This window comes from Vibrio sp. J1-1, assembly GCF_021728395.1.
GTDB lineage: Bacteria > Pseudomonadota > Gammaproteobacteria > Enterobacterales > Vibrionaceae > Vibrio.
Map to the genome: position 1 here is coordinate 113,460 of NZ_JAKKCM010000005.1, position 230,686 is coordinate 344,145.

A 230,686-nucleotide genomic window follows, 5' to 3' on the forward strand; every position below is an offset into this window, starting at 1 on the left:
TTCAACTTCCATTTGAAGAAGAGTGATTGTGTCAACTGCAGTTTGAATTTTAGATTCTAGTTGTGCTAATACTTCAAAAGACATCTTGGCCTACCTATGTTGTTCCGTTGGGATGATGCACGAGACAGGCGCGCACCTTACCTATATGTGGTTCATTCTACTCAGCGTTGCGACGAGAAACACTTACTATATTCGATATTTTGCATCATTCGGTTAAAAAACCGGCGCAATCTCACTAAACGCTGACTTTTCCGATCACCGAAGTATTTTTGAGCAAGATATTTGCCTCTTGCTACAAGAAAAAACTTACTCAGTATTGATCAAATTCAATTTACCCAAAGTAAAAGCTCAGCAAAAACGCAAACGTTTCACTATCGTTATGGTAAAATCGCCGCGCAAATTCTTCTTCCCTCTTGCTTATTTGGAGACATCATGAAACGTGATTTAGCAATGGCATTTTCCCGTGTTACTGAAGGTGCAGCGCTGGCTGGTTACAAATGGCTTGGTCGCGGCGATAAAAACGCAGCGGACGGTGCAGCCGTTGAGGTTATGCGCACACTACTGAACAAAACAGAAATCAGCGGTGAAATTGTCATTGGCGAAGGTGAAATCGATGATGCGCCAATGCTCTACATCGGTGAGCAAGTGGGTATTGGTGGCGATGAAGTCGATATCGCGGTCGATCCAATCGAGGGCACCCGCATGACGGCAATGGGCCAATCAAATGCTTTGGCTGTCCTCGCGGCCGGTGAAAAAGGCAGCTTCCTCAAAGCACCTGACATGTATATGGAAAAACTGGTGGTTGGCCCTGGCGCAAAAGGCGTTATCGATTTAGAAAAGCCATTAAAAGAAAACTTAGAAAACATCGCAAATGCGCTCAGTAAATCTCTAGATACCTTAGTCGTGATCACGCTGGCTAAGCCTCGTCACGACAAAGTGATCGCAGAAATGCAAGCAATGGGCGTACGTGTATTTGCTGTGCCAGACGGTGACGTTGCTGCTTCAATACTCACTTGTATGCCAGACAGTGAAGTGGACGTAATGTACTGCATTGGCGGCGCACCAGAAGGCGTTGTTTCTGCGGCGGTAATTCGTGCACTGGACGGCGATATGCATGGCCGCTTAATTCCTCGCCATGAAGTAAAAGGCAATACCGAAGAAAACCGCATCTACGGCGCAGCAGAGCTAAAACGCTGTGAAGAGATGGGCGTGAAAGCAAACGTCGTGTTGAAAATGGAAGACATGGCATGCAGCGACAACGTTGTTTTCTCTGCCACAGGCATTACCAAAGGTGATCTGCTAGAAGGGATTACTCGTCAGGGGAATATTGCGACAACAGAAACTCTGCTAATTCGTGGTCGCTGCCGCACCATCCGTCGTATCAAGTCGATCCACTACTTAGAGCGTAAAGATCAAGAAGTACGCGATATTATTCTTTAACAAAGCAATCGAGCTGCTAGGACCTAGGTAATAGGTCCTAGGAATCTAGTGTCTCTTATCCAAAACTAAGTCAACACTTTTCTTTACAAAGCCTATCGCGCATAATGTGTCATGACATATAGATGGTGGGAATATGAAGACCGTAGATAGGATATTGCAAATCGTTAAGCGTGACGGCTCTGTCACGGCAAAACAACTCTCTTCTGAACTTGGTATGACAACCATGGGTGCACGCCAGCACCTGCAAGGTTTAGAAGATGATGGCATCCTGTCTATTTACGACGTCAAAGTCAAAGTCGGTCGCCCGACCAGGCATTGGGCACTCACCCAAAAAGGCCATGAGCAATTTGCCGATCGCCATGGTGAACTCACCGTGCAATTCATTGAAGCCGTCGAACATATCTTTGGTAAAGACGGTTTGGAGAAAGTGACCTCTGAACGCGAAAAGCTCACGTTACAAAGCTATCGTCAACATCTTGAGCAATGTGACACGCTAGAAAGCAAATTGAAAATGCTCGTCTCATTACGAGAACAAGAAGGCTACATGGCCGAACTTGATCAAGACGAGCACGGTTTTATCTTAATTGAGAACCACTGCCCTATTTGCAAAGCAGCGACGCGTTGCCCTAGCCTTTGCCAGTCGGAACTGAGTGTATTCCAAGCTCTACTTGGTGATCATACTCGCATCAAGCGCACAGAGCATATCATTAGCGGCCAACGACGTTGTGTATACCGTATTCAAGAATAAGTAATCAGTAGAAATACACAGCTCCTCGCTAGTACTCACCTATGAAAATCTACTCTTACATCTGAGAATAAAGAACAATTTCGCCGCTCTCCTCTTCTCCGTGATATACGCTTTTAATATCGAAGCGTAACTATCCGTATGGATTGGGAGACAAACGATGGCCAATCTGCGCACTCACAAACCGCAACCTCTGCCTTCTTTCGACGAGCTGATGAAAATGGCACAGGATGACCCAGAAGCTTTTGAGCAATTCCGCCAAGAGAAGGCTCGAGAGATGATTGAGGGTGCATCGAAAAGCATGCAGCCAAGATTATGGGCGCAACAAAGTCACATAGACAGAGTGATCAATAACTGTAAAAACCCAAACCATGTCAACGTAGTATTAATGAATGAGTTACAGAAACAGATCATGAAGTTTAAGGACGCCTTACAGGGAAACACAACTCCTGACCAAGCTGATAATGTAGTTCAACTCAGAGTCACTAAAAAGAGCGACGATTGTTATTGATAGCTGTCGGTTTCTCTCATAACCGCCCTTAAACTCCAACTCCCCATCACGCTCCCTCGAGCCGTAGAGAATGGCATCATTTATCCAACCGGATCAGGGCCATACTTATTGGGGCCTGTGGTCCCTTTTAATAAACCGCATTCCACCAAAATCCATACGCCACAAATTAAAGATATGGACGCGATGAATAATTGCGGCGTGGAAGACTCTTGTGAAACTGGGCTCGTCATTGGTGTAGCCAGTCGACCCAAGACCAAAGGAATATTAAGCGCTAACCAATAAATCGATTTATCACGGTCGTGCCAGCGTTTAGTCGTAATCGCGAGGTCAGGAATAAGCATGACCAAGAGAAAAATAGGAAGTAGAAGGTGAGAAAAAGCCGGAAACAGCTTATTGATACCCACGCCAAAACCTAAGATGGAAACGTAATAGATAACATTCCATATCCAAAAAGTTTTACGCCCGATACGCCCTCGAAAAGAAAACAGCAACTCTTTAGTCAACATTCACAAATACCCCGAAAATAAAAACGCTAGATTAGCTTAGCCCGTTCACTTTAGAAAGGAACAACGTAAAACTAAAGACACGAAATACAAGCCGTTATGATCAATTCACCACTTTTTGAAAACATGCCACATCCATATCGCGAATGTTCACCGTTAAGCTGTGAACATGGCTGGCTTGTTCCTGAAGTACTGTCATTAAGTCTCGCGATAACGCTCTTTTTTGTTCTGATGTTCTGCCCGCCAGTAACTCAAAGTTTACATGGATAAAGTCCAGACTGTCGCCTTCTTCACCTATCAGCCAGTTGTGACAGCGGAGTGTTCTTGACTTCACTGATGCTAATTCAAAAAGCCCGCTATCCAACGCTGCTCTATGTAAATCTTCCAGTAAACCTTGAACATTGACGCGCTCCTCCACTGAGTTCGAATATTCTAAAACCAAATTTGGCATTTTGATTCCTTTATACAACATTAAAATCCAGTGCGTAGTAATACCAATCCAAGCTGCAATTTCCGAGGAATGAACTATCATTCTGTCTACGTGATCACCAATCGATTGCTTTTGATAGAAATGACAGAGCAACTTCAACTCCAACCAGAAATAGAAAGGCACATAAGACATGATACCAATCATGATCTGTTCAAATTATTCTGTTATATTCTTTCGTAGATTTTTTACATTAATCATTAAATAGATAATACGGAGATATTCCTATGCGTCGTCCTGTAGTGATGGGTAACTGGAAACTAAACGGCAGCAAAGCAATGGTAACTGAGCTGCTAACTGGTCTTAACGCTGAGCTTGAAGGCGTTGAAGGTGTTGACGTAGCAGTAGCTCCACCAGCACTTTACATCGATCTAGCAGAGCGTGTAATCGCAGAAGGCGGTAACAAGATCATCCTAGGTGCGCAAAACACTGACCTAAACAACAGCGGTGCTTTCACTGGCGACATGTCTCCAGAAATGCTGAAAGACTTTGGTGCTACTCACATCATCATCGGCCACTCTGAGCGTCGTGACTACCACAACGAATCAGACGAGTTCATCGCGAAGAAATTCAACTTCCTAAAAGAAAACGGTCTAACGCCAGTTTTCTGTATCGGTGAATCTGAAGCACAAAACGAAGCAGGCGAAACTGAAGCAGTATGTGCTCGTCAAATCAACGCAGTTATCGACGTTTACGGCGTTGAAGCTCTAAACGGCGCGATCATCGCTTACGAACCAATCTGGGCAATCGGTACTGGTAAAGCAGCAACAGCTGAAGATGCACAACGCATCCACGCTTCTATCCGTGCACTAATCGCAGCGAAAGACGAAGCAGTAGCTGAGCAAGTAATCATCCAATACGGCGGCAGCGTTAAACCAGAAAACGCAGAAGCATACTTCTCACAACCAGACATCGATGGTGCTCTAGTTGGTGGTGCTTCTCTAGACGCTAAGAGCTTCGCAGCAATCGCTAAAGCAGCGGCAGCAGCAAAAGCTTAATCTTGTTTTAAAAGCAAACAGATATAACAAAGGGGTGCTTCATGCATCCCTTTTTCTTATCAGAAGTAAAGCACCTCCCTCTTACCCGAAATAAAACAACACCTCCCTCGCATTTCAGTGCTTTTCCAACTATTTACATCCAATCCACTGAGTCAGAAGTTTTAGTCTTTCATTAGCTGAGCGCCTATGCTGAATAGATAAGGAGAAAGCATGACGACACCAATTTCAGACATCGCAAGTGTTATCCATCACGGTGGCAAACACACTGTTACTGGCTCCTGTCATGAGCTCAAACTGCCTCATGGAAGTATTTTGATTGATTGTGGACTCTTTCAAGGTCAGGATCTTAGTTTTGGTGGGCGCGATGCTACGCTTAACATTGAGTTTCCTATCGAACAGGTACACGCTCTCGTTCTTACACACGCTCATATAGATCATATTGGCCGCCTGCCATGGTTACTGGCTGCTGGTTTTAAAGGACCAATATATTGCACGCACGCAACTGCGGAACTCGTTCCCTTAATGCTTGAAGACGGTCTGAAGTTACAACTCGGTTTAAACTATCACCAGCGACAACAAGTACTGAATATCATCAAGAATCAACTAAAGCCGTGTGATTATCAGCAGTGGATAGAACTCCCTGACCTCGCTGATGTCCGCTTTCAACCCGCAGGGCATATACTGGGGTCTGCGTATGTCGAATTCAAACTCCTCAATAATGAAGTTGTCGTTTTCTCCGGTGACTTAGGGCCATCGAATACCCCCCTCTTACCTGACCCACAATCTCCCCAGCGTGCCGACTATCTGTTTATTGAATCGACCTACGGCAATAAACAACACGAGGACATAGCCACTCGCACTCAACGTTTAAAAAACATCATTGAGCATGCGTTAAAAGACGGTGGTGTAATCCTAATTCCGGCTTTTAGTGTCGGTCGAACACAGGAACTGCTATTTGATATTGAGCAGTTGATTAACCAGCATGATTTGGCATCTTCATTACCGATCATTTTGGATTCCCCTCTCGCGAAAGAAGTGACCAAAACCTATCGCCGTTTTAAAACGTTGTGGAGCCAGGAAGCCAAGCACAGGCTAGAGAATCATCGACATCCACTCGCGTTTGATCAGTGCATTACAGTCGAGAGTCACACCGAGCATAAAGCCTTAGTAAACCGACTCGCTTCAACCGATGAGCCCGCCATTGTAGTGGCCGCATCCGGAATGTGTGAAGGAGGCAGAATCGTTAACTACTTAAAAGCACTGCTTCCTGACGAAAAAAATGATGTGCTGTTTGCAGGCTATCAAGCTCAAGGTACGCTAGGTGAGGCCATACAAGTTGGCAATTCAACGGTGGAGATAAATGCTCAAGAAATCCAAGTCAAAGCTCAGATTCATACCATTTCCGGTTATTCCGCACATGCAGATAGAAGTGACTTACTCAAGTTTATTTCTGGCATTCCAACAGCGCCGAAAGTCATTCATTTAATTCATGGAGAAGAAGATGCCCAACAAGCATTAGGGAAAGAATTGGAGGGGAAAGGGTTTAAGGTGGTTTATTGAGTATCTTAAAAAGTTAAAGCTCCTAGCACTTGTGTACTAGGAGCTATCAAGTTAGTCGCTACCAAAAAGGTCACGTGTATAGACTTTATCAGCGACGTCCGCTAGGTCTTCCACCATACGGTTTGAAACGATCACATCCGCCGTCTGTTTAAACTCATTAAAGTCTTTAACCACACGAGAATTGAAGAATTCCTCTTCCTGGAGAACCGGTTCATACACCACAACTTCAATGCCTTTGGCTTTGATTCGTTTCATGATGCCCTGAATAGAAGATGCACGGAAGTTATCAGAACCTGCCTTCATGATCAGGCGATAGATACCTACGACCTTAGGCTGACGCTTGATGATCGACTCGGCAACGAAGTCTTTACGCGTGCGGTTCGCATCTACAATCGCGCCAATGATGTTGTTTGGTACATCTTGATAATTCGCCAGAAGCTGCTTGGTATCTTTTGGAAGGCAGTAACCGCCATACCCAAACGATGGATTATTGTAGTGATTACCAATGCGAGGGTCTAAGCCCACCCCCTCGATGATTTGACGTGCGTCTAAGCCATGCGCTTCCGCATAAGAATCCAGCTCATTAAAATACGCGACACGCATTGCTAGGTAAGTATTTGAAAATAGCTTAACCGCTTCTGCTTCTGTTGAATCGGTAAATAAAACTTGGATATCTTCCTTTACCGCCCCTTCCACTAACAAACTGGCGAAAGTCTCGGCACGTTCACTACGCTCACCGACAATGATTCGAGATGGGTGTAAGTTGTCATAAAGCGCTTTACCCTCACGTAAAAATTCAGGTGAGAAGAGGATATTTTCGCAACCCATTTCTTGCTTGATACGAGCGGTATAACCGACTGGCACTGTCGACTTGATGACCATCACGGCATCTGGATTAATGGACATCACGTCTTTCATCACAGCTTCTACCGAAGAAGTATTAAAGTAGTTCGTCGTCGGGTCATAATCGGTCGGTGTGGCAATAACCACGTACTGAGCACCACGGTAAGCGAGTTCTCTATCCGTCGTAGCAACAAAATTAAGTTGCTTGTTCGCGAGAAAGCCCTCGATCTCTGCATCCACAATTGGAGATTGCTTGTTGTTTAGCAACTCAACCTTTTCTGGAATGATATCCAACGCTACCACTTCGTGATTCTGCGCTAACAGCATGGCGTTGGAAAGCCCTACATAGCCAGTACCCGCTACTGCAATTTTCATTGATAAGTCCTTGGTTTCTTTTTCCCCGAGAATATCAGAATTTGAAAAGTTGGACTAGCTTGAAACAAGACAAGCCAAATGACAAAAATGTCAAGATTTTGCCTGTCAAAAAATAGACAACAACGCGTCAATTTATCTTTAGATCATAAAATGTTTGAAGTAAAATCACACAACTAAATTAAAAAATCAAAAACTATTAAACACAAGTTGGCGAAATCATGTTTTTAGAATTAAGTAGTATCTTTTTTTCTTCATTCATAACCCTCTTCTTAATGCGAAAACTCGCCAAAAGGATTGGTTTGGTAGATAAACCTAATAAAAGAAAGCTTCACAATGGTGCAATACCCTTAGTTGGTGGTATTTCAATTTGTCTAGTTTTAGCTCAATACTTAGCGTTTCGGCCTGAAGCAATCCAACACAGCGGGGTTTACCTAGCTTGTATTGCGATGCTGACTTTGATTGGCGCAATAGACGATAAAATAGACTTAAACTTTAAAGCTCGAATGTTCGTACAGGCCGTCCTTTCGGTGATTATGATGTACGTTTACGGTATTGATCTACACAGCTTGGGCAATATGTTTGGCTTTGGCGACGTGTCTTTAGGCATCGTAAGCCCTGTGATTACCATCTTGGCGGTGATCGGCGCAATTAATGCCTTTAATATGGTGGATGGTATTGATGGCTTGCTAGGCGGGCTCTCTATTGTTTCTTTAGCTTCCATCGCCTTTCTATTGCAAGTCAATGACCACCAAAGCTTAGGCTACTTCTGCCTTGTGCTGATGATTGCTACGTTACCTTATATTATGATGAATCTCGGTATTTTTGGCCGTAAACGCAAAGTGTTTATGGGGGACGCAGGCAGTATGCTGATGGGCTTTACCATCATTTGGCTCCTACTCGCTGCTAGCCAAACCCGCTCTGAGCCATTGATCCGCCCAGTCACAGCGCTATGGCTCATTGGCTTCCCACTGATGGATATGGTCGCCATTATGGTTCGCCGCATTCGCCGTGGAGACTCACCATTCAAACCTGACCGAGAGCACCTTCACCACATATTCCAACGTATTGGATTTAACTCACGTCAGACTCTTGCAGCGATTGGCTTACTGGCTTCTCTGTTTGCCTTGTTCGGTATTTACGGTGAGTTTAAGAACATCAGTGAGCCGGTGATGTTCTATTCGTTTATCGCACTCTTTGCCGTTTATTTCTATGTTCTGACGCACATTTGGCGCGTGACTCGTATGGTTCGCCGCATGATGGGGAAAAAAGAGCTCGAAATGGCTCATGATGTAAACGCACGCTAATCCCTCATATATCATTAAGGCGACATGATTTGCTCGCGGTATGGGCGGCGACCAACACGGCCCACCATCACTTTTGTCAATGGCGCGTGACATGTGGTTCAGAGAAGGACGACATTTGGGAACAGGTGTCACCTACTCAACATAAAGAAGTTAATCATGGCAGCCCAGAACGTGCCTGCCATAATGTTACCTCGTGGTTGAAACTGTTTAAGACATGGATAAGTAAGCATTCAATGCCTATGTAGACGCTAGCTATCAGGCTGGTACAACATCCTGACCAATTAACCGACCATAAGCTAAATTATGACCAATAAGAACAACTTGTATCGATAGCAAATATCATCGGTAAGCTCTGGCGTAGAAGTGTGTCACCCAATTATGGGCGTAGGTAGAATGGATGGTGATTGATGACCCAACTAGGGGCTGACCGTGAGGAGGATATACTTATGAATAATCCCCATACTTAATTTTATTTAACGTCATTAAGGCTAAGTTCAAATCACCTTTTTGAATAACTTCTATCGGGGTTAAGCCTCCCAATGCAGGAATAGGTGAGGTTACCCCCCTCCTCCCACCCCAATTCTGCTGAACAAAAAACCTCTTCGATTTCAGATTTTAGACGGCTTTTTACCTAATTGAGAGAGAAGACATGCTTGCCCCATATCCTTGATTCTTAGACGATATACTGAGTTTCTAACATACCTAGCCCCGTAAGCTTGTTCAGCGCTTTGATCATTTCGTAAGTCCCGCCAACCTGAGCGTTGTAATTTCTTGGGCTTAATTTCCCATCTACCAACTGTTTCAGTCGATACATTGCAGTCTCTGATAGCGAGCGCTTATGATAGCCATACCGCTTTTTCCACTTCTTATTGGAGCCGTAGCGCTTCTGACAACCTACCGCTAAATTGCGAGGATGTCCTTGTTCCCAGAAGCTCGCCCCCTCTCGTGGCGGGATGAGCGGAACCGCTCGCTTGATTCGTATAGCGTCATGGCAATTCCTTGTGTCATAAGCTCCATCACCTGATATCTCAATGATTTTACGACGCGTCTACTCAAGTAAGTTGGGGAGCACTTCGGCATCGGTTACGTTAGATAAACTCAACTCTGCCGCGACTATTTCGTGGGTGCTTGTATCGACTGCGATATGCAGCTTACGCCAGACTCTACGCTTCCCGTCTGTACCATGCTTCTTGACCTTCCATTCACCTTCACCATAAACCTGAGGCCATTGGCATCAATAGCCAGATGTTGTATTGCTCCTCTGGTTTGGGTTTTGAATAAAACCTCAACTTCCTTAGCTCGACGGCTTACACTGGTGTAATGCGGAATAACAAGCGGGGATTTTAGCCAGTTTAAATAATAAGTCTATAAAACCTTGCAGCGCTCTCAATGGCATAGAGAAAACTCGTTTTACCATTAGTGCGGTAGTAATGGCTGAATCGTCGTGGTCTACCACACTTGCCTTGTTTGTTTTGCTTCCACTAGGTAGGCTATCGCTTCCTCATCAATCCAAAAGGTCATTGATAGCGCTTTGTTATACTGTTTCCAGTTGGTTGTTTTGTAAAGAGGTTGGGCATGAGGCGATGACGGTTAATGGATGTAGCCGATCAGATCGTAGCTTCTTGATTTAGCTCCATCGATTTAAGCAACAAAGCCGCCCTGCGAGTCAAGTGATCTTGGTTAACGCTTGCTCTTACTTTACTCTACAGCACCGAGTTATGTATGGAGAATTACAAGTTTAATTAGAAATGAAAATAGGCAAGGAAGAGGTAAAAGAAGCAACAAACTAATTGTAAGAAGTACCGTTTACTTGGTGTGGTAAACGGTTCTGAACTTAAATTATCATTTCAAATGTTTTACGATCTTATCCATATACTCTGAAACTACAATATCAACCGAGAAATTCTCTTCTACATTCAACCTAGCATTTTTACCAAATTCCGATATCTTCTCATGAGAAAGCTTTGAAACCATCAATATTTTTTCTTTTAAACTTTCTGCAGACTTCGCGTCGCAATACCAACCTGTTTCATTATTAATAACAGCCTGTCTACAACCAGGAACATCAGTCACAATAGCTGGCCTTCCAACACTTGCAGCTTCAATAATTGTCCGAGGCAAACCTTCCCTGTATGAAGGTAAAACAATGACATCAGCATCACATATTAACTGATTGATATTATTGGAATGTGGCATTACCGTTATATTAGGGTCATCTAGCCACGATTCAACAATATTTCTTGGTATAGCTGACTTATTACTAGGATATAACTCACCAACTAAAGTAAAGTCCAAATGAGGATTGTTTAACTTTAAATCCTTTGCAGAAGAAACATACTCATTAACCCCTTTATCGGAAATCAAACGAGATATCATAAGAAACTTCATTTCTTTACTATCTTGATATTTGGGGCTGTAACAGAATTTTTCTAAGTCAACGCCTGAACCAGGAAGAATACTACTATTACTTTCGCTACAGAAAGAGTTATCTAAGAATTGCTTCCTATCATCGTCATTTTGAAAGAAAACCCAACTTGCATTTCTATTTACAATTCCATAAAGCAGCTTAGCTACCTTAAAAGAAAATCCTTTATGTATAAAAGCAGTACCTAAACCAGAGATATTGTTTATAAAAGGAACATTTAAAATCAAACAAGACAAACCAGAATAAATATTCAATTTAATCGTAAAGTTAAGCACGCAATCTGGGTTTTGAGATTTTATAATTGAAAAGACATGATATAAGGCTTTAAGTTCACTTAGTACATTAGTGCTTTTTCCTTCTATATCAAGAGGAACAAACGTAGCACCAAGCTCAACTAATTGTCTAGAATATTCATCTTCTGGTGCAACACATATAGGTTCGTAACCATCTAGAATAAGCTTTTTTATTGTTGTATCTCGGAAATTGAATAGGTACCAACTCGTATTTGAAAGGAGCATTATTTTCTTATTCATTTGTTCCTACCAAATCAACATACATATTTTGAAGAGAGTTACAATAGCCTGAATTTGAGAATTTACTCATTGCAAATTGAGTCAACTCACTGTGGTAGTCAAAACCGTACAATGACTTTATAAATTCGAAGGTACAATTGACTTCACTTTCATCGAAGAAATCATCAACTAAGTGTGCAGAGTGCAGCCCTTTAACAAGATTAGGGATACCACCAACACTTGCTGAAATAACTGGTTTCCCAGACATCATGGCTTCGATGATGCTTAGCGGTAGATCTTCAGTTGTAGATGATAAGCAGAATACATCTATACTTTCGAAAAAGGCATCCATGTTTTCAGTAAAGCCAAGAAACTCAACTTCAACACCGCAGCTAGAAGCAATTTCTTCTAACTTTTCTCTTTCAGGTCCATCCCCAGCTACTTTTAACTTACACTCGATGCCCAATCTAGATAACGAAGATACCAAGTTAATTGTTCCTTGAACATTTTTAAGAGGAATCAAACGACAAGCAATACCAAAAGTAATAGTGCTCGAAAGAGGACGCTTAGGAATCATTGTTAGTTTATCGCTAACTGAGTTTGCAAGTAACTGAACTTTATTTTGGGGGTATTTCTCTCTGGTAGTTCGTAGCTTCATACTTGCTGAAGAAACAACAATAAACTTATCAACTGTTGAGTGCGTGAACTGATCCAAGAATAATCTAGGTTTGTCGATCCACTCAGATAGACCATGAGAGTGATTAATAAGTAAAGGTCGAGACTTGAAGAAGTATGAAATTAGCCTTGATAATATGTTAGCATTATACATTTGAGAATGTATAATGTCAGGAGAGAATGACTTCAACTCACGGTATAATTCAAATAATTTACCTATAGAAAGAAAGTTTTTAAAACCAATAAATTCAATCTTATTAATCAAATCTGGATTAACAAAACCTATTAATTCTTTTTTATCTTTTAACACAAGGACTTTTACTATAAATCTATTATGATCAAGACCATTGAGAATGTTTATCTGCTGCATCTCGGCACCACCTTGACTTAAGGTAGGTATAATATAGGCTACTTTGATCATTTTACACCAACATATTCTTAATCATTAGATATTTACCATTAGGTTCAGTAGGGATTCTCTCCATGAATTCATACTCAAGTTCTATTTCATCGCCTAATCGATATCTAAGTTCATATTCTAACTTATTAATTATATCCTCACGATCAATTGATAAATCTAATGCAACTTTTACTTTTATTAAGTCTTCATTAATTTGAACAAGTTGGATGTTATCAATGACTTTAAGATATTTAACAACATTAGATATATTTGAAACTGTAATCCTACCACGCTCCTTTGAGTATACATATGCAACACTTCTTCCTATAATACTCTTTACAATTGGCATATAAGTACCACATTCACACTGTGAACTACTATCAGAGAAAGTGATTCCATCACCAATTCTATAGCGTATCAAAGGCATTTCATTGGTTGTAAAAGATGTTACTAAGACTTCATTTGAATCATCGGAAAGAGTTTCAAAGACACCAGTTGTAAGATCATAATGCAGCTTTCCTTCAGGGCACTCATATATAAAATGAGTTCCTTCACTAGATGCATATTGATCCGGTACATGGCAATTGAAAAAATCTTCTAAAAACTGTTTTTGGTATTCATGAAGTGGCTCTGCGGTAGGAAATATAGCCTTTATTTTTGTATTAACAGGTTTTTTAGACTTATCCCATTGTTTAGCCAAATCATATATTGCAGATGGAAAACCCGATAGGTATTCTATTCCGCTTTTATTAATTTCATATATCATCGAATCTAGGGATTTTTCAGACAAATGAAATGTAGAGAAGTAAGTAATATTATGAAGGTAATCTTTGACCCAAAATTTATTTCGTAAGACTTCTTTATCAGTTATAATTTCCTTTCCAGAAAACCAGCCAATTTTTGAACCAATTTTATAACCATAAATCCCTCTAAAAAAATTCAAAGTCGCTTGGCGTTGAATAAAATCACACTGAGTCATATAAAATTCAAGGGATTTACCGGTAGACCCACCTGTATTCCCTTTTATCAAATTCTGTTCATAGTAACCACTTTTAATATCTTCTCTTCTAAGGTGCTCTTTAGTTAAGATTGGTAGTTTTTTTAGATCTTCAACACTATTAACTTCGAAATCGTATTCAGAACCTGCGTAAAACTTATTATTATTCCTAGCGTTATACCAAAATTCTATTAACCGTTCTCTTTGTATTTCTAGAAGTTCTTCTCTTGATTTATTATGATAGAAATCACTCGCCTCATTAAGCTTATCTTTATATTCTGCACCGTAAATTTTAAAAAATCTTAAATTATATATTGTCACAAGTATATTTTTAAAGAACAATGGTAGTACATTATATATCTTTTGTTTCACTAACTTACCCTTCTATAACCTTTTCAACTGACGAATGATACTTTCCCATAATTGTTTTTGTAGAGTATCTATTTTTAGTTAAACTATAAATGTCGTTGATTGAATAATTTTCAGATGAGAATTTTGAAATCTCATTTGCAAGAGATGTTACATTAAAGTTATCAATCAAAACTCCTAAATTCTTATCATCTATAATTTCTGATATCCCTCCAGGACTATTAAATCCAATAACGGGAAGACCATTAGATCCTGCTTCAAGAACAACGTTAGGAAAGCCTTCATAACGAGATGATATTAATAATGCATCAGCCTCATTCATAAAATCCTGCGGATTTGAAACAAAACCTATAAGCTCTACATATTTATCTAGCTTCAAATCAGATATTTTTTGGCTCAGTTCTTCTTTCTTTGAACCATCACCTAAAATTTTAAGGCTTAGATTAGAGCCATTATCTATGGCACCTTTTATAACATCCAACAGAAGATCAAAACCTTTCACATGCTCCAACCTACCAACGGATAAAAAATTTAATTTAGCCGGACAAGATTCATTTTTTCCTTTCGGTGATTTTGGAATTACTACTGGATTATTTATTACTATTGTTTTTTTATAATCTACATTGAAGTTATCGACTATATCCCTCTGCATGTATTTAGATTGACATATAATAAGATCAAATTTCCTATAAAAAACTTTAAATAAGAAATCAAATAACTTAGGGTATTTTTCACTCTTATTGTTAATACTAAGTATACTTGATTCTCTTGCAATAAGCTTTGCCGAAGGAAGAAAAGGCTTAATGATTGCCATTATCAAGTTTACAGAACCAAGAGTAGACATTATGACATCTGGACTTAAGGACTTAAGACACTTTATTAATTTAGGTACAGACTTTATAATACTGCTCTCATTTAACTGAACAACTTCAACATTCGATATAACATTTTCAAGATAAACCCCACCAGACTTTAAGAGAATTAATTTTATTCTGTAATGTTGTGAAAGTTCATTTGCGAGGATTGAAAAAACTCTTTCGCTTCCACCGCCATTTAGTGAAGGTATAACTAGTGCTAGCGTTTTCATTTATAAAATACTCACCTGAGTCCAATATACAAACTGGATAATCTGAAATGATACCACTGCTAAAATAGCATAAACTTTATAATAGCCTTTTATTGTTCCTAACATACACATAACTACTGGTATCGATATCGCCATAAATCTTTGCCCATATTGTCCTAGTAGCGATGAGAAAAAGAAAAGAGACATCATTAGAACACAAAAGCCAACTAACTCACGTTGTTCTGTTGTAACTAAGTCCGATTTTAGAGTAAACAATCCAGATAAAATAAACCAAAAGAGAGAATACTTTAATGAGCTTGACGCAATTACATCTGAATAATTAGCTCTTTTATCTTCGACAGCAACTAGAATTATATCGATGCCAAATTTCAGAAAAACAACAAAGAAAAATGCAATAGCCATACAAGATATGAGAAACTTTCTATTGCTTTCTATGCGGCGAGAAGCAAATACTATCGACCAATAAATTGCCATGATCAAAAATATGCTTGCATGAATGAAGACTGAAGCTATTAAAAAAATATAGGAAACTTTTTTTCCTCTTAACTCATAAGCAATTAGAGCTAATGCAAATGCAAGAGACATTCGTAACTGCCCCATATACAAATCAATAAATAATGGGTTAAAGAGCAAGATCAAAGCCATTGTAATATTAATTCTTCTGAAACAAAAGAAGCTGTAGATTAAAAGAGAAATGAACGAAACGAGTTTTAAAGCTAGCGCATAATCTTTTGAGTAAGTAGCTATTAGTAATAAAATCTTCTTCCAAAGCACCTCACTAATTAATAGTGATATACCTGAAAACTCTCTCTCGATTCCAAATCCAGCAAGATACTCCACCCTAACAATATAGTTTTCAACATCAGAAAACAAACCATCTCTAAAAAAATCCCATGGAATAATATAAACACATAGATAGGAGTAAAGCGCAGCCATGAATAACGGCCAAACTTTGGGCACTTCTATCTTATAGCCGTTATTAATTGTTGAGGTTTTCATGATTATTGCTTAACTTTTCTAGAACCCTTTCAACCATTAAAGCCTCAGGCTTTACTTCACAACTAGTCCACTTTAGATCTTTACCCCAAAGACCTGTACACTCTAAATATGCATGCGATGCAAACCCGTAACTAATCTCCACGATCTCAGGCTTACCTTCATTAATCACATAATCATAAGCGACACAATCAAGTTCAAGTTTACTTGCGAACTTAAATGACAACTCCACACACTCTAATGGGATATGCTGAGGGTCATAAATTATTTGCCCGCTACCAGATGCACGAAAATCACCATCTCTTACCATTCTTTTTATTGCAAATGCATTATCTCCAATAACAATAATACGAATGTCACTATCATTGTCTTTTATGAAATCTTGGAAATACGCATAACCTCTTTCTGTTGGAAGGTTTTTCATGTCATTTCTAGGAAAAAGTGCTCGCCCGACACCTCTTGAAATATTAATCAATGAATCTAGACTTTTATCTCTCTTAAAATGCCATAAGCGCTCTTTAAGTGCCATAAATCTATTGTGCTTAAACCCTCCAGAAAATGCCTTGTTAATAAACCTATTGGCTTCAGACTTACTGCGAGCTAATTTAACATTTATCGCACCAGCTCCTCCTCTAAGCTTAAACACTTTAGGGTATTCCGTTTCATTTGCCCACCTAAGTGCCTCCTCTTTATTGTAAAAAACATGTGATTTTACAATCGGAGCTCCTACACCTTCTAATAAATACTTTTGACCAATTTTATCATCGAAATGCCATGAGTTTTTTGAACTAGGAAAAACTACCATTCCTTTTTGCTCAAGCGATAGTGTCAATTGACGCGCAAATAGCTGTGCTTTAAAGTCATTATGGTGCCAATGCCATAATAATGCGCTACAATCACTTAGTTCTTCAACTATGTTACTAGAGTAGCAGTCAACCAATTTATATTTAATTTCATTTTCATCACAATATTCAATCCATTTATCAGAAAACGAACCTTTACACATATGTATTGCTAACATGAGTAACCTCCAATCTAGAATCTAATAAAACTTTTTAACTGGCTCTTACTTGGAACCTTTGGTGATTTCAAAAACCTAACTAAACTTCTAGATTTGAAAAATAATTTCTTGTAAAGATAATAGTGCTTCTCATTAGAAATTTTAAAATTTGGTATTTTAGTATTACTTTTATATACTCTTTCACCATCAAATTTTGTAGTATAAAAATCTGATTTAAGGTCCTCTCTTAGCTCTACAACAATAGACTTTTTGTTGTAACTATTTTGCTTTTTAATATATCTTCCTAAAAATTTATTTCCGTCGTAGTGTGACGGTACATCTAAATCGGGGAAAATGAAATTACCTAATCCATAATAAATAGATTTACCTTTATACAACTCTACAGGCTGTATCACATGAGCATGGTGACCAATAATAAGGTCTGCGCCAAGATCAATAATTTTTCTTGCTAGATTAACATCTTTTGGCTTAGCTACAGATATCTCTTCATCTCCCCAATGTAACTGGACAATGACAAAGTCGGAATTTTTTTTAGTATTATCAATGTCTTTTGAAATCCTTCTTTCACATATTTCAGCCACACCATTAGTCCCTTTGCCACCGAAATTTGGATGTGTTGAAGGACAGCAGTACCCTAGTAAAGCTATTTTTTTATTTCCACACTCAATAATGGATGGGTTATTATAGTTATTCTCTTCTGAACCAGCCCCATAGAACTTAATATTCTCAGAATTAAGGTATCTGATGGTTTTTTCAAATGAAGAGTTTCCATAATCCATTATATGATTATTAGCCAAGCATACTGCTAAGGGTTTACTCTTAAAAGTATCTAGAAGGTTTGGCCTATTAACACCCAAGTTAACCTTATTTCTACTAGGTTCGCCATCATTATATAAGGGATATTCCAAGTTTATGATTACATTCTTGAAGTCAAGATCTAACTTATAAGTATCATCTAGATACACGTCACCTAAAATACTAAGCATTAGAGCTATTCCTCTTTAAATACAAAAATACATATGAAATCAAGAATAAGTTAGTAGAAACACTTATTAAAATAAACAATGAAATAGCCACTTCATATGATGTGAAAAAATAATATCCAATCAGGATCGATAAAGCCCTACCAATTACTGATATTATCTCTGTCTTCAATTGTATTTTTTGTAAACCTAAAATACTAAAAGTAGCAATTGACGGTGAATTAATGAACAAAAAGAAGAACCAAATAATCATCATTTTTGCCAGATTACCAGCTTCTTTCCACTCCTCACCGAAAACTAATGCAAAGCATTCACCACCCCAAATAAGAACTACTATTAATGCAGGTATAAATAGCTTTGCTAGATTAAATGTTGTTTTCTTGTACAAGTTGAAAAAGCTTTTACCTTCTGAGTTTAACTTTGATGCAGCTTGGTAATATACCTCTCTTGTTGAAGAACCGACTAAAGAAATTGGAACTTGTAGTACTTTTACTGTTAAGGCAAATAATCCAGCAACTGCTGGATTAAACAAAGCTGTAAATAATATAACAGGCAGATTCTGTGATACCGCGTTTATAAAAACAGTCGTTGATTGGTATTTAGGAAAGTTGATATACCTAGAAGCATTCAATCTCATTCTAGATATAACTATTTTATTAATTGACAAGTTAACTATTGATTTTCTACTTAGCTGAATAACGAAGCTAATTAACTCACCAACAATTCTTCCAACAAATAACCCATTAAAATCAAATAATGATTTTGATGAAATTTGAACCCCTGACGAGGAAGCAGTATTTAATAATCTAGCTAAAGAAATAGTTTTATAAGCTCTAAATTTACCATTAGATGCAGATAATATTTGGTTGGATCCTACAAAAAACACCAATAAAGGAACAAAATATATAATATTATTATTGTAGCCAATCGCCTCATTAATTTTATCTCCAAATAATATAATTACTATAAGTGTGGCCAATGTAAACAAAGAAGTAATTATAAAGGAAAGCTTTACTAGCGCTTCTGTATCTAAAACTCTTTTCGGTAACATGATCGCCTGATCATACTTAAGACTAGACACTAAACCAATAATAGTTGATATTGATAATAAGAACGAGAACGCCCCGAACTCTGTAGGATTATATATTCGTGTGATAACTGGAATAGCTGCGAGTGATACAATTTGAGCAGCTAAAGTGCCACTCATGAGAGTGGCAATATTTTTTAAGTAACTGTTTTTCTTGCTGGTCATTTCACTATATTTTCTACATACCAGTTAACTGCTAAGTTAATCCCTTCTTTAATTTCAAACTCAGGATTGTAGTTTAATAATTTCTTAGATTTAGATATATCCGCTTGAGAGTGTCTAACATCACCCACTCTAAATTCACCATATTGTGGCTCTATTTTTGTTTCTACATTTATTGATTTCAAAGATATTTTAATTTCATCAAATAATGTATTTAAAGTAGTTCGTCCACCAACAGCTACATTATAAACATCACCTCGTGCATCATCACAGGCCGTTGCTGATAATATATTAATTTGAACTACATTATCAATGTAACAAAAGTCTCGACTTGTTTCACCATCACCATAAATGAACACCTCTTCATTATTGATCATGGCAGATGTCCACTTAGGAATTACCGCAGCGTAAGCGCCATTTGGATCTTGGCGACGACCAAATACATTAAAATATCGCAAGCCTGTTGCTTTAAAACCATAAGTTCTCGCATAAACTGAAGCATAAACTTCATTGACATACTTAGTTACTGCATATGGTGAAAGTGGGTTACCGATGTTTTCTTCTACTTTTGGTAGTGCTGGGTGGTCACCGTATGTCGAGCTGCTCGCGGCATAGGTAAAGCTGCTTACCCCTTCTTCTTTTGCGGCATCCAGTATATTTAAAAAACCGGTTATGTTCGCAGCATTTGTCGTTAGTGGATCAGCGATAGAGCGAGGTACAGACCCCAGTGCTGCTTGGTGCAGTACGTAATCAACACCTTTTACGGCTAGTCGGCACGTTTTCGGCTCACGGATATCACCTTCAATAAAGGTAAAACGATCCCACTGTGCTTCACTTACCAAGCTTTTAACCTCATCTAAGTTGTGCTGATGCCCAGTCGCGAAGTTATCCAGCCCCACGACAGTTTGATTAAGCTTAAGCAGTTTTTCAAGTAGGTTTGAGCCAATAAAGCCCGCAACACCCGTTACTAACCATGTTTTTGGTGATTCAACTAGCTCTTGTTGGATTTGTTCGTATTTGGTCATTGTATTTTCCGTGATGGGGAAATGAGTGATCTTAGATGAGGCTGGGTGAACTGTGTCGGGAGATTCTGAATCACGCTCGCAGTGTAAGGACACTAGTTTCCTGCCCATGATAAAACTCAGGAGTCCAAGTATTCGTCTCCTGAGTTTTATATTTACCTTAGATTAAAGACGCATATCTACGCATTCTTTGTCTAGGACGTATTTTAGGTCGTACAGTACGTGTTCTGGCTTGCCCAAAGCACGAATTTTATCGACGCCCATTTCTTTAAATTCATTGTGAGAGACTGCCATGATGATGGCGTCATAGTGGTCTTGCTTTTCTTTTTCACAAAGCGTTAAGCCGTATTCATGCTGCGCTTCGGCATTTGAACACCAAGGATCCATAATATCGACGTTGATGTTGTATTCTTTTAGCTCAGAGATAATATCAACCACTTTGGTATTACGAAGGTCTGGGCAGTTTTCTTTAAACGTAAGCCCCATAACAAGCACGTTTGCGCCTTCTACATGAATACGTTTTTTCAGCATCTTTTTCACAAGCTGAGATACAACATATTGACCCATGCCATCGTTTAGGCGACGACCTGCCAAAATCATTTCAGGATGGTAGCCCACCGCTTGCGCTTTGTGCGTTAGGTAGTAAGGGTCAACACCAATACAGTGACCACCAACTAGACCTGGACGGAATGGTAAAAAGTTCCATTTCGTGCCTGCCGCTTCTAATACTTCTAAAGTATCGATACCAAGCTTGTTAAAGATGATTGATAACTCGTTGATCAATGCAATGTTTACATCACGCTGAGTATTTTCGATGACTTTTGCAGCCTCGGCTACTTTAATTGTCGATGCTTTGTGTGTGCCTGCTGTGATGATCAATTTGTATAGTTGGTCTACAAATTCTGCCACTTCAGGCGTCGAGCCACTGGTAACTTTAAGGATATTCGTTACTCTATGCTCTTTATCACCAGGGTTGATTCGCTCTGGTGAGTAACCAGCGAAAAAGTCTTGGTTAAACTTAAGGCCAGATACACACTCAACAACAGGAATACAGTCTTCTTCTGTAGCGCCTGGATATACCGTTGATTCATAAATAATGACATCACCTTGGCTAACAACGCTGCCCAACGCTTCAGACGCTTTAATTAAAGGCGTCAAATCTGGCTGTTTATGCTCATCAATTGGGGTAGGTACGGTAACAATGTAAACATTGCACTGCTTTAATTCTTGAAGAGAGGAAGTGTAAGAAAGGTATTTTGCTTCTGCTAATTCATTGTCGCTGCATTCTAATGTGCTATCAAGACCTGCTGATAACTCATCGATACGTGACTGGTTTATATCAAAACCGATGGTTGGTGACTTTTTGCCAAACTCTACCGCAAGCGGTAAACCAACATAACCTAAGCCGATAATACCAACGTTAGCATTTGAAACATCAAATTGCATTTTACTTATTTCCTTAATTTTATTTAGAACTTGATTAACCTCGGCCTCAGATAGTTCAGCATCTGAGGCACTTTGTATTTACTTTTTATTATTCTTATAAAGCCAGCGCACGTTGAATTATTTATTGTCATTAACTGTTGTTATGTGCAACTTCTAATAGTTACAACAGGCTCCACACTACATTTATTAATACTTTATTCTTTTAAGTGTTATTACTTGAGTATTCATAGTTGTAATATCCATAACCGTAAGAGCTAGAGGCTTTTTTCTCGATCGCGTTAAAGATAACGCCTTTCACCTCAATGCCAGACTGCTGGAATCGGCTGCGAGCAATGTCTATTTCTTTTGCTGTATTTTGACCAAAGCGTGCCACCATTAGCGTAGTGCCAGCAAAAGCGCCCACAATACTTGGGTCAGTTACGGCGAGAACCGGTGGCGTATCAAAAATCACTAAGTCATAGTTTTGGGAAGCCCATTCCACTAACTCTTTAAGTCGTGGGTGCATTAACAGCTCTGAAGGGTTTGGCGGTATTTGACCACGGGTAATAACGTCTAAGTTCTCAATTGGCGAGGATTTGACAGCCTGGTTGGTATCAATTTTGCCGCTTAATACATCCGATAGGCCATTTTCCGCACTTACCCCTAACGAATGTTGTAAGTGACCCTTTCGCATATCAGCATCAATAAGCAATACTTTTTGTCCAGTTTTCGCTGTCACTGCCGCGAAGTTAGTAGAAATAAACGACTTACCAATATCTGGTGCAGGGCCAGAGATCATCAGTACGTTGTTTTTTGCTTCCATCATCGCAAAGTGGAGGCTGGTGCGTAATCCGCGCAGTGCTTCTATAGAAAGATCAGCAGGGTTAACTTCTGCCAGTAATGACTGTTCCTTGTTTTGCTTTTTACGCTTAGCTTTATTGGCTATATCAAGCTGAAGAACCGATTTTGGTACACTTGCGTATACAGCTAACCCAATTGCTTCAATTTCATCAGGAGATTCCACTCCTTTGTGAAGAGCAGCCTTTACGAGTACAACTGCAACACTTAGCATTCCACCCACTAAGGTCGCTAAAACTACAATTAACGGTTTTTTCGGCTTCACGGGTGCTGCATAAGACTGTGCAGTATCAAGAATGCGTACATTACCCACCGTGCCTGCTTTAATAATGCTTAGCTCCTGCACTTTATTAAGCAGTTGAATATAAATTTGTTGGTTTACTTCAACGTCACGCGTCATGCGAAGCACTTCACGTTGAGTTTTTGGTAGCTTTTGAATTTGCTGGTTTAAACGTTCTTTTTCGTTTAACAACGTTACTCGTTTATCCAATAAAGATTTGTAGGCTGGGTGATCTTTGGTAAAGCGCTGACTAATCTCGCTCTCTTTAAATGTCAGTTCATTCAACTGTGCTTCAAGCTCAACCATCACTTTCAACGTCGACTGCGCCTCTAACCCTAAGTCAATAGAGTCGTTAGCCTGACGAAATTGATTCAGCGAATCTTCTGCTGTCGTTAAACTGTTCTTTATATCAGGTAAACGCTCTTTTAGAAAAACCAAGCTTTTTTCGGCTTCTGCTGATTGTCTCTCTACATTTTGTAGGAAGTAAGTTTGGCTAATATGATTCAGGATATCGGTGATTTGGACACGGTTTTCACCCGTAAAACTTAGTTGAAGTATTCCAGTCTGCTTACCACGCTCACTAATCGATAGGTTGAGCTTCAGCCATTCAATCGCATCTAAACGACTGCGTTTAGCGATGTTAAATTCTTGACCACTATTAGCGTGGATTGAAGTGACAAACAGCTCATAACCATTGTTCTTAGCTAACTTACCGGCTTCTCCCTCTAGGACTACCAGATCATCTTCACGAACTAACTGATAAGTTTGCTTTTCCGTATCTACCACAACTAAATGGTGCTTTAAGCTCATTGCAAAGTCAGGTATTACATAACGGCTGACCGTAATTTGATTAACGTCGCCCGACATTCGTGCCAAGCCTTTACCTATAACAGGAAAGTAATCAGGCGTAACAACCGTGGTTAAGTTAAATTTATCAACGGTGTCACCTAAGATCATACGCGATTTAATGATTTCTATTTCTGTAGTGGCAGAAGACTCCTGTGAGAAAAGTTCGCCCATGTCTCCGACCAGAGAACTAATTCCACCTGAGTTTTTAGATTCAATTTGCAGCAGTGCGTCCGCTTTATAAACGGGCGTGGATAGAAGAGCGACAGCTACCCCTCCAACTGCAAATAAAAAAGTGGTGACTAAGATGGTCCATTTCGCGTCTAACAAAATGCCAAACAGCTTACCTAAATCCACTACGTCGGAAGTGGCTTCGGCAGAGGGTCTTTGTTGTGGTGTTGTCATAATCTATGCTAATTCTTATTTTTAAACAATCGCCCCTAGTGGAACAATTTGAAAAGTAAACTTGTGGGTCTAATTTGGTGAGGTAAGCGTTATTTCAACTTTGCCGCCCAAGCGTGAGCTGACTCTTCGATAAGCTTATAAGCGTGATCAAACGCCTCTCTGCTCTGGCGATAAGGGTCTGGGATATCAACTTGCCCCATCCATTGACCAAATAGCATGGTTTTGCCTCGGGCTTCTGGCGCAATCTCGGTCAACACTTCTTTATGCGCTTTTTCCATCACAAGAATGAGATCATACTGAGCGCACAACTCCGAGGTGAGTTGCTTAGCCTGATGGTCAGCTAAATCCACACCATGATCGGCAGCTATTTTTTGGGCCATAGAGTCTGCTGGTTTACCAACTAAGCCACTCTTTTGGGAGGCTATGCCTGAAGAGTCTACAGTTTTATTTGGCAATAGCTTTTTGAGAATCGCCTCGCCTGTTGGAGAACGGCAAATATTCCCTACACACACGACTAAGATCTTGTTAAACATGAATCACGCCTATAGTGAAAAAAGGTCTAGAATAATTCGGAACCAAGTCAGGTATAACCTGGTACCACTTTTGCTCTATGGCCAATTTCGAACTCGTAACACCCCTTCCGTCAGCTCATTAAAGCCAGAGATTGTAGGGATAAGCTGAGAGACAACACGGTTCCAACGTGTAATTGGGGCTGCTGTCACATAAACCACGTCATAAGGTTTGAGATTAAACTCCGTCCCTACCACAAGCGCAGACGCATCTTGAATGTCTAATTGGTAAATATCGGCCATACGCTCTGACTTATTATCGGAGGTACGTATCACAAATACGCCCGTCGCATCAGCAGAAAGCTGGTCAATTCCTCCGACATTACTCAATGCTTCAGTCAAACTCATTCCTGCTCGGTCAATTTTAAGCAGTTTAGGACTATTCACTTCGCCCATGACAAAGACTTTTTGCCCGTCGTTACGCGGTACGTGAATAATATCACCCGCCTCTAACAAGCGGTTTTGGGTTAAATCACCACGTTGCATAAGGGAGTAAAGAGAGATTGGTTGCTCTTCACCATTTCGAGTCAAGGTAACATTTCGCCAGTCAGCATCTTCAGCAAGACCACCGGCACGGTTCACCGCGTCTAATATCGTTAGTGGAATGTTGGTTATAGCCTGTTGACCCGGCTGACCTACTTCACCTGTCACGTAGGCTTTTTTAGAGCGAAACGCCGCGACGTTAACATCTACTTGAGGGCTCTCAATATACTTTGCTAGGCGAGCAGCAATATCAGCACGAATCTCACGTACTGTCTTTCCTGTCACTTTCACTACACCAATATACGGATAGAAGATGGTGCCATCAGCATGTACCCAGTTACCAGCCTCTGACGCGCTTCGGTAAGAGCCAGCAGGAATAGTCAGCTCGGGGTGGTCCCAAATCGTCACGTTTAGGATGTCACCAGCTCCTACTCGGTACTCATATTGGGCAATCTGCTGATCAAGCTCTGGGTTGGCTTTAGAGGTAAAATGAGCAGCTCTATTGTAGCTCGCTACCGTTTTAGCATTGAGCGTATGCAGATTAACGACTTCAGAAATGTCAGCCTTCTGATCAACCTCAATAAGAGTTACAACGTTTTCACTATTTGTAGATAGATGAGATCCCGGCAAGGTACAGCCGACTAGTAAGGCGGGCGCTAGCATTACTAGCAAAAATTTTGATTTTAGTTCCATGTAAGCCAAATAATAAAGAGTTAAAGAGTATTAGCAGGTAATATTACGGAAAACACACTAACATCAGCTACAGTTAAGTGAAGGCAAGGGCTTACCGCCCTCAAGAGTTGTGATATCTATCGAAAGAATCATCGCAACAAGCCATAAGTGTTTGATTTAAAGGAAGTGACATTTGCATTGATGCTTGTCTTGAAAATTGACCTGAAATTTACATTTATTGATATTTTTCAAAATAATGTCAAATCTGTAGTTTTAGGCTTGAGCACACGTATTCCATGTGTAAAATTCAGGCTAGTAAAACATCTTTAAGACGCTACCGCCCATTGGCTGTACGCAAACCACATAGCGCTACCCCCCACTATAATGAAAAGTAGTGTTGAGTTTTACTGACGTTTCTGTTTTTAAGACGCTGAAAAATAGCGCCTATTTCTTATAGTTTTCAAGCGCAAACATTATCCATATTCTGCTCAAGATCACAACACCTTTTCGAACTCGTAAAGAAATGTGGATCTTAGTTCCATTCTAAAAATGAGCTCGTAGTTAGTATTTTGGGGTATCTACAGGTGGGATACTCAAGAGCCATTTTTGATGATATTGGACACGCTCTAAAGCATACTTAACGCTCTTAACTAAACTCTTAATTGATAGGTTATGTCATTTGCAATTAATTCCTATCATTTGAGTTTAAATTCGATGTTGTGCAACTGGTTAGCCAGCATATCTTTATATTGCCTCTCATTCCTCTACTCTAAGGATTATTTTGGTGGGCAAATACTCACAACCATAAATTGATGTTGTGTAGGAAATCACCGCAAAAACTTTAAAAAGAAGACCTATTTTAGGTTGAAAAGTGTGTCTTAAACGATTAAAACAGAGCTTATAAGAAGTACAATTACTACAATAAATAAACTATAATTTGTGTTTACGTTACTAAGCTTGGCTAACCAACTAATAAATAATTATTAATATGACCGATACGATCAGCGATACCATTCAGAAAAGAGATGCGTTGGAGTTGCCAGCGAACGATTCTATCGAAGCAAATGCTACCTTTTCGAGTACGACCTCTAAGCATCTGGAATCATGTATTTATATCTACTGCCCCAAACCTGATGAGGACAAGATCGCAAGAGTCTTAAAACGACACCCAGAAATAAACGCTCAAGTAAACAACTACAGCATCAGGGACTTTAAGAGCAAGACGCTTTGTCACTTCAAAAGCTCACATTTGACCCAAGAGCAGCAGGCATTTTTAGTTGCCGCGACTGAACTTGGTGCTTGGGTTGAGCCTCTAGTCAGTTACTTTGATCGTTCTCTTGGTTATACGGAAACAGAACTCTTACATAGTGGTTACTTTTTACATCAAAAAGCTTTTTCTATCCTTTCTAACCGTAAGAACAGCTGGCAAAAGCGAGCAATCGATCTCCTATTTGTATTCATTCTTGCTTGGATTGCTATTCCTGTTGGTCTAATTGCAGCGTTACTTATTAAATTAGAGTCGCCGGGGCCAATATTTTTTAAACAACGTCGTACTGGTCAGTACAATGAAGAGTTTGAAGTCATTAAGTTCCGCTCAATGCGTAACGACGCAGAGAAGAATGGCGCGCAGTGGGCGACCAAGAATGACGCTCGTGTGACAAAAGTCGGTAACTTCATTCGTAAAACTCGGATTGATGAACTTCCTCAGTTAATCAATGTCTTGAAAGGCGAGATGTCGATGGTAGGTCCTCGTCCTGAGCGCGAAGTTTTCATCTCTGAATTAGAAAAAGAGATTCCATACTATCGTTTTCGTCATGCTGTTAAGCCAGGGGTAACAGGCCTAGCTCAAGTAAAATACCCTTACGGAGCGTCAGTGGAAGATGCTGTTTGGAAGCATAAATACGACATTTTTTACATCAAACATCAGAACTGGAAAATGGAAATAAAGATTCTGTTTCTTACGGTCAAAACAGTTCTGTTTGGGATGGGTCGTTAAGCACAGACACACACAATAAAAAGAGCAGTAACCATTGGTTACTGCTCTTTTTAATATTCTAATTCTGATGTCCCAACACTATCGTTTCGACCGATGTTTCATCGTCCCTTTTACCGCATAAACTGCAAATGTAAATAAACTCTTAGGCAAGCTTAACCCTACTACATCCCTATAGAATCGCCACTGGTATGACAATACGGTAAGTTTATTTGCCGTCATCCCAGTATCCATTCTGTACTTAGCTAATGGCTTGGGAAGACAATATGCTTTAGGAGTATCTTTCAATATATCTAACCACAACCCCATATCTTGACGCTTACGAATAAGAGGCATATAACGCTTACCAAGAGATTTCGTATCATAAATCGCTGTTAAACAACCAATAACGTTACTGTACATCAGTTTTTTGTAAGTTGTATATTCAGGTGCAGTTACAACGTTCAATTCTCCTTCGCTATTGAAGCGAGTATAGTGAGTATACGTCAGTGGGTAGTCGTTCTCTGTCATGAACGAAATTTGCTCTGAAAGCTTATCTTCAGTCCATAAATCGTCAGAATCCAAGAAAGCAATAAATCGTCCTTTCGCCTTTTCTATTGCTAAGTTTCGGCTAGCTCCAGCCCCCGAATTCTCTTTATTTTGGTATGGGTGTATGTTTTCATACTTATCAGCATATGCTTGAATAATCTGCCAAGTATTATCAGTAGACTTGTCATCTACTATTATAAGCTCCCAGTTTTTATATGTTTGGGATAGTACACTTTGAATGCTTTCTATAACTGTTTGCTCAGAGTTGTAAGTTGGCATGATAATAGAAACCATAGAAATCAATTTAGAGTTCCTCTTTGATCAATCTAACCGGACTACCTGCGTACAAACCTACTGCAGTAAGTTTCTTGTTAACGTATGAGTTTGCTCCAATCAAGCTACTATGGGGAATATTTGCTCCAGCGCCGACAACAACATTACCAGCAATCCAAGTTCCTTGGCCGATAATAATCGGGGAACCTGTCGGTTTTCCAAATCTGTAAGATCCGTTCTTCTTAGTGTGGTTTGACGAAACAAGCAAAGTATTAATACCTATTAGAACTTCATCATGCAAAGTTATTCTTTCGCGAGCATTTATAACAACGCCTGTTGCTAGAAAGACATTCTCTCCAACACTTAAATTCGCCAAGCCTAATATCCTGACGCTAGAAGCAACCTGAAAGTTCTTACCACAACTAGGCATGAAAAAAGAGTATAACCACCCTCGGAACCTCATTATAGTAGGAGCATCAGGAAAGAAAAAAGTCACCCCCCAAACAAACCAACTGTACAAAAAGTTTAGTCTTTTCTTCATACTTAACCCTTAGCCTTTCTTGAGAACATTACTAATAAATGAGTCCAATGTGTAACCTTCAATCAAGTTTCGTCTATTAGTATTATTAATATCTGATAGGTCGAAGTTTTGAACCACTGACTTCAATGAAGCCTCCAGCGCTTTTTTACAATTAGGCTCGACTAAAAACCCTAACGAATCATTTCCATCGATCACATCACGGACGTAACCAACATCAGTAGATATACAATATAAATTGTTATATAGGGCTTCAATTAACGTTCTAGGTCCAGTTTCAGAAATGGATGGATTTACAAAAATGTTATGCTCCTGATAAACCTGGTTGAGTTTAGGACCATTTGGAATAAAACCTAGAAATTTAACATCATCTTCAATATGCAATTTTTTAGTCAAACATAGTAATGATTCTAAAGTTGGACCATTGCCAACAATAGACAAGGAAAAAGACTTACTTGGGTTTTCCTTTTTTAATTCGGAGAAAGCCTCAATCAATAACTCTAAACCTTTACCTTCTTGAAGACGAGAAACGCAAATAAAGTTAAAGCTTTCATTTGGCAATAGATTAGGTGAAGAGAATTCATCAGTAGATAAAATACTACTTTCTACCAAAACATCAATTTTCTTTCTGATAAAAAAGGGAACATTTTTTAGTACAGAACTACCATTAGCAGAGCAGAAATTAAAATAAGCACTAAGTGAAATAAGAAAATACTCTGGATAAAAAATTAATATTTTAAATAGATTTTTAAGGAAATCATCTTTCATTCTACCCCTAAGCACCTCTAAAGGATTTGAAGTAAAATGATAATTTAGAACTTGATCTTTTTTCAGTATAGCTGCAAACCAGCTAAATGGTTCTGGTGTTCTTAAGTAAACAAAGTCTGAAACAGAAAGGAGTTCTTTCATCCCATTCCAAATTGAATGGCTTTTTTTTAAGGCCCCTAAATAGGAATTAAAATCAGGTAACTGTATGAGTTTTACGTCCTGAGTAGAAACAAATTCAAAATTTTCTGGAATATCATGATTCATAGATGAGGAACATAGTAATGTAACCTGTTCTGTTTTTTTAACGAACTGATCAAGATACTTTTTATGTATTCCTTCGACATAAAAGCCACCATCAGCGAGAAATATATTCCAGTTGGCATAAATACCTAATTTCACATCAACCTCATACAATTACAAATGACTAGTAATGAATTTTCTAGTTTCTTTTTTAGTTCGTTCTCTAAATTCAACAAGATCTTCGGAGTTAATAATATCATCAAAAGACTTAAGTTTATTAGAAATAGGAAATATAATGACTCTACAGCCACTATTTATAGCCAAAATCAAACCATGCATACGCCCAGACACAACAAGAGACACCGACTCTAAATTACTCTTATAATCATCCAAAGTTTTATTATAGAGAATATCAAGATCGACATTATGTACTCTCTTTATATGTTCTTTGAAAAGCTCACATTCGACGCTATCTTCTTGAGTAGTATAGGTCAACACGACATTGGAGATTGATATGTTGTTCTTCCTTAAAAACTCCAACCATAAATTGTAATATTCATCCCGTTCAAGTTTGGAGTTATACATATTATATACAGAGTGCGCAGTAATACCCAAGGCGATAAGAGTCTGTTTTTCAGGACAAAATGTTAAGACTTTTTCAGTAAATACGACATCTCCAGAAACCACTGATTTCACACTATATAAATCATCTATCATCTTAGATGACCTGTTATCTCTGAAGTTTATACCATCTGCATGATTTACAGCCCAACTAATAAGCTTATCTTCCAACCAAGAATAACTCCCTCCATAGCCAACATTAGAAAAAACTATTTTCTTATTGAGTTTCTTTGCAAGATAAACCCAAGTGAAAGCAGCAATACTAAATCTGCCATGAAGTAGTAACTGTCCCCCACCAACGACTATTAAGTCAGGCAAGTTCTTATCGATACATTTCTTGATTCGACTATAGTTTCTAAAAAACCAAATTAGGTTCAGAGGAAGAATTTTTTTAAGAAATCCTTTTAAAGGACTTACATCTTGACCAGCGTTAATGGTATTCACATTTTGAGACTTAGAAGTATAGTCTTCACACACAACATCACAGCCAATTTCATTATTAAGAAACTTTTCAAAAGCAACATTAATAGCTTGGTCTCCCAAATTATTACAAGTACCCCTGTTAACTAATAATACTTTTTTCATTATTGTCTCTTATTTTATAATTTGTTTTCATTTTCTTGATTTGAAACCTTAGGTAACGAGAACCTATCGATCTTAAAAACTTTGTCTTCAAATAGTGATGGAATAAAGTAGAACGGCTTCGTATCAAACATTGTGTATCTTTCATAGTTTAACTTGGAGAAATATGTCGAGTTAAACAGACTGAAGACGAGTATAGGGAAAACTAACCCCAAACATAGCTTAGTTCTACCCAAATAGTTAAAGTATAAAAAACCAGTTAATAATGCATAGACAGGCATAGTAACGCGGAAAGACAGGCTTGGTAGGTAAGATGTACTCATAACAAAGACTGTCATAGCTAAAAATGGGTAAAAGGTCTTATCTAGCTTTCTTCGAACAAACAACACTGCAAATGGCACCAAAAAGAACAGAAGACCTTTAATGTTTGTTATTATCGATTGAGACATCATTCCAGAGTCAAGCATTCCTGATAAAGCATATGTAAGCTTTGTCAAAATCACATTATTAAAATTAATAGATGTAAATATTTTTACGTTTACCAAAATAAAAACACTCACAAGTACACTAGCCAGGATGAAAAATTTTAATTTTTTTGATCTTTTATTTTTAATTACAAAAAGAGACAGTGGAAATATTACTATGCTAGATAGATGAAATGTACATGCAATGGCCAGAAATACATACCTAAATTTCCCCAAAGAGAATATTGCTAATGCTATAAATAGGCTTGCATAACCCTGTCTCATTATCAAAAAGACATAGTTAAGCTTGAAAAATATTAAAGAAAGACCAAGTATAAAGAAAAAATCGCGAGCCTTAAGATTATAATACTTAACAATTTTAAGGCAAACAAAAACCAATAGAGAAAGAATAAAAACAATATGAAACAGCTTAAATATGTAGGGAAGTGGCTCTCCCACAATACTATAAATGAGTAAGTTCAGTAATGGGACACCGACTTCAATCCCCCCAGAAAATTGAAATATTGCATCACTGTAGTGACCATTATAAATTTCCAAGTAGTTATTATAATACGTAGTAAAGTCATCGCCTCGTACAGCAAAGTGTTCATTACTCATCGCTGTTACGATGATTCCTAGAAGCGAAAACGCACTACTCACTAGCATTGACCTAAATTCAGCATTAAAGCTATAACTCTGAATAAGAAGAAGAGTAACGGACAAATAAAATGAAAAGAATGGCGAGAATGCAAAAACTGCAACTAGTAGTAAGCAATAGAATATGAATAGTAACTTATCTGTCATTTTCACTGAAATAATTTGTTTAAGAAAACTCGATTCGTTATCAGCTTAAAGTATATAGCTATTTTTTCTATTCCTTTACTTGCAGCTTTATCTTTTACTAAACTAATATAATCAATCCATTCATTCACTAACTTTGTGTCCGTATCTGATATAAGGCCTAACTTTATTGCTTTCTCCATATCTTGAAGATATTGTTTTTTTATTCTTTCATGCTTCATTTTAACTAAATTTTCGGGAGCCGATAATGAACTATCATGAATTCGATAGTAAATGCCAGGATGATTGATAATCATCCCCTCTCCCAAATATAAGCCTCTAAGCAAAAAGGGGGTATCTTCCGTAGGGCATGTTGGCTCTAATGCATCAAATGAGTCTATAATGCTTCGTCTAAACACTCTTGACGCACCACTAGTAACGATTTTTTTGCCTGAAGTGTAGTCTGCAAGCGTAAAATGCTGATCATTCTCTAAATCGCTCAAGCGCCCAATCTTCTCGCCGCTCTCATCAATCTTCTCATCATTAAAAGATAAAAACGAAACTTGTTCATTTCTAATAAGGCACTCTACAGCTTGGCTGACTCTTGATGGTAAAGACAAATCATCACCCGCAGCGATAGCAATTATTTCTCCTGTAGCCTTACTCAAAGCAATATTTACATGTTGAGAAATACCTGAATTCTTTTCATTTCTATTTAAAATAATATTTTTATTTGGATATTGATCACAAACTCTCTCAATAATTTCGAATGTATCATCACTCGAGCAATCGTCGGAAAAAATATATTCAATATTTACATAATCTTGTTCAAGTGCAGACCTTACTGCCGACTCAATAAACCCTGATTGGTTGTAAGCAAGTAAAACAAAAGAAACTTTTTTCATATTTTATACCTAGTTCTATTTATATTTTGTTCTGATAATCCGACTCATCCAAAGCATCATTATAAAGAAATAAATCAAGTAGTTTAGGAAGTAAGCAAAGCTTAGTCCCTCCATTCCCATATTGTTCAAAAAATAAAAGCACAAGAATGTATACGATGCAGAGAATGCTATTTCGGAGATAACAAACTCTTTCGTCATTGACTTAGAAAGCATCAAATATGAAATGAGCCATGAAGACATTTTTAATACGTTACCTATTAACTGCCACTTAAATAGCACTAACATAGGATAAAAGTCTTTTGTAAAAAGAGCCCAGATAATAAAGTCTTTCAATAGATAAACAAAAATTGAAATAATAGACACAAGTGGGACTATTACTAAGAAGCCTATCTTTAACTCTTTTTTCAACTCACTTTCTAATTTTATTTCAGACAATCTTGGAAGATAATAAGTAGCAAGGGCTGTAGTAATCACTAACAAGTAAGTTGAAGAAATATAGTTCATTGCTTGCCAATACCCTGCGGCATCCCAAGATACATTTTCACCTACATAATTTCGAATGAATATCATAGACATTGGAACTGCCAATGTCGATGCAAACGTCATCAATGTATAGTTTAATAACCTTCTACTACTTTTCTTGTCAAACTTTGATGTGAAGTTTTTTATTATAATTTTGTTGTGCTTTCTTAACTTAATTAATAAGACAAAGCTTACTAAAGATTGATTTGTCACCAATGCAATGAGAGCACCATCCAATCCATAAAGATATACCAGAACCAGCGTTAAAATTAAGCCAACAATACTTTGTGTAATATTTATGGAAATATAAGTTCTAATTTCCTTCAAACCATTTAGTATGGATAGTACCAATTGATTTAGCGAAAACAATGTTATTGTGATAGCAAACAAAGAAAAAACATAACTATATTCTTCTGTATCAAAAACATACTTCGACATTTCACTAGAGAATGTCATCATTAGTATGCTAGTTATAATTGAACAAAGTAATGTAATTTTAAGAGCAGTGCTCCAAATCACCTTTGTATTGTCTGTATCGTCTGCATATTCAGCAGTATATTTAGTTACTCCTGAATTGATCCCCCCTTGCGCAAAAGCGCGGATCAAGCCTTGACTATTCTGCAATTGGCCAATTAATGCAAGACCGGAAGGCCCGATTAATACAGAAACAGCTTTGTTGATAACTAGGCCGGAGAGCATTTTTATGCCAGTAGCAAGAAAGCTAAGCATAGACGTTTTGAGTAAGTTCACTTAAAACCTAATTTTTTGTTTTTCTTAACTCAAAAACCAGCCCCCCCCTAGGTTGGCCTGGTTTTATAATTAATTTAAAGAGAGAAAGAGTTTATGGCGGCAACGACTGCCCGGCTCTCTTGTTCACTCAAGTAGGGCGACATCGGCAATGACAGCACCTCATTTTGTAACTGCTCCGTCAGCGGCAATGACAGATGACTGAACTCTTTATAAGCCTGCTGTTTATGCGGCGCTATCGGGTAATGTACTTGTGTCTGAATACCATGCTCTGATAAATGCTTAACCAATGCCTCACGATGTGAAGTTCGCACTACAAACAAATGCCATACATGTGCCTCAGGCTCAGCTACTTCCGGTAAGATAATATTCGGGTTGTTGATTTCACGTAAGTAAAATTCCGCCAACTCCTGACGATCTTTCGTCTGCGCTGGAAGGTAGTTCAGTTTCACTGACAACATCGCCGACTGAATTTCATCCAAACGACTGTTCAAGCCTTGATAAAGATTCTGGTACTTAACATGAGAGCCGTAGTTACGAAGGGCACGCAAAGTTTCTGCCAGCTCATCATCGCTGGTCGTAATAGCACCACCATCACCTAACGCACCTAGGTTTTTACCCGGATAGAAGCTAAAACCTGATGCATCCCCCCATGCTCCAGATTTCTTACCAGCAAGTGTCGCACCATGAGACTGAGCGCTGTCTTCCAACACGAGAATATTGTGTTTTGTCGCTAACGCCATAATCGCCGGCATATCGGCTAACTGACCATACAAATGCACCGGCAAAATCACTTTAGTCTTTTCTGTAATCGCCGCTTCAATCGCTTCAGGACTGATATTGTGCGTCTGTTCATCCGGCTCCACAAACACCGGTACCAAGTCCGCTTCGGTGACCGCCAATACCGATGCGATATAGGTATTACCCGGTACGATAACTTCATCACCTTTGTTGATTTTGCCTAGCTCTCGCCAAGCCTTTAACGTCAGTGTTAAAGCATCTAGGCCATTCGCAACGCCTATACAGTGTTTAACACCACAGTAGTCAGCAAATGCTTGTTCAAACTTTTCAGTTTCCTTGCCAAGAATATACCAGCCAGATTCGATCACGCGTGCACAGGCTTGTTTCAATTCGTCTTCGTACTCGGAATTTAAGCGCTTTAGCTCTAAAAAATTAACCATTATTTTTCTCTACATAACGTACTATCTTGGCTGGGCTTCCAACCACAACCGCATAGTCTGGCACTGAACGGGTGACCACGCTGCCTGCACCAACCATCGCATTTTTTCCGATGGTTATGCCTGGCAAAATCGTGGCATTGGCGCCAATGGAGGCGCCTGACAGGATTTTTGTTTTTGGAAAGGCCTCTGGCCATACTTTTGAACGTGGGAACTTGTCGTTCGTGAAAGCAGCTGCCGGGCCAATGAACACATCATCTTCAATTTCAATGCCATCCCAGAGGTAAACGCCACACTTTACGGTGACTCTATCTCCTAGGACCACATCATTCTCGATGAAGGTATGCGCACAGATATTACAGTCACGACCAATTTTAGCCCCAGCAAGGACCACGGCAAATTGCCAAATAGACGTTCCCTCGCCAATCGTCGATGAAGCAACATCACTGAGTGCATGAATTCGCATGGCCTACCTCTTTAAGAAATGTGTCATAGTCACGGATATAATCGGCTTCATCATACAATTCACTGGCGACGACCATCAGCACACAATCTTCAGAAAAGTCGTGCATCTCACGCCATTTTAACCCTTTGATATGCAGTCCTACATCGGGAGATGAAAGCGTCACTGTTTCTTTTGTGGTGCCATCATCAATTAAGAAAGTCACGCTACCTTTCATACAGATAGCGACTTGCTCTAAGTCGTAGTGTGCATGAAAGCCTCTCGCTAAACCGCTTTGTGTATCAAAGATGTAGTAAATACGTTTGATATCAAACGGAATGTTTTTATGTTGCTCTAACGAGATTAATGAGCCTCGCTCATCACCCATTTTCTGGAAAAATATTAGCGGTATATTCGACATTTATTCTTCCAATAACTCTAGAAGATAGCGGCCATAATCGTTTTTAGATAAGGCTTTTCCTGCAGCTTGAATGTGCTCTCGTGTTAACCATCCTCGACGATACGCAATCTCTTCTAAGCAAGCCACTTTGTAGCCCTGGCGTTTCTCGAGCGTTTCAACAAAATGCGCAGCTTCAAGCAAGCTGCCGTGTGTCCCCGTGTCTAACCACGCAAAGCCGCGCCCTAGTACGTCAACCGTCAACTTCCCTTGCTCTAAGTAAGCTTGGTTAATACTCGTAATTTCTAACTCTCCACGATGGGACGGTTGGATGGTTTTGGCAATGTCCACGACGCGATTATCGTAAAAATACAGGCCTGTCACGGCGTAATTGGATTTGGGCTCGACTGGCTTCTCTTCAATCGATAGCGCTCGCATCTCGTCGTCAAATTCCACCACACCAAAGCGCTCTGGGTCTTTCACTTTATAGCCAAAGACCGTCGCACCTTCTGTTAATGCTGCAGCTTGTTGTAGCTTCGGCGAAAAACCTTGTCCATAAAAGATGTTGTCACCCAGCACTAAACACACTGAGTCATCGCCAATGAATTCTTCGCCAATGATGAAGGCTTGAGCTAAGCCGTCTGGACTCGGTTGAATCGCGTATTGCAACTCAATGCCAAACTCTGAACCATCACCTAATAGGCGCTGAAAACCCTCCTGGTCTTCTGGCGTGGTGATGATCAAGATTTCACGAATACCCGCAAGCATGAGTACCGACAACGGGTAGTAAATCATTGGTTTGTCATAAACCGGCAGTAACTGCTTAGAGACACCGCGTGTAATAGGGTAAAGGCGAGTGCCCGAGCCGCCTGCTAAAATAATGCCTTTCATTATTCGCCCGCTCCTAATCGCTCTAAACTGTACGAACCATCAATCACACGTTGCCACCATTGCGGGTTGTTTAGATACCATTCGACGGTTTTGCGAATACCGCTTTCAAAGGTTTCTTCTGGCGTCCAGCCAAGATCTTGAGCGATCTTGGTGGCATCAATTGCGTAACGCACATCATGACCAGGGCGATCTTTGACATAAGTGATCAAAGATTCATAAGTCTCGACCCCGGCAGGTTTGTCTGGTCGCAGCTCGTCAAGCAAAGCACAAATGGTTTTCACCACTTCGATGTTTGCTTTTTCGTTATGGCCACCGATGTTGTAAGTTTGACCGACTTCACCTTCGTTGACCACTTTGTACAACGCGCGAGCATGGTCTTCCACGAACAGCCAATCTCGGATTTGCATACCATCGCCATACACAGGCAACGGCTTACTGTCGAGGGCATTCAAAATCATCAGAGGGATCAACTTCTCTGGGAAATGGTACGGGCCATAGTTGTTTGAACAATTGGTGATAAGTGTTGGTAAACCATAAGTACGTTGCCAAGCGCGAACCAGATGATCGCTCGAGGCTTTAGACGCTGAATATGGGCTGCTCGGCGCGTATGAAGTGGTTTCGGTGAACAAATCATCCGTTCCCTCTAAATCGCCGTACACTTCATCCGTAGAAATATGATGAAAACGGAATGCCGATTGGCTCGCTTCATCTAGGTTCGACCAATATTGACGCGCCGCTTCAAGCAAATGGTAAGTGCCCATCACGTTGGTCTCAATAAAAGCAGCAGGACCATCAATAGAACGATCGACATGAGATTCGGCGGCCAAATGCATCACCATGTCGGGTTGATACTCTGAAAAAACGCGGTCTAGTTCAGCTCGGTCACAGATATCCACTTGCTCGAAGTAGTAACGTTCACTCTCTGAGACATCAACTAATGATTCTAGATTCCCTGCGTAGGTCAGTTTATCTAAATTGATAACGGTATCTTGAGTGTCACGAATGATATGTCGGACAACAGCTGACCCAATGAAGCCTGCTCCACCGGTTACTAATATTTTCATTATGAATTCTCGTTTTCGATTTTAATTGGTCTTCAAAGCATAATTATTAGAATTTCGTTGCCACGAAAACCTAATTAATACGATTAGAATACTAATAATCCCACCAACTAACGTTCCTAAAACACATATTAAGGACCTCCTAGGCTCGAATTTTTTTTCCGGAACGACAGCAGGATCAATGACCTTAAATACAAACTCATCTTGCACCTCAGCCAACATTAAACTTTTTGTTTGCTCTTCAATCAGCTTGTAAAAAGTAGTTTGCATGTCCGTCACTGCAGTTTTATTCAGCTGAGACTGTAAATAATTTAAATTCTTTGTGACTTCAGCTATCTTTCTTTCCCTCATCACCAAATTAATATCAGCAATGAGCCAGTCAGCCCATTGCTTGGCTAAATATGGTGAATAGTGCTTTACAGAAAGCGTGTACATTCCTGAATCAGCATCTTCTGAAAAACTCAATACTTCGGTTATAAAATACTTATAGATCTCTTGTGCCGTCGGCTCTTTACTCACAAGCCCTTTAGGCACCCTAAGCCAACTTTTAGATGACATATCGTATACACTGTCATCAATCACCAAAGTGTTAGAACCTAGGTCCCAACCTTTTGTTGCCATCAAAGGGACAATGAGATCATGCTTTTTAACGAATGAATCTACAAACTTTCTTGACTTTAAAACCTGTATTGCAAGCTCTGTTTGGCTACTTTCATTTGCGCCTAGATTTACTCCAGCAAGTGCAGCTAATCCACCAAGTTGACCAGCCATTTTAGATAAACTCCCACCGTCAGAGGACTCTGAAGAGGTAAGTAACGCATCGGCTCTGTAGATGTTTGGTAAATTGAGCGAAAACAAAACGGTTCCAGCCGCAAATAGTGCCGTCACTATAATGACGATCCATTTATCACACCAAAAAGCACTGATTAGGTCTCTAATATCAAACCGTTCGCTTTCAAATTGAACAGAAGAGTGAGGAGCCAAATTTGAGTGTCTATCTATATCCATAAGCCTGCTCTATCTGAATACAAAAGGGCTGAATTCAGTCTAATTTTAATTTCCAATTTAATAACGCCTTTCTAAAAAATAGGGCTGTCACCAGCCCCTCTCATTTAAATTACTTCAGTGCGTTGATAGCAACACCCGTTTGGTACAGGATTTGTGTTGCCGCGGTCCAGGTGCTGAGAGCATCACGGTAATCCGTATCGATTGGTACCACGATAGTATCACCAGCACTTAGCTCTTCATTGTTATTACCAAACCAGTAGCCTGATGTTGGTTTGTAAACAGAACCGTCAGCACGTACGACGAAGATGCGGTCTTCATCCGCTTGTTTTTTTGCGCCACCAGCTTTGTTCAGGTAATCATCCACGTCCAGTCTGCTATCTAGCAGATAAGTAATTGGAACCTGAACTTCACCCATGATGGAAACCGTATTGCGGAAGGTCGGAACAAATAGGAAGTCGCCATCTTCTAACATAAAGTCCGCAGAACGCTCATCTTTAATAATGCGGTTTAGCTGAACAACCATCCGGCCAAGTGCTTTACTACGACTTGCTTCTTCAACAAACTTCAGCGTTTTATCTGGGTCAGAAATGACAGAACCTAAGTTACTATCAGCGCGGAAGGTTTTCTTCGCGGTTTCTGCACGCATGTCAGCAGCGTACTCGTTTAGCAGTTTCTGCTCTTGTAGGCGCAGAGCTTCACGCGTAAAGATTGCACCTTGTGGATGAGCAAACTCAGTAAGGCCACCAGCGCGTTCCAGTAGTTCTCCAAGTGTCTCACCTTGGCGCACTGTATAGGTGCCTGGGAAGCGGACTTCACCTTGTAGAGTCACAGTACTTTGCAATTTAACGCTTGGCTTTTCTAAAATGTTTAACCGGTCACGACCAGCAATAATCGCGTCGTCAGAAGTGCTACCCTGAATGGCTTTCCGCAGGTCGATACGCTCTACATCAATATAAGCGCGTTCATCGACACTATTAACCACAGTACGAGCCAGTTCCGCGTTGATAGTAAATGCGTTGTAAGTTAATCCGCCAGCCGCTTCCAATAGCGTTGAAACTGTCATTCTTGGTGTAATTGGGTAACGACCTGGGTGTTTTACTTCTCCAAAAACTTCCGCAATTTGTGGTGCTAACCCCAAACGCGACTGTTGTTGAAGTTGTAATAACACTGGTGCTAGTAAAGTACGACGAGTGTTTTGCTTAAGTGCTTCAAAATCTTCTTCCGTGATTTCTTTGCCACGGAAAATAATCTTAGTTTGTCGAGCGTTGGCTTTTGGCTGACTGTCTACCGCTGTCACAGCAACCGCAGGGTTCAAGACTTCTTGCTCTTGCTTAAGATCTTGCTGAGCTTGAGCTTGAGCTTCTTCTAGCGTTTTTGCCTTGGTAACGACATCTTCCTCAGCAAGGTTATCTAAGTCTTCATTATTAAAACGGTTAAATACTAACACTCGATCGCGAGAGTTTAATTGCAGGTTCTCTGTACTACCCGGAGATAAAATCGCTTTTGCAAGGTTAACTTGATGTACTTCAATATCTCGTTGAGAATTGATTTCTCGTACGATTAAGGCGTAATTAACATCTGCTGTTGAGTTGAATGAAGAATCAACGGAATGGAAAAGGTCTGCGATACGTAGCCCGCTATTCCACTCAACAAAGCCAGGATGGCGCACGTCACCTTCGATTTGAACATAGCGAGTTAACTCTTCGCTTTTCTTCAGCACGTTGACTTCATCACCCACTTTCACTTTCGCTTGTTGGTCTTGAGAGTTAACAAAATTCAGAGTTAATGCTTCTCGGCTTCCTTCAGTGCCATAGCGTTTTATATCGATTTTTTCAAAGAAGGCGTTGGCAGTAAAACCACCCGCCATTTGGATTAATTGTTTGTAGGTTTCACCCGGTTTTACTTCATAAATCGCAGGGCGGTTAACTTCACCATCGATAGAAACGGTTTGCTTGACTGCACCAATAAAAACGACATCGCCCGGTAATAAGCGAACATCATTTCGAGCATCACCCTTTAGCAGCAGGTCGTACATGTCTAGATTGCGAATCACTTGACCATCACGCTTCAACTGAATATTACGTAGTGCGCCACTCTCGCCAAAGCCACCACTGTAGTAAATCGCTTGAGAAATAGTTGATAGTGCGCTTACGGTATATGCACCCGGCTTGTATGCATCACCCATGACAAATATTTGCATGGTGCGCATTTCACCAAGGGAGATATCACTACGCACACCAATCATCTGTTCCTGTACACGTTGGTTAAGTGAGTCACGTACTTCGGAGAAGCTCATACCCGCGACTTGCACTGGGCCTAATGATGGGAAGTTGATGATACCAGCTCGGTTAACACGTAGACGATGGGTAGTGTTTTCTTTACCGAACAACTGGATAACGATTTCATCACCAGCACCGATTGTATAATCCGCAGGGACGGGGACATCGCTAATTGGTGCAAAGGTCGTTGGTGAACCCGCAAACAGATCCAGACCGAAACGTTTCAGTTCTTGCTCTTCATCAGGTTTTAACCAATCAAACTGCTCACTGTTCAGGTCGGCCGCCGCTTGTGGGCGCTGCTCGATGACTTGTGGATTTTTATAGCTGGTTGATTGAGAAGGCCCTGAAGGTAGAGTAACACCATACTTACTTGCCAATGCTTGTTGCTGCTCGGCAGGTAAGCTCTTAAACATTTGTAGCTGTTCTGGGGTGGGGTTTTGCGCCAACGTGTACGGCGCAAACATACTGGCCAATACACAAACCGCAATGGAGAAATATCCTTTAAGCATGATCAATCGCTATAAATATAATGAAGTGAAAAACCTAGACATAAAGATCTAGGCGCTAGGTTTTTAATTAAAATCGGTGCTGGAAGCCAAGTGAGATTCCGTTCAGGCGGACTTTATCTTCGGAAACGCTATCCATAAACTCGAACACCACAGCACTTTGCTTATCGAGAGCATAGTGTGCTCCCATACCAAAGCTAAAATCCTGACCTTTACCAGAGCCCACATTCTGCTGATCGATTTGCACACTAGAGTAACCAGCCAGCCCATACAGGGCGACGCGTTGAGAAACTGGGATATTAAATTTGGCAAAGCCGGCTGCAATGCTATCGACTGCTAGACCGCTATCGCGTTCGAGGGAGGTTCCGTAACGGCCTTCTATGGCGAGGTAGTCATTGAAGAAGTAGCCAGCTTGCGCTTGAAGAAGAAAAGGGCTTCCTTCAGCTACTGAAGATGAGGAGGTGTGGTGATATTCGGCGTTAGAGTAACTCAATAACGCACCTGCATAAAAATTGGCTGAGGCAGAAAAAGAGCACAAGCCTAAACTGATCGAGCTCAACACCCCTAGCCATGGATGTTTATAAATCACGTAATGGTTCCCTAGGTATAGACCTGCGACTGCATATAATAATACGTTCAGTGAGGCCTGTTAAATCTCTGAGCATTCCACGCTACCGCCCTGCGGCACTTACGCGTTAGCCACTGTTCGCTGATTACCGATTTATTCTATTCGGTTTATTGATAGAAATACTATTATTTAAGCCAATTCTTTGTGAATTTAAACCCAAAACTCATGGTCTAAAGCGCATAATAAAGCTGACAAATTATGCATGTAATGACATTAAACGGCAAGGGGGGTAAAAATGTCTAAGATGTGAGAATGGAATGGTCGTTTAAGGAAAATGAGGTTATCGGGTTTACATCCAATGGCCCAGACCTTCCTCGATTTCCTTAGGCTGTTTATTTTCTTAAATTTAACACCTGATAGATACGAAACTATTTACATGCTGATGATTTTTTATCTAGAATAGAATTTGGGGTGCTAATTAGTACTCCAAAACATCGATGTTTTAAATACCGGATATAACAAGGATAAATAATGAAGAATACAGCTCTGGCTATTCTTATGGCTCTAAGTGCGTCAACAGCATTTGCAGCTCCTGAAGCAGGCACAACTGAAGGCGCATCTGCTCTTGCTAGTGGTGAAGTGGCAGTAGGTGTTGGTGCAGCAGCAGCGGCAACAGTTGTAGCAGTAGCTGCAACAGACAGCGACTCAAGCACTACAACGACTTCTGCTTCTGCTTCTGCTTCTGCTCAGCAGTAATACCAGAAGTAGTCGAATAATAATCGCCCTGATTTAATCAGGGCGATTTTATTTTCAAGAGGGAATAATGAATATCTTTCGAGTAAAAAAATGGAAGTACCTACTTCTTATCTTACCTGCCGTTAGCCTTATGTTCGGGTGTACTCAAAAATTCAATGATGTCTCCGCTACTGTTCAAGAAGCCTATGGCAATTACATCGATGTAGAGCTCTCGCCTCAAGATATTGAAGCCATACCGTACGCCAGCGCATACCTTAAGATTGGTAATCAAAAACAAATTTTCGTTGTTTTAGCCTTTGCAGAGCAAAACCCTCGTACCGGTAAAACTCAACTGAAATGGATAAGCTCAGATAAAGCAATGGTAGTGACAGAAAACGGTCATATCGTTAAAACCATAAACTTGCAACACAACAATATTGCTGGCGTCTATGGTCAAGTACCTGCTTACAGCTCATCAATTACTGAGTATGACCTTTCTTATGATTGGCAAGAACAATACCGTTACGGCTTTCCTGCTCACATCACTCGAACCTATCAAGGTCAAGAAGTGGTAAACACACCGATAGCTTCAACACCAACAAAATTATATAAAGAATCCGTCAACTTCCCGACTCTATCTCAATCGGTAGAAAATCTTTACTGGGTCGATGGCCAAGGACAAGTAGTAAAAACCCGACAGCACTTGGGCCCGAAGATGGTACCCATTGAGTTAACGATATTGAAAGGATACAGCAAATCATGAGTACACGACTGTTATCTTTATTAAGCTTAGCTCTGCTAACGTGCACTAGTGTGGCATCAGCTCAATCTTCCCCGAATAACGCTTCATCTCTAAACGTCGATCTGGTTGGAACAGGAAAGCAATTGCAATTTCAACAAGCCGCCCGTTTATCTGATGTGCTAAAGCAGGCTCAACAGCAGAACCTTATTTTACTATACCCGCTCGGTACTACATTATTTGACGGTTCAGAAAAAGCGCTACGTGAATCAACTTCACTAAAAAACTCGGTACTGAATCAAATGATTCAGTATAATCTTGTCGCTCACCCTTTCTATAAATACATCCAAAAACATCAATTTGCTCCTCGCGTGTTCTCTGCTGTGGATTTGGATGACGTCCGCTTAGATAAAATTAACAACCCGCTGCTAGCCGGTGACTTAGCACTTGTGTCTTCACAGCGAGAAGAAAAAGTTATTTACTTAGGCAACTTAGATAAAGTCTACTCAGTTAAGGAGCAAACTGGTATTCCGTTAAAGCAACAAATTACCAATCTAAAACGCAATATTGGTGAACTAGCCCACCCACCAATTTTGATTTACCCAGATGGTAACGTCGTTCAGCCACATCACGGTTCTTGGCTAACGACGCAATATTACGTGCCACCATTGACCATGGTTTATATCCCATTTGAGGAATTTGAAACCTCAGAAATGGATCAGGATATTGTTAAGTTGCTTACACAACTGAAGCCAATATCAATGAAGAGCCCACTATGACGTTGATTAGAAAAACTTTAACCCTTTCGTTAATGGGTCCAGCATTGGCTTGGGCTCAAGATATGCCATTTGAAGCGCCACCTCTACAACCATCACAGATGGACTTTGGCGGTGTAGGTCTGATGCAGATGCCAACAGGCCGTATGGCACCAGAAGGTGAGTTTAACTTTGCAGTTAACTTCAGCAATGAATACCAGTTTTACAATGTCACACTGCAGGTAATGCCATGGCTGGAGACGACCCTTCGTTATACACTCGCCAATGATCTTTTCTATAGCGATGACCCTGACTACTCTGGTGATACAAAATATACCGATAAAGGTATAGATTTTAAAATTCGCCTTTTAGAAGAATCCCAATACTTACCAGAGCTTTCTGTTGGTGTTCGTGACTTTGCAGGCACCGGACTATTTGACGCCGAGTATATCGCCGCAACCAAGCGTTACTCTAACCCTAACTTAGGTACGTTCGACTTTACTTTGGGTATAGGCTGGGGTTATTTAGGTACTCGAGACAATATTACCAATGCCGCTTGTAAGATCTCAGACCGCTACTGCGACCGACCATCTGACTATAAAGGCAGTAGTGGCAGCGTAGATTATGAACGTTGGTTTAAAGGAACCACTGCACTATTCGGCGGTGTTGAATACCAAACACTATATGCGCCGCTTCGCTTTAAGCTGGAATACGACAGCAACGATTACAGTGAAGACTACCCTGTCGTTCGTGGTGGTACAGACATGACACCACACACCCCCTGGAACTTCGGTGTATTGTACCGTCTGGGTCATATGGCCGATCTGCGCGTAAGTTATGAGCGTGGAGATACCTTGGTTGCAGGTTTAAGCCTGTACACCAACTTCAATAAAATGCCATCGTTCTGGCGTGATACACCAACGCCAAAATTAGAAGATAGCCAACCGACTGAGCTTTCTCAGGTTGATTGGGAGCGCGTAACGGAAGACTTGGATAAGATCGCTGGTTACCAAAACACCAAGATCTACGCGAAAGATGAGACGGTAGCGATTGTCGGTGAGCAGAAGAAGTACCGTGACCGCAACGAAGCACATGAAAAAGCGGCGGCGGTATTGACCAACCAAATGCCAAGCAGTGTTGATACGTTTACCATTAATGAGCGAAACCGTGGGCTAGTGACAAACCAAACGGTAATCTCAAAAGATAAATACCGAGATTACGCACAAGTAAACTACGTCAATCCAAAAATCGAGGATGTAGTTTCATCATTGAGCGACAAGCCACAAGGTGAAGTGACCTACGATGGTTATAAACGCTTCGACTGGGGTTTTGCACCTAAATTGGTTCAAACTCTGGGTAGCGCAGAAGACTTTTATCTATTTAGTGTTGGCTTAAATGGTAATGCCTCTTACTGGTTAACTGACAACCTAGAAATAGGCGGTTCGCTTTACTGGGATTGGTACAACAACTATGACAAGTTTGTTTACGTCACACCACCGGATGGCACAACGATTCCACGTGTGCGTACCATGTTCCGCGCATACCAGAACGAACACGACATCACCATGTCGAATCTGCAGTTAACTTGGTTCCAGGAATACTCGGATTCGGTAGACCAGCAGTTCTATGCCGGTTATCTGGAAAGCATGTTCGCAGGTGTAGGTACGGAACTCTTATATCGCCCGCAAGGTTCAAACTGGGCTATCGGAGCAGATGTAAACTTAATTTCTCAACGTGACCCACAAAGTTACTTTGGTGTTTACACTGACAAATGGCAGAACATTCCAGAATATGGTCGCCCGTTCCAGGTTATTGATAAAGGCTTTACTGGCTTTGTGTCTGGCTACTACTTCCCGCAATGGGAGTTCCTGTCTGATACGATGTTCCAGCTAGATGTTGGCCAATTCTTAGGTGGAGATAAAGGCGCTCAATTGAATTTTGCTAAGCAATTCAAGAGCGGTGTTATCGCTGGTGTATTTGCCTCGGTAAGTGACTTGTCAGCCGATGAGTTTGGTGAAGGCAGCTTTACTAAGGGCTTCTACATTTCAATTCCATACGACATCATGACAGTTAAGCCAAGTAACAACCGAGCGAACTTCAGTTGGCAGCCGCTGACTCGTGATGGTGGTCAGAAGCTAGGTCGTAAGTACAGCTTGATTGAGCTAACAGATGAGCGAAACCCTTGGTTCCAGCGACCAAATCATTCGGATGAGAAGTAAGTAATGAAAGGGCCTAGGAACTAGAATCCTAGGCCCTAGAACCTTTAATAGCGCTGTATTACGTTTCTTGCTAAAATTCTTGAGAAAATTTTAATCTATGGTGGAAGTTCTATGATCATCGTAACTGGTGGTGCTGGCATGATCGGCAGCAACATTGTTAAAGCTCTCAACGCAGCTGGTATGAACGATATTCTGGTTGTCGACAACCTAAAAAATGGCAAAAAGTTTAAGAACTTAGTTGATCTGGACATCACAGATTACATGGATCGTGACGACTTCCTTACCCAAATCATGGCGGGTGATGACTTCGGTCCGATCGAGGCAATTTTCCATGAAGGTGCGTGCTCTGCAACCACCGAGTGGGATGGTAAGTACATGATGCTCAACAACTATGAGTACTCAAAAGAGCTACTGCATTACTGTTTAGATCGTGAAATCCCATTCCTTTACGCCTCTTCTGCAGCAACATACGGTGAGACAGATACCTTTGTTGAAGAGCGTGAATATGAAGGCGCACTCAACGTCTACGGTTACTCAAAGCAGCAGTTTGATAACTACGTTCGTCGCCTATGGCAAGATGCTGAAGAGCACGGTGAGACTCTATCTCAAATAACTGGCTTCCGTTACTTCAACGTCTACGGCCCTCGTGAAGATCATAAAGGCAGCATGGCATCGGTTGCCTTCCACCTAAATAACCAGCTGAATGCCGGCGAAAACCCGAAACTGTTCGCAGGTAGCGAGACCTTTAAACGTGATTTCGTTTACGTCGGCGATGTATGTAAAGTAAACCTATGGTTCTTAGAAAACGGCGTATCAGGCATCTTTAACTGTGGCACAGGTCGTGCGGAATCTTTTGAAGAAGTTGCGAAAGCGGTGATCACTCACCACGGTAAAGGTGAAATCGAAACGATTCCTTTCCCAGAGCACCTTAAAGGCGCATACCAAGAGTTCACTCAAGCCGATCTGACTAAGCTACGCGCAGCAGGTTGTGATGTAGAATTCAAAACGGTTGCAGAAGGTGTTGCAGAATACCTAGCTATCCAAAACCGCTAAGTATCTTTGTTCGCAATTATGGGGTGGCGGCTATTATGACCTGCCACCTTTACTCCGCCTCAATAGCCTGTATCATTTCCTTTATCTGCATTTAAATCACTCGTCTCCATACGTATAGGTAACTAGACACGCCATGACCAATAAACGTGATGATTTCGACCCCAAAGCCTATAACCCTGAATTTGAGCGCCACTTTCTATCGCCTAAATACTGGGGGACTTGGTTAGGTGTTCTGCTCTTTTTGCCTTTAGCGATAATGCCGCTAAGCGCGCAAAAGTGGTTAGCAAAAATGGTCGCGAAAAAACTATCAAAGTCACGTAAAGGGCCTGCCCACCGAGCGCGCGTAAACTTTGAGTTATGTTTCCCAGAAAAAACCTTTGAAGAACGTGAAGTCCTGATTGAAAAAACAATCTATACCGCAGCACTGTTCTTTTTCCGCTTTGTACTATTGAGTTTGCGTTCTCCGACATGGCTGCAGAAACGTTGTCAAATCAGAGGATTGGACATCTTACAAAATCATATTGATAACAACGAAAATGTAATCTTAATGGTCCCGCACTCTTGGGCCATTGATGTTCCTGCTATCTTGCTTGCTTCAATGGGAATGCCCGTATCAGCAATGGCGAAAAAGCAAAAGAACGAAGTCACAGACTGGCTGATGCATAAACAACGTGTGCAGTATGGCGGGCGAGTTTATGAACGCTCTGGTGGTATTAAGCCATTCTTAAAATCAATCCGTGATGGTTACGTGGGTTATTATTTGCCCGATCAAGATCATGGCCCGGAACATAGTGTGTTTGTAGACTTTTTTGCGACACGTAAAGCGACGCTGCCAGGCTTAGGTAAAATTGCGAAACTATCGCGATCTAAAGTGTTGCCTATGTTTGCTTCTATGAACACAGAAGATGGGACGTTTGATATCGAAATCTTGCCTGCGTTCGAATTGGATAAAGGTGACGAACAAGACGCACGTACCTGCAACCAAGCAATAGAGTACTTTGTGGGTAGCAAACCGGAGCAATACATGTGGGTACTCCAATTATTGCGTTCGCAAAAAGACGGCAATAACTATTACAATATCTTTAAGCCGAGATACGACACTGACTGGCAAGTTAAAAAATGAAAAAGATCTTAATTATTGGTCCATCTTGGGTCGGCGATATGGTCATGTCGCAATCCCTATATATCGTTTTAAAGCAACTAAACCCTGAAAGCGAGATTGATGTCATTGCTCCAGGCTGGTGTAAGCCTATCTTAGAGCGAATGCCTGAGGTAAATAAGGCGATTGAAATGCCAATTGGTCATGGTGAGTTTAACCTTCTCGGCCGTCGTGAAATTGGTAAAACACTGCGTGAGAAGAAATACGACCACGCTTATATCCTGCCAAAATCAGCTAAATCCGCTTTGATACCGTGGTTTGCAAATATACCACTTCGTACAGGTTGGAAAGGCGAGATGCGTTTTGGCTTGCTCAATGATATTCGTCCTAACATGAAGTCGTTCCAATATATGGTGGAACGCTATGTGGCTTTGGCTTATCCAAAATCGCAGATGGTAGACTCAACATCTCTCGGTGGACTAGAAACTCTTCCCCGCCCTCGCCTTGCTATCAGTGAAGAAGAGCAACAGACGACTATCCAGAAATTTAACCTTAATCAAGAACGTTCGATCATTGGTTTGTGCCCAGGCGCTGAGTTTGGCCCGGCCAAAAAGTGGCCAGAAACCCATTATGCGGAAGTTGCCACACAAATGTGCAAAGAAGGCCATCAAATCTGGCTATTCGGTTCGCAAAAAGATCTTGAGACTTGTAATGGGATTCGAGCTTTGGTTCCACCGCAATTCCAACAACATATTCATGTTCTTGCCGGACAAACCAGCTTGATCGAAGCCGTGGATCTGCTTGCTGCATGTAAAACGGTAGTAGCGAATGACTCAGGATTAATGCACGTCGCAGCTGCGGTCGGCTGTAATGTTGTCGCAGTGTATGGTTCTACGTCGCCCAAATACACGCCGCCGCTTGCGGAAAAAGTCGAGATTGTTCATACCGATATTGATTGCCGCCCATGTTTTCAGCGTGAATGCCAGTTTAACCACCTTAAGTGCCTGACGGAGTTATCTCCAAAGCAAGTGTTAAATAGCATCCAAAAACTCGAAGCGATTACGATTAGCTCATGTTAATTCGACTCATATATACCCTGTTGCTGGCTCTGGCTTCGCCGATTCTTTTGTTTGGTTTGTACAAGAGCAAGCCAAACAAACCCAAGTTTGGGCCGCGTTGGAAAGAGCATTTTGGTATCACACCAAAGCTTAACAATGACCAACGACCAATATGGATTCATGCCGTATCAGTAGGTGAAAGCATCGCGGCAGCGCCGTTGATAAAAGCACTGAAAAAGCAGAACCCAGAACAGCCTATTCTAGTTACCACTACGACTAGTACAGGTGCAGAGCAAATAGAAAAGTTAGGTGATTTAGTCGAGCACCGCTACATGCCAATCGACTTTAGCTTTGCAGTAAAAGGCTTTTTGAAAGCGATAAACCCAAAGCAAATGCTGATCATTGAAACCGAGCTTTGGCCAAATACTCTCAATACAGTACATAAAGCTGGAATTCCAATCACTGTCGTCAACGCTCGCTTGTCTGAAAAGTCATGCCGCAACTACGCCAAGGTCCAAGCACTGTTTAACTTGCTGCATCCTTGCTTAACGCAGGTACTTTGTCAGGCAGAATCCGACGCAGCCAGATTTGAGCGCTTAGGCGTCGAAAGTCACAAACTCTCCGTGACGGGCTCAATAAAGTTTGATATTCAAATTTCCGACGATGTGAAAGAGCAAGGCAAAGCTCTTAGATCGGATTTAGGAGTGAACCGCCCTGTCTGGATTGCAGCCAGCACACACAAAGGTGAAGATGAGCAGGTACTAGAGGCTCATAAACAAGTGCTTGAGTCACATCCAGATGCGTTGTTGGTTCTCGTCCCACGACACCCAGAACGTTTTGATAATGTGTTTGCACTTTGCCAAAACCAAGGCTTTGAAACTGTTCGTCGAACGTCACAGTCAGAAGTGACGGAGTCTACTCAGGTTTACCTCGGCGATACCATGGGTGAGTTGCTGATATTAATTGGCTCAGCCGATGTTTGCTTTATGGGCGGTAGTTTAATCGGTGACAAAGTTGGTGGGCACAATGTGCTAGAACCAGCCGCACTTGGTGTGCCGGTTATTACGGGGCCGAGTTATTTTAATTTTTCAGAAATTATTGATGCTTTAAGAAATTCTTCGGCAATTATAATTGCCCAGGATTATCACACTATAGCTGAACATGTTTCGAATCTAATCTCTTCCGGACGAGACCGTCAAAGCATCATAAACAATGCTCTCAATATAGTGAAAATGAATCAAGGCGCCATTGTTCGAACGTTAAATAAGGTTAATTTCTAAGTTATGGATTTATTTGTTGTTACCTCTCCAATGCAATATGTATGCGCAATTGAAGCAAAAGCCTACTTTGCGAGTCAAAAGGCAATATTATTGTTGGTAAATCAAAAAAGCGCGCTAGGGCTAGAACAACAAAGAAGATTAGTTAATAAAGACGACTGGGCGCATGTAATTTCTATTGATCGAGGAAGTAGAAGTACTGCTGTTCCCAAAGCCATAAAACAGGTCAAAAAGATCCTTGGTGAAGAAACGATTCAACGCTTTTTCTACGCAGAGTATAATGCTTGGCGAACTAAGCTGATGATAAAAAATCTACCGATAAAGAAAGAGATCTATTTTGATGACGGTACACTTACATTGGAAGAGTATCCTAAGTTCATCCTACCAAAAGTTGAGTTTTATAGACCAAGATGGATTCAAGACCTTGTTGTTAGATTCAATGGCTGCAAACCAATAGGCCGACTTAAACAATCTCAAGACCTTGAAGTATTTACCATGTTTGACTTGAGTCAAACAGATCATAAGATTCATAAAAACACTCTAGTAAAACTAAAAGAACAATACGGTAACCCTAATTTATATAATTCCGATGCACCAATTGGCTTTATCGGTCAGGGGGCTATTGGAGACAAATATCAAAAGTCTGTTCAGCAGTATGTGTATGAATTAGAAGCACTTGCAAATTCAGCCTCTAAAAAGATTATGTATTTCCCTCATCGAACAGAACGTGATGAAGTTAGAGACAAGCTGGAAAAACAAGAGCACATCATCTACCACCGAAGCGAATACCCTTTAGAAATCGAGTTAATAGATAAACAGATTGAACTTTCAGGTTTTATAGGAACCTATTCGACGGTAATGTTTACTGCGCGACTTCTCTATCCAGAATTACCAATCTATACAATTTCGAATGATTTTCCTGACAAAGTACTAAAAGAGGAATTAGATAGTCAGTTTAAAGCTATTAATGTAAAAAAAATTAATAGCTTTAACGACCTGTAGTTAGGCATTTCTACTAAGGAAAAACTCCGCTAATTCGAAGTCCAACTTCTGATCAATATCAAAAGAGACGCGATTATCCATGACATATGCGTATGACTTCTCTGTATAGCGGATTTCTTTTTGGTCTAATAGATTAAGAGCATCAAAGATGTAGATGGCACCGTTAAGTCGGTAGAACTCTCCTAGGTCTTGTGAGCGATTCAACGCTTCTGGCTTCAGGAAATCCCCCATAGAACCATCTTCTGGAAGTGTGTTCGACCATAACGGAGAGTGCTCACATGGTGTCACAGAAACCACTGCCAGTGCTTGCTTATCGATGAACAACTCAAGTGCTTCGTTAATGTGCTGAGTGGTACGTAAAGGTGATGTAGGTTGTAATAAGACAAGTATCTCATCATCTTTACCAAACTTTTCAAGCACGTAAATCAACACGCTTTCCGTTTTCGCAGTATCAGAAGCTAAATTTTCAGGTCGAAGTTCCGGGACATCCGCTCCAAACTTGACTGCGATATCTGCGATTTCTTGATCATCAGTGCTCACTAATACTTTATCGATATACGAGCAACGCTTCGCAGCCTCGATAGACCAAGCAATCAAAGGTTTTCCGTTAAGAGGTAATACATTCTTTCTAGGTAGGCGCTTACTACCCCCTCGCGCAGGAATTAACGCTATAACCTTTTTACCATCAATCACTACAACACCCCTAATGTATGGATGTCTGCTTGAGCACGATTAAAATCATCCATTCTACCAATATCAAGCCAGTACTCATGAATTGGGAACATTAGTATATTTTCACGCTCATGCATATGCTGTTCAAGTAAAGTCGGCATATCAATGTGATGATTTTGCGGTACCGATTGGATAACTCTCGGAGATACGACATAGATTCCAGCATTAACAAAAAAGCGTTGGATTGGTTTTTCTACCATGCTAGTGATTCTGTTGCCATCACCATTGATGACCCCATAAGGAATTTGATAATCATACTCACGCACACACATCGTTGCATCAGCCTGATTCTCTGTATGGAATTCAAGAAGACGCTGGAAATCGACTTTAGTCAGGACGTCACCATTCATCATGATCAAAGGTAAATCTGCTGGTAAGTCTTTCGGTAGTAATCCTAAAGCACCTCCTGTACCTAAAGGAGATTCTTCATAGACGTAGGTTATGTTTACCCCTAGCTTAGAGCCATCTCCAAAGTACTGCTCAATCTGCTCCGGCATGTAGTGAGTAGAAATATAGAAATTAACAAAGCCAGCCTTGATAAAACTCCGAATTACCGTATCTAAAATAGGCTTACCACCGATGTTAAGCATTGGCTTAGGGCACGTATCGGTTAGAGGCTTCAGTCGAGTCCCAAAGCCACCAGCCATAAGAAAAACGGGGTTTTGATAGGTTGGTTGACGAAGAGCACCATGCAATGTTTCTAAACCAACAACCTTACCATCTTTTATCAATGGAATAGAAAGGACGCTACGGCTTTCCATTGCCGCAATTAACTCTTCGCGAGGAGTGTTAATATTGGCAGTCAATGGGTTAGTATTCATCACTTGTGCAACATCAGCCGTCAAAGGCAAGTTCTTAAGCAGACCACGACGAATATCACCATCTGTAACAACCCCCATAAGATGGTCACTATCGTCAACAACTAGCACTACTCTCAATGCTTCATTGTTTATAATTTCTAACGCATCAAGTAACGAACTGGTTGGTTTAATTAAAACATTTTTCCAACAATGACTCATGCTTAACCTATTTTCTAAATCATTTAAAACTTTTCATTGTTACCCTGTATGGGTAACAGATCGTATCCATCGGTACACTTTGAGTGATCGTAGCTCCGGCACCTACAATGGCATTTGTATCCAATAGGACATTTTGAATCACTGTTGCCCCAGCACCAACATAAACATTATCGCCAGTCGTTACTTGACCACATAGCGTTGAACGAGGTGCTAGATGGTTAAACTGTCCGATAGTACAGTCATGCTCAACTATTGCACCAGTATTCACTATAGTATGGCGACCGATCGTAGCTCCAGCTTGAACAATGGCATTAGGAAGAATTTGCGCACCAGAATGCACCTCCGCAAACCGAGATATTTGAGCAGATGATGCAACTACAGTTTCAAAGTGATAGCCATGTGCAATATAGAACTGAGTTAGCTTGCTTCTTAATCCCGATTTAGGCAGAACGCCAACACCATTAACTAGCAAAACAGCATCACTATCAAACCGAAATACATCTTCGTCTTTACGAAGATGAGGTAGCCCACTAAAAATACTGCGATCACTCAGTTCATCAGGGCAAATAACGGCCAAGATCTCTCTTTGCTGCTGTAGAAGCACATCCACTAGTACACTAGCGTGACCGCCTCCACCAATAATGACGAGAGGCTTCAAGCTCTCTTTATTCAAAGATTAAATCTCCAGCTTGGTAAGCCTTGCTGGCTGGCTTATCCAATAGTTCCCAAAATTTATAAGGAGAAAGGCCCGTGCCAGGGCGTTTTATAGTCAGGTTATCCTGAGTAAAAACTTCACCTACGGCGATGTTCGTCGCTGCAATCAAACTCTTCCTAGCTACCGCTTTGTTCTTTACCTCAGAAACGGTTGGGCTTTTCACTCCAACACCTAACGCCACTTCCACCTGACGAATAGCTGAAACCATTGCAGTCAGCTCGCTCGGTTCAAGCGAAGCTTTGTGATCTGGCCCTTCCATATTCTTATCTAGAGTAAAGTGTTTCTCTATTAGTACCGCTCCGCGAGCAACTGCCGCAATTGGGATTGTGATGCCTTCACTATGGTCAGAGTAGCCAGCGGGTAGTTCAAAGGCGTTAGCAAGAGTATCCATCGCCTTAAGGTTTATCTCTTCCATTGGCGCAGGGTATTCTGTCGTACAATGCAGTAACGTCACTTTTTCTTTTAAGGCTTTTTGCCCCACTTCAGAGGCATAAGCTTTTTGAAAATTTAGCTCACTTGGCGTGGCATTTTGATCGGCAGTGTAACCAAAAGCAATCACCCCCAAAACAGCTTCTATTTCCGAGAGTGTAGCCATTCCTGTAGACACAATTAGATCACAACCTGTACGTGCATGCTCTAAAACAAGAGGGGCGTTAGTAATCTCGCCCGACGGTATTTTTAATCGAGTGAGATTCAAATCGTTAACAAGGAAATCTAGGCTCTCTGAGTCAAACGCTGTCGATAAAAACTCAATACCAATTGACTGACAATGCTCTACTAGTTGATGATGAACGTCATAAGAAAGTTCTAACCGGCTAAGCATCGCAAGTTGAGACTCTTGCTTTTGCGTATTTGCTACTTGATATTCAGCTTGTTTTGCTTCAGCTGTAACTAAGTTTTTTGCTTTAAAAGTTTGAAACTTAACAATATCAGCACCAGCTTTATGCGCCGCATTGACTAGCTCAAATGCCAACGTCTCATCACCATTGTGATTTACACCAGCTTCAGCAATTATTAATGTCATAGAGTCTCTTTCTATCGTCTTTAAATCTACAATGGGATAATTATACATTATCAAAATCTAGGTCGAAAAAGGCTTTACTCGGCTCAAAACGCAAAGCCTTAATCATTTCAATCACCTGCCCGCTTGTATCTCCTTGCCCATAAGGATTTAAGACAACCTCGTTGCTATCGTTTTTGTAAGCCCTCTGCACAGCCGCACTTATTGAAGAAGAAATATCTGTTTGATTAGGCTTACAATTTAGGACACTCTTGGCGGCTAAGCGCCCTTTTTGTCTTGAACCAATATTCACGGTAGGTACGTCAAAAGCAGGCACTTCGATAATCCCACTCGAAGAGTTACCAATCACAGCAGCAGCATGCTTTACCGCACTCAAGTAACGCACTTGCCCAAGAGATGGAATAGCTAAAACACGTTGTGGGTTAGCTTGAGCATATTGTTCCAAAATAGGGATAATACGTCGTCCGCCATCATCAGCATTCGGATAAGTAAGGATTACTTGATGATCTGGAAATTCATCTAATGCGCCTAAGAGCGCTTGAAAGCTTACCTCAGGCTTCTCATCACCTAAGGTCACTGGATGATATGTAACCACAAAAAATGGTTGAGTTAGTTTAAAGGCTAGTGACTTAGCAAGCTCATCTACCGTCATAAACGTTGCGCGTTTTAGGTGGTCTAGACCGATCGCACCTACATTTTTTACTCGGTCGGGCGTCTCCCCTAACTGAATAACACGCTGCCTGTAATCCTCTGTGGACGTAGCATGCAAATAGCTTAATTTGGTAATGGCATGGCGTATTGCATCATCATACGCACCTTCAGTGATCTCGCCACCGTGCAAGTGAACAATAGGGATGCGCAGTATCATTGCCGTTTGTGCTGCAGCGAGAGCCTCAAACCGGTCACCTAAAATGACCAATACATCAGGTTTCAGCCTTGAAAGCGCATCAGCAAAACCAAGCACTCCTAGTCCCATACTTTTCGCGGTCCCAACTGCAGAATCGGATGAAAGTAGAATCTCAATTTTTTCGTCAATGACAAAGCCGTCTTGCTCTATCTGTTGATAAGTTTCGCCAAACTCTGGCGAAAGATGCATACCAGAGACCAATAGCTGAAGTTTCAACTCAGGATCATCTTGAATATCCTTTAGAAGCCAGTAAAGCAGTCCGTACTCTGCTCTCGTCCCGGTAAAGACGGCGACTTTCTTTTGCTGCTGTGTCATGTTTAATCTTGCCTTAACGATTTAGTGCGACTGGAGTGCTTGGTAAGTTAATTAAATGCGCTTCGATGAACTCTGAATGACTTAAATCACCACGTAGTGCATTTTCAAACATCGGCAAACGATGCATCAACTTCCAAATTGGACGAGTCATCACGCCCGCAGCATTAGTCTCTTGTAATATCGCTTCGCGCGATTCGATGTCCGGACAAATGATCGCATTGAGCCAGTAGTTTGAGTGTGCGTACTCAGGCTCAGTCACAAACTGAACATCGCTACCAGAGAAGAAAGCTTGATACTGTCTTGCTAACTCACGCTTTTGTGCCAAGTACGTTTCCATCACTTCCATCTGCGCACAGCCAAGCGCAGCATTGAGGTTTGGCATACGATAGTTAAACCCAGGTTCATCGTGATAAAACTCATAAGGATGAGGCACTTTCGCGGTCGTCGTAATATGCTTAGTATGTTGGCCTGACTCTTTGGTCTTACACAACACTATACCGCCACCACCTGTCGTAATAATCTTATTGCCATTAAAGCTAACCGCGCCAAAATCACCAATCGTTCCAGTGTGTTGACCTTTATAAAAAGATCCTAAGCTTTCTGCCGCATCTTCGACCAAAATAAGCTGCCACTTGTGACAAATCGCAATCAATTCATCTAACTCAACGGGATGACCAAACGTATGCATGGGTACAACAGCCTTAATACGTTGACCCGTTGTTTGATGAAAACAACCTTCCTCTGTAAGCTTTGCGTGTTCCATTAAGTAAGCATCAACCGCTTTAGGGCACAAACCAAGACTAACTTTTGAAACATCAACAAAAATAGGATCGGCACCCATGTGATAAAGGGCATTGCAGGTAGCAACAAAAGTAAGAGCCTGAGTGATCACCAAATCACCACGTTGCACACCTGCCATATAAAGCGCAGCATGCAATGCAGCAGTACCATTAACAGTTGCTACCGCTTTTTCACTGCCAGTGTATTGCTCTATTTTCTGTTCAAACTGATCAACAAACTTACCGACGCTTGATACAAAAGTACTGTCAATAGTCTCCATCACATACGCTTTTTCATTGCCTTGGAAAGCCGGCGCGTGTAATGGAATAAAGTCTTCGGTTTTATACGTATCTTGTACAAATTCAACAATCGATGTTGGATTCATCATTCGCTCCGCTTACATCTTGCTGTCTAGGTATTTTCCCGTTTCTTTGTGGCCAAAGTCGGGAATCATGGTAAAGAACAATTCTACAATTTGCTCCTTGCTCCACTCACGTTTATCTTTCATCTCAGCAATGCTTTGCTCGAACAAAGTCAAAAGGGCTTGTTCGAAAAGAGGTTCATTTTTGATGATGCCTAAGTTTTCAAAGCGCTCCATATCAAGGACTTCTTTATCCGTGAAGAACTCCTCAAAATCTTTCTCACCCGTAGTATCACTTTCTGTAAACAAGCAAGGCCATTTACCTTGCTCAGGTAAAGTTTTCGCCAGCTCACGAGCTTCATCTTCACTGTTACAGAGATATGGCTCATAGCCCAATTGCTCTAGATATTTCACTGCAATATCAGCAAATGAAATTAAGTGAAGCGCTTCACTCAATTTAGGGAAAAAGATGTCTCGGTTTTCACCAAAAATACAAGACATCAGGCAAAGCTCACCCGATTCTTGTGGCGTTACGAAATAACGCTTTATGTCATTAGGAGCAACGATTGGTTGACGTTTTTGAATACGTTGATTAAAGCCGTGCAGTAAAGAGCCGTCAGAAAATGCGACATTGGCAAAGCGAGCGGTTGAAATCGACATTTGCTCACTTTTACGCATCAAGAACATCTCCATAATGCGCTTAGACGCTCCCATCATATTGACTGGGTTTGCCGCTTTGTCTGTCGATACACAGAAATATTTCTTCGCTCCAGATTCTATCGATTGCTGGATTGTCTTATCTGTATTGAATACATTCACGTCGATCATACGCATGAGTGTGAAAGGATCTTTTTCACTGCGCACGTGTTTCAGCGCTGACAAGTTCAGCACGTAATCAAACTGACCATCAGCTTTTATAAATGCATCGTATTCAAGAGAACCAATATCCAATGCGAATGTTTGAAAATCACCGTCAATATATCCAAAAGAGCTACGGATATCACGAACCAACTCCACCATATTGTTTTCGCTAATATCAACGACATGGAGTTTTTTTGGGTTACGTTTAAAAATCTCTTTAGTGACCGCTTGCCCAATAGAGCCTGCGCCACCTAAAACAAGAAAACGAGATTCAGAGACAATCTTTGAGAGTTCAACTTCATGATTTGCGATGTCTTGAGTGAATAAAGCATCGGTTCGACCGATAAGTGAGAGTATATTGCTCATAAACTGCCTTAGAGTTTTCCGACTCAGATTTGATTGTATAGCTGTGCAAGTATGGAGAGAACTTTGCTCTTCTTGCTTAATTTTAATAACATTGGCTTTCTATATCGACACCATAAGATGCTACTTTGTGAACGTGTCTACTTATTGACTTTGCCAGTAAGCAAGCGTTTTCACTAAGCGGTTTATACTTTACAGCCGCGATCATAGCCTTCCTGCAAATGCTCAAAACCGGATTCTTGCCAAATAATATGCCGCTTTAGCCGCTCTTTCTTAAATGAACGTAAAAGCCTTTCTAGGTTTTGCCGCTTCCACTCACCAGAAATTTCAAGACGACACTTGTCAAAATCAATAACCCAAACCTTATCTTTGTCGTCGAGCAAGATATTGTGAATATTCAAATCAGTGTGATTCACGCCAGCATTGTGCATCTTGGCAATTTCGTGCCCGATTTTTTTATACATTTCTTTCGATAACGTACGCTCTTGCAAAATGCTAACCAGATCCCTGGCATTTGGAATACGCTCACTTAATAAATCGGCTCGGTATGTCCGTCCGACTTTAACAGCGCGTGCCGCAATCGGTCGAGGGACGTTTACTCCCGCTTTTATCAACGTAAGTAAAAGCTGAAACTCTTCTGCGCTGCGTGTTTTATCCCAGCCAGAAAACCAATACTGATCTTCAACTAACTTACCAAATAACCCGCCACGACGATAATGACGCAATGCGGCCTGAATCGTATCAAGTTGAACAAACCATGTCGTACCACGTCCCGTAGCACTGCCAACAACCTTATTCACTGACTGCCAGTATTCTGCATCAAAAATAGCCTGACTTGGATCTGCAATGAACTCATCATCAAACCAAATGACTTGATTGTTATCTTGATACTGTTGAATCATGTTTTAAATCTCTAGCCCAAGTAGCGACTGGCCAATATGTAAAGCCAAGTAAAGGCAGCAAAAGTTAACGCTACCATAACGGCTGCGGATCCTATATCTTTAGCGCGGCCACTTAACTCATGGCGTTCAACACCGATGCGATCTACTACCGCTTCTATGGCTGAATTCAGTAGCTCCACGATCAATACTAAGACAACCACACCGATCAATAAGATACGCTCGATCATACCGACATCAACTAAACATGCCAAAATGACTGCGATACTCAGTAAAGCAAGCTCTTGTCGAACCGCAGCTTCATGTTTAAAAGCGGCTTTTAATCCCTGTATTGAGTACCCCGTGGCTTTAATAATTCGCTTTACGCCCGTATTACCTGGCTTCCCTGATTCTTGCGATTGATCTGGTGTAGTCTTTAACATTGCAGAATACTTATCGGTATTTCGTTATATTGGAGCCGTGTATTTTACATTTATTGGGGATGTCTGCATAATTTACCTGCCTCTATTTAGCTAATCAGAAAATAATTATGTTCACTTCTGCCCCATCGTCACTATGTATCTTGCGTTTATCCGCTATTGGAGACGTTTGTAATACCATCGCTACCGTGCAAGCAATTCAAAAACAGTGGCCAAGCACTCAAATTACCTGGATTACAGGCAAGCTAGAATCACAACTATTAGAGGCTATCGATGGTATAGAAGTCATCGTATTCGATAAAAAAGCAGGATTAGAAGGCTATAAAACTCTGTGGAAACAGTTAAAAGGCCGCGAGTTTGATGCCCTTTTGCACATGCAATATGCCATTCGAGCAAGTGTCGCAACGCTGGGCATTAAGGCAAAATACAAGCTTGGCTTTGCTTCTGATAGAAGCCAAGATTTTCAAACGCTATTTACCAATGTCAAAGTACCTTCCCCACAATCTCTGCATGTCGCAGATGGTTTAATGGCCTTTGCCCATCAAATTGGGGTTCCCAACACAGAGTTAGACTGGGCACTTACCTACTCAGAGCAAGACAACAAGTGGGCAGAAACTCATGTTTCTCGTGACAAACCAAACCTATTGCTCGTGCCGGGAGCAAGTAAAGCTTATAAAAACTGGAACGCTGAAGGGTATGTTGACGTGATTGGCCATGCGAGAGCAAAAGGTTGGAACGTCATTCTTGCAGGTAGCCCAGCACAAGTAGAGTTGGACCTAGCAGAGAGTATTCAGTCTAGATTGGATGAACCATGCCTGAATTTGGTGGGTCAAAGTTCTATTCTACAAATGCTTGCTTTGATTGATAACGTAGACATGGTCATCGCTCCGGATACAGGACCGGCACATATGGCAAGTGCCATGAACACACCGATTATTGGTTTGTATGCTCACCATAACCCGGTTCGCGTGGGCCCATATCGCTACTTACAATATGTCGTATCCGTTTATGAAGAAGTCATCTTGGCTGAGACAGGAAAAACCAGCCAACAACTTAGCTGGCGAACTCGAGCAAAAGATGAAAAAGCAATGAATCTCATCACGAGTACTCAAGTGATAAACATGTTCGATCACGTCGTAGAAGATTTGTACCCGCAATACCAGTAAACTTACTGTATTGATTTGTAAAGAAGGAAGTCACCTTGTCTAAACCAACCTTAGCCGTTGCCTTAATCGTAAAAAATGAAGAGAAGCACTTAAAAGCTTGTCTAGACACAGTAAGGGATTGGGTCGATGAGATTGTCATCCTAGATTCCGGTAGCACTGATAGTACTGAATCCATCGCAAGACAATACACAGATAAGTTTTATACCAACTTAGATTGGCCGGGGTTTGGAAAACAGCGCCAACTTGCACAAACTTATGTCGAATCCGATTTCGTGCTTTGGCTAGATGCTGATGAGCGCGTGACTAACGAGCTACGCCAAGACATACTAAAGGCCATCAGTCAGCACAACGGCAAAAACGTCTACCAAATTAATCGTCTAACCACAGCCTTTGCCAAAGAGATTCGTCACTCAGGCTGGTCTCCTGACTGGGTAACGCGTTTGTACAAAACGTCAGAAACTCAATACAACGATGCGTTAGTACATGAAAGCGTGGTCATTCCAGATGGTTTCAATATTGTATCATTGAACGGGCGACTCAAGCACTTCACCTATGAAAGACTGGGTGAATATACACGCAAAACCCAGCTATATATGCAGTCTTGGGCTGATCAGCGAGAAGGGAAAAAAACCGCTTCTCTACTTAGTGCATTTACCCACGGTTTTTTTCGATTCTTTAAGATGTATATCATCAAGCGTGGTTTTTTAGACGGACGACACGGCTTTTTGCTAGCGGTGCTAAGCGCAAACACCACTTTTACCCGTTATGCCGATCTTTGGCTGCGTGACTACGTGAAAAAAAACAACAAAGAGCAATAGTATGAATATTTGCCATGTGAACTTGGCTTCTGGCTACCATGGAGGAGAAAACCAAACTCTCCAGCTTATCCAGCAACAAGTCAAATTGGGTTATAACCTTACAGTAGTCGCTAACCCCAAAAGTCCTTTCGCTGATGCCATACGTAAACTGGACGTTAAGCTAGTGCTGGCCACTCACTTTACCAAGGCACACTCTAAAGCTGTAACTCAAAATTGTTCACTTATACATGTTCATGAAGGGCGGGCAATTTATTGGGCTCTCATCCAACACATGCTTTATGGTACACCTTATATCGTTACTCGCCGTATCGATAACTCATTGAAGAAAAAGTGGCTGGCAAATTTAGCCTACTCTAAAGCAAGTGCGGTGGTTGGCTTAAGCACAGCGATTGTTCAGAGAGTCAAAGACGCCTACCCGACAGCTATCACTTACAAAATACCAAGCTCCCCAGTGGTATACCCTGTAGATAAACAAGCTGTACAAGCCATAAGAGAGCGCTTTGCTGACAAGTTTTTGGTTATTCATGGCGCAAACATGCTCAAACATAAAGGCTTCAATGTCACTGTCGAAGCAGCAAGGCTACTAAAAGATATGGCCCCCTCTATTCACATCTGTTTGTTAGGCGATGGTCCAGAGCGACAAGCACTTGAGGCACAAGCGGAAGGCCTAACTAACATCAGTTTTGAAGGTAAACAGAACAATATGGGAGACTGGTTTGCAGCCGCAGACTTACAAGTTCACCCATCGTATACCGAAGGACTTGGCTCTGTCATTTTGGAAGGAATGGGCTCTGGTTTGCCAGTCATTGGCACCAACACTGGTGGTATTCCCGACATCATCGACCACCACTCAAATGGATTACTGATTGAGCCCGGAAGCCCACAAGAACTGGCAGATGCAATAGTAACAATCGCCCGAGATGATGAACTTAAGCAATCCTTCATCGCTCAGGGGCAAGAAAAATTGAAATTGTTTGATATCAACTACACTGCTAATCAATACGTAGACATTTACGAGACAGTTTTACGATGAAAAAAGTCATATACCCAGGTACTTTCGACCCAATCACCAATGGTCACCTTGATATCATTACTCGTGCCGCAGACATGTTTGACCAAATTGTAATCGGTGTCGCGGCAAGCCCTTCTAAAAATACGCTTTTTAGCCTAGAAGAACGCGTAAAACTGGTTGAAGAATCAACGGCACATTTAAGTAATGTATCGACAGCAGGCTTTAGTGGGCTACTGGTTGATTTCGCTCGAGAGCAAGAAGCAAACGTACTGGTACGTGGCCTGAGAACAACGGTCGACTTTGAATACGAATTCGGTCTTACCAGCATGTACCGTAAACTGTTGCCGGGAATGGAAAGTGTATTTCTTACTCCAGCCGATGAATATGCCTTCCTGTCTTCTACCATTGTTCGTGAAGTTGCAATTCATGGTGGAGATGTAAAACAGTTTGTACCTGAATGTGTTCATATCGCTATCAATAAAAAGGTAGCGCGATGAGTTTGAGGAAGTTTAAGTATTACCTCACGAATGGTCTGCAAGTCCTAGTGCCTAACGCCATTAGAAGTAAATCAGCTTGTTACTTTATCGATAAATATCCAATGGATTCCTACATCCAAGATAGAGTCGATTACTACAACAAGATTAACGATCGATTTGAACTTCCTGAAAACGAGTCGACACATGTTGGCGAATACAAAAAGACAGGCGGCACAACATACTATTTCGACCTACATAAAGTGGTTAAGTCCTTTCCATCTCGATACTTTTTCCAGTTTTTGAATGGTGATATTCGTTATATTCCGGAATACCCATGCTTTCTCAAAAGTCGACCGATTGGGGAAAACAATCAAAACTCCATCTTATTAAAGTTGAATGAGATTCGTCATTTCCAGTTTATTTCTGATAAACAGTCATTTAGAAGTAAGAAAGACATGGCTGCATGGCGTGGTGTTGGATATCAACCACACCGTAAAAAGGTGATTGAACAGTTCTATAACCACCCGCAATGTAACATTGGTCAGACACAACCGATCAACGGCGATCCTTGGGAAAAAGGATTTATGTCGATTGAAGAACAACTTAAATACAAATTTTTGCTCGCCATTGAAGGCAATGATGTTGCGACTAACCTCAAGTGGGCGATGTCATCAAACTCGCTGGTGATCATGTCTAAGCCTAAGTATGAGACTTGGTTTATGGAAGGTCGCTTGCAAGCAGGTGTTCACTATGTAGAGGTGAAAGCCGATTACTCTGATTTGATCGATAAAATGGAATACTACATCGCTCATCCTGAAGAGGCAGAGACCATCATCCAAAATGCGCACGAATGGGTGGAGCAGTTTAAAAACCCGAAACGAGAAAAACTAATCTCTCTATTAGTGGCAAAGAAGTACTTTGAAAAATCAGGGCAAATATAATTTGCCCTGAGACATATTTCACTTCTGGCACTCATTACAAAAGAAAGTATTCCGCTGACCAATCTTCTGCTCTTGAAGCGGCTCTCCACACTCAGGGCAAGGCTCACCCGCTTTGCCGTATACCAATAACTCTTGAGCAAAGTATCCTGGTTTGCCATCTGCCTGCGCAAAATCCTTGAGCGTGGTGCCACCTTGATTGATTGCGATTTCTAGTGTGGCTTTAATGTTCGCAACCAGTAACGCCCATTCTTGCAAGGTGACTTTGCCAGCGGGTCTGGTTGGAAGGATCCGAGATTTAAACAGGGATTCGTTGGCGTAAATATTACCAACACCAACCACGACTTTATTGTCCATGATGAACTGCTTTACCGCGACACGTTTACCTTTGGCTTTCTCTGCCACATACTCCGATTGAAACTCTTCCGTTAACGGTTCTGGCCCCATATGGTCAAGTACTGCATGAGACTCACCCGGCGCACACCACAGCCAAGCACCAAATCGGCGCGGATCGTTATAGCGTAGCACTTTGCCATTGGTCAGCTTCAGATCAACATGATCATGTTTAGCTGGAGGAAAATCCGCATCAAGCACACGCAACGAGCCCGACATACCCAAATGTACAATCGCGGTTCCCATATCGGTCTCAATAAGCAGGTATTTTGCGCGACGACGAATTGCGCGAATGACCTGCCCTTCAAGTTGTTTCAGCTCCTGAGGAATATCCCAGCGTAACTTCGGGGTCCGGAAGACAAATGCTTGGATCGTTTGACCGAGCATATGTGGCGTAATTCCCATACGGCTGACTTCGACTTCAGGTAATTCAGGCATTGTCGACTCCATTCATTTTGTTAATCAATCTGCGCCGCTAGCATAATAGAAATGTACTCAGATATACACTTCACACATTCAGCTTACTCTGGAACAATGTAATCACCGTCGACCGAAATCGCGATCCATTTATCTTGCCAGTTCTTGAACAGCCAAAAATCGGCTAAACGATAGAAGGTCACCCGCTGTGGTTCGTCGAGCCCCTGATACCAAACTTCAATCGTTTCTGGTGTATCGAGTTGTGGTTTTAGTGTCTCGTACTGCTTTTCGGATAACTCGGTACCTTCAAGTGATTGCCAGCGAGCCACGAGTTCTTCAGCGGGAATGCTAATTTTGAGGTTGGATTGCCACCGGCCATTTTTAAGCTCCAATTCCCAACCGCTATAGTAAATCGCACTCACCTCGTGATCAGAACGAAGCAAGTTTGGATAAGGATCCGCCTCTTCCGATAACAAATAGGTTTTGATCCACATCGGTGCATTTAAAATCACAATAAAAGCGATGATGCCTAGGATAAGAATATTGTTCCATCGGCGACGACGAGCCGGACTAACGCGCATAACCGCTCCTAATTTCTGCAAGTCACAATAAATTAGCAAAGCAGGTAAATATTGACTAGAAAATCTGTAAGCAGAAGTGCGGAAAAGCCGCGAAGAACATTAGTGAGGATGAATGTGAGAAACTGGAGGTAATAAAAAACCCAACTCGAAAGCTGGGTTTTTCAATTCGTAAAAGATTCAGAAACCAATTATTTGATTTTTGCTTCTTTGTACATAACGTGCTGGCGTACAACTGGATCAAATTTCTTGATCTCAAATTTGCCTGGCATGTTACGCTTGTTCTTATCAGTTGTGTAGAAGTGGCCAGTACCTGCAGAAGATACTAGACGGATTTTCTCACGAACGCCTTTCTTTGCCATTGCTTATTTCCTCTTAAACGTTTTCGCCACGTGTACGCATGTCTGCAAGAACAGTATCAATACCTTTCTTGTCGATGATGCGCATACCTTTAGCAGATAGACGTAGTTTAACAAAACGTTTTTCGCTCTCTACCCAGAAACGATGAGTTTGTAGGTTCGGCAGAAAACGACGCTTAGTAGCATTTCGTGCGTGTGAACGGTTGTTACCCGTTACTGGACGCTTACCAGTTACTTGGCATACTCGTGACATGAATGTCTTCTCCAAAATCGTTTCAGCTCGATATCAACCTTGGTGGCCGAACCTCTCTATCTCTCAAAAAGAAGTTAGAGGTTAAGAACCGCTATGGAAAATCCATACAAGGCTATCAAAGGTCGCGCATTATACTAACTTGACATGCATTGCTCAAGACCCGAACAGATCCTTTTTACAGGTTTTCGTGATCTTTTTTTAGACAGCAGGTTTTTTCTAGCAGTCCAAGCTGAATTTAGTTTAAAATTTAGTGGCGTGGATGATAGCAGATTTTTTGCAACTAACAACCTAAAAAACGCACAGTTATATCCATCCTCTCTCAGCAAAAGAGACACTTTCTCCATCGCCGATGACGAAATGGTCCAAAATGCGAATATCTACCAGTGCTAAAGCATCGATTAAACGGCGAGTAATTCTTCTGTCAGACTGGCTCGGCTCCGCCACACCTGAAGGATGATTGTGAGCGAGAATCAAGGCTGCGGCGTTATGATGCAAGGCTCGCTTCACCACTTCTCGCGGGTAAACCGACGCAGCATCCAGCGTCCCTTCGAATAAGATTTCATCTTTTATAACTCGGTGCTGATTATCGAGAAAAAGAATATAAAAAGCCTCTCTTTGTCGATCTCTTAAAATAGAAGAGAGGTACAACTTTGTCTGTTCCGGGCTAGTTAAGGCATCACCACGCTTTAAAGTTTCCGCTAAATAACGTTGAGCCATCTCAAGCACGGCTTGTAGTTGGACATATTTTGCCTGCCCTAAACCTTTATGTTGGCAGAACTCTTTTTCTGATGCCGAAAACAGCTGCCTGAGCGAACCAAAATCCTGAATAAGGAAATCCGCCAGTTCAATCACATTCATGCCTTGTGTGCCTGTACGCAGAAATATGGCAAGTAATTCAGCATCCGTCAGCGCCTGTGGTCCTCGCATGAGGAGCTTCTCTCTGGGCATGGACTCATTCGGTAAGGATTTGAGAATCATCGACTGTCTCTTTAAAGGTAAGAGCCCCTATTCCACAAAACAAAAAGCGAAAGTCGAGGATGACTTTCGCTTTTTTAGTTCAGTTCTAATTTTCTGTGAAACTCAGTAGTTCATCAGAGTTTAAAGTTGGCAACCAGACTCTAAATTCTTAGCAAGCATAATGGGATGACCCAACCTCAAATTGGAACCGCATAATAATGACATAGCAAAACAACCAAGCTAAATATACGCAGGCGGTAACACTTTTAGTTGTGCTAAACTCGTCGCCAGAAAAATTGGAGATCTCACATGCAAACACTAGCAGGAAAGAAAATTCTACTCGGCATCAGTGGCGGTATTGCCGCGTATAAATGTGCGGAGCTAACCCGTCGCCTAATAGAAAGAGGCGCGCAAGTTCAGGTTGTCATGACCAAGGCGGCCAAAGAGTTTATTACTCCACTCACGATGCAAGCCGTTTCTGGTCGACCTGTCTCTGACAGTTTATTAGATCCCGCAGCAGAAGCGTCGATGGGGCATATTGAATTGGCAAAATGGGCTGATTTAGTGCTGCTCGCGCCAGCAACGGCCGATTTGATTGCCCGTATGTCTGCAGGGATGGGAAATGACTTACTGACAACCCTAGTGTTAGCCACTGATTCGCCAGTCGCGGTATCTCCAGCAATGAATCAGCAAATGTACCGTAATGTTGCCACCCAAGAAAACATCTCGACGCTAGAACGTCGTGGCATGCATATCTGGGGACCTGCAGCTGGAGAGCAGGCTTGTGGCGATGTCGGCCCAGGCCGTATGTTAGAACCAATGCAGCTGGTTCATCTGTGTGAGCAGTTTTTTCAGCCTAAGTTACTAGAAGGTAAATCCGTGCTGATCACAGCAGGCCCAACCCGAGAAGCCATCGACCCTGTGCGTTACATCAGCAACCACAGTTCAGGAAAAATGGGCTTTGCACTGGCGAATGCAGCAGCACAACTGGGGGCGAAGGTTACTCTAGTAAGTGGCCCAGTTAGTTTAAGCACACCAGTTGGCGTTGAGCGCATTAACGTCGCAAGTGCGCAAGAGATGTTTGATGCTGTGATGGAGCAAGCCACCAGCCATGATGCGTTTATCAGCTGTGCAGCGGTTGCCGATTATCGACCTGAGGACATCGCGTCTCAAAAGTTGAAAAAGACAGAAGACAACGACCAGATGGTCATCAAAATGGTGAAGAACCCTGATATTGTAGCGTCGGTTGCAGCAATGACAGATAAACGCCCATTTACCGTCGGCTTCGCCGCAGAAACCAATGACGTTGAAACGTATGCGCGCGGTAAGTTAGTGAAGAAAAACCTCAATATGATCTGCGCTAATGATGTCTCGGTTGAAGGTCAGGGCTTCAACAGCAATGACAACGCGATTACTCTTTTCTGGCCAGAAGGAGAGCTTGCTCTCGCTTTAGAATCAAAAGAAGGCCTGAGTTTTAAAATCCTCGAAAAAATGCACGCATTAATGTAATTAGTGCTCATTTTTTGAAAAGAATTTGGCGAAAATTTAGTACAAACATGACAATTGAGGGTGTTGTAACTCCCAATCCACCCTCAGTAGTCTAGTTTGATCCGACTTAGCATCTTATAATCTCCTCCGCTCAACTTTGTATTTTGAAAGGAAATAACTAATGGCCGGCAGTAAAAAATCCAATCGTCGTGAAGAGATCTTGCAAGCGTTAGCACAGATGCTTGAATCTACAGAAGGCGCTTCACGTATTACTACGGCAAAACTGGCGAAACAAGTTGGCGTTTCAGAAGCGGCGCTCTACCGCCATTTCCCAAGTAAAGCGCGAATGTTCGAAGGTTTGATCGAGTTCATTGAAGAAGCATTAATGACTCGCATTAACCGTATTCTGGACGACGAAAAAGATACCTTAGAGCGTATTCGTATGGTGATGCACCTGATTCTGGTCTTTTCAGAGCGTAACCCAGGTCTGACACGCATTCTGTCAGGTCATGCTCTAATGTTTGAGAATGAACGTCTGCGTGAGAGAATCAACCAGTTATTCGAACGAATTGAAACGCAACTGCGTCAGATTTTACGTGAACGTAAACTTCGTGAAGGGAAATCTTTCCCTGTAGAAGAACGCATTCTTGCGGCACAGATCCTAGGTCAAGTAGAAGGCAGTCTAAACCGCTTTGTTCGTAGTGACTTCAAATATCAACCTACTGCCAACTTTGATGAATACTGGGCCTTGCTCAGCGCACAAATTAAGTAGAGATTATGAGTAAAGACAAACAAATGCAGCCAGAGTTTTCTCTTTCCCTGCTCCATCCACGTAACTGGGGCGTATGGATAGGGTTTGGTCTACTGGCGATCATCGTTAATATTCTCCCTTACCGCTTGCTTCTGTCGTTAGGCCAATCAGTTGGCAAGCTCGGCATGCGCTATGGTAAAAAACGTGTACACGTTGCAAAGCGCAACCTGGAGTTGGCTTTTCCGGATAAGCCTCAAGAGGACATCGACCGTATCGTCGAAGAGAACTTCAAAAATACTGGTATGGCGCTGATCGAAACTGGCATTACCTGGTTCTGGCCAACCTGGCGCTTTAAAACTCTGCTGGTAGAAAAAGATCTCGGTGCACTAAAAGAGAAAGCAAAAGAAGGCAAAGGCGTGCTACTTTGCTGTGTGCATGCATTGAACCTAGAAATCACAGCACGTGCTTTTGCGGTAATGGGATTAGCAGGTTATGGGGCGTTTCGTCCGCACGACAACCCAGCTTATAACTTTATCCAATACTGGGGACGAACCCATAATGGCAACAAACTGATTGACCGTAAAGACGTGAAAAAGATGATTCGCGTGCTGCGCAATGGTGAACGTCTGTTCTATCTACCAGACCACGACTATGGGCGTAACAAATCGGTGTATGTGCCATTTTTCGCGGTAGAAGATGCCTGTACGACAACAGGTACGAGCATTCTGGCTTATACGTCGAAATGTGCCATCATTCCAGGCTCGGGTTTCCGTAATGAGCAAGGTAAATACGAGATCATCGCTGATAAATGCATTGAAGCCGATTACCCGAAAAAGGATGAAGTTGCCGCTGCAGCGTACATGAACAAATATGTGGAAGAAGTCATCTTGCGCGCTCCTGAACAATGGATGTGGCTGCATAAACGCTACAAAACCATGCAAGATGAAAGCGTGCCGAAAGGCATCCGCTACAGATAATACCTAATAAAGGAAAGGGGCTGATGGATATCCACCAGCCCCTTTTACTATTTAAAGCTTCAGAATAGATTAAATGCCGTATTCCGCGCGGTACGCTTTTACTGCTTCCAGATGCTCTGTCGCGTTACCTTTCTCTTCAAGGTAAGTGACTAGGTCGCCCAAGCTCACGATAGAGATAACTGCACAGCCGAAGTCACGCTCTACTTCCTGAATCGCAGACAGTTCGCCCTTGCCTTTTTCTTGGCGGTCAATAGCCACTAATACGCCCGCTAAGTCGGCGCCATTCGACTTGATGATTTCCATCGATTCACGAATCGCGGTACCAGCAGTAATCACGTCATCAACCAGCATGATGCGACCTTCCAGAGCAGAACCGACCAGGTTGCCGCCTTCACCGTGATCTTTCGCTTCTTTGCGGTTGAAGCAGTAAGGCGTGTCGATATCGTGGTGATCAGCAAGTGCCACTGCCGTTGTCGTCGCGATAGGGATGCCTTTGTACGCAGGGCCAAATAGCACGTCGAACTCGATACCCGAGTCTGCCAATGCAGCTGCGTAGAAACGACCAAGACGAGCAAGGTCACGACCTGTATTGAAAAGACCAGCGTTAAAGAAGTAAGGGCTCTTACGGCCTGATTTCAAAGTAAACTCACCAAACTTAAGAACTTCTTTCTCAAGTGCAAACTCAATAAATTCACGCTGGTATGCTTTCATGGATTTCTCTCAATTTTCAGTTTGTGGATATCAGTATTAACGTTTTAGGACTAAAAACCTAAAAATAAGCAAAAAAATAGCTTCCTTTGCGGGGAAGCTATTTTTAAATAATTAATTTTCTAACGCCGCCTTCTGCGCCGTGACGATTTCGCTAATGCCGACTTTCGCCGACTCTAGCAGTGCCATCAGCTGCTCGTGACTGAACGGTTCGCCTTCTGCAGTACCTTGAATTTCAATCATCTTACCTTCTTCAGTCATGACGACGTTCATGTCGGTATCGGCTGCTGAGTCCTCTACATATTCAAGGTCACACAATACTTCATCACCCAGCAAACCAACAGATACTGCGGCTACGTGGCCTTTCATTGGGTTAGCTTTTAGCTTACCACTGTCTACTAGGTGCTGGAACGCGTCTGCCATCGCAACGCTTGCGCCACTGATAGAAGCAGTTCTTGTGCCGCCATCCGCTTGAATAACGTCACAGTCAACGGTGATCATGAACTCACCCATCGCTTTTAAGTCGACAACAGCACGTAAGCTGCGCGCGATAAGGCGTTGAATTTCCATAGTGCGGCCACCCTGCTTACCATTTGCCGCTTCGCGACGAGTACGGGAGTGTGTTGCACGTGGCAGCATGCCGTATTCTGCAGTTACCCAGCCTTTACCTTGGCCTTTTAGCCAGCGTGGCACAGATTCTTCGACGGTCGCATTACACAACACTTTGGTATTACCGAACTCCACTAACACTGAGCCTTCAGCATAAGCTGTGTAGTTACGAGTAATTTTGATTGGGCGAACTTGGTCCGCCTTGCGATCGTTTGGACGCATGGGCATCTACCTTAAATATGAGGAGAAGACGATTTGATTGGGCGAAGATTATAGCGGAATCGATTCCGGATTCCTAGGTTACAAGTCATGCAATCGATGAGCATTTCCCCGATACATTACGGTTCATCGCGCGCACCAATCCACACTCCGTGATACACTCTCTAGGTAATTTTCAAAAATTGAAGACAGGAAAATTCGATGATTTACAGTATGACGGCGTATGCGCGCAAAGAAGTGAAAGGTGACTGGGGCTCAGCGGTATGGGAAATCCGCAGCGTAAACCAGCGCTACTTGGAAACTTATTTCCGCATGCCAGAACAGTTTCGCGCTTTAGAACCTTTACTACGTGACCGTTTTCGTAAGCGTCTTGCTCGCGGTAAAGTAGAGTGCAACCTTCGCTTTGAAGCCAATCCGGCAGCAAAAGGTGAGCTTAGCATCAATGAAACACTCGCCAACCAAGTGATTAAAGCGGCAGAACAAGTGATGCACATGACGGGCGAACTTAGCCGCATTAATCCATTCCAAGTCATGCAATGGCCGGGCGTGATGGAAACGCCGGAACAGGATATGGATGAGGTAAACAAAGTTTTACTGAGTGCTTTTGATGAAGCGCTAAGTGAGTTTATCGATGCGCGTGCTCGTGAAGGCGACAATATGAAAGCGCTTATCGAACAACGCCTAGATGCTATCACTTCAGAAGTGGTAAAAGTTCGTGCGCGCATGCCAGAAATCCTAGAATGGCAACGTGAGCGTCTGTTCTCGAAATTTGAAGATGCCAAAGTTGAATTGGATCCGTCTCGCGTAGAGCAAGAGCTGATCCTATTGGCACAGAAATCAGACGTCGCAGAAGAGCTGGATCGCCTCGACTCTCACGTAAAAGAAACCACCAACATCCTGAAAAAAGGTGGCTCGGTCGGTCGTCGTCTGGATTTCATGATGCAAGAATTCAACCGTGAATCCAATACACTAGCTTCTAAATCGATCAGCACAGACATTACTGCGTCTGGCGTGGAGCTAAAAGTTCTAATTGAACAGATGCGTGAGCAGATCCAGAATATTGAATAAGGGTTTTTGCGATATTTGTGACACTCAAATAATTAAGCCCTAAAGCAAAAAGGGCGGTACCTACAAAATAGGAAACCGCCCTTAAATATCACGTTTAATCTACTTACAAATCTTGCTCTAGCAAACGAATATAAGCATTTCTCATACGCTGTTGGTTGGTATTGAAGTACGCTGGCGTTAGTCTCGAACGGTTAAGGTACTCACGTTCCAGACTGTGTTGCAGCTCAATAGACTGACCAAGCCCCGTATTCACATTGTTGTGAGACTCATTGATTCGAGTTTGCACCGTCAACTCATATTGATCGATTCCTCTAACCTGTAAGTATCCCGGCTTCATATCTCTCCATGGCGTCAACGGCAAAGAGACCCCAAGAGTCAGGAATTCTTCATCTTCACTGTTTAAGTATTTCGCAAAGAATTTAGCGTCACCTAACCAATGTGTCGTCGTGATATCAAAGCCTTTATCCCCACGCCAATACTCTCCACCTCGGAAGCTTAACTGCCAATTCCAGTCTGGTTTGGAATAGGTGTAGTTGGCTAAACGGGTAGCTTTGTCTTCTATTTGACGACCACGAGTGTCCACGTCATCCTTGTATGTAAATTCGCTAATTTGTAAGCCAACACCATGATTTCCCTCAGGTGAATTCCACTGCGTTTCATTCATCCCGCCAAGGTAACCACTATAGATATAACCTGCCGAAAACTGAGTCATGATATCAATAGGTAGACGGAAAGCTTGGTGAATAAGAACACGGTTAATCTCATTCTCTAAGCTTTGATTTTCCCAGATCCCACCGCTCTGATAATCATCGCTATCATCAAGCGGCAATACATGTCGGATATCAAACGCAGCACCTTGCCACAGTGGTGTATACAGATTGGAACTAAGGCCGACAGAATAGTCAAACACACCATATTCCGTGGCTACATTATAATTCATAATCGGCGCAAAAATGAGTTGTGAACGACCAATCCCTTCGTTGATATTCTGGTGGATCCACTGAGTCTGTTTTCGGTATTCATTCAGATCTTTTGAGGAAAACGAGGTCTGCTTGCATAACTCACCAGTAGCCAAAAAATCTTGATAACAATCAAGTGTAGTAGAAACGCGCATTACAGGTATATTGTTATTCAGCAGCAGCAAGTTGATCACTGGAGCATTGTCACTACCTATCATATCAGCAAGTGTATCGTAGCTAAGGTTTGTTGCGATTAATCCTAGAGCTACGCCGACACCATCCACTTCATTGTGGTTATAACGGCGGTTCTCAACGGCAACAACCAATTGGTTGAGATGAGTGCCGGTTTGAATATTGATAAAGCCTTCATTTTTTAGAGCTTGCTGCAAAGACGTCAGGCTGGTTGATTTACTTTCAGACAACTCAGAGGCCAGACGCTGCTCAGTCGTTTCTTGTTCAGCCAGTTTCAATCGCTTACGGCTATTAATGCTATTGCTGCTATAACCTAATAATGGAATGGCAGTATTAATGCCCCATAACGTCTGATCACTATTCTCATGGCCAGTGTAAAGTTCAACATGAGCAGAGGTTTGAATGCCATAAGGCAAAAAGCCTTCGGGAGTAAATACCTTTGCTGTCACATTGAATTCGCTGGCATCATATTCACCAACAAGTTGGGTAAAGGGTAGCGGTTGCCACTCTACCCCACCAAAAGGCCCATCCATAATCCCAAGGCTAAGATCGGATTTTCCATAACCAGTACTAAAACGTAACCCAAAATCTTCGAAAGTCTTATCTGCAACGACATAAGCCAATCTAAACTTGCTGGCAGCACCGCCAACATCTTGAGCTCCCACGGCTAATTGAATACCGGTGAAGTCATAGACATAGGGCACTTGAGCCTTAAATGATGCTGACAAGTCTCGAATGCCACAATCGTTGTCGAAGTAACCATTACAATCGTAAGTTTGAGTAACGATTCTCCCCCCAGCTTCGACACCAGGAAGAATGCCTGCACCAAAAAACCAGTCATCAAGTTGAGCAATAGAGCCCTTATAAGGTACACCTTGGCTGAAAGAAACGTGAAAATCGCCAGTATCAATCACCTGAGCATTTGGAGTAAATCCTAATCCGGTGAAACTCTGATAAGAAGAGAGGTTATCGGGTGAGGCAAAACTGGCACAGGGGGCAAGGAGCAAAACTGCTGTTATGCAGCTTTGCAATGAATAATTTGGTTTGAACATGCGATACATCCATTGATAAAAAGTCACCCAAAGCGAGCGCTGTGGGTGACTAATCTTTTAACGATGATAAGGAAAATGAAAGTGATTAAGCGCCGCCGCCGCCTTCACTACCACTACCACCTGTACCGCCTGTACCGCCCGTAGGTGGAAGTTCAGGCTCAGGGACAGGAACCGCTGGCTTACCTGATGCTATATCTTCATTAATTTTATCAAAGACTGGGGCATTAGGATCTACATCTTCGTCTTGTTCCGCGTCAGCAATTTCGCTGAAAACAGTTTCATCAGTTAAAGCTGCGGAAAGATCAACATAGATTTCTTCACCATCTTTAGTCTGCGGATAGCTTGGGTGCTCACTTAGAACAGCCTTACTTACCCTTCTAGCCACATTGGCAAGTTGATCAACAGTTACATCTGCTTTATCACCTTGAGCGACAAGTGTGTCAGAAAGTACGACTGTGGTAACCATGATTTCTGAGTAAACGGATGGATTCGATTCCTTGAGCGTAGTTAGTGCTGTTTCAGGATCAGTGAGCAGCTCGATAACATTAATTTCCACGCCTTCGTTGTTTAACTGGTCAACATCGATACCCAGCTTTATCAAAGTCTCTTTAGCAACTTCTTCAGAATAAACGTCATCACCAAGCACTTTGGCAATAATTGTAGTCAGTGGCGTTGCCGCTGCTTCTTGACCCGCTTGGAGCAAGCCTTTTGGCACACTGTAGCTTACGTTAGACATGTCTTTACCGTTAGATGTATCCACGGCACCGTCAGTTTTATTGAAGGTTAGAGAACAAGTTTCAGGGCTAGTTGCAAATGTTTCATCTTCAATGCTGCTAAAACCATCATAGTTAGTCGCGCTGATAGTGCCGTTTGAGCCGTCATCACAATCATACTGACCTGTCATACCTTGAATAGCACCATCGAATGCACGTACATCCTTAGAAAACGATATCGTATCAGTGCTACTATCATTACAGCCGACTAAGATTATGGAGCCAACCGCTATTGCCAATAGTGAAAGTTTCACTTGAATCTCCTTTTATATGCAAGTGAGGGTATACCAATAAAGGGCCGCAATAATAGTTCTCTATTATCTTTAACCTTGATTAATATAAGAATTCTAGAATTTTGCTCATCATATAAGAAATCATTATGAATGTAAAAAACTGTTTGCATAAATACGACAGATAAATCACCTAAAATTGACACACCATTTCTATTAATTAGATAATGACAATTCTAAAAGTAATGCTCTGACAAACAAATCCATCAATAACCTGCTTCATACCTATATCGAGATGAAACGACCATCTGGACGCTACAATACGTAAAGTTCTCTCACATTTAGGATTGGCGAAGCTGCTATCAGGCAGGGTGTAAAATCTGGTAGGAAAAGAGAAAGGTCTGGATTATTGGGGGGGGGGTAAACAGCAGTAGTGACCGCACTAGCAGCGAATAGCCAGCCCTCAAAACCAATTAACACAAGTAAATTTATTAAATAAAAAATCAAGGCCTTATGTGCAAAAACAGTAGAATACCCCTGTCATCTACGCGTACTTTTAAAGCTCTTATCTATAAGTTTTCCGAACTGAACCTAGAGCCGTCAATGCAGTCCACTCAAAACTTCGTACGATATTTAAACTATTTTTGATTAAATCTTTGACACTTATCACACTAGTAGTAAAATACGCTTCGTTCTTAGACACGAACCAATAACTACGGTGAAAAAATGAATTCAGCACTTTTATCAATATTAGACGGTAAAAATAATCTTGAATTAGGAAAAGTGTTAACGCCTTCAATCTCTGCTGCACTGATGTGTTTTTCTACAACAGCAGTTATTGGACTGTTAAGTCTAATTTCTATGGCATAGTTTATTGCCCGTCAGAATTCTGAAAGAAAAAAGACGCTGCATATAGCGTCTTTTTGCTTTGCTCTCCCAAGACATCGTCCGTGTCTGTCCTACTTTAGACCAGACTAGACTGCATACAGAATTGTCATACCACTTAAGGCATTGTTTAAAGATTGTAGTGCTTGTTCTGCCACCTCTTCTGTCATTTCGTATCTCAAAACAGTGTTATAAGGTTGTCATATATCGACGACTAAATGCTAAATACAGGAAGAAGGTTCAGCATCGACATAAAATGGAACACAGCCGTCAGTACACCAAACAACATCAATACGCCAATCATGATATTTCCACCGGGTGCGACAAAACCTTCGTGACTACCTTCTAAACGGCGAGATTTGCGAGCCAACAGTGCAGGAATCAAACATGCCCAAACCGTTGCTGCAGCACCGGCATAACCAATTGCAATAACAAAACCAAATGGGAAGAGTAAAGATAGAGCGAGAGGTGGTAAAAAAGTCACCAGCCATGTTTTTGTTCGGCCTTGCTTTGTGTCTTCAAACTTGAATAAGTCAGCTAAGAAATCGAAGACACCTAAGCCAACACCAATGAACGAGGAGAGAATCGCGGCCATAGAAAAGGTGTTAATAGCACTTGCCACTTTATCAGAATCAATCGCTGAGCCTAATGCTGATAGCAATGCTTCTACGTTGCCTCCCCGCTCAATAACTGGACCGAATTCACTGCGAGGTAGGTTACCGTAGATACTCACCATCCATAAAAAATAAAGCGTCAGCGCAATGACCGTACCTCCTAAGATGGCTTTCTTCGCGCGATGTTCGCAACCATAGTAAGAACGCATGCTTGCGACAGAGTGATGGTAACCAAATGATGTTAAAGCAACTGGCAGCATCGCCATCGCATAAGGCGCATAACTCGTTTCTTGATTAACGCGATCAAACAGAATGGAGATATCAATATTTGCAGCCAACCCAGATACACCGAAGATAAAACTGAGTCCCATAAAAGCAATAAGAACTACGGAAATTCGATCGACCGCTCGAGTGGAGTGCCATACGAAAAGAGAAAAGATCGCAACAAATAAAACGGAAGCTATTTTATTATTAATACCTAATACGCCTTCCAAGATTAAACCAGAAGAGGTGATATAGGCATAAAGTAAAATACCACCAACAAAATATACGGCTAAATTATTAATTCGATTTACGTTACTACCTAGCATATCTTTCGTTACCGTATTAAAAGATACTTTTAAATCATAACGTTTGAAAGCTTCTAACAGCATCCAACCTGATACTGTCATCATAACCATGGTAAAGGTAATTGCAATCAACGACCATGCGGTCCAAGCACCTGCGCCTGCACTTGGTAAACCAAGCATTCCCGCCCCAACACAGACACTTGCTATAATACAAGCTCCGCCGACTAAAGATGGACTATTTTTCATGACCCATGTCTCTATAATTTGTATTTAAATAGGGGTAAACAATCAGCCAACTTTTTAGAATAGTTATTAATGTTTTTATAATTATATTTATAGTGCGAGGTAAGTATTGAGAATAAGCGCACCTCAGCAGAGGAAAGAGGCACGCTTATATTTTATTTAATCTATTAGACTAAACCTCTTTTAGTCGGGCAGTGAAGTGACGAAGGACTTTTGGCTCATAAGTGAAATCCAAACCTTTCACGTTTTCAGCGTTTGCTTTCACTTTTTCGAATGCTTCGATAACAAAATCCATGTGTGTTTGCGTGTAAGTCGCACGAGGGATTGTTAAACGCAGCAACTCAGCCGGACATGCATGCTGTTCACCCGTTGCAGGATCTCGACCGAGCAGAAGAGAACCGATTTCAACCGCACGGATACCAGCCACTTTATACAACTCACAAGCAAGGGCATGCGCAGGGAATTGATGCGATGGAATGTGAGGCAGTAGTTTACCTGCATCGACGAACGCCGCATGACCCCCCGCTTGCTGACACACAACACCAATGGCTTCTAGGCCATCAACTAAATACTGAACCTGACCAATACGATATTCCAACCACTCTTGGCGCATACCATCATAAAGACCAACCGCTAAGCGCTCCATTGCGCCGCCTTCAAGCCCGCCGTAAGTTGGGAAACCTTCCTGAACCACACAAAGTGTACGAGCCTCAGTGTATACATCCATCATGGATTCGTCTTTGAAACATAGTAGGCCACCCATTTGTACCATCGCGTCTTTCTTGGCAGACATCGCTAGCGCATCCGCATACTTGTATGTTTCGCGAGTGATCTCTTCAATCGTCCAGTCTTGGTAACCTGGCTCGCGTTGTTGTACGAAATATGCGTTCTCTGCGTAACGAGCCGAGTCCATGATGACTGGGATATCGTAGCGTTTAGCGATTTCATAAACCGCTTTCAGGTTAGCAATAGAAACAGGCTGGCCGCCTGCAGAGTTACAAGTAATCGTACTTACAATATAAGGAACGTTAGCCGGGCCAGCTTCTTCAATGGCTAGTTCAAGTTTTTCTAAATCAAAGTTACCTTTAAAGTCAGCAGTAACTGAAGTATCAAAAGCTTCTTCTGTATAAACGTTTTTCGCTACACAGCAGTTCACCTGAGTATGACCTTGGGTGGTATCGAAGAAGTAGTTAGACAGAGCCACCATCTTAGAACGGTCTAGGCCTTTTTCCTCTTCGCGCTTCTTGATAAGGATTGGGATATAAATCTGCTCTGCACCACGACCTTGGTGAGTAGGGATAGTCAGTTCGTAACCAAAAATGTCTTTTACTGCATTTGAAAGCGCATAGTAACTGCGGCTACCACTATAGGCTTCATCCCCCATTAGCATTGCCGCTTGCATTTTCTGTGTGATTGAACCTGTGCCGCTATCAGTGAGCAGGTCAATAAATACGTCTTCACTATCTAGTAGAAATGGATTCATTCCCGCTTTTAAAATCGCTTCTTCACGGTATTCTCTGGTTGTTGTTTTTACTGGCTCAACAACACGGATGCGGAATGGCTCAGGTAGATGCTTAAAGTTTTCCATAATAATACCTATCAATATTATTTTATTATTCAGACGACATTAATCACACCCACAATTTATTTTTGGCGTAAGAGTTCGTACTGAATAAATAATCAGTTAAATTAAAAGATTAAATTTAGATAAAACACGAATAAATACCTGCATTATAAATACAGATAATAAATATCGCGTTTTAAATCTTTATATTAGGAAAACGAATATTTAGCTAAAGAGATAAGGTGCCAAATAGACGTATTAATTAGGCGTGAAAGCAAGAAGGAAGAATTTTTAGATCAAAATCGTGCGTGTACCAAGCTAATGAGCTTGACCATAACTTATTTTGATTTTTTAGATTTTCACTCATTTCTAATTCCATCATTAGTTATAGCTGATTGACCGATGAATTTATTTTCAAACAAAAGGTGGATAAAGTAAATTGCGCAGAATAATAAATGTGACAAGTATCCTTATAGATAATCTTGTAATAAGCCACGTGTCACAAATAAACCAGCGTAACCAGAATATACCTTCATAAGTACTCATCAGCTGTTGAAGATAAAATCTGCTTTATTCGTCTTTTTCTGCAGTCCTGTTATCTACGTACGGCCAGTAATGGTGACCGACACGAATTAATAGTGTCGCCGCCGCAAGTATCAACGCCGCCAAGGAAAGCCATACAACGGGAACCGCATCCAACTCTTTCATCCCGAGAGTGATGTAACGAGCAATCGCCATCATCGCGATATAGATAGGGTAACGAACCGGAATTTTCCCATTCATCACAAACTGCCGCACCATAGCTAACACTTCGAGGTAGATAAACATCAATAAGATGTCTGTTAGCAATACGCGCTTGGCAATAAAAATGTGGACAAACTCTTCCACCATGGCATACAGGGTTGCCAAGGTAATGGCGACCAATAATATCGCCTCAAAAAAGTGGAAGACTTTTAAGAACGGTCGGCTGAATGATTTAGGTAACTCTGACGCCATAGTCAATTATCCAAACAAAACCAAAGAGATAAGCCTGAGTGTAGCATGTAAGAACAAAAAGCATACAAAAGAAAAACGCTCCAGCTATTTAGCGGAGCGTTTATTGTTTCACTTAGAAGTGGCACGGTTTACGCCACTCGCTGCTTTTTTTCTGCCACGCGCTTTTTCTTCCTGTATTTTGGATGCGTAATCGGAATAGCAGATAGCAATTTTTTGGTGTATTCGTTTTGTGGGTTAGCGTAGATCTCTTTAGCGTTGCCCGCTTCTACCACCTTACCAAAGTACATGACGGCCACTTTATCCGAGACATGCTTTACCACGGACAGGTCATGCGAGATAAAGATGATCGCCAGATTCATTTCTTGCTGTAGTTGTAACAGCAGATTCAGAATCTGTGCCTGAACGGATACATCTAGTGCCGAAACAGACTCATCACAAATCAATAATTTTGGTTTCAGCGCAATCGCACGAGCGATACCGATACGTTGGCGCTGACCACCAGAAAATTCATGCGGATAACGATTTACCGCCGTTTCTGGCAGGCCAACTTTAACCAATAACTCTTTCACCCACTGTTTGCGCTCAGCCGGCGAACCAACTTTATGAATAACAAAGGGCTCTTCCAGAATCATACCGATTGTGTGACGCTGGTTGAGCGACTCCATCGGGTCCTGGAATACAATCTGCATATCTTTACGCAGAGAGCGCATCTCTTTTACCGATAGCTTGGTGATATCTTTGCCTTCGAAAAAGATTTTACCTTCCGTTGGTTCATAAAGCTTTAATATTGTTCGACCTAAGGTACTTTTACCACAGCCTGATTCTCCAACCAGACCCAGCGTTTCCCCTTCACCGACAGACAGAGACACACCGTCTACTGCTTTAATCGTGTAGCCTTTCTTAAACAGTCCTTTACCAGATACAAAGTGCTGCTTAAGATTTTCAATTCTTAATACTTCTTTTGCCATAACATCCTCTTTTATGACGCGTTCACTTTGCACCAGAGTTAGTTTGCAAACATGCTTGCATCTATTGGTTTGACGTCGATCATCTGCTTAGGTTCATTATCTAAGCTTGGCATCAATCCCATCAAACGCTCAGTATATGGGTGCTGCGGGTTATCAAACAGTTCAAAAATCTCTGCTTTTTCAACAATGCGTCCGCCATACATCACTGCCACGTCATCGCAAACTTCTGCCACCACACCAAGGTCGTGCGTAATGAAGATCATCGCCATACCAGTATCTTCTTGAAGCTCATTCATTAGTTCAAGAATAGACGCCTGTACGGTAACATCCAGTGCGGTCGTTGGTTCGTCACAGATTAGGATATCTGGTTTACAGGCCAACGCCATCGCAATCATGACACGCTGACGCATACCGCCAGACAAGTTGTGCGGATACTCATTGAGCCGCTTTTCTGGCATTGGAATTTTCACTTTATCCAGCATTTCAATCGCATAGGACTCACGTGACTTTTTATCCAACTCAGGGCGGTGTAGTTCTAGTACTTCACATATCTGACGGCCGATGGTGTGAACAGGGTTCAGTGCGGTCATTGGATCCTGGAAGATAATAGAAATACGGTTGCCACGCATTGCATACATTTCATTTGCGGGCAGTTCCACCAGATTGGTTCCGCGATAATTCACTTCACCCTTAACAATATTACCGTATGGTTTCGGCAGCAGTCCCATAATAGACATCGAGGTCACACTCTTGCCACTGCCCGACTCGCCCACTAAGCCAAGCGTGCGCCCAGCTCGAACATCAAAGTTCACACCATGCAGTACTTTTACCGGTCCATCGTCGGTCGTAAATTCTACTTCGAGGTCTTTAACACTTAAAATTACATCGTTTTCCATAACATCGCCCTACGGCTTATTCCTTACAGTTTATAAGTGTCGTCGATTTCAACCACAGGCTCAAAACTCTTACCCGATTTCATCGCTTTTTGAGTTTCTTTTTTCACATCACTGTCGATCCAGTATGTGCCGTCACCAATAACGCCATCACTGTAAAGTGCTTCTGTCATACGGTTCATCGGTTTTTCTGGTAACTTCAGCCAGCGCCAGTGGCCGTAACGAACGTAAGGCACCATATAACCAGAGATGATCACGTGCGCATCGATAATGTCGCGCTGAATTTCGTGTCCGAGCTTAACCTTCTTATCCATATCTAAGTTGAAACGATACGCCATGATTTTTTCATCCAGATCTGGTGTGCTGTAATTAGTGAAGTTGTTCGTTTGCGGCTTATTAGCGTTCACCGAATGGAAGTATTCCCAATACGTTGGAATCTCGGAAGTACTCATGGTCAAGAAAGCGAGGTCGTGCTTTTTCTCACGCACATATTTGAACATCGAAGAACCATCTACCAGCTTCAGTTCAATGTCCAAGCCTGCCAACTTAGCCTGCTCTTTAAGATACGCAATACGCGGAGTGTGGACAGGCGTGCCATAGGTCAACTCAAAGCTTAGACGCTGACCTTCAGAGTTAACGCGAATGCCGTCGGCACCAATTGTGTCAAAACCTGCAGCTTCAAATGCGGCAATGGCTTTATCGACATCAAAGGCTGGTGCTTTTACATCCGGCAGCGAGTATTTGCCATGACCAAAACCGGTTGGGTTCGGTTTACGTGAATAGTCACCTCGCAAAACATTTTCGATCATGCCATCAAAATCCGTCGCGTAGGTGACCCCTTTACGAATATTGAGGTCATTTAATAGTGGCTGCGCTGAGTTGATCCAGATGCCACCAGCCCCCACAGGGTATTGGTTGTAGCCCCAGAACTTTTCAATGTAACCCTTTTGATACGGTTCCGAGTTAGATTTGTCATGCCACAAGCTTGGTAGTATTAAGCCAAAGGCGTCGAGATTGCCTTTCTCAAAGTGCTTCATCGCAATATCATTATCACGAATGACAGTGATACGAATTTTGTCGACGTTGTAGCGATTTTGGTAGTACTTATTGCTATAGCCCCACCAATCTTTACCAACGTGTTTAAACGTTACGCTTTTGCCCTTCTTGATATCGTCTAGGTAATAAGCGCTTGTGGTCGGCTCACTCTTAAAGTTGTAGTAACGAACAAAGTTATCATGGATGCCGTCACCGTTTTCATCTTTCGCTGGATTAGCATAGAAATGAGCAGGTCGTGGGCGTAACGCGCCCATTCTCAGCATCAGTTCTTCTTCGTTGAACTCCTTGGCCGCGACAACGGAAAACGTGTGATCATCGTATTTAACGACGTCTGCTACCGTTTTGTTGTAATAATCGTTGTACCACGGTTCCAGAATATCTTTTGAACGGTAGAATTTGAGCATGAAGACAAAATCGTCTGCGGTCACGGGTTTGCCATCCGACCATTTCGCTTCAGGGTTGAGTCTGAAGTAAACCGTCTTGTTATCACCCGCCAAAGCCCATTCATTGGCCAGCTCAGGAATGAACTCCAGAGTATCAGGATGACGGACAACCAACCCTGGCGTTTCGTCTAATAAGAGCGAACGTAGACCCGCATTCGCATCTGGCCCTACGCTGCGCAATGTCTGTGGAAAGCTCGACATGTAGGTGCGATAAGTGCCACCACGCTTAGCTTCAGGAGAACCATATTGCGGCTCATTCCAGTTTGTTTGCCAGTCTAAGTCAGTCGGAAGCGTCGCGGACATGGCACCGAAACTCAGGGCGGTCAACGTAGACGCTAAAAGTAATCTATTCATAAAACTTCCCTTTTTTATGTTTTGTTCACTTGCTTACTTAAACATAGCGTGTGAATTTCTTCGGGTCGAAAGCCGCTCGGATCGCTTCACCGATGAAGGTCACCATCACCAAGACCAATACAATCGAAGTCACTACTGAAGACACAATCCATGGCGAGTCTAAATTCGACTTACCTTGTTGCAGTAGTTCACCCCAGCTCGGTGTTGGTGGCATCAGGCCAAGGCCTAAGTAATCTAACGCTGTTAGTGCAGTAATGTTGGCCGCAATAGTAAATGGAGCCAGCGTTACAATCATAACCATCGTATTAGGAAGAATATGATTAAACAGAATTCGACCTGTTGATGCCCCTAGCGCACGGGCTGCCATCACGTATTCACGAGCCGATTCCTTATAGGTCATGGTCCGCATGTACCAGGTCATCCCCATCCAAGAGAAGAGAACGTTGATGGCGACGAACAGCGAAAAGGTGGGCTGAACGATTGAAACCAGAATCATAATGACGTACAAGAATGGCACCATCGACCAAATTTCGATCAATCGCTGAACGAACAAATCGAATTTGCCCCCCCAGAATCCCATCGCACAACCTACAGCCGTACCAATCGCGTACGAAACGATCATGGTTAACAAAGCAAATCCCATCGCGGTTCTAAAGCCGTAAACCAGACGAGCTAAGATATCTCGACCGATTACATCAGTACCTAGATAGTGTTTATTCTCGGCACTCGGGGCCGTTGGCGGGAAGTCACCGCTAAAATCCTGTTCATACGGGTTCCAAGGTACGATAGGTAAAATGACAAAGTTATCACCACCTTGCTCTTCAAATACCTTTTGTAACACACGGTAATCCGCCTCACTCGATGAGTCTTGACCGAAATCGCTGCCCAAACGCACATCACTTGCAACAGGAAAATAGAAGCTGCCGTCATACTTCACGACCAGAGCTTTACTGTTGATCAACAACTCTGCAAACAGAGAAAGGATCAACATGATTGATAACACCACGAACGACCAGTAACCACGCTTGATCTCTTTAAAGTGGCGAATTTTCTTTTGAGTTAATGGACTGACTGTAAACATCTTACGCTCCAAACTTCACACGAGGGTCGACTAAAGCAACACAGACATCTGAAATAATGTTACCGATCAACAACAAGATCGCGTTGATGGCAACAATGCCCATTACTACAGGATAATCACGCTCCATGATGGACTCGTAGCCCAGCAGACCAATACCATCAATGTTGAAGATAACTTCAATAAGGAATGCGCCCGTCATAAAGAAAAGTAAAGAGTTACCAAAATGGCTCGCAATCGGAATTAAACTGTTGCGCAAAGCATGCCTGCGAACGGCTTTCTTGAAAGGCAAACCTTTTGCAATTGCAGTACGAATGTAATCTGATGACAGGTTTTCCATCAGGTTGTTTTTCATCGTCATCGTCAGCGTGGCAAAGTCACCAATCAGATAACAAATCAATGGCAACACCGCATGCCACATGATGTCCTTGGCTCTCTCAAAGTAGGTTTCATAGTCATCAAAGTCATCGCCAACAAAGCCTCCCATCGGGAACCATTCGAGGTGATAACTGAACAAGGTGATTAGAAGTACACCCACCACATACCCAGGTAAAGCATAGCCAACAAATATCAATATCGAGGAAGAGGAATCAAACACGGAGCCATGCTTGAGCGCCTTGTAATAACCAAGAGGAATGGAGATGAAGTAACTGATAAAGAACGTCATCCCACCGTAAAACAGAGAAACTGGCAGGCGCTCTGCAATCATCTCTGATACCGGCTCGTAGTAACGGGTTGATTCACCAAGATCCAACGTAACCAATCGACTTAACCACTCGACGTACGCTTCCACTACTGGCTTGTCCAAGCCATAGAAAGCATTCAACTCTGCGATTTGATCATCAGAAAGCGCCGTGTTACCACCCGCAGACGTCATAGAGGCGGCGCCATCTCCCTGTGATTGCATCTGTGACAACATGCGCTCGACCGGGCCACCCGGCACGAAACGAGTAATGGCAAAAATAAGAATGGTAATTCCGAGAAACGTAGGAATAACTAACGCTAAACGGCGTAAAAAGTACGACAGCATATACAACTTGCTCCTTGTCTACTGTCCAATTTAGACCGGCTTAACTGAAAAAAATACCGGCCGCAAATGGTGCATATCTATATTGCAGAAATTCCAACCATTGAAGCACGTTCCATGTGTATCAATAACTTGTTTTTTATGACTGCAATAATATCAGCGTCATATTTAGCTTGAATCCACATTGGCTTCAAGTGTTTAAAAAAAAAACATGACACACTTCGTCCACTATCAAAAAAAATGCATTATTTTGGTAAAAAATGATAAAAAACTACAAAAATAATCCATACAGAATATCAATCTGACCAAATTAGAGCCAAAACCCTACATAAAAATGCAGAAATTAAGAATAATAAGACAAATCCAAACCAAGCATATTGACTCGATATCATGAGTGAGCCCTTTGGTAGCAACGGGTATCATATTTTGATACCACCCTACGTGCTAGAGCTAACTTGATTAGCATTACACACAAACCCCGCGTCAGAACTATTCACTGGAAAAATACTTTTTTTCAGACTCAATTACCCGCTTAAAAACCATACACAACATAACCCATTAAAGTTTACAAGAAAGACAAAATACGGTGTTTTATCGAGCTTTAATGCCTATTTTTTATTATTACTTGGTTATTTATTCTGCAATAAACGGACAAATTAGACTTTTACATCTTTTTTACATTTTACCATCCTAGTTTACTACTGGTTTGACTTCCTTTTTTGACCTCGGTTATACATTGGCCGCACGTTAACGAAACATTAACGTCATATTTGGTCGTTCTACGACCAGACACAGGAAATAATAATAAAATGGAGCAACAAGGATGTATAAAAACACAACAGCTTTATCTGTTGCGATCAGCCTTGCTTTAGGTACGGCGACGGCATTCGCACCTGTAGCAGCTCAGGCTGAAGAGCAGCAAGTTGAAAAACTTCAAAAAATGAAAGTGACTGGTTCGCGCCTTACGCGCGCATCAATGGAAGGAAGCACTCCGGTAGCAGTGATCGGCAGAGCGGAAATCGAGCGTGCAGGTGATATCTCTATCGCAGATGTTCTACGTAAATCATCATTCAACTCATTTGGCTCTTTCAGTGAAAGTTCAGGCAACTCGTGGCAAAGCCAAGCTAATATTTCTCTTCGTGGCCTAGGTGCTTCGCGTACTCTGGTGCTAGTGAACGGTAAACGTCTACCAGGTTCCGCAACCATGGGTGGTGGCGCTGCGAACATCAACGCAATCCCATCTGCGATTGTTGAACGTGTTGAGGTGATGGCCGATGGTGGCTCAGCGGTATACGGTTCTGATGCGGTTGCTGGTGTGGTTAACATCATCCTGAAAGAAGAGTTTGATGGCATTAATGTGACGGTTGGTTCTGGTATTCCAAGTCAAGAGGGCGGTGATGAAGAAAACGTTGCTCTAGTGTTGGGTACCAGCGGCGAAAAAGGCAACATCATGTTCTCGTTTGAACATGACAGCAAAGACGAAATCTATCAACGCGATCGCGATTACCTGAGTTCAACCAATACTGACGCTGCAAACTACTTCGATATGTCTGGCGTAAGTATTTTCGGCCGTAACGTGTACCATGATGGCGAACTGAAAGCGATAAACGGTTTCAACACTGACGAATCCTGTACATCAAAAGGCTTTGTTGGCCTGACAACTTACCCTGGCTTGGGTGACATCTGTGGCTACGACTACACATCTGAAGCAGCACAAACTGCATCTTTAGAGCGTAATACTGTATTTGTAAACGGTAATATCTTCCTGACTGATGACACCACGTTTAACGCGCAAATGATTTTGAACCGTAACGAAAGTTTTGGTCGTTTCGCTCCTGCAGCTGGCTCCTTTACCGTAAATCCTGACACTGATGGTGGTGCTGCTTTCTTTGCAGAAAATGGCTTAGATCCAACAGCAGGTCCAGCAGCAATTTACTACCGCTTCAACAACGTTGGTACTCGTGACACCACGGTAAAAGACTTCCAGGCAGACTTCAGAGCAGGCTTAGATGGTACGCTTTACACTGATACATTTGGTGAAGTGATCTGGGAAACAGGCTACCACCTAAACTACTCTAATAGTAACGAAACAGGTACTGGCTACGTATTCGGTTCAGCCGCGTCACAACTTGTAGAATCAGGTCAATTTGTAAACGGTGAGTTCAGTGACGATGCGACAGACCAACTGTCTGCAGGTACTGGACGTGAAACAGAGATGGAAATGCATCAGTTCTCTGGTGGCCTTCAGTTTGACCTTGCGCAAGTAGGTGACGTGGCTATCCCGCTGTACCTTGGTGCTGAGTTCACGACTTACGACTACTTCGATAAATATGACCCACAGAGTGAAGCGGGTAACATCATCGGTAGTGCAGGTAACTCTGCAGCAGGTGATCGTGAAACTTACGCAATTTACGCTGAATCTTTGATCGCATTTACCGATGAGCTGGAAATGAACCTAGCGGCTCGTTACGATCACTACAGTGACTTCGGTGATGAAATCTCGCCAAAAGCCTCTTTCCGTTACCAACCCCTTGATAACCTGATGTTCCGTGCTGGTGCTGGTCTTGGTTTCCGCGCACCAACACTCTCTGACCTTTACGCTGCTGACAGTTACTCGTCAGACTTCGCAAAAGACTACAGCTACTGTTCATCGAATGGCATTGCATTCGAAGACTGTCCAGAAACTCAATACGATGTAACTCGTACTGCAAACGAAGATCTGGAAGCTGAAACGTCAGTATCGTTTAACTTCGGTGTAAGCTACTCACCAATCGAAGATTTAGACGTAACAGTGGATTACTACAACATCAGCATTGATGACATGATCACACTGAATACGCTACAAAGCATGATCGACGAAGAGCGTAGCTCCGGCGTTTCAAACCCGAATATCATCCGTGATGCAAAGGGCCGTATCATAGAAGCAACAGCCGGTCTTCAAAACCTAGGCACTCTAGATACTTCAGGTATCGACCTAAAATTGGGTTACCGTTACGACTTCGATTACGCGACCGTTCGCTACGACTTTATGGGTAGCTACGTACTTGACTACAGCACACCTGAATACGTTGGTGGTCCAACTAATAACCAAGTAGGCCGTAACGGCATGCCTGAGTACCGCTTCAACTCTGGTGTTGGTGTGAGCTTCCTTGAAGATCACGACATCTACGTGTCTGCCGATCACATCGCAGACCAAGCGCAAGATGTTGACGACAACTACAAGAAAACTGGCCACATCTCTTCTCAAACCACATGGAACGTTGCATACAACTACCTAGCTCCATGGGATGGTAAGTTCACCGCTGGTGTACGTAACTTGACTGACGAAGATCCATCGTTTGAATCAGATGGTGTGACCTACGACGACGAGCTTTACAGTATTCAAGGCCGCGTTTACTTCTTGAAATACTCTCAAAACTTTTAATTAAAACCTTTGGCGCAGGAGGATTTCCTGCGCCCTATTCGACTGACTTAATATCACACACTAACAAGGATGCTACTATGACGTTAAAGGAATTTGGCGTAAGTGCAGTGACTGCCGCGATCCTCACGGTAAGTGGTGCAGCGATGGCTGCGGACTCAGGAACCGTAGTCTCGAATCAAGCACAAACCACTAAGTCTTCACAGGCTTCACAACAAAAAATCGACAACTATGCTGAAAGTACCGAAGGCATGTTGGCTGAATACAAAGGCTTACTTCGTCAAATCGACAGCATGAAAGTCTACAATGAGCAAATTAACCGTATGGTTCAATCCCAGCAAGGCGAACTGGACTCATTGAATAATCAAATTGCTCAAATCGATCAAACAGCAACCGAAGTTGTTCCTCTAACACTAAAAATGATCGATGCACTAGACGAGTTCGTAACGCTCGACTTGCCGTTCCAAAAAGAAGAACGCAATAAACGCGTTCAAGAGTTACACCGCCTGATGGACCGTGCGGACGTAACTACCTCAGAAAAATTCCGTAAAGTGATGGAAGCGTACCAAATTGAAGAAGGCTTCTCGCGCTCTATTGAATCTTACAAAGCTAGCCTAGACCGTAACGGCGAAGTTGTGACTTATGACTTCTTACGTATTGGTCGTACGGCCCTTCTATTCCAATCTCCAGACGGCGGTGAAACAGGTATGTGGAACCAACAAACTCGTCAATGGGAAACATTGCCAGAAAGCTACCGTATCGCTGTACAGCAAGGTCTACGCATTGCCAAGAAGCAGGCGCCACCATCGCTGATCAAACTGCCTGTATTTGCTGGGGAGGAATAAGAGATGAAAGGATTCAAAACGCTAGCTGCTGGCCTATTAGCTAGCTTATTTATGGTTTCTGGCGTTCAAGCAGAAACACCGCAAACACTGTCTGAACTACTGAAAAACGTAAAGTCAGAAAGTATTGTTGAATCGAAAGAAAACAAAGAGCGCGAAGCTATCTTCAAACGCGAACGTGACCAGCAAGCGGCGCTGCTACAACAAGCACGCGATGAACTGGCTTCACAACAAGCACTGGGTGATCAGCTAAAAGCAACGTTCGATGAAAACGACAAACAACTGACTGAACTCACCGAAACGCTACGCGTACGCTCAGGTACGTTAGGCGAAATGTTTGGTGTGGTTCGTCAATACGCAGGCGAATTTAAAGGCTTGTTTGCCGCGTCGCAAAATGCGGTTCAATTTCCAGAACGTGATGCACTACTGACTAAGCTGGCAGAAAGTAAAGAACTGCCATCAACTCAGGAACTGGAAGCATTCTGGCACACCATTCTTCAACAAGTTGTTGCATCAGGTGATACCACAACAACACAAGCCACCGTTGTTTACGGTGAAGGTAAAGAAGCCGTTCGCGACGTGACGCTAGTGGGTGAGTTCAACGCGATTGCTGATGGCAAATACGTTATTTACGTGCCTCAGACTGGTAAATTCGAAGAGCTATCACGTCAGCCAAGCAAAAACATCACAAGCCAAGTGGCTGGTTTCGAATCAGCAGAAGGCACTTACGAGCCACTATTCCTTGACCCGTCTCGTGGTGTAATCCTATCGCTGCTAGTACAGAGCCCGACGGTTCAGGAGCGTATTGACCAAGGTGGTATCGTTGGTTACGTCATCCTGGCAATGGGTGCAGTTGGTGCAATCATCGCGCTGATCTGTTTCCTACGTCTTCAGGTTATCGGTGGCAAAATGCGTAAACAGGCGAAATCAGAAACGGTTATCCCTGGCAACCCACTGGGTGAAGTTATCCAAGCTTACCAAGAGCACAAAGGCGACAACCTTGAAGATCTGGAAGCGAAACTGGATGAAATTATCCTGCGCAACGCACCAAGCATCGAACGCTTTATCAGCTCAATCAAACTGTTTGCTTCTGTCGCACCGCTACTAGGTCTACTGGGTACAGTAATGGGTATGATCGGTACCTTCCAGGCAATCACGCTATTTGGTACAGGCGATCCGAAACTCATGGCTGGCGGTATCTCTGAAGCATTGGTAACAACCATGCTAGGCCTGGTTGTCGCTATTCCTCTACTGTTCCTTTACACCCTAGTACACAGTAAAGGTCGCCGTTTGGTTCAAACTCTTGAAGAACAGAGTGCAGGTTTCATCGCTCGCTATCAGGAAAAACTACATAAAGCCGAAAGCTAAGGAGGCGTTATGTGGTGGTTAGTTGGAGAACTTGAATCAATTAGGCGCTTCTTGGGAATGGGTGGCGATGTACTCGTCGCCATATTTATCCTCAGCTTCATGTTGTGGGCAGTACTGTTAGAACGTTGGTTCTACTTTACCGCCGTTGCTCCCAGAGCCGCGAAAAAAGCCGTGAGCCTTTGGAGTGAGCGTTCAGAACATCAAAGCTGGAACGCAAAGATGATCCGACAAGAAATCGTTTCTCGTCAGGATATTGAGAATAAAAAGGGTCTGCCAATCGTGAAAGTATTGATTGCGCTTTGTCCCCTACTCGGTCTGCTCGGCACGGTTGTCGGCATGATCCAGGTATTCGACATCTTAGCGGTAACAGGAACAGGAAGCCCTCGAGCAATGGCCTCGGGGATCTCAAAGGCAACAATCCCAACGTTAGCCGGGATGGTGGCTTCTCTATCAGGACTGTTCTTTAGTTCACGTCTTGATCATTTAGCCAAAGTCACAACGCAAAAGCTGGAAGATAAGCTAAAGCATATTGCCTGAGTAAATGGAATTAGAGGTATAGGTCATGAAAAGACGCTATAGCAGTGATAGCAGTGATGAAACCGCTATCGATATGACACCGATGCTCGACATCGTATTCATCATGTTGATCTTCTTTATCGTAACAACATCGTTCGTTAAAGAAGCCGGTATAGAAGTAAACCGCCCTACGGCAAGCTCAGCACAAACCGTGAAGAAAGGTAACATCATGGTTGCAGTTGGTGCAGCTGGTGACGTATGGGTTGATAAACGACGCATTGAAGTCGACGCCGTTCGCGCCAACATCGAGCGTCTTCGCGCAGAAAGCCCTGATGGTGCGGTTGTTATCCAGGCGGATACAGAAGCCAACGCAGGCGTAGTCGTGAAGGTTATGGACCAGATCAAGATGGCAGGTGTAGAAAGCATCTCCATTGCCGCAACCGGTAAGGATTAAGCTTATGCGGTATCTGGCCTCAATTGCACTGGCGCTCATTGTCTCCCTCGGACTGTTCTGGGGGATGGACAAGCTGGTAAACAAAGAGCGCCACGAGCTAGTGTCGAATGATGATCAGCGTATGGTCGATTTCATTCGCATTAAACCGGACGAAAAAGTACAGGAGAAAAAACGCGAACTCCCAAAACCACCACCACCTAAGCGTCCGCCGCCACCACCAGAAATGAAGGTGACGTCGACGGTGAAGCCGGTGATGGATCAAGTTCCAATGAACATGCCTAAGCTAGACCTTCCAGTTAACGTAACAGGTGGTTCTGTACTGGGTCACTACACACAAGGTGGTGGTGCTCAGGTAATTGGCGGCGGAGGCCCGGTTCCTCTGGCAACGTTCCAACCGCAGATGCCTCGTAAAGCGGCACGCTCGGGGCTTGAGAAAGGAATTGTACTTGTAGAGTTTACCGTTAACGAACGCGGTGGCGTTGAAGATGTAAGAGTCTTAAAAGAGACACCACGTAAGTTAGGCTTGGGCAGAGCAGCGAAGACAACCGTAGCCAAATGGACCTTCAAACCTAAGATGGTCGATGGTAAAGCCGTGAGTTCTCGCCTTTCTCAAGAAATTGAGTTCTCTACCAACTAAGGAGTCGCAATCATGAAATCATATACAAAATTGTTGGCTTCTCTGGTGTTCATTGCAGGCGCGTACGGCGCGCCTGCTTTCTCCAGCACTGCTGAGTTGTCTGACCGAACATTCAGAACCGTCAATAAAGTGCAGGAACTGATCGCAACTGAGCAGTATTCAGAAGCCATCTCGAAACTGAACTCGGCATTAAGTAGCACCAGCAAACGTCAATACGATCGTGCGGTACTACTGCAGCAAATGGGGTTTTTGTATTCGTTGCAGGACAACTACACGAAAGCGATTAAATACTTTGCTGATGCGCTGAGTTTAAACGCACTGCCAGTGCCTGTTGCACAACAGGTTCGCTACAGCGTGGCGCAGCTTTACCTTGCTGAAGGTCAGTTTAAAAAATCCGTCTCTACCATGAATGAATGGTTCAAGATTGCCGAGACGACGGAAGAAAAACCGCAAGCTCATGCCTACATCACGCTGGCAAGTGCTTATATTCAGCTAGAAGATTACAGAAATGCGATTCCGCCGACTAAAAAGGCCATCGCAATGAGTAAAGACCCTAGCGAATCCTGGTACCAGCTGCTGATGTCTGCGCACTATGAACTGAAGCAGTTCAAGAGCGTTGCAGGTGTTTTGAAGATTTTAACCACCAAGTACCCGAAAAATAAGCGTTACTGGACGCAGTTATCGGGTATTTACATGGAGTTAAATCAAGAGCGTAATGCCCTTTCTACTCTGGAGATGGCCTACAAATTAGGTCTTCTGGAAGGCGAAAAAGAGTATTTGCGTCTGGTGAACTTCCAGGCTTATCAAGGGGTACCATTCCGAGCAGCAAAAACGCTTCAATCTGCCTTTGAAGAAGGTCACGTAGAGCGTAATGCGGAGAATTTAGAAAAGCAGGGCGCATTCTGGCAGCAAGCGCAAGAGCTTGGACGAGCAATCGACGTCTACCAACAAGCTTATAACTTGGCGCCAAAGGCGAAAACTCAAATCAAAATCGCTCGTCTGATGATTTTAGACAAGCAATATTCAGCAGCGACGAAGTTTACTCAACACGCCGCTCCTGATGCCAAACGCGATCAAAAAGGCGAGTTAGCCTACATTCGTGGCATGGCTTATTTTGAGCTGAACCAGCCAGACAGTGCTCTTAAAGCAATGAAAAGTGCCGCTCAGTCTCCTGACTTGAAAGCCGTTGCGAACCCTTGGATCACTTTCTTAGAAAGCCAAGGCTAAACCCAGACACGTCAATAAACTTAAAAAGTTAAGTGTGAGTCAGTCGCACGCCTGGGGAAGTGAAAGCTTCCCCTTTTTTCCTCTATTTATTACGTTCTCCACCAGCGTCATTCCGAGGAGCACAAGCGACATCAGGAATCTGATTACAACAAGCATGTCGCTGAAGTAAAACACTGTTAGTATCAGCACACACGGATAGCAGATCCTGAATCACGCTCCTTCGTCGTTCTTCAGGATGACTCTTTTATGAGGAGTTAGCACAGAGAGAAAGATCAACTGGTAACAATATAGAGATCATGATACTCTTCGCCTCCATTTTTCTGGCGGGATTATCACCAATATCCATCCCTTTGGTGGTTAATTCAATAATGCCAGTGCTATCGTTATAAGACTGTCGAGACTTTCCGTCGGCACTCACTCAATCCAATCAATAGTGGAACAGTACAATGGGCAAAGGTACTCTCTATATCGTATCTGCACCTAGCGGCGCAGGTAAATCTAGCTTGATCTCAGCAATGTTGGAGCGCAATCCGACATACGCAATGAAAGTGTCTGTGTCTCACACCACTCGTGAAATGCGCCCCGGTGAAGAAAACGGTACCCACTACCACTTCGTCGCAAAAGAAGAATTTGAAGCTCTCATTGCGAAAGGTGACTTTTTGGAATACGCCGAAGTATTCGGTAACTACTATGGCACTTCCCGCGTCTGGATTGAAGAAACGCTAAACAAAGGTATCGACGTATTCTTGGATATCGACTGGCAAGGTGCACGACAAATTCGTGAACAAATGCCAGAAGCAAAAAGCATCTTCATTTTGCCACCATCCAATGGTGAGTTAGAACGTCGTCTGAACACTCGTGGTCAAGACAGTGATGAAGTCATTGCCAAGCGAATGGCAGAAGCTAAGTCAGAAATCTCGCATTACAATGAATACGACTACGTGATTGTAAACGACGACTTCGATACGGCACTGGTGGATTTTAAAGCCATTCTTCGAGCTGAAAGATTGAAGGAAGAAAAGCAAGCTGCTAAATATAAAGGTATGCTTGACGCGTTGTTAGCAGAGTAACTTCAATATAAAGTCACGCTGTAAAACATAAAGAATTTTTGCCTCTTTGCTCCTATTTTCCCGTAGCAAAGAGCAGACAATAAAACACCGGAGAAAGCCCGCTTACAGTGGCCTGTCTAATCGCTAGTAAATAAAGCAGTTAGACTGTATACTTTCTCGTCATTCTAATATTTTAGTTAACTATTTGGAGTCCTCATGGCACGCGTAACTGTTCAAGACGCTGTTGAAAAAGTTGGCAACCGTTTCGACCTAGTACTGATTGCGGCTCGCCGCGCTCGTCAAATGCAAACTGGCGGTAAAGATGCACTAGTGCCAGAAGAGAACGATAAGCCAACGGTTATCGCACTTCGCGAAATCGAAGAAGGTTTAATCACGAAAGATGTTCTGGACGCTCGTGAACGTCAAGAACAACAAGAGCAAGAAGCGGCAGAGCTAGCGGCAGTAAGCAGCATCGCTCACAACCGTTAATTCTGACTCGAGAATTCAACAACCTCCCGGGCCTATAATTTGTATCTATTCGATAGCCTCAAAGACGTTGCCCAAGAATACCTAACAGAGCCTCAGATTGAGGCTCTGCGTCAATCTTATGTGGTAGCGCGAGATGCCCATGAAGGGCAAACCCGTTCTAGCGGTGAACCATACATCATCCACCCTGTCGCTGTGTCTCGAATCCTAGCTGAAATGCGTCTGGATATCGAAACTCTCCAAGCTGCTTTATTGCACGACGTCATCGAAGATTGTGATGTCAGCAAAGAAGATCTCGAAGAGCAATTCGGAATCACCGTGGCTGAGCTGGTTGATGGTGTATCTAAACTGGACAAACTCAAATTCCGTGACAGGAAAGAGGCTCAGGCAGAGAACTTTCGCAAGATGGTTCTGGCCATGGTGCAAGACATCCGCGTTATTCTGATCAAACTGGCCGACCGAACGCACAACATGCGCACGCTTGGCGCACTTCGACCAGACAAAAAACGCCGTATCGCTCGTGAAACCCTAGAGATCTATTCACCACTGGCTCACCGTCTTGGTATTCACAATATCAAAACAGAGCTTGAAGAATTGGGCTTTGAAGCGCTTTACCCGAACCGTTATCGCGTCCTTAAAGAAGTGGTCAAAACGGCACGTGGTAATCGTAAAGAGATGATCCAACGCATCCACAATGAGATCGAGGGCCGCCTGCAAGATGTCGGTCTGAGTTCACGCGTTGTGGGTCGTGAGAAGAACCTGTTCTCTATCTATAACAAGATGAAAACCAAAGAACAGCGCTTCCACACGATTATGGATATCTACGCGTTCCGAGTGGTTGTTGATACCGCTGATACGTGTTACCGCGTTCTTGGTCAGGTGCACAGCTTATACAAGCCACGCCCGGGCCGCATGAAAGATTACATCGCGGTGCCAAAAGCGAACGGTTACCAATCCCTGCATACTTCTATGGTTGGCCCTCACGGTGTTCCGGTAGAAGTACAGATCCGTACTGAAGATATGGATCAAATGGCGGATAAAGGTGTTGCTGCGCACTGGTCTTACAAAGATAAAGGCGACAAGTCTGGCACGACTGCGCAAGTGAAAGCTCAGCGCTGGATGCAAAGCCTGCTTGAACTGCAGCAAAGCGCGGGTAACTCATTTGAATTCATTGAAAATGTAAAATCAGATCTGTTCCCAGACGAAATTTACGTCTTCACACCAAAAGGTCGTATTGTCGAGCTACCACTTGGCGCAACGGCAGTTGACTTCGCATACGCGGTACATACTGACGTCGGTAACTCTTGTGTTGGTGCTCGTGTTGATCGTAATCCTTACCCACTGAGTAAGGCACTGAAAAACGGTCAAACGGTCGAAATCATCAGTGCGCCGGGCGCTCGTCCGAATGCAGCATGGCTGAACTATGTGGTGACTTCACGTGCTCGTACGAAGATTCGTCAAGTTCTGAAGACCATGCGTCGTGAAGAGTCGATCACACTAGGCCGACGCTTATTGAATCACGCACTTGGTCGCCACTCTATTGACTCGATTTACCCAGAAAACGTCAAGGAAGTCCTGACGGACCTTCGCTTAGAAAGCACAGATGATTTATTGGCCGCTATCGGCTTGGGTGAGTTAATGAGCATTGTCATTGCTCGTCGTCTGCTTGGCGATACTGAAGAACTGACCACGACCAGCTCGATTGCAACGGATTCGAAGAAGAAGCTGCCAATTCGTGGCGCGGAAGGGTTACTGCTGACATTTGCAAACTGTTGTCACCCAATACCGGATGATCACATTATCGCGCACGTATCACCGGGCCGTGGTTTAGTTGTTCACCGCGAAACCTGTCCAAACGTACGTGGTTACCAGAAAGAACCGGATCGCTACATGGCGGTTGCCTGGTCTGACGATTACGATAAAGAGTTCATTGCTGAACTCAAAGTCGACATGCTCAACCATCAGGGTGCGCTCGCTGAGCTAACCAACGTAATTTCGAAAACTGGGTCAAATATTCATGGCCTGTCAACGGAAGAACGCGATGGTCGTTTGTATACCGTCACGGTACTGTTAACCACCAAAGATCGTGTCCATCTGGCTGGCATCATGCGTAAAATTAAAGCGATGCCACATGCGACTCGAGTCAGGCGCAGAAGAAAATAATAACAACCATCGCCACCTACTCCGCTAGGTGGCGATTTTTTATATCCCTATTTATTTACTATGAACCTAGAACGCTACCACCGTATCCACCAAGTGCTGAAAGCACGCCAGACCGACCTGACCTTATGTCTTGAGGAAGTCCACAAACCAAATAACGTCTCAGCGGTGATCCGTACTGCCGATGCCACTGGCTTACACAAAGTCCACGCCATTTGGCCAGATAAGATGCGCACCTTAAGCCACACCTCTGCAGGCGCCCGTAACTGGGTAGAAGTGGACACTCACGATTCTATCGAAAGCGCCGTTACAGAGTTAAAAGCGCAAGGAATGCAGGTGCTGGTGACGAATCTGTCGGAAACTGCGGTCGACTTCCGTGAAATCGACTACACCAAGCCAACGGCAATCATTTTAGGCAGTGAGAAAGTGGGCGCTTCAGAACAAGCGAAACAGCTCGCCGATCAAGACATTATCGTCCCGATGGTCGGCATGGTGCAGTCGCTTAATGTTTCTGTCGCAAGTGCGGTTATTTTGTATGAAGCTCAGCGCCAGCGTGAAGCCGCCGGCATGTACAACCGTGAAGAAAGCGCTCTGCCGAAAGAGACCATCAACCGAATTCTATTCGAACGCGGCCACCCAGTTCTGGCTAAAGTAGCGAAGCGTAAAGGACTAGCCTACCCGCCACTCGATGATGAAGGTCAGATCGTCGCTGACGAAGCCTGGTGGAAAGAGATGCAAAGCAAGTAACCGGCTCTCATCATCCTGAACAGCGACGAAGGAGCGTGATTTAGGATCTACTCTCCGAGAGTACTGAGGCTAACCGTGTTAACGTCAGCTACATACTTATTGTAAATAGATTCCTGATGTCGCTTAGGCTCCTCGGAATGACATCTTATCAGCCAGAACATGATACTGACTAAAGCTTGCCTATTTTTTCCTGTACAAAAACACAGCTCCGTGGTTAACATACTGCAATGTTAACCATTTTCTTGAGCCCGCTATGTCTGCCCAACTGTTATCTGCTGTTCCATTAACTTCTCTTTCTGGGGTTGGCGCGAAAGTCGCAGAAAAACTTGCCAAAGTCGGCTTGCATTCGGTTCAGGACTTACTGTTTCATTTGCCACTTCGTTACGAAGATCGTACCCGTATCTATCCTATTGCTAAGCTCCATGCTGGACTGTGGGCGGCGGTACAAGGCAAGGTTATGGCCGTGGATACCATTTTTGGTAAACGCAAAATGCTCACGGTAAAAATCAGCGATGGTAACGGCACCATTACGCTGCGCTTTTTCAATTTTACCGCGGCAATGAAGAACAACTTTTCTCAAGGTAAGTTAGTGCACGCTTACGGGGAAATAAAGCGTGGCGGAATGGGATTAGAAATCGTCCACCCTGATTACAAGTTCTACATCAGCGAACAAAAGCCAGATGTAGAACAAAACCTGACGCCCGTTTATCCAACCACAGATGGTCTGAGACAAATCACTCTGCGTAATCTGACCGAGCAGGCATTAGCGTTACTCGATAAAGCCGCCGTGCAAGAGTTACTGCCAGCGGGTTTATACAACCACCAGATCACCATGTCTCAGGCATTGCACACCATTCACCGACCGCCACCAACGATCAATCTGGATGAGTTTGACGAAGGTAAACATCCGGCACAAATCCGTCTGATCATGGAAGAGCTACTGGCTCAGAACCTATCTATGTTGGCTGTACGCAGTAAAGGACAGCAAGATGCCGCGTTGCCACTTGCCCCATGTGAAAAGCTCAAGAAACAGCTGCTGGAACAACTGCCATTCTCACCAACCAATGCTCAGGCGCGAGTGGTAAAAGAGATTGAAACCGATTTAGAGAAGCCCCACCCGATGATGCGCCTGGTTCAGGGCGATGTTGGCTCAGGTAAAACACTAGTGGCGGCATTAGCGGCCGCTCGAGCAATTGAGCACGGTTATCAAGTGGCTCTCATGGCTCCAACCGAACTGCTTGCAGAGCAACACGCCATCAACTTCGCGAACTGGTTTGAATCAATGGGCATTCAGGTCGGCTGGCTAGCGGGTAAGTTAAAGGGTAAAGCCAAAGAAGCTGAGCTCGCTCGTATTGCCAGCGGGGAGGCACAAATGGTAGTGGGTACTCACGCACTATTCCAAGAGCATGTAGAATTTCATCATCTGGCACTGGTGATTATTGATGAGCAACACCGATTTGGTGTTCACCAGCGATTAGAGCTACGTGAGAAAGGCGCCAAGCAAGGTGCTTATCCTCACCAACTCATCATGACCGCCACCCCGATTCCTCGAACCCTAGCTATGACCGCGTATGCCGATTTGGAAACCTCGGTGATTGACGGATTACCACCGGGACGAACACCAATTCAAACCGTGGCAATTCCTGATACCAAGCGCGACGACATTGTGGAACGCGTTCGTCATGCTTGTCTCAACGAAGGTAAGCAAGCCTACTGGGTGTGTACACTGATTGATGAATCTGAGGTATTGGAGGCGCAAGCTGCCGCTGATACTGCTGAAGAACTGCAACGCAAGCTGCCTGACGTAAAAATTGGCTTGGTTCATGGACGTATGAAGCCAGCGGAAAAACAAGCTGTGATGCAAGATTTTAAAGACAACAAACTGCACCTTCTTGTCGCTACGACGGTGATCGAAGTTGGTGTGGACGTACCAAACTCAAGCCTGATGATCATCGAAAACCCGGAGCGACTCGGTTTAGCTCAGCTACACCAGCTGAGAGGTCGCGTTGGACGTGGCTCTGTCGCCAGTCATTGTGTTCTACTCTATCATTCACCGCTGTCGAAAACCGCGCAAAAGCGTCTTGGTGTTCTGCGAGAAAGCAACGACGGCTTTGTGATTGCGCAGAAAGATTTGGAGATCCGTGGCCCTGGTGAGTTATTAGGTACCAAGCAAACCGGACTGGCAGATTTTAAAATTGCTGATTTGGTTCGAGATCAGCGCTTGATTCCCGAAGTTCAGCGTGTTGCTCGCCATATTCACGATAATTACCCTACTCAAGCTACGGCGATTATCGAACGTTGGTTAGGCGAACGGGATATTTACTCCAAAGCTTAAAATTGTTCAATTAACTGATTATCAACGCCCAAAAGCAATCGTTTGCTTTTTAAATAAATCACTCTATAATCGCGCACAAATTTAGGGTATTTACCCAAACCAATCTGAGTTGACACTGATTAACAGCAATCACAGATCAAAACGTCAGCTCCTCCCAGTCCTCCCATTCAGCGAGCGTTGGGTAATAAACATTGCGACAAGCGAGACAAACCATGACAACTTCAAACCGATCTTCGGAACTGGTCTATCAATTAAATGATCGTCCACCACTGCCACAAACCATTTTCGCCGCTATTCAGCACCTGCTGGCGATGTTCGTTGCAGTTATTACCCCTTCGTTGATCATCTGCCAATCGTTAGGCGTTCCAGCCGATCAAACCAACACCATCATTAGCATGTCTCTATTTGCTTCTGGTGTGTCGTCATTTATTCAGATTCGTACCTTTGGCCCGATAGGTTCTGGCCTATTGTCAGTACAAGGCACCAGCTTTAACTTTTTAGGTCCGATTATTGGTGCGGGTTTATCCTTAAAAGCTGGCGGTGCAGACATCAGCACAATGATGGCGGCGATTTTCGGTACGATTCTGGTGGCTTCATTTGCAGAAATTCTGCTGTCTCGAGTGCTTGAGCACGCGCGCCGCATCATTACTCCGCTGGTTTCTGGCATTGTGGTGACTCTGATTGGTCTGACATTGATTCAGGTTGGATTAGTCTCAATGGGTGGCGGTTATGCGGCAATGGGTGACGGCACGTTTGGCAGTCTGGATAAACTGGCTCTGGCTGGCACAGTATTAGGTCTGATCGTGATTCTGAACCGCTCAAACAACCCTTACATTCGCGTTGCTTCTATTGTGATTGCCATGCTGGTTGGCTATGTGCTGGCCTACTTTATGGGCATGGTGGATACATCCAACCTGAGTGAAACTAACCTGGTTGCGCTGCCAATTCCGATGCAATACGGCTTAGCGTTCGACTGGTCGCTATTTATTCCGTTAGTACTGATTTTCTTTATTACTGCGCTGGAAGCAATCGGCGATATTACCGCAACGTCAGAAGTGTCAGGTGAGCCAGTCAAAGGTCCGGTTTACATGAAACGCATCAAAGGTGGTGTGTTGGCTGACGGTTTAAACTCGGCTATCGCTGCGGTCTTTAACAGCTTCCCGAATTCGACGTTCAGCCAAAACAACGGCATCATCATGCTGACTGGCGTCGCAAGCCGTTACGTGGGTTACTTCATTTCAGGTATGTTAGTTGTGCTTGGTCTATTCCCGGGCGTAGCCAGCTTCGTTCAACTGATTCCTGAACCTGTACTTGGCGGCGCCACCATCGTGATGTTTGGTACCATTGCCGCTGCTGGTGTGCGTATTATCTCTCGTGTTGATCTCGACCGTCGTGCGATTTTGATCATGGCACTGTCCTTCTCGATGGGCCTGGGTATTGCTCAGAAGCCTGAAATTCTGCAATTCATGCCAGAATTTATTAAGAGCATCTTCTCTACTGGTGTCGCTGCCGGTGGTATCACTGCAATCATCTTGAACTTGCTATTGCCAGAGAAACTGGAAGACGAAGAGCCTGAAGCTCAAGAGATTAAAGAATCCTAAATTGATCAATAGGATGAGAAAAAGCCTAATCTCACAACTTAAGCTTAGTGCCGTTCGTTTAACCGCGAACGGCATATGACAATATCCCGTCTTTCTGAACAGCGACGAAGGAGCGTGATTCAGAATCTTCTATCCGAGCACTGTATCGCCAAAATGATTCCTGTACCTGTTCAGCACGCTGATAATAGATTCCTAGTCTCGCTATGGCTCGCAGGAATGACCCGTTATTTACTACATTAATGACATTACTTGGTCGGGAAGCTGATTTGTGCGATTAAGCCACCTTCACTGCGATTACGCATCACAACCGATCCCGAATGCTGGCTGACAATGCGCTTAACGATCGCCAAGCCAAGGCCTGTCCCTTCACTGCCGCGAGCGGTATCTCCACGTGTAAATGGTTCAAATAATTTACCGACCTGCTCTGGCTCAATACCGGGGCCGTTGTCTTCTACCGTAACCCACACCAGTTGATTGTCTGCGGTCATGCCCGTCGACACTTTGACCCAGCCATTGCCATAGCGAACCGCATTCACCACTAAGTTAGTCACTGCGCGTTTTATCGCAATCGAGTTGCCCAATGCGTATTTGATAGACGGTTCGATTTGCGTCTCAATTTCCCGATCATCACAGCCTTCAGAGCTCGCGACATCGCCTACAATGTCGTTCAGAGACACCGCCTCAAAAGTCTGGTTATTCACTGGCTTAAGATAATCCATGAACTGACTGATGATTTCATTACACTCTTCCGTATCGCTGATGATGCCTTCGGCTAAATAGCTTTCCTCTGGTGACATCATTTCCGTCGCTAGGCGAATTCGAGTCAGCGGGGTGCGCAAATCATGACTAATACCCGCCATCAATAAGGCGCGATCTTCTTCCAACTCCTGAATGCCTTTCGACATCTGATTAAAAGCACGGGTCACCGCGCGAATTTCTGACGCGCCTTTCTCTGGTATTGGTGGCGGTATCTCACCACGCCCAACCCCCTTAGCTGCTTTTTCCAACGCAAGTAACGGGCGGTTTTGAAAACGAATAAACAGCCAACCACCCGCGATAATCAGCAGTGCCATGATCAGACTATTGCGAAATAGCGGTGCAAAATCCTCTTCTTGCAGCTCAGAAAGGGGAATACGAATTAGCGAGTTTGGCAGCTTATCGATATGCATCCACAAGATGTAACTCTCCTCGCCCAATATCAAACGTACTTCGGTCGGAGAATCCAGTTCCTGAGTCATTTCTTCCGACATCAATTCAATCGACATCGCGTGATTAAACTCATCCGCTCTTTCACTATCAATGCTGTGGACCGTCACCCCTAGCCTTTCTAATAACTGGCGTCGTAATGGCGCCTCAGCTTGAAGCTCTCCATCGGCATCAAGTACCAAGTTGAGCTCATGAGCCAGAATTTTGTTGAACTGCTGCAGACTCGGCATCAGTGCATAGTTGAAAACGGCGTAATAAGAAAAAACTTGGCTAGCGAGAAGCAAAGAGATGAATAGCAGAATAGATTGAGTGAGAGAGCTTCGGATTCGCATGGACAGTTCCTGGTGATCCTAACAGAGTATTGCTAAAAGAAAGTGCCTAATCGCGATTTTCCGCCCTCATATAGGAGATATAAGAGGACGGAATGTGCAGACGAATATCAGAGTACAGTTGCGCGAATTAAACTTCTTTGCCGTCTGGGACAAATACGTAGCCTAAGCCCCATACCGTCTGAATATAACGTGGTTTGCTCGGATCATCTTCCAGCATGCGACGAAGACGAGAAATTTGTACGTCAATAGAACGTTCCATTGCCGAATATTCACGACCACGTGCCATATTCATCAGTTTGTCACGCGACATTGGCTCGCGCGCATTGGTGACTAAGGCTTTTAATACGGCAAACTCGCCAGATGTTAACGGCATCGCTTTTTCACCACGGAACATTTCACGCGTTCCAAGGTTTAAACGGAACTCGCCAAACTCCACCACTTTTTCTTCCGTACTTGGCGCACCCGGCAGTTCGATAGTTTGACGACGTAATACCGCTTTAATGCGAGCCAGCAACTCACGCGGGTTAAATGGTTTTGGCAGGTAGTCGTCTGCCCCAACTTCTAAGCCAACGATACGATCAACTTCGTCACCTTTTGCGGTAAGCATCAGGATCGGCAGCATGTTGTTCGCGTTACGTAAGCGACGGCAGATAGATAAGCCATCTTCACCTGGCAACATCAAATCCAGCACCATTAAGTGAAAGTTTTCGCGCGTCAGTAAGCGATCCATTTGTTCACCATTGGCAACACTACGAACCTGAAAACCTTGCTCAGAAAGGTAACGCTCCAATAGAGCACGTAAACGGGCATCGTCATCAACCACTAAAATTTTATGATTTTCCTGCATTGAAACATCCTTTCAAAAGCGTCTATTGTCGAAAATGTATCACTGTTTCTTTAAACGTGCTTGAGCAAATTGTTACTCTTTTTATCTTAGCCGCTCTTTTGACACATTATTTCTAAAACACAGAGGCAATATTGAGCGAAGTTATTGCTCAGATTAGCAAAAATATAGCCGATGAAACGGAGGTTATTGGCTCAGTTCCCACTCGGTTTCGCTGTTGGCTTGCAACTTTTCCTTGTGAGTACTTTCTTTAATTTCTGCATGTGATTTTTGGCGCGACTCCTCTCTAAGACACTCACTTTGAACTGAAGCTAGCGCGCGTTCCAGCCCTTCAATATGCTGCTTTTTACCTTGCACTTTGGCGTATTCAAGCTGCTGCTCGACAGCAAACTCCTTTGCATCACACCCTTTTAGTTCTTCTTGGGAAAACGCAGAAAATGAACATCCTAGGGTTAATACGGTGCCACTAATCACTGCTCTCATCATTTATGGTCTCCTTTAAAAGCGCTCAATGTCTTTTGCTCAGGATGAATGAGGGTTTTGGTTAAACTGGCGCAATCATTACCCTGACTGACCGGTCTTTCTAATTATGGGGTTGTCGCGTCAGAACTGGATACGTTGTACTCAATCGAGTTAATAAACCACTCTTTCTCGCCTTCTGGCGTTTTAACTATAAACTCTTCATCAACTTGTTTTTTTAGCATCGCACGCGCCATTGGTGAGTCGATAGAGATATAACCTTTGGCATCGCCATAAATCTCTTCCGGCCCGACAATTCGAAACTTCTTCACATCACCCGCTTCATTCTCGATCTCTACCCACGCACCAAAAAAGACTTTGCCTTCCTGTTGGGGGGAGTAGTCGACGATAGTCACTTCAGGTAAAAACTTTCTGAGAAAACGAACGCGGCGATCTATTTGACGCAATAGTCGTTTATTGAAGGTGTAATCTGCATTTTCAGAACGATCGCCCAGGCTGGCAGCCCAAGTGACTATCTTGGTGATTTCTGGTCGCTTCTCGTTCCAGAGATAATCATGCTCTTGTTTGAGTTTGTTATAACCTTCACGCGTAATCAGCTTAGTTTTCAATTTTTCTCCTTTAGAGGCGTGTGATTTTGGTTTGGTTTATGCCCCGACTCGAATCCTGAGATTATACCAATCACAGTGCGCAAAACACGGGGCGACGTTAGAGTTCAGCCTACAAATTGACTGATTTTTTACTTTTTGGCATCCGACTTTTTGGTCACGATGTAATTGGTATCGCTCGACACCACCACACCATGCTTTAAAAAGTTTTTACCTAAAATCATGCTGTACTTAAAACGTTCTCTGTCCTGAAGGTTGACCTCAATTTTCTTCTCCAGATCCCCCAGTTTCACGTGCATTTTCACCACAGGCCTAACGTTGGCTTTTTCTCCTTTCTTCGCGGTAATGTGCATCACATTGACCACTTCGCGCGTGAAGGTTCGCTTCTCTCCATGATCGTTCTCATAAGTGAAGCTCACCATATCTTTGCCATCTTTCTGAAATTGCTTAATATCAGTGGCACTGATTGAACTCACATCAGCCCCCGTATCCAACTTCACCGGGAACAACATGCCTTCCACTTCAGCGACTTCAATATGACCAGCCCGGAATAACGGTTTGGCATCCAATAGATGATCGGCACGCGTATTCAGCAACACACCACCTTTCGCCATGTCATGACCAAACACGAAAAACGGTTGGGTTTCATACTGTTCCAGAACATCAATAGCAAATTCCAGTGACTGCTCGGTATGACCAAACTCGAAGTTCCCTTCAACCACAGGACGCACCATATCGCCCACTCTTAACTTTTTCACAACGGGTTTGGTGATTTTTTCCTCTTTGCCCTGTTCATTGGTTAAGTAATAGGTCGCCACTTCATCTTTACCTTTTTCGCTCAGTTCAAAACCATGCACGCGCAGAAGCGGTGTTTTGACGGTAAAGGTTGGGTAAGCGGGCACTGAGTAACCATCAATATTGACCGTCTCCTCAGGAGAAATCACCAGAGGCTTGGCTTTCAGAGCACTCTTAAAGGTCTTCTCAACACCACCTAGCAGGTTTTCTTTATCGGTATCGACCACAAAGTACTGGCTAACCACATCGTTACCTAAGCGAAGCTGTGAGCTAAAATTGCTGCGATCACGCAAATACACCAACCAGTGCTGAGTTTCGCTTTCCGACACTTTCACAGGTAAATACACCAGTGGTCGCTCGCCTTTCGTCGTTTTAAGCATACGAATCAGCGGCAGTGTCATCGGGTGTCGCTTGCCGTTTTCGCCCTCTAAAGTGAAGGAGACTTGCTTGGCCTTCTTATCCACGTTGATATCCAGAGCGTGCGCATTCGTGTAGCGACTGCGGATCGAAACACTCACTTTGTAAGGAACGCCTTCAACAGAGACAAGCTCTTGCTTACCAATCATTTTGGCCTTGGGCTGCTGCTGCAGGTAGTCATATCCGGCAAACACCCACGCGTTGTCCTTCAGGTACGTTTTACCAATCAAAATCGGCGCGGAAAACTGCTTACGAGCGGTTAAGTTCACAACGGTATCCACCGTATGGCCCGCAATCGTCATCGGCATTTTTACGGTTGGACGCAAAATCGGCTTTTTACTGGTGCGGCTTCGAATCGCACTTATGCGTTCCAAATCATCGGTGACAGTGATCGGTTTACCAGTGTAAGGGTGCTGAATGGTGAAACTCACTTTGACTTGATACGGCTCGAAAGTGCCATCATCCCATTTGGCTTTGGTGCCACCGAGATCATCGATTATCGCCCAAAGTAACTCGTTATCTTTCAGGTTACTGAAATCTGGGTTCGAGCTAGTGACACGAATATTCTCGGCATGCATCGACGTGGTATCGGCACCCGTATCAATCTTGCCCATAAATGGCACATCACTTAGCTCTGGAATCTCGCTGTAATAGACATTTTCTACCCGCCCTAACACCAGTTTGTTATCGAGTTGGTAGATTGGGTCCTGAGTGGTCGCGGAAAGAGATTGCGCCCAGCTAAACGGCGCAACAAGTAAGGCACAGGTAAGTGCCAAAGCCAAAGACATTTTCTTCATCATGATTATCCCTACGAGCTAAGGTATGTACTTTAGTTGGTAATCGAGGGTATAAGTTCTCAATTTAATTAAAGTTTTGACACAAACCTGACTGATGTCCACCAGCGCCCGGTAAATTTTTGCACTGCTCGCTGAAAACATTGCAAATTCATCGAATGACCCCAATGTTTATATCACTAATGAAACTCAACTGAATAAAAAGAGAATACACGGATGAGCCAAGCTATCTGTCGCATGATTGCTCAAGAGCTAAATGTTCGCCCAGAGCAAGTCAACGCTGCTGTCACCCTAATTGATGACGGTAACACGGTCCCTTTTATCGCACGTTACCGTAAAGAGGTGACTGGTGGCCTTGATGATACCCAACTGCGTACGCTGGACAGTCGCCTGTCTTACCTTCGTGAACTGGACGACCGTCGTCAAACCATTCTGAAGTCTATTCAGGAGCAAGGTAAGCTGACGCCTGAGCTGGAAAAAGAAATCACTCAGGCAGACAGCAAAACTCGTCTAGAAGATCTTTACCTGCCTTACAAACCAAAACGTCGCACTAAAGGCCAAATCGCGATTGAAGCGGGTTTAGAACCACTCGCTGACGCCCTATGGCATCATCCACAAACTGAGCCAGAAAGCGAAGCAAGCAAGTACCTTGATGCAGACAAAGGTATCGCGGATACCAAAGCGGCACTGGATGGCGCGCGTGCCATCATCATGGAGCGCATCGCAGAAGACGCCAACTTGTTAGAAAAGATCCGTGCACACCTGAACCGTAATGCAGAGCTCGTTGCCCGTGTTGTCGAAGGCAAAGAGAACGAAGGCGAGAAATTTAAAGATTACTTCAGCCACAATGAGCCACTCAGCAAAGTGCCATCTCACCGTGCCCTTGCGATGCTGCGTGGCCGTAATGAAGGTTTTCTTACATTGGCGATGAATGCCGATCCTGAACAGGAAGAAGGCGTTCGTCAGTCTTACTGTGAAACCCTCATTGCAGACCATTATGGCGTGACGTTGAGCAATGCACCCGCAGACACGTGGCGCAAACAGGTAATAAGTTGGGCATGGCGCATCAAAGTGTCAATGCACATGGAAACCGAGCTAATGGGTGCGATGAAAGAGCGTGCAGAAATCGAAGCGATTGATGTCTTCGCCACCAACCTGAAAGATTTGTTGATGGCGGCTCCTGCCGGTCCACGTGCCACGCTGGGTCTGGATCCAGGTCTGCGTACTGGTTCTAAAATCGCAGTGGTAGACTCCACCGGTAAAGTACTGACGACCGAGACCATCTACCCTCACCCGCCGCAAAAACAATACGATAAATCGGCTCAGATTGTGGACCAATTGGTTCGTAAGTTTAACGTTGACCTGATTGCCATTGGTAACGGCACTGCCTCTCGTGAGACAGACAGTTTTGTTGCGGACATTATCAAACGCGGCAACCTGAAAGTACAAAAAATCATGGTCAGCGAAGCCGGTGCATCGGTTTACTCTGCCTCTGAACTGGCGGCGAAAGAGTTCCCAAATATGGACGTTTCACTGCGTGGCGCTGTTTCTATTGCTCGTCGTTTGCAAGATCCTCTGGCAGAGCTGGTGAAAATCGATCCTAAATCCATCGGTGTGGGTCAATACCAGCATGATGTCAGCCAATCGATGCTGGCAAAACGTCTTGATGCAGTGGTAGAAGACTGTGTAAACGCCGTGGGTGTAGACGTCAACACCGCATCAGCCGCTCTGCTGACTCGCGTCGCTGGCCTCTCAAATACTATCGCACAAAACATTGTCGATTTCCGAGATGAAAACGGCCGCTTTGACGCGCGTACCACACTGAAAAAAGTGCCTCGCTTGGGGCCAAAAGCCTTTGAACAGTGTGCTGGTTTCCTGCGGATCATGGATGGCAAAAACCCGCTGGATGCCTCTTCGGTTCACCCGGAAGCCTACCCTGTTGTCAAAAACATCGCAGCGAAAAACAGCAAAGACATTAAAGCACTCATCGGCGATACCACCTTCCTGAAAAGCTTGCATGCTGTGGATTACACTGACGACAACTTTGGTGTTCCAACGGTGACAGATATCATCAAAGAACTGGATAAGCCGGGCCGTGACCCTCGCCCTGAGTTTAAAACCGCGACCTTTGCTGATGGTGTGAATACCGTGGCAGACTTGGAACCGGGCATGATTCTGGAAGGTGTGGTATCGAACGTCGCAAACTTTGGTGCATTCGTTGATATCGGTGTCCATCAAGACGGATTGGTACACATCTCAGCACTGACCGATCGCTTTGTCTCTGACCCGCGTGAAGTGGTAAAAGCAGGTGACATCGTCAAAGTAAAAGTGATGGAAGTGGATGTTCAGCGTAAACGTATCGCTCTGTCGATGCGTCTGAACGATGAACCGGGCCAAGACAATCGTAGCCAGCGTTCTGCCGCGCCGCGTCGTAATGATCAGCAACGTCGTCAACCTCGTCGCGATGATACCTCATCAAACAATGCAGTAGGAAATAATGCAATGGGTGGCGCTTTTGCGGCGGCTTTTGCCAAGGCGAAAAAGTAAATTCCGCAAAAATAAAGAAAACGCTCCAGTCAGGTAGCTCTGCTGGAGCGTTTTTATTTGAGTAGAGTGTTGAGTTATTACAATACTGCTATTACGTCTGACGGTGTATGAGGCGCGACCGAGTGACCATAATGAAACTTGATTACTTTCCTGCGCCTTTCCATCAATCCTTGATAGATCGCAGCATCCAGAATGCGCGTTGGTAAGCGAAAGCGTATCGTATAGCCTTTACCCTGTTCTTCACTGTACGACTTGAGTGCGAGTAATCCGAAAAGCCGTTCTAACGTATCGGCTGGTTCTTCAGAGTGACGAGCATCAACTTCAGGCTCCCCTTCATAACTGGGATGTTCGGAAGGATCCCAAGCAGATTGACGTCGCCGTTTGTCATCCTCTTTTACTTTGCGCTCAGCACTGGTTTTAACCAATGCCATCGTTGGCGTCACAGGCTCCCGGACTTTGTTGTCACGAGCCGCTTGCTCCGTTTGTACATTCACGGACGGGGCGATCAATGGCACACTTACGTTAGTCGGTGACACAATCATTGCGAACCCTCCTGGAGTCGCCCACTCGTCTATGCCGCTAGCAAATACAGCCTAGCTCAAACCCTATGTCGACCATATTTTGAACAACTTGAGTTTTTTACCTTACAAACCGTTAGCGGAAAGCAAATTCTCGAACTTGCGCACAAAACGCGTCATGTTCTGTCATAAACGGCGCATGGGAAGACTGGCTAAAAATGCCATGCTCAGTGTGTGGCAGCTGTTCATTGAGATCGCTGGCAACTTTAATCGGTACCAGTCCGTCTAATCGTCCATACAAACGTAACATCGGCATGGTCAGTGACGTAAGCGCATCGCGCAGATCGACTTCCGCCAAGATATTTAACCCCACCAGCAGCGAATCTGGATTTGGTTGAGGGCGGGAGAGCACCGCTTGCTTAAGTAATTTTACATCTTTACGCGCAGACGGACTGCCCATTGCTTGCAGCGCCATAAAGCGTTCGATAGTGAGCGAAAAGTCTTCCAGCAACTGTTCTGTAAAAGCACTCAAGACCTTTGGCTGGATACCACGCCATGCTTTCTCTGCCGCAAATTTAGGAGAACTCGCCACAGTGATTAATTTATTCACTCGCTCTGGAGCATTAATAGCAATATGAGTTGCCACCAGACCGCCTAATGACCAGCCCAGCCATATCGCTTTTTCTGGCGCACCTTTAAGCACCATCTTCGCAATGTGACCTACATCTTCGCCGTGATGTTCAGCGCTGTGGCCGTATCCTGGAAGGTCAACCACATGCACCCGAAAATAGGGCTGAAGAGACTCGACTGTTTGTTGCCAAACGGCACCATTCATTCCCCAGCCATGCAGCAACACCAGATCTGTTCCCTGACCAAACAACTGCCAGTGTAAATTCGTGCTCATGCTCTCAATCTCTCCCACTTAACTTATTCCTTGCGCTTACATCCTGGCGTTAGTCTGTGCAAAACCTCTACCTGAATAAGTTGTATGTTATCTCATCACTGGCAAAACATCATGCATCACGTGCTCGGTAGCCAATGTGGTTTATGCAGGCTGCCGCTGGAAACATCGCAACCGCCGAACGCTCTTCGTTGGTGTAGCCATTGTTTTCAGTATCTTAATCCAATAACAAGGTGCCAACATTGCGGTTTGGCGATGCAGGAAACAGAAAGGAGCGACATGGTATGTGGCGAGTGCTTGACAGAGCCGCCTCCCTGGCAACGGCTCATCACTCTCGGTGACTATGCGTTTCCTCTGTCTCGCGAGGTTCAACGCTTTAAAGATCATGGCGAGAGTTGGCACGTAGCAGCATTAACGCGACTGCTCGCGGCGCGCATTTCTTCTCCAGCGACACTGATTACCAGCGTTCCACTACACTGGCGACGCTATTTGTCGCGTGGGTTCAATCAAAGTGATGTACTTGCCAGACACTTGGCAACCCATCTGCATCGCCACTTTGACCCTAAAGTATTCCGTCGTATCCAATACGCAGACTCCCAGCGAGGCCACTCTAAATCTCGGCGAGAGCAAAACTTGCAAGGCGCATTTATCCTCAATAAAAAGCCGATGTATCAACACGTGGCGATTGTTGATGATGTCGTCACAACAGGCAGTACTGTACGACAATTATGCCAATTACTACTTGAAGTTGGTGTAGAAAGCATCGATATTTACTGCATCTGCAGAACACCTGCTCCTACTTCGCTCTAGATCGATTCACTATGCCTTATCAGCAAAAAAGCTAGACCCATACGTCAACAAGAGTAGAATAGCAGCAGTAACCTACAAATTTACTCGGGTATTGTCGTGTCAAATATTACTATTACAGAAACTGCGCAAACGCATTTCGCTAATCTTCTTGGTCAACAGCCAGAAGGGACTAACATTCGTATTTTCGTTGTAAACCCAGGTACACAAAACGCTGAATGTGGTGTGTCTTACTGCCCACCTGAAGCGGTGGAAGGAACTGACACAGTGCTCCCATACAGCGGCTTTTCAGCATACGTTGATGAGTTGAGCCTGCCATTCCTTGAAGACGCTGAAATCGACTTCGTTACAGACAAAATGGGTTCTCAACTAACGCTAAAAGCACCAAACGCTAAAATGCGTAAAGTGTCGGATGATGCACCGCTTGTTGAGCGTGTTGAATACGCTATCCAAACTCAGGTAAACCCGCAGCTTGCTGGCCACGGCGGTCACGTAAGTCTGGTTGAAATCACTGATGACGGTGTTGCTATCGTTGCATTTGGTGGCGGCTGTAACGGCTGTTCAATGGTCGACGTAACACTGAAAGAAGGCATCGAAAAAGAGCTACTAAACCAGTTTTCTGGTGAGCTAACAGCGGTTCGAGATGCTACAGAACACGATCGTGGTGATCACTCTTACTACTAAGTAAGTACTGTCGTTGAAAATGGGAGACTCATGTCTCCCGTTTTTGTATCTAGCATGCGTCAGAGCGATAAATTCCAGCTAGCAACTCAGGCAGACTTTTCATATATTAAGAGTCTTACGCACCTCGTAAAACCCAACGACACCAAGGAGCCAGCGCTATGTCGAAAAGGACCCCACCAGAGATTCTCTCTTGCCAGACTGTCGCAAAGTCTAAGCTGTTTGCAGTGGAAGCCCTCGACCTTCGCTTTTCTAATGGCGAACATCGCACTTACGAGCGTATGAAACCTAGTGGCCGAGATGCTGTAATGGTTGTGCCTGTTACCGAACAGGGCGATCTCCTGTTGGTACGCGAGTACGCGGCTGGTACAGAACGGTATGAATTGGGCTTTCCCAAAGGTCTTATCGATCCGGGAGAAACACCACATGAGGCGGCAGACCGCGAGCTGAAAGAAGAAATCGGCTTTGGCTGCAATCAATTAACCGCTTTAAAACAAGTTGTCCTCGCCCCCTCTTACTTTTCCAGCAAAATGACCCTGTTTTTAGGTCAGGCGTTGTATCCGGAAAAACAAGAAGGTGACGAACCAGAGCCATTAGAAATTGTGCGCTGGCCACTGGCGCAAGCTGAAGAGCTCATCACGCACTTGGATTTCTGTGAAGCACGCAGCATCACCGCATTGATGTTAGCACTGAAACATTTACGCAATACCACTCGCAACAGTAACCAATAACAACAACAGAGCCAAATCATCGTTGTGAGTAAGGACAATCACCTATGCCAATGACAAAAGATCTATCTCATCTACTTCCTCAAGTTATTGAGATCGCCCGCAGCGCCGGGCAATTGATCCTTGATATCTATCAAAATAAGCAATACGAAGAATACACCAAAAGTGATGAAACGCCGGTTACCAGTGCTGATATCGCTGCACACAAGTTCATCATTGAACGCCTGAGCGAACTGACTCCGGATATTCCCGTATTGTCTGAAGAAGACGCAGACATCAGCCTGTCAAAACGTGCCCAATGGCAACGCTATTGGCTGGTAGACCCTCTCGATGGTACTCAGGAATTCATCGCACGCAGTGGCGACTTCGCGACGATTATCGCCCTAGTCGACAACAACAAGCCGACGCTAGGCGTTGTTTATGGCCCAGTGTCTGGTGTCACTTATTATGCCTACAGCGGAAAAGGCGCATGGAAAATTCCCGACATGTCGGAGAGCGTGAGAATCCACACTCATAAGCACGAACAGCCCGGTCAAAATATTGCGATTGCCATCAGCCGTCGTCAGGACATCAACCGCATCACTAACCGCATGAGCAGCGCCTGGAATTACGAACTGATCCCACTTGGCTCTGCTGCATTAAAAGCGTGTTTAGTTGCTGAAGGTGCGGTGGACTGTTACCTGCGCTTAGGGCCAACTGGCGAGTGGGACACAGCCGCGACACAGTGTATTGTTGAAGAGGCTGGAGGGCGCATCCTGAGCACTCAATTGGAACCTCTGTCTTACAATGAGCGCGAAACGTTGGAAAACCCTAACTTCATCGTATTGGGTGATGAATCATTACCTTGGAATGATATTCTTCAGCGAAAAGATTAACTTTCTCGCCCCGACAGAGTGAACTTCTATAAGGCCACGAATCTAATTCGTGGCCTTTCTTTTATCGCAGTACAGCTATCAGGGCATTTAGCCTACTATGATCCAAAAGCTACCCAAGCTGTACAGCCACCAACAAAGCAACTGAAAATCAATCAGTTAAACCGTAGTGCATAGACGGGATATTTTCTCGTACAGCGATTAGAGGGTTTGGCCTACCATGATCCAAAAACAAAAAGAGCTGCACATTGGCAGCTCTTTTCTTTGTCTAATTTAGGTTTTATTTAAAAGCGCCCTTTGTAGTCAAACTCATATTGACCTTGTGAATTTGGCTTACCGAGCCATTGCAGCTGATCTCCCATCGCTGAAGGGAACTCTGCGCCCGGCTTAAACCATGCTTTCGTCGAGTAACGCTGGTTAGGCATTAACTCAGCCGAAAACGCCGCTGAGACTTGCGGGCTATTTTGTTCACCGGACGCAGCCAGCACGCTGTCTTTACAGCTCAAGTTTGCTACGACCGGACCGAGCTCTAAGCGCCCCAATGGACTTTGTATGCCACTCGCACTCCACACCAAGGTACCATCCCCCTCACTACACCAAGGAGAAGCATACGTTGCGTGGTGGATATTGAGCTCCAACTGCCCATCGACACCAACAGGAACAGGTAAGCGCGCCTGCTCAACGACTTTGACTGCCGGAACAGAGGCCACCAAGTCTTTTGCGTAGGCATCACCAAACAAACCATAACCAACTAAACCACGTCCTCGTACATCCATATCGCTGCCACGACCAAAACGCACGGCAAATTCTGCTTTACCAGTAAATAAAGCGGACCATTGGAAATCCCAGCTAACTTCACCCAAGTTTTGACGTTGCCAACGCACATTGGAAGCCTGACCTTGCCATATGGTGCCCTGAGCCCCCTGGATATCGAGTCCTCTCATCTTTGGACTTTGTTGAACAACCCAGGATACCGGCAGCCCCATTAATAAACTCACTGAAAAGCAGGCAATAAAGATGACTGCATAAAGTACAACTCGCTTCACTTTATCCTCGCTTAAACTGCAGACGATTCACCTCGATCATGCCCGCCTGTTCGGTTCGATCAATATCCAAGAACTCCACTTCGATACCTTGCTGTTCTTTCAAATACCGCAACCAATCAACCAACTGGTTAAAGGCTAATGGTTTGATCCACACCTGAACACTCTCATTGCGGGGCTGTACACGGATCAACTCAACCTTATAACGGCGTGCCGAAGATGACACCAGTTGGTTAAGAGGCTGATTCGAGTAGGTCACACCACCACTCTTACGCAGTGCCGTGATGTCGTCTGCTTTGTCTTTCACCCAGGCAAGAAGCTCTCTCTCACTCTGTATTCTTGACTGTGCCAATTCTGCTCGCTGACTCATCGGTTGTAATATGCCCCAATAAATGAGACCGACAATTACGAGCACTCCACACCCCATCATCATACGCTGTTCACGCTGTGAGATACTGCTCCACCAAGTTTGGACTTGAGAGATTAAATTCTTCATCACCACCTCACAAACGTTTCAATACAAAACTGCCCATCACAACTTTATCGTTGCGATTAAGCTGGCCTTGCTCGACATTAAACCTTTCAGCAAGCTTGACTCGAGCCTGCTCAAAAGGCTGAAAATCCGAGCTGCGAGCGTGAATTCTTACTTCTCCACGCTGGCCATCATATTTGAAGCTGGTAATTTCCAAATCATCAACCTGACTCAGCGCAGAAGGAAGTGCAGCCAGCCAAACCAACATCGCTTCATCACCAGAACCACCAGACAAGCGACGCTCTTCATCCGTCATTTGGCGTTTAAGGTAACTGACGGTCGGAATGCGATTTTTACCTGGGAAAATCTGGCGAAAAATGCGTTCACTTTCTTCGCGGTACGCCTGAGCCTGAGCTTCATACTTATGTACCATTAGCAACTGCTGAGCGACCATGACCACGAGCAAAACGCCCGCAGCGATGGCGGCTTTTTGCCATATTTTCCAGTATTTACCCCAAGAGGATTTCGGCTTAAATGTTCCGGTTAGTAAGTTGGTTTTGCTTTCAGCCACACCTCTGGCTAACAACGCCATCGTCATTTCTTCTGGCTGAGGAACCCATACTTCACTGACGGCAGACTCTGGAACTGAACTGTAACAGTCGAGCTTCCAACCTTCATGGCTTTGCAAATAAGATGAGAGATAAAGGTCTAGCCATGAATCATCTACCACCGCACCTTCGGTTTGTGAATGGCGAATCAGCCACTGATCACCCATCAGTGCAGCGCTGCTATTCTCACTCTCTGGTAATGCCAAAACATCTGGCAAAATACGCTTAATTGTCATTCCCTGGCTCAAGAAGCGCTGCAGTACGGTTTGGACCCACATTCGCTCAACCGCACACACGTGCGCTTTACCCGATTGCTTGCTTAATACCGTGAAGTGAAGACTGTCGACATCTTGTGCCACTTCGTCTTCTACCAGATACGGCAGCATGGTGTCGAACTGACGTTCTGCGCCTGCGGGGATATCCACTTGAGTGAGCACGACATCGTTACTTGCCAGTAAAGCAAACACCGGACGCTGGTTAGCGTAAGACACTAACTCATCCAAATGTTCCCACCCGGCGATTTCGCCGCTGGCAATCACTTCCTGCTGCTCTGTCGACCACACCACCCAAGGAATGGTACTTTGTTGTTCGCTACTCAGCCGAACGGTCAGAAACTCGCTCACTGATCCCTCCAAAACGACGGCGTACTACCGTCACTGTATCTCTGTTTGTACTTTGCAAAAGGCTGCGGATACGTACGCGTGAATCATCCACCAGCACTTGTGCATCTAATTCGAAGAAAGCGCTATCAACGCCTAAATAAGCTTTGGCTTCCTTCGTGATATTTTCGTTTAAGCCAGCTAATTCTGACTCGGCTAAAAACGCTTCAATATTGTCCCAACCATCGAATGGGCGCTTTTCTATCAACTGTACCGCATCACTGTTGCTCAAACCGGGTGAGAACATCGCGACTAAAATTGGCGCTTGTTCAGCTTCAATAGTATTCACGTTCAGACGCCAGTCATCGCTTGGCAGTGCACAGACTAACGGCGCTATTTTTTGATAGAACTCGCCACTCACCTGATAGACTGAACGTAACTCGGTTTTATCCGCCATCCAGCTATTTGGCGGTAAATAAGCAGGACTCATCGCTTCGTAAGTACTGTCTTCAACTCCTGTCGTCGAGCGAACCACAGAGTCGCTGTCTACGTACTCCCAAGTCGAGTCTGCAATCACTTCGGCTTGATACGGGTCCACTTCCGACTCTTCCAGTAAGCGTTGCAGGACCTGCACCAAGTAAGGTCTGGCGGTTTGCTGGCTGGTCGACTGAACACGGCTCAACACGTTGAGGTTAAAGCACGCTTGCTTATCTACAATCCGTCCGGTCGCCTGACCGTAATCAAGTGGATAAACCTGATCTTTTATCGCCCACGGCTGGCTCAGGTTAATGGTGTCGGTATCCTCATAGCTTTGTTCAATACCCACTTTTGCCAGTGCTTCGACGCCTAAACTATACCAATAAGCCTGTTGGAAATTGATTTGGTTACCACCACGCTGAAACTGAGCAAATAGACGCTCAGACATGCTTGCTGCTACCGTCGTCATTATCGCCAGCAACATCAGGACGATGAGTAGAGCGACACCACGCTGACTTTTAGCCATTGTCACTCCCCTCTGACTCACCCAGTTTGCCGTCTGGTGTAAGATAAGTGCGCGTGATTTTGCCATAGTCCTTCAGCGTCAGAACCACCGATACGGCTTTAGGCAATGAATCATTACTGTCCCAATCACTCTTCCACTGATTACCATCATAAAAGCGAATGTCGAATGCTTCGACTTGCGTCAGTAGTGGCGTAACAATCCCTTCCTGCCCAACAGGTGTATCTGGATAGCGCCACCAGATGCGTTGTAGTGTCTCGCCTTTAAGACGATAGCCTACTTTCGTTACCTCACCGCGAGGAAACTGCTGTTGCGGGTTGTGCCAACCCAAGCGCGCAAACATCACCCCTTTGGCATCAGAGTCCAGTAAGTAATCTGACCAAAAGATGAGCTGACTTGCCGCCTCCTCTCCATCGGTACGAGTGCGACGCAAGGCCATCTGACGAAAGTCATTGTCCATCATCACCATCGTGCGTTGCAGCTCATTCAAACGTGCTGTACGTTCTTGAGAAATCAGGTTGCTGCGCTGTATCTGCGATACCACCTGATAGGCAGCAACACTTAAGCTGGCAAAGATCGCAATCGACACTAACACTTCGATAAGTGTAAAACCTTTTTGCTTGTGCTGCTTAGCCACGTTGTGCCCTCTACTGCGCCACATAGCTTCGTACCGTCACAACCGGGCTTGCGTCTTTCGCTGTCGCGACGCTTACATCAAATGCTTTCAGCAATGGCTGCGTGGTAGCAACTGGCGCAACTTTCCAGTACCACGTGCGTCCAGCCAGTTCCTCAGTGCCATTTTTCGCTTTGAGCTCACTGGTGTCTAACATCACATTAGCCATTTGATTATCCACAACCATTGCTGCAAACATTTTTTCTTCTAAGTAGCCAACCGTATTGATGTGTTGGCTCACAGAGCGAATCACACTAATCGCCGCTGTAGCAAAAATCGCCAGCGCAACAAGCACCTCCAGTAAGGTCATGCCTCTGCTTCGGTGCCCCGTTAAGTTCAGGTGAGTTCGCTTAAAATTGCGCATTCTCATCCTCTTCTACTTCTTCGCCCGGTGCTAACAGCAAAATCTGACCGGACTCTTTACCCACAACACGCCAGCCATCATTCAATGCATCGCCATTTTTTGGGAAAAAAGACAATATAAACGGCGTCAGTTCAGCACTGGAAAACACAAACACTTGTGGTGGTTTACTCTTTTCCTCTTTTTCCTGCTCGGCAAACATATCTTCATCAAACAGGGAGCCCGGCTCAAACAGGCGATCATCGTCATCCCAGGCACCACCACCTAACTCCAATTGCAACGCGATGTCTTCGTCTAACGTGGTGTCACTGGGTATCTGGCGCATGTCTAATGGTTGCCAGCCCTCTTCGCCAAGGCTCAGTAATGCGTAGGTCGATTTTACGTCGTCAACTCGAACACCAAAATCTTTGCCACTCAATACTGCCTCTTCATTGAGCAGCAGTAAGCGCTGAAAAAAGCTTTGTGCGTATTGTTTTGAAAGGTCTTTCTGACTGGTAGGCAATGTGGTGACTACCGCTAACGCGGTCAGAGATAATAAAACCAGCACCAATAGAATTTCTATTAATGTAAACGCTTGATGTTTTCGCATTTGCTTCCTTGGCGCTGGTTTAACGATCACGGTTATTGGAAATCTTGCATATTCCAGTTGCCGATATCCGCAGCTGGACCTTCGCCACCTTCTTGACCATCCGCACCCAAGGTAAAGATATCAATCGTGCCATTGTCACCAGGGCTTAGGTATTGGTATTCATAGCCCCAAGGGTCATTTGGAAGACGCTTAATGTAGCCACCATCACGGTAGTTACGTGGCTCAGGGTTTGACGGCTTATTCACCAACGCATCCAATCCCTGATCGGTTGTTGGATAAACGTTGTTATCTAGCTTGTACATATCCAAGGCGTTTTCTAACGCCACAATATCTGTGATCGCTTTTTGTTGGTCTGCCTTTTCTTTGTTGCCAAGTAAGTTTGGTACAACAAAACTAGCCAAAATACCTAAAATTACGACCACCACCATCACTTCTAACAGTGTGAAACCGCGTTGTTTACTGCGCTTAAAGTTCATTTTTTTCTCCGAAAGTTAGAGTAAAGGAATGCCCTTAGTAGACATTCCTTTACTCGAATATTATCCGCTCATTAAGTTATTCATTTCTAGCATTGGCATCAAGGTCGCCATAACAATGAACAGCACAAGGCCAGCCATTAGCGCTATCAATACAGGGGTGAAGATACCTAATGCAATGTTGACGGTTGATTCAAAGTTCTGGTCTTGGTTATCCGCGGCACGAGTAAGCATGCTTTCCAGCTCGCCACTCTGCTCACCACTGGCAATCATGTGTAACATCATTGGTGGGAATAAACGGGTTTGCTCAAGCGCCCGACGTAAGCTTGACCCTTCACGTACATTGTCCGCAGCCACCAGCACCTGTTGCTTCACGTAGCGGTTCGACATGACGTCCACCGCAACACGCATCCCGTCAAGAATCGGGATAGCGCTAGAGGTACAAATTGACAGTGTACGAGCGAATCTCGCTGTGTTGATACCTTTAGAAATCTTACCTAATAACGGCAAGTTAAGAATTTTTTTATCCCAGGCAAGTCGAAAGTCTGGCTTTTGCAACGCAAGCTTCAGACCGTAGAAAAACACAACTAAAACAACAAAGATAATCAACCCCCACTCCTGAACAAACTCACTGGCTGCCAGAAGAACTTGGGTTGATTGAGGCAGTTCTTGTCCCATCTGAATAATAGGATCGATGATTTTCGGCACGACTGTCGCCAGCAAGAAAGAGACGATAGCAACCGCGAAGACGACCAAAACCACAGGGTAAATCATGGCTTGCAGCAATTTAGAACGCATTTTTTGACGGTTTTCTACGTAATCCGCCAGACGCTCCAATACCGCATCTAAATGTCCCGACTTTTCTCCCGCAGCAACCATCGAGCGAAACAGCTCATCAAACACATGAGGGTAATCCGCCAAGCTATCCGCCAGAGCGTAACCTTCGGTCACTTTAGAGCGAACCGCAGCCATCATGGTTCGAATACGAGGTTTATCCGCTTGCTCAGAAACCGCTCGTAAACATTCTTCAAGTGGCATGCCCGACTGCACCAATGTCGAAAGCTGGCGTGTAATCAAGGCTAACTCAGCGGTCTTAATGCCACGCTTAAAACTGAATGAACCTGAAGATTTGGTCGCTTTTTCCTTCGCTTCCATCACTTCAATTGGGATCATTCCCTGCTCTTTAAGACGTTGGCGCACCTGACGTGCATTATCGCCTTCTATGGTGCCTTTCTTTTTTTTCCCTTTGGCATCTAGCGCTTTGTACTCAAATGCCGCCATTACGCTTCCTTCGTCACACGCATCACTTCTTCAAGTGACGTAATACCACGACGTACTTTGCTAAGCCCATCACTACGGATACATGGTGTATGCGCGCGAACCGATTTCTCGATTTCCAGTTCTCCGGCTTCTTTATGAATCAGCTCTTGAACTTCCTCATCGACCAGTACTAACTCGTGAATACCAGTACGACCACGGTAGCCTTTTTGGTTACATAGATCGCAACCTTTCGCCCGATGCAAAACCAACGATTCAGTTTCACCCATCCCAAACAGCTTTTTCTGTTCACTATCGGCTTCATAAGGCTGCTTACAACTAGGACACAGCGTACGGACCAGACGCTGGGCCAATACGCCTAATAGCGAAGAAGAGATCAGGAACGGTTCAATCCCCATATCGCGCAGACGAGTAATCGCCCCCACCGCGGTGTTGGTGTGAAGCGTCGACATCACTAAGTGACCAGTCAAAGACGCTTGCACGGCAATTTGTGCTGTCTCCAGGTCACGTATCTCACCGACCATCACCACATCTGGATCCTGACGCAATATTGCACGTAGGCCGCGGGCAAATGTCATGTCGACTTTAGTGTTGACCTGCGTTTGACCAATACCATCGATATCAAATTCGATCGGGTCTTCTACCGTCAGAATGTTACGTTCGTTACTGTTGATTTCTTGCAAACCAGCATACAAGGTCGTTGACTTGCCTGAACCAGTCGGACCGGTAACCAAGATAATGCCGTGTGGGCGCTGGATAAGATGACGAAAATTATCATGCACCGAGGAATTCATACCCAAGCTGTGCAGATCAAGACGCGTGGCGTTTTTGTCCAGTAGACGCATCACCACACGCTCACCGTGCGAAGACGGCATGGTCGAAACACGCACATCAACGGCGCGACCACCGATACGCAAGGAAATACGGCCATCCTGAGGAACACGTTTTTCTGCAATATCCAGTTTGGCCATGACTTTGACACGGGAAACCAGAAGGGGTGATAGCTTGCGGCTTGGCGTCAGAACTTCTCGCAACACACCATCAACACGGAAGCGAATCGAGAGTTTTTTCTCGAACGTTTCGATATGAATATCTGAGGCACCTTCTTTGATAGCCTCACCGAGCATAGCGTTGATTAACTTGATGATAGGCGCATCGTCTTCGGTCTCTAACAAGTCTTCATCATGCGGTAACTCTTCTGCAAGAGAGAAAAAATCATCACTGTCTGCACCGATATCTTCCATCAACTGACGAGCTTCAGAGGAATCTCGCTGGTACGCTTCGGTCAGCTTCTTATCGAACGCTTCCTGATCGATAGGCTGAGGCACGAAGCTCTGCTTAATCACACGACGGACTTCAACCAAAGCCGCTGGGTTAAGCGGCTCGACATAATAGAGAATTGGCGGGCGCTCAGGATGTTCAGTCTCCAGCACCAGTTTAAAGCGATTGGCAAAACTGAATGGCAGACGACGCATGCTTGGCGCAGTGTCTAACATATCTACCATTAGTTCATACTCATCTGATCAAGAAAGGCCTGGATCTCAGCTGGATGTTCACGCTCATGTCCAAATTCAGGCATCAGTGGGATCTTATCATCCGACATCAGCTTCAAACCTTGCTCCGCTTTGTACAGTTGTTCTGCACGAATAAAGTTGTACTTACGCTGGGTAATACCGTCCGCCGTCATTCCATCACGGATAATCGTTGGCTTGATAAATACCATCAGGTTGCGTTTTTGCGTTTCCGTATTGGTAGATTTGAACAAATGACCTAGAACTGGAATATCACCCAGTAGAGGAACTTTGGCTTCACTTTCCAGTGCTCGCTCATCAACCAAACCACCCAGTACGAGCATCTGACCATCTTGAACCATTACTGACGTATTTAACTGACGCTTGGCAAAGCGAACGTCCACCGCACCATTGGCGCCTAAAACGTTCGACACTTCTTGTTCAATATTCAGCTGAACAGAGTCACCTTCGTTAATTTGTGGCACCACTTTCAGCTTGATGCCAACTTCTTTACGGTCAACGGTCTGGAATGGGTTGTCGTTGTTTGAGCCAGCAGTCGAGCCAGTAATGACTGGCACCTCTTCACCAACAATAAATGACGCTTCACCGTTATCCATCACCGTTATGCTCGGAGATGACAGGATGTTAGAGTTTGAATCCGTCGCCACCGCGTTGATAAGCGCTGTCCAATCCCCCATAACGATACTCATTGCTGCGCCGTTCACACCACTCAGCGCAGCCGCCAGTGTTGAGAAGTCGCCTTCTTCGGTGAACTCACGCGACTGCCAGCTATTTGAATCAGTGTCCCAGTAACTCTCTGTCCGTGTAGTATCTTCCGCTTCTTCCAGACCAATCATGACTTCGCCGATTTGCGCACCGGAACCGTACTGAATAACAGCTCCCGTCTCTAGCGAGCCCCATTGAACGCCAAGGTTAATACCATCACCTTCCGACATCTCAACAATCAACGCTTCAATCAATACCTGTGCTCGGCGAATATCAAGCTGGGCGATAACATCTTGTAAAGCCATCATGATATCTGGCGGCGCAGTCAATACGAGAGCATTGGTTGCTGCGTGAGCCGCGATAACCACTTCGCCTCGCTGCGTACTTGTTCTCTGTCCCTGACCCGCTTGTTTTTCTGCTTGCAGGTTGTCAGATACACCTTTTAGTACGTCGACTAAATCTTCGGCTTTGGCGTTTTTAAGGTAAACGACTCGGTTATTACCTTTGGTCGCCATCTCTACATCAAGTTGACGGATTAAGCGTTTAAGACGAGCACGTACTTTAGGGTCACCCGAGATAAGAATCGCATTGGTGCGATCATCAGCCACGATCTTAGGCTCTAGGAATTCTGGCGTGCTTTTCTGGTTGGTGCTTTTGTTTAATGCTTCAACAATACGCACCATCTCTGCTGCAGAGGCGTTACGTAGCTCTACCAGCTCAATGTCTTTGTCACCAGCTTGGTCAACACGTTTAATGATTTCTGCCAAACGATTGACCACCGCCGCACGCCCCGTAATCAAGATGATGTTGGCCGGATCATAGTGAACCACGTTACCAGCACCTGCATTGTCGATAAGCTGACGCAACAATGGAGATAATTCACGTACCGACACATTACGTACAGCAACAACTCGGGTGATAACACTGTCGCCTTGCGCGCTACTATCACCTAAAACTGGGATTGCAGAAGTCTTCGAGTCTTTCGCTTTAATCACTTTCAGCACGCCATTGTCCATCTCTACAACTGCGTAGCCGTATACTTCAAGTACGTTGAGGAAAAAGCTGTAGTATTGCTCTTCATTCAGCACGTCATAACTACGGACGTCGATTTTTCCGCGTACCGATGGGTCAACAATGATGGTCTTTTCTAAGTTGCGACCAACGATGTTAATAAATTCCTGAATATCGGTGCCTTTAAAGCTGGCACTAAATTCATTTGCTATCGCACCCGGGGCACAGAGTAGGCTCCCGGCCAATAACCAAGCACTTTTGCTTAACCAATGTTTCACGTATTTCTCCCTGCACTTACGCTGATAGCCTAAGTATTACAATTGGATATAGATTTCGTACTGCTGGCCTTCACGTTCAACAGTCAGATTCAGCTCTTGCGGATCGTTCATGATTCGCATCAATTCAGCTGAAGAAGAAGGATCACTCAAGTCGATCCCATTAAGTTGTACCGCAATATCACCAGACTCTAAGCCCACATCATTAAATAATGCAGCGTCCCGACCCGGAGCAACTCGGTAACCCACAATGTCATCACCATTCTTCACGGGTGAAATGCTGATGTATTTGAAAACACTTTTCGGATCTTGAGCGATTTCCTCGCGGATTTGCTCCAATTTGTCACCAACGCCAGACTCCTGCTGGACAGCCTGCGCTCGTCTGAACTGTGGCGATTCAGATAACTTGTTGTATTCAATCCCCTGCATCATCAGAGTTTCGTCACGGCCTTGGTTTTCTATGATGACACGATCCACCAATACGGCTTTCAGTGTCGCACGTGTGCCTTCGATTTCTTCACCAATACCATACGTTGATTGTTTACCTCGATTGGCAATCACCGCTAAGCTGGTTTGCAGCTGATTACTGGCAACAGCGCCCACGAGAGTTAAGTTTAGACGAGTTTTAGGGGCATCTTTGACAATAGGTTGTTCGATGATGACAGGTTTTTGTTCAGAGTATTGGCCGAATAAGTGAGCATTTTGGAGGGCATTGAAATCAATCGCGTCTTTATTATTGCCAGCAATAACGTTACCAGTTGAAGGCCGCCATGGGGTAATATCAGCCGTTTGTGGGATCGCTAACCACACTATCTTTCCGAGCAGCCACCCGGCTAGCGCGATAAATAAACAAGTAAACAGCAAACTAAGCTTGGTTTGAATCGCGTAGTTATTGGATTTCATCTGAGCCAGTAGCGGGCTACCTGATAATCCAGCACTCAGCTCTATTCGCTTCACTAAATTGATTCCTTTCTTTCGATGTAGGTCGAACTGGCTATTAAAAAAACATCGACTCTATCTTTCTAAAATTACAGTAAAATTACTAATAAACAAATAGCAGTAAACTATATCATAACGAATATGGCATACCTTTTTCTTCTTCAGTTTTTGCCAACTCCCTTGAAAAAAATAGACCTTGGCTCCATCTTCAGGTGAATAATCCATCACTCATTGCTGTAAATGGCAGTGGTTAGATAGCGTAGTGTTCTATGAGTTCCCTTAATGAAGCCGTGAGGCTAGACAAATGGCTTTGGGCCGCAAGATTTTATAAAACCCGCTCCGTCGCACGTAACATGGTCGATGGCGGCAAAGTCCACTATAATGGCCAACGAAGCAAACCGAGTAAAATCGTTGAAGTGGGCGCCGAAATTAGACTTCGTCAAGGCAATGAAGAGAAAACGGTGATCATCGAGAAAATCTCCGATCAGCGTAAAGGCGCACCAATCGCACAGACCCTGTATCGCGAAACTAATGAAAGTATAGCGAAACGTGAGGAACACGCGACACAACGTAAACTTAATGCCCATAACCCAAGTCCGGAACGCCGCCCAGATAAGAAGCAGCGCCGAGACATCATTAAGTTCAAACACCAGTAAAAAGCCGGAATACCAACGAGGAAATCACTCCATGGCAAATAATGTTTTAAACCGCTACCTATTTGAAGACCTTTCAGTTCGTGGCGAGTTGGTACAATTGGATGAAGCGTACCAGCGTATTATCTCCAGCAAGGAATATCCGGCAGCGGTACAAAAACTGTTAGGCGAGCTACTCGTCTCAACCACACTATTAACCGCAACGCTTAAATTCGAAGGCTCAATCACTATTCAGCTACAAGGTGACGGTCCGGTTTCTCTTGCTGTTATCAATGGTGACCACAAACAAAGAATTCGTGGTGTTGCCCGCTGGGAAGGCGATATTGCCGATGACGCTAGCCTTCACGATATGATGGGTAAAGGTCATATGGTTATCACTATCGAACCTAAAGTAGGCGAGCGTTACCAAGGCGTAGTTGGTTTAGAAGGTGATAACCTGGCAGAAGTTTTGGAAGGCTACTTTGCCAACTCTGAGCAGCTAAAAACGCGTCTTTGGATTCGCACAGGAGAATTCGAAGGTAAACCGCATGCTGCAGGTATGCTGATTCAGGTGATGCCTGATGGTACTGGCTCTCCTGATGATTTTGAACATCTGGAGCAACTGACTGACACAGTAAAAGAGGAAGAACTGTTCGGTTTAGAAGCCAATGAGCTACTTTACCGCCTGTACAACCAAGATAAAGTACGTCTTTACGAACCTCAACCAGTTTCATTCCAGTGCGGTTGTTCTCGTGAACGCAGTGGTGCAGCGATCGTCACTGTTGAGAAAGCGGAAATTTATGACATTTTAGCCGAGGTTGGATCAGTTTCGTTACATTGTGATTACTGTGGCACAACTTATAGCTTCGATGAAGCTGAGGTTACTGCGCTCTACGAACAAGCTTCAACGGACAAAAAAACGCTGCATTAATTTTCATAGCTTACCAAGCACGTAATTCCCCCTTCAAAAGGCCAGCTCAATGCTGGCCTTTTTGTGACCCAAGCCCCGTAAAGCCTAGCTTTTAACGTAATAAAATAACCTCTTAATTTTAAGTAATTAATAATCGTTTTCCCCTAGCGTAAAGGTTTGCGCGCACGATAAACTATTCCAACCAATATGTGACGGGTCGCCTAAAACCCCAGCAAAATCATGGATAAATTTTGAACTACATCCCTGTTTTCTCCCAGTCCCGTTGCTAGCATGGTGAGCAGATAAAAATTAAAACATTCTTACAAAATCCCTACAAAATCCTTATAAGGAGCACCTATGACCGTTATGGAACATACAAAGGCTGCAACACTTGATCTAACCAGACATGGACTGCACAACGTAAAAGAGGTTCTGCGCAACCCAAGCTACGAAGTGCTGTTTGAAGAAGAAACGCGTGAAGAACTGACCGGTTATGAACGCGGTGTGGTTACTGAATTGGGTGCGGTTGCCGTTGACACAGGCATCTTTACTGGTCGCTCACCAAAAGATAAATACATCGTGAAAGATGCAACGACAGAAGAAAACATGTGGTGGACTTCTGATGCAGTCAAAAATGACAATAAGCCAATCAACCAAGAAGTTTGGAATGAACTAAAAGAATTAGTAACGAACCAACTTTCTGGCAAACGCCTGTTTGTGATTGACGGTTACTGTGGTGCAAACCCTGATACACGCTTAAGCATTCGTGTGATCACGGAAGTGGCATGGCAAGCGCACTTCGTGAAAAACATGTTCATCCGCCCAACAGAAGAAGAGCTGGCAACATTTGAACCAGACTTCGTTGTTATGAACGGCGCGAAATGTACTAACCCGAAATGGGAAGAGCAAGGCCTTAACTCTGAAAACTTCACTGTATTCAACTTAACTGAACGTACCCAGCTTATCGGCGGTACATGGTACGGCGGTGAAATGAAGAAAGGCATGTTCGCAATGATGAACTACTTCCTTCCTCTGAAAGACATCGCATCTATGCACTGTAGTGCGAACATGGGTGAAGATGGTGATGTTGCAATCTTCTTTGGCCTATCTGGTACAGGTAAAACGACGCTTTCAACTGACCCTAAACGTGCTTTAATTGGTGATGATGAGCACGGTTGGGATGACGACGGCGTATTTAACTTCGAAGGTGGCTGTTACGCGAAAACCATCAAACTATCGAAAGAAGCTGAGCCTGATATCTACAACGCGATCCGTCGCGATGCACTGTTGGAAAACGTAACAGTACGTAACGATGGCTCTATCGACTTTGATGATGGCTCTAAGACAGAGAACACGCGTGTCTCTTACCCGCTTTACCACATTGAAAACATCGTTAAGCCAGTGTCGAAAGGCGGTCATGCGAATAAAGTGATCTTCCTATCTGCTGACGCGTTTGGTGTGCTTCCTCCTGTATCGAAACTGACCCCAGAACAAACTAAGTACCACTTCCTGTCTGGCTTTACTGCCAAACTAGCAGGTACAGAGCGCGGTATCACTGAGCCGACTCCAACCTTCTCTGCATGTTTTGGCGCTGCGTTCCTAACGCTTCACCCAACTAAGTACGCAGAAGTACTGGTTAAACGTATGGAAGCAGCAGGTGCAGAAGCTTATCTGGTTAACACTGGCTGGAATGGTAGCGGTAAACGTATCTCTATTCAGGATACACGCGGCATCATTGATGCGATCCTAGATGGCTCAATTGAAGATGCACCAACGAAGCAAATCCCAATCTTCAACCTTGAAGTTCCAACTTCACTACCAGGTGTCGAACCTAGCATTCTTGATCCACGTGATACTTACGTTGATCCGCTGCAATGGGAAAGCAAAGCGAAAGATCTAGCAGAACGCTTTATCAATAACTTTGATAAATACACAGATAACGCAGAAGGTAAATCTCTGGTTGCTGCAGGTCCTCAGCTTGACTAAGGTTGTGCTAAAACCCGGTCGAGAGTGACTTGGTTACCAAAATATCCTACAAGCCCCTCTTTTGAGGGGCTTTTTATTGAATCCCACCCAAGATTGATACAAGCTAAAGCTAACTTCCATACTTTTACGCAGGTTCTGGCAAGGATGAAAACAGCGCTTCGAATTCTAATTCTGTTACTTGTATTACTGATTGCGATCCCAGCAACCGTTATTGCGCTGCTTACCACTTCCTACGCTAACCAAACCTGGACCTTTATTTCAGAGCATCTGAACTTGCCTATTCAGGCAGAAAAAGTGTACTACGACTTCCCTTATCACTTCACCGCGCAAGGTATTCGTACTAAAAGCGAGCATATTTCCAATATTGAGCAAATCGATATGTGGCTGAACCCAGATGTGCACCGCGATGGTAAGTGGATTGTCGATAGCTTACTTATCAATGGTGTGAGCTTGCAAAAAGGACTCCCGGACTTACCCAACCTAGAGTCTGTCCAGTTTCTCCAAGTAGCGATTAAAAATCTCGATTACGCAAACAACCAGTTAGTGATCAATGGGCTAAATGTTCAAATACAATCACCTGACTGGCATAACAGCCAGTATGTAGTGCCTTATGGTGAAATCCAGCTCTCCGCAGCGCAAATCTACTGGAATGGTGAGGCTTTCGATAATGTCTTGCTTGATATGGATTATCGGCCAGCAAACAGCACACTCTACGGCACGTCGTTTAAATGGCGAGGCAGTCTGGTTTCTGGTCAGGGTGAGCAATATCCTCAAGGCTGGTCTTTGGTCAATGTCACTATCGACAAGCTGAAAATAGACAATGCCCAGCTGCAATCTCTGCTCGCTAAGCCATGGAATGCCATACCATTCCAAATCAACCACATTAATAGTCTCGACCTGTTAAACGCTGACATTGAATGGGGAGACTGGCATTGGCAAAATCTGGAACTTTCTCTAGAGGATGCTTCAATTCCGTTATCACTTTGGCAGGCACAAGCTCAGGTCTCCTTGCAAGCAGACAGTGTTCGCTTTCAGGAACAGACCGCAATAGAGCCACGTTTAAGTGCGGCAATGACGCCTGGTCAAATTGAGCTGAAAGAACTTTACTTAGACTGGCAACAAGGTCGTGTCCAGATTTCAGGTCTGTTCCAGCCAGCTCAATGGCAACTAGCAAAAGCCTCAATTCACGGCTTGAAATGGGCAATGCAGCCTGGCGAAAGCTCAGACTGGTGGCAAGCGGCAACTAAAGATCTAAACGAAGTGACGATAAACCAGCTCGACATCGAACACAGCCAAATCATACAAATATCACGACAGCCCTATTGGCAGGTTTCAGGTCTGAATTTGGAAGGTCGTCAACTTGATCTCAAACGCTTAGGGAAACACTGGGCTGTGTGGGACGGTAATCTGGACGTCAGCGTCGTAAACGCCAGTTATGATCAGGTGATGACATCTCATGCCGCACTTTCAACTCAAAGCGACAATGGTCTTTGGCAATTGACTCGTTTATTTGCGCCATTAGAACAAGGCTATATCGAAGGTTACGGGCAGATTGATGTCAGCGCCACCAGCCAACCATGGACGCTGAACGTAAATGCAGATGGCATTCCTTTGCGATTGTTCCACTCATATCTACCTGACGTTTTAGCTTTAGAAGGCTTGTCCGATCTCAATCTTGAGCTCCAAGGCCTGGCTGGTGATCGCAATATGCTGGCGTACAGCTTAACCGGAGATGTCGAAGCCAGCTTCCGTGACACGACCCTGCGCGCTCAAACTGACCAGTCACTTAACTCCATCACACTCTCTCCTATCCGTGTCCAAGCAAAACGTGGTGAGATATCCATTCAACCAGTCACCATTTCTGGTAGGGTGATTAAAGGCAAAATCACTGGTGCGTTTGATCTGGCCAACAACCCATTAAGTGGGCTTGAGTACCAGCTTGAAGAGCAGTGTGGCGTCATTTCCGGCGATCTTTTCAGCCATGAGCCCACGAAAAATGACTGTAAAAAGCCCGTAGAAAGCCAGGGGCTAGAGTCAGGTAAAGACATCCAGCAACCAGAGTTAACGGCAGAAAAAGCACAACCCACAGCTCCTATTGCGGAAATTAATATCGAGCTGCAGGAAGAAGAGCTTGTTGAAGAGATAGTCGAAGAAGATGAACCAACACTAAATGCTGCTGCCGACGAAGCGCTAACAGCTGAGTAATTTAGAATAATTAGGTATCAGCATGTAAGTCCCGACAAAATCTACCGCTGGCGTGTCACCACTATAAATCACCACATGAATTACGATACGTGCTTTGCGCCCCGACTTCAGCCGATCCAAGTCACCACTGATGCCATCCAGTGATGTAGTGGCGACAGGGTTTTGCTCAACGGGTTGGCGATAACGAATTGAACTGTCTGCGAGAACAATATCACCATGCAGACCGCGCTCTTTAAGTAGTAGCCAAGTCATTCCCCACCCTGTTAATGTCGCCAACGTAAAAGCAGAGCCAGCAAACATCGTATTGTGAGGATTCAGGTTAGGGTTAAGCTGGGCGCAACATTCAAATTGATAACCCGTGTATTGATTAATCTTAATCCCCATTTTGTCACTAATTGGGATTTGCTCTTCCCATCGCTTCTGGAGCTCCGTACACCACTCAGGACGACGCAAAACATTAGCCATCGGATCGAGAGGTTTCACCATTTGCTGGTGACGAACTGGGCCTCGCTCATCAGTCAGCTCACCACGACGCTCAAAACCACTTTTCTCATAGAACGCAATCGCATCTTCACGGGCATTACATACCAAGCGTTTCGCACCTTCTTGGCGCGCTAGTGACTCCAGTGCCACTAACACTAATGAACCCATACCTTTACCACGGCGATTACTTTTTACCGCCATGTAGCGAATCTGGCCGTCATTGTCTGGGGTAATATATAAACGCCCAATCGCCATTGGTCGGCCGCGACCGTCCACAATCATCCGGTGGTGACTCATGCCATCGTATTCATCACGTTCCGACCCGATCGGCATTTGCCACGGCTCACGTAACATCTGCCAGCGGAACTGATAATACTTGTTAAGCTGGTTTTCGGTTTTTGGAGTAATGAGTTTGAACATATCAATCCCTTGAAAATACAAAACAAATAAATGTCAGAGAAGCAACGCTAAGGCAATTCCATTCACTTGGAGTTAAAGCTTAGACCATGAAGATTGCGTTACCAGATTAGACCTGCAACCAGAAAGTCACAGGGCCGTCATTAATTAATGACACTTTCATATCGGCAGCGAAGCGGCCACGCTGAGTAGGCAGAACCTGTTCGCATAAGTCTGAAAAGTAATCATACAGACGTTCTGCATCCGCTGGGTGTGCACCGCGCGAAAAACCGGCGCGAGTCCCTTTTTTAGTATCGGCTGGAAGAGTAAATTGAGAAACCACTAACACCTTACCTTCCACCTGTTTGACGTTGAGGTTCATTTTCCCTTCCTCGTCTTCAAACACGCGGTAAGTGGTCACACGCTCCATCAAACGCTTAGCTTTAGCTTCGTCATCGTCCTTCTCTACACCAAGCAGAACCAGCAGACCCTGATCGATTTCACCAACTACTTCACCGTCCACACGAACGGCGGCTTCACTGACTCGTTGAATTAGAGCTATCACTACGCTCGTTTCCTTTATTTGTTAACTGAGATTCTGCGACGGAGTGTATCATGTCTAGGTCTTCACTCCAGTGCTCTCGCTCACCCATCGCCGCAGTCACTTCCGCTCCTAACAGGACAATCATCCAGCACAAGTACACCCAAACAAACAGAATAGGAATCGCGGCCAACGCGCCATAAATAAGCTGATACGATGGAAACTGAGTAATATACAAAGCGAAGCCTTTTTTACTCAACTCAAATAAAACCGCTGCCAGCGCTGCACCCACAGCCCCATGGCTCAGGTGTACTTTTTTGTTTGGCACTAAGATGTACAGGCCTAAAAAAGCGAAGAAAGACAACAACAAAGGCAACCAACGCAAAAACAGGTTAAACGCACCCGATAAGGTTTCGTGCTCCAGAATCTGAAGTGATGTCACATAAGACGTAGCGGCAATACTGGCGCCGACCATAATTGGCCCGAGCGTTAATACCATCCAGTACATTGAGAAAGAAAAGACGAAGCGACGTTTATCTTTTACTCGCCATATGTAGTTGAGGTTCTTATCAATATTAGAGATCAGCATCAGTGCCGCGACAAATAAAAATCCACCGCCAACCGCACTCATTTTTCCGGTATTGGACACAAACTCTTGCAGAGCCGTATTTACCGCCTCTCCAGACGCGGGCACAAAATTCTCGATGAGATACCCTTGCAACACATCACCAACATTCGCAAATACCGGGAATTTCGATAATATTGATAGCAATACTGTTAGCATCGGCACGATGGACAACAGGGTGATATAGGCAAGGTAGCCGGCGTTCACATTCACACGATCGTGCGTCAAACGATTAAGAAGATACTTAAAGAAAGCGACGCAACTTGGCAATAGATTGCTCAATCTCGCCTTGTAACTCTCTGATAACTGGTTCATAGTTCATCTCATAATTAGCATCTGGGACATAAAAAATGCCTTACTTATTAGCAATTGTACTATCAATTTTTACTTTAACAGGGTGTCAGTCTGCATATTATTCAGCAATGGAACAAGTGGGATACCATAAACGCGACATCATGGTCGATCGTGTTGAAGACGCCAAAGAATCTCAACAAGACGCTCAGGAAGAGTTTACCAGTGCGCTTGAAGCCCTATCTGGTCTGACCAACTTTGATGGTGGTGAGCTGGAAGATGTTTACAACAACATAAACGACAAATATGAAGACAGTGAGAAAGCGGCGCAAGATGTCCGCGATCGTATCGCCGCTATAGAAGATGTATCAGATGCGCTCTTTGACGAATGGCAAGACGAACTCGACCTATATACCAGTGCAAAACTGCGTCGTTCAAGTGAACAAAAATTACGTGACACCAAGGCATCTTACAAAACGATGCTCAGTGCGATGAAGCGCGCCGAACAAAAGATGACGCCAGTGCTTAATACCTTACGCGACAACACCTTATATTTAAAACATAACTTAAATGCGAGCGCAATTGGCTCTCTACAAGGTGAGTTCTCGAATCTAGAGCAAGACATTCAATATGCCATCAAACAGATGAATGCAGCGATAGCGGAATCAGACAAATTCCTGCAAAAGCTCAACCAAAAATAAAGTATTCGCACTCAATACCTCTCCATGTGGAGAGGTATTAGATTGCTTCCTGACTGACTAAACTGGTCACCCTTTGAACAAACCTTACTCTTTCCTCTATCGTTCCCCATGGCACTTCTACCACCTCATAACCAAGCTCAGCGTAGGTAGTAACTAGGGTTTGATGGATTGCCAGTGCCTCTTCAAAACTGTGGGGACGCACCTCATCTTGCACATAGATCGAGGCCTCAGGTTGACAAGTCAGCACCTGACTATGGTACCCAGCACTTTCATGCATAAAGACCGGAGCAACATTGCAACCGCCAATCCGCAGATAAGCAATGATGTCTGGAATCGCGCGATCAACAAACGCCACTTCGTGACTCTGCGCCTGTTGTTTCTGCTCGCTCATGAGCTCAAGGCACAACCTGGCAAACTCAGGTAAGTTGTTCCAAGGTAAGATACCGCCTTCCAGCTGGCTTTGCTGCTCTATTAAGGTGCGAGAGCCTTCGGCAAAGGTCGCATAGCCCTGCTGACCCAGTGCGTTCAGCAATGTCGTTTTACCAGCGCCTGGCCCACCTGTAATCACTATCGGCTTCATTACCATTCTTCCCTCTCCGGATACAAAAAACCCCGAGCATAACCCGGGGCTTCCTATTAATTGAATCCGTTACAACAGATTATTTCGCTGAACGTGAAGCACGCTTACGATCGCTTTCCGTTAGGAACTTCTTACGGATACGGATGCTTTCAGGCGTTACTTCTACTAGCTCGTCGTCATCGATGAATTCTAGTGCTTGCTCAAGAGTCATCTTGATTGGCGGAGTAAGAACCTGTGCGTCATCAGTACCAGAAGCACGAACGTTAGTTAGCTGCTTACCTTTCAGTGCGTTTACTGTCAGGTCGTTGTCACGGCTGTGAATACCGATAACCATGCCTTCGTAAACTTCTACACCGTGACCGATGAATAGGCGGCCACGCTCTTGAAGGTTAAACAGCGCGTTTGTTAGCGCTTTACCCATCGCGTTTGCGATTAGTACACCATTCACACGTTGACCAATGTTACCGCCTTTGTGAGGGCCGTAGTGATCAAATGTATGGTAAAGAAGACCAGAACCTGAAGTCAGCGTCATGAATTCCGTTTGGAAACCGATCAGACCACGAGAAGGCATAACGAAGTCCATACGTACACGGCCTTTACCATCTGGAGACATGTCTTTCAGCTCACCTTTACGTAGGCCGATGTTCTCCATGATGCCGCCTTGGTGCTCTTCCATCACGTCGATAGTTACCGTCTCGAACGGTTCCATCAACTGACCATCTTCTTCTTTGATGATTACTTCTGGACGAGATACCGCTAGCTCAAAGCCTTCACGACGCATATTTTCGATCAGGATAGACAGGTGAAGTTCACCACGGCCTGATACGCGGAATTTGTCTGGATCGTCAGTTTGCTCTACGCGTAGTGCAACGTTGTGTACCAGTTCCTTCTCTAGACGCTCAAGGATGTTACGTGAAGTTACGAACTTACCTTCTTTACCCGCGAATGGAGACGTGTTTACCTGGAACGTCATCGTTACTGTTGGTTCATCAACAGAAAGTGCAGGTAACGCTTCTACCGCGTTTTGAGCACAGATAGTGTCAGAGATTTTTAGCTCGCCAAGACCAGTGATTGCGATGATATCACCCGCGTTAGCTTGCTCAATGTCGTGACGCTCTAGGCCAAGGTAGCCCATTACTGTGCCAACTTTACCGTTGCGAGTTTTACCGTCTGCACCGATAACTGTTACTTGTTGGTTTGGCTTAACGCTACCACGAGTTACACGAGCAACACCGATAACACCAACGTAAGAACTGTAGTCTAGCTGAGAAACTTGCATCTGTAGTGGACCGTCTAGGTCAACTTCTGGTGCTGCTACTTCTTCAACGATAGTTTGGAATAGTGCTTCCATGTCTTCGCCAGTTTCGCCTTCTTCTAGAGAAGCCCAACCGTTAAGAGCTGAAGCGTAAACTACTTTAAAATCTAGCTGTTCGTCAGTTGCACCTAGGTTATCGAATAGATCGAACACTTGGTCCATAACCCAGTCAGGACGAGCGCCCGGGCGGTCAATCTTGTTGATAACAACGATTGGCTTAAGACCATGCGCAAACGCTTTTTGCGTTACGAAACGAGTTTGCGGCATTGGACCATCAACAGCATCAACGATAAGTAGTACAGAGTCTACCATCGACATGATACGTTCAACTTCACCACCGAAGTCCGCGTGTCCCGGAGTATCTACGATGTTGATGCGGTAATCGTTCCAGTTAATTGCTGTGTTTTTAGCAAGAATGGTAATACCGCGCTCTTTCTCGATGTCGTTCGAGTCCATGACTCGCTCTTCAGCTTCACCGCGAGACTCAAGCGTGCCTGATTGTTGTAGCAGCTTGTCAACCAGCGTTGTTTTACCGTGGTCAACGTGCGCGATAATCGCGATATTTCTTAATTTATCAATCTGTGGAGTAGCCATGGATATTGATTCACTTAGATAGATGAAATGCCACCACGCTAAGAACGGGTGCTCTCTGGCGACATTTGCTGATTAAAAAAACGGCCATAATGTACCAGATTTTAGCAAAAAACCTAGAAATATGTGATCTACTCCCGAGCATTTCTGCGATTTATACGCTTAATGCACGCTTTCGTCTTCTAAGCGGTGCCGTGAAGTGAACTTTCTTTGCTTCAACGTTCAATACAAATTGACTATTGCTTAAAAAATGGGCTGAATAAGCGATGTGGCTGTCACATCGTGGTGCAATAAAAATAAATTGCACCACTAACGTGCAGGCAAGGATCATATTGGTGCAACAATTTGCACCAAACTAGTATCCAAAAACACAATTCATTGAAATTAATGGAATATTTTTTTTGGCACGGTTCTAGCTTTAGAAAAAACAGCATCGGTTAATGAAAGTTTTGTTTGATTAATCAATGCCGAATTTCACATTTAAAGAATAGTTCCTAAATCGAGCTTTTACCGCTTATTTAACACTGGAGGTTATCCAAGATGTCAGTAGAAAACGTTTTATCGCTGATCCAAGAAAACGAAGTTAAGTTTGTTGACCTACGCTTCACAGATACAAAAGGTAAAGAGCAGCACATTTCGATTCCTGCTCACCAAATCGACGCAGACTTCTTCGAAGAAGGTAAAATGTTCGATGGTTCATCAGTTGCTGGCTGGAAAGGTATCAACGAATCAGACATGGTAATGATGCCAGACGCTGCCTCTGCAGTTCTTGACCCGTTCACCGAAGATGCAACGCTAAACGTGCGTTGTGATATCCTAGAGCCTGCGACTATGCAAGGTTACGACCGTGACCCACGCTCTATCGCAAAACGCGCTGAAGACTACATGCGTGCTACTGGTATCGCAGACACTGTTCTTGTAGGTCCAGAGCCAGAGTTCTTCCTATTTGACGACGTTAAATACTCAAACGACATGTCGGGTTCTTTCTTCAAGATCGACGACGTAGAAGCCGCGTGGAACACAGGTTCTGAAATCGAAGGTGGTAACAAAGGTCACCGTCCAGGTATTAAAGGCGGTTACTTCCCAGTAGCACCAGTTGACTCTTCTCAAGACATTCGCTCTGCAATGTGTCTAATCATGGAAGAAATGGGTCTAGTGGTAGAAGCGCACCACCACGAAGTTGCAACTGCGGGTCAGAACGAAATCGCAACTCGTTTCAACACGCTAACAACTAAAGCTGACGAAATCCAAATCTACAAGTACGTTGTACACAACGTTGCGCACGCATTTGGTAAAACAGCGACATTCATGCCTAAACCACTAGTTGGCGACAACGGTTCTGGTATGCACGTTCACCAATCTCTAGCAAAAGACGGTGTTAACCTATTCGCAGGTGACAAGTACGGCGGCCTATCTGAAATGGCACTTTACTACATCGGCGGTATCATCAAGCACGCTCGCGCAATCAACGCATTTGCTAACCCATCAACGAACTCGTACAAGCGTCTTGTACCAGGCTTCGAAGCACCAGTTATGCTAGCTTACTCTGCACGTAACCGTTCTGCTTCTATCCGTATCCCAGTGGTACCAAGCCCGAAAGCGCGTCGTATCGAAGCTCGTTTCCCAGATCCAGCAGCGAACCCATACCTAGCGTTTGCTTCTCTGCTAATGGCTGGTCTTGACGGTATTAAGAACAAGATCCACCCAGGCGAAGCGATGGATAAAGACCTTTACGATCTTCCAGCAGAAGAAGCGGCTGAGATTCCAAAAGTTGCTGAGTCTCTAGAAGTGGCTCTGAATGCACTAAACGAAGATCGTGAGTTCCTAACAGCTGGCGGCGTATTCTCTGATGACTTCATCGATTCTTACATCGCACTTAAGTCAAAAGACGTTGAGCGCATCAACATGGCGACTCACCCGCTTGAGTTCGAACTTTACTACTCTGTATAAGGTTCAGATTCAGACTGTGTAACATGTAAACACAGTAGTAAAATATTAGGCTCGCCTCGCAGGCGGGCCTTTTTTGTATTCGTCAGTCAATAATCGCCGTTTAACATGAGGAGATCATTACAATTCGCTCAGACTCTTTTTATGTAAATCAAGGGACTTAGCAATCTAAACGTGAAAATACCAGTCAAAAGAAGGTGAGCCATGAACGTTCAGCTTATTCCACTCCTATGTGCTCTCAGCAGCGTATTGATTACCCCTGTAATACTTGCACAAGTTGCGTATACCTGGGTTGATAAAGATGGCGTTATTCACTTTAGTGACACGCCTCGTCAGGGTGCAAAGGCCATAGCTCTACCTAACTTGGAAGCCAAAGCGCCAGCTCCTGAAGTCGAAAGTACCGAATCGCTTGCACCACAAGTGAATAAAGCGCTAGACGAAGCACAGGAAACGCCTCAGACTCAACCAGAACAGCCCCTGCCTTTACAACTCACCATGCTCAGTCCGGAACATGATGCAACATTACGCAGCAACCCTGGACGGATTGATATTCAGCTCGAAGCAAACCGTAAGCTCGGTATTGGTGAACAGCTACAACTTCTACTTGATGGTAATCCTTATGGGGCACCACAAACGCACCTAAATTGGCAGTTAAGTGATATTGACAGAGGGACTCACACTCTTTCGGTTCATGCCAAGCGAAGCGGCAAGCTTATTGCATCATCTAGCCCTATAACGGTGCATTTACATAGAGCAAGTATCAAGCCGACCGTAAACGGGGCAAAGTAGAGTTTTTGGTGAAAATTTAGTATCACAATGAAGCTTTTCACTTTTTCTTCTTAGTTTTATTGGCCATACTCAATGTTCTATTGCACCATTATTGTGCGTCGCACGATCTTAACGCAAACAAGGACATAATGTGGATACCAATCTTCCTAGTGCCATTCTCAACAACATGGTTACAGCAACGCTGATTCTCGATGATGGGTTGGCGATCCGTTATGCCAATCCTGCAGCGGAGCTGTTGTTCTCACAAAGTGCTAAACGCATTGTCGAGCAGTCATTGTCTCAGCTTATCCAACATGCCTCGATGGATTTGGCACTGCTCACTCAGCCACTGCAAAGTGGTCAAAGTATCACCGACAGCGATGTCACCTTCATTGTCGATGGAAAGCCTTTGATGCTGGAGGTGACAGTGAGCCCGATAACCAGGGAAAAGCAGCTTATGCTATTGGTCGAAATGCGAAAGATTGACCAGCAACGCCGACTAACGCAAGAGCTCAACCAACACGCACAACAACAAGCAGCCAAGCTTCTTGTGCGTGGTCTGGCGCATGAAATTAAAAATCCATTAGGTGGATTGCGGGGGGCAGCACAGCTATTGGAAAAGATGCTGCCAGATCCATCATTAACGGAATACACCCATATTATTATCGAACAAGCCGATCGTTTGAGAGCCTTGGTCGATCGCCTACTTGGTCCACAAAAACCAGGTAAAAAGACACAAGAAAATCTCCACCAAATCCTGGAAAAAGTCCGCCAATTAGTTGAACTGGAGTCGCAGAAGACCATCACTATCGAGCGAGATTATGACCCAAGCCTGCCTGAGATTTTGATGGATGCAGACCAAATAGAGCAAGCTATGCTGAACATTGTCAGCAACGCAGCACAAATACTGGCACCTCAAGAGCACGGCAAGATCACCATTCGCACCAGAACAGTGCACCAAGCCAATATTCATGGTAAGCGCTGTAAGTTAGCCGCGCGTATTGAGATCACCGATAACGGGCCGGGTATTCAACCAGAATTACAAGACACGTTGTTTTACCCAATGGTCAGTGGCAGAGAAGGCGGTACCGGGCTCGGGCTGTCTATTTCACAGAATCTGATCGACCAGCACAACGGAAAAATCGATGTTGAGAGCTGGCCAGGCCACACCAATTTCACAATTTATTTGCCGATCTGACCAAGCTTAGCGTTTAGCTATGTGTCAGTTTACGGTTTTGCTGCAAGGACTAGTAGATGAGTAAAGGATATGTTTGGGTCGTTGATGACGACAGTTCAATTCGCTGGGTGATGGAAAAGACCCTTTCTTCAGCCAATATTAAGTGCGAAACATACGCTGATGGGGAAAGCGTATTAATGGCATTAGAGCGAGAAGTACCTGATGTTCTAGTTTCAGATATACGAATGCCGGGCATTGATGGCCTTGAGCTTCTCAAACAAGTACAGCGCGACTATCCGGACTTGCCAGTTATCATTATGACAGCTCACTCCGATCTGGACGCAGCCGTTAATGCGTACCAAAAAGGCGCATTCGAATACCTGCCAAAGCCGTTTGATATCGATGAAACCCTGACTTTGGTGGAACGCGCTATCGCTCACAGCCACGAAAATAAACGTGTGCAAATTTCACCAGAAGATATTCCTGCCGAAACGCCAGAAATCATCGGTGAAGCACCTGCGATGCAGGAAGTGTTTCGCGCCATTGGCCGCCTTTCCCGCTCTTCAATTTCAGTGTTGATCAATGGTGAGTCAGGAACCGGTAAGGAGCTTGTCGCGCACGCACTTCATCGTCACAGCCCTCGAGCCAACAAACCGTTCATCGCACTGAACATGGCCGCGATTCCAAAAGATCTGATTGAGTCCGAGCTATTTGGCCATGAAAAGGGCGCTTTTACCGGCGCGAATAATGTTCGTCAAGGCCGATTCGAACAAGCGAATGGCGGCACGCTATTTTTGGATGAAATCGGTGATATGCCGCTGGATATTCAAACTCGCTTGCTACGCGTTCTTGCTGATGGCCAGTTCTATCGTGTTGGTGGTCATTCACCAATCAGTGTCGATGTCCGCATCGTGGCCGCGACTCACCAGAACTTAGAAAGATTGGTTCATGAAGGTGATTTTCGTGAGGACTTGTTCCACCGCTTGAACGTGATTCGAGTACAAATCCCAGCACTTCGTGAGCGTAAGCAAGACATAGAAAAACTGACTCAGCACTTCCTACTGCGCGCCGCAGACGAGCTTGGAGTAGAAACCAAAACGCTGCATCCTTCTACAGTAGAAATTCTCAACCGATTGGACTGGCCGGGCAACGTACGTCAATTAGAGAATATTTGTCGTTGGTTAACCGTTATGGCCAGTGGTAGTGAAGTCTTACCGAACGACTTACCTTCAGAACTGCTGCAAGAAAAGAAAACTATTTCAGACTCTACGCAAGGTAGCTGGCAAGAACAATTGGCGGACTGGGCGCGCCAATCATTAGCAGCAGGAGATAAAGAACTACTTTCTTACGCACTGCCAGAATTTGAACGTATTTTATTGGAAGCCGCGTTAGAACACACTAAAGGTCACAAGCAAGATGCCGCAAAAGTATTAGGCTGGGGACGTAATACACTCACTAGAAAATTAAAAGAGTTGTATTGAGAGCTCGATAAGACAACAGCAACTCGACACATCGCTAAGGGCAAGTGAAAAACAACAGGCTGCGTAAACCTAAGTATGTGTATGAGACCAGCACATTCAACGAGATGACGGCCAACCAGGCGTCATCTCTGGACTGATGTGACCTTTACGCGCTTATCCACCAATCAAAACTGGCATTGCCACTATGCGGCTGTCACAGCCCTCTCTTTTACTCGTATCAACATATACAGGGATATCTCACTCAATTAACACGCTCGATCAGTTATCATCAATGGCTAGCTATTATGATCGCCCTCAAATGCTATAGGGTGAGCAATCAACATATTTGGTTAACATGAAACCGAAAAGAGCGATAATCGTTGATTTCCTAGTCACGCTCTACTGACAATCAACCAAACTGTTAATTATACTTAACTGCAAATCTTCCCAATGTATTGTCACAGATGATGTTTGGGCCTTGTTCCAGTTCATAACTATCCGGATCGACACAATGATAACTAAGAACCTTCCTCTTACTGATTTGCACCGCCATCTTGACGGTAACATCCGTACCCAGACCATCCTAGATCTTGGCCAAAAATTTGGCATGACACTTCCTGCGTACGAAGTTGAATCTCTAACACCACACGTTCAGATTGTCGAAGCGGAGCCCTCTCTGGTTGCTTTCCTTTCAAAGCTTGACTGGGGCGTCGCGGTACTGGGTGACTTAGACGCGTGTCGTCGTGTTGCGTACGAAAACGTGGAAGATGCATTGAATGCGCAAATTGATTACGCGGAATTGCGCTTCTCGCCTTATTACATGGCAATGAAGCACAACCTGCCAATAGCTGGTGTCGTTGAGGCTGTCGTCGATGGTGTTCAAGCAGGGGTCCGTGATTTCGGTGTCAAAGCCAATCTGATTGGTATCATGAGCCGTACATTCGGTATCGATGCTTGCCAACAAGAATTAGATGGTATCCTTAGTCAGAAAGACCACATTGTGGCTGTTGACCTTGCCGGTGACGAACTCGGTCAACCGGGTGATCGTTTTGTTTCTCACTTTAAACAAGTGCGAGACGCGGGTCTGCACGTTACCGTTCACGCTGGTGAGGCTGCCGGTGCAGAAAGTATGTGGCAAGCGATCAACAAGTTAGGTGCAACGCGTATCGGTCACGGTGTGAAAGCGATTGAAGATCCAAAATTGATGGATTACCTGGCAGAAAACCGCATTGGTATTGAATCTTGCCTGACATCGAACATTCAGACCAGCACCATTGCTTCTCTTGCGAGTCACCCACTAAAACAGTTCCTTGAACATGGTGTTCTTGCGTGTCTAAACACCGATGACCCAGCGGTTGAAGGTATTGAACTGCCTTACGAATACGAAGTAGCAGCACCAGCAGCAGGTTTGAGCCTAGAACAGATTCGCCAAGCGCAAATCAATGGCCTTGAGCTGGCCTTCTTGTCAGACGCTGAGAAAGCAGAGCTGAAAGAAAAAGTAAAAAATCGCGTTTAATTCCACGAAACTTATACAAAAATGCCAGCATTTTTGCTGGCATTTTTTGTATTCGGTATCTATCAAAGTTTAGATCACTCGAGAAAACTGCTGCTGACGAGCCTTCGCACGGAGGTACTTATCAAAACTCATACAGATGTTACGGATAAGCAGACGACCGCGTAGAGTGACACGAATTTCGCTGTCATCGACTTCAACCAGCTCATCATTGATAAAGGTTTGTAACAGCTCTAAGTCTTCTTTGAAGTACTGATTAAACTTAACCTTAAACTCCGACTCAATGGCTTTTTTATCCAGTTTAAAGTTACAGATCAGTTGCTTAATCACTTCGCGGCGTAGTAAGTCATCCGCATCCAGCGAGACGCCTTTCCAAAGCGCATGACGCAGGTCATTCACCTGAGCGTAGTATTTCTTCAACTCTTTTTGGTTCTGCGCGTAAGCGTCACCAATCATCGAGATCGCCGAAACGCCAAATCCGACTAAGTCACACTCACCCTGTGTGGTATAACCCTGGAAGTTGCGATGCAATACTCCTTCTCTCTGGGCAACCGCAAGCTCATCATCGGGCTTAGCAAAGTGATCCATACCGATAAACTGGTAACCCGCATCGGTTAACGTAGCAATGGTATCTTGCAAAATCGCCATCTTTTCTTCGGCTTGTGGCAAGTCTTCATCTTTAATCTTACGCTGCGCGGCAAAAAGCTGCGGCATGTGAGCGTAATTGAACACAGAAAGACGACCCGGCGACATTTCTAGCACTTGTTCCAGTGTCTTAGCAAAAGAGTCTTTGGTCTGCTTCGGTAAGCCATAGATTAAATCCAGGTTTGTCGATCGGAAGCCTAAGTCTTTCGCGCGTGCCACCATATCAAAAATGAACGTTTCATCCTGCTCACGATTGACCAATTTCTGAACTTCTTTGTTAAAGTCCTGAACACCGATACTTAATCGGTTAAAACCTTCGCTGCGCAGATGATCCAGCATTGTGAGATCAATCTCTCTTGGATCAACTTCAATGCTGATTTCAGCATCATCACTGAAGGAAAACTCTTGGCGAAGCAGGTCCATCACACGTGTGATCTGTTTTTCAGATAGGAATGTTGGTGTACCACCACCAAAATGCAGTTGCGTTACAGTTCGGCCCACCAGCAATGAAGCACGCTGACGAATTTCATGCTCTAAAACATCAAGGTACTCATCAGCTTTATGCGAATGGCGGGTAATAACCTTATTACAGCCGCAGTAGTAGCAAAGCTTATGACAGAACGGAATGTGTACGTACAACGACAACGGACGATCAGGGTACTGAGCGCATGCCATATCATAGTCAGAGATAGTAAATGCTTCGTGAAACTCCAAGGCTGTCGGGTATGACGTATAGCGAGGACCGGAATAATTGTACTTATCCAATACTGCTTGATCCCAAACGATTTGTTGTTTCGATTCAGTGTGTTGATTCGACATGGTGGTACTTTCCGTTAAATGTTAGGGCAACGAAAGCCGTCACCCAATATTCAGAGCTGCTTATTTTGCCACACGACAAAGATAACCGCGGTAATACCTTTTGGCTTTTTAATTATAAAACCAAAGAAGTGCTAGCGTGATCACGATAACCCCAGCAGCTATAAGAGCATAACTGGGGTAAAACTACTGACTCAAGCAATCAAATGACGTTCTGGTAACTAGATCATCTGAATATTAATTTGATTATTCAGTGGCTGGACGTTTTTCTTCAACAGTTCGAGCTCTTTAATGATCGACTCGGTTAAGCGACTTTCCGCTTTTTGACGAGCCAAGTTCTGTTGCATACGTTCTTTTTTGGCAAGTTGCTGGCGATCTTCACCACGTGCCATATCTTTCACGATATGGTAAAGCTCAGAAATTGCAGGATACGTTTTATCGAAATCAATGCGATCTTCACCCTGAACATAATCCATGATGCAGTAGACACGGATACTGATTTCCGACAAATCGCACTGGCCTTGAATGCCCGCCTGACACAAGGTATGCACGTTCTCAAAAATGTTGGCATTACGTTTATCAATCGCCAATTTTTGATGCTTCAGCTGCAATTCCTTTTGCTTTTTCAATTGAAGCAGAAGGTAACCTGCATAAGAAGCTAGAGCGATGATGATCACCACCCCTGCAATTGCTAATAAGGTTACGTTCATAGCTTAATTATCCTTTGTAGTCGTCGAAGTTGATATCATCGAAATCTGCTAGCAGATCATCATCATCACGAGAACCTTTCGCAGCAGGAGCAGTAAAGTCTTCCTCTTCTTCTGGTTCTAACAGACCAAGTTGGTCCATCAACTTCTCGATGCGATCCAGCTTCTCGTCTACGTATTGTTGCAGACCAGTACCCAGACTCTCACCTGCTTCGATACGATCCAACAACACATTCAATTGCGCATCGTTTTCCAGCATCTCCAACTCTTGTTCCGCGGACAGACGACGTTCTTGCTTCGTCATCTTTTTCGCTGGCTCAACAATCAGAGGGATCTTCTTCTTGCTGCCTAAACGTGGGTCACGACTTTGTGCAGCTGCGTGTTTCTTCTGCTCGTTTCCTTCTGAATTACGGTTACCCGTTTTCAAGCCTTTGCGCTTTTTCGCACGCTTACGTAAACGGCCTTCCACATCTGATTCAGTGCGGTTACGAGTGACAATAATATCAGGTGCGCCTGCGGCACCCGGCTTTCTAGATTTTTTACTACGGCTCATTACTGGGTCTTCCTCAGTAAAATTACATCATTACCAATAAATTCAAGTTCGAGCTTATCCCGCTCAGCTAGGAACTGGAAAGTTTCACGGCTAAAAAACACCACATGCGTTGGGTCGTTCTTATAATGCCACGATTTGAAAGCCTCTGCGTCGATGACCATTTTTGTCATCAGGCCAATCCAGCCCCCTGGCTTAACTAAATTCAACCATTGCTTCCACACCATATCTGGGTGGTAGAGGTGTTCTATCACCTCCGTTGCTGTCATGAAATCATACTGCTTTTCTAGCACCGATGTATCAGGGTGATAATAAAGATCGTACAACGCCATGCTGTGACCCGTTTCTTCTAACATCAGAGAAAGCGTCGGGCCTGGACCACAACCAAAGTCGATTCCGTTCGATTGTGGAGGAATTCGCTCTGTCATTGGATCAGCTATTCGCGACAGAAAGCGTCTATATCCCATATCTTCGGGATTGTTCTCATGCAAATCATAGTGAGCTTTTTCGGTATCTGCATCCAAACGTTGGTCTGGACTTACAAACACCAAACGGCACTGTTCACATTGAAGGTATTCGCGACGCTTATCTTCAAAATAATGGTGAGTGTGCTGATTGTGGCATAAAGGACAGGTATGCATGCTGACTTCCTCAAACAGGGATGCGAAACATACCAGAAACTGAACTCAGATTGGAGTGTTACTGAACATTTTTTCAGCAGTTTTTACTAAAAAACTCTGATTCTGATGTGACATCGCCTCCTGAGAGTATTTCGACGTCAATTTCATTGTGAAAGAAATAAAAAAAGCGGCAGTTAAACTGCCGCTTCCTAATGCCACCTTATGTGGCGAAACTGTGTTGCACGCATTGAGTGCACCAAGAATCCTTTTGTTTTTCGAGCTTTCCTTGCCAAAAAGTGTTGTTTTTCATCTTCCTGATGAGTTTTGGCTATCCATTAACTTCCTGTCTTCTGGGCTACTTCCTGTGCCTGATCCTTTTCACTGTCTTAACCGTCAGACGAGATGACCATCCTTATCCGGCAGGCTCCTTGCCTACCTACATCCTTTTACAATCACCAAGCATCCCTAGCTTGAATCCCTGAGACCGAAACCTTGGTCTGAATTTCCCTTTGTTCACCCCCTGTGAACAAGTTCTACTTTACGCCGATCAAACCTAGCGACAAGCCGAGCACAGAAAAAAACTGCATCATTTTTTAAATTATCGACAAAAGAGATTGCTAATCAAAACCTTAAAAAACACCAGAGAGAAAAAGGCAACAACAAGTATGGCAAATGTCTTACAAACTACCGAGCTAGATATCTATTTAGCCGCGTACATCGAGTGTGAACTGCATCACCAACAAAAATGCCCCGACGAATTCGCCGGGGCATTTTTGTAAAACATTGCTCGAACTATGTAGGGTTATTAGTGCAGACCGCCAACATATTGCGACAGAACTTCAATATCTTCATCTGTCATCTTCTTCGCGATGTCACGCATCATGGCATTCATATCGTTACCACGGCTACCATCACGGAATTTAGTCAGCTGAGCTTTGATGTAATCAGCGTGCTGACCAGAAATTTTAGGGAAACCTGAAAGCTCAGTACCGTTACCACGAGCACCGTGACACGCAATACATGCTGTTAGGCCACGCTCTGCGTCACCAGCGGTGTAAAGCACTTTGCCTTTCTTAACGACGTCTTCAGGCGTTGAATTCTCTGACATCGGCAGAGATGCAAAGTATGCGGATAGATCAGCGATGTCTTCATCGCTTAGCGGCATTGCCATACCACTCATGACCGGATCGTAACGACCTTGTTTACCACCGCTTGTCATACCTAACTTAAGATCTTGTAACTGTTTTTCAAGATACTTAGCGTGTTGACCAGCGAGTTTAGGGTACATTGCGATTGCACTGTTGCCATCTGCACCATGACAGGCGACACAGGTTTGTGATTTTGCTTTACCAGCCTCAATACTACCTTGGGCCCATACTGAGCAGCTGGCTAAAACACTCAAAATTAGCGCTAATTTCTTCATGACATTCCATTATAATTATCAAGCTTCCAGTACCACGGAATGTGAACATACCGTGTACACTCATGGTACAATAGGCGACCTCATGCCGAGCACGGTTATTTTACACAATTTCACAAAAAAGTAATCAATCGACTACACAAAGTCGAGATGGAGTTAACAGTGAGCGTAAAAATTCATTACCAAAATACGCATTTCATCACCAGCGCACCCGATATTCGCCACTTGCCGGAGGACGAAGGTGTCGAGATTGCGTTTGCAGGACGCTCAAACGCTGGTAAATCGAGTGCACTTAACCGTCTGACTAACCAAAAAAGCTTAGCCAAGACATCAAAGACACCGGGTCGTACCCAGTTGATCAACCTTTTCAAGGTAGAAGAAGGTTGTCATATCGTCGATCTACCGGGATACGGCTTTGCTCAAGTCCCAGTTGAGATGAAAAACAAATGGCAGAAATCTTTGGGTGAATACCTTCAGAAACGCGAGTGTCTAAAAGGCTTAGTGGTTCTGATGGACATCCGTCATCCAATGAAAGATCTCGACCAACAAATGATTTTCTGGGCTATCGACAGCCGTATTCCAGTGCAAGTGCTGCTGACCAAAGCAGACAAACTGAAAAGTGGTGCCCGTAAACAGACGCTACTGAAAATTCGTAAGCAAGTTGAAACTTTCGGTGGTGATGTAGACGTGGACGTATTTTCGTCTCTGAAAGGTTTAGGTGTTGATCAGCTGCGTGCCAAACTGGACACCTGGTTTGCGCCTGCACTAGCACATCTGATTGAAGAAGACGAATTAGAAACGCCAGAGAGCAATGAAGAATAATTAGCATTAACAATTCTTGTTAAATTTTTGCGATAGCCCTGCCAACCAGTTGGTGGGGCTTTTGTTTATCTAACGAATAAGAAAGGAAATGACAGAAATAAAAATCCCCACCTTCCTGGCAGGGATAACGGGAGAGAAAACTTGGTAGTTGTTATTATGCTGCAAAGCATTACTGAACTATTAAATGATTTCAATAGCATAAATAGCCCCCAAATTTCCCCACTCTAGTTTCCCCATCATATCGAATCACAATAAAAACAATAAAATTCAGAAACTTAAAATAAAAATAACTGTGATTATTAGCGACTTAGTTTCTGTGGAGAAAAAATCAGAATGTGACTGGCGTAAATTTACAGGACGTAGAGAACGGCTAAATGAAGCAAAAAGTGAGGTTTTGTAAGGAGTTAAAGAGAGGGAAAGGTGGATGAGAAGCCTAAAAACCGTAAGCACCTGTTCTTTAAAAACTTTTTCTTTGGCCCAATAAAAAACGCCCCAGTCAAAAACTGACTGGGGCGGCTGAATCAGCCTAATCCAATAACGTGAAACAAAAGGTCTGAAAGATAGAACATCTTACCTCTGTACCCTACGAGTATTAATGTACAACAATTGGTCAGAATTGCAAAGATTTTTTGTAGTTTTTTTTCATTAAAGTTTTATTAAATGACAGCAAGATCAAGAATGCGATGTCTTTTTTAATCGTAAAAAAAAGCCAGCGTTTGTGCGCTGGCTCATAATAAATTGGCTAAATCGATTTAAAAATGACTAGTGAGCCTGATCCCAGTTGTCACCATGACCTGCTTCTGCAACAAGAGGCACTTTCAGCTCCGCTGCAGATTCCATCAATTTCTGTACTTTACTTTCAATTTCGGACAATGATGACTCTTCAACTTCAAATACCAGTTCATCGTGTACTTGCATCAAAAGTTTCACTCGACCATCACCTTCAGCCTGAATCCATTGGTCAACAAGCAGCATCGCTTTCTTGATGATGTCTGCCGCTGTACCTTGCATTGGTGCATTGATCGCCGCACGTTCTGCCGCTTTACGACGCATCCCATTACGAGATTTAATTTCTGGGAGGTGCAAACGACGACCAAAGATGGTTTCAACATAACCTTGATCAGCCGCAGCACTGCGTGTGTCTTCCATATACTGCATCACACCAGGGTAACGCTCGAAGTACTTATCCATATAGGTTTGCGCTTCACCACGTGGGATGCCTAACTGTTTCGCTAAGCCGAATGCACTCATACCATAGATAAGACCGAAGTTAACCGCTTTGGCTCGACGACGCTGTTCACTAGATACTTGCTCAATACCCACACCCATGATTTCAGCAGCAGTGGCTGCGTGAATGTCTTTACCATCGCGGAATGCATCAAGCAAAGCTTGGTCGCCAGACAGATGCGCCATAATACGCAGTTCGATTTGCGAGTAGTCAACCGCTAGGATTTTGTAACCAGTAGGTGCGACAAATGCCTGACGAATACGTCGTCCCTCTTCATTACGAATTGGAATGTTTTGTAGGTTTGGATCGGTCGAAGACAAACGTCCCGTAGCCGTTACCGCTTGATGGTAAGAAGTATGTACGCGTCCTGTGGTTGGGTTAATCATCTTCGGCAGCTTATCGGTGTAAGTCGATTTAAGCTTGGCCAGGCCTCGGTACTCCAGGATCAGTTTTGGTAGCGGATAATCCAATGCTAATTCTTGCAGCACTTCTTCATTGGTTGAAGGTGTCCCAGATGGCGTCTTCTTAACAACCGGTAAGCCCATTTTTTCAAACAGGATCGCCTGCAACTGTTTTGGCGAGTTCATGTTGAACTCTTGCTCTGCTATTTCGTAAGCTTTTTGCTCAAGCTCTTCCAGACGCGCAGCGATTTCTACCGACTGAGCTCCCAACTTCATGTCATCAATCAAAACACCCGTGCGCTCAATGCGAGAGATCACTGGCACAAGTGGCATTTCTATCTCTTCATACACCGATTTCAACTTGGCGTCTTGCTCAATATTGGCAAACAGACGGTTATGCAGACGAAGCGTGACATCTGCATCTTCTGCTGCGTACGGCGATGCTTGTTCAAGTTCGATTTGGTTAAAGGTCAGTTGTTTTTTACCTTTGCCCGCAATTTGTTCAAACGAAATACAGCTATGCTGAAGAAAACGTAGCGCCAAGCTGTCCATATCATGCTTGCCGCCTACGCTGTTGTACACGTAAGACGCTAACATGGTGTCGTGTTTGATGCCCTTCATCTCAATACCGTAGCGAGCTAGCACAGACGCATCGTACTTCAGGTTCTGACCGACTTTGGCTTGTGATTCATCTTCTAAAATAGGTTTTAGCTGTTCTAACACCCAGTCGCGATCTAATTGTTGTGGCGCATCCAGGTAGTCATGAGCAACAGGAACATAAGCGGCGATGCCTTCGTCGGTTGCAAACGAGAGACCAACCAGATTCGCCACCATGTAGTTGAGGCTGTCAGTTTCGGTATCAAACGCAAACAGCTCTGCCGCCTTTAGTTTTTCTAACCAAACTTCGAAAGATGCTTCATCTAAAATAGTTTCGTACTGACTGCGATCAATCGTCACCGCTGACGTTTCCATCTCAGAGTGAGACGAAGCAGAAGATGTTGCTTGTGCTGAACCTGCAAGCTCCACCGCTTCAACAGAGCCAGATCCGCCTTCTAGCAGCTCATTTAACCATGATTTAAACGTCAGCTGTCCATATAGCTTGATCAGCTCGTCTTTGCTTGGTTCAGCTTTAAGCAGTGATTCCGGTGTTTCTTCCAGCTCAACATCCAGCTTAATGGTGGCCAGTTCGTACGACAGCATTGCATTTTCTTTGTTGTCGACCAGCTTCTTCGCCATGGTTTTTGAACCACGGAAACCCAGTGGCGCAATATCATCTAAGTTTTCGTAAAGCTTCGTCAGTCCACCGATACCTTGCAGCAATGCGGTTGCAGTTTTATCACCTACACCCGGTACACCTGGAATGTTGTCGACTTTATCGCCCATTAACGCGAGGTAGTCGATGATTAACTCCGGTGGAATACCGAATTTTTCAATGACACCTTCACGATCCATAACAACGTTGGTCATGGTGTTGATCAGGGTGATATTGTCATCCACTAACTGCGCCATGTCTTTGTCACCAGTACTGATCAATACTGGCATACCTTTTTGTGATGCCTGGTAAGCTAAAGTACCAATCACATCATCAGCTTCTACGCCAGGAACACAAATTAATGGCAAGCCCATCGCGCGAATCACATTATGTAACGGCTCGATTTGGCAACGAAGATCATCCGGCATTGGCGGACGATTAGCTTTGTATTCTGGATACATATCGTCACGGAAGGTTTTACCCTTCGCGTCAAAAACCACTGCAATACGATCAGACGCAAACTGACGCATCATACTGCGTAGCATGTTTACTACACCGTAGACGGCATTAGTTGGTATTTCACCATTACTCATTGTGCCTGGGTAGGCGTGAAAAGCGCGATATAGATAAGAAGAACCGTCGATAAGAATCAGCGGATTTTCAGGAATACTTGCCATAATTGTCTGTATCCAAGTCAGTACTTAATAGATCTGCTAAGGATGCCATGACTACTGATCCGAATCTATCTTGTTCGCTCGATCCAGATCGCGGAAATATTTCGAGTTGATATACTAAATTCAAACCTCACCTGTGGATAACTCTGTTTATATTATTTATCCACTGCTTATCCAAGATTATAAAACAAAGAAAACAATGTACATAAGGCACTGATATTATTAAGTTATTTCATTTAAAGACGAAAAGATCAACGATCCAGAAATGATCATCAAATGTGGAAAAGTTATTAATCGAGGCGTCAAATGAAATCGTAGAAAAGAAAAAAGCGACCCAATTGGGTCGCCTAGCAGAAGTGGTAAAGCAATTTTTTATCAAGCTGCTTAACCAAGAAGCTATAAATTACACTGGAAGCAATGTGAGCAATGTCGTGTCAAAAAGAGTTTGTGCAAGTTCTCGGAAACTGTTTCATCACTTTCTCAACACCTGTTAATAAGTAATTCAACGTCCTTGTGAACCATTCCTCATTCCCTAAGACAGGATTAATAATAATGATTCTCATTTGAGAGTCAACAATTAAATGAGAAAAAGTCTCATTTAATTTCAAATTGCTTTAATGAAATGTACTCTAGATTCGCGAAGATTGACATTTTCGTCAAATTTTTCAATGAGATATCCATTCCTCAGCAACAATCTGAGCATAGCCGGAAACTGATTACGAGACTTCACTTTAAGGGTTTTATAGCCTTGATCTGCAACCCATTCTTCCTGAGCCTCTAACAGCATTTGTGCGACTCCTTCATTACGAGCTTGAGGAGCAACACCACCAAACCAGCTGTAAAAAGTATCGTCATCCAATTCATAACCAATTTTGAAGCCTAAAATGGAACCGTTCTTTTCAGCTACCAGAATCAAGCTGTTTTTATCGCCGAGCCGCTGTGCCATAGACTCCATTGTTTCTCCATTGGAAAACTCTTTTACATGAGTGACCACCTGAAGTGCCTCTTCCAACGTGCCTTCACGAATCAGCATTGTCATTATTCTCTCTCCTAATACCCAAGCACCTTGGACTGCTGCTATGTAAATAAGCCATATTTGATCGGCCAGAGGTTACTTGGGTATATACAGACGAACAACTATTGTCGGTCTAGTTTTTCTCACTAAGCGATAATTACTCTTCTGTCGCTTCCTGAGACCTATTTAGATATTGAGCCGCCTGAGCGTTTTCTTCCGCTAGCCACTCCGCCACATCTTTGGCAAAGTAAGTCAGGATGCCATCAGCGCCCGCACGTTTGAAACATAGCAATGATTCCATCACCGTTTCACGTTCTTTTAACCAACCGTTAAGAATCGCTGCTTTATGCATTGAGTACTCACCCGACACTTGGTAAGCAAAGGTCGGAACCTGCAGCTCAGTCTTCACACGGCGAACCACATCCAGATAAGGCATGCCCGGCTTAACCATGACAGAATCGGCACCTTCATTGATATCCAACGCGACTTCGTGAATCGCCTCATCAATATTCGCCGGATCCATTTGGTAGTTTTTCTTATTGCCACCTTTTAGGTTAGACGAAGAACCGACCGCATCACGGAATGGCCCGTAGTAGTTCGAGGCGTATTTCGCAGAGTAAGCCATGATTTGAGTATGAATATGGCCTGCTTCTTCCAGCGCTTCACGGATTTTACCAATACGTCCATCCATCATGTCTGATGGCGCAACAATATCAGCACCCGCTTCTGCGTGAGATAAAGCCTGTTTAACCAATACGTCGGTAGTTTCATCATTCATTACATAGCCGTCTTCATCAATGATGCCGTCTTGGCCATGAGTAGTAAATGGATCCAGCGCAACGTCGGTAATGACACCGATTTGAGGGATATGCTCTTTAAGAGAACGTACCGCACGCTGAACTAAACCTTCTGGGTTGTAGGCTTCGGTTGCGCATAAGCTTTTCGCATCTTGGTTTACGACAGGGAAAAGCGCGATTGCTGGTACACCTAGATTTGCAAGGTATTGCGCTTCTTCTAGCATTAAATCAATAGACAATCGCTCTACACCCGGCATGGACTCTACGCTTTCACGACGATCTTTGCCCATCAGAATGAACATTGGGTAAATCAGATCATTAACAGAAAGTTGGTTCTCAGCCACTAGACGACGGCTAAAGTCATGCTTACGTAAACGACGCATACGGCGTGCAGGGAATGGACCTTGAATTGATACAGACACCATTTTCTCCTTGTCTGGACGGTTATGATGATCAAATCATCTGGTGAACAAAATCATATCACTCTTGGTGCACCTTGCGAGCGACAATCTGGAAAAAGGCGCGGAAAAAAACTGAAAATGACCCAGCACTCACACTCAAGTATACTTCTCACAAGACCTAAAAAACGAAGCACAGAGACGAACCATGATCGATACCCACGCGCACATATATGCCAGCGAATTTGATAATGACCGCGACGAAGTTGTAAAACGCGCGCTAGGACAAGGCATTAATAAAATTTTGCTGCCAAACATCGATCTGGAATCGATTGAGCCTATGCTGAAAACCGAAGCGGCTTATCCTGATGTTTGCCATTCGATGATGGGCCTGCATCCATGCTATGTGGATGATAAAGTAGAACAAACTCTAGAGATTGTTCACGGCTGGTTTGAGAAACACAATTTCATCGCTGTAGGGGAAATTGGTATCGATCTGTATTGGGATAAAACCTATCGAGCTGAGCAAGAAAAGGCATTTATTACCCAGCTTAACTGGGCTAAAGAGATGAACTTGCCTGTCGTGATCCACACTCGAGACTCCATCGAAGAAACATTAACCCTGCTACGCCAAGAGCAAGATGGCCGCTTGCGTGGCGTATTTCATTGTTTTGGTGGCAGTTTAGAAGAAGCACAAGCCATTAACGAGTTAGGCTTCCACCTCGGCTTGGGTGGGGTATCAACGTTTAAAAATGGTGGGATGGATAAAGTCATTCCTAACCTCGATATGCAGTGGGTCATACTAGAAACAGACTGTCCTTACTTAGCACCTGTACCTCATCGCGGGAAACGCAACGAGCCAGCGTATACTTCGTTGGTTGCCCAGCGTATTGCTGAACTGCGTGATTTAACCATTGAAGAAGTAGACGCGGTGACAACAAAAAATGCCGAATCCCTGTTTAATCTACCTTCTAGTCAATAAGTTGCCCCTAATAAACCATAAGGTTTGCGATATCCGTTGCTAAACTGATACATAAGTGATTCAAAAATCTACTTTACGTACAAGGAAGTATATATGGATTTAGAGCGTATCTATTTTGTTATCAGCATTCTCGCAGGGATTGTTTTCTTATATACCCTGATAGCAAAGCGCATCGAAAATTCCGCGATATCAGGCCCGATAGTTTATGTCGCTCTGGGATTGCTACTGGGCGATCATGGCCTGGGGATACTCGGGTTATCGGCAGAAGCCAATGACTTGAGACTGCTCGCCGACTTGACGCTGGCTTTAATTCTTTTTTCAGATGCTGCTCACTCCAACCTCACCGTATTAAAACAAAAAGCCGTCTATCCGGTCCGGATGCTGATGTTTGGACTGCCGGGCGCAATAATATTGGGCACCTTCGCCGCGGTTATTCTGTTTGACGTATTATCGGTTATAGAAGCCGCCATCCTTGCTACTATGCTCGCTGCAACAGACGCCGCACTGGGTAAAGCTGTCATATCTAACCCTAAGGTACCTACTCCTGTAAGCGAAGGGCTCAATGTGGAGAGTGGACTCAATGATGGTCTGTGCGTCCCAATACTGCTGCTTCTCATTGCAGTGGAATCCAGTACTACAAATGCTGATCTCAGTACTCGTCATGCTTTGATGGTGTTTGCTGAAGAACTGGGTATCGGCACGCTGGTTGGGTTGTCACTAGCCTACATTGGCGCCAAACTTCTCTCTTGGAGCGCAAAGAAAAAATGGCTCAGTGAGATATGGGTTCAGTTGACTGTGGGAGCCATTGCCCTGACCAGCTTCGGTTTAGCGCAAACTTTACACGGCAGTGGCTACATTGCAGCTTTCACAGGTGGACTACTGTTTGGTCATCTGGCTTCTCGTCATACTCACAAACTGGTATTGACAACTGAGAGCATCGCCGAGCTATTAGCCATGCTGACTTGGATTCTTTTTGGCGCTGCTGTTGTTGGTCAAGTACTGGGACTATTCTCCGTCAGCATGATTGTATACGCCCTCATCAGTTTAACGCTGGTTCGAATGATCCCTATCTACCTCTCTTTTCTCGGCACTTCCGTACCAGCCCGACACCGTTGGTTTATGGGCTGGTTTGGACCACGAGGCTTAGCTAGCATTGTGTTTACCATCATCGTATTAGATGCGGACTTACCGGGAGGACGCTTTATTGCTTTAACCGTTGCTTGCACCGTAATATTAAGCCTTGTTTTACATGGCGTCACGGCGCGAGCACTGTCAGAACGCATAGGAATGAGTAAATAAGAAAAAAGCGGCTCTAGTGAGCCGCTTTTTTACTGACAATTTTACGAGCCAAAGGCTACTCTTCGGCTTCAGCTTCCTCGTCTTTACGTGTGTAGAAACGCGCAAACAGCAAACCAACCTCAAACAGCAAGCACATCGGAATAGCCAGCAGAGTCTGAGAAATCATATCCGGTGGCGTCAACACCATACCAACAACAAACGCGGCAACGATGATATATGGGCGTTTTTGCTTTAACTCTTTTGGTGTCGTTGCACCCGTCCAGCACAACAGAATGATCGCAACAGGTACTTCAAAAGCAATACCAAATGCCATAAACAGCGCCAGTACAAAATCCAAATAGCTGGAAATGTCAGTAGCAAACTCGACACCGCCAAGCGAAATCGCCGTGAAGAAGCCAAAAACAAGTGGGAATACGACAAAATACGCAAACGCCACACCGCAGTAAAACAGCAAAGAGCTGGAAAACAGCAACGGCATGATCAAGCGACGCTCGTGCTTGTATAAGCCCGGTGCAACAAATGCCCACACCTGATACAAAATAAATGGTACGGCGACAAACACCGACGCAATCAATGTCAGTTTAAGTGGTGTAAAAAATGGTGACGCAACATCCGTTGCAATCATCGTCGCCCCTTCAGGCAGACGCTCTACTAAAGGTGCTGATACAAACTCGTAAATGTGGTTAGAGAAATAAACTAGCCCGACAAACACCACCAACACTGCCAATATTGAACGCAGTAGTCGGTTGCGAAGCTCCAACAAGTGACTAATTAAAGGTTGTGTCTGCTCGACGGTAGACATGGCAAACCTCTTTGTAAAAACCAGATCAAAAAGGAGCTACTTATCCTAGCAGCTCCTCCTAATGAGACTATTCGGCTTTTTTATCTGCCGCTGTAACCTTGATATCTTCCGCTTTTTCTACCGACTCAACGACTGGCTCTGCTTTCGCAGGTTTAGCGTCGGGTTCAGTGTTTTCCGCGTAAGGGCGGTTTACAGATTGCGCAGCTTGCTTAAGTTCTTCAACCGAAGACTTCAGTTCAGGAGATAAATCTTTCATCCCCATTTGCTCAGCTTTGCGCAAATTGTCTTGCAGCTCTTGGACTTTCAGCTCGTGTGACAATTCGTCTTTGACGCTATTTGCCATACTCTTAGCGGCACCGACAAAACGGGACACACTGCGAATAGCATGAGGCAAACGCTCCGGTCCAAGAACGACCAGACCAACAACAGATATTAATACCAGTTCCCAAAAACCGATATCAAACACGTTTTACGCCTGCTCTTTGTCTTTTTTCGTTTCAGATGCAGCTTCTTTTTGCTGCTGCGTCTCTAAACTTTTTGGCTCGAAGTCTGCGTCTTTAGCGTCTTTAGCATTTTTCGCAGTCTCTTCATCATCGCTCATTGCTTTTTTGAAGCCCTTAACAGCACCGCCTAGATCACCACCGATACCACGTAGCTTCTTGGTTCCGAATAGTAATACAACAATTACAGCAATAATTAGAAGTTGCCAAACACTGATACCACCCATTCTTTTTACCTCGGGTCTTTAAACAAAAATGTATTTCAAGAGTTTACCGTCTATCGACGATAAGCTCGCCAACTAAACAGCCAGAATGTGACACCTGCAATCCCACAGGCGAACGATAGCTGTTCATAAGCGTTATCCACCAATATTGCCGAGCATACGACTAAAGTGGCGCCAACACCAAATAAAAACGTACCTGTCGCCTGCTGTCGCTTACTTTGACGGTAGCCCTGATAAAGCTGATCCATACGCTGGTTCATCGCCTTACCTTGTTTGAGACTATCATAAAGCAGCTCAGGCAATTCTGGTAACTTCTCCGCCCAAAATGGTGCTCGATCTTTAATGGCATTCACTAAAGCTTGCGGACCGACTTGGTTCATCATCCACTCTTCAAGGAATGGCTTTGCGGTTTCCCATAAATCAAGCTGCGGATAAAGTTGTCTGCCAAGCCCTTCCACGTACAGCAAGGTTTTTTGCAGCAATACCAGTTGAGGTTGAACCTCCATATTAAAACGACGTGCGGTATTGAACAAATTCAATAGCACGTGACCAAAGGAGATTTCACACAGTGGCTTAGCGAAAATTGGCTCACAAACAATGCGAATCGCAAACTCAAATTCGTCAACATTGGTATCTGCCGGTACCCAACCTGAGTCCACGTGCAATTCCGCCACTCGACGATAATCACGATTGAAGAACGCAAGGAAGTTTTCCGCCAGATAACGCTTGTCTTCACTATTAAGTGTACCAACGATCCCACAATCTAACCCAATCCACGTTGGGTTTTCCGGGTGATCAGGTTTAACGAACACATTACCGGGATGCATATCGGCATGAAAGAAGCTGTCTCTGAACACCTGAGTGAAGAACACACTCACGCCACGTTCAGCCAGCAGTTTCATATTGGTGCCATTTGCTTTCAAGCCTTCTATATCAGAAACTTGAAAGCCATATATTCGCTCAGAAACCATGACAGTTTCATTACTAAAGTCAGGAAAAACTTCAGGAACGTATAATTCTTCGCTATCTTCGAAATTTCGACGCAATTGAATCGCGTTAGCCGCCTCACGACGCAGGTCGAGTTCATCGAGAAGCGTTTTTTCGTATTCACGAACGACTTCTACCGGTTTTAAACGACGTGCTTCAGGCATTGCCCCTGCGACTATACGCGCCATTCGGTGCATCAGTTTTAGATCGGAATCAATAACTGGGCGAATATCTGGGCGAATGACCTTTAATACCACTTCTTGGTTAGTGTCTTTTAGTCGTGCTGTGTGCACTTGAGCAATAGACGCAGAGGCCAGTGGTTTAATATCAAACTCGGTAAACCAGTTGTCGAGCGGACCACCTAACGCCTTTTCCATTTGCTGTTTCGCCAGTTCACCATCAAATGGGGCAACCTGGTCTTGAAGTAACGCAAGTGGATCGGCGATATGAGGGGGAAACAAGTCACGGCGGGTCGACATCATCTGACCAAACTTGATCCACACTGGCCCCAGCTCTTGCAACGCTAAACGAAGGCGCTCACCTAGAGGCTTCTCAGGGTGTTTATTTTTAATCCAGAACAGGCTTTTACGCATCCAAAGCGGGGCTTTAGTCAGTTGATGCTCCGGCAACAACTCATCCAGACCATATTCCAGTTGTACTTTAACAATGTGATATAAGCGCTTTATTTCTGCCGGAGTCATGGTTTCTCCAACGCAGGCTTATCCGCATCCAATTTATCAAGCAGAGCATTCAGACGAGCTTCCACTCGTGATGCCTGACTGCGTACTTCGTCCACTTGATCGCAAAAATGCGCGACTTCAAGTGGCGCTGGCGCAAATTTCCATTCTTCTGTCACCACTTGCGCTAAATGTCGCTGGTGTTTCTCTGCTTTAGAAACAAAAAAGTTGCCGACGTTTTTTGAACCCTGCACTACCGTATGAGCTACGACATCTCCAGTCACTCGCGACAGCCATTCTTCAATGTCTGGTTTGCAATCAACCATCAGCTGAGAGAACTTTTGTGCCAGTTGAATATCACCTTCTAGCTCAAGCTTATCTTGCTTGATAAGACGAGTGATGTTGGCTTGATCTCGCAGTTCCGGCAACACACTCAGGTTCAGAGACAAATAACAATCAGGATGACCTTCATAATTACCCAAAACATCAATCTGCTGACTGAAAATAAAGGTCAGCGTCTTATTAATTTCTTTCAGGTGAACTTGAATAACCTGGCCTTTCAGACGTGCCAGACGACGATCCAGTGCTGGGTCGTCTTTAATCAGCGTGTTCAGCGACGTTTCAATCACGGCAGTAATAAGAGGTTCAAATGGCATGCCGTTAACCCTTAAAATTTGTAGCCGCGGTGCAGCGCCACAATACCACCCGTAAGGTTGTAGTATTTGGTGTTTTCAAAACCTGCCTCTTTCATCATGCCTTCCAGCGTTTCTTGATCTGGATGCATGCGGATAGATTCTGCAAGATAACGGTAGCTTTCCGCATCGTTCGCGACCAGTTCACCCATTTTTGGTAACAGATGGAACGAGTATGCGTCATAAATTTTCGATAATGGCTCAATGATTGGTTTTGAAAACTCCAGCACCAATAGACGGCCGCCCGGTTTAAGTACACGGAACATTGAACGCAGTGCTTTGTCTTTATCGGTGACGTTACGCAGACAGAAACTGATAGTAATAACGTCAAAATAGTCATCTGGGAATGGCAGCTCTTCTGCGTTTGCCTGTACGTAATGCACATTACCCACAATGCCATTATCGCGCAGCTTGTCGCGGCCAACATTCAGCATTGAGTTATTGATATCCGCCAGAATCACATGACCTTGATCGCCGACGATGCGCGAAAATTTTGCTGTCAGGTCACCCGTACCACCGCCAAGATCCAGAATTCGCTGCCCCGGACGAGCACCACTGCAATCGATGGTGAAACGCTTCCACAGACGGTGAACGCCTCCCGACATTAGGTCATTCATGATGTCGTACTTCGCTGCCACGGAGTGAAAAACTTCGGCAACTTTAGTTACTTTTTCTTCTTTCGCCACGGTAGTGAAACCAAAGTGGGTGGTTTCGTTCTCTAATGCATTATTGGATTGCAAGCTTGTATCCGTCATTCTAATTCCTCTTGGACAGCACGTTTCACGGCTGGGCGGTTGCTGACAAATATAGTCGCCCAATGTACTGCGGGCGATTAGTTTACTTTATCCTCAGCCGGATGTCTTTCTACTAACGATTCATTTTCGGAAAATGCGTCACTCTGTGCTAGCTGTGCAAGATCAGACGAAATAGGACGCTTAATCTCCACGCCCAGTTGCTTGAAACTTTCAGCCTGTCGAATCACATTACCACGACCCGTAGCGAGTTTATTCATGGCACCTTGATACGTTTGGTTGGCTTTATCCAGCGCGCCACCTAAACCTTCCATATCATCAACAAACAAACGTAGTTTGTCGTAAAGTTTGGTCGCTCGCTCCGCAATCAGTTTAGCGTTTTCATTCTGACGTTCATTGCGCCACAAATTATCAATGGTACGCAGCGCCACCAGCAAGGTCGTCGGGCTAACCAAAATGATGTTCTGCTCCATTGCGTCTTTAACCAAACTCGGATCGGCCTGAATGGCGACCTGAAAAGCGGGCTCAACCGGAATAAACATCAATACGTAGTCGAGACTCTGGATGCCTTTGAGTTTGTGATAATCCTTCATGCTCAGACCTTTAATGTGCGCGCGTAGCGCAATAAGGTGAGCGTTCAGCGCCTGATCTCGCTGCGCATCAGTTTCTGCGTTGAAGTATCGCTCATACGCCACCAAGGCCATTTTCGAGTCGACCACGACTTGCTTGTTTTGCGGGAGGTGCACTATCACATCAGGCTGATAACGCTTGCCTGCTTCATTTTGCAGATTGACCTGTGTCTCGTATTCGTGCCCTTCTCGCAGCCCAGACTCTGCCAGCACACGGGCGAGAACCACTTCACCCCAGTTACCTTGTTGCTTGTTGTCGCCCTTCAAAGCCTGAGTCAGGTTCACCGCTTCGCGCGTCATTTGTTCGTTTAAACGTTGCAGATTCTTTAGCTCATGCACCAGCGTATGACGCTCTTTGGCTTCCTGACTAAAACTGTCATTGACTTGTTTTTTGAAACCATCCAATTGTTCTCTTAGCGGAGAAAGCAAACCTTCCAAGCTCTGACGGTTTTGTAGATCCACCTTCGCGGTTTTCTCTTCAAACAGTTGGTTGGCAAGGTGCTCAAATTGCTGCTTCAAACGCACTTCTGCTTGTTCCAGTATTTGCAGCTTCTCAGCATTAGACTGATTCACTTGCTCATGGCGAGCCTGCTGTTCTCGCAGTTGCGTTTCCAAACGCGATTTTTGCTCACGCATTTTCCCGAGCTCATCGAAATACTGCTGGCGCTCTTGTTTGACGGCTTCAAAATAGCGCAGCTTCTCCATTGCAGCCATCAACTTACCGTGTGACTGACGAACTTCAAATGCCGCCTTATCGCGCTCATCATCGAGTTCATCCAGCTCTTGTTGCGCGTCAGACAGACGCTGACTCACTTGCTCAAGCTGTTGTTGGTGAAGCTGTTTTTCCGCAGAAAGTCGCTGCTCAAGAAGCTGAGTTTGAGTGATAAAACGCTGTTTTACCCACCAACCGACTGCCGCTCCGCTGACTACAGCGGCACAAAGAGAAGAGAGAATGAGAGATTGATGCTCAAGAATCCATTGCATAATAGCGAGTTAGCCTGTGTTTTATGTCTATAACAATGGTATTTAGACACTGGATAAATGTCCAGTTTGTTGGATGAAAAATCCTCGCATACACTACCTGCTCAAAATAATATCCTTTGGCTCGCTCAAAATTTTATCGCCGAGCCTTTGAACACGATACAGAGGCATCATGAATGAGCGTCGCGCCCTAGGATTTGGGCTCTCAGCAGTATTACTTTGGTCGACAGTCGCGACCGCATTTAAACTCACATTAGCCGAGTTCACTCCGATTCAGATGCTGTGTATCGCCAGCGTCGTTTCTGCTATTGCTCTTATCATCGTGTGTGGTGTTCAAGGCAAGTTAAATCAACTTAGCGATACGTTTCTGTCGAATCCTTGGTATTACCTGCTACTTGGACTGATTAACCCATTAGCCTACTACTTGATTCTGTTCAAAGCTTATGACTTGCTCCCAGCCTCTCAGGCGCAAGCCATCAACTACAGCTGGGCCATCACACTGACACTCATGGCGGCGGCTTTTCTCGGGCAGAAAATTCGTAACAAGGACTGGATAGCTTGCGCGTTTAGTTACCTAGGTGTCATTGTGATTGCCACTCAGGGTAACGTGTTAGGTATGGATTTTGAGAGCCCGCTTGGTGTTGGCTTAGCGCTACTCTCGACTCTGCTGTGGGCAGGCTATTGGATTCTCAACACCAAAAACAAAGCGGATCCGGTCGTGGGCGTGCTGCTTGGTTTTCTCGTTGCGATTCCTTTTACTGTTGCTTTAAGTGTCTATGAAGGACAGAGCTGGGATTCCATATCGCCCCAAGGCTGGGCTGCAGTGACCTATGTTGGTCTGTTCGAAATGGGGATTACTTTTGTCCTTTGGCTAAGCGCGCTTAAGTCAACACAAAATACGGCTCGCATCAGTAACCTGATTTTCGCGTCACCATTTATCTCTTTGATGTTATTGGCGACTATTATTGGTGAAGACATTCATCCCTCAACACTGATCGGGCTGGTATTGATCATCAGCGGCCTGGTGATTCAGCAAGTCAAATTTGGCAAAAAAGATCTCTCCAAAGCCGCCAGTTAACATTACTGATGCTCACCTGGGTTGAGGTGTGTTTAACCCATTTCCACAAAAATGCCGGAGAATTCCGGCATTTTTGTCTCTTCTTATTAGCTTAATGCTGTCAGTTGGCCCTCTTTCATTAGCCAGCGTAGACACTGCGGGTTTAACCCCTGCGGCTGGTGCGCCACTTCCACCACCAATTTGTTTTGCCAATCTTGGCTAAGACGTTGGCGGATAACTCGTTCGGTCTGTTTATCCAAAGCACTGAACGCTTCGTCCAACAAATACACCGGAGTATCACGCAACCACGCTCTCGCCAACGCAACCCGCTGCGCTTCCCCGCCACTAAGACGAGTACCGTTAAGCCCCAATTCCGTATCTAAGCCATCGGCTAATGCACAGTACATTGGCTCTAAGCAGACTAGCCGTAGCGCTTGCATCAGTTTCTCGTCACTATAGTGACCACCTAGTGATAAGTTGTAGCGCAAAGAGGCAGGGAAAATCACGCTCTGCTGAGGTACATAACTGATTTGCTGCCAAGCCGCTTCTCGATTCAAACGAGTAATGGCTTCGCCTTTAAAGCGTAAAGGCGACGTGTCGGAAAGGTAAATACCCGCCAAGTAACGCAGCAGTGATGTCTTACCACTACCGCTTTGCCCTTGGATGACCAAATGTGTTCCCGCAGAAAGCGCAAGCGATAAGTCCTCAAACAACCAGTCTGTTGTTGCACCGTATCGATGGCTTAAGTCTTCGACGCTGAGTAAAGCATCAGAGTGGATTGCCGCTGGAACGCTATTACTCTCACTAAGCTCTGCTGATGGCTCTGCTTCCAATATCGCCAAAACTCGACGACAAGCAGGAAACGTCTGCGGCAAGTCTTCAAAGGTTCGCGTCAAAGCGAGTACCGGGCCGAAAGCACCTGCATACAAACACAACGCCGTTAACGATAGTGACTCACCCTGCCACCAAGCCAGCACAATCATGGCGACAAAGCCACTACCGATGGATAAATCTGTCAGCGCATCCTTAATACCATTTCGCACCGCTAAGGCGTTATGCAAACGCTGAAGTACTCGTCCTTGTTTAGACACTTTGCGCTGAAAAAACGCCATCGCTGACCAGTTTTGTATTTCATTGAAACCCGACACCACGTCGGTCAGCAAGGTATTGAGCAGGCCAAATTGACTGCGAATCTCCTGCCCCAGCTTGCTGCTGCGATTAAGGTGCCACGTAGGCAGCACGCCACCCACGATCAGTAACAGCAAACATAAGACGATTGCCACTGAACCAACTAACCAGTATCCGTAAGCGGTGACCAACAGCGACACCACCAGCGCCGACAACACAGGCACAATGGTGTGGGCATAAAAGACCTCAATGCGCTCGATGTCCGATACCACCCGCGCGGTCAAATCACCAGTCGACAAGTCGTGAATATTGTCCGGCGCTTGTTGCTCTAGTCGCCAATACACTTGGTTACGTAAGTCTTCTTGGATACGAAACGCAGCGTTATGCCCTGAAAGTTGCTCGATGTAACGACAGATTGCTTTGCCGATACCAATCCATAACAATGGCCAAAGCAGTTGTGGCCAAATCGATACAGGTTGCTCAAGAAACAAGTGTTGTGCGTATTGCCCCGCCACAACGAGGATAGCAATGGTGCCTAACTGGTTTAGTATCCGACAAACCAATGACAAACCAAGCGGCATCATATGTGGTCTGGCAAGGTGTAATAACTGATTAATCATGCCCAGGCCTCCGAGCTTCTGAATTTGGTGGCATCGCGCCAACCGCTGATATCCACCACACGATCCGCTTGAGCGATGACTCGCGGTGAATGACTGATCACCAGTACGCCCGCTTGTTGCTTAAGTTGATGAAGCGCATCAATCACTTTTTGTTCGCTCGCTTCGTCCAACTGACGGGTTGGCTCGTCAATTAACATCAGCGCATGATCGGATAAAAATGCTCGAGATAAACCAAGCCGAGCCGCCTGCCCCCCGGAGATGTGCTTGCCGCCTTCTCCCGGCTGAAGTGAAAGTGTTTCGGAATGTTCGAGCCATTCGTCCAGCGCACTCTGTTTTAGCGCATCACGCACGTCATCTTTTGAAGCGCTAGGCGAAGCTAGAAGACAGTTATCTTCCAGCGTCTGATGAAACACATACGGCATCTGCTGCAAGTAACCCACCGACTGATGGGTAATCACACCCGCATCGGGCATCAATTGACCACGGATCAGTTTGAACAAGGTGGATTTACCGCAACCGCTTGGCCCTTGCAGCACCACCAGTTCGCCTTTGTATACAGTTAAGTCGACACGCTGAAACAACTTTTCTTGCTGAGGATAACCAAAGGTTAAACCGTGTATATCAAGAGCAATGTGATGATTTTGTGGTGTAAGGTGGTGGGGTTCATTTTCGTCCAAAGACAAGATTTGCTGTACGTCCGCCTGCACTTCGCGTCCCAGCGCACCGGCGAAGAAGAATGCCCCCATTAAAGACAATGGACGTATCAGCTCAACGCTAGCCAGAATAATGAAAGCTGCCGACGCCGCGTCGAGGATACCCGCTTGATAACGCGTGATCGCTAATAGCGATGCCGCGACTATCGTGCCCAGAGAAAACAGCAAATCAACCAATAAGATCACCAGTTGATTGGTTTTGAGTAGAGACATGGTAGAGCGTCGTAATGTCTCACCATGTTGTTCAATTTCCTCTCCCCAGGTCTTGGAATACTGGTACAGTTTTAATACGGGTAAGCCATGCAAACTCTGGGTAAACAGTTCGGTTAGCCGTGCCAAGTTATGCTTATAGGTCGCACTGACACTGGCAAAGCGTTTAAAGACCAGCATTAAAATGGCAGGAATAACAGGGATCATTAGCAGCAAGATCAAGCCAGAAAAAGGGTCGATAAATGCAATAAACAGGCACACCAACAAAGGGCCGAGCAGACCGATAAAAAACTGCGGGACAAACAATCCCCAATACAAGTCCAGCACTTCTACCCCTTCACCGAGTAGGTAATTGAGTTTGCCACGTAGCTCAGGTTTCATTTGAGCGGGCTTTAAATCGGCTAACTTATCAAGCAATTGAGCGCGTATTGACCGTTTCACTTGCTGCGCCGTTTTTGCCCCCAAGTAACGATGGACAATAATCACACCAAAGCGCAACGCTAATAGCGTCATACCCGCCAATAACACCTGTATGGCGATATGTTCAAAGTTTTCACTGAACACTCGACTCACCAGCCAGTACTGGCCAACTAAACCAAGAATTACCAATACACCACTGCTTACCGTTCCCAGTAACCAAGGTTTAGCGGTTTGAGGAATTCGACCTATCATTTGTTTTCCTCAGCTAGCGCCAAGCGCGTTTTGTAACGCACAATCACGTAGGTTTCGATAAGCGCAATCACCAATAATGTGATTTGCGCAGATGGGCGCTCATCGAGCAACCACAAGACGGTCGCCAATATCGAACCCCACACCACTATCAATACTCGCACCTTTTCTTTTATGCTGAGACCGCGATTCTCTTTGATGTTTCTCAACGTTGGGCCAAGCAAGCGGTTAGCTAACAGCCAAGACTGAAAGCGGGGCGAGCTGACACTAAAACAATAGAGCGCCAGCAGCGCAAAAGGAACGGTAGGCAATAATGGAATAAACACACCAACCATACCCAGCCCAGTCGCACTGACCCCTATGGTCAAAAAGGTATATCTTTTAATCATGTTCCAATTCATTTTGTAGATTATCTGTTGTAATGAAGGACTGAATGTCACTGCGCTTTAGCCGACACTGCTGTGCGCTATTGTTATCTAAAAAAATGCGAGGTTGCCCTCGCAATTTTTAAGCTGGTTGTAACTGCTTTTCTTCTTCGGTGTGACCTTCCGTCTGATGCACTGCATGTTGCAGTGTTTCATCAAGACGAAACGCCTGACCAAAACCTTTGACGTAGTTGCCCGAGCGTGGCGAAAAACGATAGAAGCTAAAATCCTTCATGCCACACAACTGCTCGACGATCTCGCCGAACTTTTGCTGCATTTGTTGCTTGAGCGGCGCGGCTTCTTCACTGTGCTTATCGATACAAATCACATCGCAATCAATAACCAATCGCTCGCGAGCAAATAAGTGACGCGCCTTATCTTCCGGTTCGACTAACATCAACGACGCTCTAGGAGTGTGCTGCAGGTTACGAGCATGTTGCGACACAGTGCTCAAGAGCATGACAAAGTCGTTGCCCTGACGAACAAACGGAGCGTAACTCGCCAGCGGTGTGCCTTGCGCATCTACGGTACCCAGTTGAGCGGTTGAAAACTGCTGAATAAATCTCTGAATCTTTTCGGGTAAACGTTCTAATTGCTCTTTTCGGTACGACATACAATTCCTTTCAAAATGATTATTATTCCACCAATTCAATTTTATTCAGTGTGGTGGCCACTTGTTGTAATACGGTTCGGATGGTTCGGTTGGTCGCTTGATAGTACTGACCAGGACTGGCACAAGATTTCATTGCAGGCGAACGGTTGTTAAAATCCACCGCGATAATTTCGATGCCTTTGCGCTTCATCTCTCGGCATAGCGCAACCTGCTTTTTGTCGCGCATTACAGGCTCAGCTAAGTGGTCGCCATCGGTGAACAGCACCATGACTTTCTTATTTGTGTCTAGGCCGTAATCGCGTGGCAATTCGCGTTTGGTTTTATCCCATAAGCCACGCCATTCTGGAGAAAGTAAACGCCAGGCCCACATCACCCCCTCTGCGTTATTGGTGTTCATTTCTGGGTAGATCGTTTTCAGCCCGTTAACAAACTCGCGATGGTTCGACATAAACGCTTGAATACTGCTGGCACCGCAATCTGCTGAATCAAACAGTCCAAGTAAATGCTTCCATTTGGGATTGTATGGGTCACTGTTTTCGCTTGAGTAGTATTCATGCAGTGGCATGCCATTCTCATACCGTTCGATCGGCGGCTTAATTTGACTTTCTAACTTAAACCTCAAATTTTGTTGCTCGGGCCCAAGTTCTAGGCGGCGAGTCCAATCAGGAGTGATTGCACCTGCGTGAGTTAGCCCATCTTGATTTTCAGGCAGTTGCATACACATTGCACCACGCCAACGGCCTGGTACACCGGCACTCAATAAGTTACTCCAACCTTGTTCTTTAGCGAGTGGGCGCAGACCTCGCGGGAAAGCCAGTGCGCTAGTTTTAAGAAAGTTGGGGCGCCAGCCTATGTTGATATAGCCAGTTGCTGGCACGATGCTGATGGTCTTACTCAGATTTCGTCGTTCTTGAGCGTATAAAATGTCGGCAAAGTCTCGTAGCCCTTTTATTGCTAGACCCATGGGCATGCCTTTCATAGAAGACGAGACATCCAGCATAACGACAATTTCCAACGTGGTTTGGTGCAAGCGTGAACTGGCTTGATGAAGAATACTTAAATCCCCAGCATGCAGCTCATCATTCAAAACCAGCTTGCTCGATTGAACCTTTCCCGTTACGGTGACATTGGTTATCTTTTCCCGGTTATCCAGCCGAGTAAGTGGTGTTGATAGCGCCGTGCTTTCATCACTGACATTGGCATTTAATAACTGCTCGGCATCCTGCTGAGCACTCCGACTGTCGGATGAAGAGTAAAGCACTGCATCCGCCAACATCGACAACCGACTGTCAGTCGTACTGGTCACCACCACCAGCAACACAAAACTGAAAAAGGTCAGCATTCCGGCAAGAAATATCGCTGCCGACACCGACACGACCCCAAGCTGGGCATGTAACGATAAAGGAAGGGCAGACAGACTTCGCATCAGTTAGTCTCCCTAATCATATAAGAATGAAAGCGACCGCTCGGCCACAGCTTCCAAATCGCATTACCGCTCACGCTGCTATGTGGTCGATAGCACAACGCCACTTCCACCAGGCTCCCTAACTCAAAATCTGGCCACTGTTGACTGAGCGGACAACGCGCACTGACCATAACGGGTGTCGTTTCTTTAGTCCCGGCGTTGTACATCGCAATCGAGAGGCTGACTTCCCCCTTAGCAATGTGAGAGAGCTGCTGCTCAGCAAAGTCAGTAAAATAGGGGAGCTGCGCAATGTTGTTATCTATCGTCAAGGTACGGCGATTCCCCACCATTTCAAGAATGTTGTAATTAAGATTTACCAACCGTTGTTCGACGCGAAGAATGGTCAGTATTTCTGATGCAGCAACGATAACGGTCAGCAGCATCGGCAATATGAGCGCGACTTCGAGACTGACACTGCCACGCAAACGGTGTGTACGAGATTCAAACATGGGATATCTGGGCATAGTTAATCGAACGGTAAATCCTTAGAAGCGATCAATGTGCTGGTAAACACCAGCGGCTCTGGATACAAGGTAGCCAGCGGACTGAATTCCATTTTGGTAGATAACGTCGCAGTGACACGAAACACCGGATCTCTCGGACGAAAAACCGTGCTCTTATCTTCCTCTTGTTGCTTGACGTTGAGCAGTTCTTCAAGCGACTCAAAGAGGATGATGTCTACGCTCACGTTGTCGATAAAACCGTAGCTCTTATCGTCAATCATGCGTTTAACGACCGTCGAATTAAGCGGTTTTTTACGCCAATCTTCGGCCAATAAAACCCGTAGCGAGCTGCGCATTGCGTGTTCGAGCAAGCTGTATTGCAAGTGAACACGCGTAATATCAAAAAAGGCCAGTAACACCGCCAGTACTGCTGGAAACAACAACGCGGTTTCTAAGCTGATCACGCCACGCTGACGAGAGCGACCCGGATTCATTGTGCGTTCCGAATCGCAGTCAGACGAGAGGCTAAGATCGACATATCTCGTTCGACTTCACTCGCAGGTAAATGACGCGCAAGCAACGCTCGAGCCTCGTCTTCGTTGCCTTCTGCCAGTAATAGCAGCGCGAAATTCAGCTCAACCTGTTGGGGTAGTTGTTTATATGCCAATAACGGAGAAAACGTTGTACGCGCTTTCTCGACCTGATTGTCATGCAAATAACTGATCGCTAGATTGGAGCGAAAATGTGGGTTGTCCGGTGAAAGCAAAATAGCTTGCTGCAATGCCGTTCGAGCTCGCTGGGCGTCACCATCCAGCAAAGCGATGCCCAAACCATTATGCAGTTGCGCCTCGATCTGCGTGTCGCTTGCTTTGGGTAGTCCGACCTTGTAAACCTCGGTGGCTTCGGTTACACGACCGTTACTCAACAAATAGCGGCCAAGGTACATACACGCCTGCGCCGAAATAGATTCTGGATGCGCACAGACGTAACGCAGTTTTGCCATCGCGGTTTCTTTCTTGTCCTGACGGTACTGGCTACGAGCCAACATCATTTGGTATTTGAGATTGTCTGGCGACAGTTCAAGCAACTTCAGATACTGCTGCTCCGCCTTGCCATACTGACCATAGTTAAACGCGGCTTCGGCAAGGGCTTGGGTATTGTCTTCGGTTTGCTTTTTCACTTTGCCCGCTGTCGCACAGCCGAATAGCAAAGGACTGAGACAGACCAACAACAGCCATTTGATAGGGTTTGTCGTCATCATTTTAAGCTCTCCAACAACAGGTTCATGGTCGGTGCAACGATCAGCACCATCAGTGGCAACATAATGAAAGCCATTTGGATCAGCGTAATGCGTCCCGGCAGCTTACCGGCCTGCTCCTGCAACGCCATTTTGCGCAACTGTCTGGCATCCGCGCTGATGGTGCGCATGGTTTCTGCCAACGGAGAACCATATCGCTCGGCCATCGCTAGCGTACTGGCGAGACGTTCGAGCTCTTTCAGCCCGGTGCGCCACGCAAGCTTTTTCAGGCACTGGGCAGATTCTCCGCGGACCTGAATCTCAGCGTGGGTACGCAATAACTGCCGCGCCAACATCGGCTCAACATCAAGCAAGTACAGACCAACTTTCTCCAGTGAGCGCTCCAGTGACAACCCAGCTTCAACACTGATCACCATCAGGTCGATTGCATCGGGTACAACGTGCTGCTGCTTTTGTTGCGCCTGATTGGCTTGGCGACGCAACCAGTATTCGGGCAAATTGGAGCCGAGCACATAACCGATTAACGTCATCATTAGGGTATACGCATCGAACAGCTCACCAGATACCGCCTGCCAAATCAGAGCGGCACTGGCGCTAAACAAGCCGAGAAACAGCTTGGCGCCACGCACCGTATTTAACGCGGTAGACGAAGCAATGCCCGCGTGTTCCAACATTTGTTGTAGGCGCTGTTTCTCTTTATCAGAAGTGGGGTACAACACACCCAACCCAGCAAAAAAAGAAGACGAGGAACCCTCCACTCTTGCGGTATCATCACTAAGATTTAAATAGCGCTCACATTGCGCTTGCCAACGACTTTGAGATTGCTGGGACAAAAACAGCCACAACAACACAGACATAAACACCACACCAGCGACCAACAGAGCGGCAAGTGAGGTTGACGAGACGAACCATTGCACCATGAGTTATCCCTTTAACTGAGTCATACGACGGATCAGGTACAATCCACCCAAAATACTGCCGACGACATACGCCATGACGATTTGCCCACCGTTCGAGGTCATCAGAAATTCAAAATGCTCGCGACCGGTAGTAAACAGCACCAGACACACCAAAACTGGTAGTGCGGCGAGCACTTTGGCGGAGCTGCGTGACTCGGACGTAATGCTCTGAATACTGGCGTTGAGCTCAGCGCGCGATCTCAATGTATGCCCTAACCGCTCCAACACTCCGGTTAAACGGCCACCCGTTTCCTGCTGCAAGCTGAGTACAATGGTTAGAAAGCGAAACTCTGCGATCGGCATACGCTGCGCGGCATTCTTCATCACTTCATCCAGCGTTTGGCCGACTTTCAGCTCATCATGCATGCTGTCAAACAAACGAGCGGTCACGCCCTGATGTTGTTGCGCCATCTCATGAAATACATCCGCCATCGGCGCGCCAACACGCAACGCTCGGATTAAGCCATCAATGACATCGGGTAGTTCGTCGCGAAACTGGTCTTTGGCCTTCTGCTGCAACTGTTGATACGCAAACCACACCACCAGCAACGCTGTACTTAGGCTGAGCGGCAATGCCACATACCAGTCCATACCGTTAAAACAAAGTACCGTTGGTGCCAATAACAAGGACGCCGCCAAACCGAACTGCCATTGCCTTAACTTGGCTGGACTAACGAAAGTTTGCAGGTTTTGATACCAAAGCCAGTGACACCAGAACGGTTGACGTTGGTCGGCCTCAATATCCAAATTCAACAAGGTGTAGCGCTTAAGCTGACGTTGCCAATGCTCCTGACGTTGGATGGCTTGCCAGATCAGCCCGCCCGCCACCAACCAGAAGGCAATCAAGACAAACATTAACTTCACTGCAATTTCTCCACACACTGGCGCAATGCGTCTTCTTTGGCAAAATGTGCCGCCTTGTCCAGCAAAGCCTCTGACACCGACTGAGCGGTAAATCGGCCGTAGATATGCTGTTGTTCTGCACGGATCAGTTCAAAACGGAACACCGGACTGAGTTCAATTTGTTCGCCGTTCATCCCCACCACTTCACTGATGGCGGTAATCCGACGACGACCGTCGCGCATCCGCTCAAGCTGCACCACGAGGTCAATTGCGCTGACGATCTGGCTACGAATAATATGGTCGGACAAACGCTCTCCGCCCATTTGCAGCATATTGGTTAAGCGCACGATCGCATCTTGTGGATTGTTGGCGTGCAAGGTACACAAGGAGCCGTCGTGACCAGTGTTCATCGCTTGCAACATATCGAATGCTTCTGCGCCACGAACCTCACCCAGTACGATTCTATCCGGACGCATACGCAGTGCGTTTTTGACCAGATCGCGTACCGTCACTTCTCCGTTACCTTCCGTACTGGCATTGCGGGTCTCAAGCGGTACCCAATGTGGCTGCGCCAAGGACAGTTCGGCGGCATCTTCGATGGTCAGAATACGTTCGTCTTCACTGATGTGCCGACTCAGCGCATTCAGCAAGGTCGTTTTACCCGAACCTGTACCACCGGAGATTAAGATATTGCAGCGACAGTAGGTCGCCAATGCGAGAAATTCCGCCATTTGCTCTGACAGGCTGTCGTTGTTAACCAGATTCGACAACATCAACTTGCTGGCGGGGAATTTACGGATCGAGATGCAGGTCCCGTGCAGCGCTAAAGGCGGCGCGATCACGTTGACGCGGCTGCCGTCTTTTAGGCGCGCATCCACCATCGGGTTGGATTCATCGACCCGGCGACCAATCGCATTCACGATCCGCTGGGCAACGTTGAGTACATGTTTGGCATCGCGAAAACGGATATCGGTTTTTTCTAGCTTGCCGCGTCGTTCGACGTAGATTGTTTTAGGGCCATTGACCAAGATATCGGACACATCTGGGTCCTCGAGCAAGGGTTGAATCGGGCCGATACCGACCATTTCATCGACCAGTTGTAAGCCTAAAACCGCCAGCTCCTGACGGTTATAGGGCAGCATTTTCCGTCCAGAAATGACATTGAGGGCGTCTTTGACACGCGGCAGCAGTTCATCACGGGACAAACTCGCGGCAATCGATGGGTCGACTAGTTCGTAAAACGCACTTTTGGCGTCATCGGTCATCGAAAGCAGTTCGTGGCTGCGGCTCTTGTGGGTTAACACATCTTGCTTAAACATCGACTTACCCTTTCTGCTCCGCCGAAGCGGCACCCAGCACTTGGCCTAATTGATGGATTTTTTTGCTGAATTTTGAACGCTCTGCCAACAGTGGCTTGCCTGTTCTTTCCGCTTTATCAAACGCTTTAGCGTCAAACGGCAGCTCAACGCTCAATTCCAACCCCAGCGCTTTGGTAATTTCTTGCTTAGGCACTCGACCTTTGGCATGACGGCACAAGTTGCCGACTAAGATTTGTCGCTGGTGTTTCAGCGGCGCATTGGCTCGCAGCTTGGCCAGATAACGGAAACTGTTCAGGCTGTAATCGGTGACGAATATACAGTTGTCTGCCTGCTCGACGATCGCGGGCATCGCCGGGTGGTTAAGGTTTGGCACATCCACAATCACCGTTGCGTAGTGCTCCGCCAGAGCCTGAATGGTCTCCGCAGGTTGCAGTACGTTATCGTGTGGCAACTGGCTGTCCTGACCGTAAAACAGATGAAGACGCTTGGTGAGTTGCTGGCTGCTGTGTGCAAGCAAGGTTTCGTCGATACGCTCAGCGTCGGCAATGATGTGTTCCAAATGGGGGTCGTAATCGGCGCCCAATAGGATCGGGTGTTGGCTGTGGAACAGGTCAAAATCAACCAAGGCGACAAACTGATGTTGTTTCTCGGCTAAAAAGTAACCCAAGTTCGCCGCAATGGTGCTCGCGCCGCATCCACCAGTACTGCCAAGCACGCAAATCACGCGTCCCTGACGCAATGGCTTGGCAACTTGGTGTCCTTGAAGGTGCAGTAAGCTCAATCGAATCGCATCGGCATCTAACGGCGTGGTGTGGTAGTCGTTCACACCCGCAAACATTAGGCTACGGTATAACGCAACTTCTTGTTTTTTACCCAATACAATCAGCTTCATCTGCGGCGGGCAATACTCCGCCAGTTTACGCAGCGCTGCTTCCAGTCCCAGACAGTCACCGCCGTCAACGATGAGTAAGTCAGGCGCACCCTGTTTGACACACCAAAGCCTGGCTGCTTCAATATCACCTTTGTTGACCTGAATGTCTTGCGTGGTCAAGTCACCTTTTAGGTGCTCAAGCACTTGTTGGCTATGGTTATCGAGAACAAACGCGACAACATTAAATACTCTTTCAGTCACGACTTACTCTCCTGTCACCGGCTGTCTTTCTGCCGATTTAAGCTGATTATTGAACAAGCGTTGTACCGCCCCGGTCGTCAGGGCGCTGTTATGCTCTTGATACTCTTCCCCGTGGCGCCATGTCGATTTGTTAACCACACTCAGGTAGTGATTACGCAGCTGCTGGCAAGCATGCGCCGAAACAGGTAACGCCTGGCGGTTGTAACGACAGGTATCTGGCACGAGCGCCACCTCAAGCTCAGCAGAGATCTGATTCTGCTTATCCGACTGATAAGTCATCTGCACTGGCAAATGAAGATATTCGGTCAACTGAGTGCGCAGTTTTTGTCGTGTCTGCAGATCCAAATTACCGCCTTGTAACGAGAGGTGAATGTGTCCCTGCTCTTCACGTTTATTCACTGGGCTCAGGATGTTTTTCAGGTCTAACTCTATTTGGGCTACAGTGGTCTTAAATGAGGTTTTATCCTGAAAGGTTGCATGCGTGACTGTTTCGTACGGACGCTGACAACCAACCACCAATAAAAGCGGCAATGTGCTCAAAGCTAATTTCGCGAATTTCATCATCATCCTTAATAGTTGTATCCATAGTTACCAAATAAACGCTGACTGGCGTCGTGGTCATCACCCATATCACGTAAGAACAAACGCTCGAATCGATTGGCAGGACGGAAGCGATCTAGCGGCGTAGTTAGTTCGCTCGGATCGCTGGTTGGCTCAACTAAGTGAGCAGTCGCGATGATGACTAACTCACTTTCCGAGTTCTTAAAGCTGTTGCTACTGAAAAGTGGTGCAAGGAAAGGAATTTCGCCAAGAAATGGCAGCGCTTCGATTTTATGGTCTTGATAGGTTCTCACCAGACCTGCCAACGCAAAGCTCTGGCCATCGGCCAACTCAATCGTTGTGGTGGCGCGGCGGCTTTCAATACCTGGAACTTCGACACCAGCAATAGAGACGCTGTGCTCGCGACTTAACGTAGAGACTTCCGGCGCAACGGTGAGACTGATCTGTTTGTTACTCAGCACAGTTGGAGTCAACTCCAAAGAAATACCAAAGCGCTTAAACTCGATACTCACACCGTCGTCACTGTTGTCGACAGGGAAAGGAAACTCGCCACCAGACATAAAGGTTGCTGCTTCACCCGATTTTGCCGTCAAGTTAGGTTCTGCCAACACGTTGACCAAACTGTCTTCAACCAAGGCATCAATGATGACATTTAAGCCATGCTGACCGTTTCCCGACGGCAATGTATTGGAAGGAAATTTATTGCCCGGAGTAACACCCAATGCCGCTTGCAGCGTGTCCCATGTCCCCCAACGCATATTGCCGATCGAGCTCCAGCGCAGGCCGAGTTGTTCGCTGGTCGAGCGTTCCATTTCAACAATACGCACAGAAATATTCACTTGGGCACTGCCTGCCGTTTTAAGCTGGTTAACCACCAATGGGTAGACGCCCATGCCACCGCCCGGCTTGGCCATACCTTCACCGCGGCCGCCGCTACTAGCACTTTCGCTCGTTGGCGCAGCTAAAGTTTGTTCGTCTCCCTCTTGTAGTCCTTTAGCAAACCCCGACGCTATGCTAAGGATCTCGTGCGCCTGAAGTGCATTGGCCACTTCACCCATCGCGACGATAGCCCCTTTACTATGAGCAAACGTCACTTGGGCATCGGGAAACGCGTGTTGCACCGCTCGCTCCAGCTCAGACAGGTCGGCGGCAACCACTATTTTGTAGTGCGCCAGTGTTCGGGCATTGTCTCCGAGCACTAGGATGTCGGTTTCACCCAGCGCTTTACCAGACACCATTACGTGACGGTTAGAAGGCGCGTGAACCACCACCAAATTGGGGTCAGAAACAAAAATATCTTTCACATCATCGTTGACCGTGATCAGACGGTTTTGGTTGATAGTGAGATTCAGCGTATGACTTGCTGCTACCGCCCACGGCGAGACAGACAAAGCAAGCGATACGTACAGTATAAAATTTCGAAGCAAGGACATGATTTATCTCGTTGTGCTCTTTTCTTGGGTGCGGATATCTTCGCCACTGAAAATACGAATGGTGTGCTGAGGTTTACGATCCGGGTGATGGTTATCCGATAACTCTTCATCCCAAAGTGTGGCCATGGTTGACGTCGTCAATGACCGTTCGTCCTGCTGATAGCCGCGAAGGATCAGAGATAAATCCCCCAACGTCTTGGCTAACAACAAACGTTGCGCCCCTTCTGGAGTGACCTCAAAAGTGACCGGTAAGGTCTCCCCCGATCCCATCGACACGTCGCTGTCATTTTGGTGTTTTGGGCCGCTGACAATATCTGTCAGGATATTGTTGATCGCGAGCAAACGCGTGTTTTCGAGAATCACGCTGGTGGCGCGTTTGGTGACCTCTCCAAAGCCTTTCTCTGATGCATGCTCATTTTTGCTGGTTAAGATGACATCAACGTAATTGCCCGGCCTTAGCAAGTCATAGTTCATCCCTGCTAAGCTCATCTCCAGCGTGACCGCTCGCATGCCAGGCGAAAGCATCGCGGACATGTATTGACTCTGCTCTGGGCGGATAATGTCTGAGACGGCAAGCGATTGATTGGCTGCCAAGCTACGGGTTAGCAAGCTGCCTTTCAGTACATCGGGTTTGATAAAGCCTTCAAGAAACACGTCGTTAAGTTGCGTGTTGCTATCGGATGGCATTGGTGCCCAACGGAAATCTTCTGCTTTCAGTAATGCACCCGCTTGGATGGCGTATTTCGCGACTAAGATTTTTGGTACAACTGCTTTTTCTTTCACCGCCATTTCGGCTGGCTTATCTGTTTGGGGTGAGGCTGTACTCAACCATGCCACCACCAGCATTGCGACCAAGGTCGCTCCTCCGAGTAGCACAAAAATTAACTTTTTCATGATGGGTATAAACTACATATAGTGAATAGTGGTGGTTGCTGCAATACATATAGCGACCGCATAAGGCACGGTGGTTTGCGGTTTTGCCACAATCACTCCCCTTAGCGCGAAGTAGTTAAACAGCAAATACGCGGCGCTTAATACTCCGCCTAACAAAGCCGTTTTTAATAACAACCAATACCATTGTTCCAAAGAGGCGTAGGCGCATACTGCCAATAACTTACTGTCTCCAGCCCCCAGCCAACGGTAGTGGAAAGCCACCACCCCAAAGACCACTATCGTGATTCCGACTAAAAGTGAGTGAAGAGAAAAAGGCGTGACAGTGGCGCAAACGATTAATAACAAGAGCAAAAATATATTGGGGACTTTACGCTGATAAACATCACTCAAAGCAATAACAAGCAACAAGACTACCGTAATAATTTGCAACAAAAAATAATAATTACTCGCCACCCGACCCCATGTTCATACCATCAATGATCGTTTGAAACTTTTCCTTTAAAGCACTGATAAACAAGCCATCAGAACCAAATATCGCAAGTATCCCAGCCGCTAGCCCAGCAGCGAGAATGCCATATTCAATCGCCGTTGCCCCTTCTTCATCGTGCATGTAACGTTCAATTAGTGACAAAAAACCATTCATACGATCAATTCCTTTATAAAAAATCATTCAATTTTCTTTTGATGTGAGAATTATTATCAATACCGTTGTAAAAATCAATATCATTTATATAATAAATGCCAATTTATCGATAAAACATAGATTCATAGATCGTATAAATTAATTAATTTAGCATTAACCTCTTTATCTTCGCGAAATAACGGACGATTTTACGGTTCAACCAATAAGCACACTGTTGCACTAATTGCGTTATTTCTTGTTTGCTTTGATTTTCGTATAAAGGAATATTCATGCTCTTTAGACAGCTTGTTTTGTCTGCAACAATCGCTCTGGCGATCAGCGGCTGTAGTGACCAACCACCGGGCTCAGATCCAACTAAACCCAATGTGGATAACGGTTCTGGTGGCAATACCACCTCGGATTCAGATGCCAATCCAGGCACTCCTACTCAGCCAGACAGCGGTAGCAATGTCACACCACCAACCCTACCTACCAACCGGTCAAATCTGACTATTTCAGGGCCTGTCGTGGGCAGCCAGGAAACCGATACGTACGCATTTCAAGTCTGCTCTGGTCAGGTTTGCGAGAAGTGGCACAGTACGATGGAGGAAGGAGGGTTTGCATACAAATTTCAGTTGTCGCAATGGCCACTGGACCAAATCGTAACCGTAGAAGGCAGCAAGTTGACGGCAGTTTCTGCCAACGCAGATTCTGCCTCTAACAAAACGAATGTGGATGACAAGTCAACGTCGTATTTCAGAACCGAATTGGACACCCTGGCCAATATCCTAAAGATGGATAGTAATGATGACGGAGCCGTTAATGAGACAGAAGTCTCGACAATATCGCTCGATCCCGTGACCATGGCGTTCAACACCGTTGCGAAACACCTGCTTCAGGAAGAGTTAAGCCACTACAGCAACCTGCCTTATGCTGAACGATATGCAGAGGTACGCCACTACCTTTCAGAAAACAGCAAAACGAGCTTGATAGAGTTGAATGACGAGCAAAAGCAGAGTTTAGGTGATCATATAAATACGCTACGAGATGAAAGTTACAATCGGAGGTATTATGGCTCTTATACATTGCAGCTGACACCTAAGCAGTGGGAGTCAGTCGGTGGTCACCCTGATGTGCCAAAGGATACACAGGTTGTCACGCTCAATACCGCGCAAATGAAGACGTTACACATCCGCGACAACGATCGAGAAGCCACCAACAAACAAGTTACTCTTAGTACTGCGCAGACATATTCTATACAAGGCAAGCTCGTCTATAACCAGCAACTTGTACTTGAACTCGCCGCTCTGTACGCACTGATGAGCAAACAAGATCCCATAAAACTCACCCTAAGCTCTTGGGAAAGGCAAGAAGTTGACGAGCAGATTGATGCATTAAACCCAGGTTCCGGAGAGGCGACCATCTTTGAGGGCACGTATCGTGTTTCAGTCAATGCGCGCATTCAACAACAACTTGGCGTATTTGATAGGGCTGATGGCAAAACGAGTACATTACATTTTAGTGCCGATGTTATGCGCGAAGTGTACAAAAATTCATTGGAGGACAAAGCAGCTAACTACGTGTTCATCGTTGGGCCAATGCAGTGGCCGACAGGCGATCACTCCATACCAGACGTCGGCGCACGTATCCTCTCTGAGCTCAGCACCCAACCTTCTCGCTCCCTGTTACAGCACTATGAAGATCAATTCGGCCAAGTTGTGGGTTACCAAGAACTTGAAAACAGCCTTCCTGTAGAACTACAGAAACATTACCACCACCAGCACCAAGTTAATAAGCTGCTCCATGCAAACCATAAACACCCTCTGAAGCCAGCTATATTAGCTTTAGCACCAGAACGTTACTTGCGTATCAGTGGTCGCTTTCCTAAGGAGCTGGAGCAAGCATCATTGAAAGTCGTGCTTGGCAGTCGTCTTAATCCTGAAAAGGACGGATATTTTGACAATGGTCGCTATCCTGTCCGTCACCAACCACTCAGTCTCATCACCGACACTGACCATAGACGGAACTCTTTAGATCTGAGCGGGAACAATGGTTTTGTTACCACGATTGCACTACGTGATACTGATAATTTTTACTCTCGTTGCCGCCCTGGACGACCATATGAAGGTAAGTATAAGTACGAGTATACCGCAGACGAAATGCAGGACACGCTGACCATCCATATTCGCGACCAGAAAACAAAAGTAGAGTTACGTTCTGTTTTGGGTTCGTTTTGTGAACTTGCCAAACTGGATGAGCAAGAAGGTAACAACAACGGGATTCTGGAATATAAGGAACTGGAGCGTTTAAACGTCGGTTACGTCAGCACCGCAAGAGCCGCGCTACTGATGAAAAGCTCTGCATCTAAGTACGGCAACATCAACTACTTGGCACCATGGAAGCATGAGCAACTAATCGAAACATTTCAACAAATGCCTCGTAAGCAAGTCGAGTTTTTAGCTGCATTTATCGCGTTGCAGGCGAAAGGTAGGCTATTCAACTCTACGATTGATTTGATTGAGCGCGGCAACTTATATGATGACTTACTGGCACTACTCAAAATTGACATGTCAGGCAAATACGGCTCCATCACCGACAACAACACTTACCCAGATGTCGAAACATTGCAAGAACGACTGTCATCAACTTATCGAATAGGTCAGGTGTTGCTCGAAAACCTAGACATCAATGTCTCTCACATCACCCAAAACATGCTCTCGCTGTTAAGTGATTCAGAAGTCGACGACTATTACTTTCCACACGGTACTCGCCCTGGTCGCTGGGTTACTGTCTACCCTAACAACTTATTGGACATGACTTGCCAAAATGTGATGCAAGACGATCAGTTGTTAGGATTGCGCATCGAAGGGAAAGGGAAAAACTCAAACGGACATTGGGTCACTATTGGTTGGGATTCACAGTTAGGTGCCAGTGGCTATACCCTTGGTTGGGATGAACAAAGCTTTAACCAAATTAGCGAAGCTCAGCATAACATTCCGACCAACAAGCAGAGAACGACCATTTCAGGGCTTAACCTAGATTCACGATATTACATTCGTGTACAAAGCAACATTGGAGCTCCAAGCGCAGTCATAGAGTATTCACCACGCCAAATTCATGTTGCCGACTCTAGGATAACCACTGGCGTTGACGGCGATGACAGTTCTCGCGGTAGAGACAGTACTTCTGCTTGCGACCCACTCAGCGGTAAGGCACAAAACAGCAACCATGACGGAATCTTAGGCGCTCGATACGTCAAACTAGATAACAAGGGCCAACCGTTAGTTCGTCAAGATCTTACTTATACTCAGCGCGCGTTCACATGTGTGCTCGATGCACAAACAGGGCTCATTTGGGAAACCAAACACCAACGCAAAGAAAAAGATTCTTATAGCATCTATGACAACGATAATATGTTTGTGATGCAAGCTAAAGAAGGCGTTGACTCATTTAGCGCAACATGCACCATTCCAGGGCTAAATATCGTCTCCACTAACCCTGCACAATGCACGGTAGCTAACCAAATCAAATGGGTCAATAACGATAAACGCTGTGGTCTAACTAACTGGCGACTACCAACGTTAACTGAAGCTTACGGTCTATTCGACTTCGGTAAAAGCAGAGCCAATAATATTGACAACCGATTCTTCCCACACCTCAACTTTCCAAGAGTTGATGGTGATACCTTCCACGGTTTTTGGCTGGATACACAAAGCCTAGATCAACAACAACACAGAGCCTTAAGTCCGATTTGGTTGGACGCTCAATACCACTCTGATCACTCATACAACCCGTTGGTTCTAGTCAGTGATGGATTCAAGATCGAACAGTAAGAAGGAATCGAATGTGAAATATTTAAGTTTAGGCTTAGTGTTTGCTATGGCTAGCCCATGTATGGCCGATACGCTGCAGGTTTGCCTTCCTGATGCCGAGTTAAATCCACAGGGTCGCTTTAGCCATGAAATAATTAACACCGATGCAGGTGATTACAAAGTCGTCAATGATGCGGCAACAGGTTTACAGTGGAGCTACTGTTTTGTTGGTCAAACCCTTAGTGCCGATCAGCAAAATTGCGACGGTATTCCCCTGGTGCCTGAAAACCCGACGCCAGACGATCCTCAAAACCCTAACCAACGCAAACTATTAACTGAAGCGGTAGAGGCGGAAAACCATCGTATCGATACGGTGAACCACTCATGGCATTTACCGAATACTAAGCAGTTACTCAGTATCTATAATGAAGCGTGTTTCCCCGCTTATTACCCCGCTTTTAGCTACAAAATTGGCTTAACAGAAGATGAAATCAACACATTAGCTGACACTGAACGAGATTGGACGGGAGACAAGAGTGAGCAAAGTACCATTGATACTTTTATTGCATATCGTCAAGGAAATGCATACCGCAGTCTAATTGTTATGACAGACTCAGCGCTACCTCGTTATGCTGAATACTATTACAGCATATTGTTTAAACATATTGAAACACCACTTACTACTGCTGGTGTCGGGGCAAAGAAACACGGTATGTTACGACTGGTGAGAAAGAAGCCGCTCTAAATTAACATCTGCAAACCGTCGTCTTGAGTGGAAGACGACGGTTAGCACAGTTCTAAAATGTCCGTAGCGCTAGACCCACTGCCCTGCAACGAAACCGGAGCTCCAGCACCACTGGAAGTTATAGCCGCCTAACCAACCCGTCACGTCCATGACTTCGCCGATGAAGTACAAGCCTGTGATGTTTTTGCACTCCATCGTTTTAGAAGATAGATAGTCAGTATCCACACCACCTAGTGTCACTTCAGCCGTGCGGTAACCCTCTGTACCGTTAGGCGCAACATTCCAGTTTTCTAAATGCGCGACAATCTCAGCCAGTTCTTTGGAATTAAATTGCTTAAGCGGTTTATCGGTTAACTCTTTACGTTCAATCAACACTTCCACCAAGCGTTTTGGCAGTACTTTCGCTAGCGTATTCTTTAGTGATTGATTTGGGTGCTTCTCGCGGCTACGCTCCAGCAGAACAGCAACATCATCATTAGGCACCAGATTAATCGAAACCTTTTGCCCTGCTCGCCAAAATGAAGAGATCTGCAAAACAGAAGGACCTGACAAGCCTCGATGAGTGAAAAGCAGAGCTTCTTTGAACATGGTTCCGTCTTCAGCCGTGATTTCTACTGGCACAGCAATACCAGACAGATCAGCAAAATCCTCTTTGTCTTCTTTGTGCAGGGTAAATGGCACCAAGCCTGCGGTGGTTGAGATAACAGGAAGTCCGAATTGCTGTGCGACCTTATAGCCAAACGGCGTCGCACCCAGTTTTGGCATTGATAGACCACCAGTGGCAATAACCAATGATTTACACTCAACCACTTCCGTGCCTGCATGCAGTCGGAATCCAGCGTCCAGTTTTTCGATAGAGTGAACGTCGCATTGATAGCGCTGCTGAATATTCGGCATATCACACTCCGAAAGTAACATTTTTACGATGTCTTTCGCCGTGAATGTATCCACACAGAACAGCTGCCCATGGTCACGCTCTTCAAACTCGATACCGTGCTTGCTGACCATAGCGATGAAATCCCAATTGGTGTATTGAGACAATGCCGATTTTACGAAATGAGGGTTTTGGCATAGGTAGTTATTTGCCGACACGTCATAGTTCGTGAAGTTACAACGGCCACCGCCAGAAATAAGAATTTTACGCCCAGGTTTTTTCGCATGGTCGAGCACTAATACACTGCGGCCTCGCTTACCGGCTTCTGCAGCACACATCAAACCCGCAGCACCTGCGCCAATAACTACTACATCAAATTTCTTACTCATCGGTAACTCTTAGGCTCTATCCAAAATCCAAAACAATAAAAAAAGGATGTGCTCAATGCACATCCTTGCTTTGTTCGGGCGACATTCTACCGAGAAATGTTTACCGGGAAAAGCGCTTAAATTCCAAGCACCGAACGAAGGCCTTCACGTATCCGATTTATAGGATAAAAGCCGCAAGCAGCGTCACACCAAGTAAAGCTGTTGAAAGGACAAACAACTCTCTCACACGCTCACACTTGCTCGTAAATACCTCATCATGGTGATGATGGTATTCTTTACTCTTGATGTAGTGGAACAAACGCACTTGTTTAGTGACATTTCCATGAGTCGTAAAAAAACCATTACCATCCACTTGCTGGTACAACAGCGGATGGGCTTCACGCATAATGTGTATTAAAGAACGAAGAGTGGTCAGATACCGGACCATATTGACTCCGGTTACTACCATTAGCGCAAATAAGATTGTGTCTCCACTGATCATCTTTTCCTCCCTACACCTTCAACAATGCTCAAGAGAAAAAGACAATCACTGCTTTGTCTTTTAATCGCTACTTATCGCGCCGGGAACGCTTTATGCAGCTGGAGCATCCATGATTGAAGATGAACCTTCTTTCGCCATTTGAGCTAGATCTTTATCGATGAAGAACAATGCCTTACCATCTTCACCAACGAGTTCGATCTTATCTAAGATCCCTTTAAACAACTTCTCTTCTTCGTGCTGTTCAGCTACGTACCACTGTAGGAAGTTAAATGTTGAGTAGTCTTGGCTTGTAAATGCCACATGCGCCAACTTATTGATTTGCTCTGTGATCATTTGTTCATGTTCATAAGTCTCACGGAACACATCACCCAAGCTTGCAAAATCATGCTTAGGCGCATCAATCGCGCCCAGAATTGGCATTGAGCCGGTTTCACTTACATAGGTGAATAGGCGTTGCATGTGCTCCATCTCTTCTACCGCGTGCTTGCGTAGAAATTCAGCAGCGCCTTCAAAACCTTTATCTTCACACCAAGCACTCATTTGTAAGTATAGATTGGATGAGAAAAATTCTAGATTAATTTGCTCATTCAATTGTTCGACCATAGTTTGAGACAGCATGTCAGCTCCTGTTTATATTCCTGCATTTCATACAACTATAACATGATTAGCAGATTAAGACTTTGTACCTACAATATTGATATGGGATCACTTTAGCAAAATTTATTGGAGGTTAGTGCTAATCTGAAACTATACCCAAGTGACTTCAAGATGCAGAAGTAAAAGACTAAGCAATAGGTCAGTTCGAGGTTGCTTGGGTATATGACCTTACAAGGAGATAGCAATATGAGTTACAAACACATACTTGTGGCAGTTGACCTGTCAGACGACAGTAAAGTGTTAATTAAGAAAGCCGTTTCTCTGGCTAAACCTCTGGATGCGAAAGTCTCTTTCATTCACATCGATGTGAACTATGCCGAGCTCTACACCGGGCTTATCGATATCAACATGGCTGAAGCACAACACCAAGCCATGGAAGCCTCGCGTACTCAATTAGCGAATTTCACGGAATACGCCGAGTACCCGATCACCCATACTTTAGTCGGCAGTGGTGATTTAAGTAATGAGCTTTGCGATACCATCCAGGACTTCAACATTGATTTGGTTGTTTGTGGTCATCACCAGGATTTCTGGAGCAAGATTCTATCTGCGACACGCCAGCTAATTAATCGGTCACCCGTCGATATGCTGGTCATACCGCTAAAAGACTGATTGGCGCTTTGAAAAAACTTGGTTAGACTGCTGGCACATTTGTTATTGATAAAAGTTCTCATCCATGGCTTATCTATCTGCAGTCACCCTGCTTTGGGCATTTTCATTTAGCCTGATCGGCGTATATCTTGCCGGTCAGGTTGATTCTTGGTTTTCGGTATTTATGCGTGTGGCGCTCGCCAGCATCGTATTTATTCCGTTTCTGAAATTCCGTGGCGTACCTAAATCGCTGATCGCCAAATTGATGATCGTTGGCGGCTTCCAGCTCGGTTTGATGTACTGCTTCTACTATCAGTCCTTCCTACTCCTTTCTGTACCAGAAGTTCTGCTGTTCACGGTATTCACACCTATCTACGTTACGCTGATTTACGATTTGCTCAAAAGTCGCTTTTCGCCTTGGTATTTGATCACGGCATTGATTGCTGTTTTGGGAGCGGCATGGATTAAGTTTGCAGGCATCAACGAAAACTTCCTACTGGGCTTTTTGGTCGTCCAAGGCGCTAACCTATGCTTTGCCATCGGTCAGGTGGGTTACAAGTACATTATGGAAAGTGAGCCAGTCGACCTACCACAGCATACTGTATTTGGTTATTTCTACTTGGGAGCTCTGTGCGTCGCAACAGTCGCATTTGCATTGATGGGAAATGTAGACAAGCTACCAACCACCGCTACCCAGTGGGGCATTTTGACCTACCTTGGCTTGATTGCATCTGGCTTTGGTTACTTTGCATGGAACAAAGGCGCTACTCTAGTGAATGCCGGTGCGCTTGCTGTAATGAATAATGCGCTGGTTCCAGCAGGCTTGATTGTCAACATTGTAATTTGGAACCGAGATGTCGACATTGTGCGACTGGCCGTTGGCGGTGCTATTATCATGTTCTCACTGTGGGTGAACGAGACTTGGGTGAAAAAGCGCGTTGAGATGAATTACGCAAATAAGTAACTTACGACAGACCATAAAAAACGCTCTCCACATGGAGAGCGTTTTTTATTGATTCGATTAATGCACTTTGGCCTGCAAGCTTTCACTCATGAGCGCTTGTGGCGTTGGCAACATCACTTCCAACTTGGCATTGCGTGCCTCTAACTTACGTTGGCGTTTGAGCAATTTTTGCTGCTTCTTGGCTAATTTAAGTAGCTTCTTCTGTTGCTTGTAATGCTTTTTAAGCGTCTTTTTGGCTTTCTTGAGCGCTTTTTTATCTGCTAAGTCAAATAGGTCTGGCGCTTTCAGAGTGACCGAAGTTGCCACTTTAGCAGCCAGTTTTTTCTCTTTTACTCTTTCGACCACACGTTTAACAATCGCCGCTTTTTCTGCGCTTTGCTTTGGAGTTACCGCAATAGATTCTGCTGGAAGCGCTTCAGCCAGCAGACCACAGGCTTGCTGCTCGTGAAGTGGCTTATCTTGGCATGCTTGCGGCGGAATAGCCGCTGGCTTACACAAGGTATTTTTAGAAGCAGAAGAGCGCGCGCACGAGCGACAGACAAATTTTGGTGCTACCACCAACCGGTGGATATCACCAAGATTGGTCGCGATCTGTTTGCGATTCATTTTACATAAACGTTTAGCCATACGACGACTCCAAATAGCCAACTATTACTTCACTGACACATGAAATAATAATAATTCTTACTTAGATATACCGTCAGACTGCCGAATTAGCAAGTGGAAAATCTCGTTCGTTGTCACGAAAGAAAAGCTGGATCACAGCGCGAAAATTCGCGCTATGAACAGAAAGATTTGGGAGTCAGAAAGTTACGCCATAGACGCTTTAACATAAACGTCGAAGCGGTTCTTTTTCGTTTCTATCGCCATGCTTGGTTTTTCATCGCTAAGCCAATTGGCGTAGTCCGGACGCTTCACCACAACACGCTTGGTAGCCAATGCCATTGCGGGCTCTAGCAAGTCGTCCGCATCTAAATCAGCGCCAACCAAAGATTGGAATACGCGCATCTCTTTTTTCACTAGTGCGGATTTCTTTTTGTTTTCCGGATGTGGGTACATAGGGTCAAGGTAGACCACATCTGGCCTTACAAAATCAGTGTCTTGCGCCAGTTTTTCTAGTGCATCATGACTGGAAGCATGAATTAACGACATTCGCTCAGACACCCAGACGCCGATTTCTGGATCTTGTTTCGCACGAGCTAAGCCATCATCCAGCAAAGCGGCAACCACAGGATGGCGCTCTACCATCTGAACCTTGCAGCCCAGAGATGCCAGAACGAACGCGTCTCGACCTAAACCGGCTGTTCCATCCAGAACCGTTGGTGTTGCGCCTTTGTTTAAGCCAGCAGCTTTTGCAATTGCCTGACCTTTGCCACCACCGAATTTACGACGATGCCCGACCGCTCCACCAATCAAATCGACAAAAATCGCGCCTAACTTAGGCTCATCCACTTTACGCAACTCCAAGCGTTCGGCAGTCAGTACCAAAGCAAAGTCACTGTCATCAGAATGAGACAACTGCCAGCGAGCAGCAAGCTCATCAAGATGGGGCTGTTGAGACGGGTCTTCACAAATCAATTGCAGTTGCAAAAGGAGGCTCCAATAAAAAATCGCGGTAACTGGCGCTGAGTTTACCTCACTACTGGCTTTCTTGCAGTAACTGGGAAGCTGGTTAAAATAAACCCATAACAAAAACCATGGAACGAATCGTATGAATACGAGCATGCCGAAACTCGATGACCTCGATCGCGCAATTTTAAAAACCCTGATGGCCGATGCCAGAACGCCTTATGCGGAAATGGCAAAGCAGTTCGATGTCAGCCCCGCCACGATTCACGTGCGGATTGAAAAAATGAAATCAGCAGACATCATTGAGGGCACCGAGGTGATCGTCAACACCAAGAAGCTCGGCTACGACGTGTGTTGTTTTATCGGTATCAACCTTAATGCAGCTCGTGACTACCACTCAGCACTAGAGAAACTCAACGCGCTAGACGAAGTGGTTGAAGCTTACTACACCACAGGGGCATACAATATTTTCGTCAAACTGATGTGTAAGTCGATTGAGGAACTGCAATTTGTCCTTATCGATAAGCTACAGGCGATTGATGAAGTTCAGTCCACAGAGACGTTAATCTCGCTGCAAAACCCGATCAACCGCAACGTAAATCCTTAGTTAACATTAATATTTAAAAAAGTATTCCGCACAAAAAAGGCCAACCTAGTGGTTGGCCTGAATGTTAGTTTTTGCGTTTACGCGGCAATACCTGAGTGACGCAGCAGCGCATCAATTTGTGGCTCACGGCCACGGAAGCGTTTGAATAGCTCCATCGGCTCTTCACTGCCGCCCATCTCAAGGATGTTGTTCAGGAAGCTTTGGCCCGTGTCTTGGTTAAAGATGCCTTCTTCTTCAAAGCGTGAAAATGCATCCGAAGACAGCACTTCTGCCCACAGGTAGCTGTAGTAGCCTGCGCTGTAACCACCAGCAAAGATGTGCGCAAAACTGTGTGAGAAACGCGCCCACTCTACCGCAGGAACAACCGCAACTTTCTGCTTCACTTCCGCTAGGGTTTCCAGCAAACGAGCACCCACTTCCGGATCGTATTCTGTATGTAGCGTGAAGTCGAACAGACCGAACTCAAGCTGACGTAGAATGCCCATCGCCGACTGGAAGTTCTTCGCCGCCAGCATCTTATCCAGCATCGCTTTTGGTAGTGGTTCACCCGTTTCGTAATGACCAGAAATAAATGCCAGCGCTTCTTCTTCCCAACACCAGTTCTCCAGGAATTGGCTAGGCAACTCAACGGCATCCCAAGGCACACCGTTGATGCCAGAGACCGCACCTGTGTCCACTTGCGTCAACATATGGTGAATACCATGACCAAATTCGTGGAATAACGTCACGACTTCATTGTGAGTAAACAGTGCTGGCTTATCGCCAACCGGACGGTTGAAGTTACAAGTCAGGTAAGCGACTGGCGTTTGCAGTTCGCCAGACAGCGTAATGCGACGACCACGGCAATCATCCATCCAAGCGCCGCCACGTTTGTGTTCACGCGCGTAAAGGTCCAGGTAGAAGCTGCCACGTAGCGTGCCTTGTGCATCAAAGATATCGAAGAAGCGAACCGATTCATGCCAGCTATCCACACCTTCACGCTCTTCGACTTTCATGCCAAATACACGATTCAGCACTTCAAACAAACCGCTCACTACTTTCGACTCTGGGAAGTAAGGACGCAGCTCTTCATCTGAGATTTGGAACAGGTGCTGTTTTTGTTTCTCACTGTAGTACGGGATGTCCCACACGTTTAGCTCTTCAACACCAAACTCACTTTTCGTGAATTGGCGAAGCTCTTCCACCTCACGCTCACCTTGTGGTTTAGCACGAGTGGCCAAATCGTTCAGGAAGCCTAGCACCTGCTCTGGCGTTTCTGCCATTTTGGTTGCCAGCGACTTCTCACTAAAGGTGTTGAAACCCAACATACGTGCAACTTCGTGGCGCAGTTTCAGCTGTTCAGAAATGATTTCGGTGTTATCCCACTGGCCTGCATTTGGACCACGATCCGACGCACGAGTCACGTACGCTTCGTACACTTCTCTGCGCAGTTCCTGATTGTCACAGTAGGTCATCACAGGCAGGTAAGATGGAATATCCAGCGTGATCAGGTAGCCTTCGAGCTCTTTCGCTTCTGCCGCGGCTTTAGCGGCTGCCAATGCAGACTCCGGCATGCCTGCGAGCTCTTTTTCATCGATGATGTGCTTGGTCCAGCCCATGGTCGCATCTAGCACGTTGTTAGAGAATTTAGAGCTCAGCTCCGACATACGCTTGCTGATTTCACCGTAGCGATGCTGTTCATCCGATGGCAGGCCAATACCTGATAATTCAAAATCACGTAGCGCATCGGTAATGGTTTTTTGCTGAGCACGAGTCAGTGTAGCAAATTCGTCGCTGGCTTTGATCGCTTTGTACGCTTCGTACAGGCCTTTGTGTTGACCCACCCAAGTGCCGTATTCCGACAAGATTGGCAGACAACTTTCGTACGCTTCACGCAGAGCTTCGCTGTTTACCACTGAATTCATGTGGCTAACAGGTGACCAGATACGGCTTAAACGGTCATCCGTTTCTTCCATCGGCGCAATAATGCTGTCCCAAGTTGGATGCGTATTTTCTTTTAGCACCTCTTCAACTTTGGCGCGGCAATCCGCTATCGCCTGCTCCACCGCAGGTTTGATATGTTCTGGTTTAATTTGCGAAAACGGAGGCAGATCCGTAAACGTAAGAAGTGGATTAGACATGAATAATTCCTTTTGTGTTTTGGCTTTGTGACTACCTATAAAATAGGTCAGCTCAAGGTACAGGAAAGCCAACAACATGGATGGAGAGATATCCGTTCTCTTTCTCTATGCAGCGATAACCTCTTGGGTCAACGAGAGCGACTCTGTCCTTGAGCGTAGTTATGCCTAAATGAGGCTTACTCTATAGGAGTATCGCCTATTGGAGTTCGCACTCTCATTTAGGTTCAATATGTTTAGTAAGTATGGGTGACTTAAAGAAATTTCAATAGTGATGAAATTAATAATTGAGCAATACAGAATGGATGTTCTGCATCTTTAAGGTTGTTGGGTATAATACCTCCAACATTGCAAAATTTATTGCATCTGAAATCACAGACCACACTCAGTTACAGAGTGTTTCGAGAGTTTAATTTGTTAAGTTACCGCCACAGCTTCCACGCTGGCAACCATGCTGACGTGGTCAAACACATTGTTCAAAGCCTTATTCTTGATTCGCTAAAACAGAAAGATAAGCCATTCGTTTACCACGATACCCACTCGGGTGTGGGCCGTTACGATCTGACTCATGAGTGGTCTGAAAAAACGGGCGAATACAAACAAGGCATCGCTCGAATTTGGGATAACCCGAACATTCCTGAAGACATTAAGAGCTACATCGACTCTATCAAAGCACTGAACAATGGTGAGAACCTGCGTTACTACCCAGGTTCACCTCGCGTGGCACGTGCCCAAATCCGCCCACAAGACCGCATGGTACTAACGGAACTTCACCCTGCTGACCATCCGCTATTGGAGCAAGAATTCCATCGCGATCGTCAGGTGAGCATCTACAAAGAAGATGGCTTTCAGCGCCTCAAAGCAAGCTTACCGCCGCAAGAACGTCGTGGCTTGGTGCTGATTGACCCGCCGTATGAGCTCGCCAAAGAGTATCGCGATGTAGTACGCGCTATTCACCAGAGTCACAAGCGTTGGGCGACTGGCATCTACGCTATCTGGTATCCGGTGGTTAACCGCATCGACATTGATGACATGATCGAAGGATTGGAAGCGCTAGGTATTCGTAAGATTCTGCAAATTGAACTTGGCGTCTCTCCTGACACCAATGAGCGCGGCATGACGGCCTCGGGCATGATCGTGATTAACCCGCCATGGAAACTGGAAAACCAGATGAAAGAGATTCTGCCGTTCCTGCAAGAAGCCATTGCGCCTGCGACTGGTCACTGGAAAGTCGACTGGATTGTGCCAGAGTAAGCGACTCTACTCAAAAGCCTCTCAGCGCAACGACGACCTCGTTGCGCTTTTCTTTTCCTCCTCGCAACGCATAAATCCTCGTTTTTGTGCCTCTCATCGCTATTTGTCATAAGCATTGTCACTTTTTCCCATTTAGGTATTGGTCAGATTCGATTTATCATAGGCAGACTTCTTAACAAAATGTTGCGGCGATATTGAGTTAACATCTCATCACCCCAATGTATTTGTTAACCAGAAATTCATACGCTCTTGGAGAAAGTAATGGCGACTCATTTTGACTATATCTGTATCGGTGGCGGCAGTGGCGGCATCGCATCTGCAAACCGTGCAGCCATGTACGGCGCGAAAGTAGCGCTAATTGAAGCACAAGACCTTGGCGGCACCTGTGTCAACGTAGGTTGTGTACCAAAGAAAGTGATGTGGCATGGCGCGCAAATCGCAGAAGCAATGAACCTGTACGCGGAAGATTACGGGTTTGATGTCGACGTGAAAGGTTTCGACTGGAGCAAGCTGGTAGAGAGTCGTCAGGCGTACATTGGTCGTATTCACCAATCTTACGACCGCGTTCTTGGCAACAACAAAGTCAATGTCATCAAAGGCTTTGCTAAGTTTATTGACGAAAAAACCGTTGAAGTAAACGGTGAACACTACACCGCCGATCACATCCTGATCGCAGTCGGTGGTCGTCCAACCATTCCAAACATCCCGGGCGCAGAATACGGCATCGATTCAAACGGCTTCTTCGATCTGGCTGAGCAACCAAAACGCGTAGCGGTTGTTGGTGCAGGCTACATCGCGGTTGAAATCGCGGGCGTACTACACGCACTAGGTACAGAAACGCACCTGTTCGTACGTAAAGAGTCACCATTGCGTAGCTTCGATCCAATGATCATCGAAACGTTGGTTGAAGTGATGGACGCTGAAGGTCCAAAACTGCACACCCATTCTGTACCAAAAGAAATCATTAAAGAAGCTGATGGCACTCTGACTCTGCACCTGGAAAATGGTGAAAGCCAAAACGTTGACCAACTAATCTGGGCAATCGGCCGTCACCCAACAACAGACGCGATCAACCTGGCTTCAACTGGCGTTGCGACCAACGACAAAGGCTACATCAAGGTAGACGAATACCAAGAAACTAACGTGAAAGGCATCTACTGTGTAGGTGACATCATGGAAGGTGGTATTGAGCTAACACCAGTCGCGGTTAAAGCAGGTCGCCAGCTTTCTGAGCGTCTGTTTAACAACAAACCAAACGCGAAGATGGATTACGACCTAGTACCAACAGTGGTATTCAGCCACCCACCAATTGGCACCATCGGTCTGAGTGAACCAGAAGCGATTGCGAAGTTTGGCGAAGACAACGTGAAAGTCTACACTTCAGGCTTCACCGCAATGTACACCGCAGTCACTAAGCACCGTCAACCATGTAAGATGAAGTTAGTGTGTGCTGGCGAAGACGAGACGGTTGTTGGTCTGCACGGTATCGGCTTTACGGTTGACGAAATGATTCAAGGTTTCGGCGTAGCAATGAAGATGGGTGCAACCAAAGCAGACTTCGACTCTGTTGTCGCTATCCACCCAACGGGCTCGGAAGAGTTCGTGACCATGAGGTAGTGTAAAAGCCTTTTACAACACCTGTACCTAACATAATTATCCCCGAGCTTGCTCGGGGATAATTGTTTATAAAGCAGCGAACTGCTTTTTGAGTTGCGTAAATACTTCTACCTGATGCGGAAAAAGTTGACGCTTTTTATCTCTTCCTAAATACACTTTAAATACACAATCACCTTCTGCATTAAAGAAGCCAATATAGTGACTTTCCATGCCACGGAATGACTTACTAACTAAAGCGATATGTTCGATTAGATCCAAACGTAAATGACCATGTAATTCGCCCTCTCTGCCCATCAAGTTATAGTAACCGTGAGCTTCTTTGCCTTTAGGGAACTTAGCTTTGGTTTCAAATATTGAACCGAAGGAGTGAACAATCGTAGTAACGCTCCCCCATTCCGGTAACTGTTCTAAAATGGCTTGAGCATGTTCGCCAGCAACGCGTGTGACCATCTCTTCAGGTAGTGCAAACGTAATCGCTCCCTCATTCAAACCCAGTTGTTGAGACATACTTGATACCGGGGTTGTTGCATCTTCCAACAGTGCGGCGGCTACTTTTTGTTTTACTTCTGCTTCAGAACAAGTGGTGTACATGTTTATTCCTAATTACTTCTCGATATTCAATAACACTCAAAGGAGTAATGAATACTCAATTGATAAATTTCAATACAAAACCACCCGGCATAATAACCATCACAAATATAAACACAAATAACATTCAGTATCATTATATTTCAATTGTGGCGAACTTAAGGTGTTGATTAGTAGGAAAGAGAACATAGTAAAGCGTCGTTATGTTTGCAGATTCAGCTAATACTGTCGTGGTTTAATGATCCCGGACAGCCGCCATGGCGGAGAAAGAGAGGTTTTGAGAGTAAGAGCTTGTCGAGGAGAGGTTTGATAAAAAGGGCCACTCAAGGCCCTTTCATATTACCGATACACCAGTGAAGGAGTGATAGAAAGAAGCTCGCTTATGAATTAACTGCTCGAACTAATTCAGCAAGACCTTCCCAGTCGCCATCATCCATGAGTTTCGTTGGTACCATCCAGGTACCGCCACATGCGATAACCGACGTAAGTGCAAGATAATCTTCTACGTTAGAAGGACTTACGCCGCCTGTTGGCATAAAATTGACTGGGTAAACTGCCGTGAGAGCTTTTAGCATGCTCACGCCACCAGATGGCTCTGCGGGGAAGAACTTCAGAGTACGCAGACCCATTTCCATCGCCTGTTCAACCAAACTTGGGTTGTTCACACCCGGTACAATCGCAATATTACGCTGCTGACAGTATTTCACTGTGGTTGGGTTAAAGCCCGGGCTAACAATGAAATCCACACCTGCATCGATAGCAATATCCACTTGCTCGGTCGTCAGTACCGTACCTGCACCAATTAGCAGATCTGGATACGCTTCGCGCATAATACGAATCGATTCTGCTGCCGCTTCCGTACGGAAAGTCACTTCGGCACATGGCAGGCCATTTTCTACTAATACTTTCGCCAGTGGCAGTGCGTGAGCGACATCGTTAATCGCGATAACTGGGACGATTTTGATTTCTTTTAATCGTTGTTCAAGTGTAGTCATGGGGAACCTCTAAAGAATAAAGCTTAATGTTGCGACGATAATAAACGCGATACCACCAAGTAACGTTTCCATTACCGTCCAAGTTTTTAATGTGGTTTTTTCATCCATCTCCAGCAAGCGAGAGACCAACCAGAAACCAGAGTCGTTGAAGTGTGAAAGCACCGTTGCACCGCCTGCAATCGCAATCACGATAAAGCACAGATCAAGCTCGCTCAAACCAGTGGAAGCAGCCACAACTGGCGAGATAAGAGCGGCCGTTGTGGTAAGCGCTACGGTTGCTGAGCCTTGGGCAACGCGCAGACAGGTTGAGATAACAAATGCCGCCACAATAACGGGCATACCTGTATTGGTTAATACCCCCGCGAGTGCATCACCGATACCACTTGAACGCAATACACCGCCGAACATGCCGCCTGCACCTGTCACCAGAATAACGCCACAGATTGGCGCCAGCGACTCGCCACACAGTTTTTCCAGTTTCGCCATACCGTAGTTTTTAGCAAAAACAGCAAGACATACCGTCAGCGTGATCAGCAAAGCCACCGGGGTTTTACCCAGCATGCGCAGGAATGAAACCAGTGCTGAATCGCCATCAATAACACCGGCCACCGCAAGCGTGTTAAGAACCGTGTCTAAACAGATGAGCAAGACAGGCAAGATAAGCAGCGTCATTACCGTTGCAAATTTTGGTGATTTGCTTTCATCCGCGAACGCTTCACCATCAAAGAATGCTTTGGAAAGTGGTATCTCGAACTTCTTACCCGCATAAATACCAAATAAGTAAGCACCAAGATACCAAGTCGGAATCGCAACCAAAATACCGACCATCAATAGCAGGCCAATATTCGCGCCAAGGAAGTCCGCAGCGGCCACTGGACCTGGGTGCGGAGGAACAAACGCGTGCATCACGGCAAACGCACCCGCAGCCGGTAAGGCGTATTTAAGCGGTGATCCACCAAAACGAGCAGCAACGCTCAGGATAATTGGCATCATCACCACTAAACCCGCATCGAAAAAGATTGGGAAGCCAAACATTAGCGACGCCACACCAAGCGCAAGTGGTGCACGCTCTTCACCAAAGCGGCCAATCAAAGTATCGGCCAGCACTTTCGCACCGCCCGTTACTTCTAAGATTTTGCCGATCATCGCACCAAGGCCAACCAGCAACGCAACCGAAGCTAACGTACCTCCGAAGCCACTCATCATGGTGGATACGACCTTGTCGGTCGAGACGCCCGTAGCAATGGCTGTACCCAAACTCACGATAGTCAGGGACGCAAAAGCATGGACTTTTAATTTAATGATTAGAACGAGTAACGCTGCAATAGCAAGGCCTGCAATCGTTAGTAAGTATGTAGGATCTGGGGCTTGGGCTAGCTGCTCCATAGGTTCACCTTTAAGAATTATAGTTTGTGTTTTGGTTCACATTTATTTAAGTTACCGGTAACATGTTACCGATAACATGAATAAGATAAACCCATATTTTAAAGTGAATTCAAAAATTGAGATCACGCGCAACTTTAGTTATGAGGATAAGTTATGGCTGGTAGTAGTGTCATCGTTATGGGCGTTTGTGCGAGTGGAAAAAGCACAATCGGCGAGCAACTAGCGAAAAAGCTAGGACGTAAATTCATTGATGGTGATGATCTTCACCCGCGAGCGAACATCCAGAAAATGGCATCCGGCCAGCCTCTGAATGATGACGATCGCAAGCCATGGCTAGAGCGTATTCGTGATGCAGCCTACAGTCTGGAAAGTAAAAACGAACACGGCGTGATCGTCTGTTCCGCACTAAAAAAGATCTACCGCGACCAGATTCGAGAAGGCAACGATAACGTGACTTTCTTGTTTCTGGATGGCGACATGGAACTGATCCTTAATCGCATGCGTCTTCGACAAGGTCACTTCATGAAAGAAAACATGGTGAAAAGCCAGTTTGAAGCCCTTGAGCGCCCAGATGCTGAACCTCAAACCCTAGTCGTAAGCATTGAAGGAGATATCAGTGGTGTAGTGGAACGCTCGGCAGTAGAACTCTTAAAGCAGCAACCGGTTGAGGAGGCATCATGACCCACTCCGTTATTCTCAATGTCACTGAACGTCTTATCGAACGCAGCCGTGAAGCTCGCGCTGCCTTTTTAGCCCGTACCAATATTCAGTCTGAAGCAGGTAAAGGTCGCACAGGTTTGTCCTGTGGTAACCTCGCGCATGCGGTGGCAGCGTCATGTTCTTCAGAGAAAGAAAGTATTCTCAATTTTACGCAGTCCAATGTCGCACTTATCAGTGCCTACAACGACATGTTGAGTGCCCACCAGCCTTACCAAGAATATCCAGCGCAAATTAAACAAGTCCTGGCACAATATGGGCACACGGCTCAAGTGGCAGGTTGTGTCCCTGCGATGTGTGATGGCGTGACACAAGGTCAGCCGGGTATGGATATGTCACTGTTTTCCCGTGACTTAATCGCTCAATCGACAGCGTTGTCTTTAAGCCATAATGTCTTTGACGCGACGCTGCTGCTTGGCATCTGCGACAAAATCGCACCAGGACAGCTGATGGGCGCGCTCTCTTATGCTCACCTGCCAACCGCCTTTGTACCGGCAGGTTTAATGGCCACCGGTATCAGCAATGAAGAAAAAGTCGACGTACGCCAAAAATACGCAGCGGGTGAAGTAGGCAAAGAAGCACTATTGGACATGGAGTGCCGTGCTTATCACTCTCCGGGTACCTGCACTTTCTACGGCACCGCAAACACCAACCAGCTGGTCTTTGAAGCCATGGGGTTAATGCTACCGGGTTCGGCATTTATTCACCCACACAGTAAACTGCGCAAAACACTGACCGACCATGCGGCACTGAAGATAGCGTCCATGACTGCAGGCTCCAGCAATTTCCGTCCTCTGGCTGAAGTTGTAACGGAAAAGAGTCTGATCAACGGTATTATCGCGCTACTTGCATCAGGCGGCAGTACCAACCACACCATTCATATGGTCGCCGTCGCGCGCGCAGCAGGTATCTTGCTAACCTGGCAAGACATCAGCGACTTGTCAGAGGTGGTGCCTCTACTTGCGAGTGTTTACCCGAATGGCCCGGCTGACATGAACGCGTTTCAGGAAGCTGGCGGTGTACCGGCTCTGTTACATCGATTGGATCAATCTGATCTGCTGCATCGCGATGTGAAACCAGTCTTCGGAGAGTTTTCCGAACAGATGACGATTCCATCTTTGACCGATGGCCAGTTGGCGTGGACAGCCTGCCAGCATAGTCTGGATAACGAAGTCATCGCCGCACCGGAAGCGGTATTCCAAAACACAGGTGGTACTCGTGTTTTAGATGGCAATCTAGGCAAAGCAGTTGTGAAAGTCTCGGCAGTCAAAGAAGAACAGCGCATCATCGAAGCGCCAGCGGTCGTTTTCCAGTGCCAACACGAAGTGGAGGCGGCATACAAACGAGGCGAACTCAACAAAGACTGCATTGTGGTCGTGACGCACAATGGTCCAGCCGCGAATGGAATGCCAGAGTTGCATAAGCTGATGCCGATTTTAGGTAATGTGCAAAAAATGGGCTTTAAAGTTGCGTTGGTAACCGATGGCCGACTATCAGGCGCATCAGGCAAAATACCATCCGCTATTCATGTCTCACCTGAAGCGATTCGCGGTGGCGCGATTGGTTTAGTCCGTGATGGTGATGTTATACGCGTCGATTGCCAAACGGGCGAGCTGAACAACTTAACCAACACCAGTGGACGCAAAGTCATTCAGCTTGATACTGAGTCAACCCAGAAAACATGGGGACGTGGATTTTTCGAGGTTATCCGCCACAATGTTTCCAGCGCCGATCACGGCGCGAGCTTTATTGTTTAGGGAATAAAAACAGACAAGCGGAGCACTGAGCACTCCGCTTGTCTGTATGATTCAACAACGTATTACACACTCTCACCCGCGGTAATTTCGTAGCCCATATCGACGACCAATTCTTGTTGATCTTCGCCTTTTAATCGCGCTATCAACAGTTCTGCACTCTTCTTGCCAATCTCAAAACGCGGCGTATCCACACTGGTTAATTTCGGACTGATCGTCTGGCCGATGTCTAGTGCGTTATAGCCGACCACCGCCAGTTGCTCAGGGACCTTAATCCCACGTTGCTGGGCACTGAGTATCGTACCAATCGCGATATCATCGTTGGTACAGAATACGCCATCGAGATCAGGGTAAGTCTCCAATGCACGTTCAAGTAACTCATGCGCAAGAGAGAAGCTGGAATGTTCACCCGTTAATACGTGTTTCGACTCTAAACCTGCTTCAGACATCGCACGACCATAACCTTGCATACGTAGCTTAGTTCGCGTATCCAAACGGGCACCAAAGTAGACAATGGTACGCTTGCCAGAATCCAACATACGTTTTACTGCACTATACGATGCATCTTCATGGTCCAAGCCTACCGCCATATCAATAGGCTGTTCCGGCAATTCCATGGTCTCTACCACCGGCACACCTGCATTTTTAATCATCTGCAATGTACGTGGGGTATGGTTGCTTTCCGTTAAGATCAACCCATCAACTTGATAAGAGAGTAATGACGCGATCTTGCGCTCTTCTTCTTCTAAGTCATAACTAAAGTGGGCTAAAAGCGTCTCATAGCCATTCGCTTTGGTGACCATCTCAATGCCCTGAACAAAAGAAGCAAAAATTTGGTTAGACAGAGAAGGAAGTAAAATACCGATCGCTTTACTGGAGGATTTGGATAACATCGCCGGAGCGCGGTTTTCAATATAACCCAGCTTTTCTATCGCAGCTGCGATTTTAACCCGCGTCTTCTCAGCAACGGATTCCGGATTACGCATGTAACGCGAAACCGTCATCTTTGTTACGCCAACCTGGTCAGCAACATCCTGTAATGTCGCACGTGTTTTCTTATTCTTTTGAGTCATAAATATGTGAATTATCAGCAATGTTACTAGTAACATTATGACGAATACATTGCATAGCGGCAAGTAAACTAAGAGGGTTCCTCATACCGTTCACAAAATCATGCACTTAGACGCTCCTTCAACATGGATGGAGGAGCTTCAGTAATCTAAACATCACGCACCAACGCAGAATTCTTTCAGACAAAAAAGCCCCGAATTACGGAGCTTTTTCTTTAGTACGCAAGATCACTTCACACACATCACGTTCAGCAACGAAGTGCCGGTCAATTGGTTGGGTTCGCGATCCGTAAACAAGCCTTTCTTGCCTTTACCCCAATACGGAAGTTGCAGTGGCCAATTATTCTTTTCCATCACTCCGGAAGATCTTAAAGTCTTGAACTCGTCTGACTCTGCCAACGACATCCCCAATTGCTGGCAAATCTGTGCTGCGCTTTTATAGTTGAGACGGTTCCATGGTTTGCCATATTCCATGTAGAACTGGTTATGATTCTCTATTAGATATGGCACGACATAAGTTTTGCCCTGAAGTGCAGTTTTTAAGCGAACGACAATGCCATCTTGGTTAGAGACTCTGTTTTCTGGCAAAGCTCTAGCGATGGGTTTCGCGTTAACGTGTTTAGCTGCGACAGGCTTTGGTTGAGAAGTCGTGGTTGACGGTTTAAATGCATCGGTGTTAGGTCGAACATTCGGAGCCGGTGCGGCTGGTGCTGTCCCAACCATTGGCTTCGTCACTGTCTTGGTTTGTTTCGAAGCTGAGGAACCCCCCTTCCCGACCACACGAATAAACGCTTCTCTGTAACTCGGTAAGGTTTTTACTCCACGCAAATCAGCCGCGGCTTTCGCGGGGTCCTTGTACGGACCAATCAGACAGCGATAACCGTTAGGTTCTGCTTTCATCCACACATCGGTAGTGATTTGATTATAGAGGGGCTTTGATTTGGCCAGTGACATCGGTTTTGGCAACAAACCACATTGAATCCAATAGAAATCACTGCCACCCTGCGGCACTTTCTTTCCCCATACGCCTTTGCCAATAGGGCAGGTTTGTTCAAGTCTTGGCAACGCTTTGTCGCTGGCCTGAGTCGCCTGACAAAGAAATTCATCAGCCAACACAGCTGAAGAAAACTGAGCGCAACCTAAGACCAAACCTAGGCTGAGGCTTAATTGGATACGTCGTGATGAGTGTTGTGCCTTCTTCAATTCCATACGCTTCACTCTAAACTAGTGGGTAAGGTCATCATGGCGGAAGACCGCCAAAAATCGGTGAACAAGGAATAACTAGCAAAAAAAGAGCCGGAAATTCATCCGGCTCTTAGTTTAGGAAGGAATTAAGCGTCTTAACAACACTTAATGTCTAGATTCTTAACCTTTATACAGTTTCGGGTTAAATACATCACGTAACCAGTCACCCAATAGGTTGATAACCAGTACCAATGTAACCAACACAATACCTGGGAAAGCGGTAATCCACCAAGCGCCAGAGAAGATGTAGTTAAAGCCGATACTGATCAGCGCACCTAGAGACGGCTGATCAACTGGCAGACCTAAGCCAAGGAATGACAGCGCCGCTTCCGACATGATTGCGTTTGCGACCTGAACAGTCGAGATAACCAAGATTGGTGACAAACAGTTAGGCAGAATATGACGGAACATAATACGTGGTGCTTTAAAGCCCATTACACGTGCTGCTTCTACGTACTCTTTTTTCTTCTCAGCCAGAACCGATGCACGGATAGTACGTGCGTACTGTGGCCATTCTGCCACACCGATGATCACCACCAGCATGACTACCGCATATTGGCTGTAGAAATCACTACCAAAGCTGGCTTTGAAAATCGCCGAAACGATAATAGCTACCATCATGGTTGAGAACGAAAGCTGAACATCTGCAAAACGCATTAGGAAGCTGTCGATACGGCCGCCAAAGTAGCCAGCAGACAGGCCAATGATGATCCCTAGAATCAGCTGTAGACCAACAGCCAGAAAACCGATGGTCAGGGATAAGCGAGAGCCATAAAGGATCGTCGATAAAATGTCACGACCTTGCTCATCCGTACCCAGAACAAAACGCTCATCGCCCTCTTCCATCCACGATGGTGGCAATTCCGAGTCCATAATGTCGATGGACGTTAAGTCATACGGATCGGAGGGTGCCAGAATTGGCGCAGCAAGTGCCAACACCAAGAACACCATAAATACCGTGAAACTCGCCATCGCGACTTTGTCGCGTTTAAAGTAGTACAAGAAATCCGAGTTTTTAAAACGCTGCCACGCTGAAGGAACGGCTTCAGGAGCGGCAACTTGATTTGATTGGCTCATGATTAAGCTCCTTTTCCAGTTAGGTTCACAGTTGGGTTGATGATGCCGTACAGCAAATCAACGATGGTATTGGTTACCACGAAGATCAGACCAACAAAGATAACGTAGGCAGTGATTAGCGGTGTATCTACACGGTTAATCGCCTCTAGGAAAAGGAAACCCGTACCCGGCCATTGGAATACAGTTTCGGTTAAGATGGTGTATGCCACCATTGTACCAATTTGCACACCACCAACCGTCAAGACTGGCAGCATGGTGTTTTTCAATGCATGTTGGTAATAAATCTTTTGTAAGTTCAGGCCTTTCGCTTTGGCGAACTTGATGTACTCAGAGCTCAATACTTCCAGCATTTCTGAACGAACCAGACGAATGAACAACGGTAGCATGATAGAAGCCAGGGAAATACATGGCAGGATCAGGTGCTTGATTCCATCAAGGGTAAATAAGCCCGACTCCCAACCGAGAAGGTTTGATGTTTCACCGCGTCCGTAGGAAGGCAGCCAGCCGAGCTCAATGGAGAAGACGTACATCAGCATGATTGCGGTCAGGAAAACCGGAATCGAAATGCCGACACTACTCATCGCCATAACAAATTTGGTGAAGATACTTTTCGGGTGAATCGCGGAATACACCCCAAGTGGTATTGAGAAAGCAATAATAATGAGCGTCGCGCCAAACACGAGCTCGAGCGTTGCAACCAGCTTATCAAGAATGACATCAACCGCTGGGCGCTTGAAAAAGTATGAAGTACCTAAATCACCTTGCAGTGCATTACCGACAAAGCGAGTGTACTTTGTGATAAAGGGATCGTTCAGGCCCAGTTCATCACGCAGCGCTTGACGCTCCGACTCCGAAACCGATTGACCTACAAGCTCACGCAGCGGGTCACCCAGGTTGTCCTGAATGGCAAACGCCACCAAACTGATCACAAACATCACTATCAGTGCCTGAAACAGGCGCTTGACCAGAAACGAAAACATTCCTTGCCCCTTAACTATCCATAGATCTCTAAATTTAGAGAGAAAATTCAGTCTTTAAACGGGCTCAGTCCGACTGAAATAAAACTGAGCCTGCTATTGAGCCCCACAATAATTCACTTGTCATAGGGCTCATTCAGGAGGAAGCGAACTCCCTCCTGATAACTACTCAATGTGATTATTCAACCACAAGGTCGCCAAAGTAAGGCATAACCATTGGGTTCACGATGTCTACTGCTTTCACGTTAGACTTCGCGCCCCATGCTTCACTTTGCCAGTGTAGCGGTACGAATGCTGCGTCGTTGTATAGCGTTGCTTCTACACCTTGTAGCATTTCTGCACGTTTCGCTGGATCCGTTTCAACGTTAGCCGCTTCGACTACTTTGTCCATTTCTGGGTTTGAGTAGTGACCACAGTTGTACTGACCACGACCAGTTTCTTCGTTACGAGTCATGGTTAGGAATTCGTTGAAGTTTGCAGAATCTTCAGTATCTGAGTGCCAACCGATCATCAGCATGTCAGCAGAACATAAATCAAACTCAGGCCAGTATTGCGCTTTAGGCATTGTCTTCAGATCAACCTTGATGCCGATCTTAGACAGCATAGCCGCTGCTGCTTGTGCAACTTTTGCATCGTTCACGTAACGGTTGTTTGGCGCAATCATCGTTAGCGTCAAGCCGTCTTCGTAGCCCGCTTCTTTCATCAGCTCTTTTGCTTTCTTCAGATCGTAGCGAGGAACTAGCTTGTCGTTATGACCAACGTAACCTGCTGGGCTTTGCTGACCAGCTGCCGTTGCGAAGCCTTTCATGATTTTCTTCACGATGCCTTCGTTGTTGATGGCATGCACAATCGCCTGACGAACGCGAACGTCTTTCAACGCTTCGTTGCTGTTTTGGTTCATTTGTAGCGTGATAATACGAGTACCAGGCAGTGTCACCAGATCGATACCGTCAGCGTCTTTCACACGTTGGTGATCGTTTGGCGCGACTGGGTGAATCATATCTACGCCGCCAGAAAGTAGTGCTGCAACACGAGTCGCATCTTCTTTGATTGGTACTAGGGTTAGCTTATCAACGTTGCCTTTTGACTCTTTGTCCCAGTAATCTTTGAAGCGTTCAAATTCTACTTTTACGCCCTGTTCACGTGATGTCACGATGAATGGACCTGTACCAGAAACGTGAGTTGATGCAAATGAGTTACCATGCTTCACTAGCTCAGATTTGTCTTTGCCATCTTCAGTCTTACCAGTATAGAACTTGCTGTCCATCGGGAAGATGTACGTCGCCGTTTGCAGCACAAGTGGGTAAGGTCCTTTAGTCACAAGATCAAAGGTGTTGTCATCAACTTTAACGATTTTTTCGTACGGTTCGAAGATAGATTTAAAGTCTGGAGAGTTTTGCAGACGCTCAAATGTCCATACAACGTCATCTGCAGTCATTGTGTTGCCAGAGTGGAACTTCACACCTTCACGCAGTTTGAAGCGTACTGTTGTATCGTTAATACGCTCCCAGCTTTCTGCCAGGCGAGGCTCAAAATCCATTTCCTGAGTGAAACGAACCAGTGGGTCAAATACCATGTGTGACATTTGCAGTGTACCACCAGATAGCTGCTCGTGCGGGTCAAGCGATACCGGGTCAGCAGCGTAACCAACTTTAATGTCTGCTGCCAACGAGTTAAAACTTAGTCCCGCAGCGATTAGCGCCACTGCTAATTTGCTTTTCATGGTTTTCATTTGCATAACTCCTTCATGCTGGGATCAAAGTCCCTTGTTGTGTTTGCGTCTGTTTTTATTTCAAGATCAGCCAAGCAAAAAACTTGGTTTATGCCGATTTAATCTCTTCTCTTAGTCCGGTAAACTCTGGCATTAGAGAGATCAGTTTCTTACTGTATTCATGCTGAGGAGCGGTAAACAACTGCTCAGTTGGTGCCACTTCAAGTAGGGTACCCATCTGCATTACACCGACTCGATCACACATCTGACGAATTACCGGTAAGTCGTGACTGATAAATAACATAGTCAAGTTCAGCTCACTTTGCAGATCTTTCAGTAAGTTAAGAATCTGTGCCTGTACCGAAACATCCAACGCTGATGTTGGTTCGTCACAGATCAAAAGGCGAGGTCGGGTTGCCAGTGCACGCGCAATAGAGATACGCTGACGCTGACCACCTGAGAATTCGTGTGGATACTTAAGACCAGCCATACGCCCCAAACCAACGTGATCAAGCAAGTCATTCACGATTTGACGTGTTTCTGTTTCGTTTTTAGTCAGCTTATGGAAACGAATAGGCTCAGCAATGATATCCGCTACCTTCATACGAGGGTTCATCGACGTATAAGGGTTCTGGAATACCATCTGCATTTGACGGCGAACTGGGCGACGCTCTTTTTCTGACTTCATTGCTGTCAGATCGAGGCCTTCAAATTTCACCTGACCAGAGTTTGGTTCATACAAGCCCGCAATCACGCGTGCGATTGTCGATTTACCAGAGCCAGATTCCCCCACCAGACCAAATGTCTCACCTTCATGGACTTCAAAGCTGACATTATTCGACGCTTGTACGTACTCACGGCGGTTTTCAAACAGAGAGTCTTTGGTCACGAATCTTAAGTTTACGTTTTTCACGTCCAACAACGGGCCAGTGTACTCACGTTGATCCTGACTTTGTCCTAACCAGTGGTTCTTAATGTCTAGCGACTTCATTTCTGTCGCTTCTTCGATGTAACTCACCAGAGGGAAGCGATCGAGCTTTCTGTCGGAGCGAGGAACCGCTGAGATCAAGCTGCGAGTGTATGGGTGGTCTGGGTTACCCAGAACTTTTGCTGTTGGGCCAAATTCAACAAGGTCACCACGGTACATAACTGCCACACGGTCAGTGACGTTTGAAACCACACCCATATCGTGCGTCACCAGCATACAACCGACGTTGTTCTTGACGCACAATTCACGAATCAGCTGGAGGATTTGGTCTTGGATCGAAACGTCCAATGCCGTCGTCGGCTCATCCGCAATGATCAGATCAGGTTCACCAGCCAGAGCGATGGCAATAACCACACGCTGGCGCATACCACCTGAGAATTGATGAGGATATTGTTTGAGACGGTTTTCCGGTTGAGGAATGCCCACTTGCTGCATCAGAGAGAGTGCACGTTGATACGCCTCTTCATCCGACACTTTCATGTTGGCATGAATGGTTTCTTTAAGCTGCTGCTCAACCGTAAACAAAGGGTTAAGAGAGGTCATTGGGTCTTGGAAAATAAAGCCTATCTTCGAACCACGAACCTTACGCATCGCTTCCGGAGATAAACCGGAAATCTTTTCACCATCCAGAAATACATCGCCACTGGCAACGCGACCCGGAGGACTAAGCAAATCAATAACAGCGTTACCAACGGTGGATTTACCCGCACCTGATTCGCCGACAACACCCACAATCTCACCACGTTCAATTTGGAACGAAAGAGATTTCACGGCTGCGTGAACACCGTGTCGGGATGGATACTCAATACGAAGGTTTTTCACTTCTAATAGTGGCATTTCAGACCTCTACTACCTTGTCTGTGTGGCATTGAATCACGCCCTCCTAGGACGCTATTCATCGCCTGAATGAATCCGTTCAAATTCAGAATAATACTCTGAAATTTTAATGCGGACACAATTTGGCAAAAATCACACAAAAAAGCAACAATTAAAGTATTTTCCGCCATAAAAATGTTAATTGAACGCATATTTGGCGAATAAAAATGCATTAACAAGTATTTAACCATTTTCATATCAACCTATTTTTGTGCGCTGTGCACCAATAAAAGCAGGAAAATGCTCTAGATTTATGCAAAAAATCAACATCAGCTATAGCAAAATTATTCATGGGTTATAGTTAACATTCAGCAAACAATATCTGGCATGAAATCGATCTCTTAGGCATTAAACTCCGCATAAAAATAGTAGGGAGAGATAAAAAACCAAGTATCAACAACACTATCTACAAGTAAAACGTGAGTGGTTCTGCAAAAAAGATTAATATTCTATTTTAGGTCAGTTATTCAGATTTGGTGGTTAAACATACAACGATTGACGCTGAAAATCGTCCATTTAGGTTTAATCAATTTAGAACAGCTAGCTCTATCATGCTGTGGTTTTAAGACTTTACGATGCTAGCGAGCATGAGATAATAGCTTGAATAGAAGCCCCAGTAGCAAAGTTGTAAATGATAGGAGCCCCTGTGCTGAAAGCGATTTTTTTTGATATGGACGAGACTTTATGTGGCACATCTCAAGCCGATAAAGTGGCAGGGCAAGAATTTGCCAATTGGATGAAAGAAACCTATCCACAGCTCGCGGATTCTAATGCCTTCTTACAGCGCTACTTACAAGGCGTGTATAAAAAGCTCAATGCAGAGTTCCCTCAACTTGTAGCCTTGCTGCCGGATGAAAATGCATTCCGTTGTGGCCTGATAAAAACCATCCTAGCAGAACAAGGTATCGAAATAAGCACAGAGCAAGCCCAACAAGCGCAAAACTTTTTTGATACTGCACGCATGAAAGCTTTTTCCTTCCTACCTGGGGTACAGGAAATGCTGGTTGAACTGCGCCAACACTACACTCTCGTCGTGATCACTAACGGCCCAATCTTCTCTCAACATCCGAAATTAGCCGCGACAAACATGAGTGAATGGGTCGATCACATTATTGTCGGTGGCGAAGAGCCTGAAGAAAAACCAGCGGCAAGCATCTTCCACAAGGCTCTCAAACTAGCAGACGTTAAGCCAGAAGAAGCGCTTCATATCGGTGACTCTTTAGCAGCAGATATAACGGGCGCTAACGATATGGGTATTCTTAGCGTTTGGGTTAACCCAAAAGGTACCGATAATCCGACGGATATTGAGCCAGACTACGAAGTAAAAGACACTGTAGAGCTAAAAGAAATCCTCAAAACGCTCGCCCAGTAAAATGGATTGAATGGTAAAAATACAAAACCCCAGCCACTGCGCTGGGGTTTGTTTTATCTGCTAAAAAAGCTTTTGGGTTACTGGTGGTCAAAAGCACTTTGGCCTGACAATTAAGACTTTTTGAATGATGTTCGATGAAGAGGGATTTGATACGTTCGAGTCTTCGGCGACTGGGCGTCCAGCCCCCCGACCTTTTTCAATCAATGCATAAAACCCAGAATGCAAAAAGGCCCCGATATTTCTGTTGCGGACGGCTAGTCGAGGCCTTCGAATGGCGGTCGGTGAAGAGCGAGAATCTGAACGTCAGGCGACCCCCCGACCCTTTGGTCCGCTATATTTCAAAGAATGAGATGCGCGACCAAGCTGCGCTAGTCACGAGCTAAAGACGTAAAAAAGCCCCGATATTTCTATCGGGGCTTTCTAATGGTGGTCGGTGAAGAGGGGTTCGATCGAACTGGCGCTCCAGCCCCCGGCCCTTTGCAAACAATGACTAAACTCAGAATGCAAAAAAGCCTCAACATTTCTGTCGAGGCTTTCGAATGGTGGTCGGTGAAGAGGGATTCGAACCCCCGACCCTCTGGTCCCAAACCAGATGCGCTACCAAGCTGCGCTATTCACCGAGCATGTATTCTTTAAAGAAAGAATGGGGTGGCTAACGAGACTTGAACTCGCGACAACCGGAATCACAATCCGGGGCTCTACCAACTGAGCTATAGCCACCATCAAATTGTCATGTTTACCGCTTACTGTAAGCCATAAACTAAAATAGTGGTCGGTGAAGAGGGATTCGAACCCCCGACCCTCTGGTCCCAAACCAGATGCGCTACCAAGCTGCGCTATTCACCGACGATATATTTTTTTACTTGGTTTACGTTTAAGAGGGTCAACCCTCTGGTCCGCTTATTCCAAGAGCCAGGATACGCTACAAAACGTTATTCACCGACTTATGTTTTATCTCGACTCTAAATCAAGACAGGAAGCAATGCTACCTTGTTCTTCCTAAAAAGGAAAGAATGGGGTGGCTAACGAGACTTGAACTCGCGACAACCGGAATCACAATCCGGGGCTCTACCAACTGAGCTATAGCCACCACTGATTTTTTACCGACTTACCCTCCGGGGAAATGGTACGCCCGAAAGGATTCGAACCTTCGACCTTTGGCTCCGGAGGCCAACGCTCTATCCAACTGAGCTACGGGCGCATGCCCTATCGGCGGAGTGGAATAATACGGATATCACACTATGCCGTCTAGTACTTTTTTTACTTTTTTTATCGTTTGGTCTCTTTTTCGACAGTTATCTGTCTTTAACGTGAATTTTTGATGTGATTCACGCCCTGTCATGGATAACTTGTTGTTTAATGCAACAAGCTATCAGGATATAATCACTCATTATTTACATTGATTTAACAGCTGCAACCAGGTTGTATAATCATTCTATACCCTTGAAGTGGTTTTATCGGACTTCTTTAATCGGTATCAATACTCTAACTATATAAATAGGTAAGTCACTTACCTCGGGAATGTGAAGTGGGTTTAATGGATATGTCTCGACAAATGATTAGCGTTTTGTTCGCTGCCTTAACGTTTTCTACGGCAGCTTTAGCTTCTGACATCAGCCAAAGTGAATACGATGCGATCGCAGAACGCATCAAACCTGTCGGCGATGTTTATCTAGCAGGCTCTGAGCCTGTAAAAGCAGAACCAACTGGTCCTCGTGATGGTGCAACAGTTTACGGTACTTTTTGTATTGCTTGTCACGCATCTGGTGTAAACGGTGCGCCAAAGACTGGTAATGCTGACGATTGGGCACCTCGTATCGCTCAAGGTAAAGATGTACTAGTTAAGCACGCACTTGAAGGCTTCAACGCGATGCCTGCAAAAGGTACGTGTATGGACTGTTCTGATGACGAGATCATCGCAGCTATCGATCACATGATTGAAGGCCTGTAATTCAGCTTTACTTGAACAATTGAAAAGAGAAAGGCTTGCCAAGTGGCAAGCCTTTTTATTTGGTTCGTTATCAAACTTGATGTAAAACGATACTACTTCTTAAACATCGAACGTAAGTTGGCAATATGAGCCTGGCCTTTCGCCATTCGCTCTTCTTGGGATACGGGCTTTTTGTTTACTTCCCATTCCACATCATCGAAAGGCAATTCATCAAGAAAGCGACTTTGCGTCGGCTTGATTAGCTCGCCATACTGACGACGCTCTTTACACATCGTAAAAGTCAGCTCTCGCTGAGCACGAGTAATCCCCACGTACATCAGGCGACGTTCTTCTTCTACGTTGTCTTCATCGATACTGGTTTGATGCGGCAAAATGCCTTCTTCAGAACCAATCAGATAAACGTACGGAAATTCCAGACCTTTTGACGCGTGCAATGTCATCAATTGAACCGCATCGCTGTCTTCGTCCCCTTCCCCACGCTCCATCATGTCACGTAAAGTCAGACGCTGAACAACCTCTTTTAACGTCTTCTCTTCTTGATCGTAATTATCACCTTCTAGGTCAGAAACGATCCAAGAATAAAGATCAGACACGTTTTTCATGCGCATCTCAGCCGCTTTCGGACTCGTTGAGGTTTCGTACAACCAGTCTTCATAGTTAATGTCACGTACCAATGAGCGCACCGCTTCTACCGTATCACCACGCTCCGCTTGGTCTGCAATCTTCACCAACCAAGATGTGAAACGTTGTAAGTTTTCCAATCCGCGTCCTGTTAAATGTTGCTCAAGCCCCATTTCAAAGCTGGCTTCAAACAGGCTTTTACTACGCATATTGGCGTAACTTCCTAGTTTTTCTAACGTTACCGGACCAATTTCACGTCGAGGCGTGTTTACGATACGAAGAAAGGCATTGTCATCGTCCGGATTCACCAGTACTCGCAGATACGCCATGATGTCTTTGATCTCTGCACGAGCAAAGAAAGAGGTGCCACCCGAGATTTTGTATGGCACGCGGTTTTGCATCAGCGATTTTTCAATTAAACGAGATTGATGGTTACCACGATACAAAATCGAGTAGTCGCGGTATTCCGTGCGATTGAGGAACTTGTGCGCAATCAGTTCACCCGTGACACGCTCCGCCTCATGTTCTTCATTTTTCGCCAACAGCACTTTAAGCTTTTCACCATCGGGGATCTCTGAGAACAGTGACTTCTCGTACACGTGCGGGTTGTTGGCGATGAGTATATTGGCAGCGCGAAGGATACGACTGGTAGAGCGATAGTTTTGCTCTAGCTTAATCAGGCGCAAGTTCGGGTAGTCTTCACCCAGTAGTACCAAGTTCTGTGGCTTCGCACCTCGCCATGAATAGATAGACTGGTCGTCATCCCCTACTACGGTCAGACGGCCACGCTCACCGACAATGAGCTTGACCAGCTCGTATTGGCTAGTATTGGTATCTTGGTATTCATCCACCAGCAGGTAGCGGATGCGGCTCTGCCAACGCTGACGCACGTCTTCATTATTACGTAATAACAGTACTGGCATCAGGATCAAATCATCAAAATCGAGCGCGTTATACGCTTTCATCTGCTTCTGGTACATGTCGAAACAGAAGGCAAACAACTGCTGTTGCTCACCTTTCGCCTGAGCTTTCACCTGCTCTGGCGTTAGCATGTCGTTCTTCCAGTTAGAGATAGAACTCATAAGCTGACGCAGCAGATCTTTATCGCCGTCGAGCTGCTTTTCCGTTAGCTCTTTTAGTAACGCCAGTTGGTCTTGATCATCAAACAAGGAGAAGCCTGCTTTTAAGCCAAGCTGCTTGTACTCGCGCTTAATAATGTTCAAACCCAAGGTGTGGAAGGTCGACACCATCAAACCTTTAGACTCAGCTTTACCTAACGTCTGACCCACCCGCTCTTTCATTTCTCGTGCAGCTTTATTGGTAAAGGTTACCGCAGCAATATTTCGCGCTTTGTAACCACATTGCTGAACCAAATAAGCAATTTTATTGGTGATAACACGAGTTTTACCCGAGCCAGCACCGGCCAGCACCAGACATGGACCAGATACGTACTTTACGGCTTCATCTTGACTAGGGTTCAGCTTCATAGAATTTCTCAGCGGGCAATAAACGTGGCGCCTATGATAATAGTGAGTATGCACGATTACCACGTTTATCAGCCCTCAGTTTGTTCGTGTTGATAAACTCCATTTATAACAAAGTAAAAAATTAATCATTTTTTATTGCACACTCGTATAGTTTTAAGTCTATAATGAATGAACGTTCATTCACTAGAAGTGGAACTATGTCGAGTAATACAACTTTAGATAAAAAAGCTCAGATTCTTTGTGCGGCGGAAAAACTGATTGCCGAGCTGGGTTTTCAGGGTTTTTCGATGCAAAAGCTTGCCAAAGAAGCGGGTGTGGCGGCTGGCACTATCTATCGTTACTTTTCAGATAAGAACCACCTTTTAGACGAAGTTAGATTAAACGTAGCAAAACGCATTGCAATAGAAGTGCAAGCTGGCGTGAGCGACGATATGCCTTTGAAAGAACGTTATACAAAAATGTGGCTTAACATTTGGTGTTTAGCTGGCTCAAATGTGGACACATTGAATAATAGAGTTCAATATCAATCTCTACCCTATGCAAGCAATAGAGTAACGCTAGAACTTGAGCGTAAAATGTTTGATCAGGTAGACCGACTATTTGACCAGGGTAAAGAGCAAGGAGTGTTTAAGCCACTCGACAATATGATCCTTTCGGGACTGAGTTTCGAGGCGACCGTTGCACTCGCTCGACATCATGCCCTGGGGTTTTATCAACTGGACGAAGCAGCCATAGAAGCCGCAATTGAGGCCAGTTGGGACGCAATCATTCAACACTAATTGGAGTTCTGATCAGAATGAAAAAGTGGACTTTCTTTATGTTACTTATCGCAGTATTGCTGTTTGGCAGTGTGATAGGTTTCAACTTATTCAAGCAACAGAAGATTGCCGAATACATGGCGAACCGCCCGGAGCCTGAATTCCCGGTCACCGTAACTGATGTACAGTCGGTTGATTGGGTACCAGTTATTGAGGCGATAGGCTTTATCGAGCCTAACCAAGGGGTAACGGTAGCGAACGAGACGAGTGGCGTGATTGACCAAATCGCTTTTGAATCTGGAACTCAAGTGAAAGAAGGTCAAGATTTGGTGCTTCTTGATTCAGCTGTTGAGAAAGCCAACCTAAAAAGTGCACAAGCGAAGCTGCCAGCCGCTGAAGCAAAGTACAAGCGTTACCAAGGTCTTTACAAAAAAGGCTCTATTTCTAAAGAGTCTTATGATGAAGCAGAAGCGAATTACTTTTCTCTTAGTGCTGACATCGAGAGCTTGAAAGCGTCGATCGACCGTCGTGAAATCAAAGCACCGTTCTCAGGCGTGGTTGGTATTCGTAATGTTTACCTAGGTCAGTACCTTCAAGCAGGTACGGATATCGTACGTCTTGAAGACACCAGCGTTATGCGTCTACGTTTCACGGTGCCGCAGACCGATATTTCTCGTATCCACATCAGCCAAGCTGTCGATATTTTTGTCGATGCATACCCAGAAATCGCCTTCAAAGGCTCAATTACAGCCATTGAACCAGCGGTTAATGTACAGAGTGGCCTGATCCAGGTACAAGCAGATATCCCAAACAACGACGGCAAATTACGTAGTGGCATGTTCGCTCGAGCGAATATCATCCTACCTAAACTTGAAAACCAGGTGACTCTGCCACAAACCGCCATTACTTACACACTCTACGGTGACAGCATTTACATCGTATCGGAAGAAGATGGTGAAAAGCGTGTAACACAGCAAGTGGTTAAAGTGGGTGAGCGTACAAAAGACATCGTACACATTCTTGAAGGCGTTAAGCCAGGTGATGTGGTGGTGACCTCAGGTCAGATTCGTCTGAGTAACCACGCGAAAGTCCGTGTCGTAGAAAGCGATGCAACGACTCCACCAACTGAAACACCAATGCTGTAATCGGAGGCTTCATGCGCTTTACTGATGTTTTTATTAAACGTCCAGTTTTAGCGGTATCAATCAGCTTTTTGATCGCATTGCTTGGTCTACAAGCAATCTTCAAAATGCAGGTTCGTGAATACCCTGAAATGACGAATACGGAAGTAACGGTTTCGACCAGTTACTACGGTGCCAGTGCCGACCTAATCCAGGGCTTTATTACTCAGCCATTGGAGCAAGCGGTCGCACAGGCAGATAATATCGATTATATGACTTCTCAATCGGTGCTGGGTAAATCCACCATCACTGTAAAAATGAAGTTGAACACTGACCCGAATGCGGCACTATCGGACATTCTGGCAAAAACCAACTCGGTTCGCTCGCAACTACCAAAAGAAGCCGAAGACCCTACCGTAACTATGTCGACAGGTTCGACAACGGCGGTACTGTATATCGGCTTTACCAGTGACGAGTTGTCTTCAAGTCAGATCACCGACTACCTTGAACGTGTAATCAACCCGCAGTTGTTCACCGTTAATGGTGTATCGAAAGTCGACCTATACGGTGGTATGAAATACGCGTTACGTGTTTGGCTAGACCCTGCAAAAATGGCAGCGTTTAACTTAACCGCGACTGACGTAATGGGTGTGTTAAGTGCCAACAACTATCAGTCTGCAACGGGTCAGGCTATCGGTGAATTTGTACTTTATAACGGTAGTGCAGATACACAGGTATCCAATGTTGATGAGCTGAAGAACCTTGTTGTTAGCAATAATGAAGGCAATGTCACTCGCTTAAGCGACATAGCTAAAGTGACGCTAGAGAAAAGTCACGACTCATATCGAGCCAGTGCAAATGGTCAGGAGGCAGTGGTTGCCGCAATTAACGCTGCACCAAGTGCCAACCCAATCAATATCGCAGCAGACGTACTTGATCTATTACCTCAGCTAGAGCGCAACTTGCCTAGTACGATCAAGATGAATGTACTTTATGATTCGACTATCGCAATTAACGAATCCATTAATGAAGTAATCAAAACCATCGCTGAAGCAGCGGTGATCGTACTGATTGTTATCACTATATTCCTTGGTTCATTCCGCGCCGTGGTGATACCGATTGTGACCATTCCACTTTCTTTGATCGGTGTGGCGATGGTAATGCAATCAATGGGTTTCTCCTGGAACTTGATGACGCTACTGGCAATGGTTCTCGCCATTGGTCTGGTGGTAGATGATGCGATTGTTGTACTGGAAAACGTTGACCGACATATAAAGCTTGGTGAATCACCATTCCGAGCGGCCATTATCGGTACGCGCGAAATTGCGGTTCCGGTTATCGCGATGACACTAACGCTGGGTGCGGTATACGCGCCAATCGCGCTAATGGGTGGTATCACGGGCTCGCTATTTAAAGAGTTCGCGTTAACCCTGGCCGGTGCGGTATTTGTATCGGGTATTGTGGCACTGACCCTATCACCTATGATGTGTTCAAAAATGCTTAAAGCTCACCAAGCACCAAGCAAGTTTGAGCAGAAAGTGCATAGCGTGTTAGAGCGCATGACCAGCCGATACGCCAAAATGTTGGGGGCAGTCATGCAACACCGTCCAGTTGTGATTGGTTTTGCGTTGATTGTATTTGCCAGCTTGCCAATGCTGTTCAAGTTCATCCCAAGTGAACTGGCTCCGTCTGAAGATAAAGGCGTGGTTGTATTGATGGGTACTGCTCCATCCAATTCGAACTTAGACTTTATCCAGAACACCATGAACCAAGTAAACAACATTCTGTCTGAGCAGCCAGAAGTTCAGTTTGCACAGGTTTTCTCAGGTGTACCAAACTCTCACCAAGCGTTCGGTATCGCCTCTATGGTGCCTTGGAGTGAGCGAGAAGCAAGCCAAGCTGACGTTACTGGACGTGTAGGCGGATTGGTTGCGGACGTTCCGGGAATGGCGGTTACCGCTTTCCAAATGCCTGAATTACCAGGTGCGGGTAGCGGTCTGCCAATTCAATTTGTTCTGACTACACCAAACGCATTTGAGAGTTTATTCTCTATCGCGACGGACGTATTGACGGAAGTTAAGTCTAGCCCGATGTTCGTTTATTCGGATCTTGATCTGAACTACGACTCGGCGACGATGAAAATCAACATCGACAAAGACAAAGCCGGCGCATATGGCGTAACCATGCAAGACATTGGCGTGACGTTAAGCACCATGATGGCAGATGGCTACGTAAACCGTATCGACCTTAATGGCCGATCTTATGAAGTTATCCCTCAGGTAGAGCGTAAGTGGCGTCTAAACCCAGAGTCGATGAATAACTACTACGTACGTGCTGCGGATGGTAATGCGGTGCCACTGAGTAACCTAATCACCATCGATGTGATTGCAGAACCACGCTCACTACCTCACTTCAACCAGCTGAACTCAGCGACGGTAGGTGCGGTACCAGCACCGGGCACGGCAATGGGTGATGCGATTAACTGGTTTGAGAACATCGCTGAAACAAAACTGCCAAACGGCTACAACCATGACTACATGGGTGAAGCTCGTCAGTTTGTTACTGAAGGTAGTGCGTTATACGCAACATTTGGTTTAGCATTGGCGATCATCTTCTTGGTTCTGGCGATTCAGTTTGAATCCGTGAAAGATCCGCTGGTTATCATGGTGTCTGTACCACTTGCGATTTGTGGTGCATTGATTGCGCTTGCTTGGGGTGCGGCATCGATGAACATCTACTCTCAGGTCGGTTTGATTACTCTGGTTGGTCTTATCACCAAGCACGGTATCTTGATCTGTGAAGTGGCGAAAGAAGAGCAGTTGCACAACAATCTGGGTAAAACAGAAGCAGTAATGGAAGCGGCGAAAGTACGTCTGCGCCCTATTCTGATGACAACTGCTGCGATGATTGCGGGTCTTATCCCTCTGATGTACGCGACTGGTGCGGGTGCTGCTCAGCGCTTTAGTATCGGCATCGTAATCGTTGCTGGTCTGGCGATTGGTACTCTGTTTACCCTATTCGTACTGCCTGTTATCTACAGCTACTTAGCTGAAAAACACAAACCACTGCCGGTGTTTGTTGAAGACAAAGATCTGGAAAAGTTGGCCCGTGTAGATGAAGCAAAAGCGGCACAACGAGGATTAGCGGACAACCACTAATTCCCTACCAAGATAAAAAGGTCACTTCGGTGGCCTTTTTTATTGCCTTGCGTTTGCCGTACCTATCTCGATTTTTTGCATTCCAACTAGCGACTTTCCCGTATCAATTACTTAAAATGAGCACAAATCAAAAGGAGTTTTAACCACTATGTTTGATCCAAAGAAACTAGAGCAAATCGCCAAGCAGATTCATGACTCTATGCCAGCACCAGTGAAAGAGCTTGGTGCGGATGTTGATCAGAAAGTTCGCCAAGTGATTCAAGGTCAACTTAACAAGCTTGATGTTGTAAGCCGTGAAGAATTTGATGTACAGACTCAGGTTCTGCTTCGTACTCGTCAGAAGCTAACGGAAATGGAAGCGAAGCTGGCCGAGCTTGAAGCGAAACTGGCAGACAAATAAACATCGTCTTTCGATAATGTTTAAAGGCTGACACTCAGGTGCCAGCCTTTTTTATGCTGCAAACAAACGGGCCACAAACAAAAAAGGCTTGGTCAACGGCGACCAAGCCTTTTGATTAGATGTTGTGTTTTGTATTTATTGACCCCAGTCTGCCTGGAGTTCTTTTACTGCGTTACTTTAGAGTATGTAAATTACGCAGTATTAAGATGTCATTTCTAGGAGAAGGCGCGGAGTTTACGATAGTAAATGAGCACCTTCGACACCGAAATGGAATCTTAAGGCCAGTAATTTAGCCGCCTACCGCGATACGCTTCATATCAGTCATGTACCCGCGTAGCTCTTCACCGATGTATTCAACTGGGTGATTGCGAAGCGTCTCATTAACCGCGATAAGTGTTGCGTTATCAACTTGGTTTGAAGTTTCACCTAAGCCTTTACCGATAACATCGGTACTTACTGAAGGCATGAACTTCTCACGTAGTAGTGGTGTTGCTACGTTTGCGAATAGGTAGTTACCGTATTCCGCAGTATCAGAGATTACTACGTTCATCTCGTACAGACGCTTACGTGCAATTGTGTTCGCGATTAGCGGTAGTTCGTGTAGTGACTCGTAGTACGCTGACTCATCGATGATGCCTGATGCAGTCATTGCTTCGAACGCTAGCTCAACACCTGCGCGAACCATAGCAATCATTAGAATGCCGTTGTCGAAGTACTCTTGCTCAGAGATTTCAACGTCTGTTTCTGGGTAGTTTTCAAATGCTGTTTGACCAGTCTCTTCACGCCAGCCTAGTAGGTTCACGTCATCGTTAGCCCAGTCAGCCATCATCGTGCTAGAGAAGTGACCAGAAATGATGTCATCCATGTGCTTGTTGTAAAGCGGACGCATTAGATCTTTTAGCTCTTCAGAAAGCTCAAACGCTTTGATTTTAGCTGGGTTAGAAAGACGGTCCATCATATGCGTGATGCCACCGAATTTCAGAGCTTCTGTTACTGTTTCCCAACCGTACTGAAGTAGTTTACCTGCGTAACCTGGGTCGATACCTTCAGCAACCATCTTCTCGTAACATACGATAGAACCAGCTTGAAGCATGCCACATAGGATAGTTTGCTCACCCATTAGGTCAGATTTTACTTCTGCAACGAAAGATGACTCTAGACAACCTGCACGGTGACCGCCAGTTGCTGCTGCCCAAGCTTTCGCGATTTCCAGCCCGTCACCTTTAGGGTCATTCTCTGGGTGAACCGCAATCAGAGTTGGAACACCGAAACCACGTTTGTATTCTTCGCGAACCTCAGTACCAGGACACTTAGGTGCAACCATTACAACCGTTAGGTCTTTACGGATTTGCATGCCTTCTTCAACCACGTTGAAGCCGTGTGAGTAACCTAGTGCAGCGCCTTCTTTCATCAATGGCATTACCGTCTCAACAACGTTAGAGTGCTGCTTGTCTGGAGTCAGGTTAACCACTAGATCCGCTTGAGGAATCAGCGTTTCGTAGCTGCCTACTTCAAAACCGTTATCTTTTGCATTTTTAAATGACTGACGTTGCTCGTCGATTGCTGCCTGACGAAGTGCGTATGACACATCTAGACCAGAATCGCGCATGTTTAGGCCTTGGTTCAGGCCTTGAGCACCACAACCTACGATGACAACCTTCTTACCTTTTAGGTAGTCTGCTTCTGAAGCAAACTCACTGCGGTCCATAAAACGACAACGACCAAGTTGGTCTAATTGCTCACGCAAGTTTAGAGTATTGAAATAGTTAGACATTAGGGTGCTCCTTTAAGATTCTTCCATACAGGTCGGTACTTGTCTTACCGAATGAGTCCATACTAGAACAGACATTTAATTGCTTAAAGTGATATATTCACAATTAGTAATTGCAAAAAATGCAACATGGTAATTTCATGAATATAAAAACCATCCGACTGTTCCTTGATATCTGTGACAGCAAGAATTTTAGTAAGACAGCAGCGACAAAGCACGTAAGTCCATCCGCTTTAAGTCGTCAGATTCAAAAGTTGGAAGAAGAAATAGGGCACCCGCTCTTTATCAGAGACAACCGGAGTGTAGAGTTAACACCTGCTGGTGAGAAATTTCAGCCCGTGGCAATGAAGATGGTTCATGACTGGACGCAATTCCAATCACAAATAAATGTGCAGGATGACGTGCTTAAGGGTGAAGTTCGTTTATTTTGCTCAGTGACCGCAAGCTACAGCCACTTACCGCAGCTGCTCAACTCATTTCGCTTAAAGCACCCTTTTATTGAATTCAAACTACTGACGGGTGACCCAGCCCAGGCCATCGATAAGATAATGAATGATGAGGCCGACATTGCTATTTCAGCAATGCCAGAGCATCTTTCATCCAAAGTGGAATTCACCACCATCAGTGAAATTCCACTTTCCGTTATTGCTCCGATAGGTATCAGCTCATGGGTTGAAGAGCTACATAAAGAGAATCCCGACTGGAATAAGATTCCTTTCATTGTGCCTGAGTCAGGCACCGCTCGAGACCGTGCCAATGCCTGGTTTAAAAAAATGAAAATCAAACCCAATATCTACGCGCAAATTTCCGGTCATGAAGCCATTGTCAGTATGGTGGCTCTAGGCTGCGGTGTCGGAATCGCACCAGATGTTGTTATAAATAACAGCCCTGTGCGCGACAATATTCAGCGGCTCTCATTTGCCCCAATCAAACCATTTCAACTCGGTGTGTGCTGTAAAAGATCGCAACTGGAGAACTCATTAGTCAAAGCGTTATGGGAGTTAGCTGAAGGAAGCTTTATCGCTCAATAATACCAATACCAGTCATTCAATAAGCCGAAAATTGCTGGCATTGGTCTACACACATTAACGATCTTTAATCTTTCCAAAAGGTCTACTCAAGAGAAACTTTAGTAGACTCTTCACGACCATTTATAAAGACACTCCAGAAAACTTTAACGATTTGTCCCCCTAAATCGTGTTGGCTCGCATTAGTCACGCGAGCCTTCTTTTTCATATTTCCCTCTCCCTTCTTCACCAGTAAAGTACCATCCAAAACAGAGGAATCCCCGTGAAAATACTCATCATAGAAGATGACGCAACGACCAGAGAATTCGTCAGTAAAGGCCTGACCGAACACGGTTATATTGTTGACCAAGCCGAAGACGGTAAGAAAGGGTTAATGATGGCTCTGGCTCTCAGCTCGGAATACCAACTCATCATTTTGGATAGAATGCTGCCTTACCTCGACGGAATGAAAGTTCTCGCAGCAATCAAGGCAACAGAAGAACAGCTCCCAGTTCTGATTTTAAGCGCAATGGATAGCGTAAATGATCGAGTGGACGGTTTACAGGCGGGCAGTGATGACTACTTAATTAAGCCATTCGCTCTTGCTGAGTTAATTGCCCGGGTCGATATCATCATCAATCGAACTCAGCGGCCAACATCAAATCAGCACATTCTTAAATACCACTGTTTGGAAGTAGACCTTAAAGCACACAAAGTCACGTGCAATGAACAAGAGATAACCCTTCAACCTAAAGAATTTCAGCTTATTCAATATTTTATTGAGCATAGCGAGCAAGTTGTGTCACGCATGCGCCTGTTCGAAAATATCTGGAGCTATCATTTTGATCCCAAAACTAACGTCATTGATGTCCACGTTGCTAACTTACGCCGAAAACTGGAAGAGGCTGGATGTACAGGACTCCTGCACACTGTAAGAGGAGTTGGCTATGTCCTTCGTCGATGACTATGCTTTAACCCGTTCATCCGTATTTAAAACATTAGTGGGTCTTTTTTTAATCATCACTATCACCAATATTATCGTCATACACCAAGTGTACAGAGGCTCTAACAATTTCCACCACAAGCAGTTAACCAGACAACTGAATGAAGAAATTCTGGAATTCAACTTTGCTGCTAAACAAAGCAAAGAAGATGTCGAACAGCTTTTAAAAACTAAACAAGCGACGGCGACACCTTTCTATTACCGGCTCATCGAAAGCAACGAATCAGACAACCTTCAGCCGTACTATCCTATCGATCTGCAAGCGAACAGGCATAATATTCTAGTAGGTAACAACCTACAGTTAGAGATAGGGGTCGATAAAAGCGCGGTAGAAGAGTACCGAAAATCACTTACCCCGATGGTCTTCTCTGGCATCATTTTTCCTACCACAGTCATGATTATCTCTGCACTCTTTTTTACTGTACTCATCCTCAAACGATTAGAAAAAGTGAATAACGCCATGAATCGCGTTCTGTGTGGAGAGCCAAATGTTAAAATTGCTGTATCTCGCCAAGACGATGAGTTTGATATTTTAGCCATTCATCTTAATTTCATGATTGAACAAATGGCGAAAAACGAGTCTAGCCTCAAATCACTGACCACTGGACTTGCGCATGACATGAGAACACCAATGGCGAGGCTGAAGCTTCGCTTAGAAGACATCCTAGCTCAAAGCGATTTATCGCCATCCCAAGTAAGCAGCTTTTCAGCTTGTTATGATGAATTAGAACTGATTTTGTCACTGTTCAATAGCATGCTTGAAATTGCAAAGCTCAACAGCGGCCAAGTGAATATCGGCAATGATAGTGTCGATTTAGGAAAAGTCGCCCAAGATGCCCTAGAGTTTATCTCTCCCGTCGCGGACGAAAAAAACCAAACATTAGCGTTTAGACAAGATACCCCCTGCATTGTCACAGGAGATCGTTCTCTGCTTTTTCGAGCGGTGTTTAATCTGTTAGAAAATGCGGTTAAGTACACACCCAATGGAGGACATATCGAAGTCATCACTGACTGCTTTGGCGTTGTTATTGCTGACTCTGGAATAGGCATTTCTGATTACGACAAAATGTATGTTTGCCGTCCAATGTATCGTGCAGACCAAAGTCGCACGGAATCAGGTAATGGCTTAGGGTTGTCTTTGGTCGATGCCGTGATCAATTTGCATAACGCGCACTTGTTTTTACGTGATAACAACCCTGGACTACGTGCTCGACTCTATTTTGAATAGTTAAATAAATACAAAAAAGGCTAAGTAAATACTCAGCCTTTAACTAGATTAAAAATGCTTTTATACAGAGAAACTAGGTATGACGACATCCGAGAGATCCTGCATCTCTGGAATTTGCTTCATCGCATGAGCGATTTGTTCCGCTTCAGTACCAACAATGACCTGTAGGTTATTCGCGCCAATTTTCACTACTCCCATCGCCCCAATGGCTTTGAGCGTACGTTCGTCAACGACAGAGGTATCATTCAGAGTTAAACGTAAACGCGTAATACATGAGTCGATAGAAGTAAGATTACTATGGCCACCCAGCGCTTTCAGATACTGAGCTGCTTTCGTATTAGTGGAAGTCTCACTCTTTACAACGACCTCTACTTCTATTTCTTCACGACCTGGCGTTTTCAAATCAAACTTAAGAATAGCGAATCGGAAGACTGCATAGTAAATAAATGCGAAGCAAATACCCTGTACGATAAGCATATAAGGCTTGATCGCGAGAGGTAAGTTATAAGACAAGATGAAGTCAATTAACCCGCCACTAAATGTGAAACCAGCGAACCACTGCATGCTTGCTGCAATATACAGAGATAGAGCAGCTAATAAAGCGTGAACAACATACAGAGCAGGAGCCACAAACATAAACGCAAATTCAATCGGTTCTGTTACACCGGTCAAAATAGCCGTTAACGCTGATGCACCAAGAATACCGCCAACTCTTTTCTTGTTTTCAGGCTTCGCACAGTGATACATCGCTAAACACGCCGCAGGTAGACCGTAGCCCATATATGGGAAGAAACCAGCTTGGTACATGCCTGTAACACCCCACTCACCTGTACCAGACCAGAATTTTGAAATATCGTTGATGCCAACAAGATCAAAGATGAATACTTGGTTCAGTGCGTGGTGCAGACCGATTGGAATTAATAGTCGATTGAAGAAACCATAGACACCTGCGCCAGCGGCACCCATTTCAGAAATTGAGATACCAAAATTAACCAGTGAACCATAAACAGCAGGCCACACATAAACCATCACAACGCTGATTAAGATTGCCGCAAAAGAAGTCACGATTGGAACGAAACGTTTACCAGCGAAGAAACCTAGTGCAGCAGGCAGTTTGATAGTGTGGAAACGGTTATAAAGAGTGGCAGCCACTATCCCCATCATGATACCGGTAAATGCACTAACAGCTGTGGCGGAAGCAATCAGTTCCGAAGAACTCATCTCAGCGACAGGTACACCAGTGATCTGCGAAATCACTGCCGTATTACCGACAATCATTTCTATAATTAGCAGACCAAGTAAGCCCGATAGAGCAGCTGCACCGTTATTATCTTTCGCTAATCCATAAGCGACACCAACGGCGAATAACCAAGCTTGGTTATCCATAATGCCCTTACCACCATACACAAGTATTGTCGCTATTGGACTATTCGCACCCCACCCAGATGGGTCTATGGCATAACCAAGACCCAGCATTAAACCACCTGCAGGCAGTACGGCAATTGGCACCATCAGTGCTTTACCGATTTTCTGTAAATACCCTAAAATGTTCACGTTGTATCCTCTTACTTTTGATTCTAAAGAAAGGATACGTGATTGATAATTAAGGAGCGGTGGTGCGTAGATTAAGTTTTATTAATCTTATGAAGAGTTTTTTGAAAAGCACAAATAGCAAAAAGCCCGCTATTTCTAGCGGGCTTTTTGCAATAATTAAAGCCTGGC

Annotated in this window: 209 protein-coding genes, 5 tRNA genes, 1 rRNA gene and 1 pseudogene (2 of these 216 only partly in view); 76 read left to right on the top strand and 140 right to left on the bottom strand. The window is 44.8% G+C overall.

Going from position 1 to position 230,686, the window contains the following annotated elements; translation table 11 throughout:
• Positions 1 to 84 carry the 5' portion of a cell division protein ZapB gene (gene zapB, locus L3V31_RS09860; RefSeq protein ID WP_237315882.1) on the bottom strand. The gene continues 159 nt to the left of window position 1, outside the view, so the window shows 84 of its 243 coding nt (coding positions 1-84); its start codon is at positions 82 to 84; its stop codon lies off the left edge, out of view.
• Positions 85 to 432: 348 nt separating this feature from the next.
• Here zapB and glpX point away from each other — a divergent pair, with 348 nt between their 5' ends.
• The 3 genes from glpX (at position 433) to L3V31_RS09875 (ending at position 2,696) form a co-directional block, all read left to right on the top strand.
• A complete protein-coding gene (glpX, locus tag L3V31_RS09865; protein ID WP_237315883.1) occupies positions 433 to 1,440 on the top strand; it encodes a class II fructose-bisphosphatase in 1,008 nt (335 codons plus the stop codon).
• A 133-nt stretch (positions 1,441 to 1,573) separates the two neighbouring features.
• Positions 1,574 to 2,188, top strand: coding sequence for a metalloregulator ArsR/SmtB family transcription factor (locus tag L3V31_RS09870; RefSeq protein WP_237315884.1), 615 nt, complete (start codon positions 1,574 to 1,576; stop codon positions 2,186 to 2,188).
• A 157-nt stretch (positions 2,189 to 2,345) separates the two neighbouring features.
• Complete coding sequence (locus L3V31_RS09875; protein WP_237315885.1) at positions 2,346 to 2,696, top strand: DUF3135 domain-containing protein; 351 nt, start codon at positions 2,346 to 2,348, stop codon at positions 2,694 to 2,696.
• Positions 2,697 to 2,776: 80 nt separating this feature from the next.
• Here L3V31_RS09875 and L3V31_RS09880 read toward each other — a convergent pair whose 3' ends face one another.
• Both L3V31_RS09880 and L3V31_RS09885 read right to left on the bottom strand, forming a co-directional pair.
• On the bottom strand, positions 2,777 to 3,202 hold the full coding sequence (locus L3V31_RS09880) for a DUF805 domain-containing protein (RefSeq protein WP_237315886.1): 426 nt from the start codon (positions 3,200 to 3,202) through the stop codon (positions 2,777 to 2,779).
• A 100-nt stretch (positions 3,203 to 3,302) separates the two neighbouring features.
• The gene (locus L3V31_RS09885; RefSeq protein ID WP_237316084.1) at positions 3,303 to 3,650 is read right to left on the bottom strand and encodes a 5-carboxymethyl-2-hydroxymuconate isomerase; all 348 of its coding nucleotides are present in this window, start codon (positions 3,648 to 3,650) and stop codon (positions 3,303 to 3,305) included.
• Positions 3,651 to 3,913: 263 nt separating this feature from the next.
• On the opposite strand from L3V31_RS09885, the gene tpiA reads away from it, so the two are divergent.
• Both tpiA and L3V31_RS09895 read left to right on the top strand, forming a co-directional pair.
• Positions 3,914 to 4,684 carry a triose-phosphate isomerase gene (tpiA, locus tag L3V31_RS09890; protein ID WP_237315887.1) on the top strand — a complete coding sequence of 257 codons (771 nt, stop codon included), beginning with the start codon at positions 3,914 to 3,916 and terminating at the stop codon, positions 4,682 to 4,684.
• A gap of 210 nt (positions 4,685 to 4,894) precedes the next feature.
• Positions 4,895 to 6,244, top strand: coding sequence for an MBL fold metallo-hydrolase (locus tag L3V31_RS09895; protein ID WP_237315888.1), 1,350 nt, complete (start codon positions 4,895 to 4,897; stop codon positions 6,242 to 6,244).
• A 51-nt stretch (positions 6,245 to 6,295) separates the two neighbouring features.
• On the opposite strand, the gene L3V31_RS09900 is transcribed toward L3V31_RS09895, so the two are convergent.
• Positions 6,296 to 7,462 (bottom strand): nucleotide sugar dehydrogenase, encoded by a 1,167-nt coding sequence (locus tag L3V31_RS09900; RefSeq protein ID WP_237315889.1) that lies wholly within the window; start codon positions 7,460 to 7,462, stop codon positions 6,296 to 6,298.
• A gap of 218 nt (positions 7,463 to 7,680) precedes the next feature.
• Here L3V31_RS09900 and wecA point away from each other — a divergent pair, with 218 nt between their 5' ends.
• Positions 7,681 to 8,766 (top strand): UDP-N-acetylglucosamine--undecaprenyl-phosphate N-acetylglucosaminephosphotransferase, encoded by a 1,086-nt coding sequence (gene wecA / locus L3V31_RS09905; protein ID WP_237315890.1) that lies wholly within the window; start codon positions 7,681 to 7,683, stop codon positions 8,764 to 8,766.
• A 673-nt stretch (positions 8,767 to 9,439) separates the two neighbouring features.
• Here the strand turns inward: wecA and L3V31_RS09910 are convergent.
• The 14 genes and pseudogenes from L3V31_RS09910 to L3V31_RS09975 all read right to left on the bottom strand — a co-directional run bounded on the left by L3V31_RS09910 (position 9,440) and on the right by L3V31_RS09975 (position 26,061).
• Positions 9,440 to 10,287 (bottom strand): annotated as a pseudogene (locus L3V31_RS09910) (IS5 family transposase).
• 321 nt (positions 10,288 to 10,608) lie between these two features.
• Positions 10,609 to 11,724: a glycosyltransferase family 4 protein gene (locus L3V31_RS09915; protein WP_237315891.1), complete on the bottom strand. Its 1,116-nt coding sequence runs from the start codon at positions 11,722 to 11,724 to the stop codon at positions 10,609 to 10,611.
• A complete protein-coding gene (locus tag L3V31_RS09920; RefSeq protein ID WP_237315892.1) occupies positions 11,717 to 12,799 on the bottom strand; it encodes a glycosyltransferase in 1,083 nt (360 codons plus the stop codon). The genes L3V31_RS09915 and L3V31_RS09920 overlap by 8 nt, the downstream gene beginning before the upstream one ends.
• Before the next feature lies 1 nt (position 12,800).
• A complete protein-coding gene (locus L3V31_RS09925; protein WP_237315893.1) occupies positions 12,801 to 14,147 on the bottom strand; it encodes a hypothetical protein in 1,347 nt (448 codons plus the stop codon).
• Positions 14,148 to 14,151: 4 nt separating this feature from the next.
• Positions 14,152 to 15,231 (bottom strand): glycosyltransferase, encoded by a 1,080-nt coding sequence (locus L3V31_RS09930; protein WP_237315894.1) that lies wholly within the window; start codon positions 15,229 to 15,231, stop codon positions 14,152 to 14,154.
• Positions 15,232 to 16,230, bottom strand: coding sequence for a hypothetical protein (locus L3V31_RS09935; protein WP_237315895.1), 999 nt, complete (start codon positions 16,228 to 16,230; stop codon positions 15,232 to 15,234). It abuts the gene before it with no gap.
• Positions 16,211 to 17,248 (bottom strand): hypothetical protein, encoded by a 1,038-nt coding sequence (locus L3V31_RS09940; RefSeq protein ID WP_237315896.1) that lies wholly within the window; start codon positions 17,246 to 17,248, stop codon positions 16,211 to 16,213. Before L3V31_RS09940 ends, L3V31_RS09935 begins: the two co-directional genes overlap by 20 nt.
• Before the next feature lie 14 nt (positions 17,249 to 17,262).
• A complete protein-coding gene (locus tag L3V31_RS09945; RefSeq protein WP_237315897.1) occupies positions 17,263 to 18,234 on the bottom strand; it encodes a CapA family protein in 972 nt (323 codons plus the stop codon).
• The gene (locus tag L3V31_RS09950) at positions 18,227 to 19,483 is read right to left on the bottom strand and encodes an oligosaccharide flippase family protein (RefSeq protein ID WP_237315898.1); all 1,257 of its coding nucleotides are present in this window, start codon (positions 19,481 to 19,483) and stop codon (positions 18,227 to 18,229) included. Before L3V31_RS09950 ends, L3V31_RS09945 begins: the two co-directional genes overlap by 8 nt.
• Positions 19,480 to 20,505, bottom strand: coding sequence for an NAD-dependent epimerase/dehydratase family protein (locus L3V31_RS09955; RefSeq protein WP_237315899.1), 1,026 nt, complete (start codon positions 20,503 to 20,505; stop codon positions 19,480 to 19,482). Before L3V31_RS09955 ends, L3V31_RS09950 begins: the two co-directional genes overlap by 4 nt.
• 162 nt (positions 20,506 to 20,667) lie before the next feature.
• Complete coding sequence (gene tviB / locus L3V31_RS09960; RefSeq protein ID WP_237315900.1) at positions 20,668 to 21,948, bottom strand: Vi polysaccharide biosynthesis UDP-N-acetylglucosamine C-6 dehydrogenase TviB; 1,281 nt, start codon at positions 21,946 to 21,948, stop codon at positions 20,668 to 20,670.
• A gap of 202 nt (positions 21,949 to 22,150) precedes the next feature.
• Positions 22,151 to 24,316, bottom strand: coding sequence for a polysaccharide biosynthesis tyrosine autokinase (locus L3V31_RS09965; protein ID WP_237315901.1), 2,166 nt, complete (start codon positions 24,314 to 24,316; stop codon positions 22,151 to 22,153).
• An 89-nt stretch (positions 24,317 to 24,405) separates the two neighbouring features.
• On the bottom strand, positions 24,406 to 24,849 hold the full coding sequence (locus tag L3V31_RS09970) for a low molecular weight protein-tyrosine-phosphatase (protein WP_237315902.1): 444 nt from the start codon (positions 24,847 to 24,849) through the stop codon (positions 24,406 to 24,408).
• 75 nt (positions 24,850 to 24,924) lie between these two features.
• Positions 24,925 to 26,061 carry a polysaccharide export protein gene (locus L3V31_RS09975; protein ID WP_237315903.1) on the bottom strand — a complete coding sequence of 379 codons (1,137 nt, stop codon included), beginning with the start codon at positions 26,059 to 26,061 and terminating at the stop codon, positions 24,925 to 24,927.
• Between the two features lie 967 nt (positions 26,062 to 27,028).
• Between L3V31_RS09975 and L3V31_RS09980 the strand changes: the two genes are divergently transcribed.
• Entirely contained in the window at positions 27,029 to 28,036 is a 1,008-nt protein-coding gene (locus L3V31_RS09980) for a sugar transferase (RefSeq protein ID WP_237315904.1), read from the top strand.
• A gap of 78 nt (positions 28,037 to 28,114) precedes the next feature.
• Here the strand turns inward: L3V31_RS09980 and L3V31_RS09985 are convergent, their stop codons facing one another.
• The 15 genes from L3V31_RS09985 to L3V31_RS10055 all read right to left on the bottom strand — a co-directional run bounded on the left by L3V31_RS09985 (position 28,115) and on the right by L3V31_RS10055 (position 43,352).
• Positions 28,115 to 28,855, bottom strand: a complete 741-nt coding sequence (locus L3V31_RS09985) for a glycosyltransferase family 2 protein (protein WP_237316085.1) — start codon at positions 28,853 to 28,855, stop codon at positions 28,115 to 28,117.
• Positions 28,856 to 28,865: 10 nt separating this feature from the next.
• Positions 28,866 to 29,375: an acyltransferase gene (locus tag L3V31_RS09990; protein WP_237315905.1), complete on the bottom strand. Its 510-nt coding sequence runs from the start codon at positions 29,373 to 29,375 to the stop codon at positions 28,866 to 28,868.
• A gap of 9 nt (positions 29,376 to 29,384) precedes the next feature.
• Complete coding sequence (locus L3V31_RS09995; RefSeq protein WP_237315906.1) at positions 29,385 to 30,539, bottom strand: glycosyltransferase; 1,155 nt, start codon at positions 30,537 to 30,539, stop codon at positions 29,385 to 29,387.
• Positions 30,540 to 30,554: 15 nt separating this feature from the next.
• Entirely contained in the window at positions 30,555 to 31,586 is a 1,032-nt protein-coding gene (locus L3V31_RS10000) for a polysaccharide pyruvyl transferase family protein (RefSeq protein WP_237315907.1), read from the bottom strand.
• A gap of 14 nt (positions 31,587 to 31,600) precedes the next feature.
• On the bottom strand, positions 31,601 to 32,851 hold the full coding sequence (locus tag L3V31_RS10005) for an EpsG family protein (RefSeq protein WP_346014849.1): 1,251 nt from the start codon (positions 32,849 to 32,851) through the stop codon (positions 31,601 to 31,603).
• A 2-nt stretch (positions 32,852 to 32,853) separates the two neighbouring features.
• Entirely contained in the window at positions 32,854 to 33,732 is an 879-nt protein-coding gene (locus tag L3V31_RS10010; protein ID WP_237315909.1) for a glycosyltransferase, read from the bottom strand.
• A gap of 15 nt (positions 33,733 to 33,747) precedes the next feature.
• Complete coding sequence (locus L3V31_RS10015; RefSeq protein WP_237315910.1) at positions 33,748 to 35,004, bottom strand: O-antigen translocase; 1,257 nt, start codon at positions 35,002 to 35,004, stop codon at positions 33,748 to 33,750.
• A gap of 74 nt (positions 35,005 to 35,078) precedes the next feature.
• Complete coding sequence (locus L3V31_RS10020; protein ID WP_237315911.1) at positions 35,079 to 36,182, bottom strand: DegT/DnrJ/EryC1/StrS family aminotransferase; 1,104 nt, start codon at positions 36,180 to 36,182, stop codon at positions 35,079 to 35,081.
• The gene (locus L3V31_RS10025) at positions 36,175 to 36,645 is read right to left on the bottom strand and encodes an acyltransferase (protein ID WP_064368913.1); all 471 of its coding nucleotides are present in this window, start codon (positions 36,643 to 36,645) and stop codon (positions 36,175 to 36,177) included. The genes L3V31_RS10020 and L3V31_RS10025 overlap by 8 nt, the downstream gene beginning before the upstream one ends.
• A complete protein-coding gene (locus L3V31_RS10030) occupies positions 36,623 to 37,042 on the bottom strand; it encodes an FdtA/QdtA family cupin domain-containing protein (RefSeq protein ID WP_237315912.1) in 420 nt (139 codons plus the stop codon). The genes L3V31_RS10025 and L3V31_RS10030 overlap by 23 nt, the downstream gene beginning before the upstream one ends.
• A complete protein-coding gene (rfbA, locus tag L3V31_RS10035) occupies positions 37,043 to 37,909 on the bottom strand; it encodes a glucose-1-phosphate thymidylyltransferase RfbA (protein WP_237315913.1) in 867 nt (288 codons plus the stop codon).
• Entirely contained in the window at positions 37,909 to 38,973 is a 1,065-nt protein-coding gene (rfbB, locus tag L3V31_RS10040; RefSeq protein WP_237315914.1) for a dTDP-glucose 4,6-dehydratase, read from the bottom strand. Before rfbB ends, rfbA begins: the two co-directional genes overlap by 1 nt.
• Positions 38,974 to 38,994: 21 nt before the next feature.
• Positions 38,995 to 39,978: a Wzz/FepE/Etk N-terminal domain-containing protein gene (locus tag L3V31_RS10045; protein WP_237315915.1), complete on the bottom strand. Its 984-nt coding sequence runs from the start codon at positions 39,976 to 39,978 to the stop codon at positions 38,995 to 38,997.
• A gap of 109 nt (positions 39,979 to 40,087) precedes the next feature.
• Positions 40,088 to 42,766 carry an SLBB domain-containing protein gene (locus tag L3V31_RS10050; protein WP_237315916.1) on the bottom strand — a complete coding sequence of 893 codons (2,679 nt, stop codon included), beginning with the start codon at positions 42,764 to 42,766 and terminating at the stop codon, positions 40,088 to 40,090.
• Between the two features lie 67 nt (positions 42,767 to 42,833).
• Positions 42,834 to 43,352, bottom strand: coding sequence for a porin family protein (locus L3V31_RS10055; RefSeq protein WP_237315917.1), 519 nt, complete (start codon positions 43,350 to 43,352; stop codon positions 42,834 to 42,836).
• A 510-nt stretch (positions 43,353 to 43,862) separates the two neighbouring features.
• On the opposite strand from L3V31_RS10055, the gene L3V31_RS10060 reads away from it, so the two are divergent.
• The 9 genes from L3V31_RS10060 (at position 43,863) to L3V31_RS10100 (ending at position 53,268) form a co-directional block, all read left to right on the top strand.
• Positions 43,863 to 44,087 (top strand): hypothetical protein, encoded by a 225-nt coding sequence (locus L3V31_RS10060; protein ID WP_237315918.1) that lies wholly within the window; start codon positions 43,863 to 43,865, stop codon positions 44,085 to 44,087.
• A gap of 67 nt (positions 44,088 to 44,154) precedes the next feature.
• A complete protein-coding gene (locus L3V31_RS10065; protein ID WP_237315919.1) occupies positions 44,155 to 44,829 on the top strand; it encodes a YjbF family lipoprotein in 675 nt (224 codons plus the stop codon).
• Entirely contained in the window at positions 44,826 to 45,584 is a 759-nt protein-coding gene (locus L3V31_RS10070; protein WP_237315920.1) for a capsule biosynthesis GfcC family protein, read from the top strand. The genes L3V31_RS10065 and L3V31_RS10070 overlap by 4 nt, the downstream gene beginning before the upstream one ends.
• The gene (locus L3V31_RS10075) at positions 45,581 to 47,779 is read left to right on the top strand and encodes a YjbH domain-containing protein (RefSeq protein WP_237315921.1); all 2,199 of its coding nucleotides are present in this window, start codon (positions 45,581 to 45,583) and stop codon (positions 47,777 to 47,779) included. Before L3V31_RS10070 ends, L3V31_RS10075 begins: the two co-directional genes overlap by 4 nt.
• 111 nt (positions 47,780 to 47,890) lie before the next feature.
• A complete protein-coding gene (gene rfaD, locus L3V31_RS10080) occupies positions 47,891 to 48,832 on the top strand; it encodes an ADP-glyceromanno-heptose 6-epimerase (protein WP_237315922.1) in 942 nt (313 codons plus the stop codon).
• Positions 48,833 to 48,965: 133 nt separating this feature from the next.
• Positions 48,966 to 49,955, top strand: coding sequence for a lauroyl-Kdo(2)-lipid IV(A) myristoyltransferase (gene lpxM, locus L3V31_RS10085; protein WP_237315923.1), 990 nt, complete (start codon positions 48,966 to 48,968; stop codon positions 49,953 to 49,955).
• Entirely contained in the window at positions 49,952 to 51,010 is a 1,059-nt protein-coding gene (gene waaF / locus L3V31_RS10090; protein WP_237315924.1) for a lipopolysaccharide heptosyltransferase II, read from the top strand. The genes lpxM and waaF overlap by 4 nt, the downstream gene beginning before the upstream one ends.
• On the top strand, positions 51,004 to 52,269 hold the full coding sequence (gene waaA / locus L3V31_RS10095) for a lipid IV(A) 3-deoxy-D-manno-octulosonic acid transferase (protein WP_237315925.1): 1,266 nt from the start codon (positions 51,004 to 51,006) through the stop codon (positions 52,267 to 52,269). Before waaF ends, waaA begins: the two co-directional genes overlap by 7 nt.
• Before the next feature lie 3 nt (positions 52,270 to 52,272).
• On the top strand, positions 52,273 to 53,268 hold the full coding sequence (locus tag L3V31_RS10100; RefSeq protein ID WP_237315926.1) for a glycosyltransferase 52 family protein: 996 nt from the start codon (positions 52,273 to 52,275) through the stop codon (positions 53,266 to 53,268).
• On the opposite strand, the gene L3V31_RS10105 is transcribed toward L3V31_RS10100, so the two are convergent.
• The 9 genes from L3V31_RS10105 to L3V31_RS10145 form a co-directional block, all read right to left on the bottom strand.
• Positions 53,269 to 53,961, bottom strand: a complete 693-nt coding sequence (locus L3V31_RS10105; protein WP_237315927.1) for an acylneuraminate cytidylyltransferase family protein — start codon at positions 53,959 to 53,961, stop codon at positions 53,269 to 53,271. It abuts the gene before it with no gap.
• Entirely contained in the window at positions 53,961 to 55,019 is a 1,059-nt protein-coding gene (locus L3V31_RS10110; RefSeq protein WP_237315928.1) for a nucleotidyltransferase family protein, read from the bottom strand. The genes L3V31_RS10105 and L3V31_RS10110 overlap by 1 nt, the downstream gene beginning before the upstream one ends.
• Before the next feature lie 19 nt (positions 55,020 to 55,038).
• Positions 55,039 to 55,692, bottom strand: a complete 654-nt coding sequence (locus L3V31_RS10115) for an acetyltransferase (RefSeq protein ID WP_237315929.1) — start codon at positions 55,690 to 55,692, stop codon at positions 55,039 to 55,041.
• Positions 55,685 to 56,758 (bottom strand): N-acetylneuraminate synthase, encoded by a 1,074-nt coding sequence (gene neuB / locus L3V31_RS10120; protein ID WP_134647617.1) that lies wholly within the window; start codon positions 56,756 to 56,758, stop codon positions 55,685 to 55,687. The genes L3V31_RS10115 and neuB overlap by 8 nt, the downstream gene beginning before the upstream one ends.
• A gap of 40 nt (positions 56,759 to 56,798) precedes the next feature.
• On the bottom strand, positions 56,799 to 57,977 hold the full coding sequence (neuC, locus tag L3V31_RS10125) for a UDP-N-acetylglucosamine 2-epimerase (RefSeq protein ID WP_237315930.1): 1,179 nt from the start codon (positions 57,975 to 57,977) through the stop codon (positions 56,799 to 56,801).
• A gap of 13 nt (positions 57,978 to 57,990) precedes the next feature.
• Positions 57,991 to 59,142 carry a LegC family aminotransferase gene (locus L3V31_RS10130; RefSeq protein WP_237316086.1) on the bottom strand — a complete coding sequence of 384 codons (1,152 nt, stop codon included), beginning with the start codon at positions 59,140 to 59,142 and terminating at the stop codon, positions 57,991 to 57,993.
• Between the two features lie 12 nt (positions 59,143 to 59,154).
• Complete coding sequence (locus tag L3V31_RS10135) at positions 59,155 to 60,345, bottom strand: UDP-N-acetylglucosamine 4,6-dehydratase (RefSeq protein WP_237315931.1); 1,191 nt, start codon at positions 60,343 to 60,345, stop codon at positions 59,155 to 59,157.
• Positions 60,346 to 60,527: 182 nt separating this feature from the next.
• Positions 60,528 to 61,244: a 3-deoxy-D-manno-octulosonic acid kinase gene (locus L3V31_RS10140; protein WP_237315932.1), complete on the bottom strand. Its 717-nt coding sequence runs from the start codon at positions 61,242 to 61,244 to the stop codon at positions 60,528 to 60,530.
• A gap of 11 nt (positions 61,245 to 61,255) precedes the next feature.
• A complete protein-coding gene (locus L3V31_RS10145) occupies positions 61,256 to 61,663 on the bottom strand; it encodes a diacylglycerol kinase (RefSeq protein WP_237315933.1) in 408 nt (135 codons plus the stop codon).
• A gap of 107 nt (positions 61,664 to 61,770) precedes the next feature.
• Between L3V31_RS10145 and L3V31_RS10150 the strand changes: the two genes are divergently transcribed.
• Genes L3V31_RS10150 through L3V31_RS10170 form a run of 5 tightly spaced genes read left to right on the top strand, consistent with a single transcriptional unit; the run spans position 61,771 to position 66,073 of the window.
• Positions 61,771 to 62,826, top strand: coding sequence for a glycosyltransferase family 9 protein (locus L3V31_RS10150; RefSeq protein WP_237315934.1), 1,056 nt, complete (start codon positions 61,771 to 61,773; stop codon positions 62,824 to 62,826).
• Positions 62,827 to 62,861: 35 nt separating this feature from the next.
• The gene (locus L3V31_RS10155; protein ID WP_237315935.1) at positions 62,862 to 63,644 is read left to right on the top strand and encodes a glycosyltransferase family 2 protein; all 783 of its coding nucleotides are present in this window, start codon (positions 62,862 to 62,864) and stop codon (positions 63,642 to 63,644) included.
• A gap of 1 nt (position 63,645) precedes the next feature.
• Complete coding sequence (locus L3V31_RS10160; RefSeq protein WP_237315936.1) at positions 63,646 to 64,677, top strand: glycosyltransferase family 4 protein; 1,032 nt, start codon at positions 63,646 to 63,648, stop codon at positions 64,675 to 64,677.
• Positions 64,674 to 65,153, top strand: a complete 480-nt coding sequence (gene coaD / locus L3V31_RS10165) for a pantetheine-phosphate adenylyltransferase (RefSeq protein WP_237315937.1) — start codon at positions 64,674 to 64,676, stop codon at positions 65,151 to 65,153. Before L3V31_RS10160 ends, coaD begins: the two co-directional genes overlap by 4 nt.
• Positions 65,150 to 66,073 carry a glycosyl transferase family 90 gene (locus L3V31_RS10170; protein ID WP_237315938.1) on the top strand — a complete coding sequence of 308 codons (924 nt, stop codon included), beginning with the start codon at positions 65,150 to 65,152 and terminating at the stop codon, positions 66,071 to 66,073. Before coaD ends, L3V31_RS10170 begins: the two co-directional genes overlap by 4 nt.
• 18 nt (positions 66,074 to 66,091) lie before the next feature.
• On the opposite strand, the gene mutM is transcribed toward L3V31_RS10170, so the two are convergent.
• The 5 genes from mutM to radC form a co-directional block, all read right to left on the bottom strand.
• A complete protein-coding gene (gene mutM / locus L3V31_RS10175; protein ID WP_237315939.1) occupies positions 66,092 to 66,901 on the bottom strand; it encodes a bifunctional DNA-formamidopyrimidine glycosylase/DNA-(apurinic or apyrimidinic site) lyase in 810 nt (269 codons plus the stop codon).
• Between the two features lie 83 nt (positions 66,902 to 66,984).
• Entirely contained in the window at positions 66,985 to 67,461 is a 477-nt protein-coding gene (locus tag L3V31_RS10180) for a hypothetical protein (protein ID WP_237315940.1), read from the bottom strand.
• Between the two features lie 188 nt (positions 67,462 to 67,649).
• Positions 67,650 to 67,820 (bottom strand): 50S ribosomal protein L33, encoded by a 171-nt coding sequence (gene rpmG / locus L3V31_RS10185; protein ID WP_004410866.1) that lies wholly within the window; start codon positions 67,818 to 67,820, stop codon positions 67,650 to 67,652.
• Between the two features lie 13 nt (positions 67,821 to 67,833).
• Entirely contained in the window at positions 67,834 to 68,070 is a 237-nt protein-coding gene (gene rpmB, locus L3V31_RS10190) for a 50S ribosomal protein L28 (protein WP_041156229.1), read from the bottom strand.
• A 303-nt stretch (positions 68,071 to 68,373) separates the two neighbouring features.
• Entirely contained in the window at positions 68,374 to 69,048 is a 675-nt protein-coding gene (gene radC, locus L3V31_RS10195) for a DNA repair protein RadC (RefSeq protein WP_237315941.1), read from the bottom strand.
• A gap of 288 nt (positions 69,049 to 69,336) precedes the next feature.
• On the opposite strand from radC, the gene coaBC reads away from it, so the two are divergent.
• From coaBC to L3V31_RS10210, 3 genes are all read left to right on the top strand, one after another.
• Positions 69,337 to 70,536 (top strand): bifunctional phosphopantothenoylcysteine decarboxylase/phosphopantothenate--cysteine ligase CoaBC, encoded by a 1,200-nt coding sequence (gene coaBC / locus L3V31_RS10200; protein WP_237315942.1) that lies wholly within the window; start codon positions 69,337 to 69,339, stop codon positions 70,534 to 70,536.
• 160 nt (positions 70,537 to 70,696) lie between these two features.
• On the top strand, positions 70,697 to 71,287 hold the full coding sequence (slmA, locus tag L3V31_RS10205; protein ID WP_014230582.1) for a nucleoid occlusion factor SlmA: 591 nt from the start codon (positions 70,697 to 70,699) through the stop codon (positions 71,285 to 71,287).
• A gap of 5 nt (positions 71,288 to 71,292) precedes the next feature.
• On the top strand, positions 71,293 to 72,243 hold the full coding sequence (locus L3V31_RS10210) for a Kdo(2)-lipid IV(A) acyltransferase (RefSeq protein ID WP_237315943.1): 951 nt from the start codon (positions 71,293 to 71,295) through the stop codon (positions 72,241 to 72,243).
• Positions 72,244 to 72,312: 69 nt separating this feature from the next.
• Here the strand turns inward: L3V31_RS10210 and pyrE are convergent, their stop codons facing one another.
• Positions 72,313 to 72,954: an orotate phosphoribosyltransferase gene (pyrE, locus tag L3V31_RS10215; protein ID WP_237315944.1), complete on the bottom strand. Its 642-nt coding sequence runs from the start codon at positions 72,952 to 72,954 to the stop codon at positions 72,313 to 72,315.
• A gap of 111 nt (positions 72,955 to 73,065) precedes the next feature.
• Positions 73,066 to 73,782, bottom strand: a complete 717-nt coding sequence (gene rph / locus L3V31_RS10220; protein ID WP_237315945.1) for a ribonuclease PH — start codon at positions 73,780 to 73,782, stop codon at positions 73,066 to 73,068.
• Positions 73,783 to 73,980: 198 nt separating this feature from the next.
• Between rph and L3V31_RS10225 the strand changes: the two genes are divergently transcribed.
• Complete coding sequence (locus tag L3V31_RS10225; protein WP_237315946.1) at positions 73,981 to 74,847, top strand: YicC/YloC family endoribonuclease; 867 nt, start codon at positions 73,981 to 73,983, stop codon at positions 74,845 to 74,847.
• Positions 74,848 to 74,950: 103 nt separating this feature from the next.
• On the opposite strand, the gene L3V31_RS10230 is transcribed toward L3V31_RS10225, so the two are convergent.
• Together L3V31_RS10230 and L3V31_RS10235 are read right to left on the bottom strand one after the other, a co-directional pair.
• Positions 74,951 to 77,050 (bottom strand): YjbH domain-containing protein, encoded by a 2,100-nt coding sequence (locus tag L3V31_RS10230; RefSeq protein WP_237315947.1) that lies wholly within the window; start codon positions 77,048 to 77,050, stop codon positions 74,951 to 74,953.
• Positions 77,051 to 77,135: 85 nt separating this feature from the next.
• Positions 77,136 to 78,077, bottom strand: coding sequence for an excinuclease ATPase subunit (locus L3V31_RS10235; RefSeq protein ID WP_237315948.1), 942 nt, complete (start codon positions 78,075 to 78,077; stop codon positions 77,136 to 77,138).
• A 702-nt stretch (positions 78,078 to 78,779) separates the two neighbouring features.
• Here L3V31_RS10235 and L3V31_RS10240 point away from each other — a divergent pair.
• Positions 78,780 to 78,923, top strand: a complete 144-nt coding sequence (locus tag L3V31_RS10240; RefSeq protein ID WP_237315949.1) for a hypothetical protein — start codon at positions 78,780 to 78,782, stop codon at positions 78,921 to 78,923.
• A 229-nt stretch (positions 78,924 to 79,152) separates the two neighbouring features.
• On the opposite strand, the gene L3V31_RS10245 is transcribed toward L3V31_RS10240, so the two are convergent.
• From L3V31_RS10245 to L3V31_RS10280, 8 genes are all read right to left on the bottom strand, one after another.
• On the bottom strand, positions 79,153 to 80,367 hold the full coding sequence (locus tag L3V31_RS10245) for an aromatic amino acid transporter (protein ID WP_237315950.1): 1,215 nt from the start codon (positions 80,365 to 80,367) through the stop codon (positions 79,153 to 79,155).
• Between the two features lie 169 nt (positions 80,368 to 80,536).
• Positions 80,537 to 81,952 carry a tryptophanase gene (gene tnaA / locus L3V31_RS10250; RefSeq protein WP_237315951.1) on the bottom strand — a complete coding sequence of 472 codons (1,416 nt, stop codon included), beginning with the start codon at positions 81,950 to 81,952 and terminating at the stop codon, positions 80,537 to 80,539.
• 546 nt (positions 81,953 to 82,498) lie between these two features.
• Positions 82,499 to 82,924, bottom strand: a complete 426-nt coding sequence (locus tag L3V31_RS10255) for a phosphate-starvation-inducible PsiE family protein (RefSeq protein WP_237315952.1) — start codon at positions 82,922 to 82,924, stop codon at positions 82,499 to 82,501.
• Between the two features lie 128 nt (positions 82,925 to 83,052).
• A complete protein-coding gene (locus L3V31_RS10260; RefSeq protein WP_237315953.1) occupies positions 83,053 to 83,892 on the bottom strand; it encodes an ATP-binding cassette domain-containing protein in 840 nt (279 codons plus the stop codon).
• Positions 83,893 to 83,930: 38 nt separating this feature from the next.
• Positions 83,931 to 84,788 (bottom strand): ABC transporter ATP-binding protein, encoded by an 858-nt coding sequence (locus L3V31_RS10265; protein WP_237315954.1) that lies wholly within the window; start codon positions 84,786 to 84,788, stop codon positions 83,931 to 83,933.
• Positions 84,789 to 84,811: 23 nt separating this feature from the next.
• Positions 84,812 to 86,638 (bottom strand): extracellular solute-binding protein, encoded by a 1,827-nt coding sequence (locus L3V31_RS10270; protein ID WP_237315955.1) that lies wholly within the window; start codon positions 86,636 to 86,638, stop codon positions 84,812 to 84,814.
• A gap of 37 nt (positions 86,639 to 86,675) precedes the next feature.
• A complete protein-coding gene (locus L3V31_RS10275; protein WP_237315956.1) occupies positions 86,676 to 87,719 on the bottom strand; it encodes an ABC transporter permease subunit in 1,044 nt (347 codons plus the stop codon).
• Between the two features lies 1 nt (position 87,720).
• On the bottom strand, positions 87,721 to 88,746 hold the full coding sequence (locus L3V31_RS10280; protein ID WP_237315957.1) for an ABC transporter permease subunit: 1,026 nt from the start codon (positions 88,744 to 88,746) through the stop codon (positions 87,721 to 87,723).
• Between the two features lie 820 nt (positions 88,747 to 89,566).
• On the opposite strand from L3V31_RS10280, the gene L3V31_RS10285 reads away from it, so the two are divergent.
• The 13 genes from L3V31_RS10285 (at position 89,567) to L3V31_RS10345 (ending at position 105,586) form a co-directional block, all read left to right on the top strand.
• Entirely contained in the window at positions 89,567 to 92,167 is a 2,601-nt protein-coding gene (locus L3V31_RS10285; RefSeq protein ID WP_237315958.1) for a TonB-dependent receptor, read from the top strand.
• Positions 92,168 to 92,244: 77 nt separating this feature from the next.
• Positions 92,245 to 93,009, top strand: a complete 765-nt coding sequence (locus tag L3V31_RS10290; RefSeq protein ID WP_237315959.1) for a DUF3450 domain-containing protein — start codon at positions 92,245 to 92,247, stop codon at positions 93,007 to 93,009.
• A 3-nt stretch (positions 93,010 to 93,012) separates the two neighbouring features.
• Positions 93,013 to 94,374 carry a MotA/TolQ/ExbB proton channel family protein gene (locus L3V31_RS10295; RefSeq protein ID WP_237315960.1) on the top strand — a complete coding sequence of 454 codons (1,362 nt, stop codon included), beginning with the start codon at positions 93,013 to 93,015 and terminating at the stop codon, positions 94,372 to 94,374.
• Between the two features lie 9 nt (positions 94,375 to 94,383).
• Complete coding sequence (locus L3V31_RS10300) at positions 94,384 to 94,911, top strand: MotA/TolQ/ExbB proton channel family protein (RefSeq protein WP_237315961.1); 528 nt, start codon at positions 94,384 to 94,386, stop codon at positions 94,909 to 94,911.
• A 25-nt stretch (positions 94,912 to 94,936) separates the two neighbouring features.
• Positions 94,937 to 95,344: a biopolymer transporter ExbD gene (locus L3V31_RS10305; RefSeq protein WP_014230564.1), complete on the top strand. Its 408-nt coding sequence runs from the start codon at positions 94,937 to 94,939 to the stop codon at positions 95,342 to 95,344.
• A gap of 4 nt (positions 95,345 to 95,348) precedes the next feature.
• The gene (locus tag L3V31_RS10310; protein WP_237315962.1) at positions 95,349 to 95,981 is read left to right on the top strand and encodes an energy transducer TonB; all 633 of its coding nucleotides are present in this window, start codon (positions 95,349 to 95,351) and stop codon (positions 95,979 to 95,981) included.
• 12 nt (positions 95,982 to 95,993) lie between these two features.
• On the top strand, positions 95,994 to 97,208 hold the full coding sequence (locus L3V31_RS10315; RefSeq protein WP_237315963.1) for a hypothetical protein: 1,215 nt from the start codon (positions 95,994 to 95,996) through the stop codon (positions 97,206 to 97,208).
• 446 nt (positions 97,209 to 97,654) lie between these two features.
• On the top strand, positions 97,655 to 98,278 hold the full coding sequence (gene gmk / locus L3V31_RS10320) for a guanylate kinase (protein WP_237315964.1): 624 nt from the start codon (positions 97,655 to 97,657) through the stop codon (positions 98,276 to 98,278).
• A 195-nt stretch (positions 98,279 to 98,473) separates the two neighbouring features.
• On the top strand, positions 98,474 to 98,746 hold the full coding sequence (gene rpoZ / locus L3V31_RS10325) for a DNA-directed RNA polymerase subunit omega (protein WP_237315965.1): 273 nt from the start codon (positions 98,474 to 98,476) through the stop codon (positions 98,744 to 98,746).
• Between the two features lie 39 nt (positions 98,747 to 98,785).
• A complete protein-coding gene (gene spoT / locus L3V31_RS10330; RefSeq protein WP_237315966.1) occupies positions 98,786 to 100,906 on the top strand; it encodes a bifunctional GTP diphosphokinase/guanosine-3',5'-bis pyrophosphate 3'-pyrophosphohydrolase in 2,121 nt (706 codons plus the stop codon).
• A 60-nt stretch (positions 100,907 to 100,966) separates the two neighbouring features.
• A complete protein-coding gene (gene trmH, locus L3V31_RS10335; RefSeq protein WP_237315967.1) occupies positions 100,967 to 101,650 on the top strand; it encodes a tRNA (guanosine(18)-2'-O)-methyltransferase TrmH in 684 nt (227 codons plus the stop codon).
• Positions 101,651 to 101,903: 253 nt separating this feature from the next.
• A complete protein-coding gene (recG, locus tag L3V31_RS10340; protein WP_237315968.1) occupies positions 101,904 to 103,985 on the top strand; it encodes an ATP-dependent DNA helicase RecG in 2,082 nt (693 codons plus the stop codon).
• A 212-nt stretch (positions 103,986 to 104,197) separates the two neighbouring features.
• Positions 104,198 to 105,586 carry a uracil-xanthine permease family protein gene (locus tag L3V31_RS10345; protein ID WP_237315969.1) on the top strand — a complete coding sequence of 463 codons (1,389 nt, stop codon included), beginning with the start codon at positions 104,198 to 104,200 and terminating at the stop codon, positions 105,584 to 105,586.
• A 245-nt stretch (positions 105,587 to 105,831) separates the two neighbouring features.
• Here the strand turns inward: L3V31_RS10345 and envZ are convergent, their stop codons facing one another.
• The 5 genes from envZ to L3V31_RS10370 all read right to left on the bottom strand — a co-directional run bounded on the left by envZ (position 105,832) and on the right by L3V31_RS10370 (position 111,065).
• On the bottom strand, positions 105,832 to 107,124 hold the full coding sequence (gene envZ, locus L3V31_RS10350) for a two-component system sensor histidine kinase EnvZ (RefSeq protein WP_237315970.1): 1,293 nt from the start codon (positions 107,122 to 107,124) through the stop codon (positions 105,832 to 105,834).
• Between the two features lie 127 nt (positions 107,125 to 107,251).
• Positions 107,252 to 107,971, bottom strand: a complete 720-nt coding sequence (ompR, locus tag L3V31_RS10355) for a two-component system response regulator OmpR (RefSeq protein ID WP_237315971.1) — start codon at positions 107,969 to 107,971, stop codon at positions 107,252 to 107,254.
• 183 nt (positions 107,972 to 108,154) lie between these two features.
• The gene (locus L3V31_RS10360; RefSeq protein ID WP_237315972.1) at positions 108,155 to 108,454 is read right to left on the bottom strand and encodes a DUF1090 family protein; all 300 of its coding nucleotides are present in this window, start codon (positions 108,452 to 108,454) and stop codon (positions 108,155 to 108,157) included.
• Between the two features lie 101 nt (positions 108,455 to 108,555).
• Complete coding sequence (gene greB, locus L3V31_RS10365; protein WP_237315973.1) at positions 108,556 to 109,056, bottom strand: transcription elongation factor GreB; 501 nt, start codon at positions 109,054 to 109,056, stop codon at positions 108,556 to 108,558.
• 128 nt (positions 109,057 to 109,184) lie between these two features.
• On the bottom strand, positions 109,185 to 111,065 hold the full coding sequence (locus L3V31_RS10370) for a RimK/LysX family protein (RefSeq protein ID WP_237315974.1): 1,881 nt from the start codon (positions 111,063 to 111,065) through the stop codon (positions 109,185 to 109,187).
• A gap of 210 nt (positions 111,066 to 111,275) precedes the next feature.
• Between L3V31_RS10370 and L3V31_RS10375 the strand changes: the two genes are divergently transcribed.
• Positions 111,276 to 113,606: a Tex family protein gene (locus L3V31_RS10375; protein ID WP_237315975.1), complete on the top strand. Its 2,331-nt coding sequence runs from the start codon at positions 111,276 to 111,278 to the stop codon at positions 113,604 to 113,606.
• Between the two features lie 77 nt (positions 113,607 to 113,683).
• Here the strand turns inward: L3V31_RS10375 and L3V31_RS10380 are convergent, their stop codons facing one another.
• Entirely contained in the window at positions 113,684 to 114,148 is a 465-nt protein-coding gene (locus L3V31_RS10380) for an ATP-dependent Lon protease (RefSeq protein WP_237315976.1), read from the bottom strand.
• Between the two features lie 112 nt (positions 114,149 to 114,260).
• A complete protein-coding gene (gene bioH / locus L3V31_RS10385) occupies positions 114,261 to 115,028 on the bottom strand; it encodes a pimeloyl-ACP methyl ester esterase BioH (protein ID WP_237315977.1) in 768 nt (255 codons plus the stop codon).
• Positions 115,029 to 115,112: 84 nt separating this feature from the next.
• Here bioH and L3V31_RS10390 point away from each other — a divergent pair, with 84 nt between their 5' ends.
• The 4 genes from L3V31_RS10390 (at position 115,113) to cysQ (ending at position 118,116) form a co-directional block, all read left to right on the top strand.
• Positions 115,113 to 115,835, top strand: coding sequence for a phosphoribosyltransferase family protein (locus tag L3V31_RS10390; protein WP_237315978.1), 723 nt, complete (start codon positions 115,113 to 115,115; stop codon positions 115,833 to 115,835).
• 96 nt (positions 115,836 to 115,931) lie between these two features.
• Positions 115,932 to 116,516, top strand: coding sequence for a Fe-S biogenesis protein NfuA (gene nfuA, locus L3V31_RS10395; protein ID WP_237315979.1), 585 nt, complete (start codon positions 115,932 to 115,934; stop codon positions 116,514 to 116,516).
• 158 nt (positions 116,517 to 116,674) lie between these two features.
• Positions 116,675 to 117,244, top strand: coding sequence for an ADP compounds hydrolase NudE (gene nudE, locus L3V31_RS10400; protein ID WP_237315980.1), 570 nt, complete (start codon positions 116,675 to 116,677; stop codon positions 117,242 to 117,244).
• Between the two features lie 44 nt (positions 117,245 to 117,288).
• Entirely contained in the window at positions 117,289 to 118,116 is an 828-nt protein-coding gene (gene cysQ / locus L3V31_RS10405) for a 3'(2'),5'-bisphosphate nucleotidase CysQ (protein ID WP_237315981.1), read from the top strand.
• 281 nt (positions 118,117 to 118,397) lie between these two features.
• Here the strand turns inward: cysQ and L3V31_RS10410 are convergent, their stop codons facing one another.
• Genes L3V31_RS10410 through gspC form a run of 12 tightly spaced genes read right to left on the bottom strand, consistent with a single transcriptional unit; the run spans position 118,398 to position 129,689 of the window.
• Entirely contained in the window at positions 118,398 to 119,159 is a 762-nt protein-coding gene (locus L3V31_RS10410) for a type II secretion system protein N (RefSeq protein WP_237315982.1), read from the bottom strand.
• A gap of 1 nt (position 119,160) precedes the next feature.
• Positions 119,161 to 119,652, bottom strand: coding sequence for a type II secretion system protein M (locus L3V31_RS10415; RefSeq protein ID WP_237315983.1), 492 nt, complete (start codon positions 119,650 to 119,652; stop codon positions 119,161 to 119,163).
• A gap of 7 nt (positions 119,653 to 119,659) precedes the next feature.
• On the bottom strand, positions 119,660 to 120,859 hold the full coding sequence (gspL, locus tag L3V31_RS10420; RefSeq protein ID WP_237315984.1) for a type II secretion system protein GspL: 1,200 nt from the start codon (positions 120,857 to 120,859) through the stop codon (positions 119,660 to 119,662).
• Entirely contained in the window at positions 120,828 to 121,838 is a 1,011-nt protein-coding gene (gene gspK / locus L3V31_RS10425) for a type II secretion system minor pseudopilin GspK (RefSeq protein WP_237315985.1), read from the bottom strand. Before gspK ends, gspL begins: the two co-directional genes overlap by 32 nt.
• On the bottom strand, positions 121,831 to 122,496 hold the full coding sequence (gene gspJ, locus L3V31_RS10430; protein WP_237315986.1) for a type II secretion system minor pseudopilin GspJ: 666 nt from the start codon (positions 122,494 to 122,496) through the stop codon (positions 121,831 to 121,833). Before gspJ ends, gspK begins: the two co-directional genes overlap by 8 nt.
• Positions 122,483 to 122,872: a type II secretion system minor pseudopilin GspI gene (gene gspI / locus L3V31_RS10435; RefSeq protein ID WP_237315987.1), complete on the bottom strand. Its 390-nt coding sequence runs from the start codon at positions 122,870 to 122,872 to the stop codon at positions 122,483 to 122,485. Before gspI ends, gspJ begins: the two co-directional genes overlap by 14 nt.
• Entirely contained in the window at positions 122,859 to 123,458 is a 600-nt protein-coding gene (locus L3V31_RS10440; protein ID WP_237315988.1) for a prepilin-type N-terminal cleavage/methylation domain-containing protein, read from the bottom strand. The genes gspI and L3V31_RS10440 overlap by 14 nt, the downstream gene beginning before the upstream one ends.
• 32 nt (positions 123,459 to 123,490) lie before the next feature.
• Entirely contained in the window at positions 123,491 to 123,934 is a 444-nt protein-coding gene (gspG, locus tag L3V31_RS10445; RefSeq protein ID WP_014230536.1) for a type II secretion system major pseudopilin GspG, read from the bottom strand.
• Positions 123,935 to 123,994: 60 nt separating this feature from the next.
• Positions 123,995 to 125,212: a type II secretion system inner membrane protein GspF gene (gene gspF / locus L3V31_RS10450; protein WP_237315989.1), complete on the bottom strand. Its 1,218-nt coding sequence runs from the start codon at positions 125,210 to 125,212 to the stop codon at positions 123,995 to 123,997.
• Positions 125,212 to 126,714: a type II secretion system ATPase GspE gene (gspE, locus tag L3V31_RS10455; protein WP_237315990.1), complete on the bottom strand. Its 1,503-nt coding sequence runs from the start codon at positions 126,712 to 126,714 to the stop codon at positions 125,212 to 125,214. The genes gspF and gspE overlap by 1 nt, the downstream gene beginning before the upstream one ends.
• On the bottom strand, positions 126,714 to 128,735 hold the full coding sequence (gene gspD, locus L3V31_RS10460) for a type II secretion system secretin GspD (protein WP_237315991.1): 2,022 nt from the start codon (positions 128,733 to 128,735) through the stop codon (positions 126,714 to 126,716). The genes gspE and gspD overlap by 1 nt, the downstream gene beginning before the upstream one ends.
• Before the next feature lie 36 nt (positions 128,736 to 128,771).
• A complete protein-coding gene (gene gspC, locus L3V31_RS10465; RefSeq protein ID WP_237315992.1) occupies positions 128,772 to 129,689 on the bottom strand; it encodes a type II secretion system protein GspC in 918 nt (305 codons plus the stop codon).
• A 251-nt stretch (positions 129,690 to 129,940) separates the two neighbouring features.
• Between gspC and hslR the strand changes: the two genes are divergently transcribed.
• The 4 genes from hslR to L3V31_RS10485 all read left to right on the top strand — a co-directional run bounded on the left by hslR (position 129,941) and on the right by L3V31_RS10485 (position 135,404).
• Positions 129,941 to 130,327 (top strand): ribosome-associated heat shock protein Hsp15, encoded by a 387-nt coding sequence (gene hslR / locus L3V31_RS10470; protein ID WP_237315993.1) that lies wholly within the window; start codon positions 129,941 to 129,943, stop codon positions 130,325 to 130,327.
• A gap of 31 nt (positions 130,328 to 130,358) precedes the next feature.
• Positions 130,359 to 131,234 carry an Hsp33 family molecular chaperone HslO gene (gene hslO / locus L3V31_RS10475; RefSeq protein ID WP_237315994.1) on the top strand — a complete coding sequence of 292 codons (876 nt, stop codon included), beginning with the start codon at positions 130,359 to 130,361 and terminating at the stop codon, positions 131,232 to 131,234.
• Between the two features lie 336 nt (positions 131,235 to 131,570).
• Positions 131,571 to 133,199 carry a phosphoenolpyruvate carboxykinase (ATP) gene (gene pckA, locus L3V31_RS10480; protein ID WP_237315995.1) on the top strand — a complete coding sequence of 543 codons (1,629 nt, stop codon included), beginning with the start codon at positions 131,571 to 131,573 and terminating at the stop codon, positions 133,197 to 133,199.
• A 144-nt stretch (positions 133,200 to 133,343) separates the two neighbouring features.
• Positions 133,344 to 135,404 (top strand): AsmA family protein, encoded by a 2,061-nt coding sequence (locus L3V31_RS10485; protein ID WP_237315996.1) that lies wholly within the window; start codon positions 133,344 to 133,346, stop codon positions 135,402 to 135,404.
• Here L3V31_RS10485 and L3V31_RS10490 read toward each other — a convergent pair.
• The 3 genes from L3V31_RS10490 to L3V31_RS10500 form a co-directional block, all read right to left on the bottom strand.
• Positions 135,390 to 136,307, bottom strand: a complete 918-nt coding sequence (locus tag L3V31_RS10490; protein ID WP_237315997.1) for a bifunctional GNAT family N-acetyltransferase/hotdog fold thioesterase — start codon at positions 136,305 to 136,307, stop codon at positions 135,390 to 135,392. The genes L3V31_RS10485 and L3V31_RS10490 overlap by 15 nt on opposite strands.
• A gap of 106 nt (positions 136,308 to 136,413) precedes the next feature.
• Entirely contained in the window at positions 136,414 to 136,848 is a 435-nt protein-coding gene (gene dtd / locus L3V31_RS10495; RefSeq protein WP_237315998.1) for a D-aminoacyl-tRNA deacylase, read from the bottom strand.
• Positions 136,820 to 137,764, bottom strand: coding sequence for a virulence factor BrkB family protein (locus tag L3V31_RS10500; protein ID WP_237315999.1), 945 nt, complete (start codon positions 137,762 to 137,764; stop codon positions 136,820 to 136,822). Before L3V31_RS10500 ends, dtd begins: the two co-directional genes overlap by 29 nt.
• Before the next feature lie 35 nt (positions 137,765 to 137,799).
• Here L3V31_RS10500 and L3V31_RS10505 point away from each other — a divergent pair, with 35 nt between their 5' ends.
• Positions 137,800 to 138,441, top strand: coding sequence for a DUF2959 domain-containing protein (locus L3V31_RS10505; protein WP_237316000.1), 642 nt, complete (start codon positions 137,800 to 137,802; stop codon positions 138,439 to 138,441).
• 37 nt (positions 138,442 to 138,478) lie between these two features.
• On the opposite strand, the gene L3V31_RS10510 is transcribed toward L3V31_RS10505, so the two are convergent.
• Both L3V31_RS10510 and typA read right to left on the bottom strand, forming a co-directional pair.
• Entirely contained in the window at positions 138,479 to 139,021 is a 543-nt protein-coding gene (locus tag L3V31_RS10510; RefSeq protein ID WP_237316001.1) for an AAA family ATPase, read from the bottom strand.
• Between the two features lie 79 nt (positions 139,022 to 139,100).
• Positions 139,101 to 140,930, bottom strand: a complete 1,830-nt coding sequence (gene typA, locus L3V31_RS10515) for a translational GTPase TypA (protein ID WP_237316002.1) — start codon at positions 140,928 to 140,930, stop codon at positions 139,101 to 139,103.
• A gap of 537 nt (positions 140,931 to 141,467) precedes the next feature.
• Here typA and glnA point away from each other — a divergent pair.
• The 5 genes from glnA to add all read left to right on the top strand — a co-directional run bounded on the left by glnA (position 141,468) and on the right by add (position 147,795).
• Positions 141,468 to 142,877, top strand: coding sequence for a glutamate--ammonia ligase (gene glnA / locus L3V31_RS10520; RefSeq protein ID WP_237316003.1), 1,410 nt, complete (start codon positions 141,468 to 141,470; stop codon positions 142,875 to 142,877).
• 201 nt (positions 142,878 to 143,078) lie between these two features.
• Entirely contained in the window at positions 143,079 to 143,663 is a 585-nt protein-coding gene (locus L3V31_RS10525) for a DUF4124 domain-containing protein (RefSeq protein ID WP_237316004.1), read from the top strand.
• 130 nt (positions 143,664 to 143,793) lie between these two features.
• Complete coding sequence (gene glnL, locus L3V31_RS10530) at positions 143,794 to 144,840, top strand: nitrogen regulation protein NR(II) (protein WP_346014850.1); 1,047 nt, start codon at positions 143,794 to 143,796, stop codon at positions 144,838 to 144,840.
• 56 nt (positions 144,841 to 144,896) lie between these two features.
• On the top strand, positions 144,897 to 146,300 hold the full coding sequence (gene glnG, locus L3V31_RS10535) for a nitrogen regulation protein NR(I) (RefSeq protein ID WP_237316005.1): 1,404 nt from the start codon (positions 144,897 to 144,899) through the stop codon (positions 146,298 to 146,300).
• A gap of 490 nt (positions 146,301 to 146,790) precedes the next feature.
• Positions 146,791 to 147,795 carry an adenosine deaminase gene (gene add / locus L3V31_RS10540; protein WP_237316007.1) on the top strand — a complete coding sequence of 335 codons (1,005 nt, stop codon included), beginning with the start codon at positions 146,791 to 146,793 and terminating at the stop codon, positions 147,793 to 147,795.
• 69 nt (positions 147,796 to 147,864) lie between these two features.
• Here the strand turns inward: add and hemN are convergent, their stop codons facing one another.
• From hemN to L3V31_RS10565, 5 genes are all read right to left on the bottom strand, one after another.
• Positions 147,865 to 149,256: an oxygen-independent coproporphyrinogen III oxidase gene (hemN, locus tag L3V31_RS10545; protein WP_237316008.1), complete on the bottom strand. Its 1,392-nt coding sequence runs from the start codon at positions 149,254 to 149,256 to the stop codon at positions 147,865 to 147,867.
• 218 nt (positions 149,257 to 149,474) lie between these two features.
• A complete protein-coding gene (locus tag L3V31_RS10550; protein WP_237316009.1) occupies positions 149,475 to 149,963 on the bottom strand; it encodes a DUF2489 domain-containing protein in 489 nt (162 codons plus the stop codon).
• Positions 149,964 to 149,970: 7 nt separating this feature from the next.
• Positions 149,971 to 150,513, bottom strand: a complete 543-nt coding sequence (gene yihI / locus L3V31_RS10555; RefSeq protein WP_237316010.1) for a Der GTPase-activating protein YihI — start codon at positions 150,511 to 150,513, stop codon at positions 149,971 to 149,973.
• Entirely contained in the window at positions 150,513 to 151,151 is a 639-nt protein-coding gene (locus L3V31_RS10560; protein ID WP_237316011.1) for a class I SAM-dependent methyltransferase, read from the bottom strand. The genes yihI and L3V31_RS10560 overlap by 1 nt, the downstream gene beginning before the upstream one ends.
• Before the next feature lie 784 nt (positions 151,152 to 151,935).
• Complete coding sequence (locus tag L3V31_RS10565) at positions 151,936 to 152,553, bottom strand: c-type cytochrome (RefSeq protein WP_237316012.1); 618 nt, start codon at positions 152,551 to 152,553, stop codon at positions 151,936 to 151,938.
• Positions 152,554 to 152,712: 159 nt separating this feature from the next.
• Here L3V31_RS10565 and yihA point away from each other — a divergent pair, with 159 nt between their 5' ends.
• Positions 152,713 to 153,372 (top strand): ribosome biogenesis GTP-binding protein YihA/YsxC, encoded by a 660-nt coding sequence (gene yihA, locus L3V31_RS10570; RefSeq protein ID WP_014230510.1) that lies wholly within the window; start codon positions 152,713 to 152,715, stop codon positions 153,370 to 153,372.
• A gap of 762 nt (positions 153,373 to 154,134) precedes the next feature.
• On the opposite strand, the gene polA is transcribed toward yihA, so the two are convergent.
• From polA to hemB, 3 genes are all read right to left on the bottom strand, one after another.
• Entirely contained in the window at positions 154,135 to 156,930 is a 2,796-nt protein-coding gene (polA, locus tag L3V31_RS10575) for a DNA polymerase I (protein WP_237316013.1), read from the bottom strand.
• A 601-nt stretch (positions 156,931 to 157,531) separates the two neighbouring features.
• Positions 157,532 to 157,966 (bottom strand): GNAT family N-acetyltransferase, encoded by a 435-nt coding sequence (locus tag L3V31_RS10580; protein ID WP_237316014.1) that lies wholly within the window; start codon positions 157,964 to 157,966, stop codon positions 157,532 to 157,534.
• A gap of 133 nt (positions 157,967 to 158,099) precedes the next feature.
• Positions 158,100 to 159,161 carry a porphobilinogen synthase gene (gene hemB / locus L3V31_RS10585; protein ID WP_237316015.1) on the bottom strand — a complete coding sequence of 354 codons (1,062 nt, stop codon included), beginning with the start codon at positions 159,159 to 159,161 and terminating at the stop codon, positions 158,100 to 158,102.
• Between the two features lie 184 nt (positions 159,162 to 159,345).
• Here hemB and L3V31_RS10590 point away from each other — a divergent pair, with 184 nt between their 5' ends.
• Both L3V31_RS10590 and L3V31_RS10595 read left to right on the top strand, forming a co-directional pair.
• On the top strand, positions 159,346 to 160,119 hold the full coding sequence (locus L3V31_RS10590) for a TatD family hydrolase (protein ID WP_237316016.1): 774 nt from the start codon (positions 159,346 to 159,348) through the stop codon (positions 160,117 to 160,119).
• Positions 160,120 to 160,212: 93 nt separating this feature from the next.
• The gene (locus L3V31_RS10595) at positions 160,213 to 161,418 is read left to right on the top strand and encodes a cation:proton antiporter (RefSeq protein ID WP_237316017.1); all 1,206 of its coding nucleotides are present in this window, start codon (positions 160,213 to 160,215) and stop codon (positions 161,416 to 161,418) included.
• A 55-nt stretch (positions 161,419 to 161,473) separates the two neighbouring features.
• Here L3V31_RS10595 and tatC read toward each other — a convergent pair whose 3' ends face one another.
• From tatC to rmuC, 7 genes are all read right to left on the bottom strand, one after another.
• Positions 161,474 to 162,220: a twin-arginine translocase subunit TatC gene (gene tatC, locus L3V31_RS10600; protein WP_237316018.1), complete on the bottom strand. Its 747-nt coding sequence runs from the start codon at positions 162,218 to 162,220 to the stop codon at positions 161,474 to 161,476.
• 67 nt (positions 162,221 to 162,287) lie between these two features.
• Positions 162,288 to 162,686 (bottom strand): Sec-independent protein translocase protein TatB, encoded by a 399-nt coding sequence (gene tatB, locus L3V31_RS10605; protein ID WP_237316019.1) that lies wholly within the window; start codon positions 162,684 to 162,686, stop codon positions 162,288 to 162,290.
• 3 nt (positions 162,687 to 162,689) lie between these two features.
• Entirely contained in the window at positions 162,690 to 162,947 is a 258-nt protein-coding gene (gene tatA, locus L3V31_RS10610; protein ID WP_237316020.1) for a Sec-independent protein translocase subunit TatA, read from the bottom strand.
• Between the two features lie 50 nt (positions 162,948 to 162,997).
• On the bottom strand, positions 162,998 to 164,632 hold the full coding sequence (ubiB, locus tag L3V31_RS10615; RefSeq protein ID WP_237316021.1) for a ubiquinone biosynthesis regulatory protein kinase UbiB: 1,635 nt from the start codon (positions 164,630 to 164,632) through the stop codon (positions 162,998 to 163,000).
• Positions 164,629 to 165,264 carry an SCP2 domain-containing protein gene (locus L3V31_RS10620; protein WP_237316022.1) on the bottom strand — a complete coding sequence of 212 codons (636 nt, stop codon included), beginning with the start codon at positions 165,262 to 165,264 and terminating at the stop codon, positions 164,629 to 164,631. The genes ubiB and L3V31_RS10620 overlap by 4 nt, the downstream gene beginning before the upstream one ends.
• 11 nt (positions 165,265 to 165,275) lie before the next feature.
• Complete coding sequence (gene ubiE / locus L3V31_RS10625; protein ID WP_237316024.1) at positions 165,276 to 166,055, bottom strand: bifunctional demethylmenaquinone methyltransferase/2-methoxy-6-polyprenyl-1,4-benzoquinol methylase UbiE; 780 nt, start codon at positions 166,053 to 166,055, stop codon at positions 165,276 to 165,278.
• A gap of 77 nt (positions 166,056 to 166,132) precedes the next feature.
• Positions 166,133 to 167,665: a DNA recombination protein RmuC gene (gene rmuC, locus L3V31_RS10630; RefSeq protein WP_237316025.1), complete on the bottom strand. Its 1,533-nt coding sequence runs from the start codon at positions 167,663 to 167,665 to the stop codon at positions 166,133 to 166,135.
• 169 nt (positions 167,666 to 167,834) lie between these two features.
• On the opposite strand from rmuC, the gene L3V31_RS10635 reads away from it, so the two are divergent.
• A complete protein-coding gene (locus tag L3V31_RS10635; protein ID WP_237316026.1) occupies positions 167,835 to 168,740 on the top strand; it encodes a DMT family transporter in 906 nt (301 codons plus the stop codon).
• An 86-nt stretch (positions 168,741 to 168,826) separates the two neighbouring features.
• Here L3V31_RS10635 and L3V31_RS10640 read toward each other — a convergent pair whose 3' ends face one another.
• The 17 genes from L3V31_RS10640 to L3V31_RS10720 all read right to left on the bottom strand — a co-directional run bounded on the left by L3V31_RS10640 (position 168,827) and on the right by L3V31_RS10720 (position 184,047).
• Entirely contained in the window at positions 168,827 to 170,467 is a 1,641-nt protein-coding gene (locus L3V31_RS10640; protein WP_237316027.1) for an ABC transporter ATP-binding protein, read from the bottom strand.
• The gene (locus tag L3V31_RS10645) at positions 170,464 to 172,062 is read right to left on the bottom strand and encodes an ATP-binding cassette domain-containing protein (RefSeq protein ID WP_237316028.1); all 1,599 of its coding nucleotides are present in this window, start codon (positions 172,060 to 172,062) and stop codon (positions 170,464 to 170,466) included. Before L3V31_RS10645 ends, L3V31_RS10640 begins: the two co-directional genes overlap by 4 nt.
• On the bottom strand, positions 172,059 to 172,448 hold the full coding sequence (locus L3V31_RS10650; RefSeq protein ID WP_237316029.1) for a YbaN family protein: 390 nt from the start codon (positions 172,446 to 172,448) through the stop codon (positions 172,059 to 172,061). Before L3V31_RS10650 ends, L3V31_RS10645 begins: the two co-directional genes overlap by 4 nt.
• A 118-nt stretch (positions 172,449 to 172,566) precedes the next feature.
• Positions 172,567 to 173,097 carry a pyridoxamine 5'-phosphate oxidase family protein gene (locus L3V31_RS10655; protein WP_237316030.1) on the bottom strand — a complete coding sequence of 177 codons (531 nt, stop codon included), beginning with the start codon at positions 173,095 to 173,097 and terminating at the stop codon, positions 172,567 to 172,569.
• 22 nt (positions 173,098 to 173,119) lie between these two features.
• Positions 173,120 to 174,523, bottom strand: a complete 1,404-nt coding sequence (locus L3V31_RS10660) for a VWA domain-containing protein (RefSeq protein ID WP_237316031.1) — start codon at positions 174,521 to 174,523, stop codon at positions 173,120 to 173,122.
• On the bottom strand, positions 174,523 to 175,026 hold the full coding sequence (locus tag L3V31_RS10665) for a hypothetical protein (protein ID WP_237316032.1): 504 nt from the start codon (positions 175,024 to 175,026) through the stop codon (positions 174,523 to 174,525). Before L3V31_RS10665 ends, L3V31_RS10660 begins: the two co-directional genes overlap by 1 nt.
• A gap of 2 nt (positions 175,027 to 175,028) precedes the next feature.
• The gene (locus tag L3V31_RS10670; RefSeq protein ID WP_237316033.1) at positions 175,029 to 175,499 is read right to left on the bottom strand and encodes a TadE/TadG family type IV pilus assembly protein; all 471 of its coding nucleotides are present in this window, start codon (positions 175,497 to 175,499) and stop codon (positions 175,029 to 175,031) included.
• On the bottom strand, positions 175,496 to 176,266 hold the full coding sequence (locus L3V31_RS10675; RefSeq protein ID WP_237316034.1) for a tetratricopeptide repeat protein: 771 nt from the start codon (positions 176,264 to 176,266) through the stop codon (positions 175,496 to 175,498). Before L3V31_RS10675 ends, L3V31_RS10670 begins: the two co-directional genes overlap by 4 nt.
• Positions 176,263 to 177,183: a type II secretion system F family protein gene (locus L3V31_RS10680; protein ID WP_237316035.1), complete on the bottom strand. Its 921-nt coding sequence runs from the start codon at positions 177,181 to 177,183 to the stop codon at positions 176,263 to 176,265. Before L3V31_RS10680 ends, L3V31_RS10675 begins: the two co-directional genes overlap by 4 nt.
• Before the next feature lie 3 nt (positions 177,184 to 177,186).
• On the bottom strand, positions 177,187 to 178,104 hold the full coding sequence (locus tag L3V31_RS10685) for a type II secretion system F family protein (RefSeq protein WP_237316036.1): 918 nt from the start codon (positions 178,102 to 178,104) through the stop codon (positions 177,187 to 177,189).
• On the bottom strand, positions 178,083 to 179,384 hold the full coding sequence (locus tag L3V31_RS10690) for a CpaF family protein (RefSeq protein WP_237316037.1): 1,302 nt from the start codon (positions 179,382 to 179,384) through the stop codon (positions 178,083 to 178,085). The genes L3V31_RS10685 and L3V31_RS10690 overlap by 22 nt, the downstream gene beginning before the upstream one ends.
• 4 nt (positions 179,385 to 179,388) lie before the next feature.
• The gene (locus L3V31_RS10695) at positions 179,389 to 180,516 is read right to left on the bottom strand and encodes an AAA family ATPase (protein ID WP_237316039.1); all 1,128 of its coding nucleotides are present in this window, start codon (positions 180,514 to 180,516) and stop codon (positions 179,389 to 179,391) included.
• A 3-nt stretch (positions 180,517 to 180,519) separates the two neighbouring features.
• A complete protein-coding gene (locus tag L3V31_RS10700) occupies positions 180,520 to 181,077 on the bottom strand; it encodes a pilus assembly protein FlpD (RefSeq protein WP_237316040.1) in 558 nt (185 codons plus the stop codon).
• 8 nt (positions 181,078 to 181,085) lie between these two features.
• The gene (locus L3V31_RS10705; protein WP_237316042.1) at positions 181,086 to 182,510 is read right to left on the bottom strand and encodes a type II and III secretion system protein family protein; all 1,425 of its coding nucleotides are present in this window, start codon (positions 182,508 to 182,510) and stop codon (positions 181,086 to 181,088) included.
• Between the two features lie 3 nt (positions 182,511 to 182,513).
• Positions 182,514 to 183,404, bottom strand: a complete 891-nt coding sequence (gene cpaB / locus L3V31_RS10710; RefSeq protein ID WP_237316043.1) for a Flp pilus assembly protein CpaB — start codon at positions 183,402 to 183,404, stop codon at positions 182,514 to 182,516.
• A 12-nt stretch (positions 183,405 to 183,416) separates the two neighbouring features.
• A complete protein-coding gene (locus tag L3V31_RS10715) occupies positions 183,417 to 183,857 on the bottom strand; it encodes a prepilin peptidase (RefSeq protein WP_237316044.1) in 441 nt (146 codons plus the stop codon).
• On the bottom strand, positions 183,847 to 184,047 hold the full coding sequence (locus L3V31_RS10720; protein ID WP_053411030.1) for a Flp family type IVb pilin: 201 nt from the start codon (positions 184,045 to 184,047) through the stop codon (positions 183,847 to 183,849). Before L3V31_RS10720 ends, L3V31_RS10715 begins: the two co-directional genes overlap by 11 nt.
• 269 nt (positions 184,048 to 184,316) lie before the next feature.
• Between L3V31_RS10720 and L3V31_RS10725 the strand changes: the two genes are divergently transcribed.
• Positions 184,317 to 187,859, top strand: a complete 3,543-nt coding sequence (locus L3V31_RS10725) for a DUF1566 domain-containing protein (RefSeq protein ID WP_237316046.1) — start codon at positions 184,317 to 184,319, stop codon at positions 187,857 to 187,859.
• Between the two features lie 13 nt (positions 187,860 to 187,872).
• Positions 187,873 to 188,583: a hypothetical protein gene (locus L3V31_RS10730; protein ID WP_237316047.1), complete on the top strand. Its 711-nt coding sequence runs from the start codon at positions 187,873 to 187,875 to the stop codon at positions 188,581 to 188,583.
• 69 nt (positions 188,584 to 188,652) lie between these two features.
• On the opposite strand, the gene L3V31_RS10735 is transcribed toward L3V31_RS10730, so the two are convergent.
• From L3V31_RS10735 to ftnA, 3 genes are all read right to left on the bottom strand, one after another.
• On the bottom strand, positions 188,653 to 189,846 hold the full coding sequence (locus tag L3V31_RS10735; RefSeq protein ID WP_237316049.1) for an NAD(P)/FAD-dependent oxidoreductase: 1,194 nt from the start codon (positions 189,844 to 189,846) through the stop codon (positions 188,653 to 188,655).
• Positions 189,847 to 190,003: 157 nt separating this feature from the next.
• Positions 190,004 to 190,327: a universal stress protein UspB gene (gene uspB, locus L3V31_RS10740; protein ID WP_014230473.1), complete on the bottom strand. Its 324-nt coding sequence runs from the start codon at positions 190,325 to 190,327 to the stop codon at positions 190,004 to 190,006.
• 90 nt (positions 190,328 to 190,417) lie between these two features.
• A complete protein-coding gene (gene ftnA / locus L3V31_RS10745) occupies positions 190,418 to 190,945 on the bottom strand; it encodes a non-heme ferritin (protein ID WP_014230472.1) in 528 nt (175 codons plus the stop codon).
• A gap of 225 nt (positions 190,946 to 191,170) precedes the next feature.
• Here ftnA and uspA point away from each other — a divergent pair, with 225 nt between their 5' ends.
• Positions 191,171 to 191,596, top strand: coding sequence for a universal stress protein UspA (gene uspA / locus L3V31_RS10750; protein WP_237316050.1), 426 nt, complete (start codon positions 191,171 to 191,173; stop codon positions 191,594 to 191,596).
• Between the two features lie 64 nt (positions 191,597 to 191,660).
• A complete protein-coding gene (locus L3V31_RS10755; protein ID WP_237316052.1) occupies positions 191,661 to 192,539 on the top strand; it encodes a carboxylate/amino acid/amine transporter in 879 nt (292 codons plus the stop codon).
• Positions 192,540 to 192,596: 57 nt separating this feature from the next.
• On the opposite strand, the gene L3V31_RS10760 is transcribed toward L3V31_RS10755, so the two are convergent.
• Both L3V31_RS10760 and L3V31_RS10765 read right to left on the bottom strand, forming a co-directional pair.
• A complete protein-coding gene (locus L3V31_RS10760) occupies positions 192,597 to 193,166 on the bottom strand; it encodes a hypothetical protein (RefSeq protein ID WP_237316053.1) in 570 nt (189 codons plus the stop codon).
• Between the two features lie 183 nt (positions 193,167 to 193,349).
• On the bottom strand, positions 193,350 to 194,129 hold the full coding sequence (locus tag L3V31_RS10765; RefSeq protein ID WP_237316055.1) for a class I SAM-dependent methyltransferase: 780 nt from the start codon (positions 194,127 to 194,129) through the stop codon (positions 193,350 to 193,352).
• Between the two features lie 121 nt (positions 194,130 to 194,250).
• On the opposite strand from L3V31_RS10765, the gene asnC reads away from it, so the two are divergent.
• Positions 194,251 to 194,715, top strand: coding sequence for a transcriptional regulator AsnC (gene asnC, locus L3V31_RS10770; RefSeq protein WP_237316057.1), 465 nt, complete (start codon positions 194,251 to 194,253; stop codon positions 194,713 to 194,715).
• A 77-nt stretch (positions 194,716 to 194,792) separates the two neighbouring features.
• On the opposite strand, the gene prlC is transcribed toward asnC, so the two are convergent.
• The gene (gene prlC, locus L3V31_RS10775) at positions 194,793 to 196,835 is read right to left on the bottom strand and encodes an oligopeptidase A (protein WP_237316058.1); all 2,043 of its coding nucleotides are present in this window, start codon (positions 196,833 to 196,835) and stop codon (positions 194,793 to 194,795) included.
• A 411-nt stretch (positions 196,836 to 197,246) separates the two neighbouring features.
• On the opposite strand from prlC, the gene L3V31_RS10780 reads away from it, so the two are divergent.
• Complete coding sequence (locus tag L3V31_RS10780) at positions 197,247 to 198,086, top strand: 23S rRNA (adenine(2030)-N(6))-methyltransferase RlmJ (protein WP_237316059.1); 840 nt, start codon at positions 197,247 to 197,249, stop codon at positions 198,084 to 198,086.
• 261 nt (positions 198,087 to 198,347) lie between these two features.
• Positions 198,348 to 199,703, top strand: a complete 1,356-nt coding sequence (gorA, locus tag L3V31_RS10785; protein ID WP_237316060.1) for a glutathione-disulfide reductase — start codon at positions 198,348 to 198,350, stop codon at positions 199,701 to 199,703.
• Between the two features lie 66 nt (positions 199,704 to 199,769).
• Here gorA and hutX read toward each other — a convergent pair whose 3' ends face one another.
• From hutX to L3V31_RS10800, 3 genes are all read right to left on the bottom strand, one after another.
• Positions 199,770 to 200,294 (bottom strand): heme utilization cystosolic carrier protein HutX, encoded by a 525-nt coding sequence (gene hutX, locus L3V31_RS10790; RefSeq protein WP_237316061.1) that lies wholly within the window; start codon positions 200,292 to 200,294, stop codon positions 199,770 to 199,772.
• A gap of 377 nt (positions 200,295 to 200,671) precedes the next feature.
• The gene (locus tag L3V31_RS10795) at positions 200,672 to 201,286 is read right to left on the bottom strand and encodes a bifunctional 4-hydroxy-2-oxoglutarate aldolase/2-dehydro-3-deoxy-phosphogluconate aldolase (RefSeq protein ID WP_237316062.1); all 615 of its coding nucleotides are present in this window, start codon (positions 201,284 to 201,286) and stop codon (positions 200,672 to 200,674) included.
• A gap of 9 nt (positions 201,287 to 201,295) precedes the next feature.
• Complete coding sequence (locus L3V31_RS10800; protein WP_237316063.1) at positions 201,296 to 202,672, bottom strand: GntP family permease; 1,377 nt, start codon at positions 202,670 to 202,672, stop codon at positions 201,296 to 201,298.
• Positions 202,673 to 202,825: 153 nt separating this feature from the next.
• Here L3V31_RS10800 and L3V31_RS10805 point away from each other — a divergent pair, with 153 nt between their 5' ends.
• Both L3V31_RS10805 and edd read left to right on the top strand, forming a co-directional pair.
• Positions 202,826 to 203,353 (top strand): gluconokinase, encoded by a 528-nt coding sequence (locus tag L3V31_RS10805; RefSeq protein WP_237316064.1) that lies wholly within the window; start codon positions 202,826 to 202,828, stop codon positions 203,351 to 203,353.
• Positions 203,350 to 205,146 (top strand): phosphogluconate dehydratase, encoded by a 1,797-nt coding sequence (gene edd / locus L3V31_RS10810; RefSeq protein ID WP_237316065.1) that lies wholly within the window; start codon positions 203,350 to 203,352, stop codon positions 205,144 to 205,146. The genes L3V31_RS10805 and edd overlap by 4 nt, the downstream gene beginning before the upstream one ends.
• A 62-nt stretch (positions 205,147 to 205,208) precedes the next feature.
• On the opposite strand, the gene L3V31_RS10815 is transcribed toward edd, so the two are convergent.
• From L3V31_RS10815 to L3V31_RS10840, 6 genes are all read right to left on the bottom strand, one after another.
• On the bottom strand, positions 205,209 to 206,216 hold the full coding sequence (locus L3V31_RS10815; RefSeq protein ID WP_237316066.1) for a LacI family DNA-binding transcriptional regulator: 1,008 nt from the start codon (positions 206,214 to 206,216) through the stop codon (positions 205,209 to 205,211).
• A gap of 225 nt (positions 206,217 to 206,441) precedes the next feature.
• On the bottom strand, positions 206,442 to 207,422 hold the full coding sequence (locus L3V31_RS10820; protein ID WP_237316067.1) for an SPOR domain-containing protein: 981 nt from the start codon (positions 207,420 to 207,422) through the stop codon (positions 206,442 to 206,444).
• Between the two features lie 156 nt (positions 207,423 to 207,578).
• The gene (locus L3V31_RS10825) at positions 207,579 to 208,535 is read right to left on the bottom strand and encodes an ABC transporter permease (protein WP_237316068.1); all 957 of its coding nucleotides are present in this window, start codon (positions 208,533 to 208,535) and stop codon (positions 207,579 to 207,581) included.
• A gap of 2 nt (positions 208,536 to 208,537) precedes the next feature.
• A complete protein-coding gene (locus tag L3V31_RS10830; protein ID WP_237316069.1) occupies positions 208,538 to 209,515 on the bottom strand; it encodes an ABC transporter permease in 978 nt (325 codons plus the stop codon).
• A 175-nt stretch (positions 209,516 to 209,690) separates the two neighbouring features.
• Positions 209,691 to 211,244: an ABC transporter substrate-binding protein gene (locus L3V31_RS10835; RefSeq protein ID WP_237316070.1), complete on the bottom strand. Its 1,554-nt coding sequence runs from the start codon at positions 211,242 to 211,244 to the stop codon at positions 209,691 to 209,693.
• An 88-nt stretch (positions 211,245 to 211,332) separates the two neighbouring features.
• Positions 211,333 to 213,048, bottom strand: a complete 1,716-nt coding sequence (locus tag L3V31_RS10840) for an ABC transporter ATP-binding protein (RefSeq protein WP_237316071.1) — start codon at positions 213,046 to 213,048, stop codon at positions 211,333 to 211,335.
• A gap of 685 nt (positions 213,049 to 213,733) precedes the next feature.
• Here L3V31_RS10840 and L3V31_RS10845 point away from each other — a divergent pair.
• Positions 213,734 to 214,459, top strand: coding sequence for an HAD family hydrolase (locus L3V31_RS10845; protein WP_237316072.1), 726 nt, complete (start codon positions 213,734 to 213,736; stop codon positions 214,457 to 214,459).
• A gap of 543 nt (positions 214,460 to 215,002) precedes the next feature.
• On the opposite strand, the gene L3V31_RS10850 is transcribed toward L3V31_RS10845, so the two are convergent.
• From L3V31_RS10850 to L3V31_RS10870, 5 genes are all read right to left on the bottom strand, one after another.
• A tRNA-Pro gene (locus L3V31_RS10850) sits at positions 215,003 to 215,079 on the bottom strand.
• A gap of 24 nt (positions 215,080 to 215,103) precedes the next feature.
• A tRNA-His gene (locus tag L3V31_RS10855) sits at positions 215,104 to 215,179 on the bottom strand.
• A 49-nt stretch (positions 215,180 to 215,228) separates the two neighbouring features.
• Positions 215,229 to 215,305 (bottom strand) — tRNA-Pro (locus tag L3V31_RS10860).
• Positions 215,306 to 215,473: 168 nt separating this feature from the next.
• Positions 215,474 to 215,549 (bottom strand) — tRNA-His (locus tag L3V31_RS10865).
• Between the two features lie 34 nt (positions 215,550 to 215,583).
• A tRNA-Arg gene (locus L3V31_RS10870) sits at positions 215,584 to 215,660 on the bottom strand.
• A gap of 336 nt (positions 215,661 to 215,996) precedes the next feature.
• Between L3V31_RS10870 and L3V31_RS10875 the strand changes: the two genes are divergently transcribed.
• Entirely contained in the window at positions 215,997 to 216,410 is a 414-nt protein-coding gene (locus L3V31_RS10875; RefSeq protein WP_237316073.1) for a cytochrome c5 family protein, read from the top strand.
• A 92-nt stretch (positions 216,411 to 216,502) separates the two neighbouring features.
• Here L3V31_RS10875 and rep read toward each other — a convergent pair whose 3' ends face one another.
• Positions 216,503 to 218,518 carry a DNA helicase Rep gene (gene rep, locus L3V31_RS10880; protein WP_237316074.1) on the bottom strand — a complete coding sequence of 672 codons (2,016 nt, stop codon included), beginning with the start codon at positions 218,516 to 218,518 and terminating at the stop codon, positions 216,503 to 216,505.
• Positions 218,519 to 218,715: 197 nt separating this feature from the next.
• On the opposite strand from rep, the gene L3V31_RS10885 reads away from it, so the two are divergent.
• The 4 genes from L3V31_RS10885 (at position 218,716) to L3V31_RS10900 (ending at position 223,955) form a co-directional block, all read left to right on the top strand.
• The gene (locus L3V31_RS10885) at positions 218,716 to 219,297 is read left to right on the top strand and encodes a TetR/AcrR family transcriptional regulator (RefSeq protein WP_014230448.1); all 582 of its coding nucleotides are present in this window, start codon (positions 218,716 to 218,718) and stop codon (positions 219,295 to 219,297) included.
• Between the two features lie 17 nt (positions 219,298 to 219,314).
• The gene (locus L3V31_RS10890; protein ID WP_237316075.1) at positions 219,315 to 220,421 is read left to right on the top strand and encodes an efflux RND transporter periplasmic adaptor subunit; all 1,107 of its coding nucleotides are present in this window, start codon (positions 219,315 to 219,317) and stop codon (positions 220,419 to 220,421) included.
• A gap of 11 nt (positions 220,422 to 220,432) precedes the next feature.
• Positions 220,433 to 223,555 carry a multidrug efflux RND transporter permease subunit gene (locus L3V31_RS10895; protein WP_237316076.1) on the top strand — a complete coding sequence of 1,041 codons (3,123 nt, stop codon included), beginning with the start codon at positions 220,433 to 220,435 and terminating at the stop codon, positions 223,553 to 223,555.
• A gap of 148 nt (positions 223,556 to 223,703) precedes the next feature.
• On the top strand, positions 223,704 to 223,955 hold the full coding sequence (locus L3V31_RS10900) for an accessory factor UbiK family protein (protein WP_014230445.1): 252 nt from the start codon (positions 223,704 to 223,706) through the stop codon (positions 223,953 to 223,955).
• Positions 223,956 to 224,244: 289 nt separating this feature from the next.
• On the opposite strand, the gene ilvC is transcribed toward L3V31_RS10900, so the two are convergent.
• Positions 224,245 to 225,729, bottom strand: a complete 1,485-nt coding sequence (gene ilvC, locus L3V31_RS10905; protein ID WP_237316077.1) for a ketol-acid reductoisomerase — start codon at positions 225,727 to 225,729, stop codon at positions 224,245 to 224,247.
• A gap of 137 nt (positions 225,730 to 225,866) precedes the next feature.
• On the opposite strand from ilvC, the gene ilvY reads away from it, so the two are divergent.
• Positions 225,867 to 226,757 (top strand): HTH-type transcriptional activator IlvY, encoded by an 891-nt coding sequence (gene ilvY / locus L3V31_RS10910; RefSeq protein WP_237316078.1) that lies wholly within the window; start codon positions 225,867 to 225,869, stop codon positions 226,755 to 226,757.
• 82 nt (positions 226,758 to 226,839) lie between these two features.
• Here the strand turns inward: ilvY and L3V31_RS22030 are convergent, their stop codons facing one another.
• A complete protein-coding gene (locus L3V31_RS22030; protein WP_267135941.1) occupies positions 226,840 to 226,962 on the bottom strand; it encodes a hypothetical protein in 123 nt (40 codons plus the stop codon).
• 54 nt (positions 226,963 to 227,016) lie between these two features.
• Here L3V31_RS22030 and L3V31_RS10915 point away from each other — a divergent pair, with 54 nt between their 5' ends.
• Positions 227,017 to 227,697 (top strand): response regulator transcription factor, encoded by a 681-nt coding sequence (locus tag L3V31_RS10915; RefSeq protein ID WP_237316079.1) that lies wholly within the window; start codon positions 227,017 to 227,019, stop codon positions 227,695 to 227,697.
• Positions 227,681 to 228,964: a HAMP domain-containing sensor histidine kinase gene (locus L3V31_RS10920; protein WP_237316080.1), complete on the top strand. Its 1,284-nt coding sequence runs from the start codon at positions 227,681 to 227,683 to the stop codon at positions 228,962 to 228,964. The genes L3V31_RS10915 and L3V31_RS10920 overlap by 17 nt, the downstream gene beginning before the upstream one ends.
• A gap of 60 nt (positions 228,965 to 229,024) precedes the next feature.
• Here L3V31_RS10920 and nagE read toward each other — a convergent pair whose 3' ends face one another.
• Positions 229,025 to 230,518, bottom strand: coding sequence for an N-acetylglucosamine-specific PTS transporter subunit IIBC (gene nagE, locus L3V31_RS10925; protein ID WP_237316081.1), 1,494 nt, complete (start codon positions 230,516 to 230,518; stop codon positions 229,025 to 229,027).
• A 161-nt stretch (positions 230,519 to 230,679) separates the two neighbouring features.
• Positions 230,680 to 230,686 (bottom strand): 5S ribosomal RNA (gene rrf, locus L3V31_RS10930); it runs 110 nt beyond the window's last position.

Coding starts and splice junctions, on each gene's coding strand:
- ilvC (WP_237316077.1), bottom strand. CDS start 225,729: ATGTCTAACTATTTCAATACTCTAAACTTGCGTGAGCAATTAGACCAA.
- uspB (WP_014230473.1), bottom strand. CDS start 190,327: ATGATCAGTGGAGACACAATCTTATTTGCGCTAATGGTAGTAACCGGA.
- nudE (WP_237315980.1), top strand. CDS start 116,675: ATGTCGAAAAGGACCCCACCAGAGATTCTCTCTTGCCAGACTGTCGCA.
- L3V31_RS09955 (WP_237315899.1), bottom strand. CDS start 20,505: ATGACCAAATACGAACAAATCCAACAAGAGCTAGTTGAATCACCAAAA.
- polA (WP_237316013.1), bottom strand. CDS start 156,930: ATGGCAAGTATTCCTGAAAATCCGCTGATTCTTATCGACGGTTCTTCT.
- ubiB (WP_237316021.1), bottom strand. CDS start 164,632: ATGACTCCGGCAGAAATAAAGCGCTTATATCACATTGTTAAAGTACAA.
- L3V31_RS10620 (WP_237316022.1), bottom strand. CDS start 165,264: ATGCCATTTGAACCTCTTATTACTGCCGTGATTGAAACGTCGCTGAAC.
- L3V31_RS10705 (WP_237316042.1), bottom strand. CDS start 182,510: ATGTCCTTGCTTCGAAATTTTATACTGTACGTATCGCTTGCTTTGTCT.
- L3V31_RS10485 (WP_237315996.1), top strand. CDS start 133,344: ATGAAAACAGCGCTTCGAATTCTAATTCTGTTACTTGTATTACTGATT.
- L3V31_RS10675 (WP_237316034.1), bottom strand. CDS start 176,266: ATGATGACGACAAACCCTATCAAATGGCTGTTGTTGGTCTGTCTCAGT.
- glnG (WP_237316005.1), top strand. CDS start 144,897: ATGAGTAAAGGATATGTTTGGGTCGTTGATGACGACAGTTCAATTCGC.
- L3V31_RS10170 (WP_237315938.1), top strand. CDS start 65,150: ATGAGTTTGAGGAAGTTTAAGTATTACCTCACGAATGGTCTGCAAGTC.
- ubiE (WP_237316024.1), bottom strand. CDS start 166,055: ATGACGGATACAAGCTTGCAATCCAATAATGCATTAGAGAACGAAACC.
- L3V31_RS10760 (WP_237316053.1), bottom strand. CDS start 193,166: ATGGCTAAACGTTTATGTAAAATGAATCGCAAACAGATCGCGACCAAT.
- glnA (WP_237316003.1), top strand. CDS start 141,468: ATGTCAGTAGAAAACGTTTTATCGCTGATCCAAGAAAACGAAGTTAAG.
- gspF (WP_237315989.1), bottom strand. CDS start 125,212: ATGGCGGCATTTGAGTACAAAGCGCTAGATGCCAAAGGGAAAAAAAAG.
- L3V31_RS10070 (WP_237315920.1), top strand. CDS start 44,826: ATGAGTACACGACTGTTATCTTTATTAAGCTTAGCTCTGCTAACGTGC.
- gspI (WP_237315987.1), bottom strand. CDS start 122,872: ATGCGCAATTTTAAGCGAACTCACCTGAACTTAACGGGGCACCGAAGC.
- L3V31_RS09935 (WP_237315895.1), bottom strand. CDS start 16,230: ATGAAAACCTCAACAATTAATAACGGCTATAAGATAGAAGTGCCCAAA.
- L3V31_RS10065 (WP_237315919.1), top strand. CDS start 44,155: ATGAATATCTTTCGAGTAAAAAAATGGAAGTACCTACTTCTTATCTTA.
- L3V31_RS10560 (WP_237316011.1), bottom strand. CDS start 151,151: ATGCATACCTGTCCTTTATGCCACAATCAGCACACTCACCATTATTTT.
- L3V31_RS10595 (WP_237316017.1), top strand. CDS start 160,213: ATGGATTTAGAGCGTATCTATTTTGTTATCAGCATTCTCGCAGGGATT.
- L3V31_RS10135 (WP_237315931.1), bottom strand. CDS start 60,345: ATGAGCAATATACTCTCACTTATCGGTCGAACCGATGCTTTATTCACT.
- slmA (WP_014230582.1), top strand. CDS start 70,697: ATGGCCGGCAGTAAAAAATCCAATCGTCGTGAAGAGATCTTGCAAGCG.
- L3V31_RS09870 (WP_237315884.1), top strand. CDS start 1,574: ATGAAGACCGTAGATAGGATATTGCAAATCGTTAAGCGTGACGGCTCT.
- L3V31_RS10655 (WP_237316030.1), bottom strand. CDS start 173,097: ATGTCGTACCGAAAAGAGCAATTAGAACGTTTACCCGAAAAGATTCAG.
- radC (WP_237315941.1), bottom strand. CDS start 69,048: ATGATTCTCAAATCCTTACCGAATGAGTCCATGCCCAGAGAGAAGCTC.
- rfbB (WP_237315914.1), bottom strand. CDS start 38,973: ATGAAAATATTAGTAACCGGTGGAGCAGGCTTCATTGGGTCAGCTGTT.
- L3V31_RS10370 (WP_237315974.1), bottom strand. CDS start 111,065: ATGATGAAGAAAATGTCTTTGGCTTTGGCACTTACCTGTGCCTTACTT.
- L3V31_RS10375 (WP_237315975.1), top strand. CDS start 111,276: ATGAGCCAAGCTATCTGTCGCATGATTGCTCAAGAGCTAAATGTTCGC.
- L3V31_RS10240 (WP_237315949.1), top strand. CDS start 78,780: ATGAATTCAGCACTTTTATCAATATTAGACGGTAAAAATAATCTTGAA.
- L3V31_RS10645 (WP_237316028.1), bottom strand. CDS start 172,062: ATGATAGGTCGAATTCCTCAAACCGCTAAACCTTGGTTACTGGGAACG.
- L3V31_RS10895 (WP_237316076.1), top strand. CDS start 220,433: ATGCGCTTTACTGATGTTTTTATTAAACGTCCAGTTTTAGCGGTATCA.
- L3V31_RS10380 (WP_237315976.1), bottom strand. CDS start 114,148: ATGATTGTGTCACCGACTAACGTAAGTGTGCCATTGATCGCCCCGTCC.
- L3V31_RS10725 (WP_237316046.1), top strand. CDS start 184,317: ATGCTCTTTAGACAGCTTGTTTTGTCTGCAACAATCGCTCTGGCGATC.
- gspK (WP_237315985.1), bottom strand. CDS start 121,838: ATGGCTAAAAGTCAGCGTGGTGTCGCTCTACTCATCGTCCTGATGTTG.
- waaF (WP_237315924.1), top strand. CDS start 49,952: ATGAAAAAGATCTTAATTATTGGTCCATCTTGGGTCGGCGATATGGTC.
- rep (WP_237316074.1), bottom strand. CDS start 218,518: ATGAAGCTGAACCCTAGTCAAGATGAAGCCGTAAAGTACGTATCTGGT.
- L3V31_RS10305 (WP_014230564.1), top strand. CDS start 94,937: ATGAAAAGACGCTATAGCAGTGATAGCAGTGATGAAACCGCTATCGAT.
- L3V31_RS10075 (WP_237315921.1), top strand. CDS start 45,581: ATGACGTTGATTAGAAAAACTTTAACCCTTTCGTTAATGGGTCCAGCA.
- L3V31_RS10345 (WP_237315969.1), top strand. CDS start 104,198: ATGACAACTTCAAACCGATCTTCGGAACTGGTCTATCAATTAAATGAT.
- L3V31_RS10805 (WP_237316064.1), top strand. CDS start 202,826: ATGGCTGGTAGTAGTGTCATCGTTATGGGCGTTTGTGCGAGTGGAAAA.
- pckA (WP_237315995.1), top strand. CDS start 131,571: ATGACCGTTATGGAACATACAAAGGCTGCAACACTTGATCTAACCAGA.
- L3V31_RS10180 (WP_237315940.1), bottom strand. CDS start 67,461: ATGCGCGTTAGTCCGGCTCGTCGTCGCCGATGGAACAATATTCTTATC.
- L3V31_RS10145 (WP_237315933.1), bottom strand. CDS start 61,663: ATGTTAAAGACTACACCAGATCAATCGCAAGAATCAGGGAAGCCAGGT.
- L3V31_RS10110 (WP_237315928.1), bottom strand. CDS start 55,019: ATGAGTCATTGTTGGAAAAATGTTTTAATTAAACCAACCAGTTCGTTA.
- L3V31_RS10660 (WP_237316031.1), bottom strand. CDS start 174,523: ATGCGAAGTCTGTCTGCCCTTCCTTTATCGTTACATGCCCAGCTTGGG.
- L3V31_RS10900 (WP_014230445.1), top strand. CDS start 223,704: ATGTTTGATCCAAAGAAACTAGAGCAAATCGCCAAGCAGATTCATGAC.
- trmH (WP_237315967.1), top strand. CDS start 100,967: ATGAACCTAGAACGCTACCACCGTATCCACCAAGTGCTGAAAGCACGC.
- L3V31_RS10510 (WP_237316001.1), bottom strand. CDS start 139,021: ATGAAGCCGATAGTGATTACAGGTGGGCCAGGCGCTGGTAAAACGACA.
- L3V31_RS10835 (WP_237316070.1), bottom strand. CDS start 211,244: ATGAAAACCATGAAAAGCAAATTAGCAGTGGCGCTAATCGCTGCGGGA.
- L3V31_RS10820 (WP_237316067.1), bottom strand. CDS start 207,422: ATGGAATTGAAGAAGGCACAACACTCATCACGACGTATCCAATTAAGC.
- L3V31_RS10310 (WP_237315962.1), top strand. CDS start 95,349: ATGCGGTATCTGGCCTCAATTGCACTGGCGCTCATTGTCTCCCTCGGA.
- gmk (WP_237315964.1), top strand. CDS start 97,655: ATGGGCAAAGGTACTCTCTATATCGTATCTGCACCTAGCGGCGCAGGT.
- L3V31_RS10265 (WP_237315954.1), bottom strand. CDS start 84,788: ATGGAAAACGATGTAATTTTAAGTGTTAAAGACCTCGAAGTAGAATTT.
- rpmG (WP_004410866.1), bottom strand. CDS start 67,820: ATGGCAAAGAAAGGCGTTCGTGAGAAAATCCGTCTAGTATCTTCTGCA.
- L3V31_RS09945 (WP_237315897.1), bottom strand. CDS start 18,234: ATGCTTAGTATTTTAGGTGACGTGTATCTAGATGATACTTATAAGTTA.
- L3V31_RS09920 (WP_237315892.1), bottom strand. CDS start 12,799: ATGATCAAAGTAGCCTATATTATACCTACCTTAAGTCAAGGTGGTGCC.
- L3V31_RS10920 (WP_237316080.1), top strand. CDS start 227,681: ATGTCCTTCGTCGATGACTATGCTTTAACCCGTTCATCCGTATTTAAA.
- L3V31_RS10255 (WP_237315952.1), bottom strand. CDS start 82,924: ATGGCGTCAGAGTTACCTAAATCATTCAGCCGACCGTTCTTAAAAGTC.
- cysQ (WP_237315981.1), top strand. CDS start 117,289: ATGCCAATGACAAAAGATCTATCTCATCTACTTCCTCAAGTTATTGAG.
- coaD (WP_237315937.1), top strand. CDS start 64,674: ATGAAAAAAGTCATATACCCAGGTACTTTCGACCCAATCACCAATGGT.
- tnaA (WP_237315951.1), bottom strand. CDS start 81,952: ATGGAAAACTTTAAGCATCTACCTGAGCCATTCCGCATCCGTGTTGTT.
- glpX (WP_237315883.1), top strand. CDS start 433: ATGAAACGTGATTTAGCAATGGCATTTTCCCGTGTTACTGAAGGTGCA.
- L3V31_RS09965 (WP_237315901.1), bottom strand. CDS start 24,316: ATGACAACACCACAACAAAGACCCTCTGCCGAAGCCACTTCCGACGTA.
- L3V31_RS10580 (WP_237316014.1), bottom strand. CDS start 157,966: ATGACAATGCTGATTCGTGAAGGCACGTTGGAAGAGGCACTTCAGGTG.
- L3V31_RS10590 (WP_237316016.1), top strand. CDS start 159,346: ATGATCGATACCCACGCGCACATATATGCCAGCGAATTTGATAATGAC.
- bioH (WP_237315977.1), bottom strand. CDS start 115,028: ATGAGCACGAATTTACACTGGCAGTTGTTTGGTCAGGGAACAGATCTG.
- mutM (WP_237315939.1), bottom strand. CDS start 66,901: ATGCCTGAATTACCTGAAGTCGAAGTCAGCCGTATGGGAATTACGCCA.
- L3V31_RS10795 (WP_237316062.1), bottom strand. CDS start 201,286: ATGACTACACTTGAACAACGATTAAAAGAAATCAAAATCGTCCCAGTT.
- L3V31_RS10230 (WP_237315947.1), bottom strand. CDS start 77,050: ATGTTCAAACCAAATTATTCATTGCAAAGCTGCATAACAGCAGTTTTG.
- rpmB (WP_041156229.1), bottom strand. CDS start 68,070: ATGTCACGAGTATGCCAAGTAACTGGTAAGCGTCCAGTAACGGGTAAC.
- cpaB (WP_237316043.1), bottom strand. CDS start 183,404: ATGAAAAAGTTAATTTTTGTGCTACTCGGAGGAGCGACCTTGGTCGCA.
- L3V31_RS10280 (WP_237315957.1), bottom strand. CDS start 88,746: ATGCTGTCGTACTTTTTACGCCGTTTAGCGTTAGTTATTCCTACGTTT.
- L3V31_RS10875 (WP_237316073.1), top strand. CDS start 215,997: ATGGATATGTCTCGACAAATGATTAGCGTTTTGTTCGCTGCCTTAACG.
- L3V31_RS10150 (WP_237315934.1), top strand. CDS start 61,771: ATGTTCACTTCTGCCCCATCGTCACTATGTATCTTGCGTTTATCCGCT.
- ompR (WP_237315971.1), bottom strand. CDS start 107,971: ATGCAGGAAAATCATAAAATTTTAGTGGTTGATGACGATGCCCGTTTA.
- L3V31_RS09985 (WP_237316085.1), bottom strand. CDS start 28,855: ATGGTTTCTATTATCATGCCAACTTACAACTCTGAGCAAACAGTTATA.
- L3V31_RS10840 (WP_237316071.1), bottom strand. CDS start 213,048: ATGCCACTATTAGAAGTGAAAAACCTTCGTATTGAGTATCCATCCCGA.
- prlC (WP_237316058.1), bottom strand. CDS start 196,835: ATGTCTAATCCACTTCTTACGTTTACGGATCTGCCTCCGTTTTCGCAA.
- L3V31_RS10140 (WP_237315932.1), bottom strand. CDS start 61,244: ATGATTCAACAGTATCAAGATAACAATCAAGTCATTTGGTTTGATGAT.
- L3V31_RS10290 (WP_237315959.1), top strand. CDS start 92,245: ATGACGTTAAAGGAATTTGGCGTAAGTGCAGTGACTGCCGCGATCCTC.
- wecA (WP_237315890.1), top strand. CDS start 7,681: ATGTTTTTAGAATTAAGTAGTATCTTTTTTTCTTCATTCATAACCCTC.
- L3V31_RS10275 (WP_237315956.1), bottom strand. CDS start 87,719: ATGTTTACAGTCAGTCCATTAACTCAAAAGAAAATTCGCCACTTTAAA.
- tviB (WP_237315900.1), bottom strand. CDS start 21,948: ATGCAATTTGATGTTTCAAATGCTAACGTTGGTATTATCGGCTTAGGT.
- L3V31_RS10825 (WP_237316068.1), bottom strand. CDS start 208,535: ATGAGCCAATCAAATCAAGTTGCCGCTCCTGAAGCCGTTCCTTCAGCG.
- tpiA (WP_237315887.1), top strand. CDS start 3,914: ATGCGTCGTCCTGTAGTGATGGGTAACTGGAAACTAAACGGCAGCAAA.
- L3V31_RS10885 (WP_014230448.1), top strand. CDS start 218,716: ATGTCGAGTAATACAACTTTAGATAAAAAAGCTCAGATTCTTTGTGCG.
- L3V31_RS10300 (WP_237315961.1), top strand. CDS start 94,384: ATGTGGTGGTTAGTTGGAGAACTTGAATCAATTAGGCGCTTCTTGGGA.
- L3V31_RS10720 (WP_053411030.1), bottom strand. CDS start 184,047: ATGAATGGTTTTTTGTCACTAATTGAACGTTACATGCACGATGAAGAA.
- L3V31_RS10525 (WP_237316004.1), top strand. CDS start 143,079: ATGAACGTTCAGCTTATTCCACTCCTATGTGCTCTCAGCAGCGTATTG.
- L3V31_RS09930 (WP_237315894.1), bottom strand. CDS start 15,231: ATGAAAACGCTAGCACTAGTTATACCTTCACTAAATGGCGGTGGAAGC.
- L3V31_RS10160 (WP_237315936.1), top strand. CDS start 63,646: ATGAATATTTGCCATGTGAACTTGGCTTCTGGCTACCATGGAGGAGAA.
- L3V31_RS10830 (WP_237316069.1), bottom strand. CDS start 209,515: ATGTTTTCGTTTCTGGTCAAGCGCCTGTTTCAGGCACTGATAGTGATG.
- L3V31_RS10260 (WP_237315953.1), bottom strand. CDS start 83,892: ATGGCAAAAGAAGTATTAAGAATTGAAAATCTTAAGCAGCACTTTGTA.
- L3V31_RS10650 (WP_237316029.1), bottom strand. CDS start 172,448: ATGATTAAAAGATATACCTTTTTGACCATAGGGGTCAGTGCGACTGGG.
- L3V31_RS10360 (WP_237315972.1), bottom strand. CDS start 108,454: ATGATGAGAGCAGTGATTAGTGGCACCGTATTAACCCTAGGATGTTCA.
- hslO (WP_237315994.1), top strand. CDS start 130,359: ATGGCAAATAATGTTTTAAACCGCTACCTATTTGAAGACCTTTCAGTT.
- L3V31_RS10030 (WP_237315912.1), bottom strand. CDS start 37,042: ATGTCGAATATACCGCTAATATTTTTCCAGAAAATGGGTGATGAGCGA.
- hemN (WP_237316008.1), bottom strand. CDS start 149,256: ATGTCGAATCAACACACTGAATCGAAACAACAAATCGTTTGGGATCAA.
- rfaD (WP_237315922.1), top strand. CDS start 47,891: ATGATCATCGTAACTGGTGGTGCTGGCATGATCGGCAGCAACATTGTT.
- rpoZ (WP_237315965.1), top strand. CDS start 98,474: ATGGCACGCGTAACTGTTCAAGACGCTGTTGAAAAAGTTGGCAACCGT.
- L3V31_RS10010 (WP_237315909.1), bottom strand. CDS start 33,732: ATGAAAAAAGTTTCTTTTGTTTTACTTGCTTACAACCAATCAGGGTTT.
- asnC (WP_237316057.1), top strand. CDS start 194,251: ATGAATACGAGCATGCCGAAACTCGATGACCTCGATCGCGCAATTTTA.
- gspE (WP_237315990.1), bottom strand. CDS start 126,714: ATGGTAGATATGTTAGACACTGCGCCAAGCATGCGTCGTCTGCCATTC.
- L3V31_RS09940 (WP_237315896.1), bottom strand. CDS start 17,248: ATGTTAGCAATACATATGTGTAAAGGTTCGTTTTCTGATAAATGGATT.
- L3V31_RS10270 (WP_237315955.1), bottom strand. CDS start 86,638: ATGAATAGATTACTTTTAGCGTCTACGTTGACCGCCCTGAGTTTCGGT.
- L3V31_RS10735 (WP_237316049.1), bottom strand. CDS start 189,846: ATGAGTAAGAAATTTGATGTAGTAGTTATTGGCGCAGGTGCTGCGGGT.
- gorA (WP_237316060.1), top strand. CDS start 198,348: ATGGCGACTCATTTTGACTATATCTGTATCGGTGGCGGCAGTGGCGGC.
- L3V31_RS09975 (WP_237315903.1), bottom strand. CDS start 26,061: ATGGAACTAAAATCAAAATTTTTGCTAGTAATGCTAGCGCCCGCCTTA.
- L3V31_RS10295 (WP_237315960.1), top strand. CDS start 93,013: ATGAAAGGATTCAAAACGCTAGCTGCTGGCCTATTAGCTAGCTTATTT.
- envZ (WP_237315970.1), bottom strand. CDS start 107,124: ATGCGAATCCGAAGCTCTCTCACTCAATCTATTCTGCTATTCATCTCT.
- L3V31_RS10670 (WP_237316033.1), bottom strand. CDS start 175,499: ATGAATCCGGGTCGCTCTCGTCAGCGTGGCGTGATCAGCTTAGAAACC.
- recG (WP_237315968.1), top strand. CDS start 101,904: ATGTCTGCCCAACTGTTATCTGCTGTTCCATTAACTTCTCTTTCTGGG.
- neuB (WP_134647617.1), bottom strand. CDS start 56,758: ATGACATTAATAATTGCTGAAGCTGGTGTAAATCACAATGGTGATGAG.
- L3V31_RS10815 (WP_237316066.1), bottom strand. CDS start 206,216: ATGACTCAAAAGAATAAGAAAACACGTGCGACATTACAGGATGTTGCT.
- L3V31_RS10000 (WP_237315907.1), bottom strand. CDS start 31,586: ATGAAAAAAGTATTATTAGTTAACAGGGGTACTTGTAATAATTTGGGA.
- L3V31_RS10565 (WP_237316012.1), bottom strand. CDS start 152,553: ATGAAGAAATTAGCGCTAATTTTGAGTGTTTTAGCCAGCTGCTCAGTA.
- L3V31_RS10005 (WP_346014849.1), bottom strand. CDS start 32,851: ATGACAGATAAGTTACTATTCATATTCTATTGCTTACTACTAGTTGCA.
- typA (WP_237316002.1), bottom strand. CDS start 140,930: ATGGCTACTCCACAGATTGATAAATTAAGAAATATCGCGATTATCGCG.
- L3V31_RS09990 (WP_237315905.1), bottom strand. CDS start 29,375: ATGAAGAAAAGACTAAACTTTTTGTACAGTTGGTTTGTTTGGGGGGTG.
- coaBC (WP_237315942.1), top strand. CDS start 69,337: ATGCAAACACTAGCAGGAAAGAAAATTCTACTCGGCATCAGTGGCGGT.
- uspA (WP_237316050.1), top strand. CDS start 191,171: ATGAGTTACAAACACATACTTGTGGCAGTTGACCTGTCAGACGACAGT.
- L3V31_RS10390 (WP_237315978.1), top strand. CDS start 115,113: ATGTTATCTCATCACTGGCAAAACATCATGCATCACGTGCTCGGTAGC.
- L3V31_RS10690 (WP_237316037.1), bottom strand. CDS start 179,384: ATGTTTAAGCAAGATGTGTTAACCCACAAGAGCCGCAGCCACGAACTG.
- L3V31_RS09900 (WP_237315889.1), bottom strand. CDS start 7,462: ATGAAAATTGCAGTAGCGGGTACTGGCTATGTAGGGCTTTCCAACGCC.
- L3V31_RS10025 (WP_064368913.1), bottom strand. CDS start 36,645: ATGCGAATTCATGCACTCAGTGATGTTGCTTCATCGACGATTGGCGAG.
- L3V31_RS10755 (WP_237316052.1), top strand. CDS start 191,661: ATGGCTTATCTATCTGCAGTCACCCTGCTTTGGGCATTTTCATTTAGC.
- L3V31_RS10130 (WP_237316086.1), bottom strand. CDS start 59,142: ATGAATCCAACATCGATTGTTGAATTTGTACAAGATACGTATAAAACC.
- tatA (WP_237316020.1), bottom strand. CDS start 162,947: ATGGGTGGTATCAGTGTTTGGCAACTTCTAATTATTGCTGTAATTGTT.
- L3V31_RS10210 (WP_237315943.1), top strand. CDS start 71,293: ATGAGTAAAGACAAACAAATGCAGCCAGAGTTTTCTCTTTCCCTGCTC.
- L3V31_RS10505 (WP_237316000.1), top strand. CDS start 137,800: ATGCCTTACTTATTAGCAATTGTACTATCAATTTTTACTTTAACAGGG.
- L3V31_RS10315 (WP_237315963.1), top strand. CDS start 95,994: ATGAAATCATATACAAAATTGTTGGCTTCTCTGGTGTTCATTGCAGGC.
- L3V31_RS10665 (WP_237316032.1), bottom strand. CDS start 175,026: ATGCCCAGATATCCCATGTTTGAATCTCGTACACACCGTTTGCGTGGC.
- tatC (WP_237316018.1), bottom strand. CDS start 162,220: ATGTCTACCGTCGAGCAGACACAACCTTTAATTAGTCACTTGTTGGAG.
- yihI (WP_237316010.1), bottom strand. CDS start 150,513: ATGAGCCGTAGTAAAAAATCTAGAAAGCCGGGTGCCGCAGGCGCACCT.
- L3V31_RS10100 (WP_237315926.1), top strand. CDS start 52,273: ATGGATTTATTTGTTGTTACCTCTCCAATGCAATATGTATGCGCAATT.
- add (WP_237316007.1), top strand. CDS start 146,791: ATGATAACTAAGAACCTTCCTCTTACTGATTTGCACCGCCATCTTGAC.
- rfbA (WP_237315913.1), bottom strand. CDS start 37,909: ATGAAAGGCATTATTTTAGCAGGCGGCTCGGGCACTCGCCTTTACCCT.
- rph (WP_237315945.1), bottom strand. CDS start 73,782: ATGCGTCCAAACGATCGCAAGGCGGACCAAGTTCGCCCAATCAAAATT.
- L3V31_RS10020 (WP_237315911.1), bottom strand. CDS start 36,182: ATGGTTAATTTTTTAGAGCTAAAGCGCTTAAATTCCGAGTACGAAGAC.
- L3V31_RS09970 (WP_237315902.1), bottom strand. CDS start 24,849: ATGTTTAACAAGATCTTAGTCGTGTGTGTAGGGAATATTTGCCGTTCT.
- L3V31_RS10550 (WP_237316009.1), bottom strand. CDS start 149,963: ATGAACGTAACCTTATTAGCAATTGCAGGGGTGGTGATCATCATCGCT.
- L3V31_RS10680 (WP_237316035.1), bottom strand. CDS start 177,183: ATGGTGCAATGGTTCGTCTCGTCAACCTCACTTGCCGCTCTGTTGGTC.
- L3V31_RS10635 (WP_237316026.1), top strand. CDS start 167,835: ATGAATGAGCGTCGCGCCCTAGGATTTGGGCTCTCAGCAGTATTACTT.
- L3V31_RS10640 (WP_237316027.1), bottom strand. CDS start 170,467: ATGATTAATCAGTTATTACACCTTGCCAGACCACATATGATGCCGCTT.
- L3V31_RS09875 (WP_237315885.1), top strand. CDS start 2,346: ATGGCCAATCTGCGCACTCACAAACCGCAACCTCTGCCTTCTTTCGAC.
- L3V31_RS10890 (WP_237316075.1), top strand. CDS start 219,315: ATGAAAAAGTGGACTTTCTTTATGTTACTTATCGCAGTATTGCTGTTT.
- L3V31_RS10415 (WP_237315983.1), bottom strand. CDS start 119,652: ATGAAGAATTTAATCTCTCAAGTCCAAACTTGGTGGAGCAGTATCTCA.
- gspJ (WP_237315986.1), bottom strand. CDS start 122,496: ATGTGGCGCAGTAGAGGGCACAACGTGGCTAAGCAGCACAAGCAAAAA.
- hutX (WP_237316061.1), bottom strand. CDS start 200,294: ATGTACACCACTTGTTCTGAAGCAGAAGTAAAACAAAAAGTAGCCGCC.
- L3V31_RS10440 (WP_237315988.1), bottom strand. CDS start 123,458: ATGCGAAAACATCAAGCGTTTACATTAATAGAAATTCTATTGGTGCTG.
- edd (WP_237316065.1), top strand. CDS start 203,350: ATGACCCACTCCGTTATTCTCAATGTCACTGAACGTCTTATCGAACGC.
- waaA (WP_237315925.1), top strand. CDS start 51,004: ATGTTAATTCGACTCATATATACCCTGTTGCTGGCTCTGGCTTCGCCG.
- L3V31_RS10490 (WP_237315997.1), bottom strand. CDS start 136,307: ATGTTCAAACTCATTACTCCAAAAACCGAAAACCAGCTTAACAAGTAT.
- L3V31_RS10285 (WP_237315958.1), top strand. CDS start 89,567: ATGTATAAAAACACAACAGCTTTATCTGTTGCGATCAGCCTTGCTTTA.
- gspG (WP_014230536.1), bottom strand. CDS start 123,934: ATGAACTTTAAGCGCAGTAAACAACGCGGTTTCACACTGTTAGAAGTG.
- L3V31_RS10225 (WP_237315946.1), top strand. CDS start 73,981: ATGATTTACAGTATGACGGCGTATGCGCGCAAAGAAGTGAAAGGTGAC.
- L3V31_RS10700 (WP_237316040.1), bottom strand. CDS start 181,077: ATGAAATTCGCGAAATTAGCTTTGAGCACATTGCCGCTTTTATTGGTG.
- L3V31_RS09885 (WP_237316084.1), bottom strand. CDS start 3,650: ATGCCAAATTTGGTTTTAGAATATTCGAACTCAGTGGAGGAGCGCGTC.
- L3V31_RS10045 (WP_237315915.1), bottom strand. CDS start 39,978: ATGGATATAGATAGACACTCAAATTTGGCTCCTCACTCTTCTGTTCAA.
- L3V31_RS10060 (WP_237315918.1), top strand. CDS start 43,863: ATGAAGAATACAGCTCTGGCTATTCTTATGGCTCTAAGTGCGTCAACA.
- rmuC (WP_237316025.1), bottom strand. CDS start 167,665: ATGCAATGGATTCTTGAGCATCAATCTCTCATTCTCTCTTCTCTTTGT.
- L3V31_RS09915 (WP_237315891.1), bottom strand. CDS start 11,724: ATGAATAAGAAAATAATGCTCCTTTCAAATACGAGTTGGTACCTATTC.
- lpxM (WP_237315923.1), top strand. CDS start 48,966: ATGACCAATAAACGTGATGATTTCGACCCCAAAGCCTATAACCCTGAA.
- L3V31_RS09980 (WP_237315904.1), top strand. CDS start 27,029: ATGACCGATACGATCAGCGATACCATTCAGAAAAGAGATGCGTTGGAG.
- neuC (WP_237315930.1), bottom strand. CDS start 57,977: ATGACACAGCAGCAAAAGAAAGTCGCCGTCTTTACCGGGACGAGAGCA.
- pyrE (WP_237315944.1), bottom strand. CDS start 72,954: ATGAAAGCATACCAGCGTGAATTTATTGAGTTTGCACTTGAGAAAGAA.
- L3V31_RS22030 (WP_267135941.1), bottom strand. CDS start 226,962: ATGAAAAAGAAGGCTCGCGTGACTAATGCGAGCCAACACGATTTAGGG.
- L3V31_RS09950 (WP_237315898.1), bottom strand. CDS start 19,483: ATGACCAGCAAGAAAAACAGTTACTTAAAAAATATTGCCACTCTCATG.
- L3V31_RS10050 (WP_237315916.1), bottom strand. CDS start 42,766: ATGCTTAAAGGATATTTCTCCATTGCGGTTTGTGTATTGGCCAGTATG.
- L3V31_RS10245 (WP_237315950.1), bottom strand. CDS start 80,367: ATGAAAAATAGTCCATCTTTAGTCGGCGGAGCTTGTATTATAGCAAGT.
- ftnA (WP_014230472.1), bottom strand. CDS start 190,945: ATGCTGTCTCAAACTATGGTCGAACAATTGAATGAGCAAATTAATCTA.
- L3V31_RS10800 (WP_237316063.1), bottom strand. CDS start 202,672: ATGGAGCAGCTAGCCCAAGCCCCAGATCCTACATACTTACTAACGATT.
- L3V31_RS09880 (WP_237315886.1), bottom strand. CDS start 3,202: ATGTTGACTAAAGAGTTGCTGTTTTCTTTTCGAGGGCGTATCGGGCGT.
- L3V31_RS10500 (WP_237315999.1), bottom strand. CDS start 137,764: ATGAACCAGTTATCAGAGAGTTACAAGGCGAGATTGAGCAATCTATTG.
- ilvY (WP_237316078.1), top strand. CDS start 225,867: ATGAATATAAAAACCATCCGACTGTTCCTTGATATCTGTGACAGCAAG.
- hslR (WP_237315993.1), top strand. CDS start 129,941: ATGAGTTCCCTTAATGAAGCCGTGAGGCTAGACAAATGGCTTTGGGCC.
- L3V31_RS09895 (WP_237315888.1), top strand. CDS start 4,895: ATGACGACACCAATTTCAGACATCGCAAGTGTTATCCATCACGGTGGC.